This is a genomic window from Sphingobacterium paucimobilis HER1398 (assembly GCF_000416985.1).
In the GTDB taxonomy this organism is placed as follows: domain Bacteria; phylum Bacteroidota; class Bacteroidia; order Sphingobacteriales; family Sphingobacteriaceae; genus Sphingobacterium; species Sphingobacterium paucimobilis.
Map to the genome: position 1 here is coordinate 1 of NZ_ATDL01000016.1, position 230,686 is coordinate 230,686.

A 230,686-nucleotide genomic window follows, 5' to 3' on the forward strand; every position below is an offset into this window, starting at 1 on the left:
GGTTCCAACCAGCTTAAATATCAGGATGAAAAAGGTACTCTCCATGTTCTCGATTTAGGTACAGGTTCTATCGCTTACAATGAGAAAACGAATACATTGACTTATGTTGATGCGAAAGGGATTACGACTGATATTACCTTGAACAAGACAGATCTAACGTACAACGCTGATAATAAAACCTTGAACTATAAGAATTCCAATGGCGTTGTTCAGACTGTTATGCTGGGAGATATAGTGCGAACTAACGAGACTCTGACTGTTTTGGACTATCTTTCAGGTTCCAACCAGCTTAAATATCAGGATGAAAAAGGTACTCTCCATGTTCTCGATTTAGGTACAGGTTCTATCACTTACAATGAGAAAACGAATACGTTGACTTATGTTGATGCGAAAGGGGTGGCGACTGATATTACTTTGAATATGACGAATCTCGAATATGACCCGGGGGAAAATCAACTGAAATATATGAACACTAGTGGCCATCTTCAATCAGTTTCTTTGCCAAATGAAACCGTCACTACATTAAAGCAGGATGTCCTGGGTCTTAAATATAAGAATGAAAAGGATACAGAAGTTACAGCCAAGATTGTCAGTGCAAATGAGAAAAACATCATCAAAGTAGACAAAGACTTCGGGGCATTGTTAACTGCACAGGAAATACAGTTTAATCAAGAGAAAGCAATAGTATCGGCAGGTGCAGGTGCTAAAGTCGATACCAAGGTAAAAGGGAACGAAGTTGAATACACGGTCAGTATTGGTGAGGATATAATCAAGGAGTTAAAAGCGGCCATGCCGAAGTTTTTTTACATGCCTTCCATTGTTATGCCTACTTCTAAAGACCAGATTACCGATCCGTCTATTATAACAGAAAATGGTGGAGTATTTACAGTACGGTTATACGATAGCTATAAAAAACAGTTTAGTCTGTCTGACCCTTCTTCCAGTGTGTCGAGCCCAGATGCCGCGCCAACTTTGCCAGTATTGCCAGCAGATGAGTTGGACTATTACGTAACTTTTTATGATAAAACTGTTTTTACAGAGGTTAAACTTTTACAAGATGGTATATTGACGTATAAAATCGCTCCTAATGCAGACGTGACTTTAGGATCATTTATGAATGTGGTGTTTGCCGTAAAACCATAAGTGTCATGATTAAGACTATAGTGAAAAGTAATACGTTTTTTATGCTGTTTTTTTTCATTCTGTTCGTCCCTCGAGCATTAAAAGCACAGTGTTATAAAGAGAATACCATCAAAGCATCGGTTGCGCAAGGAGGAGAGAGTCTTAATAGGGATAAAGTGCTATGGTTAAACTGGGGGGGGCAGGGAGACGTGGGCTATCCATATGGGAAAGCAGGAGAACCTCTTTCTGTTGGGGCCGTATCAAGAGCCTCTATCCCACTAGGCGAAGGGAAATACTTATGCATAGAAGCCGAAATTACAGAAATACAGAATACGAATGGTAGTGAGGCAAAGGATAGGGCGATAGAATCTTATATTCCGGGAACCTATGTTGGTACCGGGGACGATTCTGGCGATTTTTTGGATATTTTATACAATATTGGAGGGGCGAGGACAGCTGATAACAAACCGCTGAATAAGATGGTCTCTGGAATTAGAAATACAAATCCAGGGGGAGGGGCTATAATAACGATTGCCTGTAAGGCTGCAATAGACGGGACACCCATCCGATTGCCAGGGATGGTAGTTGCTGATGCCGAGTCATTGGCTGGGTCAATGGATAAAAAAGGAGAGCCTCAAAGAGAATATATTTATGCCGAGGCATTGGGAAGCTGGCATGTTGTCGAGGTACAAAAGAATCTTAATGCCGGTCCCTATAATATTCGGAAAGAAAATGGCTTAAATGGTAAACAGACCATCAAGTTTTTAGGAGGAAATGATAAGAAAACAGGGGCGGTGGCGTTTCTGGCTTTTAATGAACAAGCATATGAGAAGGGGAGCCTGTCCGTGTCCTTTAAAGCTACGCTGAAAGGAGGAGGTTTGACGGCCCTAGCTTTAGGTTTGTTAAGACCTTCCATAGATTTAGGTGATGCTCCCGCTTCTTATGGAAGTCCGATACATCTTTTGCAAAACCTTGCTTTCACGAACGACCATATTACCTCTGTATCATCTTCCGCAACAGAGAAGGAGAAGGTCGAAAAGACTGTAGATATCAATACTAAGGGCTATGAAGCAGGTGTGTTGGAGATGACGAAGGGAAGCTATTTGGGTTCAACTCCCCCAGATGGAGATAATGGGGCGATGTTTTCCAAAGATGCCCTAGGAGATGATAAGAGTCCTGTCGAAAACCCATTGCTTAATGAAGAAGATGCCTGGCCGGAAAAATATAGACGGTTTTCTTATAAACAATATTATATGCCCGGCAATACAATCGAAGCCAAAATACCCTATAAAGGCGCTAAAAAAGGGAGTCGGGTTATGGGCTGGATAGATTTTGATCTCAATGGTCGATTTGATGATAGCGAGCGAGCGGTTGCCGTAATAAATGGAAACGGAGATGGTGAAGCTGTGTTACAATGGAAAGTGCCAATTTTACGTAAGCCCTATAGTACTTATGTACGCTTGCGTTATTTTGATGTCTCTGAAGGTGAAATAAGCAGTCCGGTAGATAATGTGAATTTTGGAGAGGTGGAAGACCATCGTATCTATATACTGGGGCCATCTTTGATAAACCCGAATATTCCTAGCAAAACAAAGAGATAGATATGATGAAGTTCTTTTTTATCTATGCTTGTGTGTTGTTGTCCATCCTTCGCGTTCATGGACAGGATGGTGCGGGGAGTATGCTGTACAGTAATGGGCAGACGGTTTTGACCGAAAAGCAGTTTAAGGCTGTATATGCTGAGTCTTTGTTTATCGATGCAAATGCAGTTTGGCAAATAGATGGTCAGCTTGATCTATACGTCAAGAATATCTGGATTGCACCTACAGCAAAGATATCAGGAAAGGGGGTGTTGAATATCCATAGTCCCGCAAAAAATCCATTTTATAGCCAATGGGCAGCACAGCCTACTCATATTGATGCCAATGGTGGAAACTACATTGATGTTAATATCGAGCTGTTGAACGAAGAGGGATTACACCTTACAGATATGGTTGCCAATCGTGATAACGGGATAACGGCAGTAGTTGAAAAAAATGAGGCTTCATTAAAATTGTCAAAAGCAATCAACTTGGCGGTAGATGGGGCTAATATTTTCCTGAATGGTCATGATTTTGAGCTAGGAGAAAATGGAACAATATTAAACCACAGCTACAAAAGATTTGTGGTGACCAACGGCCCAAAATCAGGGCACCTGATCAAAAAAAATGGTCGCAGTAATTCGGAGTTTTTATTTCCCGTCGGTAAAGATAAAGATGATTACACACCAGCGGTGTTGAAGCCATCTTTGCCCAATAGTAAAGTATATGTTGCTGTAACAGACTACCTCACATCGGGATTATATTTTGAAGACAAAGAGATAGGGATGGATAGAGTCTGGAATATATTTGCGGACCGTGCCATGCTTATGGATTATACCCTGATACACCAAGTGTCATCCAATGGTACTGCTTATGTTGACCCTGCGGCGCAGGTGATGCAGTATGTTGCCGGAGGGAATTGGATTGGAGATGTGACCTATTTTAAAGAGAAAGGTAGGCTGGCTATACATACACGTAGAGAGGTCGAAGCGAAAGCTGGAAAAACGTTGTCCGGAACATGGTTCACCAAACTGTCCAATATCCCACTCGTAGCAAAGGATGATTATGCAGTGGTAGTTTATGGAAATACCAAAGCTATTCATGTTTTAGAAAATGACAAACCAGGTTCGTCACCGATACGGACAAATAGCGTCAGGATTGTCATGCCACCCACACATACAAATGTGTATGTAGAAAATGGGGCTATTATCTGCGAAGCTAATGCTGACTTTGTTGGAAACGATGAGTTTGAGTATGAAATTACGGATGGCAATGGGCTTACTGCTAAGGCTAAAGTCTATCTGAAGATCGTACCTCGGGATTTATATATACCTAATGTGTTCACGCCAAATGGTGATGGTAAAAACGATACCTATGTGATTTCGGGAATGGAAGGTTATGAGCGGGTAGAGTTGATTGTCGTAGATCGGTTCGGGATAGAATTATTCAGAGAAGCGAACTATAAAAATGGATGGACAGGGCATGGTCTAAAAGAAGGGACCTATTATTACAATGTTACAGCGATAAATGGGACGTATTCGAGACTGTACAAAGGGACTGTTCTTATTAAGAGAAAGTAGCCTATAACCTCAATCAATGCCATGGGGCTGGTACTTTCTTAGAAAAATTAAGTAGGTTTGCATCATGGAAAAGGGCAAACTTTATTTAATTCCAGTTCCTTTGGCTGAAGGGGCCGAAAGGGCATCATATACCCCATTGCATCACGATGTCATCGCTAAAATATCGGAGTATATCGTTGAGAATGAGAAAACCGCCCGAAAGTTCTTAAAAACAGCAGGCCTTACTGTTCCCCAAAGTGAGCTCATCATTCATGATTTCGGGAAGCATGCGCGCGAAAAAATGGATTATAACCAGGTGTTTGCAAATGTACTCAAAGGAAAGGATGTGGGATTGATGTCAGAAGCCGGTTGTCCTGGGGTTGCGGATCCCGGAGCAGATATCGTTGCAGAAGCCCATCGTCGCAACATACAGGTTGTCCCTTTAGTGGGGCCAAGTTCGATTCTATTGGCGCTTATGGCATCCGGGTTTAATGGACAGAAATTTACATTCCATGGCTATTTGCCAATAGATAAGAGCGATAGGAGCCGAAAGATAAAAGAGTTGGAAGCACAGAGTCGACGAGAAAAGATAACCCAGATCTTTATCGAAACACCATTTCGTAACAATCAATTGTTTGAAGAGCTGTTGAAAGTGGCTAAGCCTGAGACAAAACTTTGTGTGGCTGTAAACCTAACAGCACCTGATGAATTTGTCGAAAGTAGGACCATAGTTGGTTGGCAATCCCGCAAGCTCGAATTGCATAAGATTCCGGCAATATTTTTATTATTTGCCTAACTCTTTGTATTTTTAAAGATAAATTAAAAGTACCGGATAGACCATCGGAGAATATGTTCGCCTATGGCACTAAACGGAAAAAATGATAAAACAGTAAATGGAAGAACTCTTAAAGAATCCTGATGTTCAGAAGCTCGTTCCTTATCTCATAATTGCTTTCATTGTCCAAGTATTGATATGGCTATTATTTGCCAATACTATACGAACCACACTAAATTTAATTAGAGAAGAGAATAGATGTATTCTCCCTAAGCAAGCTTGGCTGGTTGCCTTACCTTTTTTCAATATCTATTGGAATTTTGTCGTTGTTCGAAGATTAACGGATTCGTTGAACAATGAGTTCTATGACCGCCAGCTTGCAGTGGACGAAGAGCCAACCCAAAAGCAGGGATACATGTATGCAGGAGGATATATGGTCAGTAATATACCTTTGCCTGTCTTCGTTGGTTTTATAGCCTCTATAATAGCATTTGTTGGTTTCATATTATACTGGTTTAAAATATATGAGTATAAAAAGCTGCTCCGCGAACCCTTTCAATACCGGAATACAACAAACAGAACTGAGGAAGAAATTGAAGATAGTTATCTATAAAATTGAGCTATATGAAGGTAAAAGAAATAACACAGTATCTTGAACAGATAGCGCCTCTTTCGTATCAGGAATCCTATGACAATTCAGGATTGATTGTCGGGCATCCAGACGATGAGATTCATAAAGCGTTGATATCTCTAGACTGTACAGAGGCCGTTGTAGAGGAAGCGATTGCAAAGGGATGTAATCTGATTATTTCACACCATCCCATAGTTTTCAAAGGCCTGAAAAAGTTCAATGGTCGCAACTATGTAGAACGGACGGTGATGAAAGCCATAAAAAATAATATCGCTTTATATGCCATCCATACCAACCTGGATAATATAATTGGTGGAGTGAGTTCAAAGATTGCTGAGAAGCTAGGTTTGATAAACCAAGCCATACTAAGCCCTAAGTCTGGATTATTAAAAAAACTTGTAGTCTATGTGCCTAGAGCAAACGTAGAAGACGTAAGGCAGGCTCTTTTCGATGCAGGAGCAGGAAGCATAGGGGACTATGATCAATGTAGCTATAATACTGCCGGATACGGTACATTTAGACCTTTGAGCGGAGCAAATCCGGCTATTGGAACGGTGGGGACACAAGAACGGGTGGAAGAAACAAAAATCGAAGTTGTTTTTCCTGGACCTATCGAACGACAGATTGTCGTGGCTATGTTGTCAGCGCACCCTTATGAAGAAGTTGCTTACCATATCGTGAACCTGGAAAACACCCTTCAACAGGTCGGATCAGGTGTGATCGGAAATCTTGCTGAGCCAATGGAAGCAAGTAGCGTGCTACATTACTTAAAAGAACGATTGAAACTGAATGTAATCCGCCATACCGAGTTACCAAACAAACCGATAGAGCGAATAGCAGTTTGTGGTGGAGCAGGAGGCTTTTTATTAAACGAAGCAAAACGTTCTGGCGCAGATATTTTTATTACCGCAGATTATAAATACCATGAGTTTTTTGATGCGGAAGGGGATCTCGTAATAGCCGATATCGGGCATTTCGAATCCGAACAATTTACGCAAGAATTATTGTTGGAGATTATTCAGAAAAAATTTGTTAACTTTGCTGTTCTATTGACAGAAATAGACACAAATCCAATAAAATACTACAGTTAATGGAACAAACCGTAGAACAAAAATTAAAAGCATTGTGGGCATTGCAATCGATCCACACAAAGATAGATAAGATTCGTCAAGTACGTGGCGAGCTACCTATAGAGGTTGCCGACTTAGAGGACGAAATGGCTGGGCTAGAAACTCGCCTTGAAAAGATTCGAGTGGAATTGGATGACTTAGAAGATTCAATCGTGAAACGTAAGAATATGATTAAAGATGCACAGTCTGCAATCAAAAAATACGAAGGGCAATTGAACGAGGTGAAAAACAATCGTGAATACGATGCGATATCCAAAGAGATCGAAATTCAAGGCTTAGAGATTCAAGTATGCGAAAAGCGTATCAAAGAAGCGGAGTTTGAAATTAAAAATAAAACAGAAGCTTATGAGAAAACTAAGGAGAACCTAGATTTCTCTAAAGGTGAGCTGGATGTCAAGAAACAAGAGTTGGAAACAATAACCTCAGAAACTCAAATCGAGGAAGAGGAATTCTTGAAGAAAGCTGATATTGCTGCAGAGAAAAACGAAGAACGTCTATTAAAAGTTTATAACAAGCTTAGAGGTTCATACCGTAATGGTCTAGCTGTTGTATCTATAGAGAGAGATAGTTGTTCAGGATGTCACAATAAAATTCCTGCTCAATTGCAATCAGAGATTCGCCAACGTAAGAAAATCATTATCTGTGAGCACTGTGGACGTGTTCTTGTAGATGAAGAAATTGCATCTGAAGATTAATTCAGGCAATAAAATATAAGTAGAGGCTGTTCAAAACGAACAGCCTTTTTTTTATCCCAATCGCCATTTAATTGCAACAACTTAGATATAATCCTGTTCTTCGGCTAAAATCAAATATATTTGCCATTCAATAACCTTGAAAATATCTTTATGTTTAAAAAAGTCTCTAATTTTCTGAGTATAGCATTGGCTGTTGGAAGTCTCTCTGCTGCTCATGCCCAGCAAGAAACATTATTGCTGCGTAATCCTAGTATTAGTAAGACACATGTCACATTTGTCTATGGAGGTGATATTTGGATCGCTGATAAGAACGGACAGAACCCGCGTCGATTGACCACTAATCCTGGTGTCGAGATGAACCCCATGTTTTCTCCTGATGGTAAGCAAATCGCTTTTACGGGGAATTATGATGGTAATACAGATGTGTACACCATTCCTGTAGAAGGGGGAGAACCAAAACGTATTACTTTTCACCCTGCAGCGGATCTCGTTCGAGGTTGGTTGAATAATGAAGAAGTATACTTCCAGACTACACGTGAGTTTCAATACTCGCTAGGGTCTAGACTCTATAAAACAAAATTAACAGTAGAGAATGCAACTCCTCTGATGATGCCTGAAGCCTATCAGGGTACACCATCTGAAGATGGACGCTTCTGGGCTTATATCAAGAACTCTGATCCTACGGAACGTGATCGTGTAGCTTTCAAGCGTTACCGTGGTGGCGGTATGCCGTCTATCTGGGTATTTGATACCAAAACCAAAAATGTAGAGGTTATTCCTGGTGAAAATTGTAATGACGTAAAGCCTGTATGGTTAGGTTCAAAAATCTATTTTCTATCGGATAGAGATAAGATTGTGAATATCTATAGCTACGATACAAAATCGAAAAAAGTAGAAAAATTAACAAACTACAAAGATTATGATGTCCGTACCTTGCAGGGGGTTGGCAACGAACTTACTTTTGAATATGAAGGTCGTATTCATATTCTTGACTTAGGAACGAAGAATGTAAATACCCTGAAAATTGCGCTTGCTGCAGATCCTATGTTCAAACGTTCAAGATATGTGGACTTGAGAGCTGGTATCCGTAATTTCGATCTTTCACCAACAGGACAACGTGCACTGTTTGAAAGCCGTGGAGAAATAATATCTGTCCCTAAAGAAAAAGGAGATGCAAGGAATATCTCTAATTCAGTAGGCAGCCACGAACGTTTCCCCGCTTGGTCGCCAAATGGTAAGTGGGTGTCTTATCTGTCTGATAAGAACGGTAAATATCAATTGGTTCTTCGTGACCAGAAGGCTGTCGATGAGCCCACCTACATAGATCTAGGAACTGGATTGTTTTTCTTTGAACCAACGTGGTCTCCGGATAGCAAGAAGCTGTTCTATAATGACGCACATTTAAACCTATATTATGTCGATGTCGCTTCCAAAAAGGTTGTATTGGTAGATTCCGATAAACTGGCTTCTATTACAGGACGTACACGCAATCATTTTGAACCTTCATGGTCTTTTGATTCAAACTGGATTACTTATGTAAAAAGCCTAAATAACGGCGTGAATGCGGCGTTTATGTATAATTTGACAACAAAGCAGTCCCATCAGATTACCGATGGCATGAGTGCTGTTGCACAACCTACTTTTAGTAAAGATGGTAAATACTTGTTTTTTATAGCCAGTACAAATACGGGGTTGACAAATTCAGGCCTGCATATGTCTGCTTATGAACGCAATCCGCAATTTAATGTGTATGCTTTTATTTTGTCAAAAAAGACTCCTTCGCTTTTCAAAAATGAAAGTGATGAGGAAACGGTGAAGGAAGACAAAGCCGAAGAGCCGAAGAAAGAAGAAAAAGTAGCGGAGAAAAAAGATAGTAAAAAGAAAACCTCTGTTAAGGAAGAGGCAAAACAACCTGCGAAACCTGTAGAAAAGAAACTGGAAGTAGATTTTGATGATATCAATAGCCGCATAGTAGCGCTTCCTTTGCCTGTAGGTTACTATAGGTTGGATGGAAGTGTAGAGAACATGCTTACCTATCAACGTGGTAGTTCCATAGGAGCCTTTGATCTGACTAAAATGGAAGATAAAGCACTTGTTGATAATGCTCGTGGATTCCGTATCAGTGCAGATGGTAAAAAAATGATGTATACCACCGGTAGAGACTACTTCATTGTCAATGCCGGACAGAAGCCTGCGCCAGCTGCGGGAAAATTGAATATAGATAATTTCAAATTTGAAGTAGATCCTGCTGCAGAGTGGAAACAGGTATTTAGAGAGGTGTGGGCGATGCAGAAAGAGTTTTTCTATGTAGAAAACATGCACGGTGCAAACTGGGAAGCGGTGAAAGCAAAGTATGAAAAATTTCTTCCTTATGTCAATCACCGGTCAGATTTAGGGTATTTATTGAATGAGATGATGGGAGAATTGGTAGTAGGACATGCTTATATTTATCCTGGGGATCAACCTTCGACTCCATCGGTCAGTACTGGAACTCTTGGTGCAGACTTGGAACAGGTTGATGGATTTTATAAAATCAATAAAATATTTACGCGCTTAGATTGGAACCCTTCTTTCAAAGCTCCTTTGGCAGAGCCAGGGTTGAATATAAAAGAAGGTAGTTATATTGTCAGTGTAGATGGTGTCAAATTGACTTCAGACATAAGTATCTATAAACTTTTGGAAAATAGAGTGGGTAAGCAGGTTGTATTGAAGATCAATACGAAGCCTTCTCTTCAAGGAGCAAGAGAAGTGGTTGTAAATCCAATCTCTTTTTCTAGTGAAATGGGACTACGCAGTATGGATTGGGTAGAGTCAAACCGTAAGAAAGTGGATCAGTTGAGTAACGGACAGATTGCTTATGTATATATGCCAAATACCGGACAGGAAGGCTATAGCAACTTTAATAGATACTATTTCTCACAGATGGACAAGAAAGCACTTCTGATAGATGAACGTAACAATGGTGGAGGCTCTGTAGCAGATTATGTTATAGATCTGTTGTCAAGAGAGCTTATCGCGGGATGGGGAATTCGTGATGGTAAATCATTTACAACGCCTGGAAATGGTATATATGGACCAAAGGCGATGATTATCAATGAAAATGCAGGTTCTGGAGGTGATATGATGCCATACATGTTCCGATTTAAAGGATTGGGTAAGTTAGTGGGCCGTACTACAATGGGGATATTGGTCGGTATTTCGGGCTATCCACCTTTGTTGGATGGCGGTAGCATTACTTCACCAAACTTTGGGGTATACGACTTGAATGGTAACTATATTATAGAAAATGAAGGTGTAGCACCAGATATTTTTGTAGAGCAAATGCCTAAAGATTTATTGGAAGGAAGAGATCCTCAATTAGAGCGAACAGTCAAACTTCTTTTGGAGGAGATGAAGACTTATCCTTATCAACAAGTAAGGAAACCGGCAGATCCGATTCGTGTCAATTAAAATTAGTAAAAGGGGGCTTAGCCCCCTTTTGTTATTCTAAATATTAAGTAACTTTAGCGCATGAATCAATATATTGGCAGACCAAATAGCCCATGGAGCTCACTCCTTATTTTATTGGGATTGACGCTGGCTTGTAGTGTGGGAGTCCAGTTCATAATCCTCTTGTTGGGTATTTTTTCCGATGGAGGATTGGCGGAGGTACTACAGAATGAAGGCAGTCTGTCCTCCTTCTCCAATCGCCCCTTCTTTTTGTATGCGTTATTGATTGCCAGTTCTTTTGGTACATTTTTACTGCCTGCCTTTATTCTTCAAAGATTAGAACCCTATTTTAATTATTTTCCAACAGAAAATAGAAAGGATGGAATGGCTTATGTCATTGCTATTGCACTGCTGTTTGCATTCGGTCCAATCATGCAACTGATAGGGGGTGCAAATGCACAGATGACATTTCCAGATAGTTTAAAGGGGGTCGAGACTTGGATGCGATTGCAAGAAGATAATATGGCGAACTTGATGGAAAGTATAGTAATGGTAGACCAATGTGAATTACTTTTCGTAAATATTATCGCTCTAGCTGTTGTACCCGCAATTGCTGAGGAATATTATTTCAGGGGTTCGTTAATGCATATTATACAACGCCTCGTTAAGAATTATCATATTACAGTGTGGCTTTCCGCTATTATCTTTAGTGCAATACATGTGCAGTTCTTCGGATTTTTCCCTAGGATGATCCTAGGTGTGTTCTTTGGTTATATGTTTGTGTGGACGCAGAATATTTGGATACCTATATTAGCCCATTTTGTGAATAATGCGACCATTGCAGTCGTAGCATTCGTATATTTTCACCAAGGGAAAACATACGCCGACTTACAGTCATACGATAGCTATTCAATATTTGTGTATATTGGAGGCTTTATTTTAACGATACTCTTAGGAATCTGGTTTTATAAAATTTCAAAAGAAAAGCAAGCTAATGGAGAAAGATTGGAAAAAAATACAAGTATATAACAGCGCTGTTGAAGCTGAGATCGTAAAACAGATGTTGGAAGAAAATGGCGTACATGCTGTGCTGTTGAACAAACAAGATTCATCTTATCTGTTCGGAAAGATTGAGCTCTATGTTCATGAGGATATGGAACAAGAAGCATTGCGATTAATTAAGGATAATGAAGAGAATAATATAGGGGCGGAGGATGTTAACTAGAGCTATTACAGGATTTTTTTTTATAGCCGTATTGATCGGTGCGCATCTGTTGGGACAAGTTGTTTTTGTTTCCTTCTTCTCATTACTGGGCCTTTGGTGTTTATATGAATTTTATGGGATAGTCCGTAAGGAAGAAGTAAAACCCATGATTTTTCTAGGAATACTTGCATTTGCTGTTTTGAGTGGTCTTATTGCTTTACATTGTTTGGGAGTGATCCCGTTTATCAAGGTATGGTTATTTATTCCATTTTTCTCTTTAATATTTATCTTGGCGTTATTCCAAAAAAGGGCACTTCCCTTTAATGATATTGGTTATACCCTATTGGGAATTACTTATGCCGGAATTCCATTTCTGTTTTTTCTAGCTTTGGGATTTATAAAAGGGAACTTTAATTACTATATACCACTCGGTTTTCTCTTGATTCTCTGGTCAAATGATACAGGAGCCTATCTTGCCGGAAGAAGTTTTGGCAAGCGCAAGTTATTCGAGCGGATATCGCCTAATAAAACATGGGAAGGATTTATCGGTGGCGTCCTATTTGCAGTCGCTATTGCTTTTAATCTAGAGCAGTATTTCGGTTCTTTGACAAAATGGGAATGGGCGAGCATGGCACTTATTATTGGTGTATTTGGTACTTTGGGTGACCTTGTGGAGTCCATGTTAAAACGTAGTTTGGGTGTAAAAGATTCTGGTCATATACTTCCAGGACATGGCGGATTGTTAGATCGGTTTGATGGACTATTAATGGCAGCTCCTTTGGTATTTTTGTTTTTATTAATGATAGCATAACTATGAATATTTCGACTTCTACACTTGAATTTCTAGCAGACCTTGCACGAAATAATACCAGAGAATGGTTTCAGGCGAATAAAGAACGCTATGACGAGGCACTTGCAGATGTAAAGGCTTTTATTGAGAAACTGATTGTGGAGCTGTCGAAATTTGATCCGTTGATTAACACCGATATTAAAGCATCAAAATGTATGTTTAGGATCTATAGAGATGTGCGCTTTTCGAAAGATAAATCTCCTTATAAATCTTGGTTAGCAGCAGGTATCTCTATAGACGGACGGAAGCTTGATGGGCCGGAATATTATATACATATCGAGCCTAATAATTCTTTTATGGCAGCGGGATACTGGAGGCCCAAAAAAGAACACCTAGACGCAATCCGTCAAGAAATTGATTACAATTATGAGGTGCTGAATAAAGCGCTACAAGCAGGGCGGTGGACAGTTTCAGACCTGTCTCAGGAGGATAAATTAAGCAGACCCCCTGCAGGGTATACTGCAGAGGATCCGAATATTGAAGTGCTTAAACTAAAGAGTTTTATCATACACGAGTCTCTGACGAATTCTGAAATTACAAAGGCAGATTCGATAAATGCCGTTGTTGATATATGTAAGCGTATCTATCCACTTAAAAAATTCATTCAGGAGGCCATCGACATAGAATCTTAAAATGGAAAACTGACCTTGCCCATACATACGGCAGGGGAGTCTTTCAATCCAGCCACATTTTCTGGTTTGCCTGCTACGGCTTCATTTGCTAATACAGCAAAGAGACAGGCTTCTTTGGCATCTGGATTCATGTCGATCTCATCAATAGAAGTAACTTTAACCGAGGGAAGCCCTGCCCGGATATTAGCCATTAATAAAGGGTTATGAAGGCCGCCTCCACTTACATAGATGGCTGCGTTATTGAGATCTTGTGTGAGCCTTTGGATACCATTAGCAATAGCTAAGGCTGAAAACATGTTTAATGTTGCCATCACATCAGGTGGAGACAGATGTTGTGTGTCCGAATTTTCCTGTTTAATAGTTAAGTAATCAAGATTGAATAACTCTGGTCCTGTCGTTTTGGGGAATGCCAGCTCGAGAAAATCTTCTTGTAGCAGATGTTTTAAAAGAGTTTCGTTGACAGTTCCTGATGCTGCAATTTCAGCATTTAAGTCCATTTCTCTATTAAAATGTCGCCACATGTATTGATTCATCAATGTATTGCCCGGACCTAAATCTGTTGCGAAGGCTTTTAATGGTGAATTTTTAGCGGGAAGGAAGGTGAAATTAGAAATGCCCCCGATATTAAGGAGTATTCTGTTTTCTATAGCGTCAGTGAACAGCAGAAAATCGCCATAAGCGGCGAGGGGCGCACCCTCACCTCCTGCTGCAATGTGTTTTTGCCGGAAATCCGATAGAGTTATGATTTTGCTGTGTACAGCGATATGGTCACCATCGCCGATCTGTAGTGTACTGTTGGGAAGGTCTGGGTTTTTGGTGAGCGATTGAGGAGCGTGATACACTGTCTGCCCATGGCTAGCGATTAGATCTACAGCGCTCGGGTTTATTTTCCAATTCGCTAAAGCAGAGTTAATCAGATTAGCGTGTACAATAGCCACATATGGATTGATACCACAAAGGTCTTGTTGTTGGATTTCGGGCTTTGCGAATATTTTGCGTATATGGTTTCTGAACTCATCTTGATAAGGTAGAGTGTCAAAATGAAGTATCTCCAACTGCGTGTCAAAACCGCTTCCTTGTATTTTACAAAGAGCAATATCCAAACCATCCAATGATGTTCCAGACATGAGACCGATGATTAAACGACTTTCTTTTTTGCTTATTTTATAAAGCTTTTCAATTTGGCTGTTCATATTCTAAAAATACGGATATTCGCTTTTGGTAATGTCAATTGTTAATGATATTTTTGAAAAAAAAGAAGAAATAATGAATTTTCCAGCAGAATTGAAATACACAAAGGATCATGAATGGATTCGTGTAGAAGGCGATGAAGCCGTTATCGGTATTACTGAATTTGCTCAACGCGAGCTAGGTGATATTGTTTTTGTTGATATTAACACTGTCGGAGAAGAGGTGGCTGCGAACGAAGTGTTCGGTACAATCGAAGCGGTGAAAACTGTGTCCGACTTATTTATGCCTACTAACTCTACAGTATTGGCCGTGAATGACGCAATTGATGCATCTCCAGAATTAGTAAACTCTGACCCATATGGTGAGGGATGGATTATCCGTGTGAAACTTGAGAACCCAGCGGATTTAGATGCATTGTTGACAGCTGATGGTTATAAATCTGAGATCAACGCATAATTCTTGATTTCAATCTCGATAAAAAAAGGCCTCTTAACTAAGAGGCCTTTTTTTATCGAGATTCATTGAGTTCCATACTCGATTTAATTTTGTTGCCCTGTACCTCTAGCTCCGTATCTATGTTAGATGTTTTTGTGAAAAAGGTGTTAGTATCGACGATATAGTAGCCACTTGTGGTGCCCAAAACCTTACCAGAATCATCCATGTATGTCCCTGCAACAGTTATTTTATAACCATCAACGGTTTTTTCCGTAAAAGTATTGGTGTTTTTCCCTTTTATGCCGAGTTGTGGCAATGCTATTTCGTTCTCCCATGAATCTCCAACAGCAATCGGATGAGTCGGATAGGGCACAGACATACCTTGGATACTCGAGCGATCGAAGGCTGCGTCAGGGACGTTGGGGAAATCCATGTCGACAACTTGGGCCCTATGGTTCATGGTAATGGTCAGCGTGTTTTCTAGAAGTGGTTTTAATTGATTTGCCATGGTCTTACCCATTTGATCATTGGGTTCAACAGCAGAATCGTAGGATATTGAAATAAATCCAGCGTTGATGTCTGTCTTTAATTGTGTATACTTGGTTTGATATTGAATAGTAGAATCCGTGACGTTGGTTGCAGACATCTTCATTTTCATCTTCATATCCATAATCATGTTCTGTGTCCCTTCGATATCTGACTTCATATTCATTTCGAAGGTCATCACTTTTCCTTTTTCGGGGTTCAACTTAAAGACAATTTTCTCTTGTGCCTGTACGTCTAATAGTATTGCAAAAGCAATTAGTGCGGTAGTGAAGAATGTTTTCATTCTTATAGTTTTTAATGATATTGTTTTAAAATAAAAAAGGAGCCTATGAGCTCCTTTTAAATATATACTTTTTTAGTGCTATTTTTTGTAGGTCACTTCTTTTACAGCATTGATTACTTTTGCAACACTTGGCAAAGTTGCTTCTACCAATGTAGGCGCATATGCTAATGGTACATCGGCAGATGTAACACGTAATACAGGGGCGTCAAGGTAGTCAAAAGCGTTTTTCTGAACATGGAATGAAATCTCGGAAGAGATTGATGCCAATGGCCAAGCCTCTTCAACGATAACCAGTCTGTTGGTTTTTTTAACCGATTCAACGATTGCTTTATAATCAATAGGACGTACTGAACGTAAGTCGATTAATTCAACACTAAGTCCTTCTTTCTCTAATTCTGCGACAGCTGGAATGACAACTCTAGGAAGCATCTTGCCAAAAGAAACAATAGTAACATCTGTTCCTTCTTGAATGGTATGTGCTTTGCCAATAGGAAGGTAGTACTCTTCCTCAGGAACAGCCCCTTTGTCTCCGTACATGACTTCTGACTCCATGAAGATTACTGGGTCTGGATCGATGATAGCCGATTTTAAAAGCCCTTTTGCATCGTAAGGATTAGAAGGAACAACTACTTTCAAGCCTGGTGTATTCGCATACCAGTTTTCAAAATTCTGAGAGTGCTGTGCTCCTAATTGTCCGGCATTACCGGTGGGACCGCGAAATACGATTGGACAAGAAAGCTGTCCGCCTGACATTTGACGAATTTTAGCCGCGGAGTTGATAACCTGGTCTATGGCGACTAATGAGAAGTTGAATGTCATGAATTCTACAATAGGTTTTAACCCATGTGTAGCAGCTCCAACAGCAATACCGGCAAAACCTAATTCAGCAATAGGAGTATCAATAATACGTTTTGGGCCGAATTCGTCAAGCATACCCTGGCTTACCTTATAAGCACCGTTATACTCAGCAACTTCCTCCCCCATTAAAAATATAGTTTCATCTTTACGCATTTCTTCGTTCATTGCTTCACGAAGCGCTTCTCTGAATTGAATTTCTCTCATTAGTTTTGAAATCGTTTTAATTAACCTTTGATATGCAAAAATACTATTTAATAATGATATTTCATACGTATGAAATGTAATATTGCTGTCGGTTCCTCTACCAGTGCGCCTCCAATAGCACAATAAATAAAGTCTTTATAACTTGCTTTATTTGAGGAATTCTTGTAGCCACAGGTTTAGATTTTCAATAGCTAAGGCAATATCCCAGGTACTTCTATCCCGTTTTTCAACATAGTTAGAGATAGCTCTTACCTGTAAGCACGGTACCTTTTCCTCTTGGCAGACAAAAAATACGGCAGCACCTTCCATGCTTTCAGTCGCAACAAGAGGTAAGCGCTCCCTGATCTGATCTATAGAGATGGGGCTGCCATGAACAGTGTTGACAGTGATGCCTTGGTAACTTGGCAATTGTACAGAGAGCTGAGACGGAGAAGTGGAATGAAACACGCTTCTCCCAAATCCCAGCTCTTCTATAGGGATGAAAATATCGCCATTTTCTGCACCTAATTCAGCTAGGTGGTCAGTCTTTGTTTGAATAACTGTTCCCAATGGGATTGTTTTGGAGAATGCTCCAGCGATACCAATATTAAGGACGTAATCCGGACGGATATCCTGAAGTGCTTTTCCCAATTGATAAGCCGTTGCTACCATACCGACTCCTGTAACTAGATAAGGGATGTCCATTTGGGTGAGAAAATTAATGCTAGGAGCAATCTCCCCATTGGTGGCGGCTACAATCAATGGTTTCATATGTGTATAATTTGTTTTTTATCTATCATATGGAATACTCATTGGTGTTTGTGCTTCGCTAAATATGAGTATTTCATATGTTGTAATTTTCGTAAAGGATTCTTATGTTTTTAACTGCTAAAATAGAGTTTTTTAAGGTATATTTGCCTATATGATATACATTACAAGACGGGAGAGATTCTGTGCTGCCCATAAGTTGCATCGCGAAGATTGGTCAGAGGAGAAAAATGAAGCTGTATTCGGCTATTGTTCCAATCCTAATTGGCATGGACATAACTATGAATTGTATGTTACAGTAAAAGGAACAGTAAATCCAGAAACAGGTTTTTTGATTGATTTGAAACTGATGAAAAGTATCATAAATACAGAGGTCATCGACAAAATGGATCATAAGAATATAAATTTGGATGTAGACTTTATGCAAGGCAAAATGGCATCAACAGAAATAATTGCCATGGAGATTTTTCATGTGTTAAAGCCTCACTTTGAAAAGGAAAATGTACAGCTCCACAGTGTAAAACTGTACGAAACAGAAAATAACTCAGTCGAATATTTCGGCGATTAATCACATAAATAATTAGCTAAGAAATGAGTAATCTTACGGACTTCAATGAAGAATTGGAAGGCTACAAAAAGATAGACCAATATAATGGACAACAGGTGGAACGTATTGCTTCGCACTATAATGATATTTTGTCGGCCATAGGCGAAGATCCAAATCGTGAAGGCTTAATCAAAACACCAGAACGTGTAGCAAAAGCATTACAATATTTAACCCATGGATATGATATTGATGCTGCTGAGGTACTTCGTAGTGCTATGTTTGAAGAAGATTATAGTCAGATGGTTGTGGTAAAAGATATAGAAGTCTACTCTATGTGTGAGCATCATATGTTGCCATTCTTTGGTAAAGCGCATATTGCTTATATTCCTAATGGACACATCGTGGGGTTGAGCAAGATTCCGAGGATCGTGGATGCTTTCGCTAGACGCCTACAGGTACAGGAACGGTTGACGAATGAAATCAGAGATTGTATTCAGGATACATTAAATCCAGCAGGAGTTGCCGTAGTGATCGAGTGCAAGCATATGTGTATGGCAATGCGGGGTGTGCAGAAGCAAAATTCTGTTACAACAACTTCCGCTTTTACAGGAGAATTCCAAAATGATGTTACACGATCAGAATTTTTAAGATTAATAACTGCGTCCTTAGCTTAGGACATAAGTTAATCATAAGTGGTTAAAAAAACCTTGTTTTCAGACTGAAAACAAGGTTTTTTTGATTATGGAATATCCTAGAATCAGTTGATCTAACCTGAAAGCAGGAGTAAAAATAATTTGTTTTCTAAAATTGTTCCGTAAATTCGCAGCCATGTTTCAAAATCAAGAAGAGGTAAGTGGCTATTTAGAAGAGACTTGTGATGCAGAGGACGCGTTGCTGGGCGTTATAAATAGAGAAACATATTTGAAAGAGACGATGCCCCATATGTTATCGGGACATTATCAAGGGCGTGTCTTGTCTATGATTAGCAAGATGCTTGCTCCAAAAAAAATTCTAGAGGTAGGTACTTTTACAGGTTACGCGACGTTATGTCTAGCGGAAGGGTTGACCAAAGATGGTACTCTTCATACTATCGATATTAATGAAGAGCAGGAAGAGCGAGTTTCAGGATATTTTGAACGCTCTGAATATGCTTCACAGATTCAGTATCACATAGGGGATGCCATCAATGTAATCCCAACGATAGAAGGCGAGTTTGATTTAGTGTTTATCGATGCAGATAAAAAGCGGAATTTGGTTTATTATGAAATGTTAATAGATCGGATTCCAACAGGAGGTGTTATTTTATTGGACAATGTATTGTGGAAAGGAAAGGTCTTTGAGAGCAATCCGGACAATCAAACAAGACAAGTCTTAGAATTGAACGCCACCTTGGCAAAAGACAATCGTGTAGAAAAATTGATTTTGCCAATCAGAGACGGGCTTTTTGTGTTACGCAAAAAGTAATGGTTGAACTAAAAAGTAAAAAATGCAAAAATCTTTATGCAGCAGAGCATTGCTGCTACTAGTATTGTGTTTCGCTTCAGTAACGACACTATTGGGACAAAAGAAGTTTAGTCCCTCAAGTTACATCGAGCAGCACAAGAGCGTCGCACAGCAGCTTATGCGCGAGACAGGTGTGCCAGCATCTGTGATTTTAGCAGTCGCTATTCATGAAAGTGCTTATGGCAATAGTCGGATTGCCAATCATTTAAACAATCATTTTGGAATCAAGGGAAAGAACAACAGTTCAGTGATAAGATCCGCCTACAAAGGTTATGAATCTGTATGGGCTTCTTATAATGATTTTGTAGGACTCCTAAAGAGAAGAAAGGCTACACAACCTTTGTTTGAAAAATATTCTCCTCAAGACTATACCGCTTGGGTCAAAGGTATCGCCCGCTCCGGCTATTCGGCGACCAAAGGCTGGAGTAGCAAGGTTCTGAACACGATTGATAGGTACGATTTGGATGAATTGGATATAAATTAGTAGATTTATATACTTTTTAAAAATTGATGAGATTTCTATTGTTATCTGTCGTCCTATTGGGCTTGTTGGGTTCTTGTGCTTCAAAAAAAAGAACGGTATTATCACATCCCTCATCGTCGGGTACTTCTTCATCTAGACCTAGTGCGAGCAAAGGAGGAACCTCTACATCAGGACTTTCTTATATTGAGCAGTATAAAGATGTTGCTATTCGGGAAATGAATCTTTATGGTATACCTGCTAGTATCAAGTTAGCTCAGGCTCTGTTGGAATCTGGAAATGGAAACTCCTATTTAGCAAGGGAAGCGAATAATCACTTTGGAATAAAATGCGGAGGTGTCTGGAACGGGAAAAGTGTAAGGAGAGCCGATGATAACCCAAACGATTGTTTTCGTGTTTATGACAATCCCGAGCAATCCTTTAAAGATCATTCGCAGTTCCTGTTACGCAAACGTTATGAGAAGCTATTTACACTGAATAGAAATGATTACAAAGGTTGGGCGAGAGGGTTAAAGGATGCAGGCTATGCGACCAACCCGAGGTATCCCGAGCTATTGGTTGATTTAATAGAACGGTATGAGCTTTACAAATACGACAGAGGCGAAACCTATGTAGAGAAGGGACGTCGTGAAGAGAAGGTAGAAAGAGTAATCGAAACTAAAATCGAAACGGACCCCATCACAAAGCCTGAGCAGATTAAATCGCCAGTTGCTATGGTCATTCATGAAGTAAAACCTGCTCAGACACTGTATAGTATCAGTCGTCAGTATAATGTTACAGTCGACCAGATTAAGCAGTTAAACAACCTTTCAGATGATATATTGTCAATAGGGCAACTGCTTGTGATTACCAAATAGAAGTAAAACATTGTTAAAATTATAGTGTTTTATTCGGTAATAATGTAGATTTACAGTTGTGAAGACCAATCTAAACATAGTACTGTTGTGGCTGCTGCTTTTCGTTTGTGGACCTATTTATTCCCAGCAAAAGGTAGAAGGGCTGATTTTTGATAAAGATACTAAACAGCGAATCGGTCGGGTATTAATGATGAATAAGACTTCCGGTGCAAATGTCTTTAATAACTCAAGAGGAGAGTTCGCCTTGGAGATGCAGCCTGGTGATCAGATTATAGCGCAAAAAGAACATTATTTTAGCGATACGCTAACCTACCAAGGAGAGAAAGTCCTCATTTTTAATTTAAAAAAGACTTCTATATATATCGATCCCGTAACAGTTGTTGCCAGAAAGACGCCTGAGCAAATTCTAGCGGAGAGATATAGGGATTACGATAAAGCCTATAAATTAGCCGACCCCGGCAGCTACTTCAGTGTAGGTCCTACAGGGGCGGGGTTGAGTATAAATGCGATATACAACTTGTTCAGTAAAGAGGCGAAAAATGCTCGGAGATTAACGAAGTATTTTCAAAAGGAATATGAGGAAAATATAGTCGATATTCGCTTTTCCAAAGAGTTGATTAAAGGAGTAACTGGACTTGAGGGGGAGCCTCTGGATAACTTTATGGTAAGATACAGACCTTCGTATGATTTTGTATCTTTGGCAACACATTATCAAATGGTGAGCTATATAAAGTCCAAATATGAGTATTTCAAGTTTGTACCTTATATTAAACCGTTGCCAGACTTGAATAATATAGATATCAATAAAGAATATTAGTAATCGTATATGATGAGACATTTACCCTTATTTTTAAGCTTTCTAGCAATTTTTTGCAGTGTACAGGCTTTTTCTCAGGTAGATCTAAAAGGACTGCGAGAAGATCCCAATACAAAAAGATTAAATGCGGATACAACCAAAGGTGTACAAATTAAACAAATAAATGTGCCGATTCCTAAATTGGGACTCGAAGTTGATTATTGGAAACATTGGACAAAGTTTGGGCTGAACCTAAACCAAGCGACATTTAGTGACAATTGGAATGCAGGTGGGGTAAGTTCAATAGCGGTGGGTGGAACTTTTTGGCACAAATCTGATTATAATAGGGATCGATTTAACTTTGTGTCAGAGGTGGATCTGAAATATGGTAAGATTCAAAACTTTGGAAAAAAAGGAGAGTTTAAACCACTAGCAAAGAAGAATAACGACCGTATATTTTGGGATAATAAGTTGGCCTATAAATTTACCAATACATGGGCGCTTTATTTTTCCTTTACCTTCGAGTCACAGTTTGATTTGGGATATACATATGACAAGGATACTGATGGAAATGAAATCGTAAAGGAAACGGTTTCAAGTTTTATGGGGCCAGGTTATTTTACAGAATCATTCGGGGTAGAATACAAGCCGGATAAAACATTTTCACTTCGTTTAGGTACAGGTACAGCACGTCAGACACTAGTGTTAGATGATCGTGTTAAACCGTTGACGATAGCTGAATACGCAGAACGTTACCCTAATAATAAGCCTATTGGTAAAGATCAGGAAAAATGGGGGCTGAAGCCGGGACAGAGTTTTAAAAATGACCTCGCTTTTCAGATTACAGCAAACCTAGATCGCAATCTATCTCAGAATCTGAACCTAAAAGCACGTTATAATCTCTTTGCTGACTATAAAGATGTAACAGATCCCGACCATAGATTGGATGCAACATTAAGCGCCAAAGTGACTAGTTTGGTTAATGTATCGTTATCTGGAATTCTAGTATACAACTACGACGAAGCATCCAAAATACAGTACAGCCAAGCTCTGACGTTAGGAGTAATATATGCATTGCCTAGATAAGAAGTAATATATGCTGTCGAAGGGGTTTGTCGTAGGAGTTAGTTTGTTTATGCTGATTGGATGCAGTACATCAAAGAAAGTAACCGTAGCAAAAAAGGTCGATGTGCCGGTTGGGCTATCAGCTAAAGAGGTCTTGACTGAAGTTGAAGAAATAGCAAAAGTTGAAGTTCAAAACGCGGTAGACACAACTGTTTTTCAGGCATTCCGAGAGTTGACCCCAGAGGAAAAGATCGTGGAACAAAAGCGTATGGGGATATATAAGGGTGCAGATTGGGCAGCAGCTTTACATTATGACCTCCGCAAGCCTAATTTCGTCATCATACACCATACTGCTCAAAATAGCGTTGCGCAGACCGTACGTACTTTTCAAGTGCCACATTCTAAAGTGAGTGCCCATTATGTAATAGGTAGGGACGGGCAAGTCATTCAAATGCTCAATGATTATGAACGTGCCTGGCATGCCGGTAAATCAAAATGGGGTAACATTGATGATCTGAATTCCGTATCCTTAGGAATAGAGCTGGATAATAATGGGAAGGAGCCATTTCCAGATGCACAGATAAACTCCTTATTGATTTTGTTGGATACATTGAAAGCGAAGTACCTGATCCCTCAGCTCAATTTTATAGGTCACGCAGATATTGCCCCAATGCGTAAGGACGACCCTAGTGTTTTATTCCCATGGAAACGATTGGCAGAAAGAGGATTTGGAATTTGGTATAACGAAGACTATCTCATGATGCCTCCCGCTAATTTCAACCCAATAGACGCCTTAAAGATAATGGGGTATGATATGCGTAATCAAGAAGGTGCGATTCGTGCTTTTAAGAGAAAGTATATTGTTAAAGAAGTGAATGGTGTCTTGACAGCTCAAGATCAAGCCGTATTGTATGATTTGTATCGTAAGTATTATTAGTATTTAGTATTTTTTGGTAGGGACTTTTGCAGTAAGAGCCCTATGATGATAACGAGTAGGCAGCCAATCAGGTTAAGCCATAAAAAGGCAACGACATCAGCTTTCCAGATTCCAATAACGATAAGCTCTGTAAGGATTGCGGCCCAAAAAACAGCCTTGCCGCCAACATTCTTAAAGTAGAAAGCAACGAGGAATATACCCAGTATTGTGCCATAGAATAGAGATCCTAAAATATTGACTGCTTCTAGGAGATTGCCTAGCTTGTTTGCGTATAGGGCAACTATGACCGTAAAAATTCCCCAACCTAGTGTGCACAACCTAGAGGCTTTCAGATAAGCACGTTCTGAAGCTTCCTTGTTGATGAACCGTTTGTAGATATCGATGACCGTTGTAGAGGCAAGCGAATTTATTGCGCTTGCTGTGGCTCCCATAGAAGCTAGCATAATTATGGCGATAAGTAGCCCAATAAATCCTTTCGGGAAGGTCGAAGTAACAAAAGACAAGAAAATATAGTTGTTGTCATTCGTGTCGGCAGTTGTGTCGTTTTTCTTGATCAAACCAATCACTTCTTGGCGCAGCGCATCCGATTTTGCGTTTAGGGCATTTAGTTCTTCGCCTTTAATGGTTGCATTGAGATTATCCTTCTCTGCCAATGCTTTAGTTAGTGCTGTAATTGTTTGTGATTTGCTTAATCCAATTGCTTCTTGCTGACGTAGTAATTGTGCGTAATCTTCGGCATAAATGCTGTTTTCAAGCTTGTTGGTTTCCTGCGAATTGAAAAATAACGGTGGTGTATGATACTGATAGTAGGCAAAGACCAATACGCCTATTAATAGGATACAGAATTGCATAGGGACTTTTAAAAGACCATTCATCAATAATCCCATTCTACTATCTCGAATAGATGATCCTGTCAAATAACGCCCGACTTGGCTTTGGTCGGTTCCAAAGTAAGAAAGCTGAAGGAAGAAGCCTCCGATCAGACCTGTCCAAACCGTATATTGATTGTTTAGATCAAAAGTAAAATCGATAGCATTGGTCTTTCCTGATTTGCCAGCGATATGTAAGGCTTCGCTAAATCCAATGTCACTCGGGAGTAGCCGTATTACCATAAAACCAGCGGCGAGCAGTCCCGTGAATATAATGCCCATTTGCAAGAGTTGGGTATAAGATACCGCTTTTGTCCCGCCATAAACGGTATAAAGTACGACCACGCTGCCCATCGCTAAGGTGGTGTAGGTGATGTCTATGTGTAATATCGTCGATAAGATAATAGCAGGTGCGAAAATTGTAATTCCTGTAGAAATTCCACGTTGGATTAGAAATAAGAAAGCGGTTAATGCTCTGGTTTTGATATCAAATCTCTTTTCTAGAAACTCATAGGCCGTAAATACACGAAGCCTATGAAAAATAGGCACGAAGGTGATGCATAGCACAATCATGGCCAGAGGGAGTCCAAAGTAAAACTGAACAAAGCTCATTCCAGAAGAATAAGCCAGGCCTGGGGCCGATAAGAAGGTGATGGCACTTGCTTGAGTGGCCATTACAGAGAGACCTACATTGTACCAGGGGAGTTCACGGTCACCGAGTAAATAACCGTTGATGTTACGAATATTCCTGCTTTTGAATACGCCATAGGCGATAATCAAAAGCAGGGTAGTAAAAAGCACTATCCAGTCGATAGAACTCATGAATAATGTATCGTGAATAAGTACATGAATACGATACATAGGAGTAGCCAGATTACCAGAATCCAGTAAAATTGGCGCCAGCTACGTACAAAAGGAGGAAGTCCCTTATCTGTCATGAGGTTTTTGCGGTAAAAGCACTGTATTAAAGAAGACAGCGAAGATAAAACCTCCTACTAATCCTCCAATAATGCTTGTAAATGATCCACTAGTCGCAAAAGCGGTTAGCGCACCGAATACAGAGCCAATTAATAAAATTAAACCTTTTGCATTAATAGGTTGAGCATCGTTTACTTGATTTTCCATATCTAATGTTAAAATTACTTTTCTTTTGATAGCAAATTTACGAATAATCTATAAGCTCCGGGAACTCCTGCAGGTAATTGTCTGAAAAAGGCCAACGAAGTGTATACAAACTTACCCTTTCCATAATTGGTAATCAAGAGTGAGCCTTTATTGGGCTGTTCATCTTTGTCATGTATGGACAGAGGTGTGCGATAATTCCGATCGATACCGTCTGCAAAATACAGCCCACGTTCTTGTACCCAGCCCTCAAAATCGATTGCCGTAATCATATTGGGGTAAGAGAACGCAATATCTTTAGCGTCAAATTGTACAATAGCGTCTTCTTGTGTCACGCGGTCTCTTGATATAGCGAATGGATAGGGACCTAACTGTTCGGCCATGAGCTTAGTGTTGACATTATACTGCATTAATACAACGCCTCCCTGTGCTACATAATCCATCAAGAGTTTTTGAGTCGTGGCAGCCTGTGGATTGATATTAAAGTAACGTACGCCGACTACGATAGCATCATACTGCCTGAGTAATGGCGCAGATAAACTATGTCCATTTAGGTTGGTGGTTGCTATACCAATTTCATTTAATGATTTAGAAACCAGGTCACCAGCACCAGCAATATAACCTATACTTTTGATTGGGTTTACTAGATCAAGACGCTCACAGTTAATAACTGTTGTAGGAAACCAGGTGATACGGGGAATGTGATCATAATCAATGGTCTTGATTGACTTCAAAGCCTGATCATTCCATATCAGGTTGATTGTAGAGCGATCACTATTTGCCGAGGAGGGTTTTATCCTGATTTGTTTGGTAATCGTATTCGACTCTCCAAAATCCAAATTTAATTGCTGAGGAACCACCTGCCATCCATCAGATTGCGGTATGGTGACTATAAAGTTGTTGCTATCTTTATTATGTCGGGTAAAAGTGATATCTACGTTTTTCTCTTCACCGTTAGTACTTAAGACAATCGTTGAGGAGGCTTCCGCGGTAAGGACGGGTGTGATGGCTACAGGGCTGTGGATCTCGCCACGGACAGGATCAACGACTTTATATTGTATAGCTTGGGATCTCTGAAGTAATTTTCCATCGATGTCAAAGGTAAATTCGACTATTGGACGGTTAGCATTTGTTGGAAATCCTATATCCTTCGGCTCTACATCGAATTTTCCTAACGAATGTGCTTTTTCAAGCCAGTAGGATTGTGTATTGTGGTGCCATGTATAAGGGCTTGACGAGTTCCAAGTGTTGTTTGTTGCGAGTGCTTGATTGACTTCTCCCAAGCTTGTCTTGATAAGCTTGACTTTAATTCCCGGACGTCTTGCAATGGCTTCAAGAGATACAGCAAAGCTTTTGTTCATAGGGTATTGGCTAGATACGGTTGTTGCATCCACCCATATGCCCGCACAAGCGGTAATAATATCTTCGATTTCTTGGGTTTTAAGGGTTTTCCAGTAAGGGTCACCAATTGTGCGAACCTGCTCCCGGAGCGCAAACAAGGCAGGAATACTTTTCTCGGGGTTTAGGTAGTCAAACCCTTTGATAATATTGTTGATTTGGACTTGTATGTCGGCAGTATTAGGGATTCGATTCCAACTTGTTTCAATTCCTTCCATTAGGTCCTCTTGTGGCTTGTCACCTGCCACGAAGTCAAAGTATTCGATGCTTGTGCCTCGTGTAGTAGCAGCGCCAAACCCCTGGCTTTTATGCTGTGATCTACTACGTGCCGCAATCTCGCCATAAGATTCTCCCAATAGTGGGCTATAGGCTCCAATATCTATTTTCAGTTGGTCTTCAGACGTATTGTTCATTCCGCCGAAATTAGCTGTGTTCCATAGAAGGCGTTTTGCTTTCCATACGGATACAGTAGCAAGTTGTTCCGGGAATTGATTTGGGTCAGCGGCAGCAAGGTAAGCTTCGTGTGCCAATATAGCGGAAGCCTGATGATGTCCATGTCCTCCGCGTTTGTCTGGAGGAAACCTAGTAATGATGATATCGGGTCTGAATTTACGGATAATCCATACGGCCTCACGTAAGGCCGTTTTTTTATCCCAAAAATCAAATGTCTCTTGATGGGTCTTGGAAAAACCGAAGTCGTAAGCGGAGCTGAAGAACTGTTCACCCTTATCTATCGACCGCGCCGCAAGTAACTCCTGTGTACGTATCAGTCCAAGGTCTATTCCTTGCTCTGTGCCAATAAGATTTTGCCCACCATCACCACGGGTCAGGGAAAGGTAACCCGTTCTATATTTTCGTTCTTGAGCCAGCCATGCAATCAGCCGGGTGTTCTCATCATCCGGATGTGCGGCAAAGTACAGTACCGATCCTAGTGTATTAAGTTTTTGAAGTTTGATCATGATCTCACTGGCAGCCATGTTTCCGTGTTGGGACCGTACCGCGTAATGAAGTGAAATAAGAAATAGAAATAAAAGGGATATTTTTCTAAACATAGTTAAATATACATGTTTAGGCTAAAAAACAAGCAATTTATAGGAAGGGTAAACTGTAATATTGTTATGGTAAATATAGGCAACACCTTGGTCTACGTTACGTCTGTAGTGAGGTTGAGTAGACTTTTATGGTCACAAAAAAGAGCTAAATATGATTTAGCTCTCTTTCCAACAATTAAAAATCTTTAGTCTTAAAATAGTGTGCGATTAATCTAATATTAAAGGCAAAATAGTGTTACGACTCACCAGATTAAGGTGTAACCCTTCAACACTAGTAAAAGTACTATAAAAAGCACAATATTGTAAGCAATCGGTTGAAAAATAATTTTCCACATCGCGCAAGTTATAAACAAAAGCGATGTGGAATTATTCTTTATATAAGAAGATGAGCTTTTATTCGTTCATGTTTACTTCCTACTTGTCTATTGAGCCTAGCACACGTTGCATAAACGTATTCAGAGCTTCTTTCTTGGGAGTTCCTTCCTTGATTAGCTTATCGACTTCGATGGCGCCATACATGTTTGAGATTAATTCGCCGATGACATCTAGCTCTTCGTCTTTTAAAGAAGAAACTTCAGTTAAAGCCTCCAATGTCTCGATCGTTTCTAATACATAGTCCGCATCATTCTGTTCGATGAAATCTGTTAGGTGCTTAATTACTGGTAACTTCATTTAATAAATCAATTAATCCTTCAATTTTGTTTGTCTGTACTTGATTTACCAATTTGCCGTCTTTGAAGGCAGCAAATGTAGGTAAGTTATTGACATTAGCTAGTTTTCTAGATTCTGGGTTTTTCTCCGCATCTACGATAATGAAAGTCACGTTTTCATTCTCTGTCGCCAATTTTTTGAATTTTGGTTTCATAATACGGCAGTTACCGCACCATGAAGCTGCATATTGTACCATTACAGTTTTGTTGCTGTTAACAACTTCCTGTAAGGTGTCGTTTTCTAATTCCTGTAACATAATAGTCTGTGTTTAAATAACAGAGGCGGAAGAAATCCGCCCCTGAAGTAGTTGAAATTTCTTAGTTTGCTGATAGGTACGAAGCTACACCTTCACGAGTAGCGTTCATGGCATCTTTACCTTCTTCCCAATTTGCAGGACAAACTTCACCATGTTTCTGTACATGGGTATACGCATCGATTAGGCGGATATATTCTTTAACGTTACGTCCTAATGGCATATCATTCACGGACTCGTGAAAAACCTTACCAGTCTCATCGATCAGATAAGTCGCGCGATAAGTTACGGCAGAGCCTTCAACTAATGTTCCGTACTCAGGATGCTCCACTTCTTTCATTTCCAAAATGCCCAATACACTTGAAAGATTACGGTTCGTATCAGCGATGATAGGGTATTCTACACCTTCGATTCCGCCACTGTCTTTTGCCGTATTCAACCAAGCAAAGTGAACTTCATTTGAATCGCATGATGCACCGATCACAATAGTATTGCGTTTTTCAAATTCTGCAACAGCTTCTTGAAAAGCGTGTAACTCTGTCGGACATACAAATGTAAAGTCTTTCGGATACCAGAATAATAATACTTTTTTATTCTCTTTCTGGGCTTTTTCAAAAATATTGATTGAAATGTAATCACCTAAATAATCAATTGCATCAACTGTAATGTTCGGAAAATTTTTACCTGTAAAACTCATAATATATCTTTCTTTTTTTGTATTACAAAGGTACGCATAATTACGACAATTATAAATCGAAAATAGCTATACGTTATCGTCAAAATCTATAGTTTTATTGTTTTATTTATAGATATATTTTATGAGTTGCATAAAAATAAAATGAGCACTTGTTTTGACGCTCGGATAATAATACTTTTGTGTACCTCAAGAGGGTTGGCCCCGTAGTTCAACGGATAGAATAGATGTTTCCTAAACATTTGATAGCAGTTCGATTCTGCTCGGGGCTACATCACCAAGACAAAAAACCAAGTCTACATCTAACAAGCCTTGGTTTTTTATATATCATCTGTATAGTATTTATTCACAATTTTTTCAAGGTTAAAGAGGGTTAAATTACATTTCGTGAATCAAACGCGATCTTGTGTGTTGTTTTTTTAATAAAAGGCAGTTGTTGCTGATGTTTTCGTAATTAATATTGAGGTATAACCGCAAATCTTATTTATCTTGTGCCTACTTTTAAGGCCTAGGTATGATCAATCAATCTTTTTGGACCTAATTGACAGATGTCCGAACTTATGTAGAAAAGGGAGGATTGCCAAATGAGACAGAGTGAATCTGGAGGGTTGTACAAGATATAAGCTATTATAATGCGTGAGAATATTTTAGATTTTTTTAATAATGAATGGTAAAGTTTTAAATTTTGGAGAGATTCTGCTCCGTATTTGTCCGGATCTTTCTCAAGATTGGGTGGGAGCGGGTGCACTGCCCTTTTTTGTGGGTGGGGCAGAACTTAATGTAGCATCAGCTTTAGCAAACTGGGGCCTGCCTTCTGCCTATATATCCGCTATGCCCCGAAACGATATAACCTCAGATATTTTGACTCATTTGAAAATGAGGGGTATAGGTGTGGATCAGATGCTGTTGAAAGGAGATCGTTTGGGGTTGTATTATCTGCCGAAGGGAAAAGATGTAAAGCACGCAGGAGTGATATATGATAGAGCCGGTTCAGCATTTGCTAGTCTACATCCTTCCGATATAGACTGGGAAACCATATTTCAAGGGGTGTCTTGGTTTCATTTTTCTGCCATATGTCCTGCAATATCTCAGGAGGTGGCCAATATATGCCTTGATGCGGTAAGAGAAGCTAATCGTCAGAATGTTTTTGTTTCTCTGGACCTTAATTATCGCTCGAAGTTGTGGAAATATGGAAAAGAACCGATAGAGGTAATGCCAGAGCTGGCAGCTTGTTCTGATCTTATTATGGGCAATGTCTGGGCCGCGCAACAAATGTTGGGGACTTCATTAAATCCAGAATTGAGAGCAGCGAAGCCGAATTATCCGCGCACATTGCTCGAAGAGCAAGCTAACACGACAAGTTTAGAGTTGGTCGAACAATTTGAACAATGTAAGTTTGTGGCTAATACATTTAGATTTGATTATCTGGAAAAGGGAATTCAATATTTCACGACTTTTTTCGGAGAAGACAAACTGTTGGTTTCCGCAGAGTACTTAGCTGAAGAGATTGTTGACCGGGTCGGCAGTGGAGATTGTTTTATGGCTGGATTGATATACGGCTTATACCAGGAGATGGATATGCATAGTACACTAGAGTTGGCTACTGCGGCAGCTTTCGATAAATTATTTATAGCCAGTGATGCGACGAATTCTTCGATCACTGATATTCAAAAAAGAATAAAGAAATGAACAAGAAAAAAGAGGTGTTAGAAGCTATATTAAAACAAGGTATATTGCCCTTATTTTATAATGATAAAGTTGATGAATCTGTTGCACTTGTAAGAACGCTTTATAAGGCAGGTGTAAGGGTTTTCGAGTTTACCAATAGAGGCGACAAAGCTGAGGATGTATTTAAAGAACTCCTATCTGTTAGAGACCGAGAGATGTCTGGGCTTTATCTTGGAATTGGTACCATAAAGAATAGTAGAGAGGCTGCTCTTTTTATAGACATGGGGGCTGATTTTATTGTCTCGCCAATAATTAATCCTGAGGTAGCCACATTGGTGAATGAAGCTGGGTTACTTTGGATCCCAGGATGTATGACCCCTACTGAGATTTATCGTGCACAGGAATATGATGCAGCATTGATAAAGCTCTTTCCTGCCAATATACTTGGGCCAGGGTTTATGTCTGCAATAAAAGATTTGTTCAAAGGACAGTTGTTTATACCAACAGGAGGAGTAGATATTGAAATAAATAACTTAAAGTCATGGTTTGAGGCTGGGGTTTGTGCCGTAGGTATGGGCAGTAAATTAATTGATCCGAAGCAAATAGATGGATTGGAGGAAAAGACAGTGCTGGCACTGGATCTGATCAGGCAAGCTAAACAAAAATAGTTGACAGATCGAAATCATGGGTGGAATGTATTTTCTGCTTATATTTATGGCTTAATACGGTCTATAATAATAAATCCATGAAAAAGCGATTTTTCTTTTTGCTTTTATGCTTGGTTCCTGTATCTATATTTGGTCAGCAATATGAAAAAGATCAACGTACTGCTATTGAAAGACAGGATGAGCATAATCGATATAATGCGAATCATATTAGTCAAGTCCAGATTCTAAAAGCTTTGGAATTAGCGGGAGTAAATGTTTTTAATATTTTGCTAAAACCCTTTGATAAGGCGTATCAATTTGATATAATTCTTACCGAATACAAGGACGGTGAAATTGTGAAAAGAAGGAGCGTAGGAGTGATGAATGATAATACTTATCGCTATTATAAAAATAATGACCCCTTTACGAATAAGGTTTCTGTAGATTATATAGATCAGATTACTTTCTTCGCAAAAGATATGGACAGTCTTGTCTATTTGAAAGTAGAGACGTATATCGGGGCACTCCAAGGGATTAAGCTTACAAAGCATCTTACGCGGCATGGACAGGGATATAGCTGGAGAAGTTACAGTAAAACAGATTGGAAATTAAATCAGGAAATTCCTGTACTTGTGTACGCCTCGTCTTGGGTTGATAAGACACATCGTATCGAAAGGTCTTGCGCAGCAGCCGACTTGTCTTCCAATATATTAGAGGCCAAGGCGCTGTTTGATAATTCGCCTCATTATTATGTGATAAGCTACGTCGTTTTTGAAGAGCAGGATAAAAAGTCTCCATAATAAGTGTATGGTTGGGACTGCAGTTTGTAGAATAATTAAAAAAATATTGACATTTTAAAATGCAGAACTTACATTTGTCCTATTGACTTCGTAGCTCAGTTGGTAGAGCAACAGACTCTTAATCTGTGGGTCCTGAGTTCGAGCCTCAGCGGGGTCACTTCATAATTAAACACTTACAGGAATGTAGGTGTTTTTTTGTTTAAATTGAAACGTTTCTTTTTAATAGAATTCTATTTTTTATGTGTGTCTTTTTGAATAATGGGTACTTCATTATTAACGTGAACAATAAATAGAATTATGGACATACAAACTATGAATAAGTTATTAGCGATATTGCTATTGCTAATAGTATCTTTTAGAGCCGAGAGTCAACAGGGTAAAGCGAATATGGATACATATACATTTCATGTTGATCAAATGCGGCTGGATAACAGAAATGTTGATATTATTGAAAGAGAAAGAATAGCTAGCAGGAAAGGTGTTTTCCTCCGAGAAGGAATAAAAAAGACAGATAGAGAGGCAGATGTGTTTATTGATTTGAGTGAGGTTAAGCCGGGTCGGTATGTTGTGACTACGCAGGCATATAGTAATGAAATAGGAGATAAAGTATTGGCAGAAGCCAAGACAAAATTTGAGTCCCTGTTCGTGACCATTCAATTCGAGAACCAAAGCAAAACAAAGCGAGTCATATTTGCTCCTTGGGAATTGGATAAGCAGCCCTCCAAACAAGCGTCAGGTAAGTTCAATGTTGGAGGAGATAGTAGAAATGTTAAACTATGGTTACCTGAAGGTGTGATTTTGGAAAGTATCACTCTAAGAACTTATGTGCCGCCCGTGGTTCCTCAGTCAGCTGAAAATTATCAACCCAAGGTATTGCCTCCCAAGTCCAGGCCTAGGTTGTGGGTAAATTCAGAATCGCTAACTCTTGTGAAGGAAAGGTTAGAACAAGGAGAAAATAAGGCAAAATGGGAAAGAGTAAGAGCTGAGGCGATTAAGACTTACGATTTTAAGATAGTATCATCTGGAGAAATATCTTTTGATGAAAAATTAGAAAAAGCTGCGGAAGCAAAAGCTTTCTACTTCCTTATGACTGGTGATGAGAAGGTTGGTCGAGAGGCGGTGGAATTAATGAAGAACTATATTTCACATGTCGAGTTCGGAAATTTGTTAGATATAACCCGAGAGATTGGTCGAACGATATATATAAGTTCATTGGTGTACGACTGGTGTTATACAATCATCAAAGAAGAGGAACGGGCTATATTCGTACAGAATTTGATGAGATTGTCGGATGACATGGAAATCGGTTGGCCTCCATTTTTACAGAGTGTTATTAATGGGCATGGCAACGAGGCACAGGTCTGTCGGGACCTCCTATCAATGAGTATCGCTATCTATGATGAGAATCCGGATCCTTATAAGTATATTTCTTACGCTATCTTGGAGCAACTCGTACCCATGAGAAAATTTGAGTATCAATCGCCAAGGCACAATCAGGGGGTGAATTATGGCTCCTATAGGTTTACATGGGATTTACATGCAGCATGGCTTTTTTATCGGATGACAGGAAATGCTGTTTTTGATGATAATATAAAAGACGTCAGCAAGTATTGGCTGTATACAAGGTTGCCGGATGGAGAAATGTTAAGAGATGGTGATGGATTTGGAACATCAACAAATGGAGCTCCCTATTATTGGAAAGCACCTTTATTTACGTTACTAGCATATACATATGCAGATGATCCTGTACTCAAAGCAGATTTCGAGAAGCAGGGAGGGATTTTAGATAATCAAGTGTTATTTCTACTGTTGAATGATCCAAAATTGACTGCCTCAAAAAACAGAGATTCGTTGCCATTGACCATGGATTTCGGACCAGTGTTAGGATCTATGATTGCACGGACAGGATGGGAGATAAATGCTAATAGTAATGATGTGATTGCTGAAATTAAGGGAGGTGGATATCATTTTGGTAATCACCAGCATAGTGATGCTGGGGCTGTTCAATTGTATTATCGTGGTCTGCAGTTTGGTGATTTAGGAGTTTATAGGTTCTATGGTACACCTTATGACTTCAATTTCAATAAGCGGTCTATATCGCATAGTATGATGCTTATTGTAGATCCCACCGAAAACTTTACAAGAGCGAAGGCCAATGATGGGGGAACCAAGTTTAATCAAAGGTTTCCAAAATCACCAGAAGAAGTTCAGAGCGATAGTTGGTTTAGCAACGGGAAGGTCCTGTCTGCAGATTATGGTCCCGAAAAGCTAAAGCCTTATTATAGTTTCTTCTCTGCAGATTTAACAACAGCATACGGAAATGATAAATTAGAAAAATATGTAAGAAGCTTTTGTTTTTTGAACTTGGACAGGCAGGATATTCCTGCATTAATAATTCTTAGCGATAGGATGCGTTCTAGTGATTCGTCATTCAAAAAATACTGGCAAGTTAACGCACTAAATCAACCAGTAATAGATCACGGAAATGTGATACTTACGAATAGTAGGGGGGGGAGGATAGGGAAAACTCATATAAATACCCTTATTCCTTCTTTTTCAGAAAGAGATATCCAAGTTTTGAGCGGAGACTCAGTCCATAATTCTTTTAACTATAAAACAACTCCTCCTCTCTCCCATTTAGCAGAGACAAAAGGCCATCGTATCATACTCAGTCGCAAAGTAGAAAATAAGGAAGACGATTTTCTAACAGTTTTTCAAATGACATCAGAAGGAGCACGACCTATGGCCGTAAAGTATTTTAAGACGGAAGTCAGTTATGTCGTGGTGGTGGAGAATCATATTGTTAGTATGAATAGGCTCGAACATCCTATTGGTAAGGAGTTCGAGATAGAAATACCTAAAGGAAAACACAATCATATTGTTTTAACAGGATTGAAGGGGGGAGGCTGGAATGTGTATTATGAGAATAAAAAAAACAAGTTGATAGATACTAAAGTGGAAGAAGATAAGAATACTTTATATTTTGAAGGTAAAAAAGGAAAGTATATTATCACTCCAGGTTTTTAAAGTGTTGTATTGCAGTGTTTAGTGGGGGCAAAAAACGTCGGCCCGATTATCATTGGTGGAGTCTCTGTACTCCATCAATGATAATTAGATATATGCAAATATCCTTCAATGAAATTCTTAAATGTTTGAGAGCATGGGTAATTTGGTTTTCCACTGTTCTTTTTGAAATACCAAGCTTAGTTGCAATTTCATCATTTGACAAAAAATACTTTCTGCTTAATAAGAATATTTCTTTACAACGTTTAGGTAGACTATCCAAATAACCATTCACTTCTTTTTCTAAATCTTCGTAGGTGATATTATTGTAGCCTAGGTTAGATACGCTTTTGAACGAGTTGAGGTCTTCTATATTTTCTTTGTAATCAATAGGGATTGCTTTGTTTAATGATATGTGTTTGTAGACCCTGTATCGTGCTGCTGCAGTAATATAATTGTTAAAGGATTTAATCTCCAATGTCTTTCTATTGTTCCATATTGTGATAAAAATGTCATGCGCTATCTGTTCCGAGGTTGCTGATGTTTTTAAATATGAGTAAGCCTTCGCGTATATTCGGGCAGAGTACCTGTTAAAAAGCTGTGAAAATGCCTTCTTGTCATCCAATTTAATTAATTCCCATAATTCTAAGTCGGTCATAAAAAATGTCTATAAAGGATAGGGCGTCCAAAGTACATAAAATATGTAAAAAATAAAAAAACAAAAATAATGTGTGTGCGTGAGTAAATCAGGTACTTTATGGAAGAAGAGGATTAAATATAATGGTGGTGAATTATATTGATCCCAATGTTTACCCTTATGTTATGACGAGAGAAGAATACATTTTGCTATATGAAAGGTATCTAGACGGGAAGTGTTCTGTTGAGGAATTGGAAACCTTAGAAAATTATAAGGACGATTTTTCCATTGATACAATATCTTATTGGCATGCGGAAAAAATGGGAAATGAAGAGGTTTTCAAAAAAAACAGCTTGGTCAAAATAAGACAACAAATAAATATTAATAAAGCAAAGGTAATACGCTTCAGCTGGAAAAAATATGCAGTTGCCTGTGTCGCTTTGCTTGTGTTGTTTTCTATTTCTGTTCGTCTGTATCAAACTGGTAGGGATACGGAAGTGGAACGAACTATAGTAACAACTAAGAGACTAGAAAGGAAAAATGTATTAGCGCCATTGCTTACATTGAGTGACGGAGAACAGATATCGTTAAGTGATTCTACTATAGGGAGTATATATACCGAGGGAGGCGAGCTGATTACTAGACAGGCACACAAGGAATTGGTGTATACAGAGATGTCAGATGAAGTTGGGGCGATGAGGTATAACACCTTGTCTGTACCACAAGGCATGAGCTATAAGGTCGTATTGTCCGATGGGAGCATTGTATGGTTGAATGCAGGGTCTGTGCTAAAATATCCTGTAGTTTTTGCGTCGTCAGAAAGAAAGGTTGAGCTATCGGGAGAAGCGTATTTTGATGTTGAAAGAAACGAATTGAAGCCATTCCGGGTAATTGTTAATGAGAGTGAGGTGGAGGTATTGGGGACAGCTTTTAATGTCAATGGCTATGACAAAGACATCACTAGGACGACCTTGGTCGAAGGTTCTGTTAAGTTGAAAGGGGTACGGTCAAAAGTGATCCTGAAACCAGGACAAATGGGGATTGACACAAAATCTAGCACTATTGAGCTTAAGAAAGTAAATGTAGAATCCGTTATTGATTGGAAAAATGGCTTGTTTACCTTCGATGATGAGAATTTGGAGTCAATTCTTGAAAAAGTTAGTAGATGGTATGGTGTTGAAGTTGAATATGTAGGGAAGGTATCCTCTGATTATTTGTATTATGGTAGACTTGAGCGGACGGTCGCGATAGAAGAAATATTGAAAAGTATAGAACTAACCGGTAAAACTAAGTTTGAAATCATAACAGACAAAGCGTCTGGAAAAGAAAGGAGGATAATCGTAACAACCAAATAAATAAAGCATAAAGTAAAATTTCATTATGTACCAGATGCAGCTAACATCTGGTACAGTAAAATAATGATCTAAAATTTCCTATTATAATTTAAATCATGTCAAATGTACAAAATTCACAAGACTTTCAGGTTTGGGGTAAATCCCTATGGCCTGAAAACAATAATGTTAAGAATGAAGTTGATATTTATTTTTCTTTTATTTGCTCTTTCCCAGATAAAAGCTGAAACCTTTAGTCAGACCGTAGATTTAAGAGTATCTAATTCTTCCTTAAAGGGAGTGATAGCTGAAATACAAAAACAGACAAGGTATAACTTCATGATTAGTTCGGATGTTCTTAAATTGGCTAAGCCGATAAGTCTAAGTCTTAAAAAAGAGTCTATATCTGAAGCATTGGATAGAATCCTGGAGGGACAAGGTCTCTATTATATTATACAGGGAAGAACGATAGTCATAAAAAGCAATAAAGTAAACCCTGTAATAGAATCTAAACAGTCATTTGCGGTCACTGGTACTGTTCTTGACCAAAGAGGAAGGCCATTGAGAGGTGTGAGTATTATGCAGAAGAATGCTGGGAAGGTAACACTGAGTGATGAAAATGGAAAATTCTCACTAACTGTGGACAATGGTAATTCTATTATCGTGTTTAGCTTTCTTGGTTTTCAGAAAGAAGAGATTTCTGTTTCGGGTCGAAAAACGATTAATATAATACTTAAGGATCAGGTAAATCATCTCGAGGAAATGGTGGTTATAGGGTACGGTACGCAAACCCGAAAGGATTTGACAGGTTCCGTGGGGACCGTAAAGGTCGAAGAATTGACGTTAGCCCCAACGATTAACTTTATGGATGCAATGGCAGGGAGGGTGGCTGGTGTCCAGATAAAGACAGGAGATGGTCAGCCAGGAGAATTGCCTAATGTAATTATTAGAGGGCCGGGCTCCTTAACTCAAGACCCTTCGCCACTTTATGTGATAGATGGGTTTCCGTTAGAGGATTTTCATTCTTCAAGTATTAATAATGATGATATAGAGTCTATATCCGTATTAAAAGATGCTTCTGCAACAGCGATTTACGGAGCGAGGGCTGCTAATGGTGTTATAGTGATTGAAACAAAGAAGGGCAAAGCAGGAAAGACCGTCGTTACGGTGAATACCAATACAGGATTTCAGCAAATCCGAAAAACTGTCGACGTTATGGATGCTTATGACTTTGTGAAGTATCAAGATGAACTTCGCCCTGAAGTCGCGAAATTTAGATATTTCCAGAATGGTAAAACACTAGATTCTTATAAAGGCGCGCCAGCCGCAGATTGGCAAGATAAAGTATTTCGCGAAGGTATTTTTAATTCTGTCAATATTGCTGCAAGAGGTGGTGACGTCAAGACTCAATTTGCGCTATCGGGTTCGTTGAATACACAAGATGGTATTGTGATTAATACTGGAACTGAAAGAAAGCAAGCTCGGCTCACATTGAACCATTCTTTAAGTAGTAAAATCAAATTTGGAGTAACGACTAATTTTAGTAATACTAAAAACTATGGCGTTCAGACGGCTTTACCAACGACTGATTTTCCTTCTTCGCCATCCAATTATTTGTTTTACAGTGCCTGGGGATACAGGCCGGTGTCAGGGAGAGATGACCTGGATTTAACGTTGGATGATGTTTCCAATCCGGATGATCCCAATACTCGGAGGGTAAATCCTGTCGCGCTAGCAAAAAACTCTCATCAACATGCTACTATAAATGCTAATTCTATAAATGCCCACCTGACTTATACATTTAATAGAAGTCTCTTCTTTAAGACGACAGTAAATACTGCGAAAACAACACGGTTGTACGAAAATTTTTATAACTCCAAGACTCCTCGTGGACTTCCTATCCCTCAAAATAACCGGGGAGTGCAAGCTGATTTAACGAATATGGAAACAGACGTGTGGTCTAATGAAAATACATTAAACTACAATAAGTTATTCATTAAGAAGCACAAGGTAGACGCGTTGGTCGGATTTTCTTCCCAAAAAACAAAAAGTAATCTTTATGGAATCCTAGTCCAAGATATTCCCAACGAAGAACTTGGCATGTCAGGAATAGAAGAGGGTACGGAATACGATAGTAAGTCGGCAAGGTCAGATTTTACAATAGCCTCTTTCTTTGGAAGGCTAAATTACAATTATCTATCCAAATATTATTTTACGGCAACATTTAGAGCAGATGGGACATCAAAATTTGCTCCTCAAAATAGATGGGCTTATTTTCCCTCAGCGGCAGTTTCTTGGAACATTAAAGAAGAAAGCTTTTTAAAGAACGTTTCTTTTATTTCTAATTCTAAACTGAGAGCAAGTGTCGGATTGACGGGGAATAATAGGGTAAGTGAGTTTGGTTATTTGCCTAGTTACTCGTTACCTATGTATGCTGCCTATTCATTTGGAAATGGAATACCGTCCAAAGGGATAGTCCCCAACGAATTAGGTAATGATGGTCTTAAGTGGGAAAAATCAGAGCAGATAGACTTGGGGTATGATCTAGGGCTTTTTAACAATAAGATAGAGCTTACTGTTGATTTGTATAAAAAGACGACAAGAGACCTGATCTTGCGAGCCGATCTCCCTTTGATTTTAGGCTATCAGAGCGTTTATCAGAATGTTGGAGAGCTAGAAAACAAGGGGCTTGAAATAAGCCTAACTACTGCAAATTATAAAGTAGGAGAGTTTTCATGGAATTCAAATTTTAACATTAGCTTCAACCGAAATAAGATATTAGCGTTGGCGAGAAATCAAGAAAGAATGACCAACAACATTCTCTTTAATGCCAATTATAACGAACATTTGTTTATTTCTAAAATAGGAGAACCTGCAGGGCAACTCTTTGGATACGAATGGTTAGGGAATTATCAATATACCGATTTTGATGAAGTGACTGCTAATGAGTATGTCCTTAAGGCAGGTGTACCTTACTATGGCAATGATAAATCATTTATTAAACCTGGTGATATTAAGTACGCTGATTTAAATGGATACGGTTACGTTAACGACAAAGACAGAACTGTTATAGGTAACCCACAGCCTAAGCATATCGGAGGGTTTACCAACAATTTTGCCTATAAGAATTTTGATTTAAGTGTTTTTCTTCAATGGGTTTATGGTAATAAGATATACAATGCTAATAGGTTAGTGCTAGAGGGAAATGGGCTAGGTGTGACAGATTTGAACCAATACGCAACGTATGTTGATCGATGGACTCCAGAAAACCAAAATAATAAACTGTTTAGGACTTGGGGACAGGGGCCTATGGGATTCCATTCAACGAGAGTGGTAGAGGATGGTTCATTTTTACGATTGAAAACGGTATCGTTGGGATATAGATTTTTACCAAAAGTGATTAACAAGTTGTATCTAGCAGATTTAAGATTGTTTGTCTCAGGGCAAAATTTACTTACATGGACCAATTATAGCGGTTTTGATCCAGAAGTGGCCGTGCGAAATACGGTATTGACCTCAGGGCTGGACTACTCTGCGTACCCACAGGCGAGAACATTTGTTTTTGGTATAAACGCTAAATTTTAAGATTATGAAGAAGATTTTTTGTACTACAATACTATCTATATTGTTATTAGTCCTAGGCGGCTGTGAAAAGTTTTTAGATACCAAACCTCAGGATTTTTTATCTAATTCAAATTACTTCAAGACTGAGGACCATTTGAACTCCTTTTTGAATGGAGTTTACGATGTGTTAGGTTCGACACGCTTGTATGGTTCCCAACTATTAATATTGCAGAATACCCAGGCAGATGAAGGGTTTTATTTTGGAGCGCTACCTGTTGGGTTGGAAACTTATTCGTTTACAGAGGGGTATAATCTTTTGGAGAATTTCTGGGGGACATTATACAATGGAGTGTTAAGAGCAAACGTGTTATTGGCCAATGTGAATAATAACGAAGCGATTGACCAGAGATTTAGAGATAGAATAAGAGGCGAAGCTCTTTTCTTGAGAGCGTACTATTATTTTATGTTGGTTCAGAATTTTGAAAATGTGCCTTTGATATTAGAACCTACCAAAGATGCTGAAACTATCGATATCCCTGCTAGCTCGGCTAAAGATATTTATGAAAAAATATTGGCAGATATGAAAGAGGCTGAGGCCTTGGTCGATCCTATTCAAACTATTGGAAATGCGGGGAGGGTTAGTAAGTCTGCGGTTCGGGGGATTTTGGCTAGGGTTTGTTTACATATGTCTGGCAAGCCTGTAGGGGCCGATAAATACGAGGAGGCTAGATTTTGGGCAAAGCAGGTTATTGATGATGCTTCGGCGGGGCATGAGCTTAATAACGATTACCGAGATATCTTTATCAGATATGCGAGAGATGAGTATGATCTTAAAGAAAGTATTTGGGAGGTTGAGTTTTGGGGGAACAATTCAGATGGTCGATTGGAAGCTGGGTATGTGGGCTCATTTCTCGGAATTAGAAATCAAAGTACAATAAATGGTATTGGCTATTCTTTTGGTAGAATATCTGTGACAGCAAATTTGTATCGGTCGTATTCGATATATGATTTAAGAAGAGATTGGAATATAGCACCATTTACATATAATACAACAACAGGAGCGAAAGTCCCTGCTGTGATATTTCCTACCCCTGCACAACAATATTTAAGATCTTCGGCTAAATATAGAAGGGAATATGAAGTTGTTAAGCCTCAATCTACCCAACCGACACCTATTAATTTTCCCTTGTTAAGATTTGCTGATGTGTTGCTGATGTATGCTGAAGCTGATGCACATATAAACGGTGGGGTTCCCACGGCGCAATCAATTGACTATGTTAACCAGGTGAGAAGAAGAGGGTATGGCAAGTTTCTAAATGGAAAAGGGAATGTGTCTGAAAGTATCAAGGAAATTAATGTTATCAATGGAGGATCGGGTTATAATACAGGCTCGAAAATCAGTATTGTAAATGGCGGAGGGGTATCTGCAACAGCGACTTTGACAGTTGTGAACGGCGTTATAAAGTCAGTCATTATTACAAATCCAGGAGAAAAATATACAACGTTACCAACGATAACCTTTTCCGGGAGCGGTTCCGGAGCGGTTCTTACACCAGTTTTAACTCAGATTGAAGATGCTGATCTGGAGTTGGAACAAACCTCGAATAAAGACAGTTTCATGAAGGCTCTTCAGGAGGAGCGTTCTAGAGAATTGTGTTTTGAAGCATTGAGAAGACATGACTTGATCAGATGGGGAATACTATTGAAAAACATGAAGATTATACTTGGTCAAATGAATTCTGAGCTTCCCAATATTACGTACCAGAATGCGAGCTTTCTAAATATTACGGACAAACATGTTGTTTATCCTGTCCCATTACGTGAGTTCCAACTGAATAGAGCCCTTGAACAACATCCGTTGTGGAGGTAATGCTTGAATATAGAAAATATTAATTTTTAAAATATAACATTATGAAACATTAAATAATCGTATTGCTAAGCTTTTTTTTATTGGCTTTTATCGTACGTGGTCAAGCGCAGCAAAAACAGTCTTTAAATTACTATTCAGATGTCGTGTTGAACAAAATAGAAGCGACATTGGACCAAAGAAACAGTATTAAAAGTATACGGTCGGAGCTGGATTTAAAACTATCCGATATTAAAAATAATGTTGGTTTAAGTGTAGATGAAATAGCAGCTAAAAACAAACAAGTATACAATGAAGCTTTTTTAAAATATAATGCAGTGCTTTCAGATGAACAAAAGTCTATGGTCAAAAAACTGCTTTTCGAGGTTCAGTTAGAGAATGTCAGAAACGGACACGGCACATTTCATGAAAGTGATCATTTTAAAAAGAGAATGGAATTGTTTAAAACAGATCCTCTGCCCAAGAAAGCAATCATTTTTTTAGGTAATAGTATAACAGAACAGGGAAACTGGAAGAGTTTATTTCCTGATAAGGCGGTTTATAACAGAGGCATTGGTGGAGACAATACATTTGGTGTATTGGCTAGGCTCGATGAGATCATTGAGAGTAAGCCTGAGAAAATATTCTTAATGATAGGAATAAATGATTTAGGAAGTCGTCAATGGGATAACACCTTGATTCTAGAAAATTATAATAAGATTGTGGATAAGATTAGAAAAGGTACACCAAAGACACGTTTATATATTCAATCGATACTTCCATTGAATGACAGTTTATTAAAAGGAGCTAGTTATAGAAATAAAGCGGATACTATAATGAAACTGAATAATGAGCTACAGCTTATAGGGGATAGTAAGTGTGCCGGTTTTATAGATCTATATAGCCTTTTTCATCATGGAGACAATATCCTTGATAGTAAGTATACTAGAGATGGTATTCATCTGTTACCCGATGGATACAGTGTTTGGATGGAGTTTCTAAAAAAGAACAAGTATTTATAGACTGGAGTATTTGATATAAAAAAGGTTTCTCTAATTAAGGAGAGACCTTTTTTATATGGTGTTTAAAAGAAGTTACTTCTTCAGCGTATTCTTGTATATTTTCCCGTCTTTTATAATGACAACAAAGTTTTTAGAAGGATTAGCTATCAATTTTAGATCCTTTAATGGGTCTCCATTCACCAATAAGATGTCAGCCAGTGCGCCTTCCTCAATTATCCCCAGTTTGCCTGGGTAAGGGCTTCTGAGTCCTGAAAGCTGTAATAGTTCGGCGTTATCCTGTGTTACCATTTTTAAGATTTCAGCATTGGTAAACCACTTCTGTAGCCGCAAAATAAAATCGTTTTGTTTTTCGTTAAGCTCAGGTTCAAAAAGGAAATCTGTTCCCCATGCTAGTTTAACATTATGTTTTTTTGCTAGAGGCCATACTTTTTCCTGTCCCTCGATTACGGGCTTGCGTTTTGCTATTCGTTGTGGATCCATGTCCGGTGTGTCGTCTACTAAGTTTTGGAGACTTAACCAAATATCTTTTTCGGCAATGAGTTTTAGTGTTTCTTCGTCCAGCAACTGACCGTGTTCCACACACTTTACACCAGCTTCGATCGCACGTCGGATGGCTCGGGGGGTATAAGCATGTACAGTTACATAGGTTCCCCAATCTTCAGCAGCTTCTACTGCAGCTTTCATTTCATCCAATGTATACTGGGTCACGTCTACAGGGTCGTAAGCGGAAGACGTTCCACCTCCAGCCATCAGTTTTATCTGACTTGCTCCAAACCGTAGATTTTCTCGAACCGCGGTTAGTACCTCATCCCTTCCGTCCGCAATAAAGGTTGCTCCATATCTTTCAGCACGAGATACTACGCCAAAGAAACGGCGTGATTTTTCATCAGGTGTTCTGAAATCTCCATGACCAGCTGTTTGACTGATGGTGGCTCCAGAAGGCCATATTCTAGGGCCAGGTAGTTTGCCTGCGTCAATGGCAGCCTTGAGTGGGAATATAGGGCCTCCAACGTCTCGGATACTGGTAAAACCGCGCATTAACATATTATGGGCAGATTGGCCTATCGTGTTTACGAGGAACTCTTCTGAAAGGTCGTTTGTTACCATTTGGGGCATAGTCAGTGAGCCAAATACCATATGGACATGGGCATCAATCAACCCCGGCATTAGGGTTTTTCCCGCGCCGTTGATTTTTACAACCTCTTTGTCGCTAACCGGAATTGGCGATGTGCTAATCTTTTGGATGATACCGTCATTAATCAATACATGACTGGGTGCGGTAAGAGACTGTGCTTGTTGGTCCAATATTCGGACATTTTCCAATAGAATTTGTTTTTGCTGTGCTCGGACCGAGTAAATAGATACTGCACTTAAAAGTAGAGTGCATAAATAAAATAATCGCATATGCAGATGTTTTTAATGTCTACTAAGATACAAATATAAAGTCCGTTTTGTTTGTTGGGGTGATAAAAAGCTGGTATGCTGGCAAGAGTAGATCGATTAAGAATTAGCGAATTGGATATGTTGGTTGTTAGAGAGGTTTTAATAATTTCCGTAATTTGCCAGTAACAAAAGAGATTTATGGAAAGATGTTTTGCAGATAAGATAATTGAATTTAATAAGGGACTGTGTTATACAGGTAGGCTTCCAGATGGATTTCAGGTTATGAACCCTTATTTAGATAATCCAGAAACCATGGTCGTTATGCAGCAGTTCTATAGAAAATATTATGGTGATACACAGCGAAGGGAATTTATTATAGGGATTAATCCCAGTAGACATGGCGCTGGGGTCACGGGTGTTCCGTTTACCGATACAAAACGATTGTCTAGTGTGTGCGATATTCCCATGGTATCAGCCCATACGCATGAAGTTTCTTCAGTTTTTATGTATGATATGATTAAAGCTTATGGAGGGGCAGACGATTTCTATAACAGATTTTATATTAACTCTCCTTTTCCATTGGCCATCGTACGCGAGGTAAAGCCGGGGACTTGGGTTAACGCGAATTATTATGATGCTCCCCAGTTGTTCAAAGATGTGAAGCGATTTATGTTGTCGTCCTTGAAACAACACGTAAGCATGGGGTTAAAGGTATCCAAGGTCTTTGTCCTAGGCAAGAAAAATGCAAAGTATATCCAAATATTGAACAACGAGGCGAGTTTATTTGGGGAGATCGTCGTTTTAGAACATCCACGATACATTCAGCAGTATAAATCGAAAGAGAAAGATCATTATATAATGAAGTATTTAAATGCTTTTGGAATTGAGGAAGAGGAAAAATAGTGAATCAAAGCTGTATTGATTGTTTTTAGTAGAGCATTTGGATTTATAATAAAATATTTAACTTAGTCCATATGACAGCATTTCAGCAGTTGCATCAACCCACTGGAAGGATAGTAACTAAAGACAAAGAGGAATATTATTTTTTTGGAGGAACAGCCTATTTGGGCTTGTTGGATGATCCCGGCTACATCGAGTTGTACAAACAGGGGATAGATACCTATGGCTTGAACAACGGGACTTCACGTTCCAACAATGTGCAGTTGGGTATATATGATGATGCCGAGATTGTTTTGGCTAAGCGGTTTGGTTTTGCTGCGGTTGGACTGCTTTCTAGTGGCTATTTAGCTGCTCAGGTGGCTGTTCGTACATTGTCGGTACAGAAAGAAGTATTGTATGCTCCTGGTGCGCATCCGGCTTTATGGATAGATGCGATGTTGCCTGATCGACGTTCGTTTGAAGATTGGCGTGACGCCACTATTGCGTATATTAATGCATCAGAGGAGACCAGCTTTTTGATCGTATCTAATACGTTGGATAACTTAGCTCCTTGTTATCATGATTTTGCCCCTTTTGTCGAATTATGTGATTCCAGTAAGCATCTTTTTTTTATTTTGGATGATTCGCACGGCATTGGAGTGGTAAAACGAGATGCTGTATCTGTCGATTTCGGATTGATGGACAGGCACCAAAATGTTGAAGTGGTACTTGTAGCTTCATTGGCAAAAGGGATGGGGACAGATGCAGGGGTTGTAATGGGACGACATGAAGTGATAGAGCAGATAAAAAAACACCCGATATTTAGAGGTGCATCGCCTCCGTCACCAGCTGCAATCTATGCTCTTATCCATGGAGAAAACTTTTATCAAGATGCATTTAATCGACTGCATGATAATCTTGCGTCTTTTACGGGGTTTTTGAAGGAGAATGATAAACTGGCTTTTATTCCCGATTTCCCGGTGTTTACGTCGTTGGATCCTCATTTGTACCGTTATTTTTTACATCAGCATATCCTTATTTCTAGTTTTCCCTATCCCTTGCCTGATAGTCCTTTGTTAAATAGGATTGTAATTTCTGCTTTGCATACAGCAGAAGATTTACATTTTTTAGCAGACAAGTATTTGTTAAAAAGTCAATAAATATTTGAAAATCAGCAAAATAATGGTAGATTTGCGTCCGATTTGAAGCGAGCGCTTTGTGTTGTCTAGGGGTAATCGTTTGAAAATGAAAAAAATATGTTGGAGAAATGATCCAAAATATTTTCAAAGCTCATTTAAAAAAGATAATTTTGCAACCCCAAATGTGGGTTTATGGTGGAATAATATAATTACAGAATAATAGATATGACTAAAGCAGAAATTATTGCAGAAATCTCTAACAAGACGGGCTTAGAGAAGGTTGATGTACAAGAAACGGTTGAAGCGTTTTTCAAAGTTGTTAAAAATGCGATGATTGAAGGAGAAAATGTATACGTTAGAGGATTTGGAAGTTTTGTTGTAAAAAAGAGAGCTGAGAAGACAGCACGTAATATCTCTAAAAATACAGCAATCATTATCCCAGAGCACTACGTGCCAAGCTTCAAGCCAGCAAAAGTTTTTGTGGAGAAAGTGAAAAACGGAAATAAAGTAAAAAATTAATTTAAATTAGTCCCATGCTTAATACCAAACAAATTGTCGTTGTTGCATTAGTCGTTGTACTGATGGGAGGACTATTGGTTCAGCCTATTAAAGGTTTGGTAGACAAGGAAAAGGGAACAAATCAAGCAAATACGGAAGAATCAGCATCTTCAATGTATACATTGAAGAGTGTTTCTGAGATTGCTAAACAGAGTATCAACTCTTCGCTGTCCCAAGATATTTCAGCCATCGAAGCCCACGTAGAGAAAGCTGAAGGTGAACAAAAAATCAAATTACTAGAGCAACTGGTAGTTAAGTGGGACGATGTTGCGAAACCTATTCCTCAAGGATTCATTTATCAGGAGTTAGCACAGTTATCTCCTAAGTTTGAATACTGGTTGAAAGCAGGCGAAGCTTTTCGTGCCGGTTATACCAATCAACAGGATACTGTAATGGCAGCCGAATTGAATCGTTTTGCCATTGAGGCCTATGAGAAGGCAGTAGAGTTGGATGCAAACAGTCTGGCAGCGAAAACAGGACTAGGCGCGGCACTTGTGACAGGGTCTAACAACCCAATGGCAGGTATTGCATTGCTTAGAGAGGTCGTAACTGCAGATCCAAAAAATGTAGAAGCTAATAAAACATTGGGTTTATTCTCCATACGCTCACAACAATTTGATAAAGCTATCGAGCGATTCAAAACGGTTGTGGAAGTAAAACCGGACGCAGAATCCTATTTTTATTTAGCTACAAGCTACGAAAAAATCGGTCTTAAGAACGATGCTATCGCCGCTTATCAGAAAAGCAAAGAGATAGCAGCCGATCCGACCTTATCTCAATATATTGATCGTCAGATAGAAGCATTGAGTAAATAATAATTAACAAAATTCATTAACATTATTTAAAAACATTAAGCTATGCCAAGCGGAAAAAAAAGAAAAAGACACAAAATGGCTACTCACAAACGTAAAAAACGTTTAAGAAAAAATAGACACAAGAAAAAATAGTTCTTGTTGATAGTCTAAGGAGATTTGTCTTCCGAGACGCTATACAATCTATGATAAACTTAGTTGTTTGACCATAGATTGTATTTTTCATTGAAGAACATTCGTTTTTTGTGAATATTAAACAACCATCCTATGATGGCTGTTTTCTTAAACAAATTTATGTTTCATTGGGATGATATAAGATGGTGCGCGAGGTACTGTCGTCCCTAAATTTAGTAGCTGTTGGTAAAGGAATTAATTATCGATTCAACCCCTGAAAATGGGGTGACTATTGCTTTACTACAGGACAAGCAACTTGTAGAACTAAATAAGGAACAGGTAGACAATCATTTTTCGGTAGGCGATATTTATCTAGGCCGAATTAAGAAAATCATGCCTGGATTGAATGCGGCGTTTGTAGATGTAGGCTACGATAAAGACGCATTTTTGCATTACTTAGACTTAGGTCCACAGGTACAATCCTTACTTAAGCTTACGCGAGTAGTAAAGAATGGCAGTTATCAAGAGAATCTGCTTAATAGTCTAAAGCTTGAAAAGGATATCGATAAAGCGGGCAAGATTTCGGAAGTATTAAGCCGAAATGTATTATTGCCTGTACAGATAGCAAAAGAGCCAATATCAACAAAAGGTCCACGGCTGAGCTCGGATTTATCCATCGCAGGACGTTTTGTTGTACTTGTGCCTTTTTCAAGTTCTGTTTCCATTTCCAAGAAAATCAAAGGAAGTGCTGAACGTACACGGCTTAAAAAGATTGTAGAGAGTATCAAACCTGCAAATTTTGGAGTTATCATACGGACAGTTTCTGAAGGGAAAGGAGTTGAAGAACTTCAAAAAGACCTTCTGGATTTGATTTCGAAATGGGAGCTTTTTACCAAGCGCCTTAAAAAAGCTGAACCGCCACAAAAAGTCCTGGGCGAGATGGATAGAGCATCTACCATCTTGAGGGATCTGTTGACTGACGAGTTCACTCATATATATGTGAATGACCCTGTCATATACGAGGAGACAAAGTCCTACGTACAGGAGATTTCGCCAGAGTTGGAAAAAATTGTTAAGCTCTATAAACACAAAGAGCCAATTTTTGATCATTTTGGTGTTGAAAAGCAGATTAAGGCAGCTTTTGGCAAAACGGTCAATTTGCAAGGTGGTGCGTATTTGGTCATTGAACATACCGAAGCATTGCACGTTGTAGACGTTAATAGCGGTAACCGTATTGCAAGTAAAGAAAACCAAGAAGATAATGCGCTTTTGGTAAACAAAGAAGCAGCAAGGGAAATTGCTCGGCAATTGCGATTGCGGGACATGGGAGGTATCGTTGTCATAGACTTTATCGACATGCACAAGCCTCAAAATCGAAAAGAGCTGTATACCTATCTTAAGGAATGTATGGGCGAAGACAGAGCTCGTCATACCATACTTCCACCGAGTAAATTCGGCTTGGTACAAATCACGCGACAACGTGTGCGTCCAGAAATGAGTGTAGTGACTAATGAAAAATGTCCTGCTTGTGATGGTACGGGAGAAATAAGATCGAGTATTGTATTACTCGATGACATTGAGAACAACTTGAGCTTCATACTTGAAGAACAAAATGAAAAGGGGGTTTCCTTGTGTGTACACCCCTATATTGACGCCTACATTAAGTCAGGTTTGATCTCCAAGCGGATCAAGTGGTTTTTCAAATATGGGAAATGGATAAGGGTGAAGCCGGTTCAATCCTATTATTTAACAGAGTTTCACTTCTTCAACTCGAAGGATGAGGAAATCAAGTTATAAAGAGATTAAAAAAAGCTCCTCAATTTTGAGGAGCTTTTTATCTATAGTGGATAATCTGTTGTATTAATATCACTTAGTCTAAGCTCAATTCTTTTTCCTTATTGATCAAGGATGCTATACTCGTATCATTCAGAATCTGAAGCATTGCATTGCGTACATCGATAAATGTATCCCGGATGCCACAGGCATGTTCTTCTGTGCATTCCTCACAAGAGCGGTAGAAGTTAAGGCTGACACAAGGTAAGAGCGCAATGGGACCATCGATAAGACGCATCACTTGCGAAAGATAGATGTCTTCAGGAGCCTTATTCAAGCTGTATCCGCCTCCGGCTCCTTTTTTCGAATAAAGAATACCTGCATTTCGCATCTCTAATAGAATCTGCTCCAAAAACTTTTTTGGGATACGCTCCTCTTCCGCAATTTTGACAATTTGCATCGGCTCGTTGCCATAGTTTCTTCCCAACACCATTAGGGCCTTTATCGCATACTTAGTTTTTTTTGAAATCATAGTCTGTATTCTCTTGCCTCAAAAATACGAAATATTACGATTAATAGCTATTGTCCCAATACCTCTACGATAGCATGACCGATGTTGCCATTCGGCTCCATCACGTGTAGCAAGGAGGCTAGAGTAGGGGCTATATCGACAACCTGCACTGAACGTGTGCTCACGCCGGGTTTTATGCCCCAGCCCATAAATACCAACGGAATATGGGAGTCGTAGGCCGACCATACACCGTGCGTAGTGCCTGTGCCTCTTGGAGTCCCCGCATACCACTGTGGTTCTGCTATGATCTGAATTGCTCCGCTATTTTTACGATTATATCCATTAATGATTTTTTCGCGAATAGGGGCTGGTAAGAACATGTTTTCGCCGCCCTCCATATCGACAACATAAGCTACTCCATCTTGCGCTTTAAGATTTCTGATAATTACCTTCTTGACATTATCTATATCCAAGTCTAGAGATTCAATCAAGTTATAATCTAAATGTACTTGATAATTCATGAGACTTTTTACCAATTTATCTGAGCCAAACTTTTCCTTTAGTTCCATATTGAGCTCGCGTTGTATTTGTCGTGTAAATAGGTAACCGCCGTTTCCTCGTTGATCCGTGTAATACAAAGGATTGTATGAAGCGGCGTGATCTGCAGTTAAGAAAAAAGTATAGTTACCTTCGCCTACCGTTTTGTCAAGGTACGCAAGAAAATCTGCGATATCCCTATCTAGGCGTAGGTACGTGTCTTCAATTTCTACGGCCGACAGAGAGTACCTGTGTCCTACATAATCGGTCGCTGAAAGACTTACGCAAAGAAAGTCCGTATTGTTGGTTGGGTTTTTGCCCATATTTTCATGCTCGATGGCCGCCTTTGCAAAATCCAAGGTTAGTGTGTTGCCTTGGGGAGTAGTCTTGATCAATTCGTAGCCAACATCTTTCATTAATTCTGAAGTTTTTCGAGGGAAGGTTGGTGATTTCTCTCCAGGCCATTTGCCTTCATAGATATTGTCGTCGGCGATACTGTTTGTATATGTCTCTATGGGATACAGTGTGTTCCAATCCTGTTTCAAATATTTTTCAGGTAATTTTTGTTTGTTGAAGCTATTGACCCATTTAGGAAGGTCTTTCATATAGAATGTGCTGGAAATCCAATCGCCTGATTTTGCTTCGAACCAATAAGCAGCATCAGCAAAGTGTCCAGCAGGAAGAATACCTCCTCGGTCTTTAATAGCGATCCCGATTACTTTGGATTGAAAGTTGGTAGCTAGCTTTAGCTGATCCGTAATTGTAGAAGATAATAGATTTCGGGGAGACTGCTTTCCCTCTTTTTCTGTCGTACCGACTCCCTGCACATTATCATCCTGAGTGCAGTACATCGGCTGTCCAGTAGCTTGTATAATCCAGTCATTTCCCGCAATACCGTGAATAGCGGGGACGGATCCGGTATAGACTGAGCTGTGTCCTATGGCTGTATAGGTAGGGATATAGTTGAGCAGTGTGTTTTCACACGAAAAGCCCTCTTTGAGAATTCTCTTGAATCCGTCGTTACCGTAACGGTCTGCGAAGCGATACAAATAGTCCCATCGCATTTGATCGACCATGAGTCCGACTACCAATTTAGGTCTTTCTACTTGTGCGTTTACATCTTTGACAAAAGCTAAAGCCAATGCGAGAAAGAAAATAAAATGTTTTTTCATTGGAATAATTTTTTAAGGACAATAAATCTATCAGGAGGACAGATATTCCTGATAGATTTATCTGTTTAAGGTTTTGTTGACTCACAAATTAAGCTTTTTTAAGATGATTTACGAGGAATTGCCCCGTAAAACTTTCTTTACACATAGCTAGGTTCTCAGGAGTGCCCGTAAAAACAACTTTTCCACCTTTTTCTCCACCTTCTGGACCGATGTCTATTACCCAATCTGCAGATTTGATCATATCCATGTTGTGTTCAATGACTAATATGCTGTTGCCTAGCGCTATTAGGGCATCAAACGACTTAAGCAACTTCTGTATATCATTAAAATGAAGACCAGTCGTAGGTTCATCAAAAATGAACAGTGTTTTTTTGCTATTATTGCCTTTGATTAAAAAGGAAGCAAGTTTTATGCGTTGAGCTTCTCCTCCCGATAGCGTGCTGGAAGATTGTCCTAATTTGATATAGCCGAGTCCCACATCTTGTAATGGCTGGAGTTTTGCTAGGATTTTAGGCTGATCCGTAAAGAATGACAAGGCCTCATCAATACTTAACTCTAATATATCGGAGACCGATTTCTCTTGATACTGAACATCAAGCACATGCTGTTTAAAGCGTTTCCCACCACAAGCCTCGCAGGGAAGTACGATATCGGCCATAAATTGCATTTCGATTTTTACCTCACCATCTCCCTGACAAATATCACAACGGCCTCCTTCCACATTAAAGGAGAAGGCGGCGGGCTTTAATCCAGCAGCTTTTGCAGCAGGCAGATTTGCATAAAGAGCGCGTATCTCGTCCCAAGCCTTCACATAAGTTACCGGATTGGAGCGGGAAGAACGGCCAATCGGATTTTGGTCTACCATTTCGACCTGTTCTATTTGATGTATATCACCTTCGATGCTGTCAAACTGTCCCGTTTGCTCTCCCGAATAATTTCCCAATGACTTTTGGAGTGCGGGGTATAGGATTCGTTTTACCAGAGATGTTTTACCAGAGCCTGATACTCCCGTGACTACGGTGAAAATATGCAATGGAAAGTCGACCGAAATTCCTGCCAGATTGTTCTCCCGGGCCCCTTTTATGGCAATAGAGTCAGACCACTTGCGTCGTTGCTCAGGTATGGAGATTTCTTTTTTGCCGCTGAGATATTGGCCTGTTAAAGACTTGCTATCTTTTAATATCTGCTCATATGTGCCAGCAAATACCAATTCACCCCCATTGATGCCTGCTTCGGGCCCAATGTCAATCAAATAGTCTGCAGCTTCCATCATCTCTTGTTCGTGCTCTACTACGATTACTGTGTTCCCAATATCCCGTAGTGATTTTAAAACACCGATTAGCCTTTGCGTGTCTCTAGGATGTAGACCTATACTTGGTTCATCCAGGACATAGATTGATCCAACTAATGAGCTTCCCAAGGAGGTTGCCAGGTTGATGCGTTGAGACTCTCCTCCCGAGAGTGTGTTGCTGAGTCGGTTAAGAGTAAGGTAACTAAGGCCTACGTCACACAAAAACTGTATACGGTTTACAATCTCCCAAAGCAAGCGTTTTGCAATAGTAGCTTCATTAGCAGTAAGCGTCAGGGTAGTGAAAAATTCGAGAGCTTGGTCTATAGGTAACAAGACTATATCCACAATAGATTTTCCCGCGATTTTTACATAGGTCGCATCTTTACGTAATCGGCTGCCTTTACATTCAGGACAGTCTGTTTTGCCCCGATAGCGCGACAACATAACGCGATATTGAATCTTGTAGGTCTGTTCTTCCAGTTCCTGGAAGAAATCGTTCAAGCCTCTAAAGTATTTATTGCCTGTCCATAAGAGTTCTTGTTGCTCCTTAGTCAGATCAGCGTATGATCGATGAATCGGAAAATCAAATTTTATAGCTGTACGTACTAAGGCCTCAAGCCACGTTCCCATTTTTTCGCCTCGCCAAGGAGCCAGAGCACCATCGTAAACAGACTTGCTTTTGTCTGGTACGACAAGGTCAGGGTCGATACCAATCACTTTACCATATCCTTCGCAACGGCGGCAGGCACCAAAGGGATTGTTAAAGCTGAAAAAATTTGGAGTGGGTTCTTCAAAGGCAATTCCGTCCAATTCGAATTTGTCGGAAAAACTAAGACGTTGGTCTTCGATGTCTATTGAGCATTCTCCTTTACCTTCGAAGTAAGCCGTCTGTATAGAATCCGCTAGACGGGCAGCTGTGTCTTCTTCCCCATCTAGGCGTACGCGATCTATAACAATTTCTATGTCCCCTGCTTTAAATACTTTGTTGGCTATAGACTTGTCTTCAAGTACAGATTCTATCTTTTCGATGGCTTGCTTGAAGAATATACGTACAAAACCTTTCTGAAGCAACAGGGAAAGTTCTTCTTTCAGTTTACGCCCATTGGTGGGATGAAGGGGGCTGAAAATGGTAACAGTGGTATCTGTCGGATATGTTAAAATTCGGTCCACGATAGAAGAAACAGAGTCCCTAGAAACAACATCTCCAGAAATTGGAGAATAGGTTTTTCCTATTCGTGCAAAAAGAAGTTTGAGATAATCGTAGATCTCGGTGGAAGTCCCTACGGTAGATCGTGGGTTGCTGGTGATCACTTTTTGTTCAATAGCAATGGCGGGGGCTATTCCTTTAATATAATCCACCTCAGGTTTGTGCATTCTCCCCATAAACTGTCGGGCATAGGATGACAGGCTCTCAACATAGCGACGCTGTCCTTCAGCATACAGCGTGTCAAAAGCCAAAGATGATTTGCCCGAACCTGACATGCCGGTAATGACCACCAATTTGTTTTTGGGAATATCAACATCAATGTTTTTCAAGTTGTTGACGCGTGCACCCTTGATTTGAATGTGAGATTTTGGATTGTGCTCCTTCTTGTTTTGCATAACTAACAAAGTTAAGCATTTCTGATAAGTTGAGGGCAGACACTTTTTCTATTTTTCTTGGATGCTCAAAAGAACATATCGCTCTAGGTTATGTACAAAAGTCTATTTGTACACTTTCTGTCATAAAAGTGAATGAAAACGCATTATTTCAAGTAGTGTTATTTAGTTTTATTCTAAATAAAGTATATTTGCGTGATTTTCCACGTATTATGAAGAAGTTATTTCTCTCGGCTGCGCTATGGGGCAGCACATTATTAACAGGCTATTTGCTGGCCTCCACAAATACAGCGTATTTCTTTCAGCAGCAATCGATAGACATAAAAGGGCTAGTCCTATCTAATGGTAAGCCACTCGCTGGGTCAACGGTTTCGTTGGTAGAACTGGGGCTAACAGCTTCTAGTGAGAACAACGGACAGTTTGTTTTTTCCAAAGTGCCTCTCGGAAACTATACTTTGATTGTACAACATGCAGGAATGAAAGCGTATCAATTAAAAGTGATTCCAGGGCAAGATGTTAAGATCGAGTTGGAAGAAAACACGATTGCTATCGATGATGTTCAGGTGATCGGCCAACGTTCCAAGGTTAAAGGGGCTACTTCTACCTTTATTTCTAGACAAGCTATCGAACACTTGCAGGCGACGAGTATCGCCGAGGTACTTCAGTTATTGCCTGGGCAGGCTATTTATAATCCCTCTTTTTCTCAAATCAACACACCTTTAATTCGACAAGGAGGGAGTAGCCCTACGGGTACAACACATGATAGCAAATCACGTAGCGTAGCCTCATTAGGAACCTCTATCATCGTCAACGGAGCTCAATTGTCCAACAATGCCGATATGCAGGCCGTCAATACTGCTTCTGGAGGTGTCTTGTCCAGTTTCGGTAATGCCTCCGGAAGGGGGACAGATTTGCGACAATTAACGGCAGACAATGTGGAGTCTATTGAAGTTATCCGCGGTATTCCTTCGGTGGAATATGGCGATTTGACATCGGGTGTGATTGATGTTAAGACAAAGGCAGCAGTACAGCCCTTACAGGCCAAATTCCGATTGAACCCAACATTAAAACAAGGCTGGGTTGGACAAGGTTTTGCTGTAGGTAAGGATCAAGGGGCATTGTTTGTTGATGTAGATTATACCTATGCTGCTAATAATCAGATACAGACCAGCGAATCGTATAAACGTTTTAATACCTCTTTGCAATATACCAATACATTGGGGGCGAATCGAAATCTATATACTAATACAACTTTGGCTTTTGGAGGGTATTACGATGATAGTAAGATAGATCCCGATCTAACAGTCAATCAGGTTATTAATCAATCAGAAAATTATGATCTGCGATTCTCCACTAATGGGCGATGGAATCTGGATAAGCGGTTTGCACGGAATATAAACTATGTGTTATCAGCTCAATTAGGATTTCAGAATGGGTTCCAGCAGATGATGAATAATGGTTCACTGTTCGCTGTTTCGAATGCTTTGGTCGATGGTACTTATGAAGTTGACTTTTTGCCATCCAGTTACCTACAGCAGATTTATATTAAAGGGAAGCCCTTGAACCTACAGGCACGATTATCGGACAATTTTTACTTTTCTACAGGTGCAGCACGGCATGCCATCACCGTAGGGGGGACGTATACTTTGGACAAAAACTTTGGTCAGGGCAAATATTTTGCAGGAGATATGCCTCCTAAGAATAATTCGGGATTAGGGTTCAGACCCCGTCGATTTGAAGATATTCCCGCACTGAATCAACTTGCCTTTTACGCAGAAGATAAATTGGCCGTAGATGTGTTTGGAAGATCATTGGATATTGTTGCGGGTTTACGTTACGATTGGATGCAGCCTTTCAGAGATGATGCTAAGAATGCTTTTTCCCCTCGTATCAATGCGTCCTATGAATTATTTAAAGATTTTTCTATCCATGGTGGGTACGGATGGAGTGCTAAGGCGCCATCTCTGATATATATGTATCCCGACCCGGTGTATCTGGATGTATTCAGTTTGAGTCATTATAAACAAGATCCAGCAGAACGACTTGCTTTGGTAACTACGCGGGTATTTGATGCACAAAACCAAAACCTGGAGATGGCTAAGTCTAAAAAAAGAGAAGTTGGTGTAGATTATAAAAAGTTTTCAATATCGGTTTATGATGAACGTATCGCTAACGGACTGGATATGTATCAATACTATAATTTTACGAATGTGCCCATCTACACTGTGGCGACTCAACAGCCTGGGCAACGCCCTGAATTGAGTGAGGTGGTTAAAGATTCCTTATATGTGACAGATTACAGAGTACCGAGTAATAATGTCAATATTGTGAATAGAGGGATTGAATTTGATTTTGACTTTGGTAAAGTAAAACCTTTGCGTACCTCCTTTACTTTGAATGGCGCATACGCTTATACCAAATCTTTTGACAATAATCCGTTTGTCTATGCACGGCGTATGCCTAATCAGCCATACAATAAGCTGGGAGTTTATGAAGGGAGAGGAAAGGAGTATACACGTTTCCTGACAACATTGCGTGCCATTCATCAGATTCCGGAGCTCCGTCTCTTGATTACGTTGACCGCGCAGACCATCTGGACAGATAAGGATAAATACCTGAACTATACTTCTAGGCCTTATGCGGTGATGGATATTGTCGAGGGAGGAGCTGGTGAGGAACGGATGTTATCAGAGCAAGAAATTGCGGCTATTTCGGAGACTTCTGGTCTGTTTTTGCCAGTTGCAGAATCTTATTATAGAACAGAATCCTGGAAGCCATTATGGCTATTCAACACGAAGGTCACGAAGGAGTTTGGAAAGAATTATGGTTTCTCCTTTTATGTAAATAACATTACCAATAACAGACCTTATCAACGGAGTAAACGTAACCCAGATCAATTAGAAAAGCGAAATATTCCGATATTCTTTGGTAGTGAATTGAGTATCAAATTTTAAGTGTTGGCAATAATGAAAAAGATATATTTATTGATCCTGTCTGCTCTCGTTGTGGTGTTGGGCAGTTGTCGAAAGGATTTTGAACAAGTTAGGGCAGTGCAACTCACATTGCAGTTAGAGTTTCCTGATGCATTTATTAAAGGAAGTGTACCCAAGAATGTAGAGGTTACGCTACGTAACAATATTACAGGTGAGCTGATTAAAGCGAAAACCGATGAAGAAGGAAAGGTGGTTGATACTGTCATTCCTGGTACCTACACTGTAACAGCATCAAAAGCCTATAGCCCCGAAGAGACATCGGAATTATTAGGAAATGAGGAAGAAATATTTGTAAACGGCAACCTTTCGCCCGTTATCGTAAATGAAGAAAAAACAGCCGTTCTTAAGTTGAAAAGCAGTAGAGCAGGAGGATTGGTCATCAGAGAGTTTTATTACAGTGGGGTCACGGGTTATATTTATGATGGTTTTACAGAAATCTACAATAATTCCAACGAACCTATTCGGATTGATAGTCTGTATATTGGATCTACACGTGCCGGAGCGACTAATAATACGTCTGCAGCTGGACCGTATAATTTCTTAACAGCCTATCCTGAGGAGGTCTATTTGAATCAGGTATTTATGGTTCCTTCAACAGGTCAGCCGAGATTTCTTGAGCCCGGAAAATCTTTGGTAATTGCTATTAGTGGATTAAATCATAAGTCCGATCCAAATGGCAATAAAAACTCTCCTGTTGATTTGGGAGATGCAGATTACGAAGTTTTTTGGGATTACCCTACAGGTAAGGATATTGATTATCCAGATGTTCCTAATATGGTACATGCATTTTCAGGAAATACGCAGGCGAATGACTGGACTATCGGTGTTAATGGTGCCGGAATGGTGATTTTCAATACCAAGAACTTAGATAAACTGCCTGTCCGATTTGAACCTGATGCGAAGGTGTCTGGGACAACTCAGTATATAGGTATCCCTGTTAGTGATATTATCGACGGAGTGGACGCAACAGCCAATGCTACAATATTTCTGAGTAATAAGCGCCTGCCGATTTCTGTAGATGCGAGCATGACTACAGCAGAGGTTTCCTTGAAAGGCCGGTCAGTAAGACGTAAAATCAAAACGGTAATCAATGGACGTACTATTTTTGTAGACACCAATAACTCTTCTGCAGACTTTGAAATTAATCTACCCCCCTCACCTCGTAAATGGAATTAACAATGAGCAAGAAATTAATAGTAAGTATTCTGATGGCGAGTAGTGTTGGAGCGGTGCGTGCACAGACTACAGCATTCGAACTGGAAAAGTTTAAGCTACAGGAGGTAGGTCTACAAAGTGCCAATGCTTCTTTGTTGAATGCCAATGATTTTAGAAGTTTAGGAAATACGAGTGTATTCTATAATCAGAAGAAAGGAGACTTTAAACATCCGCTGCTGGCTTCTGAAAGTCATTTTGGAGGTCTTGAAACGGAGCGCTTTCAGGAGTTGAAGAATTGGAGGTTGTATGGCAAATTTGGACTGGATTTTGGAAAGGATAAAAAGGTAAGTAATACCACTCAGTTGGATCCCTTGCGTTTGAATCCATTTATTGTTGTAGACTCTTTGGATGGCGACTGGAATAAGCAGCATTATGCGCTCGAAACAAAGATAGCCTCTCCGATTCTGAACGAACGGCTTGCATTTGGATTAGGAATTGATTATAAAGTGTCCACAGGGGCTCGACAAAGGGACCCCAGACCACTGAGTACCAGTAATACGCTGGTATTGACACCTTCGGTAACTTATTTCCTGAATCTAGAGCATGCGATAGGCATTAATGGTCGATACGAGAATTTTGTGGAAGATCTGAGTGTGTCTAACGTCAATACGACTACCGTACATAATATGTACAAACTTATTGGGGTTGGTGAATATGTGGGAAGCAGTCCAACCTTTATAGGTACCAGTTCTATCTCAAGAAGATATAATGGGAATAAGTTTGGTGGAGCTTTACAATATGTTTTTAAAGGTGAATCCTTTCGCTTCTTTGGCGAAGGGTTCGTGAATCATAATGCCGAGCGTGCTAAAGATGGGAGCACCAATCCGCAGGAAGCAGGCAAGCATGAATATTGGGAATATGGGGCAAATGTGGAAGCGGTTTATAACCATGATCTTTCTATGCACAGGCTTGGATTTGCCTGGAATCAAAGAAATGTGGACAATATCGAATATCATCAATACCAAGATGCGGAAACTAGGCAGTTTGTTACTTTGTTTTCAGCGGTGTTTAACACAAACCTAGTGACCAATAGTAACGTTTCCTATGCATTTACGAAGTGGAAAGGTGAGGCAATAAATTGGGATTTAGGATCGAATATATTCTATTCGGGCTGGGATAATAAGTATGCTGTCAACCAGAGTCAACAAACTGTTGATCGTCTGGGCTATGATCTGAGATTCAAGAAGTATTTCCAATTTCGTGATGCGTCGGCTTTTGCTGTTGAACTTCGTCCAGGGTATAGCCATCATCTTGAATCTAAATTTAAATATGATGAAAAAAGTTACTCTACAAACTTTGTCGCCAACGACATTTTATATCCTACGAATGCCTATTTGGTTATGGATTATTTTAATATTGGGGCAAGTGTGCAGTATACCTTTAAACCCTCAGAAAATAATACACAGCTCTATATAAAGCTGTCAGAAAATTATGTTAAGCCTACAAGTAATACAGCATATTTTTCAAAATCGCAACATCGGGTGGATTGGCAGGTTGCAGTAGGATTGTTGACATTTTAGGTAACGTTGTTTATTTTTTAAATTTGAATTCGATATGTATAATATAAAAAGGGTTGTAGGAGCGCTATTGTTGTCAGGAAGCTTGATGGCTAATGCGCAGGAGATAGAGAAGCCAAGTATTAAATCAAAAACTTCATTCGCAATTGTAGTTGATAAAGAGACGTACGAAGCGGTAGGTTCCGAAATTCGCGCCTATAAGCAGGTTGTGGAAAAAGATGGACTGGGGACTTATGTCATCTATGACGATTGGCAATCGCCAGAAAAGATTCGTCAAATATTGCAAAAATTACGTCAGGATAAAGGTAGCCCATTGGAAGGAGTCGTGTTGGTTGGTAATATTCCAGTACCTATGATTCGTGATGCCCAGTTCTTGACTTCGGCATTCAAAATGAACCAAAAGATCAGATGGGAAAAATCCTCAGTGCCTTCCGATAGATATTATGATGATTTTGACCTTAAGTTTGATTTCTTGAAACAGGATACTGCAAAAGGTAAGGAGCACTATTTCTATTATAGTCTACGGCCAGATTCAAAACAATACATTAATATGGATATCTATTCGGCCCGTATCAAACCTCCAGTAGCAGATGGTGAGCAGATGGTTCCTAAGATTAAAGCCTACTTGAATAAACTGATCACGCTGCGTTCAAAAAATTATCGATTGAATGATATGCTGGTGTCTTATGGGCATGGCTATAATTCAAACTCGGTTAATGCGGTTTCTGGAGAAGCCCTAGCGTTGAAGTCACAATTGCCACATCTTTTTAAGCCTGGCGGATCCATTAAGTTTCTTAATTTTAGGAATGCAGATTTCATGAAGTTTAATTTACTATCCGAGTTGAAAAGGGAAGGGGTAGATTTTGCGTATATGACAGGCCACGGTACACCAACATTGCAATTGATTAATGGTTATCCACTGGTGTCCAACCCACAGCCCTCGATGGAGAATGTTGCCCGATACCTAAGGTCTAAACTGCGTGATGCAAAAGAAGATGGAAGAGATGTGGAGAAAACCAAAGAGGGATTTAAAAGCTCTTTGGGTGTGTCAGACAAATGGTTTGAGAATATTTTTGACCCAAAAGTAATAGAACAGGATTCTGTTTTCAACGCAAATCTTGATGTGCAGATTGAAGATGTGCGTGACGCTGGCATTCAGGCCAAATTGGTATACTTAAACTCTTGCTTGACGGGATCTTTTCAATTAGACAACTATCTCGCAGGATATTATCCATTCTCCGAAAATCAGAATGTAGTAGCCATAGCAAATTCTGTCGGCGTATTACAAGATTTATGGCCGGCAGAAATGATGGGCTTATTACATCAAGGGTATCGCGTAGGGAATTGGCTTAAACATATTGCTTACCTGGAGACGCACGTACTGGGCGATCCGACATTCCACTTTGAATCTAAGGATGCATATGCTCTTAATGAATCCGTATTCTTAAATAAAGATATTGCTTATTGGAAGCGTGTATTGAAGGAGAACAATGCCGATTTGCAAAGTTTGGCCTTAGTAAAATTAGCAGCATTAATGCCAGAGAAGGAGAGCGCTCCGTTATTAAGAGACTTTTATTTTAATTCCTCTTTTGAGACGACACGTATGCAGGCATTTCAGCTGTTACGTCAATTTGAGAATAAGGAATACATTGAAGTGCTGCATGCTGCAAAAAATGATCCTTATGAATACATCCGCCGTAGAGCTATCTATGATCTGACTGATTTTGGATCGGACGAATTTGTTAAAGATCTGATCCAGTTTTACGTGTCGGATCCGCATTCCGAACGTGTAGCTTATCGGGTAAGATGGGCTTTGCAATTTATGGACCCCGAATTAGCCAAGCAAGAGGTTAATACCCTGATTCGACAAAATAAAGCGGTGCACAATGGTCCTGCTTTAGCCGATAAATTGGACAAAGACTTAGATTATTATGGTAAAAAACGTGATGATTTGATAAAATCGTTGCAGAATGATAACATGTCGGAAAAAGAAAAGCTAGGAGAGGTTACCACGTTGCGATTATACAGACATCATGCTGCTGTACCTCAGGTGATCACATTGATCAAGAACAACAAGACGCCGGAAACCGTACGTGTGGCAGCATTGGAAGCACTAGGGTGGTTCACCTTATCGTATCAACGGGACAATATCATCAAAGGTTGTGATGAGGTTTTGAAATCTGATGCACCGAAAGTTGTAAAAGATGAAGCGGAAAAAACAAAAAGACGTCTTCGTGAAGCGACACATAAGATATAATAATAAAATAGCCGCGAACAATTTTTCGCGGCTATTTTTCTATTAATGTTGATGTCTTTCAAGAGGAGGAGTAATCATGATGTGCGCCTTGTAGGTGCCTTCGTCCATTAACCAAGGCATTCCCAGGTTATTGTGTTGATTGGAGAGTCCTAAGTCAGCTGCTCTTGCGAAGGGTACATAAATTACATATCTTCTTTTAGCATCTTTAATTTCTCCTGTTTCTGGATTTACATCCTTGGCTGCTCCCCAATACCCATATAATGTTGACGGCGTTTGTGGCATGGGTAATTTTCCTTCTTTAAATTCCTGTTCACGGATCTTGTCTCTTTCTTTGCGTTTACCCTGTGCAATCAACTCTCGGCCTCTAGCCATTAAGGGTTCTAAGCTTTCCGGGTAGCAATAAGCATAATAGACTGACATTTTGTCGTCTGGAGCCAAGCAAATATAACCATTGCTGCCTTCGCGAAGCGTGACAAACTCGCCGGATTGGTCGTAACCATATACTTTCGCTCCGTCTCTAAACTCAGAGGGAGCAGCCTGGACCGCTATTTTGATTTGGAGTTCCGGGCTTAAAATTTTCTTGTCTTGTGCATAGTTGTTGCCTACACTCATCCAGAGTAATAATGCAACGATTATCAATTTATTCATTCTATCTTTAATCTATATATTGTTTGTTCTATTTCATTTTTTAATGCTTTGGAAGCCTTTGATTTTAACAAATCCTGACAATGGGTTATGATTTTTTCTCTTTCCTGAGAATAGTTGAATGCACCCAAAGCAATGATGCATGCTCTGCGCAGTTCAAGGGGCTCCTGTTTGTCATTCACAACATCCAAAATCCTGTCTATACAAAGGTGACAATGGTGACTTGCTATGGACCGTACTACAGCAATACGTTCTTCTTGAGAATTGCTTTTATCTTGTATTTTTGCCAGTGCGCTTTCCCAAAGAGAAGATTGTGTGTATAGATCTTGTATGTCTTCGATTTCCTTTTCTCTGTGGATACGGTTACTGTTGTTTAATGCCTTCAGCAGTTCTTTTTCAACCATACTACTGTCAAATATACCTAAGGTCGGCCTGATAATTTGCTGGATTCGCACTCTGGATTTATCATTTATCCAGACTTGTGTCAACGAGGGTAATAATGTCGTATCTCCTATCATGCGTGCATAGATAAGCGATTGCCTGGCTATCATCTCGTATTCGTCAGTCAAACCTTTATCTACAGTCTTTGTAAAGGTCGCATTTTTATGTGTTGATAAAGTATTTAATGCCTGTAATCTTACAGTACGGTATGGTGATCTGTCAAAATACGAGCTTAGGGTATCCGAAGTGTTGACGGTGTTGGTCCCTAACTTGAATAGTGCCAATGTTTGATAGACAGGACTGTCTTTCTTTAACAGGGCTGTCCAGTATTCGCGATCGTCTTGTTGGGAGATTCTTTCATTCAGCTTTTCAGTATCTTTAATTGCAAAATGGAAGGTGGGGTCTCCAAATAAATGACGTTCTAGGTTTAAGTCTAAATTGTGTACATGTCCCAAGCGTATCCCATAGGAAAGTAGCCCGCTAAAATTTAAACTCCAGCTGTCCCTGGGCATTGGTCGTGTACAGGCTTGTACAGCGATGGTATTGCCCGCGTTGAAGAGGTAATGAGCGGCGGCGTATTCCAAACTGTCAAAAGCACCAGCAGATGGACACTCTAGGATCATGTATAGCGGGTATGTATCCAGTTGTTTGTCCTGTATGGTGCTGATAGTAGAAGTGCTGTCGGAGCGGATTAGGAATAAATCAACCTCTTTACGTTGCATCTCGTTTAAGATAGCGTGTTCGCTATTATTATGGAAAGGCAATTGCCGTAAACCACTGACCTGCTTTACTAGAAAAGGAAAATATTCTTTGTAAGCTTTTATTTCATCCTTCCAGGCACTTGTGCATCCCTTATAGGAGTCTCTACTTGTTGAACTGACGACATGATCTAATATATTATCTCGACGGGTCCGAGCTACCTTGAGAAGGTAATTGTTGATAGCTTTGTAGGATTCGCTATGTTTTAAACCAGGATAACAGATCCGAGCAGAGTAAAAATCTGGATTGATCCTTCGAGGGCTGCTTCCTTGTAACTTGTAATAATGGAGGTTGGTGTGTACTGGGTCCTGTTTGATATAGTCAAAGGTAAGGTTAAGATCATCGTAAAAGCGATCCGAAGGAATTGGAAGGGTATCGATTGAAAGATCATAGACCATAGGAATCGGAATGTTGCCAATAAAGACAGCCCCCTCAAGGGATTGTTTGGTTTTATATAGTTTTATAAGTTCTTTCTTGATGTCTTCAGGTCGATGGAAGACACCATATATAACATAGGTCGGTATACCATCACTTTCCACGGCTTTTTGATACGCTTTTATAGCATCTTGAGTGTTGTTGTAAGTTTCTTGGTCTACGATTATTGCGAAGGCCTTCTTGGTCGTACTCAAGGTGGGCTTCTCTATTTTCAGCTGCCCCTTAGCGATGGATACCATGTAGAGAAGAGCCAGTAAAGAGAGGAGATACTTTTGCATTAGTTTATATTATTTAAAGTCCGGCGGGCTTCATCGCGTAGCCTCTTTGAATGTCGAGTGTCCACCATTAATTCTTTACAAGCGGCTACAATCTCGGGTTTACGATACGAATCTCTAAAACAGGATAAGGATTCTAGCATGGCGATTCGTAAATCGATGTTCATTTTACTGTTGCGGACAAATTCGAGGTACCGAGTTATCGATGGATGATAGTGGACGGTGTGCAGGTCAGCAATTCCCTGTTTTTGCCTATCAGAGTTGGTGTCGAATATTTTTTTGTCAATTTCCAAATATACTCCTGTAAATTGCGTATCATAAAATTTTTCCTTCTCTGCACTCTTGTCCGTATAATTATTGGTGGTCATAAAGTGCTGCTCGGCAATGTTTTTTATCAGGTCTTTATTAAATGCATAGAGTGCCATATTTATAGCAGATAGTATACTTTCGGCATGTTGGTTCTCTGTATAGGCCTCTACCAGAGCAGGGATAAATATGGGATCTCCAATACGTGCCATCGAATGGATAACTTCTAGGCGGATACATTCGTCAGGGTCTTTGATTCCCTTTGAAAAAAGAGCAGATCGTATTTCCCCTTCTTGCCTTTCAGCGATATGTATACAGGTATATCGTACTGTAGCATACTTGGAGCTATCGTAATATTGCATGAGGAGTTTGGTCAAGCCTTCATAGCGGTTCAGAAATAACTGATTCAGCAAGAAGCTTTGAGCCTCTGGAGAGCTGACTTTTGATAAAGCCTGTACTAAATGTTTGTTGTCCGTTTCGTTTACGAATTGACTTAATGTGTCGGCACTGCTTAATGAAAAAAAGAACGTTGGATCACCTAGCAGATGCGATTCAAGTGTGTTATTTAACTTTGCCCACTGGCCAATGTTTAGTCCCATATTTAAGGATCCTATAAGATATGTAGGATGAGGATGTGGAGTTGGTTGTACGGAGTTGGCCAAAACAGTTAACGCGTTGCCTGGACTGAAGGTAAAATATCCAGCATCGTATTGTGGCTCGCTGAAATTCCCAATAGGGTTGTCCGCAAAAATAGTTAATGTAACATTCGGATGGATCATAGCGACATTGGAAAGCGCATATTGACGAATGAAAGCTATGTCCAGATCTTTCCTTCTAAATTGATTGATAGTTTCACCTTGCAAAGTACGGAACTTGTCGTCCTTATAATTTTGAAATCGTGTGCTTGATTTTAGAACTTGTGGAAACTGTTCCTCTAGAAAATAGGACTGCGAAGACCAGGCAGACAGGGGCTGAAATGCCACATAAGACATAATCTGATCGACACTGTTCTTTTGCTGTCGAGCTTGTACCGCTTTGTTGAGATAGGTGCTGATCTGTTGATACTTGTCGTTACTTTTGCTGGAGCTTGCCAGAGGTTTGAGCCGTGCCGAATAGATGGTTGATCGGATACGGTTCGGGGAAGAGATTCCTAGATTATAAAAAAATAATTGTGTGTTTGTTTTGCTCTGCTCCAGAAAATCAAACGTTAAGCTAAAATCATCATAAAACCGATCGGATGGAATGGCTGTAGATACGTTTGTAAGGTGCTGTGCTTTGAGTATCATAGGGATTGGTATATCTCCTATGAATATAACCCCTTCTGTTTTTGAGGACTCATAAAGCTTTTTTAACTCATTTTTGATCTGTTCGGGATTTTTCCAAGAATGATAAATGATCAATGTTGGTAGAAATTCCGATTCGATCACATCCCGATAAGCGGTAATCTCTTTTTGACATTTTTCAAAAGTAGTCCTGTCGGTGACGATAGCGAAAGAACGATCTTTTATTTCAAGCGTAGAAGGTATGATTTCTTGAGCTCTCGTAATATTTGAAATAAATAGATGCGAGACTAAAAAGAAAATAAATAGTTTGTTTAAAGCCTTCATAATGAAAAAGTAAGATCAAAAGTGAAGCCAGGAATAACTCAAAGCTGCTAAATGTAAGAGCAAATATAGGCTGAAATTCTTAATCGTGATTGAAACCAGTTACCTAGAAAAACAATTCTATTGTAAAATTAGGATATCAGTCGCTGTTCGATGCCCCCTGTTCGGTTTCTTGGAACTTATTTAATAAAGCCGTCACCTCTTCTTCTGAAGAGGTTAATTTCGCTTTACAGATATGTATTAATTGTGAAGCCCTTTTTATTTTATCCGCTAATTCATCTACATTTACATCTCCAGTTTCTATTTCAGAAACGATTTGTTGCAATTCGTTGAAGGCATCATTGTAACTATAATTTGCTGTCATCTGTCACTAAGATTTTGAAATGATTTTACTTGATAGTATGCCATCGGCATAGCTCGTTTCTATAATATCTCCCGCATTGATTTGTTTTGTCGAAGTAATGGTTTTACCATTAATCCGTGTGATGCTGAATCCTTTTTCTAAAAGAAGTTTGGGGTCGGCCATGTTTATCACACGGGTGATGCCATCGAGCGTATGCCATTGTTCTTTTAACGCCTGTCGGCTGTATAGTTTTAGTTGCTGAGACAACATCTGTACCTGATGCCGTTCCAATGTAAGCTTCTGCTTGCTATTCCACGATAATACTTGTGTGGATTCCGCTAGTTTTTTACGATGTTTAAGAAAGATCTCCTTTGCTAGGAAAATTATGCTCTCTTGTGCTTTGTCTACCGGTATGGAAAAGTTATGAAACTTTTGGATTAAGAAATCAGCTAGTTCGCTGGGGGTAATCGCATTTTTGTAAGCGACCATTTCGCTTACAGTCTCGTTGGTCGAATGACCTATACCCGTCAAAACCGGAATAGGGAAAATTGCGATTGCTTTGGCAAGCATGTAGTTGTTGTAACTCGACAGACCTACTTCGCCTCCGCCTCCCCGGATAATGGCGACCGCATCATACTTCTCTAAATGATCGGCAATAACGGCGAGTTGTTGGATAATGGAAGGAATCGATCTGTCTCCTTGTAACAGCGCAGGATAAAGCGTAGTCTCTATTTTATATCCCCAGGGATTTTGCGCGATTATTTTAAAGAAATCAGATAGACCTTTACTAGTTTCAACTGAAATGATAGCCAATCGTTTGGGCAGTAATGGAAAAGCTAATTTTTTATTGGCATCGAACAGGCCATCTTGCTGTAACTTAGCTATGCTTTCTTTTTTCTCTTTTTCAAGTTCGCCCAGTACGAATGTAGGATCTATGTCTACAATGCGTAAACTCAGCCCGTATAAAGGATCGTAAGAGACTCCTGCTTGAAATAATACGGTTATGCCGTCCCGTAAAGGTTCATCTAATAATTGAATGAATTGGGTATTAATTCGTTCAAAATCTGTTTTCCAGAGTATAGATCTGATTTCTGCTACTATTTTCCCTTCTTTCTTTTCGACAAGTTCAGGGTAACAGTGGCCTGAATGCTTATAGTGGTTGAGTTTGTTCATTTCTGCTTTTATCCAATACAAGCTCCTGTAACGATCTGCAATCGTTCGTTGTATGCTTTTCGTTACCTCTAAAAGCGAAAAAATAGTTTTGTCTTCAACCACTTCAGGCATAAATCAAAGGTAAATAAAAAGTTTGATGTATAGCACAGGCATCAGCAGGGAGACAAGCTTGGAGTTGCTTATTATTAACAAGGAAATTAAAGCGAATTTAAAGCGGAAATAAGACGTACATTATTCGAATGTATCCGAACAAAGTCCGTATGAAGTCCGGTTAAAGTCCGAATAAAGTCCCTGTTAAATGGAAATATAATACCTGGTTGGTGCCCATCTGTATCAAGCTTATTGAAAGCATTTATTCAGTGAAAGAAAGGTGGTTTCTTTATTAATGTTGCGGTTTTATGCGGTTTTTGTATATATTTACTTTAGAAACCTTATTGTCATGAATCAATTATCGATAAAATCTTTTGGACTTGTTCTATTTTTTCTCCTGAATGCAGGAGTAATGAGCGCTCAGTATAAGCAAACAGTAGTGAATAAGACTCAGCTGTTGTTTAATAAAAATCACATGATACCAGTAGGACGATTGGATGAGATAAAGATAGCTGTGGTGACTCCTAATCCCGAAAAATACAAGACATTTATACAGCAGATCGGACGTTATAGTGATATTGTATCGTTTGACTTTTCCAAATTTGACGAGGATACCAAGTATTTTAATACCATCATCGTTGGCGGAATGGAGTCTGATTTAAACCAAGAGATGCTTTATATGCTAAAGCAGTCTCTAGTCAATCGCAAGAATATTATTCTTTGCCGATTTCAAGATGTAGGTAAGAATCTGCCTCAATGGTCCCCGTTGTTGGGAGGACGCATTGCTGAGCTGGGCTATCCGTCTTTTTCCGATGTGGCACAACGCAATATGGCCATGAGTATTTTTGGAGGTCTCGCTATTACGGAGGGAAATATTAGCAATAGAACAGAGCAGACCCGATTGCAGTATACTCAGGGCGAGGGATCAGGACTCAATATAGCTAAGATGGCGCAAAAGATAGATTTGATTGCAAATGAGGCTATTCGAGAAAAGGCTGCACCGGGAATGGTGGTTATGGCGGTAAAAAATGGACAGGTTCTTTTTGAGAAGGCCTATGGTACACATACCTATGAAAAGACAATACCAACCGTTATATCAGATATTTTTGATTTGGCTTCAGTAAGTAAGATTGCAGGCACTACGCCTGTTATCATGCATCTGCAGGAGAAAGGTGTTATTAATCTAGATAGTACGATGGGGCATTACCTATGGCAGGCTAAAGGAAGTAATAAAGCTGATATTACGTTGCGTACGGTTTTATTGCACGAGGCAGGTTTTGCCCCTTATATTCCGTTCTACCGTAGTTTAAAACCAGGAGATATCCAGAAAACATATTCCGATACACATCAAACTAAGTTAGCCGATAACGCCTATTTGATTAATCACTATTACAGAGATGTGATGTGGCCCGAAATGTTGAAATCGTCAGTTAAACCAATTGGAGAGTATGTGTATTCGGATATCAGTATGTATGTCATGAAAGAAGTTGCAGAACATGAAACGGCCATTCCTATGGATGAATACGTACAGCAGATATTATACCGTCCGATAGGAATGAAAACCGCAGGATATAATCCGCGAGAGCATTTTGATAAGCGTCAGATTGTACCAACAGAGCATGACACCTCTTTTAGAAAAGTATTGCTGGAAGGATATGTGCATGACCAAGGGGCTGCAATGGCCGGTGGTGTGGCGGGCCATGCAGGTCTATTTTCGACAGCTAATGACTTGGCTATTTACGGTCAACTTTTGCTCAATAGAGGAGAGTACGGTGGTGTCCGTTATTTTAAGCCAGAAACAGTCGATATGTTCACTTCCAAGCAGTCCAAAACCAGTCGTAGAGGTTTAGGTTTCGATCGAGCAGACCCAAATCCAAAGAATGAATATCCTTCCCGACTGGCCAATATATCTGTTTTTGGACATACAGGGTATACAGGGACTTGTATCTGGATTGATCCGAAAAATCAACTAACTTATATATTTTTATCTAATCGTGTACACCCACAGGTGTCAAACAAACTGTCAGATCTAAGCATACGCGGACGTATGTTAGATGCTATTTATGAAACGATAAACGAAGCAAAATGAGAAAAATGTTCAGTTTCTTATGTCTTTTTGGGATAGTTACGTCCGGATGGGCACAAGACTACGAAGAGGTGCATCGTAAGCTGCTCGTGGTAGATGGGCACAATGATGTTATTATATCCAGTATTTTACGTGGTCGGGATATTGGACAACGGTTAGATAAAGGGCATACCGATATTCCGCGGCTGCTAGAAGGAGGTGTAGATGTGCAGGTATTTGCTGTATGGTCTGACGATCAGAAATGGAAAAAGGGAGCTTTTAAGCATGCAAATGACCAGATTGACGCATTAGAAAGGGTAATTGCGCAAAATTCTGATAAGATAGCATTGGCAAAAAGCTCAGCAGATATTGAAAAAATAAGAAAAGAGGGGAAAATAGTAGCTTTGATCGGAATCGAAGGCGGTAATATGATTGAATCCAGTATTCCTAACTTAGAAAGTCTATACGCTCGGGGAGCCCGTTATATGACCTTGACCTGGAACTACAACCTGCCTTGGGCAACAGCTGCGGCAATTGAAGACGGGAAAGCTCCAGCTGATCAACAAGGACTTTCGGAACACGGGAAAGCTATAATTCGCAGAATGAATGAATTGGGAATGATGGTAGATCTGTCTCACGGAAGCAAGAAACTATTCTATGATGTATTAGAAATCAGTACGAAGCCTATCTTAGTAACGCATAGTAACGCGGCGGCGTTGACACCACATTATAGAAATCTAGATGACAAGCAATTGCTGGCGTTGAAGAAAAATGGAGGCGTGATAGGCGTTAACTTTTATGCAGGTTTTTTGGATACTGACTATGAGTCGCGGGTCGATGAAGCATATAGAAAACATATAGGTGCAGCGGACCGAAATATATCTAGTTGGGAAAAATACGAAAAACTGACTAAAGAGCAGCAATATGAGGTAACCGTGCCGTTATCAAAATTGATTGATCATATCGATTATCTGGTAAAAAAAGTAGGGATAGATCATGTTGCGATAGGATCAGACTATGACGGGATAGAAGCACCTCCAAGAGATTTGGAGGATGTGTCCAAGTTGCCAAATTTAACAAAAGCCTTGTTGGAAAGAGGTTATAACCAAGAGCAGATAGCCAAGATCATGGGACTAAACTTTTTGCGAATACTGGAGCAGCACGAACAGAACTGATTGTATCAGTCCCTGTTTTCTTCGAGATGCATTAGTTCTTCATAGTTTTTGTTGAGTTTCTTTAGCAGAAATCCATACAGAACGCTAAAATACAGCTTGAACAACCAGATAAATAGGACACCAAAGATGGTGAAGAGAACAGCTCCCAATAGTAATACGAAGAGCATTTCTCCCGAGCTGCTGCGGTGTACGTATTCTCTGACGAAGAACTGTAAAAATTGTATACCGAAAGCAACATAAGCGGCTATAAGGTTAAAACGGATATATCTATGAGCATTGGTACGTACAGCAAATATGCTCTCCATTAGTTTTCGTGTGCTGCTCGTATTTTTGATATTGACCAGTAAGGTGTAGAATTGATAAATAAAATAAAATATAAAGGCATAAAACACAACATTGTAAATTACATCTGTAATTTGGAACAAGAAGAGGTCTTCTTGTTCTGTAGGAATAAAGATAGAGATACCCATCCATATCATAAATTCAGCACAACAGATCGTGAATATCCATTTCACAATCGATGAGGAGCTTTTATGTAACATTGTCTGAAGCTCTTTTTTTTCTAGTTTTGGAAAACTTTTGTCTTCCTTCCAGTGCTGTTTTAATAAATCTAGTCTATCCATTAATAACCTCCATGCTAGTTTATCATACTTTTCAGTTTTGTTTTAATGCGATTCATTTTTACACGTGCATTGACTTCGCTTATACCTAGCGTTTCCGATATTTCGGCGTAGTCCTTGTCTTCTAGGTACATATATACCAATGCTTTTTCAATGTCATTCAGTTTTCGTACAGCAGTATATAGTATTTTTAATTGTTCTTCCTGCTCAGTGTCATACTCTTCATAGCGGATGTTCTGTAAAGAGTTGTCCCAGTCTACGGTGGTGATCTTTCGTTTTTTGCCTCGATATAGGGAGATGGCGGTGTTCAAAGCTACACGATAGGCCCAAGTGGTGAATTTGGAGTCGCCTTTAAATGATGGATACGATCTCCAAAGCTGAATGACCATCTCTTGGAAAAGATCCTTGTGGGTATCCAGATCGGAAGCATATAGCTTACAGATCTTGTGGAGAATATTCTGGTGCTGTTCCAGAAGACCTACAAATTCTATTTCCTTGTTTTTGTTCATTCGCTTGGGTAATAGGTCGAAATTAAGAAGATATTGTTACATGTAATCTAAGGTTTTTGTTAAATTAGCCCAATGGCTAAGTCAAAATCAGCATATTTCTGTCAATCTTGTGGGTATGAGTCTCCCAAATGGTTAGGACAATGTCCGTCTTGCAAACAGTGGAACTCTTTCGTGGAAGAAGTAGTTACCCCTACTTCATCGAGAGTGCCCGAATGGCGCAGTACTGCACCAAGTACAGCCGCTACCAAACGGACGAATAAAGCAGCGATTATCCATGAGATCGTGTATTCTGAAGAACAGCGGATATTGACTCCGGACAAGGAATTTAACCGGGTGCTTGGAGGGGGAATTGTGCCTGGATCAATGGTACTGATCGGTGGAGAGCCAGGAATTGGTAAATCGACCTTGATGTTGCAGCTGGCACTGTCCTTACCTGCAGTAAAAACGCTTTATATCTCGGGGGAAGAGAGCGAACAACAGATCAAGATGCGTGCAGAGCGCTTATCTCAATCATCGAAAGCAAACTGCTATATCCTTACTGAAAGCAGTACGCAGCATATATTTAAACAGATTGAAGTCGTAAAGCCGAATGTCGTAGTTATTGATTCGATTCAGACTTTGCATTCTTCGCAGATCGAGTCTGCTCCAGGTTCGGTTTCACAGGTGCGTGAATGCACGGCAGAGTTATTGCGGTTTGCCAAAGAAACAAATACTCCGGTATTAATTGTTGGGCATATTACAAAAGATGGTTCTATCGCGGGACCCAAGGTGCTGGAGCATATGGTAGATACCGTGTTGCAGTTTGAAGGAGATAGAAATCATGTATATCGGATATTGCGATCGGTCAAAAATAGATTTGGATCTTCGTCCGAATTGGGTATTTATGAGATGCAGGGGGCTGGACTTCGAGAGGTGTCTAATCCTTCTGAGATTATGTTGTCTCAGCGGGAGAGTCCGGTTAGTGGGGTTGCGGTTGCAGCGATGTTGGAAGGTGTTCGTCCTTTGATGATTGAGGTGCAGGCCTTGGTGAGCAACTCGGCCTTTGGTACGCCACAGCGCACAGCTACGGGCTTTGACACCAAACGATTGAGCATGTTACTGGCGGTGTTGGAAAAACGGTTTGGCTTTCGCCTGAGTGCTCAGGATGTGTTTTTAAATATTGCTGGTGGACTTCGGGTAGAGGATCCGGCGATTGATCTAGCGGTGATAGCAGCACTGATCTCGTCACAGCAGGATATTCCGCTGCCTTCTCAGGTTACTTTTGCAGGGGAGGTTGGTTTATCCGGAGAGATCCGTGCCGTTAATCGTATTGAACAACGTATTGCAGAAGCGGAGAAGCTTGGCTTTGACGGAATATTTATTTCTAAGTATAATGTGAAAGGTTTGGATGCTAAAAAATATAATATCGCGATTAGGCCTATGGCTACCTTAGAAAATCTTTTTAATGCTCTTTTCGGATAAAGAAAAAGGGGGCTGCGATAAAAAATTAAGGGAGGTATTTATAATATCTCCCTTAATTTTTTCTTTAGATCTTCGCCGTGTAAATTGCGGCCAATGATAATTCCATTGGGATCTACCAAGACATTCTGTGGAATTGCCTTGATACCGTAAGGAATAGAAGCACCGTTATTCCAATTTTGCAAATCGGAGATGTGCTTCCAAGTCAGGTTGTCATCAGCGATTGCTTTTTTCCATGCGTCAAATTCTCTGTCAAAAGAAACTCCCAGTATCTCGAAGTTACGGTCCTTAAATTCTGCGTAAGTAGCCACTAAGTTTGGATTTTCTGCACGACAAGGAGGGCACCAGGATGCCCAAAAATCTACTAAGACGTATTTCCCTTTCAGGTTCTGTAATCCATAAGGATTGCCTTCCAGATCAAATTGTGTAATTCCTGGAGCTTTTTTGCCAATGGCCACATTGGAAAGATTTTTTAAATAACGTTGGAATAATTTGCCTTCATTGGTCTTTTTTACACTTTTATCCAGTGTTTTGAACAACTCCGCCATTTCTTTGTAATCAGGGTCATAGCCTCCAACACGTTGGATGAGGCGGATTGTCTCTGTTTGCGAAGGGTTGGCTTTGATCTCTTTTATCAAATCGTCTTTAGATTGAGCCGTTAATAGGAACGGAATTATAGTCAAGAATAAAGCAAGTAGTCTGTTCATGTTATAGCTATTTTATTCAAACTTAGATAAAAAGAGCAAATAAATGGATAGGGTATATGTTAAAATGATTTTAAAATTATTTTTTAATTGCACTTTTATTTACGAAAAGCTCATATTATTGTTAAATTTGCTATTCACGATTTATCATATTTATTACCTCATAAATGGCAAGATTAAATTTATTAGAGGAAACACGCTTTGAAAAAGTACCTGTAACGGTATATCCAAGTCAAAGCGATGCTTCTATTCATGTTGCAAATCGTATCGCTTCATTGATTAAAGAAAAGCAAGCAAACGGCGAGAAAGCTGTACTAGGTCTAGCAACAGGAGCAACACCTGTTCAAGTTTATAAAGAACTTGTTCGTCAGCACAAAGAAGAAGGCTTGAGCTTTAAGAATGTAGTAACCTTCAATTTGGATGAATATTTCCCGATGCAGCCTACTGCAGATCAGAGTTATGTCACCTTCATGAAGAAGAATCTCTTCGATCTGATTGATATTCCAGCAGAAAACATCAATATTCCTGATGGAACGATAGATATTAGTCAGGTACAGGCCTATTGTGAAGCATATGAGCAGAAAATTTCTGAACTCGGAGGTTTGGATATCCAATTGTTGGGTATCGGACGTACAGGTCATATTGGATTTAATGAGCCTGGCTCTGCGCCAAATTCAGGTACACGTTTGGTTACCTTGGATGATTTGACTCGTCGGGATGCATCTCGTGGATTTGGTGGTAAAGAATATGTGCCTACAAAAGCGATTACTATGGGCGTAGGAACAATCTTCAAAGCAAAAGAGATTGTCCTAATGGCGTGGAATGAGAATAAGGCGGAGATCGTTAAGAAAGCTGTTGAAGGAGAAATGTCTCCGGAGATTCCTGCGACTTATTTACAGTTGTCTAATAATGTCGAGTTTATATTGGATGAAGGTGCGGCGTCATTGCTAACCCGATTCGATACGCCATGGTTGGCACACGATGTTGTATGGACCGAGTTTTTGACTAAAAAGGCAGTGGTCTGGTTGTCTTTAAAATTGAACAAAGCAATTTTAAAGCTGACTGATGAAGACTATAACAATAATGGTATGGCAGAGCTTGTCACTGAACAAGGTCCGGCATATAATATTAATATAAAAATCTTTAACGAGTTACAGCGGACAATAACTGGATGGCCAGGGGGAAAGCCTAATGTGGATGATACAAACCGTCCAGAGCGAGCTGAGCCTGCTCATAAGAATGCGATCCTTTTCTCGCCACACCCGGATGATGACGTGATCTCCATGGGAGGAACTTTCATCCGCCTAGCGGACCAAGGGCATAATGTACACGTAGCTTATCAAACATCTGGAAATACTGCCGTTTGGGACGATGATGTGCTGCGTTATTTGGAGTTTGTTCAGGACTTTGCTGTCGCTATCGAAGATGACAAAGGAATTACAAGTAAGATTTATACAGAAGCAAGAGAGTTTTTCAAAACGAAGAAGCCGAATCAGGTCGATCCTGAAATAATCCGTACGGTAAAGGGGCTGATTCGTAAGGGTGAGGCTATTGCTGGGGCTCGTTTTGTGGGATTACCAGACGAGAATATCCACTTCCAAAACCTACCGTTTTATGATAGAACGAAGTTCTCAAAAGATGTCTCTTTTGAGGATGATATTCAACAAACGATGGAATTGCTTCGTCAAGTAAAACCTCAGCAGGTTTTTGCCGCTGGAGATTTTGCCGATCCACATGGAACACATAAGGTTTGTTTCGACATTATTTTAGAGGCTTTATTGCGTCTACGTAAAACAGACGAATGGACAAAAGACTGTTGGTTGTGGTTGTACCGTGGTGCATGGCATGAATATCCAATACATGAAATCGAGATGGCTGTTCCGTTATCACCTCAAGAGGTAAAACGTAAGCGTTTAGCAATCTTTAAACACCAGTCGCAGAAAGACGTGCCTGTGTTCCCAGGAGATGATCCGCGTGAATTCTGGGTACGTGCTGAAGACCGTACGAGCGATACTGCAGCTTTATATCATAAGTTGGGGCTTGCAGACTACGAGGCTATAGAGGCATTCGTACGTTGGAAGTTTGATTAATTAGTAATACATTAAATAGTAAGAGCCGGTGTGTGTAAACATGCCGGCTTTTTTGTTTATATGGTTGAGATTAAACGATGAAAATGACTAAAATTTCGGATTGTTAATCTTTTTGTCGGATTTTTTATTTTATGACCGGGAGGGTAGCTCTATTTTTGCTTCAATTTAGAATTAGTATAAATTAAATCAAATATGAGAGCTAAGCTGTTTTTTGCATTAATGGGGACACTGGGAGCCTGTTCTTTAGCAAATGCACAAACAACCGTCAAAGGACGGGTTATCGATGAAAAGAGCAAACCTGTTGCCGAAATATCGGTTAGTGCTGGTCAACAATCAGTAAAGACGGATGCGAATGGTTTTTTCAGTATTTATATCGGTCGCTCCGGTAAATTTACGTTACATCTATCGGGGATAGGTTTCGGAAAGAAAGAAGTTGTATTGACACAAGAAGGAGCTGAGACGAAATTGGAGGATATTATCCTTAGACATAACGAGTACAATATTGAAGATGTAGAAGTGTTTGGCGAGCGTGGGAGACAACCAAAGGGATTAGAAACGATCACCCGTATGCCATTAAAACCATCAGATCAGATACAGAGTATATCGGTGATATCGCATAAGGTTATTGAAGACCAAGGTGCATTGACATTGACGGATGCGGTACGTAATATTCCCGGTGTGACTTTGTTTGGAAGCTATGGCGGGGTAAAGGAATCCATGTCGACTCGTGGTTTTCGTGGTGTACCTGTTTTAAAAAACGGAGTACGTATGGACTCGCAGTTTCAGACTGCTTCTGGTGTGGTCGATATGCAAGGTGTTGAATCTATACAGATGATAAAAGGTTCGGCAGCGATTACCCAAGGTGTGATTACAGATATTGGTAACGCAGGTGGTGTTATCAATGTGGTGACAAAGACACCTAATTTTATCAATGCCGGAGCGGTAGGTGCACGTGTTGGTAGCTGGGGACAGTTTAGACCGACTTTTGATATGCAAACAGTGTTGGATAAAAAAGAAACATTAGCGGTACGTTTTAACGGCGCATACGAGCGTTCGGATAGCTATAGAGTGGGCGTATCAGCAAATAGTGTTTATTTCAATCCTTCTTTGACATGGCGTGCATCTGATAATACGACAGTTACCCTAGAGGGAGATTATCTGAATTCTAACAAAACACCGGTTACTTCTGCAGTGAACTTAGATAAGTCTCCTGGTGTTAATGCCTTATACGTACTGCCTAACAATCGCATGGCTGGTTTTGCCACAGATAATAATAATACGGTGATGAGCAGCTTTATGGCTTCCATCAACCATCGATTGAATGACAATTGGCGTCTACGTGGTGCTTATGCGTTTTCGTCCTACCAGGTGGACAATCAGTCTACTGGGTTGAGTTTGCTTAAAGATAATAACCCTGACTTTAATCTATTTAGCCGATCCATGTCTAGAAGCTTGCGCGATGATAAAAATAAGACTTTCCAATTTGATTTGATTGGTGAAGAATTGTATACAGGACGTATTAAGCACACTGTGCAGGGAGGCTTTGATTACCGTATAGTTGATGCTAATACAACGACATTGACTGGAACCTTGAAGCCGTTGGGTAAAAATGTTGAATTAGCGAATACGTCTGTAATAGATGTCATCGATATTAAAGGGGATTGGACGAATTCATTGGATGAGGTTCAGTACTTAGATAAAGATGGACAAGCCCAAGTAGGTAAGAGCATCAGTTTTGTAAAAGGGATCCCTAATGATGCCGATTATACTACTTTTGGTATTTTAGCGCAGGATGTTATTGAGTTCAATGAGTACCTTAAAGTGGCTTTGGGTTTGCGTTATTCGGAGATTAATACGATCTCTGCCACAAGTAATACATCACAACGACGTTCCGCATGGAACCCGAGCGTCGGTTTTATCGCTACGCCTATACAGCATCTCAACGTCTTTGGGTCTTATACAAATTCAACAAGTTTGAGGAGTGCGGCTAATAAGATGATCGGTGGAGGCGAAATAGGGCCATCTACAACAGAACAGTTTGAAGCGGGTATTAAATCGGATTGGTTGGATGAAAAATTACGTTTCAATTTGACGTATTTCCATATTTATACGTCTAATCTGTCTAATCAAGAATATGAACCAAACAGCAATAATCCGACAGGAAATTATTTTAAAGCCGGAGATTTGTTACGTGATGGTATAGAGGCCGAGTTGAATGGCCGTATTCTAGACAATTTGACAGTAATGTTGGGTTATGCTTATCTGGATGCGCGATATAAGAATTCTCCATCTTATGTGGAGGGATCAGCGCCGATGAATGCGCCAGATCATACTGCTAATGGTTGGGTACAGTATGTTGTTAATCAAGGAGCGTTGAAAAACCTAAGTTTGAGTGCTGGCGTGTATTATGTAGGTAAGAGACCTGTTAATGAACACAGCATTACTTTTGATGGTCACAGTTCTGTGTTTGGTCCGGATATCAAGCCTTTTGATATGCCTGCTTACACTACAGTGAATGCACAGGTAGGTTATAAATTCCAGAAGTGGGAAGCGCGTGTGTTCTTAAATAACTTAACGGATGAAATAGGTTTGAACTCCTATTTCCGCGGAGGGTTCATTAATCAGATCGACCCGAGAAATGCGGCATTCTCGTTGAACTATAGATTCTAGGAGTAACAACTAGATATTTATAAAAGGGCCTTCATTCTAGAATGAAGGCCCTTTTAGTATTATAAAATATGGATAAGGCTTTCAAACTCGGAGAGCATTTGTGCCCCCTCGTTGGCTACTAAAAAAGTGTATCTAAGAGAATTTGGTATAAACCCAAAATATTTTTTGAAGGCCGAAGTGAAATGCGTGGAATGCTTGTAGCCTGTCATCTGTGCTACATCTGATATCCTGTAGTCTCCAGTAAGAATCAGTTCTTTGGCATGTTCCATTTTCTTTTCCGTGATGTAATTCATCACTGTTTTTCCAAAATACTGTTTGAAGTGTTTTTTGAGATATTGCTCGTTGGTACCTACATACTTTGCCAATTCGGGGATAGTATAGTTTTTTGATAAATCTCGATGGATCAGGTTTTTTGCTAGCACTATCTTGTCATAGTGGTTTTTATTCGGGATGATCTCGTGCTTTTCGTTCTCAGCATAGAGGCCTTCGATTTGATGTACAACAATTTCGATTAATAGGGCCTGTATCCGCAAGCGGTTTAAATAGTTGTCATGGCGTATGTAAGCCATAAGCTGATTGATAAGTAATCGGGTCCTGTTATCACTATTGGTTAACAGTCCATTACTAAAACGGAGGGTATCTTCTGCAAATTTTCTTCTAAAGTCATCCAATAGCTCATTAGAGATAAATAAGGCGATAGCAAGGTGATCCTCGTAGATGTTTTTCCATTCCAGTGTCTCCCCTTTTTGAATGGGGTGGATAATATTTTCTCCTCCTCGAATTATATAGGACTGTTTCTGCAGAAAATAAGGACAGATGCAACTGTTTTCGTACGCAGGGAATAAGATGTTTAGAAACCCATCTAATGGACTGCTCAGCTCTTGGTTATTGGTGCCATGCAACAGCGCGTAATGAATATCTAGAGAAGTAGAGGTCAACGGACATGCTACAGTGGATTCAGACTGAAATTCTGAGATTTCTGAATTTGAAGCTTTTTTTCCTGATTCCGTCATCTTGTTGTTTAGAATACATCTAGATTTGCGACACAAACCTTTATTTAGACTTGTTCTAAGTCAAAGATAGGGAAATTTACAAGTATTAACTAAAAAAGGTCAAGAATGATAAAAAAATACTTTTCTATTTTATTGCTTATTTTCATAGCAAGCTACTCCAGGGGTGTATTTGGACAGGTACATTTAACTGTAGAAGGACATGTTTTGGAGGAATTTGAGCGAACACCGATAAAAGGTGTATCTATTTCTGTTAAGGAAAATGACAGATCAGGTAGCGTCATCACTGGATCTCAAGGTTCTTTTCGGATTCGTGCACACGAAGGACAGACATTAGTGGTATCTCACATAGGCTATTTGACGCAGGAGATACGACTTGGTGGTGGACAGACTAAGATCGAGATTGTGTTGGTCAAAGATTTCAAATTGCTATCTGAGGTAATTGTTACTGGAGCGCTCGGAATAAAACGCCAATCTAGGGAATTGGGAACATCGGCGCAGTCTGTGAGCAATGAAGAGCTCAACCTAGGAAAAGTCGTGAACCCACTTTTGGCATTATCTAGCAAAGTTGCAGGCCTAAGAATTAATGCAACAGACTTAACTACCGGAAAGACTGATCCGGGTATTCAAATCCGATTAAGAGGTACACGTTCATTGAATCGAGATAAGAATGATCCTTTGTATGTTGTGGATGGAGTGCCTCTGCCGGATATTACTCGTATCAATCCCAACGATATACAAGATATCACCGTGCTGAAAGGCGCCAATGCGGCCGCATTATATGGATCTGAAGGGGTAAATGGAGCAATCATGATTACCACGAAATCCGGGAAGGCTCAAACAGGACAGATTAATTTTAGTAATAGTACGACATTTTCAAATGTATTTCTATTGCCACCTGCGCAAACTACTTTTGGACAAGGACAAAATGGCGTTTATAGTCCTGTGACAAGTGAATCGTGGGGAGATAAGTTCAACGGAGAGGTAAGAGATTTCGGGTTGCCTATTAATGGTGTGCAACCAAATAAGGTGTATGCCGCGCCAAGTAAAGATAATCGCCTAGCCTTTTTTGATACTGGAATTACAACGCAGAATGATTTATCTTTCTCGGGAGGTGATGAGAAAGGCACCTATTTTATGTCTCTTCAAGATGTACGTCTTAAAGGAGTGATTCCTGGAGACAAGTCGAGCCGTACTGGTGCCAGATTCAACGGTTCTCGTCGTTTTAATAAATTGAATACGTCGTTTAATCTGAATTATGTATTCTTCAAAAATAATACGACAGGTGATGGTCCATGGTTGTCGGTCTATACACAACCTGCCAATATAGATTATAAAGAAGCTCGTAATTGGGAGGATCCTAAGTCGCTAAATCATCCTTTGAACTGGTATAATCCTGTTGCGAGTACTCGCAATCCTATCTTTATGGCGGACAATAATAGAAATACGTTTGATCAGCACACACTCAATTCAAAGCTGGAATTTAACTATGAATTTACAGATTGGTTTGACGCGACTTACCGTACAGGTTTGTATTTTCAATCAGAGCCTGGTCGGGTGACTAATCGTAAGTTGGTGTCCAATGTCGCAACTAGAAATATAAATGGTTCGGTAAACGATACACATCGCGGATTTACAAGATTTAATAATGATTTGATTTTGAACTTCCACAAGGACTTTGGTGATTTTTCTACCAGGTTGTTGCTGGGACAAAATGTTCGTATGGATAATACGAAACAGATTAACGTCAGTGCGGCAAACTTATTATTTGAAGATATTTTCAATCAAGGATCAAGAACAGGGGAGCTTACAGGAGGATCTACCTTGACAAAATACAGGTCTCTTGCTACCTATGGCGAGTTTACTGCTGGGTATAGAAATTATTTGTTTTTGACATTGACAGGAAGAAACGATCAGGTATCTGTTTTAGATCCCAACAACAATAGTTACTTTTCTCCTGGTATAAGCACGTCATTCGTGTTTACAGATGCTATTGATGCCTTTCGTGATAATCAAATATTGAACTACGGTCGTATCTACAGTTCTTATAATAAAACGGGAAATGTAACCTTAGACCCCTATAGGTTGAACTTGGCTTATAGTCAAACTGCGGGTTTCCCATTTGGAAGTTTAGTGGGGTTCACGCCTTCATTGTCAGAACCGAATCTATTGATCAAACCCGAATTTGTAAAATCCTTTGAAGTTGGTACGCAATTGGGCTTTTTCAATGACAAGTTACGTACTGATATTGCGTATGCATATTCAGATTCAGATGGACAGATCTTTAATGCTGGCATTTCAAGTGCCACCGGATTTAATTCTACGATTGTAAATGCTGGACGGATTATCAACAAAACCATCGAGGTGATGATCAACGGTACAGCTATTCGTAAGGGAGACATTACATTGGATTTTGGGGTTAACTTCAGTTATACAGATACTAAAGCCAAAGATCTGTATGCAGGCGATGAGTTTAATATTTTTAGACAAGCTTATGCTATTAAAGATCATCAGTATCCAACACTTCGTATGACAGATTTTAAAAGAGAGGGAGGGAAAATCGTCCTAGATAAAGACGGTAATGTTATTCCTTCTGAGGATGAAAAAGTATTAGGTACTATGGTTCCCCCTTATCTGTTGGGCTTTAATTCGAGGTTCAGTTATAAATCTTTCACTTTAGGTTTTCAATTAGATTCCCGATTGGGAAGTTGGATGTACTCCGAAGTGATTCCAAGGATGTATAAGGCTGGGACACACCCCGAGACGGTAAAATACGATAGAAAGCCATTCATTATGCCTAATTCAATGGTTCGCCTGGCTGACGGATCTATCGTTGAAAATACAGAAGTATATTCTAAAGGAGATAGAGCATGGTGGGATGCTTATGGTGCTATTCAAACGGTTACAGCCGCAAAAGGAGATTACCTCAAATTGAGGGAGCTTTATATTGGCTATGATGTACCAGGGAAATGGCTTGCAGGGCAAAAAATGATTAAAAAGGCGAGTCTGGGATTCGTTGGAAACAACTTGTTTATTATTAGACATTCTTCCAATACGATCGGAGATCCAGAGGCTTTATACAATCAGACGGATGGATATAACAGTTTTAGACAGATCCCATCTACGCGCTCAATGGGCTTTAACGTGAATTTGACTTTTTAAGAATATAAACATGAGATACAATATAATTAGAATCGGAATTATAGCTTTTGCTTCCATAACATTTGTGGCATGTAGTGATTTTTTGGATGTCAATGATAATCCGAACTCTCCGATAAAAGAGAATTTAAGTTTAAGTGCCAAACTTCCGGCGGCGTTGGTGACGTCAGCAGCATATGAGTCTACTCAGTTAAATCAAGTGGGTGGTTTCTGGGGTGGCTATTGGGGTACATCTAATGAAGGTGTGAGCTCTTTCATGTCTCTGAAAAATTATAATGGACCAGCTATAAGAGATACTCGCGACGGAATAGCAGTTTGGGAATCCAGTTATATCAATCTGTTGTATTATAAGGAGGTGCTGGATCAGGCCACTGCTGAACAGGCATTGTTCTATTCTGGGATTGCTAAAATAATGATGGCACACCATTTCTTTACGCTGGTTGATTTTTATAATAATGTGCCTTATGAAGAAGCGTTAAAGGGATCTTCTATCTTACATCCTACTTATGAATCAGGTAAAGATGTGTATCGAAAATCAATGGACTTAATTACAGAAGGTATTGCAGAGATAAAGGTTGCTTCTTTGAAGCCATCTAATGACGATGTGATGTTCAAGGGAAGCGAAGTCAAGTGGGTTAAGTTTGGAAATACACTGAAGCTACGGGCTTTGTTACGCCAGTCTGAAGTTAAGGATCAGGCAACTTATATCAGGCAGGAGATTACTAAGATTGTTCAAGAGGGATCAGGATTTTTAGAAGAAGATGCAGCTGTCAATCCGGGATTCTTGAATACGGCGGCTAAAATGAGCCCATTTTACGAAACGTACTATCGTAACAATTCGGGAGTAGCTGTAGCTAATTATGCAAATATTCGTCCAAGTCAGTACCTGGTTAACAAGTATAAGGAATATAATGATCCTAGGCTCGCGCAAAATTATGTAAGTGCAAAAGGGGAATATAAGGGAGTTATTTTTGGAAGCAATGCTATAGCAGATGAATTTGCCGCAGGCAACACGTCCGCTTTCAAAGGACCTAACGAGAATGGAAACAAACCAGGGGGAGTAGTGAAATCATTCAGTCAATCTGCAGTATTATTATCATTGGCTGAAGCAAATTTCTTACAGGCTGAAGCAGCAGAGAGAGGGTGGATCGCGGGGGAAGCTGGTCGTCTATACCAAAATGGGATACAGGCATCTTTCAATTACCTATTTAATGCGGTTTACAATATTGAAGATTATATGAATCAGACGAATGTCAGATACGGTGATGCAACCAATAAGATTGAAAGAATCATCACCCAAAAATGGTTAGCTCTAAATAGTGTTAATAACATTCAAGCTTGGGCGGATTTTAGAAGATTAGGTTATCCTAATTTCCCTAACTCCGTTTCTTCTCCAACTCCAGGAGCTTATCCGCTGCGATTTATGTATCCCGAAACTGAAATAAATACCAATAATGTAAATGTTAGTAAGCAGGGTGATAATGGTATATTAACAGCGCGCATTTGGTGGGACGTTAATTAAAATATTAAAGATTGCTATTTAAATACATTAATCTCATTTGATTTGACTAGCCATTAATAATAACCATTGACTTAGTTACAAATAATATTTATGCGCTAGCTCAAGGTAGAAGTTATTACAACTGGAAATAAATTAAAAGTAAGTCGAATAACCAGCTTCTTGTTTTTTACAAACAGCTAATTTTGTGTCAAACATTATTTAGACTAAGAATAAATAATATATATTTGCAAAAAATAAAACAATATGTCTTCATCCAATTGGCCTAAGATTCGCAAATTTTTCAACGATATCCACCTTTGGGGCGGATTGATTTCTGGTATTGTCGTACTGGTTGTCTGTCTGACAGGAACTGTCTATACTTATAATACAGAACTTCGAGAAGCAGCTATACCTCAATATTATAAAGTCACTCCAGAGGGAGATAAAAAAAATGTGGACACCCTTATTGAGCAGGCTAAGACGTCTATAAAGGGGAAGGTTGTTGGGGTGAAAGTTCCTTTTGATACCGATAAGACGATATTTGCATTGTATAGTAAGCCTAAAAAGGAAGAGGGCGATTCGGAAAAGAAGGAAGAGAAGAAAAAGACTGAGGTTAATACGGGAATTACGGAAGCCAAACTTGCCGCTAAGGGAGATGAGTCTGCGTCCAAGGAAAAAGAAACTAATAAGGTTGGTGAAGCGGGGAATGCAGGTGCTGGGAAAGAGAAAAAAGCTGCCCCAGCTGCTGGTGGACGTGGTCCTCGCGCCAATCAGATGGCCTTAAATCCGTATACAGGACAGGTTATCGGTGACCCCTCGGATGAGAGGACGAAGACAGCTGCTTTGATGCAGACCATGTTCGGCTTGCATCGCTGGCTACTTCTGAATGAGGTGGAAAAGCCTATTATAGAAGGGGTGGAGAATCGTAAGTTGGGATCTTGGATTACAGGTACAGCTACGTTATTGTTTTTGTTGGGAGTTGTCTCTGGTATGATTATCTGGTTTCCAGCTAAGATGAGAGGATGGAAGAATGGTCTTAAGATAAAATGGTCAGCAAGATGGAAGCGTATCAATCACGATTTACATAATACCCTCGGTTTCTATAGCTGTATAATTCTATTCCTGATGTCAGTGACAGGACCTTTCTGGTCATTTGAATGGTATAGGGCAGGATGGCAAAAGACTTGGGGAACCTATAAATCTCCGGATGCACCAAAGGAAGATAAACCGGCATTAGTTTCTGTACTACCAACGGATGGGAAAGAACCTCTTACTATCGAAGAGACTATTTTAATTGTGAATAAACTGCTGCCTTATGATGGAGATATTACGGTGAATTTTGCAAAAGATAGTGTCGGTACTGTTTCTGTCTCAAAGAATCGTATAGGTTTTTTCGCTCCTTCTGCAGGGGATAAATTAACGTTGGATCAATACAGTGGAACGGTGCTAGAGAAGGATATTTTTAGAGATAAACCATTTAACGAGCGGGCATCTGCATCGATTAAGGCATTGCATATTGGGGATATATATGGACCATTTAGTAAACTTTTATATTTCATGGCTTGTCTTATTGCGACCTCTTTACCAGTTACAGGTACGATGATTTGGATCAATAAGATGAAGAAAAAGAAGAAATAGCATAATAAGGCCCTTGTTTATAACTAACAAGGGCTTTTTTTATCTCTTGATTCCTATTTCTTTCGGCTCAACATACTATCGAGAATCATCTCGATTATTGCAACGACAATTGCAAATAATGCTGCGTTCCAAAAACCGTCAACATCAAATTTGGACCCCATTATAGAATCGCTCAGCATGATCATAAGGATAGTGATGATGAATGAAACCAGTCCAAAAGTAAGCCAATTTAAAGGAAATGTAAACAGTCTCAATATACCACCAACTATGGCATTTACAAAACCGATTACCAAGCCAGTGACTATAGCCCATCCAAAACCGGCCACATGTGCTCCAGGGATAACATAAGCTGCAATTGCAACAACTAATCCTGTCAATAAAAGGGAAATAATGAATCTCATAATAGTACCTGTTTTTAATTAATGCATATTCAAAATTGGTGCCAAATGCTTGACATACGATGCGTCTGAGCCTATACTTGAACAGCATAATGTCAATATGTTAAATAGTTTATTATGCTTGCATATGAAAAATGTGTTATCTTTAGTATACATTTTAAACTTAATTATACTATGAGACAGTTATTATTTTCTTTTGCAGCGCTCGTGTTTTCTATGGCCTCTTATGCGCAAAGTAAGGATCCTATTCTAGGGACGTGGTTAAATCCAAGTGGGGAGGGGAAGGTGGAAATCTATGAATCAAATGGGAAGTTTTTTGGTAAGTTGTACTTAGTCAAAGATAAGTCAAAGAAAGACGCAAAAAATCCAGATGAAAAATTGAGATCCCGTGATCTAAACGGAATCGTATTATTGAAAGATTTTTCAAAGAAAGGGGACTCGTATGAGGACGGAGAAATCTACGATCCCAAAAGTGGCAAGACATATAGTTGTAAGATGAAGCTTAAAGATGATGGTAGACTTGATATCCGTGGATTCGTAGGTATCGGTATGTTTGGGAGGACTGAAACCTGGAAACGGGTTAAGTAGTGTGTGCTGATAATATTCAGGCAAATGATTTCGTAATGGGGTGTGATAAAATTCTGCTATCTTTGGGGGTAAAATAGAATCTTCCAAGAGCTTAAGGCTTTGGATATTTTAAACCTTTAATTTTTTAATTTTTTCACATGTACAAAACGTTAAAGCCAGCATTAGAAATTGAGTTAGCCGCTATTAAAGAAGCAGGACTTTATAAAGAAGAACGGATCATCGTAACCCCTCAGGGAGCAGATATCAAAGTGAGTACGGGACAAGAAGTTGTTAACTTTTGTGCAAACAATTACCTTGGACTTTCATCACATCCAAAAGTTATTGATGCGGCAAAGAAAGCTATAGATGACCATGGTTATGGTATGTCTTCGGTTCGGTTCATCTGTGGAACACAAGATGTACACAAAGAATTGGAAGCTAAGCTGTCCAAGTTTTTAGGAACAGAGGATACTATTCTCTATGCTGCAGCCTTTGATGCAAACGGAGGTGTTTTTGAGCCTTTATTTGGTGCTGATGATGCTATTATCTCCGATGAGCTGAATCATGCTTCCATTATTGACGGAGTACGTCTATGTAAAGCGCAACGTTTCCGCTATAAGAACTGTGATATGGATGACTTAGAAGCGCAATTAAAGGCAGCTTCTGGAGCCCGTCATAAAATCATCGTGACTGATGGTGCGTTCTCGATGGATGGTTCTGTTGCTCCATTAGATAAAATCTGTGATTTGGCAGATAAATATGAAGCTTTAGTGATGATCGATGAGTCCCACTGCTCGGGTTTCATCGGTAAGACAGGCAGAGGTACGCATGAGCTATTTGATGTCATAGATCGTATTGATATTATAACAGGTACTTTAGGTAAAGCTTTAGGGGGCGCTTCCGGAGGGTTTACTTCAGGTAAAAAAGAGATTATCGATATGCTGCGTCAGCGTTCTAGACCGTACCTTTTTTCAAACACCTTAGCTCCTGCGATTACAGGTGCGTCTGTGGCTGTATTAGATATGCTGAGTGAAACGACAGAATTGAGAGATAAATTAGAATCGAATACATTGTATTTCCGGGAGCAGATGACTGCTGCAGGTTTTGATATTAAACCTGGATTTCATCCAATCGTGCCTGTGATGCTTTATGATGCTAAGTTGGCGCAGGAGTTTGCTGCTAAAATGTTAGACGAAGGAATCTATGTAATTGGTTTTTACTATCCTGTGGTGCCTCAGGGCAAAGCTCGGATTCGTGTGCAGATATCTGCTGCCCATGATAAAGCCCATCTGGATAAGGCTATTGCGGCATTTACGAAAGTAGGGAAAGCCCTCGGCGTAATCTCGTAAATACGCAAATTACTTGTTAACTAAGAAAGGAAAAAGACATTGCTGATATCATAATAGATCCTTCGCGGCGGTTTTTGATGTAAAAATGTCTTAAGTATTTGAATGTGAAATCGGAAGGTTAACAAAATAATAATATAAAATACTAAAATTTGAGGTGTAAAATAATTATCTTTGCACCCTGAATTTAAAACAAATTTACTTGCTAGATGCAAAATATTAGAAATATAGCGATTATCGCTCACGTCGATCACGGAAAAACTACGTTAGTTGACAAAATCTTACATTTCACGAACCAATTTAGAGATAATGACGGTACAGGTGATTTAATTTTAGATAACAACGATTTAGAACGTGAACGCGGTATTACGATCGTTTCGAAAAATGTTGCCGTCAAATACAAAGACGTTAAGATTAATGTAATCGATACGCCTGGTCACGCCGATTTTGGTGGAGAGGTGGAGCGCGTACTAAAAATGGCGGATGGTGTAGTGTTGTTGTGTGATGCCTTTGAAGGACCGATGCCTCAGACGCGTTTTGTTACGCAAAAGGCTTTGGCTTTAGGATTAAAACCTATTGTCGTTGTTAATAAAGTAGATAAGGAAAACTGTCGTCCAGACGAAGTATATGAAAATGTTTTTGATTTATTCTTTAGCTTAGATGCTACCGAAGAGCAACTCGAATTCCCAGTATTATACGGATCATCTAAACAAGGATGGATGTCGACAGATTGGAAACAACCGACAGAAGATTTCAGTCCTTTGTTAGATGCAATTATAGAGCATATTCCTGCTGCACCGCAAGCTGAAGGTACATTACAGATGCAAATTACGTCTTTAGATTACTCTACATTTGTCGGTCGTATAGCGATTGGTCGTGTTGAACGAGGCACTATTAAAGAAAATCAGCCTATATCATTAGTAAAACGCGATGGCAAGATTGTAAAAAGCCGTGTTAAGGAACTTCAGATATTTGAAGGATTGGGACGTCTTAAGGTTTCTGAGGTAAAGGCTGGTGATATTTGTGCAGTGGTAGGTATTGAAGGTTTTGATATTGGTGATACTATCGCCGATTTCGAGAACCCTGAACAATTGGAGGTTATCCAAATCGACGAACCTACCATGAACATGTTGTTTACGATTAATAACTCGCCTTTCTTTGGTAAAGAAGGTAAATTAGTTACTTCTCGTCATATTCATGACCGTTTACAGAAAGAATTAGAGAAAAACTTAGCATTACGTGTCGTTCCTACGGAATCTCCGGATGCATGGTTGGTATACGGTCGTGGTATCTTACACTTGTCCGTACTTATTGAAACTATGCGTCGTGAAGGCTATGAATTACAAGTTGGACAACCGCAGGTTATCGTTAAAGAAATCGATGGTAAAAAGTGTGAACCAGTAGAGGTATTGGTTGTAGATGTCCCTGGTGATGTGTCTGGTAAAGTAATCGAATTGGTAACACAGCGTAAAGGTGAGTTGTTGATTATGGAAGCAAAAGGTGAAATGCAGCACTTGGAATTCGAAATTCCGTCACGCGGTATCATCGGATTGCGCAACAATATCCTGACTGCTACAGCTGGTGAGGCTGTAATGGCGCACCGTCTTAAAGGCTATGAGCCTTGGAAAGGAACAATCCCTGGCCGTCTGCACGGTGTCTTGATTTCTTTAGATAAAGGTACTACAACAGCTTACTCTATTGATAAGTTACAAGATCGTGGTAAGTTCTTTGTTGAACCAGGAGTAGAGATCTACGAAGGACAGATTTTAGGAGAGCATATCAGAGACAACGATTTGACAATTAATATTGTTAAGGCTAAGCAATTGACAAATATGCGTGCGTCCGGTACGGATGATAACACACGTATTGCTCCTGCTATTAAGTTCTCGTTAGAGGAATCAATGGAATATATCCAAGGCGACGAATATATTGAGGTAACACCTCAGTCTATACGCTTACGTAAAATTTACCTAACGGAAAATGAGCGTAAGGTAAACAAGAAAGTTTAACACACAAAAAGGCCAGTCAAATTTGACTGGCCTTTTTTATTTCCAAAGCTTTATATAGTCTATTTTTTCTTGACGCGTTCTTCTGCTGCAACATAGACATCTTCTTCCGCTTTATAGATCTTGAATTGCACCTCATATTCATCAGGTACATAGATTACGATCGGTAGTCTTCCATTGTAGCGCACCATCTCTGGTTGTGCTGAAACAAATAGATGCCTATTGGGAGCATCTGGACAGCCCATTTGTGTCGAAACGACATTGCCATTGGTTTTGAATACATAGTAATCATATCCCCATCCCTGTAAATCCTTCTTTTCTAACGTTCCCTGTAGGGAAAAGTGATTGCAACCATCAACCTCCATCCATTTACCAACATTGAATTCGATCTTCTTGTTGTCGTCATTTTTAGAATGAGGTACCTCGATGATCATTTTCTTATATCCTTTTTCGGGAACCGGGAATATATCCGTGTTTTGTTTTAGGACAGATTGTGCCATAGTCATTGTTGTCAAGCTTAAGAGACCCAATAAAACGGTAAAGGTCTTGAGAAGTTGTTTCTTCATATTTGTTTGTGTTTAAAAGAATACTGTTCTGTTTATACCAAATATGATTCCAAAAACGCAAAAAGGTTTAATAAACAGCTGTTATGAATGTCTTATCCTGATTTTTTTGACATTTCGTAGCTTTCCGTGAGCTTATCCAGGCGTTTTTGAATAGCGATATCAATACGCTGAGGTATCAATTGGTTCAACGCATTTTTCTCGATATCTATATTGGATGTTGACTCAAATAAATGCACCGTCCGCTGGTTATGAAGGGCGACATCGTATGGGTCCTTGGCACTCATCAATTTGACAAAGACGGGGAGACACTCGAAGAATATGAAAAGCAAGGCTATAAAGATCACCGCATATTTGGTCGAATCATTTTCTGTGCCATCAGCATTTTTATGGAGGTTGGCCAAGGCGGTATTTCTGTCGGCAAAGCCAGCTATATTCACGGCGCTGTCCAGACTGGTTTCTGATAGAATTCGTTGATCTAGCAATCCTTCTTTTTCTTTTCTGACCAAGAGTTGATTCTCTTTGTTTTGAATTCTATTTCTTAACGTATCTAAAAATATTTCCTCTTTTTTGAGATTCTCTTCCTTACGTTTGGCGTGGGTGCCATATCCTAATACGCCTGAGGTTACCATGGTTTTTGTACCAAATATCTCGTGATTGAGCTGCTGTCTAGATGTCTTGATTGTAGATTCCAAAGAGTCCGCTTGACGTTTTAACGTCTGCAGTTGCGTATACTCGACTTGATATTTGCTCTCAAAGGTATGATTTAGCGTGTCTATACGTGCATGTTGCTGTTTTAGGTATTCAACTCGAAGATGTTCCTTTATTTCTTTGTCGAAAATTTTAAGTTCTAGAGGGCGAGAGATGACGATACCAATTAAAATAGCTAACAATATGCGGGGCAAAGCTTGGAGCAGTTGTTTGCCGTAGCTTCCCGACTTGTTCATACTAAGAACAATGTAGCGGTCAAGATTGAAGATGGCCAGCCCCCATATCATTCCAAAGAAGCTGGCGTATAAGGGAGCTAGCGAACTGCCGCTAAAGACAAAGAATAGTGCGTAACCTCCTGCTAGACTCGCGAAAAGTCCGGTAAAGAAAATGGTAGCCCCTATACTGACATATTTGCTGTGTTCTTCTGGAAATTGAGAAAGCGTTTCTTTGTGCACTCCGGCACACCACCAGAAAAAAGATTTTAATGTACTCATTATATTGAACTTGAGCTAGAATAGTTTTTTTCAAAAGTATAAATGATATGGGAATCTTTAACATGATTTTCGGTGAACGTCAGCAAATAAGCGGTGAAACAAGAATTTGTCGCTAAATTTATATAAGTTTGTAGGGTCAAATTAAAACCGAAATTTGAATCATAAGTGTAGAGAGTAAATTCCGGTCAAGGGATGATACTTGAGCTAGATAGAACGAAAAATAGAAGAATATAAATAGATTGAAATGAGTAAAAAAAACTTCATTCCATTTTTGGTTGTTGCCTCCATGTTCGTAGGGTGTAATAACGAAGAAAAAAGTACGGGTTCTGATAATCCGTTTTTGGCGAGTTATGACACGCCATTTAATGTTCCACCTTTTGACAAAATCAAAGATGAACATTTTAGACCTGCTTTTGAAGAGGCACTTAAACAACATAATTTGGAAATTGACAGTATTGTCAATAATACAGAAGAGCCTAATTTTCTGAATACTATAGTTGCCTTGGAGAATGCAGGAACATTATTGGGTAATGTATCTACAGTCTTCTATAATTTGAATTCGGCAAATACCAACGATACTATTCAAGCTATAGCTAAAGATTTGGCACCTCAGATATCTGCGCATAGTGACGAGATTAAATTAAATGCAAAGCTTTTTGATAGGGTTAAAGCTGTATATGCGAAGAAAGATGCTCTTGGATTAGATGCGGAGGATCAGAAATTACTGGAAGAAACATATAAAGGTTTTGTAAGAGCCGGAGCCAACCTGTCTGAAGCAGATAAGGCTAAGTTGAAACAAATTAATGCCGATCTTTCCGTATTGACAACCCAGTTTGGACAAAATTTATTAGCAGAAACGAATGCTTACGAATTGGTTGTTGATAAGAAAGAGGATTTAGCGGGCTTGCCTGAAGGTTTGATCGCGGCGGCGGCAGAAACTGCAAAAGCCAAAGGTAAAGAAGGAAAATGGGTGTTTACACTTTCTAACCCTTCGGTAATGCCATTCTTACAATATGCGGACAGTAGAGAGTTACGCAAGGAAATATGGAACGCATACCAGTCACGTGCTAATAACGATAATGATAGCGATAATAAGGCAGACTTGGTCAAGATCGCCAACCTACGTTTAGAAAAGGCTAAGCTGTTAGGCTATACGTCGCATGCTGCTTATGTTTTAGAGGAATCAATGGCGGGCAACCCTAGAAATGTGTATAGCTTGTTGAATAAACTATGGGGACCTGCACTTGCAAAAGCGAAGGTCGAAGCTGCAGATATTCAGAAAGAGATTGAGGCAGCGAAAGATACCTTTAAGGTAGCACCATATGACTGGAGATATTACGCTGAGAAGATACGAGTTAAACGTTTTGCCTTGAATGAGGAAGAAATTAAACCATATTTTAGTTTATCCGCCGTCCGTGAAGGTGCTTTTGCTACTGCTACAAAATTATGGGGAATTACCTTTGTCGCATTAAACAACGTACCTACATATCATGAAGAAGTGGAAGTGTATGAAGTGAAAGATAAAGACGGTTCTCATCTGGGAATATTATATGCAGATTTCTTCCCTCGTGATTCAAAACGCGGTGGCGCATGGATGACTTCGTACCGTAGCCAACAAACGAAAGATGGCAAGCGTGTAGCACCAGTAATCTCCATTGTATGCAATTTTACGAAGCCTGTTGGTGATCAGCCCGCATTATTGACATTTGATGAAGCTACGACATTATTTCATGAGTTTGGACATGCTTTACATGGATTGTTTTCCAACGTAAAATATAAGTCGTTGGCTGGTACTTCAGTTTCGCGCGACTTTGTAGAGCTGCCGTCTCAGGTAATGGAAAATTGGGCTGCAGATCCTGAAGTGTTGAAAACGTATGCTAAACATTACAAAACAGGAGAAGCTATTCCTGATTCATTGATCGCTAAAATGGAAAAAGCTGGGACTTTTGACCAAGGATTTGCGACAACAGAATATGTCGCTGCATCATTATTGGATATGAATTACCATGCTGCGACTTCTGCAATCAGTACAGATGTCAATGCTTTTGAAAAAGCAGCGATGACCAAGGTAGGCTTGATTGATGCGATTATTCCACGTTACAGAAGCACTTATTTTCAGCACATCTTCTCTGGTGGATACTCTGCGGGATACTATGCTTACATATGGGCAGAAGTCTTAGATGCTGATGCATTTGCCGCTTTTAAAGAAAAGGGGTTATTTGACCAGGCTACAGCAGATTCTTTCCGTAAGAACATTTTAGAAAAAGGAGGAACGGGAGACCCTGCAGAATTGTATAAAGCGTTTAGAGGTAAAGATCCAGATCCTATTCATTTGATGAAGAAGAGAGGACTGAATTAATTAAATCCTTAAATAGATAAAGGGACTGATTTCTGAAAACGGAGTCAGTCCCTTTTTTTATTCAATTTTTCACTCATTTGTTTTTTGACCAAGGTACTATCTTGTTTCTAATAAGTTAGATCTTAAGATACTTTTTAACTAGGGATTATGTAGCTTTAACATAGCTATGGGCTAGACTAGGGTTATGTTAAGGCTATGTTAAAGCTGTCTAAAAGATAGCTTATTACCTAATCTAGCAATAAAGAGATCCGACCTGTTATGAACAAAGGTCTGCGTACATTTGTGCGGTAGTATAGCAGAGATAAAATAAAATTTAATAAAAGTTTTTCTATTGCCACTCTTTTATTTACATTTGGTCTAAATAAAAATTATAGTTTATGTGTCAATCTATCACATTGGGTTCGAAAGGCAATACAACCATTAGTTACTGTAGCAAATGCAAAAATCATTATATATGGCAAGGGGCTTTTATATTAACCTTTAATCCCTTTCAATATGATTGTTTTCTAGAAGAAATAAATAAAAGAATAGGTGCAGAAGAATTCTTGGGATTCCCTGATGGAATATCCCGAATATTGCTGCCGACACCAGTACAAGAAATTCTATTTACATTTTCAGAGGATGAATGGCGTGATTTTACGAGTACACTACAAGAGGCCTATTATATGCGTGAAATTTATCAGATAATAAATTAAAAATATTAAGTCCTGGATGCTTGTCTTTTAATGACTGGCGTCTAGGCACAAACAACAGTTTTATAAATAATTTTCTCTCTCTTCTTTTTATAGACTGTAAATCCCCTTAGTCAGACTTTGGGGATTTCTCTTATTATATACCCGTTGAATTAAATTGTAGCTCGTAAAGCTTTTTATAATAACCATCTAAATTCAATAACTCGTGGTGAGAACCGATTTCTTTTATTTCCCCTTTATCGAGCACAATAATTTTATCTGCCTTTTGGATGGTCGACAAGCGGTGAGCAATAACAATAGCCGTGCGTCCCTCCATCAGATTGTCAATAGCAGACTGTATCATTTCTTCTGTTTCGGTATCAATGGAAGAAGTAGCTTCGTCTAGCACCAGAATTTTTGGGTTATGTACCAAAGCCCGAATGAATGAAACCAGCTGAGCTTGTCCCGCAGATAAGGTCGCTCCTCGTTCCTGTACTTCATAATCGAATTGATTGGGTAGCTTAGTTATGAAATCATATGCTCCGACTCTTTTTGATGCATCGATGATGCTTTCTATTGAAATCTGGGGATTGTTTAGCGATATATTGTTTCTTATGCTGTCAGAAAATAGAAACACGTCTTGTAGTACAATGGAAATATTGGTCCGCAAAAAGCTAAGCTCATACTCACGAATGTCTATTCCGTCAAGTAATATTTGACCTTTTTGTATTTCATAAAATCTACTTAATATGCTGATGATAGAAGATTTACCTGCACCAGTCGCTCCGACCAATGCCAGTGTATCTCCAGGGGCAACGCTAAAACTGACATCTTTTAATACCCACTTCTCATCGTCATAAGCAAACCAAACATTCTTGAATTCAATAGCTCCTTTAATTTCTTTATTTTCGAGGGTTCCCGTATTTGGCGTAAACTCGTTTGTATCCAAGACATCAAAAATACGCTCTGCCGAAACCATTCCCATCTGCAGCGTATTGAACTTGTCAATCAGTTCCCGTATAGGGCGGAATATCATATTGATGTACATGATAAAAGCAACGACCACCCCTGGGGATATGACATCAGCAATGATTTGCTTCGAGCCGTACCAAACCAGTAATCCCGTGGCTATGGCGACGATAATTTCCAATACCGGAAAAAATATAGAAAAGTACCAATTGGCACGTATGTGCGCATTCCGGTGCTCCTTATTGATTGCTTCAAACTTCCGCATTTCCTGATCTTCACGGGCAAAATATTGGATAATTGCCATGCCGGATATATGTTCCTGTAAAAAGGTGTTGAGGTTGGCGATCCATAGTCTTACACTTTGAAAGGCTGACTTCATAGCTTCCTTGAAGACATAGGTTGCTGCAATCATCAATGGCATAGGGACTAAGACAATCAGGGTCAGTTTCCAATCCGTATAGAACATCACTGCGAGGATAACCACCAACTGGAGAAGATCACCAATAATCTGGATCAATCCTTCTGAGAAAATATTGGCGATAGTTTCCAAATCAGAGATTGTTCGTGTAATTAATCTTCCGATTGGCGTATTGTCAAAGTATTTGAGTCGAAGATTAGTAATATGATTGAATACTTGGATTCGGATATCTCGAATGACCGATTGGCCCAAGGTGTTCGTCATTAAGGTATGAAAATAGCGTATTATAGTTTGCAATACCAAAAGCAACATCATCAATACCAACATCGTATTCAGACCATCGTATTTCCCCTTGAGAATATAGTTGTCTAGTGTATGTTCTATTAGCAGGGGAAGGGCTGGAGCTACTGCGGCTAAAAGAATAGTGAGTATAACCGATATCCAAAAGATGCCGCTATAGGGCCGCATATATTTTGCTAGTCTTTTGAGTAGCCTGTTGTCATAGGTAGTGCCTGTTATCTTCTCCTTTTTCATCCGAATCAATTAGTAGTGTATGACTGCTGCGATATCAATCATACGTAGGGGTAAAGAACCCGAGTTAAATATAAACCGTGAGCTGGGACGGAAGCTCCTGCCATGGACCTGTCTTTACTAGAGAGTATCTCTGTAATATAAGATACGGGGAGGTCCTGTAGACCAATCTTCATCAAAGTGCCAACAATGGCCCGTACCATATTTCTTAAAAATCTATCCGCAGTTATGTTGAATACAATAGTATGTCCTATCTGTGTCCATTTCGCTTCGGTGATTGTACATATATTGGTGTGAACTTGCGTATTGGATTTGCTGAAACATGAAAAATCCATTGTGCCTAAAAGCAGTTGAGCCGCTTCGTTCATTCTGTCCATGTTAGGAAGTTCTCTGATATGCCAAGATCTATTGATGAGAAACGGATTCTTATGAAGATGCATATGATATTCATAACTACGCGAGGTGGCATCAAAGCGTGCGTGGGCATCAATTGAGACTTCAAAAACATTGTTGATCGCGATGTCATAAGGGAGCAACGCATTCAGAGAATGCTTGAATTTTTCTCTGTTGTTTATTAAAAGAGCGTTTGCACTATCAAAATGAACGTAGAGCTGCTTTGCATGTACTCCAGTGTCCGTTCTTCCCGCGCCAATGGTTTCTATGTTTTCTCTCGTCAGCGTATGTAAAGCATGGTTAAGTTTCTCCTGTACCGATATCGCATTAGGTTGAATCTGCCAACCGTGATAGGCACTGCCATCGTAGGCAATCTCTATAAAAAACCTTTTTTTCTCCACAAAGCAAAGATAATATAAAAGTTTTAGGGTTTACATAGTGCTTTTTCATTCCGTGTTCGTGAATGCAAAGCATTTTATATAAGTTTGTGCTATTAATAATAATGTAAAGTTATGATACAACGTATTCAGTCCATTTGGCTTCTATTGGCGGCTATTATTATTCTCGGACTATTTCTTTTTCCCTATCTGAATTATACGGATCTGGTTGGCCTAGGTAAGAAGCTTTTGGTAACCGGTTCTTATGCTGCTGTAAATAATGAAAGTGTCAAACAGGAAAGCTATATATTACAAAGTATTGCAACGGCTGTATTGGGATTTATTCCTATTTTAACGATATTTTTATATAAAAATAGGAAAAGACAATTGACGTTGATTTTTATAGAAATAGTATTGATCTGTTTGTTCGGAATATGGTTATTCGTGTCTTCAAAAGATACGTTAAGTTTAATTTCTCAACCCTTTGGAGCACAAAATATTGGTGTTGGCTTTTTTCTGTTGCCAATAGCTGTTGTCTTTTTAGCTATGGCTATAGGGGGGATCCGCCAAGATGAGAAACTGATTAAATCTGCCGACCGTCTACGATAATGAGGACCTTATTTTTACTGATTAGCCTGGCTTTTTGTTCTGTCGTGACACCATCTTTTGCTCAGGTAGCAACAGAGGAGCCTACTGTAGTTAATGATATACAAATAGATGTGAAAGGTGTTGCTTTGACTACAAAGGGAGATACAGCTACTGTTGAGCTTTATCTGATCTCTTATACAAGAGGAGGTAGAGAATTAAATCTGAATAGCTTTGCGTCCGGTATTGTGGATTCTAAAGGACAGCCTTATTTATACGATTCAATGCGTATTGGTAAGGTATTGGTACAGGCATCAGATAGACAGAACTATACACATTACTTATTGGAAGAAGATGTTCCTGTCAAGCTCGTAATGAAGACGGGGGGATGGAAAAAACAATGGGGAATGCCTCAGCAATTTAAATTGGTATTTGAAGATAGCGGAGAGCAGGGGAAGTTCTTGGAGGTAATTATTGATTTATAATAAAGAAGGCAATCTATTTAGATTGCCTTCTTTATTATCTTGAATAACGAAACTGTTGTTTGTCCATCATTGTCATCTGATCTTTCATCATCTTGATCTGGTCCGCTAATAATTTGTTCTTATCTGCTTTCTTCGCTTCTTGCAAAAGTTTCTCAGCTTCTCGCTTGTTTCTCTTAGCCATCATGACGCCTGCTAGGCTCAATTTTGCCAAAGCTACGTTGTGATCCATATGTAAGCCTAGTGAAAGTGCCTTTTTGAAGAATTTTTCTGATTGCATAGGCGCACGTTGCGACTCAATCAGACCCAGCAACAGATGATAATACCCATGTTGTGCATTGATTAACTGCGTTTCATAGTTTTTAATCTTATTGAGCCATTTCTCCGCATTTGGAATATCCTGTTTCCTGAAATACCATTGCGCAATAAGCATATTTTCGTTAAAAAATACGGTAACCCAGGCAAGAATAGTGATTAATATTCCTAAAATCCCCCAGCCCCAGTGACCAAACCAAAAAAGAGCCACAGTACCTATTAATAGGAGGCTACTTAGAATTATACGTACTAAATTTGACATTTTAATCTATAACTATATTATACTTGCAAATATCTGTTAATTTAAGGTGTTATCCAACAGCTTTGATGTATAAAAGTGTTCAATTTGATGTTTTGATGTGATCCGAGCTCTATTTATAAGAATATGAAAGGGAAGGAAATAGGATTTGTAATTTTTATCTTATCTTGTAGAAAGGAAACTCGATGGAAATATATTTGAATGTTATTGTCCGTTGTGTAGCGGTTTACCTTTTCATGCTGATTGCAATCCGTGTTTTTGGAAAGAAGGAGCTCTCACAACTTAATACCGTGGATGTCATTTTGATATTACTGATAAGTAATGCTGTGCAGAATGCAATGGTAGGAGATGATACAAGCTTGGGAGGAGGCTTGTTGGCTGCGCTTGTTCTTTTTCTCGTTAATTTCTTTATCAAAAGGATGGTGTTGAAAAATAAGTTTTTCCAAAAAATTGTGGAGCAGAAGCCTCAGGTATTGGTACATAAGGGTAAGCCTGACTTTGATATGCTGAGTAAGATTGGGATATCGGCAGATGAATTGTATGAAGCCATGCGGGAGCATGGCGTAGAGCATATTAAAGATGTAAAGTTAGCGATGTTTGAAGAAGATGGAAATATTTCTATTATCTCTGGTGAATCCGTATTAAAACATTCTGTTTATAAAAGGAAGCATAATCACAAGAACCTTCAGGGGGCAAACTAATATTGGTTTAACCATTCTTTATATAAGTCATTTTATTTAAGTTTGAACCTATGGAAAAGCTATTTGATGAAAGTTGGGATGAGTTGTTAAAACCATTGCTTAAGCAAGAGCGTATGCGTCACCTATCTGCTTTTGTGCAGCAGGAGCGCCGTAATCACATTGTCTACCCTCCGCAGGAATTGGTCTTTAATGCTTTTCGGCTGACCGCTCTCCCTGATGTGAAAGTTGTGATTCTGGGTCAAGATCCTTATCATAATGTAGGACAGGCTCATGGATTATCCTTTTCGGTACCTGATGGTATCATGCATCCTCCATCTCTTAAGAATATTTTTGCAGAACTTACTACAGATATTCCTGGTTTTTCCTATCCCAAATCCGGTGATCTCACCAAATGGGCAGAGCAGGGAGTTTTGTTACTTAATGCGACACTTACGGTTCGGGCACATCAAGCCGCCTCTCATCAAAAGCAGGGGTGGGAAGAATTTACCGATCAGGTTATAGCTCAGATTTCTAAAGAGTTGAATCACGTTGTGTTTGTGTTGTGGGGGGCATATGCACAAAAAAAATCGGTGCTGATTGATCACAGTAAACATTTAGTGTTAAAAGCTGTGCACCCTTCTCCGCTTTCAGTTTATCGCGGTTTCTTTGGGTCCAAGCACTTCTCGAAAAGTAATGAGTACCTGACACAAAAAGGCCGAAAGATTATTGATTGGCACTTAGATTAAGCATATCGTTCTTGGATATGTTTGTAAGTGTATTCTTTTAGTTCCAACTGCTGCAGGTGTTTTATTCGCAACTTATTTCCTTGTTGTAGAATATGCGTAAATAGAAGATTGCTGTCATAAGTGATTTCAAACTCTTGGGTAGCGTCAAAGGAATCTTCGGCTTCACCCAAAACGACATATTCCAATCTTCCCGAAGTTGTAAAACGCTTAATTGTGAATTGTTTATTTTCTCTGGGGTCAACTGTATACCATGCGCCATCTCCGACACCACCTAGATACATGGCGTCTTTGGGGACGGTGATCGGTTTAGATCGGTAGTTTACCGCACCAATAATCTGGTCGGTGGGAAGTAGATCCGCTTTCGCCTGAAACACGTTATCTCCAAGCTGTTTGACCAAGAACCAGAAAGACTGAAATCTGTTCATGCGAAAATGAACAAGACCTTCTTCAGGTGTATAGGAGTAAATCATCCTATCACTTACTGTATTGACCAGATTGCTCACTGGGCTGCATTTAATAGTCTCCGGTAGGTTGATCATATGCCAGAAATGAAATCGTTGCGAAGATTTGATCAGCATTCGGGTAATGAATCGAGAACAATTGTTGTTATTTCGAGCGACAGCTCCGTAAGGATATGTACCTTGCATAACGCATTGATCACCATATGCGCGAGCCATTGAGAAATTTATGCCGTCAACGATAGATAAAAAGAGCTTCCCCTCACCATACATTGCTGATTTTAGATGTTCAAAATATTCTACAATTTCTGGAAGATTGGTGACCCTACCAGACGAAAACTTGGCTTTGAGTTTGATTTCAAGCAAAGGGTCAGAAAACTGAGATCTTGCACGTCCATAGCCTCGGGGAGCGATGTATCTTCCAAAATCATAAAAAAGCATGTTCCCATTACGATGGTCTACGATAACGACACCTGTATGTCCAACTTTGAAATTCAGATTTTTCACTATACCTATTTTCTTGAAAAACATCATCCATTTTTCATCGCCTCTAATAGTTGCGTCGGGCCATGTCAATATTATTGCAAAGTCGTTATAAGGTATCGTTTGCTCCTGCATTCTATTTAGTATTCTAGTGGTACGATAGGCTCTTTTTTTGAGGTTGACATAATCATCATCGTCTGGAAAGTTTTGACAAATGGAATTTTAGCGATCTTTTCCATAATCACACCTTCGTAGGCTTTAATGTCTTTAACGTAGACTTTTAGTATAAAATCACAGTTTCCTGTCACGTGGTGGCATTCTGTGACTTCTGGTATGGCTTTTACTGCCTCTACAAATTCAGGAATTGCATTATGCGTGTGAAAATCTAAGGAGATTTGAATGAATGATTTTATACCCAGGCCTAGTTTTTCCTCGTCAACAAAAGCATGATAGCTTTTTATAAAACCAGAATTCTCCAGTTTCCGAACCCGTTCTAAAGTAGGAGCTGGAGACAAGCCAATATTAGTTGCAAGTTGGAGATTTGTAATTCTTCCGTTTTCTTGCAGCAGCCGTAGTATTTTTAAATCTAATTTATCCGGTTGATAAGACATAAGGCTATTTTACTTCAATTTGTAAACTTAAATAAAATGGTTTGCATTCACGAATGCACTAGGCAAAAAATAACATGTACAACTTTGCTGTGATAGTGTTGTGATATAGTCAAAGATCTGATAGTCTTTGCCAAAAACTGTTTATCTACAGAAATTGTGTTGCATAAAAATAGAAATTATTTTTGAATGAAACATGCTGTTTTTGCTAGAGGAGATTGTGTTTGTTTGATTTTTATGTGCTGTAGTAGATGAGTTTAGGGATCATTTTTCTGTCAAAAAAAAGAAGGAAAGATGCGTAACGCACAAAAAAAGGTGATGTTTGTCACAATTTTGGAATTTATGGGGTTTGTGAGGCTAAAATATACCTCTAAATTGCTATTTAAGTCGTAGCTTTGTAGTCCTATAATTGAATAGGGGTCACCTAATCCATAAAAGGAAAGATTACTATGAGTACCAAAGAAGACGAATTACTGAAAGAGCTGGAGCAGGAGGAGTACAAATACGGTTTTACCACCGATATTGAAATGGACATTGCTCCAAAGGGGTTGAATGAAGACACTATTCGCCTAATATCTTCAAAAAAAAATGAGCCTGAGTGGTTGTTGGAATGGAGGTTAAAAGCATTTCAACATTTCTTAAATATGAAAATGCCAACGTGGCAGAATTTTGAAAATCCTGAGGTTGATTTTCAAGATCTTTCTTATTGGGCCGCACCGAAGCCTAAGAAGTTGTTGGAGAGCATGGACGAAGTGGATCCTGAATTGTTAGAAACATTTGCAAAACTGGGCATTCCTCTCGATGAACAGAAAGTTCTGGCTGGAGTTGTAGCTGTAGATGCTGTTTTTGACTCCGTATCTGTAAAGACAACTTTCCGCGAAAAGTTGAAGGAAAAAGGTGTCATATTTTGTTCGTTCGGAGAGGCAGTTCAAGAGTATCCTGAGCTTGTGAAGCAGTACTTGGGTACAGTGGTTCCGCAAACTGATAATATCTACGCGGCATTGAACTCCGCTGTGTTTTCCGACGGTTCCTTTGTGTATATTCCTAAGGGGGTACATTGTCCTATGGAGCTTTCTACTTATTTCCGTATAAATGCACAGAATACAGGGCAATTTGAACGTACGTTGATAGTTGCAGATGAAGGCTCTTATGTGTCTTATTTAGAGGGGTGTACGGCTCCTATGCGGGATGAAAACCAACTCCATGCGGCAGTAGTTGAATTAATTGCAATGAAAGATGCCGAGATTAAATATTCAACAGTACAGAACTGGTACCCTGGAGATAAAGAAGGAAAAGGTGGGATTTTTAACTTTGTAACCAAACGAGGAATCTGTAAAGGGGATAATTCAAAAATTTCTTGGACACAAGTAGAGACTGGTTCTGCGATCACTTGGAAATATCCAGGAGTTATACTTAAAGGAGATAACTCGGTAGGTGAGTTTTACTCTGTCGCTATGACCAAGAATTTTCAAGTCGCTGATACGGGGACCAAGATGGTTCATTTGGGAAAGAATACGAGATCAAAAATTATTTCTAAGGGAATTTCGGCAGGCAGGAGTCATAACAGCTACCGGGGCTTGGTTAAGATAGGTCCGAATGCTGACAACTCACGTAACTTTACGCAGTGTGACTCGCTGTTGATTGGCGACCGTTGTGGGGCACATACCTTCCCTTATATCGAGAACAAAAGTAAAACTGCGAAATTAGAGCATGAGGCAACTACCTCTAAGATTGGTGAAGACCAAGTGTTTTACCTAAATCAACGCGGAATTGATTCCGAAAAAGCAGTAGGATTGATTGTTAATGGTTACGCTAAGGAAGTGTTGAATCAGCTACCAATGGAATTTGCAGTGGAAGCACAAAAATTGATAGCTATTTCTCTAGAAGGTTCCGTAGGGTAGTCAAGCTGTTATATTAGATAAGTTTAAAAATAAAAATTGAGGTAGAGATCTAATTACTCCATACTCAATACTCAATAGAAAGATAATGTTAAGCATTAAAAATTTACATGCGTCTATAGAAGACAAACAAATATTAAAAGGATTAAACTTAGAAGTTAAACCAGGAGAAGTACACGCTATTATGGGGCCTAACGGCGCCGGTAAAAGTACTTTGGGAAATGTGCTTGCGGGTAGAGACTCTTACGAAGTAACAGAAGGAACAGCCATGTTGGATGGAGTTGATCTATTGGATCTGTCACCAGAAGACAGAGCGAGAGAAGGATTGTTCTTGGCGTTTCAATATCCTGTAGAAATTCCTGGGGTTTCAAATATCAACTTCCTGAAAACAGCGGTTAATGATATTCGTGAGTACAAAGGATTGCCTCCAATGGAAGCCAAAGAATTTTTAAAAACGGTAAAAGAAAAGCAACAGTTAGTAGAATTCTCCGCTAATTTAGCGAACCGTTCTTTGAATGAAGGTTTCTCTGGTGGAGAGAAGAAGCGTAATGAGATTTTTCAACTAGCCATGTTAAATCCGAAATTGTCAATTTTAGATGAGACGGATTCAGGATTGGATATTGATGCATTGCGTATTGTGGCCAATGGAGTGAATCAGCTTCGTTCAAAAGACAACGCATTCGTCGTAATTACACACTACCAGCGTTTATTGGATTATATCGTTCCGGACTTTGTGCACGTACTCTATGATGGACGTATCGTGAAAACAGGAACAAAAGAGCTGGCATTAGAGCTTGAGGAAAAAGGCTACGATTGGCTTAAAGAGTTGGAAGCTCAATAAGGCTAATCGGAAGATATAAAGAGCGCTTTGAATATTATTCGGAGCCATTTACAAAAAATAGATTCGCTTTGAAGGATTTGGTGTCGGGCGGGTTGAAAAATAATAACATGAGTACTATAGTAGCAAATTCTTTATTCGAACAGTTGGCTTCTACTTTTCAAGAGTTGGAATCGACTAATGAACCTTCATCGTTAAAAGAGATACGAAAGGGTGCCTTTGCTCAATTCGAGCAGCAGGGATTCCCTACGGTGAAAAATGAGGATTGGAAATATACAAACATCCATAGTCTGGTTAATAAAACTTATTTATTGAACGAAGATGTGGATGTGTCAGATTTGGATCTTAGCCAAGCGGATATCCCTGGTTTAGATGCACATCGTATCGTGTTGATCAATGGGCAATATGTACTTGCTTTTTCTTCATTGGAAGATGAGGTCGGTGTTACAGTAAAGCCAATTGAGGAAGCGGTGTCAGAACAAGCTTTTCAAAAGCACTTTGCTCAACATGCCGATAAAACAGGAAGTGCTGTAGTAGCATTAAATACAGCTTTACATACTTCCGGACTCTATCTAGCTGTGGGTAAGAGTAAGATTGTTTCCAAGCCTATTCAGATAGTTCACGTAGCTACGGGCAATAGCGATTTCTTTGCACAGACTAGAAATTTGTATGTCATCGAAGCAAATGCCGAAGTAGAGATTATTGAGTCTTTTATTACCTTGGAAAATTCTGCAAAGAACTTACAGAATAAGGTAACGGAGATTGTGTTAGATGAGAATGCAAAAGTTCAGCACTATTATTTGCAGTTAGCATCTGAGGTTGGACATTATATCAACCATACTGAAGTTTATCAGGCAAAGTATAGTCTGTACAATAACTACAACTGTAACTTTCCTGGGGTATCTTTTGTGCGCAATGATATTAATGTGCGTCTAGATGCAGAAAATGTAGAATCCCATTTGTATGGTATTAATCTATTAGCTGACAAGCAGCTTGTGGACAACCATACGATTGTAGATCATATGAAGCCTCATTGCGAGTCTTACGAGTGGTATAAGAATATTCCACAGGACGAGTCTACAGCCGTTTTTAATGGAAAGATATTCGTTCGTGAGGATGCGCAGAAAACAAATGCCTTCCAACAGAATAACAATATGTTGATCGGTGATAAGTCAACAGTAAACACAAAACCTCAATTGGAAATATTTGCGGACGATGTCAAATGTTCACATGGTTGTACTATGGGGCAGTTTGATGAGGAAGCGCTTTTTTATCTACGAGCGAGAGGAATTGGCGAAGAGTCGGCGAGGACCTTGCTAGTCCATGCATTTGCATTTGACGTGACTTCTAGATTCTCTAATGAGGTCGTAAGAGAATATGTTGAAAATTTAGTCTCTAAAGGACTTGAGAAAAAGTAATTAATAGTAGTGTAGTTTATATTAAAGCGTCTAGGATTTTTCTTGGACGCTTTTTTGTTTGTTATTATTCGGAGGTGTTTAGTCTTATTGAAAGATAGAATGGTGCGCAAAAGATTGATACAGAGCTTGTTTTTTAGGCTAAGAGTAAGCTCTTCGAAAGTTTTGACGAGTTCTTGATCTAGAGGCATCTCTTTTTATATTTGTGCAGGCTGTATATTGTCACGAATTAACTTTCTATTTGTAGGAGCTTTCTTTGTCCTGTGCATAACAAGTTCTGGTTCGGAAAAAGTAAGCTGTATTTTTAGGAGAGTTTGTTGTTGAGGTGGTTGATAGAGCTCATAATAAAAAAAGCTCCGAAATTTAGGAGCTTTTTTTATTATTATGAGCGAAAGACGAGATTCGAACTCGCGACCCCAACCTTGGCAAGGTTGTGCTCTACCAACTGAGCTACTTTCGCTTGTTTTGTGATACAAAAGTAAGGTATTTTACGATGCTTGTCAAGAGGAATAGTAAAATACTTAAAGAGATTTGTATAGGGCATCTACACAGTTTATTCCGTCGATGGCTGCGGAGACAATTCCTCCTGCGTAGCCGGCGCCTTCAGCACAAGGGTAGAGTCCTTTTATTTGGGGATGTTGTAGCGTTTCTTTATCCCGAGGTATCCTTATCGGAGATGAAGTCCTTGATTCTACTCCGACCAAGATTGCTTCGTTGGTATAATAGCCTCTCATCTTTTTGCCGAATATAGGCAGCGCACCACGAAGAGCTTCATGGACAAAGCTAGGGAGGACCTCGTTAAGATCTGCTGATTTGGTGCCAGGTTTGTAGGAGTTGACAGGCAGGTCTTGGGATAATCTGTTTTCGACAAAGTCAACCATACGCTGCGCAGGAGCTACAAGCTGGCCTCCTCCTAATTGGTGGGCTTTTTGTTCGACTTTTCGTTGGAAGTCAAGAAGAGCGAATGGGTTATTGAGGGCATTGGGAATATCTTCTAGGTTGATCTGGATGACTGTTCCTGAATTGGCTGTAATGTTATTTCTTTTAGAGGGCGACCAACCGTTAACCACGATTTCATCGGGTTCGGTTGAACAGGGGGCTATAATTCCTCCAGGACACATACAAAAAGAGAAAACACCTCTGTCATTCACCTGTTCGACAAGACTATAATAGGCAGGAGGAAGATTTTCGTGACGCGTACTGCAATGATATTGAGCTTGGTCAATAATGGATTGAGGGTGTTCTATCCGTACGCCCAGAGCAAAAGGTTTGGCTTCAAGTTGCCAGTTTTTTTTCCGAAACAATTCATAGATATCCCTTGCTGAATGCCCCGTTGCCAATAGGATATGGTTGGCTTCAAATCGTTTGCCATCTGCTGTTGTTACCGCAGTGACCTCATCAAATTGAACGATGATGTCGTCGACCCTGCTGTCAAAATGGATTTCTCCTCCCATTTCTAAAATGCGGGTACGCATATCTTCAATAATATGGGGAAGCTTGTTGGTTCCGATATGAGGGCGGGCATCTACTAAGATATCCGCATCTGCACCATGTTCTACGAATATGGAAAGTACCTTTTCTACGTTTCCTCTTTTGTCCGATCGGGTATACAATTTACCATCGGAGTACGTGCCGGCACCTCCTTCTCCAAAGCAGTAGTTGGATTCTGGGTTTACTACTCCGTCCCGATTGATTCTGGCTAAATCTCTGCGACGGTCTCTTACGGATTTACCTCTTTCCAAGACAATTGGCTTTAGGCCAATTTCCAAACAACGATAGGCAGCGAACAAGCCAGCAGGCCCGGCACCGATAATAATTACAGGCTTGGCATCCTTTACCTGTTGGAGATTTGATGTGAATTGGTGCAGAATGGGAGATTCGTCTATGAAAAATACAACCCGTATTCTGTATACAACGGCTCTAGACCGAGCATCAATAGAGCGTTTACGAATATGGATGCCCTTGATACGATTGGGACTGATCTTTAATTTAATGGATCCTTGCTGGATAATATAATTTTCGTCCTTGATAAAGTCGGGGCTTATTGCCAATTCAATCTCTTTCTGCATACTGTGTTAAGTTGGGTTTTTATCCCACAATCGAGTACAAAAGTAACAATTTGGCCGACATATATCGATATCAAAAAGTTGGCATTAGCTTTGTTTTTGAAAACTAATTTGTACTTTTAAGGAACTAGATTTAAAATAATTCATATGAATAGATTATTAATTGCAATTATCGGGTTGTTTACTGCGCTTTCTTTTAGTTCATGCGGTTATAATACCATGGTTTCTAAAGATGAAAATGTTAAAGCGAAATGGGCACAGGTTGAGAATGCTTACCAACGACGGGCTGATTTGATTCCAAATCTGGTTTCGACGGTCAAAGGTGCTGCACAACATGAACAGGGTACTTTGACTGCTGTGGTTGAAGCAAGGGCCAAGGCAACCTCTGTCAGCGTTAACCCTGAAAATCTGACAGAAGAATCTATTGCAGAGTTTCAAAAAACACAAGACGCATTGTCGCAATCTATCGGACGCTTATTGGTCAGTGTGGAGGCTTATCCTGATTTGAAAGCCAATCAGAGTTTCCAAGAATTGCAAGCCCAATTAGAAGGAACGGAAAACCGTATTTCTGTCGAGCGGAGGGCATATAATGAAGCTGTTCAGGATTATAATACGACGGTGAGAAGTTTTCCGAATAATATTGTAGCTGGAATGTTTGGTTTTAAATCAAAAGGAACATTTCAAGCTACAGAAGGTTCTGATAAAGCACCTACAGTATCTTTCTAATGTTTTATAAAAAACAATTATTGTTAAGATAAGGGAGGATGGGTATTGGTGTCCAGTACTCATCTTTTTTTTATAGATTTTAAACTGGCATCGCATGTCTATTTTAAATACAGAGGAACAAGAGCGGATAGCGCATGCTGTCAGTCTAGCTGAAAATAAAACTTCGGGGGAGATACGTATTGTGGTCGAGAATGTGGTAGGTGATGTTACTGTGCTTGAGAAGGCCTCACAGTATTTTCAAGAATTGGATATGCATAAGACAGTACTACGCAATGGCGTACTGATCTATGTAGCTGTTGTTGATCACCAATTTGCTATTATCGGTGATATTGGGATTAACACACGTGTGGACAAGGATTTCTGGGAAGCCACAAAAGAAAAGATGCTGATTCATTTTAGAACAGGAAATTTCTTTGCGGGCTTAGTTGAAGGGATAGATCAGGCTGGCGAGCAACTTCATCTTTTCTTTCCCAGACAGAAGGATGATATCAATGAACTGCCGAACGAAGTGTATTTTGGAAGGAATTAACCCTCCTTATTCTATTGGGGGTTCCTATCTAAATAGTCTCGAAAATAACGTGGGGACTGCTGTGGAGCTAGGCTCAAAGTATCTCTTTCTAGAGAAGATTATATATTCAAATAAGCGATTTCAATGAAAAATACCAGAAAAATCTTCTATTCGTTGATTTTAAATATGGTGGTTTTGTTTCTACTGTCTTTTGTTTATGCATCAGTAGCTATAGGCCAGGAATTTCCTTCGGTATCAAAAACATTGGTCACCGATTATACCAATACGCTGACTTCTTCCGAAATACAGGCTTTGGAACGTAAGCTTGTAGCATTTGATGACAGTACTTCTACGCAGATAGCGGTTGTATTGGTTAATTCGACCGGTGGATACGATATTGCTGACTATGCTGTTCGTTTAGCGCAAAAGTGGGGGGTAGGGAGCAAAAAATATAATAATGGCGTTATGTTGCTTGCAGCTATAGGCGATCGCGCTGTTACCATTCAGACAGGTTACGGTATAGAAGGGGCGATACCAGATGCTATTGCTTATCGAATCATTGAAAATGATATTAAGCCAGCCTTTCGTTCGGGTGATTACTACCAAGGATTGAATGAAGCAACCAGTTCTATTATTTCTTATACGAAAGGAGAATATAAAGCTGAGCCTAAGGCTTCGTCCGAATCGGGAGGGAGTCGTATTGGGGGGCTGTTTGTGATCATCGTTATTTTTATTATCATCTCCTTGATCTCTAAGGGAGGAGGGGGGCGTAATAAAGGACGACGGGTTATTGATGGCAAAGGGTCTTCTGATCTTTTCTGGTGGATGTTGTTAAATGGATTAGGTGGTTCCCGAGGTGGTTCAGACCGAGACGGAGGCTTTGGTGGCGGCTTCGGCGGCGGTAGTGGTGGTGGTTTTGGAGGTTTTGGCGGCGGAGGTTTTGGTGGAGGTGGCGCTAGTGGCCGTTGGTAATAGAATATAGAGTAAGTAAAGTTAATTAAATATAGATATGATGAAGAAAATGTTAATGTGTAGTATCGCTATGCTACCCGCAATGATTTTTGCGCAAGAACAATATACCATCAAAGGTAAAATCGGAAAATTTAATGCGCCTGCTAAGGTGTATATGCAATACAGAGACAATGGACAGGAAAAACTTGATTCAGCCTCTTTTACAAATGGAGAATTTAAGTTTAATAGTGTCGTCAATGAGCCTACACAGGCTTATTTGATCTTGTCTCCAGAAGGTAAGGCGCTACGGCAGTTACAGGCTCCAGATTTTGGCTCGTTATACCTTTCAAAAGGAGTGATATCTGTTGTTGGCAATTCGTTGAAGGAGGCCAAGGTCTCTGGGAATGCGATCAATGATGAATTTGCAAAATATCAGGCTGCCGGAAAAGATTTGGCTGAAGCTATGGATGCATTGAACAGTGAATTCTATGGAGCTAGTGATGAACAGAAAAGTGATGAGACATTCATTGCTTCTTTACAGCAGCGGGCACAAGATATTTATAAGAAACAAGAGCTCGTAGATAACGAGTACATCAAAGTAAACCCCAATAGTTATGTAACGCTTACGCTGTTGGATGAGAAAATAAGCCCTGAAAATGTACTTGACCTAGAGGCAAACTTCAACACTTTGTCGCCAGCACTGAAGGCAACAACAAAGGGCAAGGCCGTGAGTGCTAAAATCGAGTCCATGCGTAAATTAGCGGTAGGTATGCCTGCTCCAGACTTTACATTGCCTGATACTGCAGGGAATGATATTGCACTTTCTTCTTTGAAAGGCAAGTACGTACTTGTTGATTTTTGGGCTTCATGGTGTGGGCCTTGTCGCCATGAAAATCCATTTGTGGTAGCTGCTTATAATAAGTTTAAAGATAAAGGCTTTACCGTGTTTGGAGTGTCCTTGGATAATCCTGGAAAGAAAGATGCTTGGACGGCTGCGATCGAAGAAGATAAGCTGGGACAATGGCAGCATGTGTCGGACTTGAAGGGATGGAAATCAGCTGTTGTGGAGCTTTACGCTATTAACGGTATTCCTCAAAACTATCTGTTGGACAGAGATGGAAAGATTGTTGCATCCAATTTACGTGGAGAGGCTTTAGAAGCGAAACTGGCAGAACTGCTTAAATAAGATTCCTTAAATTGAAGAAAGGGCTGTCTCCTAATAATGGAGACAGCCTTTTTTTTGTTTAAACAGCAGCCTTTTGATTAAAAAGATTTTTACACTGCTTTTTTTGTGCATTCGGAGAATGGATCTTTGAATTAGAAATTGAGTTTGATAGATAAATAGTTGAAATGATGATACGTGATCAAAAAAATAGGTTGAACAGTCTGACAATAGTAGGTGAAGTTGTATGGTTTAAAAAATAATATTTCACTGCTTTTTTTGTGCATTGTGAGGAGATAATTTTGATGAAGAATAGTGATCAACAGAATAAATGATAATTATAAAAAAATAAATAGGATGGAAAGCTTAACAGAAAAGGAACTTTTAGAAATACAGGGAGGCTATAGTCTGGGTGTAAATTATATCTCGTGTGAGGTGATGATGGAAAGTGTCCATAGAGGAGGATACTCCGTTAAGGTAAATCAGAAAATTTAAACAACTAATATAAAAAAATGATGAATTTAAAATTAAATGATCTTGATGTCCAAGAGTTGGATTCGCAAGAAATGAAAATGGTTGATGGCGGTATTTGGCCAACAGTATTAGGTGGATTGTTGCTTTATGGCATAGTAAGTGCTATAGAGAATCCAAAAGAATTTCGTGACGGTTTTTTAGGAAGATAATTTAAATGAGACTTGAAATGGAAAATTTAAACGAACAAGAGATGATCAACTGCAACGGTGGTGATGCAGGATCAAAAGCAGGAGCTAAACTATTCGGTCGCGCAGTAGGCCTCGCTATCGGAGGACCGATTGCAGCAGCTTATTATGCTGGATGTGATTTAGGTTGGTGGTAGTATACTATAAAAGGACTGGATCTCTATGAGGTCCAGTCCTTTTTATTTTTTCAATATTAATAGAGGCGTGTTTACGAATGAAGTTTGATATTTATTTTTATAAAAGGCCACATACGTATATCATTGTATTACTTACGGTTTTCTATGCTTTAAATAGACATTTCATACGTCCTTATATTAGAGCTGAGTATCCTGATTGGGAAGTTTTACAGCTGATAATCAATTCGTTGCCTAATTTTTTAGGGTCTCTTATATTGTATATTTTTATTACACGTATTTTGATCGGATATAATGGACTAAGAGCCTCTTTGTTTATTGTAGGCTACTCCGTTTTCCATGAAGTCATAAATGTCTGGTTGGACAATATTCGATTCGACTGGAATGATATCATGGCAAGTATATTAGCTGTTATTGTTTCAGGGTTAATTGATTACACCATTTCCCTTAAAAGACTGAGCGCATAGTCTATCGTGTTAATATTGCTCAGTGCTATTCTTAACTGTCCCTTTACTTCTTTTAAGTTGCTGATGCTTGGGTGCTTTTGTACAAAAGCCAATACTTTACCAAACTGATTGGATTCAAAGTAAGCGGATTTAGGATTGTTGACAAAATACCCCTTGAGCGTCTGCTTTTTAAATGAAATCTTTTCGAAACCTATTTCTTTGCCAAGCCATTGTAATCGTAGCGTATTAAATAGCTCGAATACTGGAGGAGGAATAGGACCGAATCTATCTTCTAGCGCTTTTATAAATGTACCCAGCTGTGTTTCATTTTCTAGTTTGGCTATATCGTTATATAGATTGTAACGTTCGCTTATATTAGTCACATATTCGTCCGGTATCATTACTTCCAGGTCGGTGTCGATCTGCGTAAATGTCACATATTTCCGATTTTGTTCATCCTCGAAAAGCTCACTAAATTCATCTTCTTTAAGTTCTTGTACAGCTTCGTCCAAAATCTTATTGTACATTTCGAATCCTATTTCTGCAATAAAGCCAGATTGTTCACCGCCCAACAGATTACCTGATCCTCGTATATCGAGATCGCGCATTGCTACGTTGAACCCTGATCCTAACTCTGAGAACTCTTCAATGGCGGATAGACGTTTATAAGCCTCTGGTGTCAGGGTGGAAAGAGGAGGGCTGAGCAAGTAACAAAATGCTTTTTTATTGGATCGTCCCACACGGCCTCTCATCTGGTGCAGATCACTCAAGCCAAACATATGGGCGTGGTTGATGATAATTGTATTGGCATTGGGGATGTCCAAGCCTGCTTCGATGATGGTCGTTGCTACCAATACGTCAAAATCATGATTGATAAATTTTAGCATTACATCCTCTAGATCGTCGCCTTCGAGTTGTCCGTGTGCAACGCCAACTCGGGCTCCAGGGACTAGTTTTTGAATCATAGCCCCTAATTGTTTGAGATCCGCCACCCGGTTGTGTATAAAGAATACCTGTCCACCACGCTCTAACTCATAGGCTACGGCTTCTTTTATCAGGGTTTCGTTGAATACGTGCAACTCCGTCTGTACAGGCTGACGGTTCGGAGGGGGAGTCGAGATGATGCTTAAATCTCGAGCGCCCATAAGTGAAAAATGTAATGTGCGCGGTATTGGGGTAGCTGTCAATGTTAATGAATCGACATTCGCTCGCATAACTTTTAACTTTTCTTTTACGGATACCCCAAATTTCTGCTCTTCGTCAATAATCATAAGTCCCAAATCCTTAAATTTTACATCTTTACTAACAAGTCGATGTGTACCTATGATAATGTCAACTTTACCTTCTTCCAGTTTTTTTAACGTTTCTTTTATTTGTTTCGTTGTTTTAAATCGGTTGATGTAATCTATGTTGGCAGGAAGTCCTTTCAGACGTTCAGAGAATGTACGATAATGTTGTAGAGCGAGGATGGTTGTAGGAACCAACACGGCGACCTGTTTGCTGTCTGCAACAGCTTTAAAGGCTGCTCGAATAGCTACTTCTGTTTTACCGAACCCTACATCCCCACACACCAACCGATCCATCGGGTGAGGAGATTCCATGTCCCGTTTGACATCTGCAGTTGACTTCTCTTGGTCGGGGGTGTCTTCATAGATAAAGGAAGCTTCAAGCTCTTTCTGCAGGTAGGTGTCTGGACTGAATGCATTTCCAGTCTGCGCCTTACGAATCGCATAGAGTTTGATGAGATCTCTAGCGATGTCCTTAACTTTTTTCTTCGTTGTTTTTTTAAGCTTATCCCAAGTGTCTGTTCCTAGTTTATTCATCTTTGGGATAGCACCTTCTTTGCCTGAGTATTTAGAAATCCGATTTAAGGAGTTAATGTTGACATATAGCAAATCATTGTCTGCGTAGACTAGGCGTATCATTTCTTGAGATTTGCCATTTACATCTACTTTCTCAAGGCCTGCATATTTCCCTACGCCGTGGTCGATGTGAGTTATGTAATCTCCGGGTTTTAAGTCTCTCAGTTCTTTTAGGGTAATAGCCTGAGAACGCTCGTATCCCTTTTTTCGTTTGTACTTGTAGTATCTATCGAAGATCTGGTGATCTGTATAGCAGGCCAAGTGAGTCTGGTCATCCCGGAATCCCTCCCGAAGGCCCTTATAAATCGGGGTGAAAGAGATACTTTTGTCTATATCTTCTAAGATGGCATAGATCCGCTCGATCTGTTTGGTAGAGTCAGAGAAGATTAGATTCGTTATTTTTTTACGCTCATTTTCTTTGAAATTATGTATCAGGAGGTTGAAATCCTTATTGAAAGAAGGTTGAGGATGGGTGTCAAATTGGATAATATGATCCGCTTTAAAAAAATATTGTTTTCCAAATTCTACATTGGGGAATTCAAACAGTAAGGCACTGAAATTCTTGTCATCGGTAAAGGTAAATCGAGGATCCACCCATTCTGGGTTGTTTTTAACTTCTGTTTCAGAAAGTGCTTTCCAAAATTGAGAAGCTTTTTTATAGCCATTGGATATAATGTCTAGTGTGAATTGAACGTCTTTAATCCATACCACAGCTTCTTGCTCTATATATTCCAGTAAGGATATGTGGTTGTTCGCCAGGAATTTTGCTTGAACGTTGGGAACAATTGTCACCGTATGTATCTTGTTGACGGATAACTGAGTTTCGATGTCAAAAGTTCGGATGCTTTCTATTTCATCTCCAAAAAACTCAATCCGATAAGGTAGATCATTGGAAAAGGAAAAGATATCTACGATACCTCCTCGGATAGCAAATTGTCCCGGTTCATAGACAAAGTCTACACGTTCGAAATCATATTCATATAGGAATTCATTAATGAAATCTATGCCCAATTTGGTGTTTTGGGTGATAGGGAGTGTGTTTTTTTCGAGATCTGCACGGTTTATCACTTTTTCAGCAATAGCCTCAGGATAGGTCACTACCATCTTGGGGAGTCCTGTGTTGCGATTTAATGAACTCAACGTTTCGGCACGTTGTAGGACGTGGGCGCTATCGAGCTGTGTGAATTCAAATGCTTTTCGGTAAGAAGCCGGGAAGAATAGAATCTGCTGATCGAATAAACTTTCTAGATCACTCAAAAAGTAAGAGGCATCTTCATGAGTGGGTAAAATAAATACATAGGGTCTTTCATCCTCTCCATATGCAGCAGCTGCTATTATTGCATCGGCTGAACCAATCAATCCTTTTAAATGGATTTTTGGGTTTTTCTGCCTAAGCGATTGTACAAATGTAGTTAGCTGTTCTGTTTTTGCGTATTGTGATAAGATTTCTTGGATACCCACGGAATAATATTTTTTGTAAAAATAAGAATTTTTGACAGGTTTAAAATGTGGTACTGTCTAATCTTTCCTTTATTTCCTCTAAAAGAGAGGTCTGTTCCTGCAGATCAAACTGTAAGTCTTCATGCAATGAACCAATATTGTTAAATGTTGTTTTGATGCGAGCTGTTATATATTTATGCAGTTTACCCGCAGCCTGAATAGGGCTTTTCTCATACAGTAGTGGGTAGTTTTGGTAGGGATAAATGAGCATAAAAAGACGACATTCAACGGTGCTAAATTTGTCTTTGGTTACTTTCTCATGTTCGTTGATCAACCCACTTGCCTGTCTTAATATATTATTTAAAGCCTTGTAATTGGCAAATGTCGGGCTATTGGACACTTTTCGGATCGTATCCTGAAATAGACTCTCGAGGTTTTTCTTTAAGTTCTCAATTCTATCTTCGAGATCATCCTCATTCTCCAAGAGCTGATAATGCAGCTGTTTCAGTAGCATTTTGTCTTTATTAATGAGGCGTACCAAAAGTTTGTCTTTCTCTTTTTGCGAAAGGTTAAGTACAGCGGATTTGAGTTCAGGGTCTTGATGTAAGGACATGACGTAAATTTAAGGAATGTAAATGAAATTAACTTGTTCAAAGTAGTAAGCTCGTAAGAGTAGAGGCTGGCATGTTGACTTTTTTTAGGCTCCATTCGTGAATTACAGGCTTTTTATCTATGTTTGAATGAAATAAAATTCCAACCTATTTGTAGCATAATGTTGAAAATAAAGACGGATGCAGCGTAACATATTTCTATTTAATCTTTTTGTACTTTTTTTAATCGCAGCACTGTTTTCTTCGTGTAACGGATTCTCGAGCAAACGGGAAAAAGTTGAGTATAGCGAATCATTGGTAAGGTTTATTCAATCGAAAACGCAGGGTCTAGCGATCGATAGTTTGGAGGCTCTAGATTTTAAGCGGTCTGTGACCGAATCTGATAATAAGGACTCATCTAGCTTGGTTGCCTACTATTGCGTGTTGGGCGATATCTCTGCAAAATATTATGATCGCTTAAACCCTCATAGCGAGGCTTACTACGATAGAGCTCTAGAGCTTGCGAGTAAGGAAAATTTACAGATCATGAAAGTATGGAGCCTAGTTAGCTATGCTTACTATTTTTATACGTTCAGGCAGGCGGAGAGAGCTTTGCCTCTGTTTATGGAAGCAACTTTTCTGATTGATACGTTGGGGGAAGAGTCTGTCATTTTACCCGAGGATACCTTTAAAAAATTAGGATTCTTTTTTGGCACTATAGGAAACTATGAAGATGCGATTTCTTATTTAGAGAAAGGGGAACGATATGCGACAATATTGGAACCTCAGGAGCGCGGCATGTTGCTGGACAATCTGGGACAATACCATTTGTATAATCGGGATACCAGTACTGCGCTTGAGAGTTTTTTGCAGGCAGAATCCTTAGCTCTGCAGGCTAAGGATTATGTTAGATATGGTAAAATTTTAGGGAATATAGCTTTGGTACACCTGGGGCGGGGGAACTATAAGGAGGCTCTATCTCTTGTGGATAGGGACTTACTTTACTCGGAGGCGGCCAATAGCGCTCAGAATACGATGTATGCTCAGATTCTGAAGGCTAAAATTCTTTTAAAGATGGATAGTGTTGCGCAGGCTTCGGAGATGTTGAGCAAGGCAGAACGATATGCTGATTCGAAGATTTACCTGAAGAAGGATGTCCTCAGAATAAGCCGCTTGAAATTGGAGATTGCACTTCGGGAAAAGGATGAACAGCAAGAATTGTTAGTACGACGTAAGTTGGAACTCTTAGAGGGACTGGTAGCGGATTTGGATGGTGAGATGACGCTGCTGCAAAGTAAATGGCAGGTAGATAAAGAAAAAAAGCAAAGGGAATTGTTGGGGTTAGCGTCTGATTATCAGGTGGAGCGCTATAGAAGGGTGGTTCTGAGTGGTGTGGTCGTCTTGGTAATATTGGCGGTTTTTATTGTTTTTTCTTATTTCAAACGTTTGTCAAGGAATCGGGAATTAAGGTATGAAAAAATGGTGGTCGAGCTGCAGTTAAAGAAAATTGCAGTCGATAAGAAGTTGTCAACAGCTAATGATACATTAGGGGCCTATAAAGAGTATCTCACAGAAAAAAACAAGCAAATAGATAATCTGCAACGAACGATTCACCGAATTAATGATTCTAAATCTTATTATTTAGAAAAGGAAAAGGGATTGTTGCAGGAGATTTTAGACTCCCATCTTCTAACAGAGGAAAACTGGGCGAGCTTTAGGAGATCGTTTGATGCCCAGTATCCTAATTTTTATTTAAACTTGAAGCATGATTTTCCAGAATTGACGGACTCTAATATGCGTTATATCATTTTAACCAAGCTGGGGCTCTCTGTAACAGAAATCTCTAATCTATTAGGGATTTCGACAGAATCTGTCAAAAAGAGTAGACAACGGCTAAAGAAAAAAATGGGAGATCGTTTTAGAGAATTTGAACAGGCTATACATCAATAGTTTTCTGGTGGATATGCTATATAACTGAAAAGTACCATTTAATAGCTTGATTGCACCATTGATAATGGTGTTATTAGTGTATTTTTGTATATGGTTGGGCGAGTACCTATAATTGAGCAATGCACGGTGTCAAGTGGGGTGAATAATGATGTCACAGTCGAAAAATTAAGCGACTATTTGGTGCGTAATGAAAATCTGGTTTTTCCGCACCGACACAATTTTTACCATTTTCTGTTGTTTACTGCGGGTAGTGGACAACATACTATCGATTTTGAAGCTTTTGATATTGAATCCTGGCAGATTTATTTTATGTCTCCTGGTCAAATTCACACCTGGAGTTTTGAAGGAGATATGGAGGGGTATGTCGTTAATTTCAATAAGGATCTTTTTAAGACGTTACTGATAAATCCAGACTACTTATCCCATTTCTCTTTTTTTTCGGGAGTCGTAAAAGACGAGGTTTTTGTTGTCGATATAGATAAGCAGAAAATAGTGGAGGATGTATTGGAAAAAATGCGTCATCATCAGAATGATAAAGGGTTTATCTCCACTTCGCTGCTGTATTTGTTTCATCTGTTGGAGGCAGGAAGAGAACGTAATACGACTTTTGAAGCGAATCGATATAATCATACGCTGTTGAGAAATTTTTTACAGCTTATAGAATTGAATTATAGAAAACTCAGGTTGCCTAAGGATTATGCTTCTTTGTTGTATATTACACCTAATCATCTAAATGCATTGTGTAAAGAGTTGCTGGGGATGTCGGCGGGGGAGGTTATACGGGATCGGGTGATTTTGGAGGCAAAACGTCTGCTTGTTATACGAGATTTTTCAATAGCTGAGATTGCTTATGAATTGAACTTCAATGATAATTCTTATTTTACGAAGTTCTTTAAAAAAATTGAAGGAATGACTCCTGAAGAGTTTAGAAAGAAAAATTATAATTATGGAAAATAATAAAGAAATAACAAAAGAATATACTTTTCCTGGTGAATTTAAAAGTGCAATAGATGGGAAGTGCCCACGTTGTCGGAAGGGAAATATGTTTAATGCACCTTTGTTTAGTTTCAAGTCGCGTAAGATGAAGAGTCACTGTCCACACTGTGGATTGAAGTTTGAAAAAGAGCCCGGGTATTTTTACGTAGCGATGTATGTGAGTTATGCTTTTGTTGTTGCTGAACTAGTGACAGCTTGCGTTGCTACCTATATTTTTACACATAATCTAGAGTCTCCATGGCTGTACCTTACGGTAGCTATACTGGCAGCCTTTATTATGGCTCCGTTTAATTATCGTTATTCAAGAGTGGTGCTGATGTACTGGTTGACACCCCAATTTAAATTTAGAGAAGAATTTTTTTTACGGGAGAAACCGGAATAGATTATATGGATAAAATACGGTCCTCCTTCTATACTTATAAAGGAGGACCGTATTTTTATAGAATAGGGTTGTCTTTTAGATATTTTTCCCAAGCCCATGCAGAAGCCATCATTTCGTCTATACCTAATTCGGCGGTCCAGTTGAGTTCTTTAGAGGATTTGGACACATCGCCCCAAACTTTTATGATATCACCTTCTCTTCGTGGACCAAATGCATAGTTTAACTTTTGTCCAGCAGCTTTTTCAAACGCCGAAATAGCTTCTAATACAGAATAACCATTTCCTGTACCAATATTGAAAACATCGTATCTTCCGTTGGGGTTTCCTTTTTCCAATAGGTTGATTGCTGCTACGTGTGCTTTGGCAAGATCTACAACATGGATATAGTCACGTATACAAGATCCATCAGGGGTATCGTAGTCGTTGCCAAATACGGTTAATTTTTCACGTTTTCCAATGGCTGTCTGGGTGATAAATGGAAGTAAATTCTGTGGTACTCCGTTGGGCAGCTCACCGATCAGTGCGGAGTCATGTGCACCGACTGGATTGAAATAACGCAGGGCGATAATATTGTAGTTGTCATAAGCGAGTGCTGTCTCTGACAGTATTTCTTCTGCTATCTGTTTGGTATTGCCATAGGGTGAAGTTGCTTTCTTTACAGGTGCACTTTCTGTGACTGGCAGTGTGTCGGGCTCACCGTACACCGTACAACTCGAAGAGAAAACAAAATTCACGGGTGTATCTCTATAGGAATTTAGCAGATTGAGTAAGGAGAAAAAATTGTTGTGATAGTATTTCAGTGGATCTGCAACAGACTCTCCTACGGCCTTGGATGCAGCAAAGTGTATAACGCCAGTTATTCCGGATTGGCTGCGCACGAATTCCCGTGTTTTACTTTCATTACAAAGATCAAGCTGGTGAAACTCTGGACGTACACCGACGATACGTTCAATCTGATCTAGAATTTTGATGTTCGAATTGGAGAGGTTGTCTACAATGACAGGAGTATATCCGGAGTTGAAAAGCTCGACCACGGTGTGAGAACCTATATATCCCGTACCTCCTGTTACTAATATTTTGTTCATATGTTTTGATTTGTGTTTTCTATAGCGTAAAGGTCTTTAAAATATTTTATCGATTTGATAAGGCCCGCTTCGAGGCTTATTTTTGGTTTCCAATCCAAGATTGTGGTTGCTAGATCAATGTCTGGACGGCGGCGTTTTGGATCGTCTTCTGGAAGGGGTTCAAGTTTTATTTTAGAGCTACTTCCCGTCAGGCTTATGATTTTCTGAGCCAGATTCAATATAGTGAGCTCCTCTGGATTGCCTATGTTCATAGGATAGGTGTAGGGGGAGAATAAAAGCCTATAAATTCCTTCCACCTGATCCGATATGTAACAAAACGAACGGGTCTGTTCTCCAGTTCCGAATACGGTAATATCTTCTCCTCGGAGTGCCTGGCCAATAAAAGAGGGCAATGCCCGGCCATCATTGGGGCGCATGCGGGGACCGTATGTGTTAAATATGCGTACAATACGGGTGTCTAGTCCGTGGAAGTTGTGATAAGCCATCGTAATGGCTTCTTGGAATCTCTTCGCTTCATCATAGACACCGCGAGGGCCTACAGGGTTGACATTGCCCCAATACTGTTCGGATTGAGGAGATACCAAGGGGTCTCCATATACTTCCGAGGTGGAAGCGACAAGAATACGCGCTTTCTTGTCTTTTGCCAAGCCCAGGAGATTGTGTGTGCCCAGGGATCCGACCTTGAGGGTCTGTATCGGTATACGTAAATAATCGATAGGGCTCGCAGGTGAAGCAAAGTGCAGTATATAGTCCAGTGGTCCAGGGACATGGACGAACTTAGATACATCATGGTGTAGGAAATCAAAGTTTTCTAGACCAAATAGATGTTCTATGTTATGAAGGCTGCCTGTTATCAGATTGTCCATGGCAATGACATGGAATCCTTCTTGTATAAAGCGGTCACAAAGATGGGACCCCAAAAAACCAGCTGCCCCTGTTATCAGTATTCTTTTTCGCACGTTCACCTGCACGTTGTTTCGAATTAGAAAAGGTTTAATATCTTTGACGAAGATAAGTATTATTTCACAATATGCGATTGTTGTACGACTTGGGGATTGGACTTTATACCTTGCTTTTGCGGGTTGTTTCGTTATTTCACCCCAAAGCCAAGCTATGGATAGATGGTCGAAAAGGCGGGGTAGCTGAGATAGAACAAACGATTGAAAAGGGTCATCGTTATATATGGTTCCATTTTGCTTCTCTGGGCGAGTTTGAGCAAGGACGGTCTGTCTTGGAGCAGATAAAAAAAAGTTTTCCACAGGAAAAAATTATAATAACATTCTTCTCCCCATCGGGATTTGAAATAAGGAAAAATACGAATCTGGCGGAGTATGTGTTTTATCTCCCGGTAGATACCAAGCATAATGCTCGCCGTTTTATTGAGGCTATTCAGCCAAAGTTTGCGGTTTTTACGAAATACGAATATTGGTATCACTATTTCAACGAACTGAAGAAGCAAGATATTCGATTATTGATGATTTCTGCAATTTTCAGAGAACAGCAACTTTTTTTTAAACCTTATGGAGGTTTCTATAGGGATATTTTGAAGAAAGTTGCATTTTTCTTTACACAGAATATGGATTCTGTCCATATGCTGAAATGGATTGGTATTACCAATGCAGGGCTAGCTGGGGATACGCGTTTTGATAGAGTGGTAGAGCTCCCAAAAGTGCATCAGGAAAATCCTATTGTGTCCGCTTTCCTGAACGGACAGTATGCAGTTGTTGCTGGAAGTACTTGGCAAAGGGATGAAGAGCTCTTACAGCAATTGATTATAAAAGCAGAAAAGTGGCGCTTGATCTTGGCTCCGCACGAAATACATGATGCGCATATTGCTGAGATTAAGAAGTTGTTTCCAAAAAGTATCCTTTATTCCCAATTTTCCGCTTATCGTTTGGAGGAGGTGCGTGAGGCCAGGGTGTTGGTCATTGATAACATAGGTATGTTGTCTTCGTTGTACCATTATGCAGATGTCGCTTATATTGGAGGTGGTTTTGGAGCGGGTATCCACAATACATTAGAAGCTGTAGCTTATGGTAAGCCGGTTATCTTCGGCCCGAAATACGAGAAGTTTCAGGAAGCTGTGGATCTGGTTACTTTAATGATAGGTTTTTCTATTTCTAATGATGCTGAGTTGCAGGAGGTGTTTGTGGCGCTCCAAGATGTAGAGAAAAGATGTGAAATAGGGACTGCAGCATTGGATTATGTGAAACAACGTGCTGGCGCTACCCAGATTATTATGAAGTATCTGGAGACAGAAGGGCTTTTGACGAAGTCTCTCTAAAAAGAAGAGGCTGCCCCAAAGGACAGCCTCGATTTATTAAAAAATTGAAAATTGGACGTAATTGACTTAGTAGTAAGTATATCTTCTTACTCCTGCGATATGTCGTGCAAGACGCATGACTTGATGTGTGTAGCCATATTCATTATCATACCATACATACAGATTGACATGCTTACCATCTGCTGAAACTATGGTTGCTGGGGCATCCACAACAGAAGCGGCGGAAGTACCTATAATATCGGAGGAGACCAGTTCGACATTGTCTGAAAATTTGATCTGCTCTACAAGACTGCCATATAGGGCGCTTTCCTTTAGAATATTGTTGAGTTCCTCTACACTTGTTTTTTTGTTAAGTTCAAGATTTAAAATTGCCAGTGATCCATTAGGAACGGGTACACGTATGGCATTGGAAGTCAGTTTCCCGGCCAGTTCGGGCAATACTTTTGCAACGGCAGAGCCTGCTCCAGTTTCTGTGATAACCATATTCAGTGCTGCTGCACGACCTCTTCTGGTCTTTTTATGCATGTTGTCCACTAAGTTTTGATCATTGGTATACGAGTGTATGGTCTCTATATGGCCGTGTTTGATGCCTAGTGTACGTTGGATGACTTCCAAAATTGGAGAGATGGCATTGGTGGTACATGAAGCGGCAGAAAAGATCGTTGTATTTTCCAAATCGATCATGTCATTGTTGACGCCGTATACAATATTGGGTACGCCTTTGCCTGGAGCTGTCAGTAGAACCTGGGACGCTCCTTTGGCGGTAAGATGTCTTGCTAACTCTTCGTTATCCCTAAATGCTCCTGTGTTGTCGATGACCAATGCATGCTCGATACCATACTTGGTATAATCGATTTCTTCTGGATTTTTTGCGGATATGATATAGACGGTTGCTCCGTTTATGATTAATGCTTCTTTTGTTTCGTCGACTTCGACTACACCTTCAAAATCTCCATGGATAGAGTCATTTTGAAGTAGTGTTGCTCTTTTTTGCAACGTTTTGAGGTCAACATTATCACGCGTCACAATAGCACGGAGGCGTAATTGATGCCCAGCACCAGCTTTGCTGATTAGTTCACGTGCGAGTAGGCGTCCTATCCTGCCGAAACCATATAGCACAACATCTTTTGGTGCAAAGGATTTGTGCTCTTGTGCGGAAAGTAGTTCCTTCTTGATAAAGTATAGAATGTTTTCTTCTTCTATATTTTGATTCCGGACTTCTAAAGCTAGCTTGCCGATATCTAAACGGGAAGGTGCCAGCTTTAAATGCTGCATAGATTCCGCTATCTGCAATGTTTCAAAAATACTGATTGGACTATCGGAGAGAGCCTTAGATTCTTGATGCAAGGTGAGAATACGACTTACTCTACGATCGAAAAGTTGATTTCTGAAGAAGACTAATTCAATAGAGTGATTGTACCATAGATTGCTGACAATCTGTACCAGTTTAACAGCCGCGTTCTGTTTGCTTTTGTAACTTTTGATTTCAGACTCAAAAGTCGATTTTTGTACCATAATTTTTGCTATAACTTTATGGGACAAAAATAGGGGAATAAAAAGGGAAAGAGCGAAAGATTTTGAAGAATTGATAAAAATGAAATGCTTTTAGGGTTTTCCTTTTTTATTTTCTTATTATTAATCCTGTTTTGTTGCGGATTATTTAAAATAAGTGCGCTTATTTAAGACCTTGAAAAGCTGTCGGTGCATTATTTTGGTACGAAAAAAAGCTCTGAGGCTATAAAATCTGCGAATAGTTTGCCTTCGCGCGTCAGTTTATAGGAGCCATTAGGTTCTGATTGGACTTTTTGTTGTTCGACGAATAATGCAATTTCACGTACAAAATGTGACTGTAAATCTGTTCCAAAGCGTTCTTCTATCTCTCGAAGTTCTACTCCCCACATGGTTCGCAGTGAAGTCATGATATATTCATTGTAGGAATCTAATAAGGTGAGCTGTTCAACCTCTTGGTAGGAGGTGTTGTCCTGTAGGGCGGCCATGTATTTTGCGTTGTTGGCGATATTCCAACTGCGTGATACACCGTTGTACGAATGTGCTGAGGGCCCGATGCCTAAATAGTGTTTACCTTTCCAATAGTTGGTGTTATGTATCGCATAGCGTCCGTTTTTTGCAAAATTAGAAATCTCATAGTGCTCATATCCGTGTGATGTCAGTGTTTCCATAAGCATCTGCATCTGCACTTCAGCCTGCTCGTCTAAAATAGCAGGTGTCTTTCCGGATTTGATTTGATGGGCCAGTGCTGTTCGCTGTTCGACGGTCATCGCATAAGAGGAGATATGGGGTACTTCCAGTTGTATGAGCTTGTTCATATTGCTCGACCACTTCTCATCGGACAGTAGAGGGTACCCATAGATAAGATCGCAGGTTATATTTTCGAAACCTGCATCTTGGACTCTTTTGATTGCGGTGTCGGCTTCTTGCGCATTGTGTGCTCTATTCATCCACAAGAGATCTTCTTCGAAAAAGGATTGAATACCGATACTAAACCTATTGATTGAAGTTTGTCTTAGTGCATTTGTTTTTTCTGAAGTAAGATCGTCCGGATTTGCTTCCATTGTGATTTCTGCCTGCGAATCTATATCGAAATGACGGGCGACTTGATCAATGATCTGTTGTATCTCTGAAGCTTCTAGGATCGACGGTGTCCCCCCTCCGAAATAGATGGAATGTATTCGTCTGTCTTCTATATAATGGGAACGAACTGCTAGCTCTTTATGCAGAGCTAGCAGTAAATCTTCTTTGTACTTTAATGAGGTTGTGAAATGGAAATCACAATAGTGACATGCCTGTTTGCAGAATGGAATGTGGAAATATATCATTTGCGCTCATAGTAATTGTCGCTCGACTCGATGTCTGCAAGACGTTGTGTCGGATCTATCCATATTTTGGAAGGTACTTTGGATACAGGAAACGTGTATGTTGGTACGGTCCAATTCCAATCTTCCAGAATAGTTCTCTTTACATTTTGATAAATAGTATAGTCTTCAGCCGGTTTTTCGCCACGCATCTCTCGCAGAGGGATATAAAATAGTTCTTTAGTGCCATCCTCATATTCAATCAGTACATCTATCGGCATAGCGAGATTCGATTTGTTCTGCAGGGTAACATGATCGGCTGTTGCCTGTTGGATGCCGTAATCGATATGTCGTGTGGTGTTGACGAACAGGTTGAAGTACCATTTAAGATTGATCCCTGAGATGTCCTCTGCAACTCGTTTGAAATCATTGGGTGTGGGGTGTTTGAATTTCCATATATCATAGAATTTCAAAAATGTCTTATCTAAATTCGATTTTCCTATGATATAGCCAAGTTGCTCCGCCAGTACGGCTCCTTTGTTATACGCTTGGTTGCTATAGCCGTAATTGGTGTTGTAGTAATCGGCAAGGAGACTCATTGGCTCTTCTTTTCCTGATAAGGCCAATTTATAGTAAGCACGATAGGCGTCTATCATTGGGTTCGTTTCCAGGGCTCCCTTTTTATAGAAAAGTTGCTGCATGCCAAGCTCTTCTACATAGCTGGTAAAACCTTCGTCAAACCATTCGTCTACGGTTTCATTGATTCCTAAAAGATGTTGATACCAAGAGTGGGCCGCCTCGTGGAAGATCACACCGACGAGGCTTTTTATATTTCTGCCTCCGGTTACTAAGGTTGCAGTTCCATATTCCATTCCGCCATCACCTCCTTGGATGATGGTGTATGTAGGCCATGGGTACGGGCCGAACTTTTGACCACACATGTCAAAAAAATCAGCAGCAAGGCCCAGTGCTTGTTTCCAGTTCGCTACGATAGAGTCATTGGTAGGAATGTAGACGGTGTAAAGTGTTGTTCCATTTTTGTTTTTAGTCGAATCGACAACAAATTTTGGATCAGCAGCCCATACGAAATCGTGTATGTTTTCAGCCTTATAATGCCAGGTCGTTTTATTGTTTTCCGTCTTGATTTTTGCTTTGTGCTGATAGCCTTTTACTTCGCTTGGGTTCTGTAGTACACCAGATGCACCGACTATATAGTTTTTGTTTAAGTGTATGGATACATCAAAATTTCCAAAAGGGGCAACAAACTCTCGAGCTACATACTCATCTAGGTGCCATCCGAATTCATCAAAGTGTGCCATCTTGGGGTACCATTGAGCCATAGAAAGAGCGACCCCTTCTTTAGAGTTTCGTCCTGTTCGTCTGATTTGCTCAGGGACCTGGGCAGTCCATATCAGTTCAAAGGAAGCTGTTGTTCCGTCTGCTATCGCTTCTGGAAGTGTGACTTCTAACAATGTCCCATCTGTCTTGAAATCGGTGCTTTTTCCATTCATAGACACGGTCTTGATCTTTTGGTAACCGATTTGTTCTGGGGTAAGTTTAGCGATACGACTTTCCCATTTCGGGTTCTCCTTGGTGCCTATGTTTGTCGTCATCCTGCTGTCTGGATCGGCAATGTTAGATAGTCTGTAATCCATCATGCTCCCTGGTTGAAAAGCGTTGAAGTAGAGATGGAAGTATACTTTCGATAAGGGCTGCCCCGAATTGTTGGTGTACTTGAGGGTCATAGTCCCATCGTATTGATAGTTTTTTTCGTCGACATCGACATCTATTTTGTAGTCGACGTGTTGCTGCCAATAGCCTTTGCGTTGTGCAAGGGTGGAGTGTGTACTGGTTAAGGTGATTAATGCTACTAAAAAGAAAATTGACTTCATCTGTCAAACATACAAAAACCCCCGTGAATTTTGGCCAATACGGTGTTGAAAAAAGAAGTGTTGTGGGGGGATTAAAATTTAAAATATTCGATATTGCTCTGTAAAAGAGCTTCGTGCATTAGGAGATGGTCATCGTCCGCTTGAAAGAGCTTGTTTCGCCAATATCTGGTTGGTTTTTCCTTTCGCATATAGATGACATATAGATTGCCACCGGAGCGAGTAAGGCTTCGTAGGTGATCGATTTCTATAATGGGATAGACAGATACCTGTTCAGAGAAAGCAACAGTTAGACTTTCGGGGGTTAACGTCCAGGTGGAGGGCCGTTGACTTACTTTTACGGCGATATATAAGATGGCGGGAATAGTTGAAAGTACAATGATGATTTTGTAAATCTCAGCAAGGGGGATGTACGAACTGATCCCACCGGCGGTAAACAAGAGTACAAAAAAGCAAAGCATGTATTTTCCTCTGTGGAGTGTATTGATGTGGAATGTTTGCGTCATCAAACAAAGATAGCGAACTTTTGTGCCTATAGCTTGAAATACTTTTCAGGATTTATCTTTTTATCGTCTTTTAAGATCTCGTAATGTAGATGGGGGCCTGTGCTTCTGCCCGTGCTTCCTAGTAAACCTACCGTTTTGCCTGCATCTACCGTTTCACCTTTCTTTACTTTCGTTTTCGAGAGATGGGCATATCGGGTTTCGTATCCATTTTTGTGTTCTATTTTAACAACATTTCCATATTCGCCTTCATATCCAGAGAAAGTAACCTTTCCGGAAGCCGTGGCTTTTATTGGATCTCCTGTGTTGCCTTTTAGGTCGACGCCGGAGTGCATTTCCCGTCCTCTATTTGTAAAGGGGTTGGCTCGGTATCCAAATTTGGATGTTACTCTGCCATGATGTGGTATGCCGATGGGCAAGCTGGATAACTTGTTGTCCAGATCTTTTAGGGCTTCTTCATAATACTCGCTAAGTAGGTCGATGTTCTCCTCATCAGGCTCGGTCGGTCCTCCTGCATTTTGCAATGCGATTGTTTTTAGTCCACGCTTTTTCATTTTTTGATTAATGATAGCAAGAGTAGAATCTATTTTGTTAAAGGATTTTTTTGCCTCTAATATCCCCCGCTCATTCTCGACCCTCTTCAAGGATAGCTGACGGTTTTTCTGATTTATTTGATTCAATGTAGCCTCATATCGAGAGTTTAACTCTTTCTCTTGTCTATAGGACATATAGAGGAGAGAGCCTGCAAGTGTAACAATAACGGCTAGCAGTAACAGCGTAATGTTTTTTAAGTTCTTTACAATGAATGTGGGGACAAGTAGGTTCTTGTCTTTATGTCCCTCTATGCAAATCAATACAGATGATTTCTTCTTTAACATATCCTCAACTTTTATTGGGTATTACATACGGTGCCTGCAAAAGTACATATTATGTGCTTAAGTATCAATTTGTTGTTGTTGATTTTCAATATGTTATTGTTAAAGTATGTTAAAAATGTTCATTTTTGTGCTATGTCGTTCGCAAGAAAACTTATCGTATGGTATCAGTCAGAGGGGCGCGATTTACCTTGGAGGAAGACCCGGGACCCCTACATTATTTGGTTGTCGGAGATTATTCTTCAACAGACTAGAGTGGAGCAGGGATTGCCCTATTTTTATACTTTCAGAGAGCATTTTCCGACCGTTATGGATTTTGCCGAAGCTAGTGAAGATGAGCTGCTAAGATTGTGGCAGGGGTTGGGGTACTATTCGCGTGCAAGAAATATGCACAAAGCAGCCAAGACGGTTGCACATGAACTAAAAGGGATTTTTCCGACTGATTATGATAGTCTTTTGCGCTTGCCGGGAATTGGAGAGTACACGGCTGCAGCTATCTCTTCTTTTTCCGCAGGAGAGTGTAAGGCGGTGCTAGATGGCAACGTGTTTCGAGTGCTTTCGCGGGTTTTTGGAATCTCGACAGCTATCAACAGTACCGAAGGTAAAAAGCTGTTTCAGTCCCTCGCTCAAGATCTGATCAGTACCCTAGATCCTGGCACCTATAATCATGCTATTATGGATTTTGGTGCTACGGTATGTAAGCCGAAAGCTCCGCTCTGCCAAGATTGTATATTCCGTGGGGAGTGTGCCGCCTTTGAGGACAATAGTATTTCCTTGCTTCCTGTAAAGAATAAAGCGAAGAAATCCCGAAATCGTTATTTCAATTATTTTTTGATTGAAGAAGGGGAAAGTATTCTGATGTCCAAGCGTGGAGCTGACGATGTGTGGGCGAATATGTACGAGTTCCCGCTCTTAGAAACAACGAAAGATCTTGAATTAGAGGATTTGATTCATACCGATGAATACCGGTTTTTTTTCGGAAATACGATGGTACAACCGATTGGAGGAGTGACTAAGCATGTGTTGAGTCATCAAAATATCTATGCGCGTTTTTTTAGGTTGCCAAACGCTAAATGTCTTTTGGAAAAAAAAGAAACATGGCATTACTTTTTATTAGAAAATTTGGATAAATTAGCTAAGCATAAGCTTATTTTTTCTTTTATTGAAAAGTATTTTAAAGACTAAATCAAATACCTAAATTATTATGTCAAGTGTTAACAGAGTTATTTTAGTGGGTCATCTGGGGAAAGATCCTGAGGTACGTCATCTAGACGGCAATGTTCGTGTCGCTAGTTTTCCTCTAGCAACGTCCGAAACGTTCAATAGAGATGGTAAGAAGGTAGAGCAGACGGAATGGCACAATATTGTTATGTGGAGAGGTCTAGCGGATGTCGCAGCCAAATACCTTACGAAAGGGCGTCTGGTCTATATCGAGGGAAGGTTGCGTACGCGGAGCTACGAGGATCGAGAGGGGATCCGCCGATTTGCGACAGAGATAGTGGCCGAAAGTTTTAATCTGCTTGGACGTCGTTCTGATTTTGAGAGTAATGCTAGCCCCCAGACGGCAGGCGGTGCAGCGGCCGATTCGCAAGCAGAAGAACAACAGGTTGATTTTACTGAAAATAATGAGGAGAACGATGGCCTTCCTTTTTAAACTATAAATAATAGAAAGGGGTTCTTGAAATTTTATTTTTTGCTGTATCTTTGGCTTTATGTTGCAAGATAAGATAAAGCAGTATACACAAGAGATTGAGCAATTTGCTCCAAGTTCGGCCGCCGATGTAGAAGCATTCCGGTTGAAGTTTTTGGTTTCTAAAGGTATCGTAAAAAGTTTGTTTGAAGAGTTTAAGACTGTCTCTACCGAAGAGAAGCGCGTATTGGGTAAAGTCTTGAATGAATTTAAACAGTTGGCAGAAGATAAATTTCAAGGTGCGCAAGCCGAATTTCAACAAGCAAGCAATGGCTTGGAGAGAAAAGAGGGCGATTTAACACTTCCTGGTGAAGGGATGGAGTTAGGTTCTCGTCACCCATTGTCATTAGTGCGTAAAGAGATTGTTGATATTTTCAAAAAACTTGGGTTTGTGGTGTCTGAAGGTCCTGAAATAGAGGATGATTGGCATAACTTTTCTGCCTTGAACTTTCCCCCAGAACACCCTGCTCGCGATATGCAAGACACTTTCTTTATAAAAAAGCAAGATGGCAACGATATCGCTTTACGTACACATACATCGTCTGTGCAGGTTCGTATGATGGAGATGGGCAAACCGCCATTTCGCGCAATTATGCCAGGCCGAGTATATAGAAATGAAGCTATCTCTGCTCGTGCGCATTGCTTTTTTCATCAGGTCGAAGGTTTGTATGTCGATGAGAATGTCTCATTTGCAGATTTGAAGCAGACCCTGTTTCATTTTGTGCAAGAGCTGTATGGAGAAGGTACGAAAGTACGTTTCCGCCCCTCTTATTTCCCGTTTACAGAACCGTCTGCGGAGATGGATATCTCGTGTACCATCTGTAAAGGCGCGGGATGTAATCTGTGTAAAGGATCCGGCTGGGTCGAAATCCTTGGATGTGGAATGGTGGATCCCAATGTGCTTGAAAACTGTAATATTGACAGTAAAAAATATAGCGGTTTTGCATTCGGGATGGGAATAGAGCGTGTTACCAATCTTAAATACGAAATAAAAGACCTGCGTCTTTTCTCTGAAAACGATACGCGGTTCTTATCGCAGTTCGAAACGGAGATCATATAATGAAACACATTAACACTTATATTGCATTCGTCTTTTTGAGCCTCTTTTGCGGGAGTTGTGGGAGTGGCGGATGCAATGTAGTGCCTAATGTGACGTTTCAGGTGACGCTTAGTCAGGGATCCAGTCCCGATTTATATAGACCTGGAGGTTGGGCATATGCAGACGGTGGTGTCTGTGGGCTTATTGTCTACAATGATGGAGGTAATGTAATAGCTTATGATCGTTGTAGTACGGTCAATATCCAGCAGCGGAATCGCGTTGAAGTCAATGGTTTTGAAGTCGTGGATAGTGCCTCTGGCGCTAAATGGTTGCTTTTGGATGGCTCTCCTGCACATATCGCGGAATGTCATCTGAAACCGTACCGCGTCAGTAAGAGCGGTGACTTCTATAAAATTTACAATTAATACATGAGTCAAGAAGATCTGGTTTTAGTAATAAAGAAGGCTGCCCGAGACTTGTTTCGAAAATATGGTTATAACAAGACCAGTGTCAATGAGTTGGCTAAACAGGCTAATATTTCTAAGGTAACCTTCTATAAATACTTTTCTTCTAAAGAGACGATTCTTCATGAAGTCCTTTTGGATTATATACGGGAGAATGTGCAGGATATTCTCAGTTCGGGTGTCCGGGAAAAAGATCTTCCTACTTTTTTGGCCAATACAATTTTACGTGTAAGCCGAGTAACCTATACCGTATGTAATGAGTTTGTGGGGTGGGAGTTTATCCGTGAGTCCACGAATGCGCAGGAGTACCTGAAAACTTTATCGGATGATCTGGAGTTTCTTTTGTTGAGTTCATTTATTCAAAATGAAGCCATTGGAAATACGATTGTTGAAGAGAAGTTGACCTTTCTGATAAAGACCAGTAAAAACATTGTCTTTTCGTTTGCCTTTACTGCGGTAACCGATGCCGATGTTAAAAAGAACTTTATCTCTTTCCAAAAGGAGATCCTACCTTATTTGGTTCAAGCGACTATAGCTTAATACAGTCTGATTGTATTTTCCTATTCTTGTCAGTGCGTTCCCTCTTTTATGATGGTGTTAATATGCTGCTAAAAATGTATTTTTGCAGACATATGGGAAGAAGAATACCGCAAGAAAAAAGAAGCCTGAGCAATGTTGAGATTTTTGATATTGCTGAGGAAGGAAAAGGTGTAGGAAGACATGACGATTTAGTGCTGTTTATAGAAAAAGCTATTCCGGGAGATGTGGTCAATGTAGAGTTGCAGCGCAAGAAAAAGAGTTTTGCAGAGGGGCGTGTTACGGAGATCGTCTCAGCATCTCCTTATCGTATTGATCCATTCTGTCCTCATTTTGGAGTGTGTGGTGGATGTAAATGGCAACATATGTCATACGATGCTCAGCTGAGGTTTAAACAGCAGAGTGTTGATAATGCACTGTCTCGTATAGGTAAAGTAGATACTGCTGGCATGGAGCCTATTTTAGGTTCGGAGCAGACGCAATACTATCGGAATAAATTAGAGTATACGTTTTCGAATAAACGTTGGTTGACGAATGTGGATGAAGCCGCAGATACCAATGATATGGATGCATTGGGATTTCACGTGCCTGGACGGTTCGATAAAATTCTCGATATTGAGCATTGCTTCTTACAGGAAGAACCATCTAATAAGTTGCGTAACGCTATTCGTAAGTTTGCTGTTGAAAATAAGATTTCCTTTTATGATCTGCGTATGCATGAAGGGGCACTGCGTAATTTGATTATCCGTACTTCCTCTACCGGAGAGGTGATGGTTATTGTTGTCTTTGCGTACCCTGAAGAGGGACAGGTAGCGATGCTGATGGAATACGTTGCAACTCAATTTCCAGAAATAGTTTCTTTATTATACATCGTCAATCAAAAGAAAAACGATACGATTTTTGATCAAGATATTCAGGTATTCCGTGGTCGGGATTTTATTTATGAAGAGATGGAAGGCTTGCAGTTTAAGGTTGGACCAAAATCTTTCTATCAGACAAATTCACGTCAGGCTTACGAACTGTACAAAATCACTCGAGATTTTGCAGGACTACGGGGGGATGAGTTGGTCTATGATTTGTACACAGGAGCGGGTACGATTGCTAATTTTGTCGCCCGAAATGCCAAACAGGTTATTGGAGTAGAGTATGTTCCTTCTGCGATTGAGGATGCGAAAGTTAACTCTTCGATTAATAATATCGAGAATACGAAGTTTTTTGCTGGAGATATGAAAGACGTGTTGACGATGGACTTTATTGCGGAACATGGTAAACCTGATGTATTGATTACTGATCCTCCACGGGCAGGTATGCATCCTGATGTGGTTAAGCGCATATTGGAGATGGAGGCTGCAAAAATCGTATATGTCAGTTGCAATGCTGCTACACAAGCACGCGATTTGGAGATGCTCTGTACTAAGTATGATGTTGTGCGTATTAAGCCTGTCGATATGTTCCCTCAGACACAGCATGTTGAGAATGTGGTTTTACTACAGTTAAAATAAAGCAATATGGATTTAAGTGATCTTTTAAATAATAAATCTACTAATGGGGGGGAGGAAGGACCTTCGAAAGGCAGTAGTCCTTTAACAAGCTTGAAAGTTGATTTGGATTTTTATAGCGAGTCGATAAAAGAGATTTCGGGTGAGATGATTGCGGAGGGGTATACACTTTATCCTATTTTTATCGCTCATCAGCATGAGGTGAGTCTGGGGGAAGTTATACTGGATAAAGCCGAGCTGAATACAAATTGGTCGATAAATGCGAGCTCATTGGAAGAATTTGTGGAAAAAGGGGTAATTGAAAGCGATAGGAAAGCTTATTTTGAAAAGCACTTTAAAAAGGCAGATGATTTTATGTGCTTATTTGTTGTTGTTCCGGAGGGGGCTAACTTTGTTTTTTATCCTTTTAAGTGAAAACTTGTTTAATACTTTTTAACATTCAGCAGTCCAATATTTGTTTACATTAGTACCAATGATTAGATTTTTTATTAAGATAGCAATCTTGTTCCCCATTTTGTTTTTTGTTATGCAAAATGGAATGGCACAGATGACAGAATTGCCAAAGGTATCTGGTTTAATCTTGGAGAAGAGTACCGGAAACCGTCTAGCGGATGTTAATGTGATCAATCTGAAAACAAATAGGAAGGTGACGTCGAATAATTTTGGTGTTTTCTATATAGACGCGATGATTGGTGATACGCTCGCCGTTACCAAGGTAGGATATGGTGCTATAAAAACTGTATTGTATACGCTGGATGATGTTGTTTTGGAGATGCAGCCTGGAATGCAGATTGAAACCGTGGTCGTGGCGCGAAAGACAAGACAGCAAGAAATGGAAGATATCCTACGCGACTATGAGAAGAAAGGTATTTATAATGGAGGAAAGAATAGAGTGGGGACTTACTTAAATAGTCCTGCCACTGCATTGTACAATCTTTTTGGAAGAGAGGCTAAGAATATGAAGCGGTTCGAAAAATATATGGATCGTGAGGTTAATGAAATTGCTGTGGATCGTATTTTTACCAAGAGTATAGTTTCCGAGCACACGGATTTGGAGGGAGAAGCTCTCTCGAATTTTATGGAAATATATCGTCCTTCTTATGAAGTATCGAAAAACTGGGGACAGTATGATTTACTGAATTATATAGCTAAGTCTTTTAAGACTTGGGATGAGCAGGGACGACCAGCTCCTGTTAAATTACCAAAGTTAGAGATTCCTCCACAAAATTAAATAAAACATAAGGTAAAGGTGGCGGAGTGTGTATTGTGTTCAGTTTTGGCATTTACTTTGTTCAGTAAATAGGGATATATAGAAAACATTATTTGTAAAGATATGAAAATGAATCAGAAATTAGCAGTGTATGGTCTTTCTTTGGCTACCTCTGCATTGTTATTAGGGAGCTGTTCAACCATTCAAAATGCTAATAATGCAACTAAAGGTGGAGCCATTGGTACGACAGCAGGAGCCGGTCTTGGTGCATTGATTGGAGGAAAGGCTGGTAATACGGCTATAGGTGCTATCGCTGGTGCAGTTATCGGTGGTGCAGCAGGTACTTTGATCGGTAATAAAATGGATAAGCAGGCTAGAGAGATTGAGAATACGATTGCTGGTGCTGAAGTAGAAAAGGTAGATGAGGCTATCTTGGTGAAATTTGATTCTGGTATTTTGTTTGACTTTAACAAATCTACGTTAAAAGGGGAGGCCAAGACAAATATCGCCAAATTGGTCGAAACTTTGAATAAAGAGCCTAATACGGATATTTTGGTTATTGGACATACGGATAATGTGGGTACACTGGCTGCAAACGATAAGGTGTCCAGTGATCGTGCTAGATCGGTAAGAGACTATGCTGTATCGCAAGGATTAGCTGCAGGTCGTATATCTACAGAAGGAAAAAATTATTCAGAGCCTATAGCTTCTAATGATACAGAGGCTGGTCGTGCACAAAATCGCCGTGTGGAGATTGTGATCACAGCGAGTAAGAAAATGCAAGACGAGGCAAGAAGAGAAGTGGGGCAATAAGATTGCCGTAGCATAATGGTATTAATGAAGGGCTCTCCAAATCGGAGAGCTTTTTTCGTTAGCGGATACTTTGTAGCGATGATCGCTGTATAAACCCTTTTGAAAAGTATACCTGATCGGAGCTTATGATTATTTGTTAAAATTTGGTAAGCTCTGCCAAACTGTCATAAAAAATGATATTTTATTTCTAACTTTGTAGTCTTTTATAATAAGCTATGTTAGAATTAACGCATACAACAAAGACACACGACGAAAATCGTCAGGGAGAGGCCCTAGAGTTGGCTCCAACCGGTAAATCGGATGGGAGAAAACTTTATATTGAGAGTTATGGTTGCCAAATGAATTTTTCGGACAGTGAAATTGTTGCATCTATATTGATCGATAAGGGGTTTGAGACTACCAAAGATTATAAGGAAGCGGACGTTGTATTTATTAATACGTGTTCTATTCGAGAAAATGCAGAGCAGCGTGTTCGAAATCGTTTGAAAGAATTTGAGTCGGCTAAAGCAAAGAATCCAGGTATGGTCGTTGGTGTGCTGGGTTGTATGGCCGAACGATTGAAAGCTAAGTTTCTAGAAGAAGAGAAATTGGTGGATGTCGTTGTGGGACCAGATGCGTATCGTGATCTGCCTAATTTGATTGAAAAAGTTGATGATGGAAATAAAGCGGTCAATGTATTATTGTCCCGTGAGGAGACGTACGCTGATATTAGTCCTGTTCGATTGAATTCTAATGGAGTTTCCGCTTTCATATCTATTATGCGAGGCTGCGACAATATGTGTTCTTTTTGTGTAGTACCGTTTACGCGGGGAAGAGAAAGAAGCAGGGATACGCAATCTATCATCAAAGAAGCCCAGGAGCTGTTTGATGCAGGATATCGTGAAGTGACTTTGTTGGGTCAAAATGTCGATTCTTACAAATATACGCCTGCGGTAGAAGAGGGTGAGGAGCCTCAGGCAGCAGTTAATTTTGCAAACTTATTGGAGCTTGTTGCTCAGGTAAGTCCGGAGTTGCGTATACGCTTCTCTACTTCGCATCCAAAAGATATTACGGATGAGGTATTGTACACTATTGGGCGCTATGAAAACATCTGTAAGTATATTCATCTGCCTGTACAGTCGGGCAACTCACGCGTATTGGAGTTGATGAATAGAACATACGATAGGGAATGGTATATGGAACGTGTGGAGGCTATTCGTCGTATTATACCCGAGTGTGCGATTTCAACAGACGTTATTACGGGTTTTTGTACAGAGACTGAAGAAGAACATCAGGAGACGCTCTCGATGATGGACTTCGTGAAGTATGATTTCGCTTATATGTTCGCTTATTCAGAACGACCTGGTACGCTGGCTGCAAAACGTTATGCCGATGACATACCTGAAGATATCAAAAAGAGAAGGTTGACAGAGGTTGTAAATAAACAGCAAGAGCATAGTTTGGAACGTATACAGCAGTATGTGGGGAAAGTTCATAAAGTGTTGATCGAGGGTTTTTCTAAGCGTTCAGATCAGGACTACTGTGGGCGTAACGATCAGAACACTATGGTTGTTTTTCCTGTAGATGCACGATTCAAGATTGGTGATTATGTTCATGTGCTCGGCGAGAGTTGTACTTCTGCCACATTGATAGGACGTATTGTTGATTAATATTAACCAAGGAATTCAATAAGAATATCTCATTACTCAAGACTAAGATAGATGGATATCCAAGATATAAAAAATAGATTTGGGATTATAGGAAACTCTCCTCTGCTGAATCGTGCGATCGATGTGGCAAAGCAGGTGGCGCCAACTGATATATCTGTTTTAATACAAGGGGAGAGTGGTGTTGGTAAGGAAGTTTTCTCTCATATTATCCATCAATTGAGTTCGCGTAAGCATGGGCCTTTTATTGCCGTCAATTGCGGTGCTATCCCCGAGGGAACAATTGACTCGGAATTGTTTGGACATGAAAAAGGTTCCTTTACTGGAGCTCATGAAGCACGCAAGGGCTACTTTGAAGTCGTTGATGGTGGGACGATCTTTTTGGATGAAGTAGGAGAACTGCCTTTGAATACACAGGCTCGGCTTCTGCGGGTTTTGGAATCAGGAGAATATATCCGTGTTGGTTCTTCGAAAGTTCAAAAAGCTAATGTTCGCGTGGTCGCAGCTACGAATGTGGATGTCTACGAAGCCGTAAAGAAAGGTAAGTTTAGAGAAGATCTGTATTACAGACTCAATACTGTTCCTCTGCGGATACCATCTTTGCGGGAGCGGAAGGAAGATATATTTCTATTGTTTAGAAAGTTTGTTGTTGACTTTGCTGATAAGTATCGGTCACCGGGCGTGCAACTGACACCTGATGCTCAGGAGTTGTTGACAAATTATAGCTGGCCAGGTAATGTACGCCAATTAAAGAATATTGCAGAACAGATAGCAGTCTTAGAAAAAGAGAGAATCGTTGATGCTCGAATTCTGAGCAATTACTTGCCAGTAGAGAAAAGCTCGAGTAGCCTGCCTGTTTTTGTGAAAGAACAAAGTAAAGAAGATTTTTCAGAACGTGATATTTTATATAAAGTCCTTTTTGATATGAAGAAGGATATGGTGGATTTGAAAAAACTGGTCGTAGAGCTGTTGCAAAATGGTGCTAGCCCTGCTTCTTATGATCAAAATTCGCAGTATATAAGTCAGTTATATCAAGAGGTGAAGCCAGGTACACCTCAGCTATATAATGAGGAATCGGGGCAAACTGCTACTTTGACTATACATAATCCTAATACCAATACTTCAGGCAACAGCTATGTATCGATCGATGATACGCAAGATGTGGAGGAGGTTGAAGAGTCTCTTTCTTTGGTAGATAAGGAATCGGATATGATCAAGAAGGCCTTAAAGAAACACAAAGGTAAACGGAAGTCTGCTGCTCAAGAGTTGGGTATTTCTGAGCGTACCTTGTATAGAAAAATTAAAGACTTAAATTTAGACTAGATACTTATGTGGGGATTAACAGGTCAGATTAGAACTATTGGAGCCATATTACTTGTGCTTTTGGTTGTCCAAAGTTGCCGTGTTAAATATGGTTTTACAGGGGGCTCTATTCCAAAAGATATGAAAACGTATTCTGTTTTATATTTCGAGAATATTGCGCCTATGGTATATACGACGCTTAGCCAGAATTTTACCGAAGGGTTGAAAGAACGTATTCGGACACAATCTAGTTTAAGTCAGGTTAATGCGGATGGGGATGCGGTTTTCGAAGGAATGATAACGAATTATACGATTACGCCTGCGTCTGTTGCGGCGGGAGGGCTTGAACGAGCAGAAAACAGTAGATTGACGATTACGGTAAAAGTAAAGTATACTAATCGTCTCGATCAGACCGGTGAAAGTAATTTCGAGGAGAGTTTTTCTCAGTTTAAGGAATTTCCGGGTTCAGATGTCACGAGTTATGAAGCTCAGTTGAATCAAGAAATCATCAAAGCACTGACTGAGGATATATATAATAAAGCTTTTGCTAACTGGTAGTATACCGACTTAGACATGACAGATTTAAACAATTCGGCACATATATTATATAGACAGGCTCTTGTTGATCCTTCTCGGTTGACGGAGGATGATTTATTGGGTTTGATAGTACGATTTCCTTATTCTCAGCCTTTGATATTTGCTTATGAGCGGAGGAAAAAGCTTGTGGAGGAAGAATCTCCAAGCCGTGAACTTGCGCTCCTATATGCTGCTAATGCAAACTGGCTGTGGAGTTTTGTGAACGCTCCTATGGTAAAAGTGGAGGAGATTGTTCCTGAGGAAGAAGAATATATACCTTTTGAAATATACGATGGTGCTGGGGAGATAAGAGTAGAAGATGAGGCTGGAACTACAGAAGAAGTGTTGGAGGAAGAAGTTGATGTGGAAGCGGCTGCAATTACGGAAACAGAAGTGGAGGCGGATGCTGTTTCGGAACAAGAAGGTGTCGAATTGGATAAACTGGTACATGGTGGAGCGGTGCTGGGCGATTATTTTGTTTTTGAGCAGAAAGAGAAAGGAGAGTCGCCTGAGAATTCGGATGTCATGCCAATATTGTCTGATGATGAACCTGAAGATGTCAGTCTGTATAATGATGATCTGATGCCGTATAGCTTTAGATGGTGGTTGCATAAGACGAGATTGGAGTATGCGGATACGTATCAGCCTTTTATCGTGCCACATCTGCCTAAGCCTGAGAAAGGACATTTCGATTTATCCAAATTGGATGAGACCATTCTTGATCAGCAAATCAAGGAAAATATTATTCATTTTCAGGCACCGGAAAGCAAGTTGAGTGATGCAGTAAAGAATAGTCCTTTAAAGGTGGTGGAGCCCAAAAAGAGCGATGAGGTGATCGAGCGTTTTATTAAGGAAGAACCTATTATACAAGCGCCTTCTGCCCAGAAGCTTCATAATGAAAATATGGCCAGACAGAGTGCTGAAGACAATTATTCGCTGGTTACGGAGACTTTGGCCAACATTTATGTCGATCAGGCGCTGTATCTTAAAGCGATTGAGGTATTCAAAAAATTAATTTTGAAATATCCAGAAAAAAAATCGTATTTTGCGACCCAAATTCAAGAATTAGAGAAAAACTTATAAATAATATTAACTAAGAAATGACAACATTATTCATTATCCTGATTATTTTGGTAAGTGTGGTTTTAGCATTCTTTGTGCTTATCCAAAATCCAAAAGGTGGAGGTTTATCATCAGGATTTGCTGGTGGGAGTAACTTGATGGGAGTTCAACGTACAGGCGACTTTTTAGAGAAAGGAACATGGACTTTAGTAATAGCACTTATGGTATTTAGTTTAGCTATTAATATTTTGGGTCCTGGATCAGGTTCTAATGCTGGGGGGCTTTCTAATCAGATTGAAGCTCCGGCTCAGGCGCCCGCATTAAACTTGAATGCTCCGGCTCAAGGTCAGCAAGCTGCTCCGGACAAGGCCGATTCTTCAAAATAGTGGTTTAAAAAAAATAGAAAGCCTTACAATTCATTGTAAGGCTTTTTTTTTGCCCAACTGTCATACTGACATTGCTGTGTAAAAGAAGACTGTCATTCGTGTTGGCTGAAGTGAAAAAATGGCAATATTTTGTCGTCTATCCCCTTTGGCACAGTTGGTGATAATGTAGTGTATAAGGTTAAATTAAACAATAAACGTATAATAGTATAATTATGGCATTAAGTATTAAACCTATTGGAGACAGAGTAGTAGTCGAAGCTGCTCCAGCAGAAGAGAAAACAGCATCAGGTATCTACATCCCGGATACGGCTAAAGAAAAACCATCACAGGGTACTATCGTTGCGGTTGGCGCTGGAAAACCAGAGGAACCACTTACTGTTAAAGTTGGTGACAAGGTGTTGTATGGTAAATATGCAGGTACTGAAATTACCTATGAAGGTAAAGAGTATTTGATTATGCGTGAAGCAGATATCTACGCGGTACTTTAATTAAAAGGTCAAAATTAAAAATTGAAAATAAGAGTTATCAGAGACGTATGCTACAATATTTATTGTCTAAATACTCAAAACTAACTACTTAATACTAACAAAATGGCAAAACAAGTTAAATATAACGTTGAGGCACGTGAAGCCCTTAAAAAGGGAGTTGATACCCTTGCAAATGCAGTAAAAGTAACATTGGGACCTAAAGGTCGTAACGTAATTATCGAAAAGAAATTTGGTTCACCTTCGATAACGAAGGATGGTGTTTCTGTGGCGAAAGAGATTGAGCTTAAAGATGCATTGGAAAATATGGGTGCTCAAATGGTGAAAGAAGTAGCCTCGAAAACTGCTGATCAAGCAGGTGACGGTACTACTACGGCGACTGTTTTAGCTCAAGCTATTGTTGCTCCTGGTATTAAATCTGTAGCAGCTGGAGCTAACCCCATGGATTTGAAAAGAGGAATTGATAAAGCTGTAACAACTGTAGTTGCTAATTTGAAATCTCAGTCTCAGGCTGTAGGTGCAGATAACAACAAGATTAAACAGGTAGCCTCTATCTCGGCCAATAACGATGAAGTTATCGGATCTTTGATTGCAGAAGCAATGGAAAAGGTTGGTAATGATGGTGTTATTACTGTTGAAGAAGCTAAAGGAACGGAAACAGAAGTTAAAACGGTTGAAGGGATGCAATTTGATCGTGGTTACTTATCTCCATATTTCGTGACTAACTCCGATAAGATGGAGGCTGAATTGGAAAATCCTTATATTCTGATCTACGATAAGAAAATTAGTAATATGAAGGAGTTGTTGCCTGTTTTGGAGAAACAAGTTCAGACTGGTAAACCGTTGTTGATTATTGCGGAAGACTTAGATGGAGAGGCGTTAGCTACTTTGGTTGTCAACAAAATCCGTGGTTCACTGAAAGTTGCAGCTGTTAAAGCTCCTGGATTTGGAGATCGCCGCAAAGCAATGCTAGAAGATATAGCGATCTTGACAGGTGGTACAGTTATCTCTGAAGAGAGAGGTTACAAATTGGAAAATGCTGAATTGTCTTATCTAGGTCAAGCTGAGAAAGTAGTAATCGATAAGGATAACACTACAGTAATCAATGGTTCTGGTAATGCTGATGACATTAAAGCTCGCGTTGCACAGATTCGTTCTCAGATTGAAACTACAACATCTGATTACGATCGTGAGAAATTACAAGAGCGTTTGGCTAAATTATCTGGCGGTGTTGCTGTTCTTTACGTAGGTGCTACTACTGAGGTGGAGATGAAAGAGAAGAAAGACCGTGTGGATGATGCATTGCATGCTACTCGTGCTGCTGTTGAAGAAGGAATCGTTGCTGGTGGAGGTGTAGCCTTCATTCGCGCAGTCGAGGCTTTAGCTGGTCTTAAAGGCAGTAACGAAGATGAGCAAATTGGTATTGATATCATCAAGAGAGCTATCGAAGAGCCTTTGCGTCAGATCTGTTTTAATGCAGGTATCGAAGGCGCAGTGATCGTGCAAAAAGTAAAAGAAGGTACTGCTGATTTCGGATATAATGCCCGCACAGATAAATTTGAGAATTTAATTGGCGCTGGAGTTATTGATCCGACTAAAGTATCTCGCGTAGCTTTAGAAAATGCGGCTTCAATCGCGTCAATGTTATTGACTACGGAGTGCGTATTGGCTGATGAGCCAGAAGAGGCAGGCGCTAGTGCTGGTGTTCCACCAATGGCTGGTGGCATGGGCGGAATGATGTAATAATTGTTCTTATCATATATAAAAAAATCCCTGGCTGTTTTAGTCAGGGATTTTTTTTTGTTCCTTCGAAATGAAGCACTCTGTTTTATGATATTATGTTTCGTAGAATGGTGAAAATAAAAAGAATGATTCCAAGTATTAAAATAGCGCTTTGGCCGTACAATACCTTCTTTAATTTCAGTTCTCCATTTGTCGGTTGCGGTATGATTTGTAGGTAAAATCCCAGAATTAAATAAGGTATGAGAAGGGGTAACAACGGATTTTCCATAAATGCTTGTCTAACATCTCCATTGAGTAGAGAGTGCGCTGCACGTTGTCCTCCGCATCCCGGACAGTCTAGTCCGGTTATAGCCTTAACAGGGCATTTTGGAAAAAATAAGCTTTCCAAAGGATTAAAATATTTATATAAAAGAGCAACCGTTACCAGGGTCAGAGGGTAAAGCAAAAGAACCCTCTGTCGCTTGTTTAGTCTCATTGAAATGCTCCGCTAATCAGACCTAAGCCAAATATACCTATTCCCAGTAACCATACGGCAGCACAGGCTACTAGGTTAATTATAATCCATTTTTTAGCATTCTTGGAATCACTTTCAGCACCTGCTATATCGCCAGCATAAAACTTTTTTTCTACTCTAGAAGCATACACTATGGAGGGAATACCAAATATCCAGCAACATATTATCGTCGTGATTATACTTTCTATTAAGTATGTTTTCGGTGGTCTTAAATAGGGCGCGGAAGGATTGTTTGTATTGGGAAATGACGAGTCTGTTATTTGTTTTGGGGGTATAGGCGGATGATTTGCACTATTAGCACTGGTAAATAGATCTGCAAGCTCAGCCACATCTTGAGCTTTTGTCCAAGTTACTAAGTCTTCGGACCATATCAGTGTATTGGGGCCAATCTGCTTCATTCGAAGTTCTTCAAGTGGAATTGGACCAAAGGAGTTCTGGCCGTCCGAATAATGGTAACTTTTAGTTGGCATAGCTTACTTTATCTTAGTATCTTACTAAGATAAACATAAATGTGAAATATGTATAATCCCTATCTTGTTACCAGTGTAATTTTTTGTGTAGGTTTTCTTTTGGTTTTTTATGTCTTTAAGAGTTTTAAACGTAAGAATGATCATGTGTATGTTAATCTTCCTTCTTCTTTTGTTGAAAAAGTACTGTCGGATAGGGTTAGATTCTATAGGAAATTGTCTGACTCTGAAAAGGATATATTTCGAGAGCGAGTTCAGTACTTTCTGAAGCGTGTTAAGATTTCCGCCGAAAAGGGAGCGAATCTGAAGGATGATGACCGTGTATTGTTAGCTGCTAGTGCTACAATACCACTACTTCATTTTGAAACATGGGCTTATGAAAATCTAGATGAGGTAATCGTTTATCCAGATTATTTCGACGAACGGTTTGATACGGAGGCTGCTCATAAAAATGTTGCAGGCATGGTCGGTTCGGGCGCAATGAATCGGAAAATGGTTTTATCATTGCCTGCTTTGCGGGACGGTTTTGAACAATATAGTGTGGGAAATACTGCTGTGCATGAATTTGTACATCTTATTGATAAGGCAGATGGAGAGGTGGATGGGATACCTGAGTATCTGATACCAAAGGATTTGATAAAACCTTGGTTGGAGGAAATGGATAGGACGATACGCTCGATCAGAGATGGTGATTCTACAATCAGGGCATATGCTGCAACAAATGATGCTGAATTTCTAGCCGTGTTGTCCGAGTATTTTTTTAGTAAGCCCAGTCGGCTTAAGGAGGATTATCCTGAACTATTCGAGTTGCTGGATAAAATTTATAACAGAACGCAGAATTAGTCGTTTCGATAACGTAAAAAAGCGTTGAAATTTATAAATTTCAACGCTTTTTGTAGCCCGTAGGGGAATCGAACCCCTGTTTCAAGAATGAAAATCTTGCGTCCTAACCCCTAGACGAACGGGCCTTTGTGTGTTTCGGTGTGCAAATATAGAATTAATATTGTACAATCCAAAAACAAATTGTTTTTTTTAATGCAATTGTATTTGTATTTTTAAATATCAATCAGAACTTGAATATGGGTAAACTATTTCTAACGACGTTTTTAGCGTTTATTTCTATGGGGCATGCGGTGCTTGCTCAACAAACTACAGTGGCTGAACAGGCTCAATTAAGCTGGAGAACAAGCCAAAGCTATAATGGCAGTGATAATTTAGATTTGGTATTAGTTATCAGAAATATATCGACTGCTGATCTGGATTTGAGTAAATGGGATTTGTGGTTTAACACAATGTATCCAGTGATTGACAAGAAGACAGAAAAATATGCGTTTTCCAATCAACGAGGCAATCTGTTTAAACTGGAGTTTGCCAATCAGATTTTAGCACCTAATGATTCGTTGGTGACGGTGTATACCACTCAATATGCAATCTCCAATATCTCAACAGTGCCCAATGGTTTTTATTTTCAAGACAAAAATGATCCAAAGGTTTATCACGCTGTAGAGAATGTTTCTTATGATCCTATCACACTCCCAGCCTTACAACAGAATAGTTTTAATGCCTCTCTATATGCACGTAATGAAAAGCTAAACAAGAATGCCACAGTACCATTGATTTTCCCCACTCCTAAGTCAATACGTTCGAGAAAGGGAAGTTATGAGCTGCCTGCAACAGTAGGTTGCTTTGTGTCGCCGGGTTTAAGTATGGGATTAGGGGCTATTAATGGAGTGCCTGCTATTGAAGGTCTGAAGGTTGTTCCTTCTAAAGAGAAAGACGCTCAACTTGTCATTAAGCAAGTTGATGGGTTGAATAGGGAAGGGTACAGGTTGTCGGTTTCTAATGATGGAATACACGTTGAAGCCAGTTCAGGGGCTGGTGCCCAGTATGCATTGCAGTCGTTGGTCTCTCTTTTGAGTCCTGCCATGTATTTTTCGCACGAAGCTCGTCATATTCCTTATGTTCAGATTGAGGATGAGCCAAGGTACGCATACCGGGGTTTCATGATGGATATCGCACGGAATTTTAAGGATAAAGCTGTTATCTTAAAGTACTTGGACTTGATGGCGAGGTATAAGCTTAACGTATTCCATTTTCATTTTATAGACGATGAGGGGTGGCGTATAGAGATCCCATCTCTTCCTGAGCTTACTGCTATCGGTGCCGTAAGGTCTCCTTTGTTTAAAGATGGGAGTTCTTTGCAACCAGGCTATGGGTCAGGAGGGAACCATGGTTATAATCAGTTTTTAAGTAGGGCAGATTTTATTGAAATCCTAAGGTATGCTCATGACCGTAATATTGTTGTCGTCCCAGAGATAGAAACTCCAGGCCATGCAAGAGCAGCAATAAAGGCGATGGAAGCGCGTTATGAGCATTTTATGGCCTTAGGAAAGCAGGCGGAGGCGGAGAGATATCTGCTGTACGATCCAGAGGATCGTTCAGAATACAATTCTGTACAGCATTTTGGTGATAATGTCATCAACCCAGCACTGCCCTCTACGTACGCATTTTTAGAAAAAGTGATAGACGAGTTTATCGCTATGTACAAAGAGGCAGGTATCCCATTCAAGAAGATTTCTATTGGTGGTGATGAGGTACCTAGTGGCGTATGGACCAAGTCACCTCGGATTGATGCGCTGATGAAGAAAGAGGGCATGAAGTCTACACATGAGGTCTGGCCTTATTACATACAGCGAGTGAATGAAATTTGTACCGCAAAGGGATTAGATATGGCGGGTTGGGAAGAGATTGGCATGGTTAATAAGGGAGATGGGATGGTGGTGAACCCAATGTTACCTAATAAGTCGAATATCCAGGTGGATGTCTGGAATAATGTAATAGGTGGAGGGCAAGAAGATCTTGCATATAGGTTGGCAAATGCGGGTTATCAGACTGTTCTTATCAGTGCCTCTAATATGTATTTCGATATGATGTGGAATACTAATTTTATGGAGCCTGGCTTAAAATGGGCGACGTACGCTGATTTATTCCATTCCTACTCGTTATTGCCAGAAGTTTTTTTTGCCAATATAGACACTTATTACAGTGGAGAGAAGTTGGGGAAAAAAGGATTTGCTAATCGTGTTAGGTTGACGGAGAAAGGAAAAGCTAATTTTTTGGGTATAAAAGGTGGATTGTGGGCCGAGACTGTTCTGACAGAAGAACAGATGGATTACTTGGTATTTCCTCGTTTTTTTGCGCTGGCAGAACGAGCTTGGTCTGCTAAACGCAACTATGAAGATGAAGCTGGGTTTAGCTTGAAGGGTATAGAAAATGACTATGCTGGTTTTATTCATAAAGTAGGGCTTCATGAATTGCCCAAGTTGGCGCCAAATGTCAAGTTTAGACTTCCGGGAGTCGGTTTAAAGGAGATCAACGATGCTGTGTATGCCAATGCTGAATACCCAGGCTTTTCTATTTATTATACTTTGGATGGCACTTTACCTTCTTTAGAGAGTAATCGTTATGAGAAAGGGCAACCTGTCGTTTATAAACAAGGGCAAACTTTGGCTTTTGCTGTGATTGATCAGGAGGGACGTCTAGGGCAGGTTTCTTATTTTAAGAAATAAAAGGTACAATATCTCGCATTTCGATTTCGGAATGCGAGGCATTGTAAATACATTTTTGTCCTCGAACAACAAGCAATTGAGGGGATTCATGCTTTACTTCCCAAAGCTGTTCTATTGCGTTAGAAATTTCCCGATAAGCAATTAAATCTAGATAATATATAACCGTGCCTTCTGGGATGAGGTTCTTGTCTTGTTCTAGATTTCGTTTAGCCATCGCACTTACTGGGCAACGCGTACTATGTTTAAATAGAATATAGGTGGTATCGCAGGCATACATATCCTGCAGTAAGTTCATTGAGGTAATATCTTTCCAAATCATGCTGTACTTAAAAATCGGTGAATTTTCCTGCTTCCATTTCCGTAAAGGCTGCTACTGTTTGGAATCGATAAGTTTCTCGATTCTCGAAGACTGTAGGCAGTAAGATCCCTTCTCCTATATCTTTGGTTACCGAGGTTTTGAATGCTGTATGGTCTATACTGATGGATTTAATCTCGCCTTTATTAGTCACTGATATCTTGCCGTCTATCGCAGTATCACCAAATGTGGGGAGATGGGAAAACGAAATGATATTAACTTTATCCGCATCGAATATCTTTTGAGATACATCAGTGATGCTAGAAGGATTGTTGCTCAAAAAAGCAGGAAGAAAAAGCATTTGGGTGTCGTTGAAAAACTGGGTGAATATGTTCTCTGCCAAGTCAGCTATATTTTCTTTACTTTCTTGTGTGTTGATAAAATATTTTTTTGTTCTCTTTGTCTTATAGTTGAATAGCAGAACGATATTTTCGCTGTTTTTGTTGGTTCCTTCAAAGCGACAGTCTCCTGTTCTTTTGTCAATGAGAAAAGTACGGTCATTACCAAATCCAGCGATATTTGATGGACCAACAGCCGTGTAGAGTAAATAACGGGTATTGGCCCATTTATTGGCTTCTCCTGTAGATAATTCAACGAGATTTTTGCCGTTCTGTTGCTCCTGTGCATTCAGCGTCCAGGGAGCGAATAAAAGTACGGATCCAATGAAGAAAAGTGTAAATCGAAAGTGTCTCATATCACTATTTTTTTTACATCTGTAAACAATTATCTTGTCCTATGTTTTTTCTTTGGATATGTGTTGTAGGCAGCGCATGTCGATTGTGTGCCGCAAGATGATAAAATCGCGGTAACAATAATTAGACAGCTCAAAAAGACTAACTTCCTGTTCATGTTCTAAAGATTATCAAAAACAATACCAACTAGAATGATTTGGCTATATGACACATTTGAATTGCTGTGATCGCTGCTTCTTCCCCTTTGTTGCCATGTTTTCCGCCTGCGCGATCCAAAGCCTGTTGCATATTGTCTGTAGTTAATACGCCAAAGATAACAGGTTTATTGTGTTTGATGCTGACATTTGCAATTCCATTAGCGACGGCATCACAGATAAAGTCAAAATGACGGGTCTCTCCCTGTATAACGCACCCCAGGCAGATGACTGCATCGAACTGTTTGTTTCTAAGGGCTATATCTGCTCCTGAGATGAGCTCATAGCTGCCAGGGACCTCGATGACCTGAATGTCTTCTTCAGTAGATCCATGTTTTAATAAGCCGTCTACTGCACCTGCGAGCAATGCTCCTGTAATATCGGCATTCCATTGCGCCACTACAATCGCAAATTTTATTCCTTTTGCACTTTTAACTTGTAGATGTGAAAAATCAGATAAATTTTTTAAGCTACTTGACATGATGAAACTCTGTTTTTTAATTAAAAAGGCCGCTTATGAAGCAGCCTTTTTAATATGTTTTATAATAATATTATTGTTTTGCTTGTACACGAGCTAGTGGCCCATCTATTGTAGAAGCTTCTGCGCTTTCCGGGTATTCTGTTTTGATTTTAGAATAAGCCTCTTCCGCCTGTTTGTTTTCATTCAGTTGTTCATAGACTAGACCTAGTTTTTTTAGAAACAACGGTGTTGTATAGGAATTTTTCGACTTATCGGCAGCTTTCTTGTAGTAGTCAGCCGCGTTCTTATAGTCGTGGCTTTCTGAATACGCATCACCAATGAGTCCGATTATTAATGGATCCAGTATCTCACTACCTGTTTCGGTGTATTTTTTAAGATATTTGATGGCCTCTTGGAAATTCTGTTGACGCAAGTATAGGCCGCCCAAATAAGCGTTAGCGATATTTGCTGAAGGCGTATTTGAATATTCATCTGCGATTTCTTTGAAACCCAAAAATGCTCCGTCACCTTCTATCGCCTTTTTCTGTAAGGAGTCAATTAAAGCATATTCTTCTGCTTTATACATAGCATCAGTAGCTTTTTCAGCCCGAGGGGCAAGATAGAACTTTTGATATCCAATATAAAGTAAAATCAATACAATGATTCCTCCTAGGATAAAAACCACACTCTTTTGATTGTCTTGAAAAAATGAACCCTTTTTCTCGGTTGAATTGATATTCGTTGACATTAGTTTATTTTAAATAATTATACGGAACGCAAAAATACACTTTTATTAAATATTTGCAACACTTTGTTGTTATAAAATGCTAATTTATTGCCTCTTAAGAGGTACGAACTTCTCGGTGTTTGTCCAATAGTTCGTATTCTGAGTTTTGACTCTTAAATTCGGGAACAATAACTTTCATTTGTCTGACGATGTTCGTATTGTGTTGTGAGGCTGTAATCTCCAATAGCTTTTCTAGTTGATTAGATATTGTTTCGAAATCGTTGTCCCTGACTTTTGCAATCATGATCTTTTGATGATGCGTAGGCAGGGTGTTCTCTAAGTCATTGAGTAACTCCTCATATAGTTTCTCGCCAGGTCGTAAACCGGTGAATTTTATTTCTATATCTTGGTTGGGGATATAGCCGGATAGCTTGATCATTTTCTGGGCCAAGTCCACAATTTTGACTGATTTTCCCATATCAAATACGAATATCTCTCCGCCTTCTCCCATGCTTCCTGCCTCGATAACAAGTTGACACGCTTCTGGAATAGTCATAAAGTAGCGGGTTATTTCGGGATGAGTTACGGTTACGGGACCACCCTTTTCGATCTGTTCTCTGAATCTAGGTATTACCGAACCATTCGATCCCAGTACATTGCCAAAGCGAGTGGTGATAAATTTTGTCCCTGTTTTGTTCTCCTTATTTATTTTGGTATTGAGTGACTGTACGTATATCTCTGCTATACGCTTAGTCGCTCCCATCACATTTGTTGGGTTGACCGCTTTGTCCGTGGATACGAAGACAAACTTTTGCACATTGAAATCTACGGCGAGATTTGCTAGGTTCATCGTACCAAAAATATTTGTCTTTACCCCCTCTATAGGGTGGTTTTCCATCATAGGGACATGTTTGTAAGCAGCGGCGTGGTATACAACATGCGGTCTGAAAGTCTCAAACAATATTTTCATCCGCTCTCTACTCTTGACATCTGCAATAAAAGTATGAAAGAGCTGATCCTTAAAATTTTCTTGAAGGTCTAATTGCAGATTATGTAATGGGGATTCAGCTTGATCACACAAAATAATCATTTGTGGACTATACTGTCCGAGTTGTTTGGCTATTTCGCTTCCAATTGACCCGGCAGCACCTGTTACTAATATCCGTTTGCCCCGTAGTTGTTCCAGAACAGCCTCATTTTCTAACTTGATAGTAGATCTGTCCAGTAAATCTTCTATCCTGACATTTTTTATTTGGTTGACCGTCAGGTCTCCATTCATTATTTTTTTGATCGGAGGAAGCGTTAGTACAGACACGTTGTGTTCAAGGCATACTTCTATAATCTCTGATTTTTTATCAGGAGGGATAGATGGGGTTGCGATGATGAGTTCGTCTACAGCACATTTGTAGATGACTTTGGTTAGCTCTTCAGAGCCAAATATCTTAACGCCATCAATGGATTTTCCAATTTTGGAAGAGTTGTCATCCAAATAGCCTACAATGATTTTGTTAGACGTTAGGTCATGGTCAAATGTTCTTTTTACCGCTATACCTAACTCTCCAGCTCCAAATACTAACGTGTTTTTCTTGATTTTTCGTGCTGTCTTGGAGTATTGAAAAAATATTTTGATCGAAGTCCTATAAGTGATCAATCCTGCAAAAAGAAATAGCGAGTAGATAATGATAAGTCTGCTGTCTATGAATTTGGGTGCGCGAAATGCCAGTCCAAAAAGCTTAAGTGCAAAAAGTATAATGATAGTAAATAAGATCGTTGATAATATTCTTATGGAATCGGCAGCACTGGTGTACCTAACAATCCCCGAATACAGCCGAAATATAGAAAAGGATATCGCTGTGGCGCCAATGCACAATAGAAATTGTGTGGCAAATTCATTTGGCGAAATCGTGTAAAATTGAAAGTTATGAAAGAGCGCAAATGCAGTTAAAAATGTTACTGCAGCAACAAATAGATCCAACGAAAAAATAATCCATCTAGGGACAATCTTGACATGATTGATGACTCTGAATAATTTCATTTATAATCTTACGTGGTGATCATTACAAATGTAGCAGAAAATTGTAAGAGTTTTATCTTTATTGTTTTTGTGGCGTTAATTGGTTGAAACTTACTATAATATATTTATATTTACCTCACTAATTAGTTCGAGATGGGTAATATGACTAGGATTGCATCAGAGGTGTTTGGACAGACTCAAGAAGCTTATAAATCGATAAGAAGTTCGAAATGTAAACTTATCATCGGTATACCAAAAGAGATTGTTTTTCAGGAGAATAGGATAGCGTTGACCCCTTTGTCTGTGGCGCTTTTGGTAGAACACGGGCACGAGGTTCTTATAGAGAGTGGTGCGGGACAGGCCTCTAATTTCCTGGATCACCATTATAGTGAACAAGGGGCGCAGATCGTTTATGAGAAAGAAAGAGTCTTTAAAGCGGATATCATTATTAAGATTGCAAGTCCGACTATTGAAGAAATCGCCTTGATGAAAAATAAGCAAATTCTGTTATCATCACAACAGCCTTCGTTAATGGATTTGGAGGTCTTGAAGGCTATGATGAAGAAACAGATCACTGCATTGTCCTATGAGTATCTTCAAGACGAGGGTGGGCATCTCACGGTTGTACGTGCTATGAGCGAGATTGTGGGTGCAACTTCTATTTTGATAGCAGCCGAGTATTTGTCTAATGTTTTTGAAGGGAAGGGATTGATGCTGGGGGGAGTCACCGGTGTGCCTCCTACAGAAATCGTGATTATCGGCGCGGGTACAGTCGGGGAATTTGCGGCAAGAACTGCTATCGCACTGGGTGCTCAGGTTAAGGTTTTTGACAGCTCGGTATTCAGATTGCGTAGGTTGCAAAATAATGTTGGTACACGGGTGTTTACTTCGGTAATCCAACCGATTATTCTAAATAAAGCTATTTTATCTTGTGATGTTGTGATTGGAGCGTTGAGAGCAAAGAACGGACGTTCGCCGTGTATAATCTCGGAGGAGACGGTTTCTAAGATGAAACCAAATTCTGTTCTCATTGATGTTTCCATCGATCAAGGTGGTTGTTTTGAGACTTCGGAGATTACCTCTCACGATCGTCCTGTCTTCAAGAAATATGAGGTTATTCATTATTGTGTTCCTAATATCGCATCGAGGGTAGCCCGTACAGCGACTTATGCTATGACCAATATATTTACCCCTATTTTGTTACAGATAGCAGATTATGGCGGGATAAGCAATTTGATATGGGGGCATACAGGGGTGCGCAATGCTGTTTATTTGTATCAGGGAAGCTTGACGAATAAGGATATGGCTGAAAAGTTTGATATTCCTTATAAGGACTTGAGTTTGATGATTGTTGTAAATCAATAGGGGAGCAAAAATGCAGCCGATTGAATATGCGTGTGTGTTCATTTTTTTTATGATGATGATTGAGCTTGGAATTGGACAAGAAAAGGTTGAGTTTTATCCAGAAGGGATTCTAAATGTACAAGAAGGTGTAGATCTAGGGGACAATATTCCTGCATTATATTGTTATAGACCAGAAAAACAGATACAAACTAAGGTTTTTTTGATTATTCCCGGTGGGGGATACTCGCGTGTAGCTATGGGGCATGAGGGGCACGATGTGGCAAAGCGTTTACAGGGGCTCGGCTATGCTTCTTATGTACTTCGTTATAGGTTGCCCGTAGATAGTCAGATGCTGGACAAAAGAATTGCACCGCTACAAGATGCACAGACTGCCATTGCCTATATCCGAAAAAATGGGAAGGCAGATGGCATTGATGTTGGACAGCTCGGCGTTTTAGGGTTTTCGGCAGGAGGACATCTAGCATCGACCTTGTCCACTCATTTTGACACCTCTTATATTGGGGAGACAGAAGCAGGAAGTCTAAGGCCTGATTTTTCAGTGTTGGTTTATCCTGTTATTACGATGCTAGACGGTATTACACATCAAGGATCAAAGAAAAACTTGATAGGACCGGTTTTTAAAGATAGTGATGTGATGCGGTTTTCTAATGAAAAGCAGGTCAGTCCTTATACCCCTTTGACTTATCTTGTGCATGCAGAGGACGATGGTGGTGTTCCAATAGCAAATAGTCTTCTGTATCAAGAAGCTTTGAATAGATATGGGATTCCCAATGAATTATATCGTTATCAATTGGGAGATCATGGATTTGGTCTGTTTAATAAGAAAGAGGATGGAGATTGGTTTGCTGCTATGTTGGCTTGGCTTGACAGACAGTTTCTGCTTCTCTGATTTTAGTTGTTAAATGTGATGTGCTGTTTTATATGTAATTTCACAGGGCTGTTTTTAGGAAGAGGGGTAGGCGTATTTACAATAGCATGTAGAGATAGTGTTCCATTTCCTATAACATATTCTTTGTAGAAGCCTCTAAAGCGGATGTTTTTAATCCAAAAATCTCCATTTTCATCCGGGACGACATCAATCCATTCTTGATGGATGGCAATGGGTTCGGATGTGTGTATGGGAATGCTTAATGCCTGATTTTTTGTCAATACATTGCTTTTCGCTAATAATATGGCTGTATACGGGTTTCGAGGAGTATAGTACAATGATTCAGGAGATCCTAAGTCTACAATTTTTCCTTGCTTCATGACGATCAGCGCATCCGCCATGGCCAATACTTCGGCTGGGTCGTGTGAGACAAGGATTACGGTAAGACCGAGCTCGTCCACAATCTGGCGAATGTCCTGTTGTAAATCATCTCTAAATGCGGCATCTACTTGGTTAAAAGGTTCGTCCATCAATAGTACCTCCGGTTCATTGATAAGAGCCCTTGCGATCGCCACACGTTGGCGTTCTCCACCACTCAGATCCGCAACACGTTGCTGGGCGAGATGATCTATTTTTAAACGCTGTAACATCTCTTCTGTTCTTGACTTCTTATGGTCTAGGTTGGTGTTGGGCAGTTGAGAAGCTATGTTGTCCCAGACTTTGGCATATAAATTTAAGTCGTCGAAACCTTGCGAGACCAGTTTCATTGCATCGTGACCGGGGATCAGTTTGTCTTTTCGAGTAGGGACTAGCCATCCTTTGTACCGAATCTCACCAGATTGAGGTTCTAAAAGACCGTATATCAGTTTTAATAATGTACTTTTTCCACTCCCTGATTCGCCTATGATCGCTGTTATTTGACCTTGTTGAATATCGAAATCCACATTATCTACCGCGACGACACGTATTTTGCCGTCAAATATGCTGCTGACCTGACGGCCATGTATTAATGACACATCTGTTTTTTGTATATCAGAAGGAACATATTGACAAGAGGATTTAGATTGAGCCATAAAAAATGCCGAAATGTGATTTCGGCATAAAAGTAATGATTTTTTCTATTAAGGCCTAAAAACCTAGGGTGAGTCCAAAAGTGAAATTATTTAAACCTTTTTGGTCAGGGCTGTTTTCAAACATATCATTGACATAGTATTTGGCAAACACACCAAAATAATCATAACCTACACGTACAAAGGGACCGTATTGAAAGCTTGCAAGGTTGTAGTTGTCTCTGAACTTTTGTTTACCTTGTTCTTTGCTCTTTAGTCTTTGGGTACCTTTTAGTAGGATTCCAGTCATAGCCCCAAAGGCAACTTTTACACGATCTCCTTTTGTATTTTGAGCGCTGCGCCACTCCAAAGCGAGGGGTAGTCTAAGGTAGGTTGAAGTCAGTATATTTTTGGAGTAGTTTACCTCATTGGGGTCGATATCCTTATAAGATAGCGATTGTGCATCTTGCTCTAAAACGATGTTTTTTTTCAGACGTAGGTAGTTCCACTCAAAGCCGGTCGAAAGATAGGTCTTGAAGTTGTCGTTAAATCTTACGCCGAATTGGAGGATGTCAAATCCAAAATTAGATGCTTTTTTGTATGTTAAGAAATCATTGTCTTCCGAGAGCGTGAATTTTCCATCATCCATTATTCTGGAGAATCCCCAGTCGATACGTGTGAAGGTGAGCCCGCCAAAAACCCTAGGGTACTTGGTGTTATTTGATTTGTCTTTAATACCTATGCTAATTTCTAGGTCTTTATCCTGTTGGTCGGTAGCCTCTTGTGCTTGAGCAGAAGATAGGGATAAGGAGATGAATAGTAGTCCTAAGACGCCATGTTTAAGATTGAATGCTTTCATCGTTCTATTTTTTTTTGTTACGGTTTTTAACTAGTGAGTTTATTATATCTATACGAAAAGAGCCTTCTTCATCTGCTCGAAATCGAATATCCTTTGTGGTACTTACTTCCAGTTTGTCTGATATCGTATTTAATATAGATGTTACTATATTCTGATTTGATGACTCATGCGACGTGTTGGCGTACATGCTTTCTGTCTCTTCTTCAAAACTTATTAACGGTTTTATTCCTTCTATTTCTGTGACTTGACGCACAGGTAGATCTGTTGTGTTGCGTTGTGACAGACTTTGTGCACTGGCGAGCATAGGTTTTGCCGGTTCTACATCATCGGTCGATAGGATTATTTGTTTTCTCTTCTGCTCTAAGTGATCATTTGTTGTACCTCGTGCGAGTCGTGCTGCTGGTATGGGCAGAGGTGTTGTTCTTTCTTGCTCTGTTCTTTCTTTGGACGTTACCTCAGAGGTGGCGGTCTGTTCTTTTTTTATAGCACTTGGTAAAGGGAAGCTGTCTTTATCAGATATTATGCTTACGTTTTTTTCTGGTGTAAAGTGATGGCTGTCATTGTCTATCTTTAACCATGTAAGGACAGAGCCAAGTATCAGGATGGCAGCGGCAGCATATTTCAACCAGGTATTTCTCCCCGTTGGAATCTGGATCACTTGTTTCTGTTCATCCAGCTGTTTTTCAATTTTCTCCCATACGTTTTGATCTGGTGTTTCTTCTGCTTCATGAAAAGCATTTCGAAACAATGTATCGATTTCTTCCTCTTTCATGATGACTTAATGCATTAACTTTGTCAATTTACTTTGTAACCAATGTCTAGCTCTAGAAAGCTGTGATTTGGAACTGCCCTCCGAGATATCCAACATTTCAGCAATTTCTTTGTGGGTGTATCCCTCTATGGCGTACAGGTTAAAAACCGTGCGATAGCCTAATGGCAATTGTTGTACTAGAGCTAAGAGATCCTTATACGCCGTCTGATCTGTACCGATTTGACTTGTCAGCTGACAGGCATCATTTGCTTCTATGGATTCGGTGTTTTTTTCTTTATTTTTCCGATAGGTTTCTATGGCGACATTGATCATGATTCTTTTGATCCAGCCTTCTAGAGACCCCACTCCATCATATAGATGGTGCTTGGTAAAAATCTTGACAAACCCATTCTGCAAGATGTCTTCTGCCTCAAGTGTCGTGTTTGCATATCGCATGCATACAGCCAACATTCTCTTTGAAAAATAGTCATATAATGCAGCCTGTGCTTTTCTGTCTTCTTTTTTGCACGCTTGCCAGATTATATATAGATTATTATTTTCCAATTAATTGATGTTGGTTAATAGGAAGACGATGGAATGCAGCAAAAGGTTGCGCAGCTTATCGAAAAAAATTATTTTTTCTCAATGGATATTGTTCTGGCTTGAAAATCAACTACCGTAATGTTGATTTTAATGGCATCCACCGGTAGTAGATTTGGAATCTTTTCTGGCCATTCTACAAAGCAATAATTGCCAGAATAGAAGTATTCTTCGTATCCAAAATCAAAAGCTTCGGATTCACTCTTTAGTCTATAAAAATCAAAATGGAAGATAGGACCATTGTCGGAGGCGTATTCATTGACTATGGAGAATGTGGGGCTAGACGTATGGTCCTGTACACCGAGCTGTTGACAAAGCTCATTGATCAAGGTTGTTTTTCCTGCTCCCATTGTCCCGTAGAAAAGAAATACCCGGCTGTCCGGATATATTTCTATAATCTGTGCTGCCGCTCCTTTTAATTCCGTTAAAGCTTTTACATTGATTTCCATAGGGGACAAAAATACCTATTTTGGTATATATGTAGCATACGGGATGATCATTTCCTCTAACGATATACCCCCATGTTGAAATGTACCGCTATAATAATTTACAAATTGATTGTAGTTGTTCGGGTAGACAAAGTATATTTCTTCTTTAGCGAAAACAAAAGTGGAGCTGACATGCAGTTTGGGGAGCTGTGCTTCGTGTGGATTACGTATAATAAAAACATCTTTGTCTATATAATTGAGGTTTTTACCTTGTTTGTATCTCAAGTTGGTGTTTGTATTTCTGTAACCTATAACTTTACTCGGCTTTTTTACCTGAATCGTTCCATGGTCTGTTGTGATAATCACACGTACTTTTTTTTGAGATAGCCATTTTAAAACATCAAACAATGGGGAATGCTCAAACCAAGATACTGTCAATGAGCGGTAGGCTGCCTCGTCATTCGCTAGCTCTCGGATCATGGCCATGTCGGTTCTTGCATGGGAGAGCATATCTACAAAATTGTAAACAAGTACATTCAGGTCATTTTGCATGTAGTTGCTGATATTGTCTAGAACTTCTTTTCCTTGCTCAAGAGTAAGTATCTTGGTGTAACTGTGCTTGATCTCTCTTCTGTATAATCGCTTGATCTGATCTGCAAGGAACTTGTCTTCATGCATGTTTTTCCCGCCTTCGTCTTCATCGTTTTGCCAAAGATCAGGAAAACGCTTTTCCATTTCTAAAGGTGTGAGTCCACTGAAGATAGCATTCCGCGCATATTGTGTAGCAGTAGGTAGTATGCTGTAGTAATTGTCTTCTTCTTCAAGTCTAAAGTAATCGGTGATCACATCGTTTACTACTTTCCATTGATCGTATCGTAGATTGTCGATTAAGAAGAAAAATGTGGGTTTTTCGGGCTGAAGATTTGGAAATACTTTTTTTCTGAACAATTGATGGGATAATACGGGGCTGGTGTCGGGATTGTTAATCCACTTGAGATAGTTCCTTTCTATAAATTTAGAAAAGGTGGTGTTGGCGTCTGCCTTCTGCATTGTGAGAATCTCATGCATACTTTCATCTTCTAACTTTTCTAGAGACAGTTCCCAATAGATAAGTTTTTTATAGACGTCGGCCCATTCGTCAAAATTTAAATCATTATTGATGATCATACCCAAGTTCCTGAATTCTTGTTGGTAGGCCATCGATGTTTTTTCGTTGACGATCCTTTTGTTTTCTGTAAATTTCTTTATCGTTAGTAGAATTTGCCTGGGATTTACTGGTTTGATCAGATAATCATCAATTTTTGCTCCTATGGCATCCTCCATGAGATGCTCCTCTTCGTTTTTTGTTACCAGTATAGTCGGAGTGGTTGGATTTATCGTTTTGAGTATACTAAGTGTTTCTAATCCTGTAAGGCCGGGCATGTTCTCGTCTAAAAAAACCAGGTCGAAAGGCTCTTGTTTGAAAGCATCTACAGCATCGTTGCCATTGTTGACGGTTCGTACCTTGAACCCCTTTTCTTCAAGTAGAAGAATATGAGGTTTGAGAAATTCAATTTCGTCGTCTGCCCAAAGTATATGTGTTTTTGCCATGTTGTTCTGTGATATTTTACAATTGCTGCTACAGTGTTGTTAAAACAAGCCCGATTAGGTTAGCAGAATTTGATAAGTCGAAAAGCCAATTTTTCAATATAAACTTATATTTGAAACTAACCTAGTTAGAATCCCGATAAAACGCTATTTTTTAACATTAATTAACTGCATTGTGTGTATCTTTGCGCTTATCTTAGATGATATGCTTGTAGATTTTAATCGACAAGTTTAAAATTACGAAAACTCTTAAAGATTAGTGGGATTGAATAAGAAAAAAATCATTAATGATCCTGTCTACGGTTTTGTCACGATTCCGTCGGGCTTGATCTTTGATTTAATCGAGCACCCCTATCTACAACGGCTCCGTTATATTAAGCAGGTGAGTATGACGCATATGGTTTATCCTGGAGCGCTACATACCCGCTTTCAGCATGTTGTCGGTGCCATGCATCTTATGCAATTAGCGATAGATACGTTGAGAAGTAAAGATGTCGATATCAGTTTGGAAGAAGAGGAAGCGGCACTCATCGCTATCTTATTGCATGATATTGGACATGGTCCATTTAGCCATTCACTAGAACATTCGCTTATTGAGGGAGTTTCACATGAAATGATCTCTGCCCTCTTAATGGATAGGTTGAATAAAGAGTTTAATGGACGCTTGTCTTTGGCGATTATTGTTTTCAATGGCCAATATCCGCGTCGATTTTTACATCAATTGGTTTCTGGACAATTGGATACAGATCGAATGGACTATTTGAATAGGGATAGTTTTTTTACGGGGGTGTCGGAGGGTGTGATATCTTTTGATCGTATCATTAAGATGCTTACCGTAAAAGATGGTGAGCTCGTTGTCGAAGCTAAAGGGATCTATTCTGTAGAGAAGTTTTTGATTGCTCGCCGTCTCATGTATTGGCAGGTTTATCTGCATAAAACAGTGATCGCTGCGGAGCAAATGCTTATTAAAATATTGAAAAGAGCAAGAATGCTCTGCCAACGAGGTGAAGTGTTGTCTGCATCACCCGCTTTTTCCCATTTTCTATATGGACAGTTGGATGCAGTTTCATTCGTAAAAGATCCCGTTCATTTGGATTGGTTTACCAAACTGGATGATACAGATATTCTGTCCGCTATAAAGGCCTGGGAATCCCATAGTGATCCTGTGCTCCATATGTTGTGTCAACGTCTGTTGCAACGGAATCTTTTTGTGACGGAGATGAGGAGTCATGATTTTGATCAGAACGAGATCGATGAGGTAAAAAGAAAAGCAAAACAGTACTTTGGATTGAAAGATAGTGATATTGACTATCTTGTCTATCACCAAGAAGTACAAAACTCTGCATACAATGCAGAAAAGGAGCCCATAAAGATTTTAAATAATCGGGGTGAAATATTAGAGATTGCAGAAGCCTCCGATCTGTCAAATTTAGAGGCCTTGTCACGGCGGGTGGTGAAGTATGCCTTGACCTACCCAAAAGAGTTAAGGTCTGTGGAGTAGGTCATAGGAATAAAAAAGTTGAAAACAAATTGGGAAAAAAAGATACATTTGTAGTTAAATGCAATTTACAGCTGAACAAATAGCAACGTTACTGAACGGAACAATAGAGGGAGATCCTAATGTTTCGGTATCTCAATTGGCAAAAATTGAGGAAGGATCTGCCGAAACGTTATCGTTTCTATCTAATCCTAAATATGAACACTATATATATACCACGAAATCTGCGGTTGTCATCGTCAACCAAAATTTAGTGTTGCAAAAGGCAGTCTCTTGTACACTGATTCGCGTAGGCGATGCCTATTCTGCGTTTTCAGAATTGTTGAAGATTTATCACTCGTTACGCAATGAACGTTCGGGTAGAGACGAGCAGATATATGTTCACGAGACAGCGACAATTGGAGAAGGGGGATATATTGGTGCTTTTGCATATGTGGGACGTGATGTGACAATCGGGGACAATGTGAAAATATATCCACGAGTATATATTGGGGACAATGTTCGTATAGGAGATGATTGTGTGCTGTTTCCTGGAGTTACCGTTTATTACGACTGTGTCATTGGATCCAATGTGATTTTGCATGCAGGGGTTGTGATAGGGAGTGATGGTTTTGGTTTTGCGCCTCAACCGGACGGTAGCTATGAAAAGGTTCCTCAGATTGGCAACGTCGTAATCGAAGATTGTGTTGAAATAGGATCGAACACGGTGGTAGATCGAGCGACTATGGGATCAACAATAGTCCGAAAGGGCGTCAAGTTAGATAATTTGATTCAAATAGCACACAATGTCGAAATTGGCAACAATACAGTAATCGCTGCACAAACAGGGGTGTCCGGTAGTACTAAGGTCGGCAGTGGAGTGATCTTGGGAGGGCAGGTAGGAATAGTGGGACATATTACGATCGCTGACGGTACACAGGTGCAAGCGCAATCTGGCATTAACAAAAGTATAAAAGAAGAAAATATGAAATGGGCGGGAACGCCTTTCGCCCCATTGACTGCCCATTTACGTTCTCAGGTTCTATACGCTAAGTTGCCAAGTTTGGAAAAACGTATAGCGGAGCTAGAACAGAAACTAAAAGATAAATAATAAAACCAATAGCCATAAATATGGAGGAAATGAACACGAAGCAACGGACTATAAAATCTGAATTAACTATTTCTGGTGTGGGCTTACACACAGGTAAATCAGTTACCCTGACTATAAAACCTGCTCCTGAGAATCATTGGTTTAAGTTCAGACGTGTTGATCTGGAAGGACAGCCTGTTGTCTCTGTTGATGCAGATAATGTGACAGATACATCTAGAGGTACAACCATATCTGAAAATGGTGCCTCCGTGAGTACAATCGAACATTTGATGGCGGCATTGATTGGTCTTCAAATTGATAACGTTTTGATTGATTTGGATGGCCCTGAAGTTCCTATTTTGGATGGTAGTTCAACTATTTTTTTGCAAAAGTTGAAGGAAATAGGTTTTGTAGATCAAGATGCCGATCGTGATTTTTACGAAATTAAAGAGAATATACATTACGTAGATGGAGATCGCAAGGTCGAAATCGTAGGTATGCCTTTGGATGGTTACCGATTGACTTGTATGATTGATTTCAACTCTCCTGTTTTGGGGAGTCAGCATGCTTCAATCAGTCAGATCGATGAGTTTGAAAAGGAGATTTCCTCTTCGCGTACATTCTGCTTTTTACATGAGTTAGAGGCTTTAGTAAATAATAATCTAATCAAAGGTGGCGATTTGTCAAATGCCATCGTTATAGTAGACAAAGAGGTCAGCACGGAGGAGCTGGATAAGTTACAGGATCTTTTCAATAAAAAAGTTACCGTAGCAGATGAAGGAATATTGGATAATATACAGTTGCGTTATCAAAACGAGCCTGCGAGACATAAATTGTTAGATATGATTGGCGATCTGGCGTTGGTTGGGCGCCCTTTGAAAGGGCACATCATGGCGGCAAGGCCTGGGCATGCGGCTAATGTTTCTTTTGCTAAACGTATTAAAAATCAAATTAAGCGAGATAAGGCTAAAAAGAAAATTAATACGTATGATATTCACGCTGCACCCGTTTACGACACGGTTCAAATTATGAATATTTTGCCTCATCGTCAGCCATTTTTGATGATTGATAAAATATTGGAACTTTCGGAAACACACGTGGTTGGGTTGAAGAATGTAACGGTGAATGAAGATCTATTTATGGGGCATTTCCCTGGTACTCCTATTTTTCCGGGAGTATTGCGTATAGAAGGAATGGCGCAGACAGGGGGGATATTGGTACTCAATACAGTGCCTGACCCGGAGAATTGGTTGACGCTTTTTTTGAAGATAGAAAGTGCACGATTTAAAAATCAGGTTGTTCCTGGTGATACAATTATCTATAGCTGTGAGTTGATGGAGCCTATCCGTAGAGGGATTGCACGTATGAAAGGAGTTGGGATGGTTGGAGAGAAGATCGTCTGTGAGGCAGAATTAATGGCGCAGATTATAAAAGTTAAGTAAGACAATAATTTAATTAAATGATACAACCGTTGTCATATATACATCCTGAAGCTAAAATAGCTCCAAATGTAGTCATAGAACCTTTTAGTACCATCCACAAAGATGTGGTAATCGGAGAAGGTACTTGGATAGGTTCGAATGTTACTATTATGGATGGTGCTCGAATCGGTAAGAATTGTAAGATATTTCCGGGAGCGGTTATCTCAGGAGAACCTCAAGATTTGAAGTTTGAAGGAGAGATCACTACTGCAGAAATTGGAGATAATACAACGATTCGCGAGTGTGTAACTATAAATAGAGGTACTCGTGATAGGTACAAGACCGTAATAGGAAAGAACTGTTTGATTCAAGCTTACAGCCATATTGCCCATGATTGCTTTGTCGGAGATAATTGTATCTTCTCTAACTCGAGCACTTTGGCCGGACATATTACCGTAGGTGATTATGTAGTCTTAGCAGGGTTGGTGGCTGTGCATCAGTTCTGTCAGATAGGTTCGCATGCTTTTGTAACCGGCGGTACTTTGGTGCGTAAAGATGTCCCCCCTTTTATTAAGGCGGCTCGTGAGCCTATTTCGTATGCAGGTGTCAATTCTGTAGGTCTGAGAAGGCGCGGTTATACTTCGGAGCAAATTGCCGAAATACAAAATATCTATCGGGTTCTTTTTGTTCAGAATAGAAATCTGTCGAAAGCATTAGATTTGGTTGAAGCCGAATTTGAAGCTACGGAACTTCGAGATGAGATTCTTGCTTTTGTACGTAACTCTAATCGCGGAGTTGTCAGAGGTTTTAATCAAGGCAAAATAGGTGTTTAATTTAAAAAGGTTCGATTATTGAATATAACTTTACACAATTTAGGAAGACGATTTAATCAAGAATGGATTTTTAGAAAAATTGATTATACATTTTCCGCCAATCACAAATATGCAATTTTAGGTCCCAATGGCTCAGGTAAGTCTACTTTGATCAAGACGTTGACTGGCCAACTTGCACCAAGCGAGGGGATAATCGAGTTTTCTTTGGCAGGTAATAGTATTCCTGTCGAAGAAATCTACAATTACATTTCTATAGCTGCACCCTATATTGAACTTATCGAAGAGTTTACATTGAGTGAACTGCTTGAGTTTCATTTTAAGTTTAAAACATACCTCCAGGGCTTTGACAAAGAAGCGATCATCTCGATCCTGGGGATGGATAAATCCCGCAATAAAGAAATCAAATATTTTTCGTCTGGGATGAAGCAACGTGTGAAATTAGCTCTAGCTTGTTGTAGCAATGCGCCTCTCCTGTTCTTGGACGAGCCTAACAGCAATATGGATACCGAGGGTGAGGGTTGGTATTTGGAACTTTTGGATAAAACATGTTGTAATAATAGAATTCTTATCATAGGCTCTAATCAAGAAAGGGAATATGAGTTCTGCGATGCTTTCGTTTCGATATTGGACTATAAGTAACCTAGATTAATCAAGTAACACTCTTGTACATGCAAGGCATTTTGTCTAAGTTTGTAGCAGAAAATAAAAAGTACAATTCCAATGGCTAAAGCTTCAGAAGTAAAATCAGGAAATATTTTGCGTTTTAACGGTGAACTAGTTGCGGTAGAAGAATATATACATCGTACACCTGGTAACTTGCGTGCATTCTATCAAGCTAGGATGCGAAATGTAAAGACGGGGAAGTTGGTTGAATATCGTTTTAGAGTGGACGAGACTGTCGAAATCGCACGTGTTGAGACCAGTGACTACCAATACCTTTATGAGGATGGGGATTTTTTCGTAGTGATGGATAACGACAGCTATGAACAATTCAATATCCCGAAATTTCTTTTTGGTGAGTCGGCACGGTTTTTGAAAGAAGGTATGAACGTAATTGTAGCGTTTGAAAGTGAAGAACCGATTATGGCGCAGACACCGAAGAGTGTAGAGTTGGAAATTACGTATACAGAACCTGCTGTAAAAGGAGATACTTCTACCAATGCTTTGAAAAAGGCAACTGTCGAGACAGGAGTAGAGATTAACGTGCCTCTTTTTATTAATCAGGGAGATAGAGTAAAAGTTGATACGCAAAGCGGCGATTACGTTGAGCGTGTGAAATAATAAAGATTTTAGGTTTAGGTTGATTATTCGGTCTTGTAAGCGCTCAGCTGCAAGGCCGTTTTTTATGTTCAAATAAGGCATCAAAAATGACGAAACAGGAATTACGGCTGCAGTATAAGGAAAGACGCACTCAGATTGATCCTTGTTTACGGGAAGCTTATGATGAAGCCCTTTTACTGACATTGAAGAGTTTGGATTGGTCGGGTGTAAACTTTGTGCATATTTATCTTCCAATGCAAGGAGCGACGGAGCCTGATACCTTACGTTTTAAGGAATGGTTGCAGCTTATGCATCCTGATATACGCTTTGTGATTTCTAGATCAGATTTTCAAAAGCGTGAGATGATGCATTATGTATGGGACGAGTCTACGGTTCTAGAAGTTAATAAATGGGGAATATTAGAACCTGTAGATGGATGCCTAGTAAAAGAGACGGCACTGGATGTGGTATTGGTTCCCTTGCTTGTTGTTGATCAGCTGGGCAATAGGGTCGGATATGGAAAAGGTTTCTACGATCGTTTTTTAGCAAAGTGCCGCCCTGAAGTCAAGACGGTAGGTTTGAGTTACTTTGAACCCGTAGACCATATATCAGACGTCGGTGAGTGGGATATTAGGCTGCAGTACTGTATTAGTCCTGCTGGAATACATCGATTTATATAATAAGAAAGGTGTTAGATATTATCTAACACCTTTCTTATTATATAAACGTCTATTGATTAATGCGTAACATTCTTTTTTCCTGCTTTGTGACCAGCAATAGCATAATATAAAATAAATAGATAACAAGGCAAAGCAATCCAATAGGCTTGATGTGAGCCGACAACATGTGCGATTTGTCCGTAGAGTAAAGGGATAATAGCTCCACCAGCTATACCCATTACTAACAATCCCGATGCAGCACTGGTGAATTTACCTACGCCTTTAAGCGCTAGAGGCCATATGGCTGGCCATATTAGGGAGTTCGCAAGACCTAATAAAGCTACAAAAAGTAAAGACGTCATACCTGATGTAACTACAATAGTAACCGTGAAAGCTATACCGAGGATTGCACATAGTTTTAATGCATTTTCTTGGCTGAGGTATTTGGGTATACATATAATACCGATGATATATCCTACTACCATTGCTCCCATAGTCAGTCCTGTAAAGAATTTAGCATCTTCTAGGCTCACCCCTTGTGATACACCATAAGCAATGATCGTGTCTCCGGCTAATACCTCGACACCTACATATAGGAATAGCGTTATGAAACCTAAGATGACGTGAGGGAAGCTCCATATGCTTTTTTTATCCTCTGCGACCGTGTGATGATCTGCTGTTTCTTCTTCATCTCCTTTTACTTCAGGCAGATTGGCTTTAGAAATCCAGATCGATAATAGGATCAAGACGATAACAATGCCTATATAGGGATTGACAACCTGTAGAGCGACCTGGTCTAGAGCAGCAGCATATTCTGTAGGGCTCATGCTATCCACTTGTTTGGTTATTTTGTCAGCCTCGCCAAGGTTTAAGAATAGTCCTAAGATAATAGGAGCTGCCGCACCAGCGAACTTGTTACAGATTCCCATGATGCTGATGCGTTTTGCTGCAGTCTCAACGGGTCCGATAATGGTAATGTAGGGGTTTGAAGCCGTCTGGAGTATCGCTAAGCCACCTCCCATGATAAATAAACCAATTAAGAAAATTATGTAGGTTCTGGAGAACGCTGCAGGTATAAAAAGTAAAGCACCTATAGCCATAATTCCTAAAGAGATGGACATTCCTTTTTTAAAGCCGTATTTGTCAAGTATCCATGTCGATACTGGTGCCATGACCAAATAGGCAATGTAAAAAGCAAAAGTAACGAAATACGATTGAACTTCTGTCAGCTCGCAAGCAATACGGAGATAGGGAATCAGGAGTGAGTTTAGCCATGTGACAAAACCGAAGATAAAGAAAAGTGCTCCGATGATTATCATCGGGCCAACCGTAGACTGGCCATTTTGAGCGTTTAGGTTTTTCGAATCCATTGATTGATTATATTTTGTAAAGTTTAAGTTTTTGTAACTACAAGACTAATAAAATTTATTCATTTAAAGAAGAAAAATGTATGTGGATGGTTGATCAGAGCTTGTTTTTTTGTGCCTTAAGGAGTATTAAAACCAATATTGCGGGTAAAGTGCTTAAAAAATAGAGAGACTTCGATGGGCGACGTCTCTCTATAACCTAAACCGTATCATATAACCAATAAATGAATGTTATATAATGTTACTACAATTAAAGGTTGAAAATGTTTTTATATTACTCTTGATTTTTCAATAATAGCGACAGTCAGTCTAGAAATGCAGATTAGATTTTCTTTTTCATCATACATTTTTATATCCCATACATGTGTCGTCTTTCCAATGTGTAGAGGTGAACATACGGCTTTGAGTATTCCTTGGGATGCCGAGCGGACGTGATTTGCATTGATGTCCAGACCTACTCCAGCATATTTGTCCGTATCAATTATTAGATTGGATGCGACACTGCCGATAGATTCAGCCAATACGACCGAGGCTCCACCATGTAAGATGCCGAAAGGCTGCCGTACGTGGTCTGTAATAGGCATGGTGGCGATTATATGATTATCTTGAATTTCGACAGCTTTAATGTCTAATAGTTTGGTCATGTACTTATCAAAGATACTATTGACCTCTTCTAATGTATATTTTTTATGCCAAATCATAATTTTATTCCTGAGGTTTTAAATATCGTTCCTGTAAAATGATACGATGGTGATTCAAGTGTCCTGCAACTACGTAAATAAAAGCCCGTACAGTTATCAATCGGTCAGATGCCATCCCTTTCCGCGCCAGCTCATGTTCATTAAAGGTGTCAAATAATATTAAGTTAGATTTGCGAACGGCGATAAATTCTTCGATAATACTGGTAAAAGTTCTTTCGTTATGTCTTCCATTGGCAACAAATTCGTCTTGTTCGAAAGAGGCAAGAGCTGTCATATCATTCCTGGCAAAGCGTAAAGCTCTATAGGACATAACGCGTTCGGTGTCGATAATATGGCAGAGTATTTCTTTTATGGTCCATTTTCCCTCCGCATAGGTATAAGTTCCTAGTTCTTCAGGGATGGCTTTTATGAAATCAGGAAAAGACTCCAGCTGATTTATGAGTTCTTCTTTCACGTCGCCGACGATGGTTTCAATATAATCATCGTATATGGCTGGATATTCGTCAGACTTGAGTGGGTTCATATTTTAAGTTGCTTTTTAGTATTATTCTGAAAGTCGTTCCTTTTCCTATTTCTGATTCCTTAACAAAAATTTGTCCTTTATGATAACTGACCATCCGCATCGTTAAACTCAATCCTAGCCCCCAGCCCCGTTTTCTTGTCGTGAATCCAGGTTGGAATATAGTCTCAAAATTTGATCGAGGTATACCTTTTCCTGTATCACTAATGTCTATAAAAATTTCCTCTTTTGCAATATTCTCTGTAATGAGGACCTTGATGGTACCCTCTGTACCTATTGCATTTACCGCGTTTTTTAACAGATTTTCTATTATCCAGTCAAATAATGGTACGTTGAGCATGGCTTCGACATGTTTATCTCCCTCTAGAAAAAATGCTATTTTGTCACTTGTTCGTATCTTGAAATAGTTGATAAAATCGTTGACAACCCTATAGACATTGTGATTGGAAAGAGAGGGGGTGGAGCCAATTTTTGAGAAGCGGTCAGCTACAATTTCCAGTCTTTCTACATCGCGTTCCATTTCATTGACCACGTCATCATTCTCCGCATCATATTTCAGACGGATCAGTTCTATCCAGCCCATGAGCGAGGATATAGGTGTTCCCAATTGATGAGCCGCTTCCTTAGCCATACCCACCCAAACTAGATTCTGCTCTGATTTTTTTATGGAGTTGAATACGGTGTAGGCTATGGTAAGGAAAATAGCGATAAGGGAAAGCTGTATATAAGGGAATATACGGAGCTGCTGCAGCGCACTGGAATCTTTGTAGTAGACAAACCAAGACTCTCCAGTATCTAAATCCAACATGATAGGTGGATGCATGCCCTTCATGATATGTAGCTGTTTTTGAAAATAATCAGGGTCATATACCACTCCCTCGTTATGTTCTTCTTCTTTTATATTCGTTTTTGTACTGTCCAAACCCCGCCAGAAAATGATATTCCCTTTTGAGTCAGTAATGATTGCGGGCAATGATAGACTATCCCGTACTGCATAGATAAAGCTTATAAAGTCGTCATCAACGTCAGGCATGGTCATGATGCTTCTTGTGCTCATGGCCCACACTTCGGCTTTGGTACGTTCGGATGTTGACAGGTTTTTAACCAAGTAATTGGTATATAGCAGAGAGGCTATACCAATCATTGCTGCAAAAAACAACAATACGATTTTCCAGACCTGTTTATTATACTTATAAGGATTCATTTGCGCGTGTATCAGTATGCAAAATACTGATTTTATTGAAAATTTCTTTTAAAATGTAACTGCCGATAGCAATGCAAACATCGATTGCCTTTTAATTTTGCAAATTCTATGCTATAGGAATCATTCAGAAATCAGTAATTTTGCATTATGAGTTTGCAGAAAAAAGTTAGGGTGCGTTTTGCACCAAGTCCTACAGGAGGATTGCATTTGGGCGGGGTAAGAACAGCTTTGTTCAATTATTTGTTCGCTAAACAGCATAAAGGTGATTTTATCTTGCGCGTTGAGGATACCGATCAAACTCGGTTTGTGCCTGGAGCAGAAGAGTATATTAACGAATGTTTGGCTTGGTGCGGAATCTTACCTGACGAAAGTCCTGCTAAACCAGGGGCTTTTGGACCCTACAGGCAGAGCGAGCGTAAGCCTTCCTATAGGCAATATGCAGAGCAATTAATTGCATCGGGACAGGCTTATTACGCATTCGATACTCCTGAGGAGTTGGATGCATTAAGACAGACACAGCCTAATTTTCGCTATTCGCACGAGAATAGAATGGAGTTACGTAACTCACTTAGCTTATCTGTTGAAGAAACACAACAGCTATTGGCAGACAATGCACCGCACACCGTAAGAATTAAGATGCCTGAAGATCATATCGTATCTTTTGATGATATGATTCGTGGACGTGTCTCGTTTGAGACCAGATTGGTCGATGATAAGGTATTATTGAAGGCTGACGGTATGCCTACATATCACCTGGCGGTAGTGGTCGATGATAAGGCGATGGAAATATCACACATCTTCAGAGGAGAAGAATGGTTGCCATCTGCACCTGTTCATTTATTGTTGTGGGAATATCTTGGTTGGTCTGCGGATATGCCGCAATGGGCACATTTACCTTTAATCTTAAAGCCAGACGGTAATGGCAAATTAAGTAAGCGTGATGGTGATCGTCTTGGTTTTCCTGTTTATGCAATGAATTGGACAGATCCGAAGACTGGGGATTTGACAAAAGGGTTTAGAGAGTTGGGATTCTTACCCGAAGCATTTGTCAATATGTTGGCGGTATTGGGGTGGAATGATGGGACGGAACAGGAAATTTTCACACTGTCTGAATTGATTTCGAAATTTTCTGTGGAAAGAATCAACAAATCAGGAGCAAAATTTGACTTTGAGAAGGCGAAGTGGTTCAACCATGAATGGATTAAAAACATGGATAATGCAGACCTCTTGCCATTGGTGAAGGCGAGTTTTGATCAATATGAGGTCAGTGGAGTTGAAGATGCTTCTGTTAGCGCTGTTTTATCGGCTGTAAAGGATAGAATGACTTATATTTCTGATTTCTGGGGGCAGGCATCTTTCTTTTTTCAGGTACCCGAAAATTATGATGTGGATGCAGTCAAGCCTAAATGGAATGCCGATAAAACTAAATTTTTCGAAGATATCTTATTGGAGTTTGAAAATATAGAATGGAAATCGACGGTACTAGAGCCTTTCTTTAAGGAGCGTGTACAGGCTTCGGGAATGAAAATCGGGGAATTGATGATGCCTTTCCGTATTATGTTAGTGGGTGGTAAATTTGGGCCAGATGTGTTTCTTATTGCGGAGCTTCTTGGTAAAAATGAGGTGATAAATCGAGTGAAAGTTGCTCTCAACATATTTAATGGTTAATTTAGATTCTTTAGAATCTAAACCAAATTTTATGAGAAAGATCAGTTTATTTGCCTTTACCGTCGTGCTAGGGGTATTTTTGTTGTCCTTTGGTAGTAGCAAAGCGACCAAAGATAGGCCTGAAGAGCGCCTTGGATGGAAATTAGGAGCGCAAGCTTATACTTTTCGCTTGTTTTCGTTTGCGGAAGCGTTAGACAAGCTGGATAGCTGTAATCTAGGTTATGTCGAAGCTTTTCCCGGACAAACTATCGGTGCTGGAAGTACAGAAAAGATGGGGTATCAACTGTCTCCCGAGGGTAGGCGGCTTGTTAAAAAACTTTTAAAGGAAAAGGGCGTGACGCTGCACGCTTTTGGTGTAGTAGGAGCAAAAGATGCCGAGGAATGGGAGAAGGTTTTTGCTTTTGCTAAAGATATGGGGATTAAAGTGTTGACTGTAGAGCCTTCAGATGCTCACTTAGACATCGTCTCTGGTCTTTGCGATAAATATCAGATCAAAGCGGCACTGCACAATCATCCTGAACCGTCAAAATATTGGAATCCGGGGGTGGTTTTGAAGTCACTCGAAGGCAGAAGTAAACGGATGGGAGCTGCTGCAGATGTGGGACATTGGATGCGTTCTGGCTTGGATCCCGTGGCTTGTTTGAAACAATTGGAAGGACATATTGTCCATCTCCATTTCAAGGATTTAAATGAGTTTGGGAATAAGAATGCTCACGATGTGCACTGGGGCACAGGCAAGTTACCTCTGCAGGCTGTTATAGATGAATTGAAGCGGCAGAAGTTTAAAGGTATGCTTTCTGCGGAATATGAATATAACTGGAAAAACAGTAAAGAAGATGTTCGGTTGAGTGCAATAAATTTCAGAAAGCTGATAAAGTAAATGAAAAAGGGAGGTTTAAAACCTCCCTTTTTTATTGGTATGTTTTCTCAATATTATCGGATAGCTCTTTGTTGTTTTCCAACATATAGGCTATACTCCTGATAACACGATTGTGCTTTTTGACAAATGGATTTTCTTCATTCCAGACGTAACCAGCGAGTACCGCACATACTTTCTCCTTAACATCTAGGTTTTCAGGTCTATGAAAGAATAGTGTCTGTAGATTGCCCGTATACCACTCTTTTACATACGTGGTGAACACATCAATACCGCGTTGCATGTAATGTGTAAAATCTTTTTCCCAATCTATTTGCTCTCCATTAATCTCTCTCCATGCCAGTTTTGCTGCAAGTATGCCGGATTCGGTTGCAAAGCATACTCCAGATGAAAATACCGGATCTAGAAACTCAGAACTATTCCCAGTGAGAGCAAAACCATCACCATACATTTTAGTGACTGCTGCAGAATAGTTTTTTAGATGGATGGGGTCAAAGAGGAACTCGGTTCCGGCAAATCTTTTGACATAGAAATCGGAGAGCTGTATTGCCTTTTTTAGCGCTAAAGCGGTATCGCCATTTGCTGCGAGCTGTTCGATAAAAGCGGTGTCTGCTACTATTCCCAGACTTGTGTTGCCATTGGAAAATGGGATAACCCAAAGCCATACTTCTGTATCCAGCACATCAAAAGAAATTTGTGTTCCTTCTACTCCTGCTGGTCTGTTGATGTCTTTGACATGAGAAAAGATGGCAGAATGTGGATTTAGTTTTGAAGGCTTGTCCAAGTGGAGCAATCTTGGTAATACCCGGCCGTATCCACTGGAATCGATTACAAATTTAGCTTTGATCTGTGATTCATTCCCTTCTTTATCCACAATGGTCGTTATAGAATCTGAGCCCTCAAAGGAGATCGCTGTCACCGTCGTTTCAAAGCTGATATCAACGCCCTTCTCGATCAGTGTGTCGGTCATGATCTTATCAAAATCTGCTCTAGGGATTTGCCAGGTCCAATCCCAACCTTCGCCAAATTTTTTGCTGAAATCAAAAATACTGATCACCTGTCCTCGGATGAAACGGGCGCCAGGCTTCTTTTGGAAATTTTGTTTGTTGAGACTGTCTAGAAGACCTGCTTCTTCAAAGTGATCCATGACACGAGGAATGAGACTTTCGCCTACTACCAGTCTAGGAAATTTACTTTTTTCTACGACTTTGATATTCGCCCCTTGTTTCTGTAAATATCCAGCGGCAACACAGCCCGAAGGTCCAGCGCCAATAATCAAAATGTCAACTTCGCTTGTACTCATTCTATTAAAGAAATCAATTTTAACCTAAATAAAACTGTTTATTTAGTATTCCTCTTTGATCAAGGACTTTATTATAGCAGAAATGTGTTATTTTTGCACTCAGCTATTGACAAAGGTACTTAATTATCTTGTTGACAGAAGAAGATAATCTAAAATTGGAAGTAAAAAGAGGGTATATAAATTAATGATTTCTATTCATAAAGATCTTTCATTAGATCAGTTTGCAAATGTATTATTGCATCACGAACAGGTCGGCTTAGCCGCTGAAACTGTTGAGGTGGCTAAAGAGAGTTTTTCGTTTCTAAAGTCATTTATCGAGAATAAGATAATCTATGGTATAAATACGGGTTTTGGGCCTATGGCTCAGTATCGCATACAAGAGGCCGATCGCATTCAGTTACAGTACAACCTTATTCGTAGCCATGCTTCGGGGACTGGAGATTTGTTGCCGCCCGCTATTGTCAAAGCCGCTATGCTTACCCGCTTATGCAATCTTTCGAAAGGGAAATCTGGTGTGCACATCTCCGTATTGGAGCTGCTGCAGGAGTTTATTAACCGCGATATTACCCCTGTTATCTTTGCACATGGAGGTGTTGGCGCGAGTGGTGATTTAGTGCAGCTAGCGCATTTAGCCCTGACATTAATAGGAGAAGGGGAGGTAATATACCAAGAACAAAGGAGACCGACATCGGAGGTGTTCACAGAATTGGGGTTACGCCCTATTGCAGTAGAAATACGAGAAGGGATTTCCCTGATTAATGGGACCTCGGTGATGACGGGGGCGGGAATGGTAAACTATTTTCACGCCAAGCAGCTCCTGTCTTGGTCCGTGAAGCTGTCTTCCATTATGAACGAATTAGTCAAGGCGCACGATGACCATTATTCGAATACCCTAAATGAGGTAAAAAAACATCAAGGACAGCAGGATATCGCTGCGATGATGCGTGCACACTTGGCCGATTCTAAATTGATTCGCAAGCGAGAAGAAGATTTGTATTCGGGCAATAACCTGGAGGAAATTTTTAAAGATAAGGTGCAGGAGTACTATTCGTTACGCTGTGTGCCTCAGATTCTGGGACCTATTTTAGAAACGATTGAACAGGTCGGTGTTATCCTGGAAAATGAGGTGAACTCGGTCAGTGACAATCCGATCATATCGGTGGAAGATCAGAATGTATACCACGGTGGTAATTTTCACGGGGACTATATCTCCTTAGAAATGGATAAATTGAAACTGGCTATTACTCGATTGACAATGTTGTCGGAGCGACAGTTGAATTATCTGATGAACGCCAAGATCAACGAGATTCTACCTCCATTTGTCAATATGGGGAAACTGGGCTTTAATTTTGGAATGCAGGGTGCTCAGTTTACGGCTACGTCGACTACAGCGGAGAACCAGACCCTTTCCAATTCGATGTACGTACATAGTATACCAAACAATAATGATAACCAGGATATTGTGAGTATGGGTACCAATGCAGCTGTTATTACACATAAGGTGATAGTCAATGCGTACGAGGTTTTGGCGATACAGCTCATATCTATTGCTCAGGCTATTGATATTCTATCCTATCAAGAGCTGGTTTCTTCTCCAACGAAAGAGCTTTATGAAGCGATAAGAAATATAATACCTGCTTTTTCAGAGGATAAACCGTTGTATACTGCGATCCAATCTGTGAAAGATTATTTAATGAAACAAGACGCGTCATGATGAAATATCCATATAGTACAGACTGCACAAATACGAATGACCGCGAAGCAGCATGCACAACAATCCGTGCATAATATAGTTTGGATATTCCGTCCCGACTGGTCGGGGCAAGTTAATGGCTATTAAAGAATAAATTATACACATATGAAATATCCATGTAGCACAGACTGCACAAACACGAATGAATATACTTTGGATATTCCATATGACAGATAAAAGACAAATTATATACATATGAAATGTGCATTAGTAACCGGAGGTTCCCGAGGTATAGGTCGAGCGATTTGTCAGAAATTAGCTGCTGATTTAAACTATTATGTCTTAATCAATTATCAGGGTAATGAAGCCGCTGCACGAGAAACGCTGCGGTTAATTGAAGAGGCAGGGGGCAAGGGGGCCGTGTTGAAATTTGATGTTGCGGATGAAACTGCTGTGAATACCGCGTTGACAACCTGGATGGAAAATCACTCTGATGCGGTGGTTGAGGTGGTGGTTAATAATGCGGGTATTGCTAAAGACGGTTTGTTTATGTGGATGAAAAAAGAAGATTGGCAAAGCGTATTGGATATATCTTTGAATGGATTTTTTCATGTGACCAACTTTTTCATTCAGAAGATGTTACGTAGCCGTTATGGGCGTGTCATCAATGTGGTCTCGGTTTCAGGAGTTAAGGGTACCGCTGGACAGACCAATTATTCAGCCGCTAAGGCGGGTGTAATTGGTGCGACAAAGGCGTTAGCCCAAGAGGTTGCTAAGCGTAATGTGACGGTGAATGCGGTTGCGCCAGGATTTATCCAGACTGATATGACGGCCGAAATGGATGAGCAGGAATTGGTTAAGCTTATTCCGGCCAATCGGTTTGGGAAAGCAGAGGAAGTTGCAGATTTAATTTCATTTTTAGCATCCAAAAAATCTGGTTATATTACAGGTGAAATTATAAATATTAATGGTGGTATTTATTCTTAGACAGGTATGAGTAAAAGGGTGGTGATTACAGGGATGGGTATCTATTCTTGTATAGGGACAAACTTGGAAGAGGTGAGACAATCACTATTCGAGGGGAAATCGGGTATTGTAGTGGACGAGTCTAGAATAGGGTTTGGATTTAAATCACCGCTTACAGGAATGGTTCCTACTCCCAATCTTAAGAATGAACTGACTCGTAGGCAGCGAATCAGTATGGGTGAAGAGTCAGAGTATGCCTATATAGCTACCCGTGAGGCTTTACAACAAGCCAATATTGATCTTACTTACCTGGAGACTAACGAAGTCGGAATTTTGTATGGCAATGATAGCGTGTCTAAAGCCGTTATTGAGGCTACGGATATCGTGCGTGACAAAAAAGATACGCAACTCATAGGTTCAGGAGCTATTTTTAAGTCCATGAACTCCACCGTAACTATGAATCTAGCTACTATTTTAGGGCTCAGAGGAATTAATATGACCATCAGTGCGGCTTGCGCGAGTGGTTCGCATGCTATTGGCTTAGGTTATATGTTTATCAAGCAAGGCCTCCAGGATATGATTATTTGTGGAGGTGCACAGGAAATCAATCCTTACGCTATGGCTAGCTTTGATGGCCTGGGCGTATTTGCTGAGGATGTTGAGCATCCGGAACTGGCGTCGCGGCCTTTTGATACTGGCCGTACAGGATTGGTTCCGAGTGGAGGAGCAGCTACGGTTATTTTAGAGAGTTATGAGTCCGCTGTAAAACGTGGAGCTCCTATTATTGCAGAAGTCCTGGGATATGGTTTTTCTTCTAATGGTGGACATATTTCCACTCCAAATATCGATGGACCGGCATTGGCTATGCGTCGTGCTTTGGAGCAGTCTGGAATCGGAGCCGAGGATGTTGATTATATCAATGCCCATGCTACCTCTACACCTATTGGGGATGCCAATGAAGCGAAAGCAATATTAGAAGTATTCGGTGGGAAGCCTTTTGTGAGTTCTACAAAATCAATGACTGGACACGAATGTTGGATGGCTGGAGCAAGCGAGATTGTATATTCGACACTCATGATGCAGCATGGCTTTATTGCGCCTAATATCAATTTGAAACAAGTAGATAAGGAATTAGAGGAATTAAATTTAGTTTCCTCAACGATAAAACGAGAATTTGACATATATTTGTCAAATTCTTTTGGATTTGGTGGAACAAATTCAGCGGTGGTAGTTAAGAGATTTAATAATGAGTAACGCGGATATTAAGCAGAAGATAAATGAAATTTTAGTGGAGGAATTTGAGGTGGAAGCGGAGGTGATACAGCCCGAAGCTCCTCTTCGAGAATCTCTTGATTTGGATAGTTTGGACTATGTGGACCTGGTCGTGTTGATCGAGTCTAATTTTGGTGTCAAATTGGGGGAGTCAGATTTTGCAGGGATGACTACTTTTCAGGATTTTTATAACGTGATTGCACATAAAATATCGGTAAAATAAAATTAGATAACGATGAGCCAATGGGACGGAAGGTCGAAAGGAACACTCCTTGGCTATAAAATTTTTGTTTTCTTTATTAAGAAATTTGGCGTCCGTACTGCTTACGGACTTCTTGTTTTTGTAGCGCTCTATTATTTTCTGTTCTACCCCCGGAGTTTTAAGAATATCTTCTATTACCTCCATCAACGTCAGGGATTTTCAAGATGGACTTCCTTTTGGAAAGTATATCGTGTTTATTTTGTGTTTGGACAGACTATTATTGACAAAGTGGCTATTTCTGCGGGTATGCGCAACCAGTTTACGTATGATTTTGACGGAATAGACTCTCTTAAGGAAATTTTGCAAGAGCGTAGGGGAGGGATCTTGATTTCGGCCCATGTTGGTAATTTTGAAATTTCGGAGCAGTTTTTTTCGGATCTTGATCTCAGCTTTCAGATCAACCAGGTGACTGTAGATCAAGAAGTATCCGTGATTAAAGAATATTTGCAAACGATCGCCGGAAAATCTACTATAAAACATATCTACATCAAGGATGATATGTCGCATGTATTTGATATTAATGATGCGCTTTCTAACAACGAGTTGATTTGTTTTACGGGAGATCGTTATTTTGAAGGGTCTAAAGTATTGGAAGCGGAGCTATTGGGGAGGAAGGCCTTTTTTCCAGCAGGTCCTTTTCATTTGGCATCAAGATTGGGTGTGCCTATAATCTTTGTGTACGTCATGAAAGAGACGAGTAGCCATTACCATCTTTATGCGCGCCGTGCAGGAGCAGTTAAGCGTAGGGATGCACAAGCTGCATTGGAAGCGTATGTAAAAAGTGTGGAGGGAATCTTATCCCGCTATCCGTTACAATGGTTTAACTACTTTGATTTTTGGAATAGAGAGGAGAGGACTTCTCCATAAATTATGAAAAATGTTTTAGTAATTTACTACAGTCAGTCTGGACAGCTCGAAGAAATAGCTCAATCCATAGCGCGTCCTTTTTTGGATGATGCGGATGTGAGGCTTGATTTTTACGAGATTCGTACGGTTCATTCTTTTCCTTTTCCTTGGCGAGGGGATGTGTTTTTTGATGTTTTTCCGGAAACTTTTCAGCAAATTCCGGAAGAGATTCATCCTCCGGCGCCGCATATTTTAGAGCGTAAGTATGACCTGATTTTATTTCATTATCAAGTTTGGTATTTGACACCCTCTATTCCGACTAATTCTTTTCTCAAAAGTGATTATGCCAAGACCCTCTTGGGAGAGACGCCGGTTGTAACCATTAGTGGATCCCGTAATATGTGGGCCAAGGCACAGGATAAGGTAAAAGCTTTATTGCTCCAGAATGGTGCTCAATTAGTAGGAAATATTGCATTGACAGATAGACATCATAATATGATCTCGGTGGTGACTATCGTAGATTGGTTGTTTTCTGGAGTAAAACGGAAAGCCTACGGTATATTCCCTCTGCCTGGGGTAGCTGATCAGGAGATTAGAGGTGCATCCAAATATGGAGAGACCATTCTTTCGCGATTGAAGGAAGGAGATTTCAGGGGCATGCAGGAATCATTGTTGGCCCAGGGGGCAGTTGATTTTCGGTTTTTCTTAGTTTCGATGGACAAGAAGGCTAATCGGATGTTTCATATCTGGTCCACGTTGATTCTCAAAAACCCGAGAAAACGCAGCGTGTTGGTCAACTGTTTTAAATATTATGTGATTTTTGCTGTATATTTTCTGTCCCCTATTGTATTTTTAATCGAATTATTGCTGTTTCCGATTTTATATTTTGCTAGAATTAAAAAGGAAAAGGCCCATTATCAAGGTATTTAACAGATGAATCAAGTTTTTATAAATCGTGTAAGTAAATTTTTGCCCAATGAACCCATTGTTAATGAGGATATGGAGATATATCTTGGTAAAATTAACGATAGGGAATCTAAAGCTAAGCGTATTGTTTTACGGAATAACGGTATACAGACCCGGTATTATGCGCTTACAAAAGATGGTGTGCCTACACATACGAACGTACTGCTTACTGCAAATGCTATCCGCAATCTGTTGGATGCGGATTTTAAAGCTTCGGATATTCAATTGATTTCTTGTGGTACCTCCTCTCCCGATTATTTGATGCCTTCGCACGCTGTGATGGTTCATGGAGAGTTGAAGAATGGACAGTCGGAAGTTAATTCTGCTTCGGGCAACTGTTGTGCGGGTATGAATGCCCTAAAATTTGGTTATCTGTCGGTAAAGGCTGGAAATACTGCGAATGCGGTATGTACCGGCTCTGAGCGCATGTCTTCCTGGATGTTGGCCGATCATTATAATAAGGAGGTTGAAAATCTTAAAGATCTGGAAGAACAGCCAATTATTGCTTTTAATAAGGATTTTTTACGCTGGATGCTTTCTGATGGAGCGGGGGCAATGCTTTTGGAAAATGAGCCAAGAGGACCTCTCCCGATGCGTATCGAATGGATAGAGGGGTACTCTTACGCACATGAGCTCGAAGTGTGTATGTACGCTGGGGCTGACAAGCTTGCTAATGGTGATCTAAAGCCCTTCAGTGATTATCATTCTGTAGAATGGCTTAATCAATCTGTTTTTGCTGTTAAGCAGGATACAAAGCTCTTGGATAAATATATTTTGGATAAAGGGGTCGAAAGTATGAAGGACGCCATGGAGAAGCACGGTATTACCCCTGAGGATGTGGACTACTTACTGCCCCATGTTTCGTCACATTATTTTGTAGACGGTCTTTATGATCGCTTTGCGAAAGCAGGAATAGAGATTACAAGGGACAAATGGTTTATGAACTTACGTTCTGTCGGTAATGTGGGAGCGGGTTCGGTGTACCTGATGTTAGAAGAATTAGTCCATTCCGGACGTTTGCAAAAAGGACAACGTATTTTGTTGTGTGTACCTGAAAGTGCACGTTTTACCTATTCTTACGCCTATTTAACTGTTTGCTAATGGTTCCGGTACAAGGAGAAGATATCTTGAAGTTAATTCCACAGCGGTTTCCTATGGTGATGATCGATAGGTTACTTGCATACACCTTAGAGACCGTTGTTGTTGATTTTGAAGTAAAGGTGGATAATCTTTTTGTCCTCGGTATCCACATGCAGGAGAGCGGATTATTAGAACATATGGCACAGTCGGTGGCGGCGCACACGGGCTATAGTTACTATATCCGTGGCGAACAAGCGCCTACTGGATATATCGGTTCTATTCAGAAAGCTGAAGTGCACAGATTACCTTCATTAGGGGAGGTGTTAACCAGTCGGGTGGAGATTGTTCAAGAATTTATGGGCGTTACCTTGGTGCATATAGAAACATATATAGCAGAGGAATGTATAGGCTCTGCGCAGATGAAAACAGTTATTGCTTCAACGTCTTGATATGACAACAGAATCTATCAAAATACCAATTCATGAGTTTTTACCACATAGGGAGCCTATGTTGATGGTAGATTATATTGTTGAGATCAGTCAAGGGCATGTGATATGTGAATATACGATCGAATCTGACTGTGTGTTTCTGGCGGACAACGCGCTACAGGAGGTCGGGTTGATAGAACATATGGCGCAGACCTGTTCGTCCATCGTGGGACAAAACTATTATACCGCTGATTATGATCCGGAGATCGATGAGCGTGTTATTGGATTCATCTCTGCGATTAAAAGTATAAGTATTGCGTGTCTGCCCGACAAAGGAGAGTGTATCCGTACGACTGCCAGTTTGGTTTCTCAGTTTGAAGGTGTGGGGTATACCATATGTACCATGTCGGTTATCGCAGAAGTACAAGGCAACAAAATAGCAGAGGCTGAGATCAATTTATTCTTACAGGAGCGTGAATTTTGATAGCCATTAAATAAACAAATTATATACATATGAAAAAGTCGGAAGTACCTCAGGATAGTGGCCGGATTGTGCAAAAAGGCTCTCGAGAAATGTATTATGCTGTAGATGAAGATGGCAAATATACTACGGCCTTGAGTACAGGCTGGGAAGCGAAAAACATTGTACAGGATCACACGATGGAAGTTCTTCAGGCAGAAATCGATCAGGCTAAGGCGGATGTAAAGGTGGGCAAGCGGAGCCCTGTCTATTATTATATGTTATTGACGAGAATGGATTTAGGCGTTCTGTCGGGGTATACAGGTTTTTGGCAATGGCGTATTAAGCGTCATTTCCGACCAACGGTATTTAATAAATTGAGTGATGATCGGTTACAGAAGTATGCTGATGCATTTGATATTACAGTAGCAGAGTTAAAGAATTTTAAAGCAGATTAATGCAGTTAGATTTTACACATCACCAATCTGCACATTGTGAAAGTGGGGTGGCTTCAAACTTATTAAAAGATAAGGGACTCAATCTCTCTGAGCCTATGGTGTTTGGCTTGGGGGCAGGTATTTTTTATGTCTATCTGCCTTTTTTGAAGGTCAGTAATGCTCCGGGACTGAGTTATCGTCCTATGCCGGGGTGGATCTTTAGCCGTATGGCCAAGCGTTTGGGGATTAAGATTGAGCGGAAGAAGTTTTCGAGCCCGGCTAAGGCTCAACAGCAGCTGGATGAGAATCTAAAACAGCATATCCCTTCGGGATTACAGGTAGGGGTCTATCACCTACCGTATTTTCCGGATGATTATAGGTTCCATTTCAATGCCCATAATCTAGTCATCTATGGTAAGGAAGGCAGTGAGTATCTCGTGAGCGATCCTACTATGGAAGGTGTCCACCGGCTGACGGAAAAGGAGTTGGAACGGGTGCGCTTTGCAAAAGGTGTACTGGCTCCGAAAGGGCATTTATATTATCCAACCTATGTACCTGCTGAGCATGATATTGATTGGGTAAAAGCTATTCGCAAGTCGATACGGAAAGCCTGCAATGATATGTTGGCTCCTGTTCCTATAGTCGGTGTAAGGGGAATGCGTACGGTAGCCAAGGCTATTGCCAAGTGGCCCCAAAAGGTGGGGGTACCGAAGGCCAATTATTACTTGGCTCAGATGGTACGTATGCAGGAGGAGATAGGTACAGGTGGTGGTGGTTTCCGTTATATTTACTCCGCTTTCTTGCAGGAAGCGGGACATAAGACCAGTAATGCTGCTTTACTCGATTTATCCAAAGAAATGACAGCGATTGGCGATCTGTGGCGTGATTTTGCTGTAAATGCTTCTCGGGTATATAAAAAGAGGAGTAATCAAGATGATGTATATAATACATTGTCTGCGGAGTTGCTTCACTTGGCGGATCTTGAAGAAGCTTTTTTTAAGAAGCTGAAAAATGCTGTTTAGATAATATGGAGATCATTCGAATAGATAGTCTTTCTAAGAAATATAAAGACAGCGATTATTACTCGGTGGAGAATCTCAGTCTTCAGATTTCCGAGGGGGAGGTGTTTGGATTATTGGGACCGAATGGTGCTGGTAAGACGACATTAATCTCGATGCTCTGTGGTCTGGTCAAGCCTACGTCAGGTAGCTTTACGATTGCTGGTCTTTCTTATCGGGAGTCGGCCATGGCTATCCGCCGATTGATTGGTGTTGTTCCACAGGAATATGCATTGTATCCCACGCTGACCGCTACGGAGAATCTGGTTTATTTTGGGGCGATGTATGGTTTGAAAGGAAAGAATCTAAACCAATTGGTGGAGGCGGGTTTAGCAGAAATGGGGCTATCCAAGTTTGCACATAAAAAAATAGGTGCTTTTTCGGGAGGTATGAAACGTAGGGTCAACCTATTGGCGGGAATTCTACATGATCCAAAATTGCTTTTTTTGGATGAACCTACCGTTGGGGTGGACGTGCAGTCTAAAAACGCAATTCTTGATTTTCTGAAAGAGCGAAACCAATCGGGTATGACCTTGGTATATACTTCGCACCATCTTATTGAAGCGCAAGAATTGTGTGATCGTATTGCCATTATTGAAGGAGGAAAGGTGATCGCTCAGGGGACACCTCAGGAATTGATTCACACGACTCAGGACGCACGCAATTTGGAAGATGTGTTTATTGCATTGACAGGAAGGGGGCTTAGAGATGTTATATAAGTTGGCGATGGCTATTCGGAAAGAGCTCATCCTTCAATCTAGAGATATTGGTGGGCTTATTATTCTTTTCGTGATGCCTATGGTTCTGTTGGTTACCATTACTATGGTGCAGAAGGGATCCTTTGATTCTATCACGGGGACCCGGATTCCTGTGCTGTTGGTAGATAATGATCGAGGAGAGATTGCGGAGACGGTTAGAAAAGAATTGGGGAGTACAGGGAATTTTGCTATTGTCGAGGAGATCGGTGATCAGACGCTGTCCGAGGCATCCGCAAAGGATGCTGTCTTTAGAGGAGATTATCAATTGGCTATTGTACTTCCACCAAAATTGAGTGACGATCTGAACCTACATATTAAACAGAACGTGGATAAAGTAATGGCGGAGTTTTCGTATTCCGATTCGGATACGGTCCATGCTGCTGCTGTGACAATCCAAAAGAAGGATGTTAATCTGTATTTTGATCCTGCTACACAGGAATCTTTTAAAACTGCGATAAAAAGTTCTATCGATAAGCTGATTGCTACGATAGAGAAAGATAAGGTTTACAACGTATTTCAGGAAGAACTGGGAGTCAGCGAAGAAGCTGTTTTTGATCAGGATCAGATTCTCCAATACCGTGAGATTGGCCCTGCGGAAGGAGGAGCTGCGATAAAACCTAGTGCTGTACAGCACAATGTACCAGCTTGGTCTTTATTCGCTATTTTCTTTATCGTTGTCCCTCTTTCTATCAATATCGTGAAAGAAAAGTCACAGGGTACTATGGTCCGTCTTATCACGAATCCTGTGCCTTATACGTTGTTTCTTTTGGGGAAGACTTTTACCTATCTGCTGGTTAGCCTGATTCAATTTTATTTGATGCTTGTGGTTGGGGTATATGTATTTCCACTGCTGGATTTGCCTTCCTTTGAGGTCGGTGCTAATTTTATGCAGTTGTCTACCATGGCGCTCTTTGCAGGGCTTGCCGCTATAGGTTTCGGTATCTTATTAGGAACGATAGCCACGACACAGGAACAGTCTGCTCCATTTGGGGCTACATTTGTTGTTATTTTGGCGGCGATAGGCGGGGTGTGGGTGCCTGTTTTTGTGATGCCTGCTGTGATGCAGACTATTTCAAGGCTTTCTCCCATGAACTGGGCACTGAACGGTTTTTATGATATTCTGCTCCGGCAGGGGAGTTGGATGGCTATTCTGCCTCAACTAATTTTATTACTTTTGTTTTTTATGCTTACGTTGCTGATAGCGGTCCTCTATGATAAGAAGAAAAGAACTATATAGTGAAGCGAGCCATTTGAGCGTGTCCAAATGGGGGGATGTGCGGTTCAATGAGGTGGATTCCTTGGGGATTGTATGGCATGGCCATTATATCACTTTTTTTGAAGATGGACGTGAGGCTTTTGGCAGAGAACATGGTATAGATTATTTGACTGTGCAGGCTGCAGGTTATACGATACCCATCGTTAAGTCCGTTTGTGAACATAAGTTGCCGTTGCGTTATGGCGAGAAGTTTAGAGTAGATACTTCTTTTGTGGACACTCCTGCTGCCAAGGTGGTTTTTAGGTATCGAATATTTAACGAACAGGATGAGCTGGTCTGTATAGGAGAGACCACACAGGTCTTCTTGGATAGTGAGGGATTATTGACATTGAATACGCCGGATTTTATGCTTCGTTGGAAGAAGAAGGTGGGGTTGTTATAGTGTTTAAGCCAGTGTACATATCGTCAGTAAATTGTGTTACTCCACTAGGTATGGATCTGGATAGTAATTGGTCTGCCTTAATGCGGAGCGAAAGTGCCATCCGTACGGTAGATATAGGGATGCTTAAAAGTGTACCAGTGGCTCGCTTTGCTGATCCACTGGCATTAATGAAAGATCTGTCTTTATCTTTTCTGGAAAATCTGTCTTTACAGGTGGTGGTACCGTTGCTAAAGGATAAAACTATTACAGAGCGAACGGGATTTGTCCTTTCGACAACGAAAGGGAATATAGATAAACTGCGGTCTACTTCTGCTCAGGAAGCTCAATTGGGGAGAATGGGGGAAGTACTGGCTGATAGATTTGGTTTTACTGCTAAACCCATCGTTGTTTCTCATGCCTGTGTTTCGGGATTGTTGGCGGTATCCATTGCCAAACGATTGATACAGATGGGACAATATGATGAGGTATTGGTATTGGCGGCTGATCAGGTCAGTGAATTTGTGCTGTCTGGGTTTCAGTCGTTTCAAGCAATGAGTAGTGGGCCGTGTCGTCCGTTTGATGTGGAACGTGATGGCGTGACTTTGGGAGAAGCTGTTGCTGCGGCTTGGGTCACTGGGCAGTGGACAGGTAGTTTGGTACAGATTCTGGGCGAAGGGGCGATCAATGACGCGAATCATATATCCGGGCCTTCGCGCACAGGGGAGGGACTGGTACGGAGTGTAGCGGCCGCTTTTAAGGAGGCTGATATTACAGGTGACCGTATTGATTTTATCTCGGCGCATGGTACAGCAACATTGTATAACGATGAGATGGAAGCTATCGCATTTGATCGTATAGGCTTATCAGGGGTGCCTACGCATAGTTTAAAAGGTTATTATGGTCATACTTTGGGAGCTTCTGGTTTGTTGGAGTTGGTGATATCTATCAAGTCCATGTATGAAAATAGGTTAGTTGCGACCAAGGGCTTTGCTAACCTGGGAACGTCCAAATACCTCCATGTTATTCAGGATACGGCCTCGGCGGTTTTAAATTGTTGCCTGAAGACTGCTTCTGGTTTTGGGGGGAGCAATACGGCTATGATTATAAAAAAGGTGTAGTGGCAGAGACATTTTACATATCAGCATATACCACAGTGTTTGATCGACAGGTGGCGATCAACGGAGAGGTTGTGTATTTGAGTGAAGCAAGTTCCTTTGCTACGTTTGTGAAAGAAGCTGTGAAAAATATTCAGGTCGATTATCCTAAGTTTTATAAGATGGATAATCTGAGTAAGTTGACCTTCACAGCGGGTGAATACCTTTTACGGAATAGGACTACTGTAGAGGATACTGCCGTTATCTTGGCAAATCGGTCAGGGAGTCTGGACACGGATAGCCGGCATTGGGAGACGATTCAGGACGAAACGAATTATTATCCTAGCCCTGCTATATTTGTATATACATTGGCAAATATCTGTGTAGGAGAGCTGTGTATACGGCATCATTTGCTTGCGGAGAATGTTTTTTTTGTGTCTGACGGCTATGATGCGAAGAGTTTGCATGCTTACGCAGCGTATCTGTTGCTGTCTGGGAAGGCATCACGTGTGTTGTGTGGTTGGGTGGAATTATTTGGTGAAGAATATAAGGCGGTCATGTATACAGTAGAACGTACTGGGATATTACCGCATACGATAGAACAAATTGATCAATTATTTTTAATATAAAAATGGAAGAATTAAAAGAAGAGCTAAAAGGTAAGATCATTGAGGTTTTAAATTTGGAAGATATTGAAGTATCCGATATCAATGATGATGACTCCTTGTTTGGAGATGGTCTGGGATTGGATTCTATCGATGCTTTAGAGCTTATTGTTCTGCTGGATAAAGGCTATGGTATCAAATTGAGTGATCCTAAGCAAGGTAAGGCTATATTTGAATCGATCAATACAATGGCTGATTTTATCTCGAAAAATAGAACCAAATAGCTGATGTCAAGCGGTGTAGGTATTACCGGAATGGGAATTGTTTCGGCCATAGGTCTTTCTGTGGAGGAGAATCTATTGGCTCTGTCTCAATCACGGTGTGGAATTAGCCGCATTGATAATTTTGATACGAGGCATCGAGATAATGTCTTGGTTGGTGAGATCAAGCTTTCCAATCGTGATTTAGAAGATCGTGTAGGCCTTACAAAAGGACATAGTGTAACCCGAACGGGGATGCTGGGCATTCTGGCTGCCCGGCAGGCATTGCAGCAGGCGGAACTTGATCTGAAAGATACGTCTATCCGTACGGGATTGATTTCTTCTACGAGTGTAGGAGGAATGGATGTTACCGAAAAATATTTCTATGCCTATATGCAGGACGTAGAATTACAGCATTATATACGTAGTCACGATGCTGGTGTATCTACGCAACATATTGCTGATGATCTGGGTCTTAGAGGTACTGTTACGACCATCAGCACGGCTTGTTCTTCGGCTGCCAACGCGATTATGCTAGGGGCCAGGCTCATTAAGAGTGGCCGGTTGGACCGCGTTATCGTGGGAGGGACGGACGCTTTGAGCAAGTTCACCTTGAATGGCTTTAATACGCTCATGATTTTGTCGGACACCTATTGTAGACCTTTTGATCAGCATCGTAAAGGGCTGAACCTGGGAGAAGCAGCAGCTTATCTGGTTTTGGAATCGGAGGAGTTGATTGCTAGAGAAGGGAAGACGGTATTGGCGCGTGTTGTTGGTTATGGTAACGCGAATGATGCCTTCCATCAAACGGCATCGTCCGAGAATGGTGAGGGGGCATTTTTAGCTATGCAGAAGGCTTTTGCTGTCGGTGGAATAGAACCTCGTCAAATTGATTATATCAACGTGCATGGAACGGCTACACCCAATAACGATCTGTCTGAAGGTAGGGCTCTTTTACGGGCTTTTGGTGAAAAAGTGCCGATATTCAGTTCAACCAAATCCTTCACAGGACATACCTTGGCGGCGGCAGCTGCAATAGAGGCTGTGTATAGTGTTTTGGCTATTCAAGAAGGAATGGTATTTCCTAACCTTCATTTTGAGACGGCCATGGAGGAGTTTGATCTCATTCCACAAATGGATGTATTGCATAAGGAGATTGACTATGTATTGTCCAATTCTTTTGGCTTTGGAGGGAATTGTTCGACGTTAATTTTGGGGAGGTAGTTGTCAAGTGAACAAGTTATCAAGAGTTTAGTTTTCTGGATAACACGATTACAAGATAACTTGATAACTGTTTTAAAAGAAGAAATGAAAGAAAAGTGTTTTATTCGAGGTATTGGTGTGGTCTCTGCACAGGGGATCTGGCGGTCTGATTTTTTTGATGAGGCTGTAGAGATTACCGTGAGTAAAGCTTATGCTGAACAGCCTTCTTACAAAGAGCTTATTGCCCCTAATATGATCAGGCGTATGTCCAAAGGGATCAAAATGGGCATATATGCTGCGCAGCAGGCCTTAGATGAGGCAGGTGTGAGCGAATTAGATGCTGTAATTACGGGTACAGGCCTAGGCTGTTTGGAGGATTCGGAGAAATTTCTAAAAAATGTGTTGGATAACGATGAGGAGTTTTTAACACCTACTTCATTCATTCAGTCTACGCATAATACTGTGGGTGCACAGATAGCGCTGCGATTGGGCTGTAAAGCTTATAATTTTACTTACGTGAATGGAGCGGTATCCTTTGAATCGGCCTTGTTGGACAGTTTGGAACAGCTGCAGGGAGGTGATGCACATTCGATACTTGTTGGTGGCATCGATGAAATATCGGGACATACTTTTACGCTAAAGCAACTGATCGGAGAAGTGAAGGCTGACGATGTACAAGAAACAATACGAACATCCAATAGTGCAGGGGTCAATTACGGTGAAGGTGCTACGTTCTTTACGCTTAGCCATGTTTCTTCTGTAGACAGCTATGCGGAAGTGGTGGATGTATGCGTGCAAAATCGACTGGACAAAGAGGAGTTGGCTGATTTTGTAGATCGTTTTCTCGAAGTTAATAAACTGGATCGATCCGTTATTTCGGCGTTGGTTCTTGGTAATAGCGGTGATATAACATATGATCATTATTTTGAGGAGTTAGGGAAATTGTTCGAAGATCGGGCACAGTTGTACTATAAGCATCTTTACGGACATTCTGATATCGCCTCGGCCTTTGGTATGGCTACCGCCGCTTATGTGTTGAAAGAACAGTCTATCCCGGAGAATATTGTTTGGAAGGCGGGAAAACAAATACCGCTTACATACGTTTTATTATATAACCAGTATAAAGGTAGAGATCATAGCTTGGTGTTGTTGAAAAGTAGTTAGGGAGTTATCGGGTGAACAAGTTGTGAAGTTATCAACAGTTTAGTTTTCTGGATAACAGGATCACTTGATAACAGGATAACACGAAAATTATAAAAATATGTTCAGACATAAAAATATCGTTCCGGTTTTATTGTCCTTAGGGATATTGGCAGCGATATTGGCTTTGTTCTCCGTTATTTCTTGGTCTTGGTGCTTTCTTTTGATTATGCTTTGGATTGGACTGACGACTTGGGGCTCGTTTGATATTCGCCAAAGTTATTTTACCGATGTTTTTTATAAAAAGGCAAGGCATGACGGAAGAAGCTTAGCGCTTACTTTTGATGATGGACCGACACCGATTACGGAGGATTTCTTGGATTTGTTGAAAAGCTACGATGCAAAAGCTACATTTTTCTGCATCGGTAAACAGATCAATAAGCACCCTCGTATATTTAAACGTATTTTAGAGGAGGGGCATACGATCGGCAATCACACGATGATGCATTCCAAAGCATTTGGTTTTCTTACCGCGGAGCAGGTTATTTTGGAGATTAATAGTTGTGATGCGGTTGTTAATGACCTGGTACCGCTGAAGCCTCGTCTTTTCCGACCACCTTTTGGGGTGACTAATCCGCCAATGGCCAAAGCAGTCCAACAGACCAAACATCAAGTTATTGGGTGGAGTATTCGCTCATTGGATACGGTTCTTAGCAATGAGGACAAAATCTATGAACGAGTGGTCCGAAGGTTACAGCCTGGTGATATCGTTTTGTTTCATGATACCTCCGTAAAAACTCTTAGGGTATTAGAACGGGTACTTGTTTATATGAAAGAGCGTGATTGGCATTCGGTAACTGCGGATGAATTGCTAAATTTGCACGCATATGAAGATTAATTTTTTGTTATCCTTTTTTTTAGCGTTTTATGTTTCTTTTGGTGTTGCTCAGGAACAAAAAATGTCTGCTTCCGAGATTTCCTCTTTTCAGAATTTAATGCGTAAAACGGCTCAGATCAAAACATTGACAGCTGATTTTGTACAGTACAAAAAAGTCGGTTATGTTAAGAATGAGTTGATTTCTTCGGGCAAGTTTTATGTGAAGAATCCAGATAAGCTGGCGTGGTTTTATAGCAGCCCTACGGCTTATACCATGGTTTTCAATGATAAAAAGATGATGATCGAAGAGAAGGGAAAGAAAAAGATCATGGATATGGGGCGTAGTAAACAGTTTGAGAAGATCAGTCAAGCGATACAGGCCAATATGAATGGTGGCACCTATCAAGGGACAGAGTTCTCCCCCTCTTATTTTCAAAGTAATAAACTGTATATTCTAAAATTAGATCCTATTGCTAAAGAGGTTAAAAAGGCTATGAAGCAATTGGTTGTCAGTTTTGATAAATCCACCTATCAGGTCGCGGAGGTCATGTTATTGGATAATTCAAACGGTTCTACACGTTTCGTGTTTACCAATCATAAGATAAACACGACATTGGCAGAATCGATTTTTGATCTTTAACTCGTTTTGTAAGATTGCCGTCTCGTTTTTTCAGACTGTTTTTTCGTACATCTATATTACGCTATTAGGGGCTGTATCAAAGTAGAACTCATCGTCATTTCGACTGCACTATATTTCGCTCGATGACTAATCCCGATTTGGGGATGACGAGGGAGCTTCAATGATGATACAGCCTCCCATGTGCTTCTATTTTTGAAATTTATTCTTCCATTCTGGAGAGTTGTATTTTTCTTCAATTTTACGTGCATTTTCCTCGATCTTGGCAATATGAGCTTTCCATTCTGGAGAGTTATATTTTTCTTCAATTTTGCGTGCATTTTCTTCAATCTTGGCAATGTGAGCTAACCATTCCGGAGAGTTATATTTTTCTTCAATTTTTCGTGCATTTTCTTCAATCTTGGCAATGTGAGCTTTCCATTCTGGGGAGTTGAATTTCTCTTCTACTTTTTTACGGGTATCTTCCTCGATTTTGGCAATATGAGCTTTCCATTCTGGAGAGTTATATTTTTCTTCAATTTTGCGTGCATTTTCTTCGATTTTGGCGATATGAGCCAACCATTCCGGAGAGTTGAATTTTTCTTCAATTTTACGGACATTTTCCTCCATCTCGACCAGGTATGCTTCCTGCTCCGGTGCTTTTAACTTTTCTTGGATCTGCTGCCCCATTTTATTGGTGTCGGGTAGGATGAGCGGATGTATGGTGTTTTTGACCGAATCATCTAATAAGTTGATGTCCGTCAGTGAGGTGATGGCAGGGGCTGGGAGTATAGTGGTCCCGCTGGATAGACTATCTGCTTTTGTTGTTAGGGCTTTTTTATCATTTGCTGGGCTCTCGGCATTTGGCTTGGTCCAGGCTACTGATATCAAGGTAAAGGCCACTAGTAATGAGGCGGCTACCTGATGCTTTAGATTGGTATATGATGTTTCCATTCTTGCTTGAGTTATTCTTTTTATTCTATGTAATAGTTTATGCTCCGTTCCGGTGGCAGCAAGACTCATTCTAAGAGAATTAGCATTCTGCTTTAGTAATTCGACATTAAGAAGTGCTTTTGCATAAAGCGTAGGTTCAGGAAAAAACTGTACAACGCGGTCATCGCAGGCTTGTTCACGCTCTGTCCGGATGTGTCTAGACATAAGCCATATAAATGGATTGAAAAATAGGATTGTTTCGAGTATGATGTTTATCATATTTAACAAATAGTCGTTGCGTTTAATATGTGCCAGTTCATGTAGTAGAAGTGCTTCTACTTCAGAAAGAGACATCTTGTTGACATAGGCAACTGGAAAGATAATGACGGGTTTGAAAAAGCCCATTGCCAGAGGTTCATAAATAGCTTCCGATAATAGTAATTTTACATCTTTAGTGATACCGAGACTAATGATACTATCGTAAAAACGCTGTTGCCAAGTGTGGGGAACAGGAAAGTTTGAAATCCGTTTTAGATTTTTAATGCGGAGATAACTATTGGCACATAATATAGATTGTACAAGAATACCGAGCAGATATAGAGGAACAATATAAATAAAGTATTGCTGTATGGTGGGCTGGGCTTCTTGGAAATACTCCATATAGAATAACATTTTGCTTTTTTCAGACAGAGCGATGTGGTTCCCTGATAAAAACGAATAGTCCAATAGATTGAAAAATGTGTAAATGAAGCTCATAAAAACGATAAGCTGAGCTGTTAAGGCAAGGTTGTGCTTTGTGTTGGCTTTTAATCCAGGAATAGCGAGATATAGCCCAAATAGAATAAGGTATATAGCGGCTCCTTGCCATAAGGAATGTAGGAGACTCCAACCTAATGCTGTGCTGATAGATGACATCAATGCTTCCATGTTACTTGTTTTCTAGTTGATTTAAATAATCTTTGATCAAGTCTATTTCTTCTTTGCTGGCCTTATGGTTACCTAGTGCCTGCATGACCAATCTTGACGTCGAACCGTTGTATACGGTATCAATCATTTTGTTCAAGAATTGATTTTGCGTTTTTTCTTTATTGATATTGGCGGTATAGATATGTGTTTTTGAAGAAGTGTCGCGGATCACCATTTTCTTCTCATGCATAATCTGCATAAGTTTAAGGATCGTGGTATATCCGACATCTTTTTTATCTAGGGTTTCGAAGACTTCGCGTACGCTACATTGTCCTTTGTTCCAAAGAACTTGCAGGATTTCCATTTCACTCTCAGTGGGTTTCATCTTTTCTTAAGTTTATCTACGAATCTTTTCGTAATCAAATCTACGAAAGAATTCGTAAATACAAAATAAAAAATGAATTGAAATTTTTTCTAGCTGGGTCATTAGGAAATTAGCAGTGGGATACAGTGGAGATATACTAAAGATATAGCGGAGAACCTACTAAGATGGTAGATGCTTCCGAAATGCCTTATAGGTTATAGCGTATCAAGTCTAAGTAAGACACGCTGTCAACACGGAGGGAACACGGACTCAAGTCGGATAGAGTGGCTTTTGAAGCTGAATCGTTGGTGCACTGTCCGTGTCTTAATAGCGAATTGGTTTCGCTTGTTCAGTATACGGTTGCTTCGTCATGATGGGAGGGCTCGAGTCATCGTGTATTCTCTTTTTTATAGATTTCTGCTCAAAGGTGCTGCCGAATATGGATCATTTTATATAAGTTTGAAGACTAAAGAGGACATATGCTTTTACAGGATTTTTATAGGGTACAGACATTAAAGCAGCTCGATGAGCAAAAGTATAGCGCAGATATTACTTTGAATAAGGATCATGCTATTTTTAAGGGACATTTTCCGGATAAGCCTGTGACTCCTGGGGTGTGTATGATGCAGATTGTCAAGGAGCTGAGTGAACAGGTTTTACAGAGGAAGCTTTTTATGTATAAATCTTCCAATGTGAAGTTTATGGCTTTGATCAATCCAGAAGTGAATGCGGATCTAAGATTGGAACTTGACTTTTCGGGTTCAGACGAGTCTGATTATAAGGTGAAAAATACGACCTATTTTGAAGATACGGTCGCGTTAAAATTGGTATGTACATTTAAGGTGAAATAGATGGTTAATATTTTGATATCTTTTTTGTTGGCAATCTCCTTCTGGTTTCAAATCGATTTATCTTCGGTTCGCTCGAATTTTGAAAAATCGGATACCTCTAAAGAGGCTGCTGCGACATTGTATAATCAGCTCAAGAATTATAATAAAACGGATCCGGTGCTGCTGGCTTATAAAGGGGCGGCCTATGCTATGCAAGCTCGCTATGCCTCCGATCGAAAAGACAAAAAAGAGCTTTTTGTTGCAGGGGCTAAGGATATCGAAAGTGCTGTCGCTGCTGCGCCCAATAATGTGGAGATCCGTTTGGTACGACTGATTATTCAGGAGAATACGCCCAAAATCCTAAAGTATAAAGGAAATATTAATACGGATAAGCAAATGATTTTGTCTAATTTTGGTTCGCAGACCAAGGTGGTGAAAGATATGGTCAAGCGCTATGCCGATAGCCGTTCGGCTGTCTTTACTGCGGCTGAATTGCGTACATTAACCCCGTAGAACTCGTATGGAAGATTCTTTAAAACAGCGGCTTACTCATTTGGGAATTGTTGTTGTTATACCTACGTATAATAACGAGAAGACGCTGTGTCGCGTGTTGGATGGTGTTTTGAACTATACGGAGCAGGTTATCGTGGTGAATGACGGTTCGACCGATGGGACTTCCCGGATATTAGATGATTATAAGGGTATAGAACGTATCGACTTTGCGCATAATAAAGGTAAAGGTTGTGCGTTGCGGGCCGGTTTGGCAAGAGCACGGGAGCAAGGGTATGAATATGCTATAACAATTGATTCGGATGGTCAGCACTATCCTAGTGATTTGGTTGCTTTTGTCGAGGAGATTGAAAGATCGGAAACACCTGTTTTGCTGATCGGTGCTCGTAATATGACACAGGATTCTGTCCCCAAAAAGTCTTCTTTTGGAAATAAATTTTCCAATTTCTGGTTTTGGTTTGAGACGGGCATCCGATTGGAAGATACACAATCGGGATACAGGGCCTATCCCTTAAATGTTATTCCGAGGAAATATTACACCCGTAAGTTTGAATTTGAAATTGAGATTATTGTACGTGCTGCATGGAATGGTGTAGCTGTTAGAAATACACCGGTACAGGTGCTGTATGATCCTTCGGAGCGTGTTTCTCATTTTCGACCTTTTAAGGATTTTACGCGGATCAGTATCTTGAATACGGTATTGGTGTTTCTTACTTTTTTTTATATTATCCCCCGAAATTTTTTCCGCTCGTTCAAAAAAAAAAGTTTGAATGATTTTATAAAGGAAAATATCTTTGGTTCAGAAGACTCTCCGGAGAAGATGGCGGCCTCTATTGGTTTTGGTGTTTTTATGGGGATTGCTCCTGTTTGGGGATTTCAGACAGCACTAGTTATTACCTTGTCGGTTTTTTTTCGATTGAATAAGGTACTGTCCTTTGCTTTTTCAAATGTTAGTTTACCTCCTTTTATACCATTGATTATTTATGCGTCGCTTCTTGTTGGCGGATTGGTGCTACCTTCAGCTGGTGCTAATGGGGTGTTGAAATTGGATAGTATTAGCTTTGATACGATACAGCAACATTTGGTGCAATATCTGGTCGGGTCTTTATTGTTAGCGACGATAATGGGACTATTGGTCGGATTTGGCAGTTATATTTTAATCCGTATGAAGCAGAATAAATCGGTATCAGCTGAATAATGCATTTGTTTTTTTACCATATTTATTGTTGGGTACAACGACACAAGCTGATTGCGCTAACATTGTCGGTATTGTTTTTATTGTTTTTTGGTTTTCTGGCTTCTAAGATCCGTTTTGAAGAAGATATAACACAGATTATCCCAAAGAGTGAGCGGTCAGATCTAACTACAAAAGCGATTCGGCAGGTTAATTTTTCGGATAAAATCACTGTTCTTATAGAGCGGTCCCCAACTGCGGCTGTGGAGGATCTTGTAGAGGCGGCTCAAGGTCTTGCGGATACCTTATCTCAAGATAGTCTTTATATCCGCGAGATTACAGGGCAGTTGGATGAAGGAGTGATAGGGCAGGCTTACGATTTTGTATATGAGCATATTCTTTTTTTTCTTGATGAGTCGGATTATGATAGTTTGGCGGTACGTATATCTAAAGAGGGATTGTCTCAGCGCATGGCAGCAAATTATGAAACGCTGTCCTCGCCATCAGGCTTTGTCTTAGGAGAATTTATTCAGAAGGATCCCTTGGGGCTGGCTGTAATGGGACTCCAAAAGCTCCAACGGATCAGTGTGGGGGATCACTTTTTACTTTATGATGGTTTTATAACAAGTAAGGATACGACGCAAATACTTCTCTTTTTAAGCCCCCAATATGAAGGTGCCGAGACGGAGAAGAATAAAGCTTTTGCGGAGGAGCTGTATGGTTTGCAAAAAATCTGGAACAGCACCTATGAGGGACGTGTCCGTATTTCTTATTTTGGTTCTGCACTGGTTGCTGTCGCGAATGCGGATCAGATTAAAGGGGATATTCTAAAGACGATACTGCTATCGATGTCGGTGCTGATGGTGCTCTTGATTCTGTTTTATCGGAAGTTGTATATTCCGTTGTTGGTGTTTATACCGACCATTTTTGCAACGGTGTTTGCATTGGGCTGCCTTTACTTGTATAAGCCTGTGATCTCGGCCATATCACTGAGCATTGGGGCTGTTCTGATTGGTATTACTATAGATTTCGCTTTGCATATTTTGACCCACTTCAAGAAGAATACGGATGTAAAAGTATTGTTTAAAGAGTTGACTAAGCCGCTATTGATGTCGGGGACGACGAATGCGGTGGCTTTTCTCTGTCTTCTTTTTGTTCATTCTACAGCATTAATTGATCTGGGAATTTTTGCATCGATTACGCTGGTCGCTTCTTCGGTATTCACGTTGCTTATTATTCCACATCTTTATAAGCCTAAAGAGGAGCTTCGGCATAATAGCTTGTTGGATAAGGTGGCTGCATTTCCTTTTGAGAGAAGTAAGGTATTACTTGTTTCTTGTATTATCCTGATCGGAGTCAGTTTATTTACGAGTGGTAAAGTGCGTTTTAATAATGATCTGGCTGGCTTGAACTATATGCCTGCTGACTTAGCGGATACAGAATCCCGTCTGGATAAGCTCATGAATACTTCGGCCAAATCGTTGTATGTGGTGGCGACAGGTAATACCTTGGATACGGCGTTGCAGCGGAATGTAGAGATTGCTGCTTACCTTAATCTAGCTAAGGCGGAGGAGCTTATATTGGACTTTTCTAACGTAAGTGATCTGTTGAATCCTATTCAGGTTCAACAAGCTAAAATAGCAGCATGGAACTCCTTTTGGCATTATCATAATAAAGAGTTGGTTATACGTAATCTCCGCAATATAGGGGAGGAATATGGATTTACAGCAGATGCCTATGAGCAGTTTTTTGGACTGTTGCGGGAGCCTTTTTCTCCGATGGCACTCTCGGATTTGGAACTGTTACCGAATGTAGGTGTCCGTGATTTTGTTGTTAGCAAGAATGGGTTCTTTACCGTATCATCGATGGTTAAACTGGAGGAGAAGCATAGAAATCAGCTTGTCAAGAAACTGGAGGAAATGCCTGGCGTGGTGGTGGTCGATCGGAAGCAATTGAATGAAACCTTTTTAGGGAAGTTGAGAGACGATTTTAATGCGTTGGTAGGGTATTCTTCGGTGGCTATATTGTTAATCCTGTGGGTGTTTTTTAGGCGATTGGAACTGGTGTTGCTCGCTGCTATTCCGATCGGTCTTACAGGGTTGGTAACGGCTGGGATAATGGGGCTTTTTGGGCTTGAGTTTAATATTTTTTCTGCGATCGTATGTACTTTGGTATTTGGACATGGCGTGGACTTCAGTATTTTTATGACAGCGGCCTTGCAAAAGCAGTATAGTACGGGGGAGGATGAGCTTCAGGTGTTCCGTACTTCTATTTTATTGGCTGTGTTGACGACTGTATTGGCTATTGGGGCGCTGATATTTGCCAAACACCCTGCATTGATTTCTATTTCTTCGGTGTCGTTGATCGGGGTTTTTGCTGCAGTGGTGATTACGTTTGTGTTTTATCCTATTATCTTTCGTTTCTTTATTACGGATCGGGCTAAACATGGAAAGTCACCGTTCACTGTCTTTATTCTGTTCTGGTCTTTATTGCTTTTCCTATATTATGGTTTAGGTTGTATTTTTCTTTCTTTCTTCGCGCGATTGGTGCTTCCTATTATTCCTGTCAAACGTGAGCGTAAAGATGGTCTTTTAAGATACTTGATCTCTAAGTTTATGAAGTCGGTGTTGTATGGCTATCCGTTGGTGAGCAACAAAACGGCTAATCCTTACGGCGAACGCTTTGAGAAGCCTGCGGTAGTGATCGGTAATCATAGTTCTTTTCTAGATACCCTTACCATGGGGATGTTGGTTCCGAAGATGATCTTTCTGGTGAATGACTGGGTTTGGAAATCTCCGATTTTTGGAAGGGCTGTTCGGGTTCTTGGATTTTATCCGACAAGTAATGGGGTGGAGGGGAGTCTAGACTTTTTGAGAGCAAAGGTGGAACAGGGATATTCTATTGTCGTCTTTCCGGAGGGGACACGATCCTATGATAATCAGATAAAACGCTTTCATAAAGGCGCATTTTATCTTGCAGAACAGTTGCAATTGGATATCCTACCTATTTATATTCATGGTAATGGTGATGTGTTGCCTAAGGGTGATGTGTTGATCTTTCCCGGACAGCTTCGTCCGATAGTTGGGAAGCGTATCTCGGTAGTGGATGAAACTTATGGTACGACTTATTCGGAAAGGACGAAAGCGATTTCTGCTTCCTTTAAAGCGAATTTTGAAGACCAACGGTTTGCTCTTGAAAATGCGGATTATTTTGTGGCTAAGATCCATTTGGCGTACCTCTATAAAGATGATGAAATCGTTGAATCTGTAAAAGGTTCCCTAAAACGTTGGAAGCAATTGTTTTGGGAGCTTAATCGGCAGTTGCCAGAGGGAGGGGATTGGTTGCACTGGAGCTCTTCGTTCGGAGAATTGGATTACCTCTTGTCATTGCACCAGGGGAAACGGAAGGTATATGGTTTGATCGAAGAGGTGGAACATAGAAAAGTGGCTGAAAGTATTTACTGGTCTTCTTCTCGAGCGGTACGTTTTGTCGCTGTGCAGCAACGCAGTGATGTGCTGGTGATATCGAAGTTGTTACTTGCGGCGGATTACCTATGGGATGGATGGTTAGATTATCCCTGCATCGTAAATCTTAATAGTGGTAATAACCTTGATCTGTTGCTGGAAAGGAACTTTGTTCTGGAATCCGTTGAAAATGGTATTCAGTTTTATAGGAGGGGGCATGCTTAAGTCGGACTATGATGTGGTGATTGTGGGGAGTGGACTGGGGGGCTTGGCTGCTGCGGTTATCTTAGCTAAAGAAGGTAAGCGTGTGTGTGTACTGGAGAAGAACAATCAGTTTGGAGGCAATCTACAGACTTTCTCACGAAGTAAGAAGATTTTTGATACGGGAGTACATTATATCGGTGGCTTGTCGAAAGGACAGAATTTATACCGTTATTTTTCCTATCTGGGTATTATGGATAAGCTCCATCTGGAACAAATGCCGGAGGTATTTGACTATGTAGGTTTTGGAGATGATGATGTGGAGTATCCTTTGGCTCAAGGTTATGATTCTTTTATCGAACAACTGTGTGTTTTTTTTCCAAATGAGAGTGCTGCATTGGAGCAATACGTGAGCGATCTACAGCGCGTATGTGAGGCTTTTCCTTTGTATAATTTAACGGAACCTGAAGATGTCTCTTATCAGCACCCTTTTTCGGGACTGAGTGTATATGCCTATTTTGAAAAGTTGACTTCTGATGTCACTTTGCGTGCTGTATTGGCTGGTGCCAACTTTTTGTATGCGGGGGATTCGAGACGAACACCTTTTTATCTTCACGCTCTTACCGTAAATTCATATATACAGAGTTCATACCGTTGCATAAATGGAGGTAGTCAAATCAGCAAACAATTGGTTAGACAGCTTCGAAATTTGGGAGGGGTTGCGCTACGGCATCAGGAGGTTGTACAGTATCATAGTCGGGATGGTCGTATATATAAGGTAGAAACGAAAGCAGGGGAGCAGTATCGTGCGGACTTGTTTATTTCTAATGTGGAGCCACAAACAACTTTGAAACAGGTGGATAATGCTTTGTTCCGTTCGGTCTATGTTGACCGGATACAGCATTTACCGCTCACGGTATCTTCTTTCAGTGCGCATTTTGTTTTGAAAGAGGGAGTTGTTCCCTACGTTGGGTCGAATCTATATTATCATCGGGATAAACAGGGGATGTGGAATCTTCCGGCGTATGAACAGGAGCAATGGCCTGAGATGTATATGTTGTCAATGACGGAGGATAAGAATGCTCCTGGATATGCGGATACATTGACTTGTCTCAGTGTGATGCAATTTGAAGAGGTGCGGCCGTGGAGCCTGTCAAAAAATACGGTGGTGGAGGTGTGTGATAGGGGGAAAGATTATGATGCTTTTAAGGATAGTAGAATAAATCGGATATTGGATAAATTAGAGGTACGCTGGCCGGCGCTACGGGAATCGGTATTGGCTGTGCACGCTTCTACTCCACTGTCTTATCGGGATTATATCGGTACGAGCGAAGGGAATCTATATGGACCTGAAAAGGATGTAAATTATGAGATGCAGACCAAAATTTCTCCTAGGACAAAGATTCCTAATTTGTTTTTTGTAGGTCAGAGTGTCGGGATGCATGGTGTGCTGGGGGTGACCATTGGTGCTGTGGCTACGTGTATGGAGGTGTTGGGGGGAGGATTCTATTTATTGGCTAAAATTAAAGCAGTGACGGATGAGTAGAATCGTGCAATTTATTTTTCTGTTGCTCGTGTGTTCTTCCTGTGCATCGAATAGAATTTCGAAGCGGTATGCCCGTTCGTTTGTGGAGCAGGTCGATACAGTTCGGCTGGTGCGGGAGGAGGATACGGTGCGTGTTCTGAGCAATCGGGATTATGTGGTAAAGAATCGGTATGGTACTTGGGAACTTTATGTGTCGGGCGATTCTTATGGTCTGGGGAATCGGATGGGATTGCTGACAGCGGATTTGTTTAGGCATCAACAGGCGGTCTTTATGGGGAAACTGGAAGGCATGGTGTCTTCTGGATTGAAGCGTCGTTTGGTATCTAAGTTTATTCATTGGTATGGCCGGCACTTGGATGATTATATTCCGAGGGGATATCTTGATGAGATTTATGCTTTGTCTACGCATTTGGATAACAGATATGTGTATGCAGGTGATAATTTTAGTCTGACATTATTTATGCACGCCGCGCATGATTTAGGGCACGCTTTGCGGGATTTGGCAATTGTAGGATGCTCGTCGGTAGCTTCTTGGGGGGATAATACGGATGATGGACAACTTTTGATTGGTCGGAATTTTGATTTCTACGTGGATGATGAGTTTGCTGAAAACAAAGTTATTAATTTTGTGCGACCTCATGGAGGGATACCTTTTATGTCGATTTCTTGGGCAGGGATGATTGGTGTTGTTTCTGGAATGAATATGGAAGGCCTTACGGTAACGATGAATGCGGGTAAATCATCTATCCCTCTTTCTGCAAGGAGGCCGATTTCTATTGTCGCTCGTGAGATTTTGGAAAAAGCTGGTACTATTGAAGAGGCAATTGCGGTGGCAAAGGAGGCTCGGTCTTTTGTCTCGGAATCTTTGATGATCGGGAGTGCCCATGATAAAAAGGCGGTTCTTTTGGAAATATCTCCTAAAAAATTTGATGTGTTTGAGGTCGAAAACAGCCAACAATTATTATGTACTAACCATTTTCAGTCCGATACGTATGCTTCTGATAAGCGTAATATAGCCCATATTCAGAATAGCCATTCGAAGTATAGGTATGACCGGCTTTCAGAACTGTTGGGGCAGGAGGATAAACTGAACCCGACCAAAATGGTGGATATATTAAGGGATAAAGAGGGGTTGGCAGGTGAGGATATCGGTTATGGAAATGATAAATCGATAAATCATTTATTGGCCCATCATGCGGTGGTCTTTAAACCCGAGGATAAATTGGTATGGGTATCTAATTCGCCTTATCAGCTGGGAGCGTTTACCGCTTATGATCTGAAGGCTATCTTCTCGGATGAGTCTGTCGTGGGAAGGTCTCGGCTCATGGATTCGCTTACCATAGTGGAGGATCCTTTTGTGCAGTCTGCCGCATATAAAGATTACGAACGTTATAAAAGCGAATCAGATCGTATTATGCAGGCGATACGTTTGAAAAGGGAAATTTCGGAAGAGGATCTCAGAAATTTTAAGGCGCTTAACCCAAATCTTTGGTTAGTTTATTATATTGCTGGACGGTATTGGTATAAAAGAGGAGATTACGATAAGGCGATGGTCGAGTTTTCGAAGGCGTTGACGCTGGAAATTCCTACGGTACAGACTGAAAAAGAAATACAGAAATTATGGGACAAGTCAAACAGAAAGCATCGGAAATAGTTTATTCTTCGCTGCGTGCGATTGAAGCTTTTCAGGAGGTACTATTGCAGCAGCAATTGGCCTATTTGGCAGAGCGATCGCCGTTTTATCAGCGTTTATTTGCGAAGCATAATATCGATGTCTCTAACGTGAAGACCTTGTCTGATCTCCAATCATTACCTACAACCTGTAAAGATGATCTGCAGCTGTATAATGATGATTTTCTGTGTGTGCCTCCTGAGCATATTATTGATTATTGTACAACTTCTGGAACATTGGGCACACCCGTTACTTTTGGACTTACGGACAAGGATCTGGATCGTTTGGCTGCCAATGAGATGCAATCTTTTGAAACTGTAGGAATAAAACAAGGGGATCGCGTGCAGTTGATGACGACTATCGACCGTCGGTTTATGGCGGGACTGGCGTATTTTTTGGGTTTGAGAAAATTGGGCGCTGGTGTAATCCGTGTGGGGTCAGGAATCCCTCAGATGCAATGGGATTCTATACTGAAGTATAAGCCGACTTATCTGATTGCGGTTCCTTCTTTTTTATTGAAGCTGATTGAATTTGCAGAACAACATGATATTGACTATAATAAAAGTAGTGTTAAAGCGGTAATCTGTATCGGAGAGGCCTTACGTGACAAGGATTTGAATAATACGATTCTTACGGACCGTATTATTAGTAAATGGAATATCAAGCTGCACTCTACGTACGCTTCTACGGAGATGGGGGCTGCATTTACGGAGTGTGGTCGTTTTGCGGGGGGACATGTGCAACCTGATCTGATTATTACGGAGATTGTGGATGATGAGGGTGAAGTGGTTGCGGATGGGGAGAGTGGTGAGCTTGTCGTCACGACACTGGGGGTGGAGGGTTTGCCGCTGTTACGTTTTAAAACAGGGGATATCGTGCGTAAGCATGTAGAACCTTGTGCCTGTGGGCGTCATACGTATCGTATAGGCCCCGTGGAAGGGAGAAAGCAGCATATGGTCAAATATAAGGGCACGACTTTGTATCCGCCTGCTATGCATGATCTATTGGCGGGTTTTCCTGAAGTATTGTTGCATCAGATTGAGCTGTTTCATAACGAGATCGGTACGGATGAAATCGTGATACGTTTGGTGTCTGCGAATTCGTCGGAAGAGTTTATCGGAGGAATTAAGGATCATTTTAGGGCAAAACTGCGTGTTGCCCCAAAGATTGAACTGTGTGTGCTTGAAGAGTTGCAACAGTCGGTTTTTAATCCGCTAAGTCGGAAGCCGATTACTTTTATCGATAATAGGGTATAGCTTTGATGTGCTTATTATCTCAATAACTCTTTTAGGTCATCCTGAGATAGTGATTTTACGAAGCTTTCCTCGGTGGTAACGAGTGATGTCGCTATCGATTTCTTGCGATTCTGCATGGCTACTATTTTTTCTTCGACAGTATCCTTACTGATAAATTTGTAGATGAATACATTACGGGTCTGGCCGATGCGGTGGCTTCTGTCTATGGCCTGCTGTTCGACCGCTGGGTTCCACCACGGATCGAGTATAAATACATAATCGGCTTCGGTAAGGTTGAGACCTACACCTCCTGCTTTTATTGAAATGAGGAATAGTTTGATATTGTCATCTGTTTTGAATTCCTGTACGGCCTGAGCTCTATTTTTTGTGGTACCATCGAGGTAGGCAAAAGGAATATTTAGTTTTTGGAAGTGATTCTTGAAGATTTCGAGGTGCTTAACAAATTGAGAGAAAATCAAAACCTTGTTTCCTTCTGATGATATGGCATCGAGCATTTCAAGAACAGCTTCGAACTTACCCGATCCTGCTTGGTAATTTTCTTCCACCATCTGGGGATGATTGGCCAATTGTCTTAGCTTGGTTAGGCCTTGTAGTAATGCAATCTGCGACCCTTTGCCTTGCTGTTGTACCGTACTGTCGAGTATAGCGTTGCGGTACTCCGATTTGGTGGTCTCGTAGCGTTCGGATTGGTCTTCTGTCATCTCGCAGTAGATAATCTGTTCTGTCTTGGGCGGTAACTCTGTGGCGACTTGATTTTTTGTCCGTCGGAGTACAAAAGGCTTTATGATGGCTTGTAGTCTTTTGGCGGAGGCCTCGTCTTTTTTCTTTTCAATGGGGGTGACAAACTCTTTTTGAAAGAACGAATAGCTGCCCAATAGACCTGGATTTGTAAAGTGCATCTGTGACCATATATCTGAAACCGAATTTTCAACAGGCGTACCGCTGAGGGCTAGTTTGTGACGGCTTTTTAAAACTTTAATTGCCTTAAATGATTTAGATGTCGGATTTTTTATGTTTTGACTTTCATCTAAGATGATGTAGTTAAAAAAGCATTTGCTTAACATGGCTTCATCGCTACGGACAATACCGTAGGTGGTGATAACTAAGTCAAAATGGGTAAAGGCATAAGGATCTTTGAAACGGTTTGTGCCGGTGTGTAAAAGAACTCTTAGCTTGGGGGCAAAGTTATCTGCCTCTTTTTGCCAATTGTATACTAGGGAGGTCGGCAATATCAGTAGAGACGTCTTTGCATGATCCGTATCTTTTAACTCTTCTTTCTGTTTTTGCAGTAGCGCTAATGTCTGTACAGTTTTTCCCAACCCCATATCGTCAGCGAGTACTCCTCCGAATTTATACTCTTGGAGGAAGTGGAACCAATTATAGCCTGCTTGTTGATAAGGACGTAGTTGACCAACGAATCCTTGTGGCTGTCCTATTTCTTGTATCTCTTCGAAATTGCTGAGTTGTTGTAGCTTGCGGCTCATACTTAGTGCTGTATGCTCCGATATTTCATGAAGAATTCCGATATGAGCTTTGTTAAGCTGTAGACTGTCTTTTTTGAGTGCAAATTGAAACAAGTGTTCATACTGGGCGAACCACTCTTCGGGGATAATAGCCACTTCGCCATTGGGTAATACGAATTCCTGTATATGATTAAGGATATGATCCCGTAATTGTATAAAGGGTATTTTGTATGGGCCGAAGTTGGCGAAGGCGCGTACATCAAACCAATCGTTATCTTCGACAACTTCAATATCCAATGAGGTTTTTCCGATAAAGATTTGTTTACCTCCTGTGTCTTGTTTTATTTGGAAGCCTTGAGTTAATAGTTCTTCTTGGTGGTGATTGAGCCAGTCGAATATGCTAAACGTATTTTCGGGATCTGGAACATAGCTGCCGAATAGGGAGTCTTCTTGTTTAAGTCCTAAGTCTAAAAGGTGCTGATGCTGTTTTTCTTCCCAGGCAGCGGATCGCTTGATTCTTGAGAAAGTATACCAATCTTTTTCTTTTTCATATTGTAGACGTACCGATATTTTGTGATCTCCGCCATAGGAGAAGGAGTAATCACCGTAGTTGAACGAAAGCTGTACGTGGGACTGTCCTTCGATAACATAGTTTAAGGTCAGTACGGGGGTGGCATCTTCCTTGATCGTCTTAATGTCAAATCCCTCGGCGTAAACGTTGTTTTTTTCTATCAGATTGGCGACGAATGTTTCAAAGTATTTTTTCTCTGTAGCGCGCGTTACGGTGATATAGCGTTTGTTTAAGAAGGGGCTGAGTTTTTTTCCTTCCAATGGTTGGTTAAAATGGTACAGTGTATTGTCCATTAATAACCATGCTTGGGCGTTGATAATGACTTCGGCATTTTTGAACATGAACTCCATCCGATGCCCATCGTATTTCAGTGTTGGGAAATAACGTGTCTCTACTTCGTTTCGTCTGAAATGAAATAGAATCGATGTCGGTAATGGGGCTATTTGTAGCTTTTGATCCGCAGAATAGCCGTCTTTCTTATTCATTAGGAATAACGGCTTTTGGCCAATTAATTCTAATGCTTTTAATAATTTCTGCTCTAATTTGGGGCGTATATAATCGTATATTTTTTGATCGAATATATTGAGAAAGTAGTCCGCTGGGCGAATGGCTTTTTTATGGTACTTTTTGATGACCTGTGTTTGTTCGACTTCGTCCAACAGTTTGATTATTTTATAGTCCTGCTCATCCAAAGCTGCGGCATATTCTTCAACGGTATTGGAGAACACTCTTTTGGAAGACAAAGAAAGACTGCCATTGGCATTGAGTTGTACAATGTGTGGTTCTATGAGATAGCCTAAATAGGGATGTTCACCGAGTGAATAGACCAATTGGTAACGAATAGATTTTTCTGTTTGCCGCATCTTTACTAATACTTCCTTAAGAAGGCATCTAATATAACCCGAATAACGATAAAGTAAAAATAAAAAGGTAAATAGTTCGTTGTTAGTTATTAGCTATTGGCAGATGGCTTATAGCAGATAGCGGATGGCAGATAGCGGATGGCAGATAGCGGATGGCAGATAGCAGATGGCAGATGGCAGATAGCCATCGGCTATAAGCTTATGGCTATAAATCCTTCATAGACAAAATTAGCTGGACCTTTAAGTATGACATTGGTAAATCTTTGGCCGTTTTTCTCAAAGGACACGTATAATTGTCCGCCTAATGCACGGATAGGGATTTCAAGAGGTCCATTCAAATCTTCTTCGATTGCCATGGCCATAGCAACAGCGGTGGCACCGGTACCACAGGCGTAGGTTTCATTTTCTACACCCCGTTCGAAGGTGCGGAGGAAATAACCAGCTCCTTCTTTTTCTACAAAATTGACATTAATACCATCCTGTCTGTAGGTACTGTTGTTGCGGATCGCATATCCTTGTTGGTATACATCGAGCTGTGTGAGGTTGTTTGCTTTGGTCACATAGTGTGGCGAACCGGTGTGCAAGACGTAAGCTTCTCCATCTTTTTGAATTTCATTGACATCAGTCATTCCGAGTTTTACCTGTTCTCTTTGGATAGTTGCATAGTGCTCTCCATCTACTGCCAAAAAGACAGTTTTGTCTTTTATGATACCAAGATCGCGGGCAAATGCGACAATGCAGCGCCCTCCATTGCCACACATGCTGCCTTCACGGCCGTCTGAATTAAAATAGACCATTTCGAAATCAAGCTCGTTGGTGTTTTGTAGCAGCATTAGCCCGTCGGCACCGATTCCAAACCTGCGATCACATAAATGCTTTACTAGCGCGTTGCTGATGTTATTCAAAACCTTATCTCTATTGTCGATTAGGATGAAATCATTGCCTGCGCCCTGATATTTATGAAATTTAATTTTTTGGTCCATAAAACTTGAAAATATGCATCAAATTTAATATTCTTGTTACAATTGTGCGTCAACGTGTTAAAACATGTTAAAAACCTAAAAAAGTCCCTGTTTATTAACAAATTTTAACTGACAAAAGTTGTGACAGGCCGTGTGATGGTACTACATTTGACTAACACAATTTGTACTTAATTTAGAATAACAAAGTTAGAAATTAAAACAGCAAAGTAATATGAAAAAAATAGGAGTAAGTTTATTAGCAGCTGTCCTAGGAGGGGCAATTGCTGTAGGCGGATACAAGTTTTTTGAAAACAAGCAATTGGATAATATGACTTTTGAAGAGAAACAAAAGGTCTATTATGCAAGTAATCCGACGAGTACAGCATTGTCATCTACGGGTAATCCCGATTTTACGCAGGCAGCAGCGGCAGTTTCGCCAGGTGTAGTGCATATAAAAGTTTCTGTTACGACACGTGGTGGTCAACGTGGTGGCGGTGGCTCAGGTTCGCCTTTTGATCTGTTTGAAGAGTTTTTCGGTATGCCTCAACAACGTAGAGGCCAGCCAGCACAACCTAGACAGGCACAGGCATCTGGTTCTGGTGTAATTATATCGCCTGATGGTTATATTGTCACCAATAATCACGTCGTTGAAGATGCGGACAAAATAGAAGTCCAACTAACGGACAATCGTAGTTTTGAAGCTAAGGTGATCGGCCGTGATCCTAATTTTGATCTGGCCTTGATTAAAGTAAATGCTACGAACCTTCCGATGGTGAAATTAGGTAATTCTGATGATGTACAGGTTGGAGAGTGGGTGTTGGCAGTCGGATATCCGTTGGGTTTGCAGTCTACCGTAACAGCAGGTATCGTCAGCGCTAAAGGACGTCGTATTGGTATCTTGGATGAGCCTTCTCAACAACGTGGCTTTGGACAAGGTGGACAACCTGAGCAGATTGTCAGCACGGCTATTGAATCTTTTATCCAAACGGATGCGGTAATTAATAAAGGTAATAGTGGTGGTGCATTGGTCAATGCCCGTGGTGAACTGATTGGTATCAACTCTGCTATTGCGTCGCCTACTGGTACATATGCGGGATATGGTTTTGCAATTCCAATCAGTCTTGCTAAGAAGGTCTTGGATGATTTTAAAGAATTTGGTAGTGTTAAGCGTGGTTATGTAGGGGTTAGTTTTAAAGAGGTTGGTGTCGTGCGCAAGGAATACGGATTGGATGATGTCAATGGACTGTATGTGGAAGAAGTGGTGAAAGGTGGTGGTGCAGAAGGTGCTGGAATTAAGAAGGGGGATATCATTACTAAGGTAGATGGAAAAATTATCTACGGATCGCCTGATTTGCAAGAACGTGTAGCCAGACTTCGTCCAGGTGATAAAGTGAAGCTTACCTATAAGAGGGATGGAAAAGAGAAGGACGTTATGGTAACACTAAAGGGAGAAGAGGTTAATAAGTCTTCCGCAAATGAGGAAGGATCAAGTGCTAGTGCAACGCAGATCTTTAATAAATTGGGAGCGAGTTTTATCCCTGCAACTGACGCGCGTAAGAAAGAGTTAGGTATTACTTCTGGGGTAGTGGTGACTCAAGTGCACCGCGGAGGAGTGTTCGAATACTTTGGTGTAGAAAGAGGCTTGGTGATTACGGAGGTTAATGGTAAAACAGTGAATAGTGTGGATGATGTCGAATCTGCTCTAGCATCTACAAAACGTAATATTGTACGTATAAAAGGAGTTCCTCAACGTGGTAGTACGGTGGAGTTGAATGTTCCTATTGAGTATTAAACAGTAGAATAGTTTAAATAAGAACAAAGTATGGTTTCGAAAAAAGCCATACTTTGTTTTTTTATATATAATCTGGATTTTTGAGGGATGAATATTTTAATGGTATGTTTGGGCAATATCTGCCGGTCACCGCTGGCCCATGGTGTATTGCAACAGATGGCTGTGGCTAAGAATTTAAATTGGCATGTGGATTCGGCAGGGACGGGAGACTGGCATGTGGGGCAGGCTCCTGATCATCGGTCGATAGCTGTTGCGAAAAAATATGGTGTGGATATCTCTGGGCAACGGGCGCAACATTTTACCGTAGCACTTTTCGATTTGTATGATCTTATTCTGGTCATGGACAGACAGAATTATCAGGATGTATTAGGTTTAGCAAATACAGCAGAGCAAAAAGACAAGGTCAGATTATTTTTAGATGATGATGTTGTTCCTGATCCTTATTTTGACGATGCGCTATTTGAACCGGTATACGATATGGTCGAAAAGCGATGTCAGCAGTTGATATCGGAGTTATCTTAAAGAATGGCATGACAATTCTTTCTGTTGAAATCATTATTTTTGACTTTTTATAAATATGAAATACTCATGTTTATCAAGGTGCAAACATCCATAGTCCGTCAGCTGGCGGATGACAGATAAAAAACAGGTTATACATATATGAAAGCAGCAGAAGTAAATAAAAAATGGAATATCCTGAGAGAGGCTCTCGCTCAAAATTTTGATATGGAATTGCCCGATATAAAGGTGGTTTTGTTTTTAATCGGGGTTCAGGAATTGGGCCAAGGGCCAAAGAAATTTTCTAAACGGGAGAAGGAAGAGTTGATGCATATTGCGACTTGTAGGCTCTTTAGTTCGATGGGCTTTTATGAGCTTGAAGGGCTCGACGAACAGGGATGGCCACATTGGAAATTGGTGAAAGCTATTCCAAATTATACCTTATTGGAACAGGAATTAATTATGAAATCGTTGATTATTGATTACTTTCAGGAACTGGAAGTGATATAACTTATTTTTATGAAAAGATTTTTACTGACTTTTTTTTTAGGACTATTTCTTGTGGCAGCGCAGGCGCAGAAGCCACAGCATTATTATGTGGAGCTTAAGACCGGTAAAGGGAATATTTTGATTCAGCTTTATAATGAAACTCCTAAACATAGGGATAACTTTAAGAAATTAGTCAACGATGGCTATTACGACTCTTTGCTTTTTCATCGGGTAATCCAGAATTTTATGATCCAAGGTGGAGATCCTGATTCGAAAAACGCGGCGGATAATGCCATACTGGGCAACGGCGGTCCTGACTACAAAGTGAATTCTGAGATACAGGATGGTCTTATCCATAAAAAAGGAGCGTTAGGAGCTGCTCGAGATAATAATCCCGCAAAGCAATCTTCTGCATCACAGTTTTATATTGTTCAGGGACGTAGGTTTACAAACCAAGGATTGGATTCTCTGGAACAATTTCGAATGAATGGAAAGAAGCTTTCGGCTTTACAGCGTGAGCAATATATGACTGTAGGTGGAGCGCCTCATCTGGATGGCAATTATACGGTATTTGGTCAGGTAGTCCATGGATTGGAGGCGGTAGACGGTATTGCTGGTGTCAAAACAAATGCCCAGGACAGACCTGTTGTCAATGAACGTATGTTTGTGCGGTTATTGACGAGAAGAGAGGCTGTAAATCAGGACCGGGAATTACAAGGTCTTAAGCCCAAATCAGGATTTCTTACAGAATTTTTTGATGCTTTTAAGTCAAAGAAATATAAGCTGTAGAAGGTTTTGGTTGAGTGATTAATTAATAATTGACTAGTAATGAAGATTGTAACATATAATGTGAATGGGATACGGGCAGCCTTGAAGAAGGATTGGATAGGTTGGTTGAAGACTGTGGACCCGGATGTGGTCTGTCTGCAGGAAATTAAAGCTACGCCGGATCAGGTTCCTGAAATAGCTTTTTTTGAACAGATGGGGTACGAACATTACTGGTATCCGGCACAAAAAAAGGGGTACAGCGGTACGGCTATTTTAACTAAAAAGACTCCTAAAAATGTGGAGTATGGGTGCGGACATGAGGATTATGACTTTGAAGGAAGGATTATCCGTGCAGACTTTGATGACGTTTCGGTGATGAGTACGTATTTCCCTTCTGGTACAACGGGGGATACTAGGCAAGCCTTTAAGTATCGTTTTTTAGACGATTTTCAAGCCTATGCGACTAAATTAGTGGAAGAAAAGACTAATCTTATCGTGTGTGGTGATTTTAATATTTGCCATCGAGCGATTGATATCCATAATCCGAAGTCAAATGCCAATACTTCGGGATTTCTGCCTGAAGAGCGTGAATGGATGGAGAATTTTATTAATTCGGGCTTTATTGATACATTCAGGCATTTGCATGCGGAACCACATAACTATACCTGGTGGAGCTACAGAGCTGGATCACGGGGTAAGAACCTGGGCTGGCGTATCGACTATAATATGGCATCAGTAGCCTTGAGAGATCGGATTAAATCTGCTCATATTCTGAGCGATGCTGTGCATTCGGACCATTGTCCGGTGTTACTCGAATTGGGAGACTAAATCAATGTATACGAGGCGGCGCATTTTTGCGTTTCCTCGACTTTGCATTTGATTAGTCGACAGCCGTATTGGGCGAGTTGTTGTGGTCCAATTTGCTCTACTAGATACTTTGCTATATTTTCTGCAGTGGGATTGAATGGAACGAGAACGAGGCTGTCTGCTGCTATGTCCGTGAGCCCTGACAGTAGGGGATCTTCATTCCAAATAAGAAATTTGTGATCAAAATTTTCTTCTAGCCACATACATAGCTTTTCTTTGATGACAGAGAAATCTACTACACGGCCGACTGTGTCTAATTCTTCTGCTTGAACAATAAAGTGTATACGGTAATTGTGACCATGTAGGTACCTGCATTTTCCTTCGTGTCCTACGACCCTGTGCCCACACGAAATATCGTGATATCTCTCTGCTGTAATCATATTGCAAACTTAGATAAAAAGCACTGTATTCGGTAGAAAAGACTTGGTAAACTTGAATTTATCCGTTTGGGACTAGTTTGGTCTGGACTTGCTTGCCTTGTTGATTAAGTCCTATGAATAGGATATAATCGACTTTTGTAGTTAATCCGGACGTGCCCTCTCGCTGTACAATGAATAGGTTCGTTACCTTCATCTTTATGCCATTTAAAGTTGTTTCTATGTAGTATGTCTGGTTATCTATACTGCGTAGATATAGCTTTTGCTCAGGATAGGAAACCAAGGAGAACTCCATGTTGCTTTTGTCATGTGAACTCCAATCTATACCGTAGGCAAACTTGCGCTGTATGGCTGTTAATGGTTTAACCTCTGCGTTGTTATCAAAAAGCTGTCTACTGATTTTGATTGGTTCGTCCATGTCGGTATTTCCCTGAGGATTCTTATTGACTTGGTAGAGGTACGTGTTTTTTCCTCTATTGTGTTGTATGTAAAACAGGAGATCTTTTGCTTTTGGAATGGGATGTCCATCTTGTGCCTGCGCTGAACATAAAAATAAGACGGCGCAGAGGATAGGGATGAATATTTGTTTGTACATAGATTTTAATTCCGTCTTCCTCCAAACATCTTGGCCAGTAGCCATACCAGAAGTACAACAACGACGACTACCATAAGAATACCTGACCAAACTCCGGCTTTGAAAATACCTCCAATAATCTCACAACTGGTCAATGACATTATAGTCAGGATCATTAGTGTTATAGTGCTTAATTTTTTCATATGTATATAATTTACAGTTGCTATATGGAATATCCCAATTGCATTGTGCACGACTTTATTACTATTGGTGTGCATGCTGCTCTGCGGGTATTGGTGTTTGGGCAGTCTATACTACATGAATATTTCATATTTGACTTTTAATTATTAACAAGTAAGCTGCAAAAAGGTTTATTCCTTTCGTTTTAAATAATTGTAAAGAATCAGTGTTGGATCGGTTCTATACGAATAAATGTATAGCGGACACGCTGGTTTGTATATCAATAATCACCATGGGAGAGGTATGTGAAAAATCCCAGGCTTTTTGGTTCCTGGGATTTAAAGTTTATTTAATACTACTAATTTTTGTTGTTATTCTGCTCTTAATATTTTTGCAGCTTTGACCATAGATTCTAATGCAGCTTTTGTTTCTGGCCAAGCACGTGTTTTTAGACCACAGTCTGGGTTGACCCAAAGTTGTTCAGAAGGAACAACTGCTTTTGCCTTGCGCAATAGATCGACCATTTCTTCTGTGCTAGGTACACGAGGAGAGTGGATGTCATATACGCCTGGGCCGATGTCGTTTGGATATTTAAAGTCGCCAGCGAAGGCATTTAATAATTTCATCTGTGAACGTGATGTCTCAATGGTAATCACATCGGCATCCATCGCTGCGATATCTTTGATTACATTGTTGAATTCGGAATAACACATGTGGGTATGGATCTGTGTATCGTCTGCAACATTGGAGGAGGAGACACGGAACGCACGCACGGCCCAATTCAAATATTCTTGCTGATCGGCTTTCCGTAAAGGAAGTCCTTCACGTATTGCAGGCTCATCAATCTGAATGATTTTGATGCCTGATTTTTCTAATGCCTGCACTTCATCCAATATCGCTAATGCAATTTGATAGGTCGTGGTAGAACGTGGCTGGTCGTTGCGGACAAATGACCATTGAAGGATGGTAACAGGACCTGTCAACATTCCTTTTACAGGACGGTTGGTCAATGATTGCGCATAAGCTGACCAACGCACTGTCATATCTGCCGGGCGATACACATCCCCGTAAATCACTGGCGGCTTGACACAGCGTGAACCGTATGATTGCACCCATCCATATTGTGTAAATGCATAACCAGCTAATTGCTCGCCGAAGTATTCGACCATGTCATTGCGTTCGAACTCTCCGTGTACTAATACATCGATCTCTAATTGTTCTTGAAGACGAATGGTGTTTTCTGTTTCTTCAGCAATAGCTTTATCGTATTCTTCTTGTGTAATGGTTCCTTTTTTCAGATCTGCACGCCATTTACGAACATCTTTGGTCTGTGGGAATGATCCAATCGTGGTTGTAGCGAATGATGGTAAGTTGAATTTTGCTTGTTGTGCTGCTTTACGTGATGCAAACGGGGATGTGCGTTGTGCATCTTCATCTGTAATATTACTGACACGTTCCTTTACTTCAGGTCGGTGTATTAATGGGGATGTACGACGGCTTTCTGCGGCGGCTTTGTTGGCTTCAAAGTGTTGGGCTGTTGTTGCGTCAACGTCTCCATTGGCTAATATAGCGAGGTCTTTTACTTCTGCTAGCTTTTGTTTGGCAAATGCTAACCAGTTTTTTACTTCAGCAGGAAGTGTCTCTTCATTCTTTTCGCTGTCCAAATCAAATGGTACGTGGAGTAGAGAAGAAGAAGTGCCTATCCATACACGATCCGCACCTAATGCATTAACGGCCTGCTGGATTTTTGTAAGTGATTTTTGATAATCATTCTTCCATATATTACGTCCCTCTACAACGCCTAAAGAAAGAGTCAGTGATGATGGAACCTTATCTAAAAGTGTGTCTAATTGATTCTCACCACGTACCAGGTCAATATGTAGGGCATGTACAGGTAAATTGACTGCTAGGTCTTCATTGTCCTGTAATGCCTCGAAATAAGTGGTTGCAATAAGTTTTGCATTTCCAGCAGCACTATTTAATCTTTCAAAAACTTGGTTATATAAAGCTTTTGTTTTAGCATCGATATCCAGGGCCAAGTAGGGTTCATCAATTTGGATGTATTTAGCGCCCGCGTCAGCTAGCTTGGACAGGATCTGTTCGTAAACTGGTAATAGGTTTTCAATTAAGTCAATACGGTTAAACCCTGTTTCTTTTTCTTTTCCTATCAATAAGTATGTGATGGGGCCGATAATAACTGGCTTGGTGTCGATACCAAGAGCTTTAGCTTCATTGTATTCATTTAAGAACTTTTCTGAACTAAGTTTGAATGTCTGTCCTTTTGTAAATTCAGGAACCATGTAGTGGTAGTTTGTGTCAAACCACTTGGTCATTTCGGACGCTGTAACGTCTATTCCGTCTTGTTGGAAACCGCGAGCCATAGCGAAGTACAGATCTAAACTGTAGCCGTTGTCTGCTTTATCCAATAAAGAGCTGTAACGAGCCGGTATCGCACCTAACGTTAAGGAAAGATCCAATACTTGATCATAAAAAGAGAAATCATTGGAAGGAATTAAATCAATTCCGGCATTCTTTTGTGTGTTCCAATTTGCTTGACGGATTTCTTTGGCTGTTTGAAGTAATTCTTCCGCAGAAATCTTTTTAGCCCAATACGCCTCATTAGCTTTTTTTAGTTCGCGGAAAGGTCCCACTCTTGGGTAACCTAAGTTGTTGGTAATTAACATACTATTCCCTTTTTAAAATGTTTTTTAATAAAAAAATAATGCTGTAGAGAGAGTTCTTGGATCAGAAACTTCGGCTTATCTTTTCCGCCAGCTGGCGGATAGAATTTAGCACCTTGTCAAGGGACAGGTTGCTAAGGCTTCATCGGGTCTAGTCCCTCTGCCTTTCTCTATAAGCGCTGCTAAATTAAAGAGAAGAATTGATATTACAAAAAAAAAGACAAAAACAGATTCGTTTTCGTCTTTCTTTGTTCTTGAGGTTATACGATTTTAGCTCACGAGCAGTTTGTATCCTTTACCATGGACATTGACAATCTCTACATTAGGGTCTTCTTTAAGATACTTTCTAAGCTTACTTAAAAAAACATCCATACTGCGACCAGTAAAGTAGTTGTCATCATGCCAGATCTTGATGAGAGCTTCCTCGCGTGTGAGAACATCGTTCTTTTTTAAGCAGAGTAGACGTAGCAATTCTGCTTCTTTGGTCGATAGTTTTTGCTGTTGCCCTTTGTAGGATATAATCTGACTGGTATAATCAAAAAAATACCCGCCAATTTCAAATTTGTCTGCAAGTTCTTCTTCTTTGTCTTTAGATACTCGTTTGAGCAAAGCGTTAATACGTAGTAAAAGTTCTTCGACACGAAATGGCTTTGTTATATAGTCGTCTCCTCCCAATTCAAAGGCTTGGGTTTTGTCTTCCATCATTCCTTTGGCCGTGGCAAAAATAATGGGGATGGTCTGATTTATTTTCCTGATTTCTTTTCCTAATGTGAACCCATCTTTTCTAGGCATCATGACATCGAAAATACAAAGATCGAAATTGTCTTTTCGAAACTGCTCTAATGCTTGCTCTCCATCTTGGCAAAGAACTACTTCGTATTTTCCTTTTAATTCTAGGTAGTCTTTTAAGAGTTCACCTAGATTAGGGTCATCTTCTGCTAATAATATCTTTTGCATAGTGGTTTGTTGTCTTTGTTTATGAGTTATCGATGTCTTTTGATTTTAATGGTAATGTTATCTCAAAAGTTGTGCCTCTATCTTTTTCGCTTTTTACCTGAATTTTTCCATCTAACCTCTTAATGATATCATGGACATAACTTAATCCCAGTCCAAAACCTTTTACGTTATGTAAATTGCCTGTAGGAATTCGGTAGAATTGGTCAAATATTTTTTCTTGTTGTTCTTTTGTCATGCCCATTCCCTTGTCAGAAATTGATATTATGATGTTTTCTTTCGAGTTGTGGCTTTTTACTTGTATCTCTGGAGAATTCGGGCTGTATTTTATCGCATTGTCAACTAAGTTAAAGAATACATTAGAAAGATGCAATTCGTCTCCAATGACTAAGTCTTTAGTGGCCGATAGGTCAGCTTTGATTTTTCCCTGAGCTTTTTGCAGTTGCAATTGCATGCTGTCCAATACGCCTTCCAGTAAGGAGTTGACCTGGACTTCAGTGCGCTCTATTCTTAGGTTCTCTTTTTCTAGTTTAGCTATATTGAGCACGCGTTCGATGTGACTGCCTAGTCGTACATTTTCGTCGTATATAATATTTGCTAGTTTATTTACGCGTTGTTCGTTTGATGCTATTTCGGGATCTCTCAGAGATTCACTTGCAATCATAATAGTCGCCACTGGAGTTTTGAACTCGTGAGTCATATTGTTGATAAAGTCTGTTTTCATTTCTGAAATTTTCTTCTGCTTGAAGATGATCGATAGCGTGTAGGCAAAACAACCAATAAGTAAGGCAAATAGGGTAAGTGTGGGGATTATGAGGTAGCTCATATTGTCTACGATAACCCTTTTTTTATTTGGAAAATATATGCTCAGGCGTCCGGTAGGTTGCTCGCCGTAATCCCCTTTAAACAAGGCTGTGGTATAACGTGGGGACTTGTTTGTTGCGGCAAGGGTCTCTGCGTCAGGACTATGATATATGATTCTGGAGCGATCTCTGATCTCGATATTGAATGGCGAATTGATACCCCGAGATTGGAGTTCTTCCTGAAGTAGCTTTTGAACCTGACCCTGGTTTACGCGCTGCTCAAGCGGTCTATTGGAAAGCTGTATACTTAGGGCGAAGTCTTCGACAACGCCAACTTTCTTTCCTCCTAAAATGGCGAGGGTGTCGAATGCATTTTCTGCTCCTGCCAATGCGTTTTTCTTGTCCGCTAGAAACTCTCTGTTGAGTGTTTCTAATTGTGATCGGAGTTCCATAAGTTCAAAAGCAATCTTTGCATCTGCTTTGGGTGGTAAGGTCGCAATCCTATAGTCACGCACGATGCCTAGACCATCGATAGTGGAGACCACATATCGAACGGAGTCATCTTTTGCACTGACGCGTGGCAGTTCCTGAGTAGCAGATACGACAACAAAACTCTGTGCTAGAGAAGTTCCTGGAATGCGCTCTTGAACAAGGCTGATGTCTATATATCGCTGGTTTTGACGTTTACGGAAATAGGTTTCGTAGAACCAGTTTTCAATATAGGTGATATTGGCAAAAATTGCTTTTAGCTTTTCGTCTTCTTCTCTAAATATGTTTTCAACGTCAACCTGTTTTAACCGTAGTTTTTCTATTTGTCGCTGTATACGCAGCTGTTCTGCAAGCATTCTTTGCTTTTTCTGCTCGGCCTCGTGCTTTTCTTGGTTGGCTCGAGTTATGAATTCAATGTTATTGGACATCTCACTCTTTTCAATCTCTGCAGCGACTTTGGCTAATGAAGTGTTGATTGCTTCGTCAAAAAGAATGGATTTCTGTTTGTAGGTCTCCCGGATGAAATAGTATTGCATGGCCACTACGCCAAGTAGGGCAATAGACATTAAACCTATAATCAGTGAGATGCTTTTTTTCTTCATTGTTACAAAAATAGTAATGTATTATACCTTGAAGTTCTCTTTAACACTATTTAACAGCGGTTTAAGGAATTAGAGGAGGTGGTATTGTTGATAATATTTGTATTTTTATTAAAATATGGGTGTATGTATGGTTCATACATTTTCTTTTTTATTGATTATGAAAAATATGAATTCTAATATAGTGAAAAGAATAGGTTTTAGTTTTTCTTTTTTTATGTTAATGTCCGGCTTGGTGTGGGCACAAGAGGTAGTTCCTGAGAAGAAAGCTAAAAAAGGTTATAGATGTTGTGTGCCTGATTTTGAATTCAATATTCCGAAAATTGATACATTCAAAGTGAACGGAACTGACTCTTTGTTGAGAAATTACGGTCTAAGACCAGTTGAGATTCCTAACGCGTATAAAAGTCCGGAAGAGGGTGTGTCGACTTCGAGAATGCCTGTAGTGCGGCTTTCTGGAAAAAACTGTGCCGCAATGCCTGGGACTGAGCAGTTGGATAAAATGGAAGATGATCAAAAATCTATTCCCCGTCTGAAAACAACGCATTTGCGTATAAAGTGATTAATTTAAATTGACAATAAGAAAAGGGGCGGTAATAATATTACCGCCCCTTTTCTTATTAATGTATGGTCTAAGGTCGATTAATTTACCTCTGAAACTCTAATCGTATTTGTTTTGCCTTTTTCGTGTAAAGGTGTCGAGGCAGTGTTGATTACTATTTGTCCCTTTTCTACTAGTTGACGAGACTTTAAAAGTTCGTTGACATCTTGGATGGTACCATCTGTACTTTCGTATTTTTCGTACATGAAGGTTTTTACTCCCCACAATAGGCTGAGTTGTCTCAATAGATTTTTATTGCCCGTAAATACGTAGATGTCTGCATTGGGTCTGTAGCTGGAGATTTCAAAAGCGGTGTAGCCGGATGCAGTCATTACTGCAATTGCCGAAGCTTTGGTTTTTTCTGCTAAAAATATGGATGATCCACAGATGGCATCTGGAATTTTGTTTACTTCTATAAATGCGTCTACTTTTTCGCTATAGTACGGGTAAGAGGTTGACTCGACATGTGTAATTACCTTTGCCATTGTCTCGATAACAATTTCAGGGAACTCACCCACAGATGTCTCACCGCTCAACATTACGGCGTCTGCTCCATCCAATACGGAATTGGCTACGTCATTAACTTCGGCACGAGTAGGACGTGGTGTGGTGATCATGCTTTCTAGCATCTGAGTAGCAATAATTACTGGCTTTGAGAGGTTGCGACACTTCTGTACAATTATCTTTTGTAGGCCAGGTACTTCTTCCATTGGCATCTCCACACCAAGGTCTCCACGGGCTACCATTACAGCATCTGTGGCATTGATGATAGCATCAATATTTTCGATGGCCTCAGGCTTTTCAATTTTTGCAATTATTTTTGCATGACTTCCTTTAGCCGCTATGATCTCTTTACATTGTTCGATGTCTTCTGCCGAACGTACAAATGACATTGCAATCCAATCGGCACCATGATCTAAAGCAAAGTTTAGATTGTCTAAATCTTCTTCTGTTAATGAAGGGATAGATACCTTTGTGTTGGGTAAGTTTACGCCTTTGCGAGAAGTCAAAATACCACCATGTACAACTTCGCAGACGACAGTGTCTTTGTGGTTGGTCGAGAGGACACGTAGTTGCAATTTCCCGTCATCAAGGAGTATGATTTCGTTTTCCTTAACATCGTTAGGGAAATTTTCATAAGTGATATAGATTTGTTTTTCATCACCAATTAGCTCGTTTGTCGTCATTTCAACTGTCGAACCATTGATTAGGATGGCTCCACCTTCTTTCATCTTACCGATGCGTATTTTAGGACCTTGTAAATCGGCTAATATACTCACGTTGAAAGAGTGCTTTGCGTTTATTTCATTGATGGTGTTGATGACTTGAAGATGGTCGGCCTGGCTGCCGTGAGAGAAGTTCAATCTGCATACATCTACACCTTTGGCAATCATACTGGTCAATATTTCTATATTGGACGATGCAGGACCTAGTGTCGCTACTATTTTGGTTCTCTTTTGAATCTTTTTCATATTGTTGTTATTCTATTTTTTTTCTGTTTCTGATTTAATTTCAGTGTAAACAGATGATTATGGCTAATCTATCCATCTGAAGGGTGTAAATCTTACACACTCTAAAGAATTCGCTAAAATATCAGATTTTCTTTAGATTTCAATATTGTTGGATCAATTTCTTTCACTAACATGATTTCATTGATGGATTTCAAATTGTCTATCAAGTTGTCTAAGTCTTCCTCGTCTATATAGTGTTTGATGATCATAAAATAATCAAAATTGGGTGCTTCTGGTATCAGAAGACCATTCTCGAGGCTTTTATTGTTGATAAGATAATACTCGAAGTCAAACGAATCACAACAATACCTGTACATCTGATAGTGATGTGTTGTTTCTTTTTTTCCTTTTGATTTGTCTTGGATTATATGAAAGTCCAATTCTTCTTGTGGCTTAGTTTTTAGGTTGCCGTTGTGGTCTATTGGAGATTCTTTACCATAGATAAACGCCAGACCTGTGTGTTTATTTATAAAATGGCATAGTCTATAGTCCCGGAAAGAGGAGCTAATGCCTACTAAAATAAAGTCAAGCTCAAGGTCAAAGTCAATATCTAATTTGAAGGTGATTTTATTCAACTTTAAAGTTTCTATGATATATTTACGAAAGTACAACTTATGCGTGTGTTTTTATAGGCATCTGATGTAAAATTTGTATTAAATGAAAGTTTTTTTGTGATTCAATATTACTTTTAGTATTATTGAGTTGTGTTTCTTTATGGGGCTATAATGCACTAAATGAGCTTGGTTGCTCATTATTTGTCACCTAAAAATTAAAAAGGTTTGATTTTTGGTGAAATTTATTTTTCTTTGCACAGATTTATTAAACAATTAAACTATAAAATCATGTCAGATATCGCATCAAGAGTAAAAGCAATTATCGTTGAAAAGTTAGGTGTAGATGAAAATGAAGTGACACTAGAAGCTTCTTTCACGAATGATTTAGGTGCAGACTCACTTGATACAGTTGAGTTGATCATGGAATTCGAAAAAGAATTTAACGTTGCAATTCCTGATGACCAAGCTGAAAACATCAGTACTGTAGGTCAAGCAATCGCTTATTTAGAAAAAAACGTTAACTAACTAATTGTATTAGGCTAAAGATATAAATGGAGCTTAAGAGAGTAGTTGTAACAGGATTAGGCGCACTTACACCGCTAGGTAATACCGTCCAAGCTTATTGGGAGGGATTGATTAATGGTGTAAGTGGTGCTGCTCCTATTACGCATTTTGATGCGTCAAAATTTAAAACGCAATTTGCCTGCGAGGTGAAGGGGTTTGATCCACATGATTTTATGGATCGTAAAGAGGCTCGTAAGGTAGATCCTTTCGTTCAGTTTGCCATTGCTTCTACTGATGAGGCGGTGAAGGATGCTGGATTGGAATTTGATAAATTGGATAGAAACCGTATCGGAGTGATATGGGGATCAGGAATAGGCGGTCTGACCACTTTTACAGAGGAGGTCGCTAACTATTCTAAGGGAGATGGAACGCCACGTTTCAATCCTTTTTTTATCCCAAAAATGTTGGTCGATATCGCTCCTGGACATATTTCTATGCGACATGGGTTGCGCGGTCCTAACTTTTCGGCTGTTTCTGCATGTGCATCTGCAACGAATGCAATGATTGATGCTTTTACTTATATTCGTATGGGGAGAGCTGATATTATCATTACAGGTGGTTCGGAGGCTACGATCAATGAAGCAGGGATAGGCGGATTTAATGCGATGCATGCTTTGTCAACTCGTAATGATGATCCCAAGACGGCTTCTAGACCTTTCGATAAGGATAGAGACGGTTTTGTGTCAGGAGAAGGATCAGGAGCAATTATTTTAGAGAGTTTGGAGCATGCGTTAGCGCGTGGTGCTAAAATTTATGCTGAGATTGTTGGCGGAGGTATGAGTGCTGATGCCCATCATATTACTGCATCACATCCTGAGGGGCTTGGTGCAAAGTTGGCAATGACTATGGCGATTAAAGATGCTGGGCTTCAGTTTTCGGATGTCGACTATATCAATGTGCATGGTACGTCAACACCAGTAGGAGATATAAGTGAAACAAAAGCAATTGTAGATCTTTTTGGTGAGAGTGCTTACCGTTTGAACATTAGTTCTACAAAATCTATGACAGGGCATCTGTTGGGAGCTGCTGGAGCTGTCGAAGGAATAGCATCTATATTGGCTGTCAAAAATGATATTGTGCCTCCTACTATCAATCATTTTACGGATGATCCGGAGATTGACAATCGTTTGAATTTTACGTTTAATATAGCTCAAAAGCGTGTTGTTAACGCTGCTTTGAGCAATACATTTGGTTTTGGTGGGCATAACGCTTCGGTGATATTTAAAAAGTACCAAGCTTAATCAATGTCTAAATGGTAAAGTAAGAGATGGATAGGTAGTTTGTAAAAGCTACCTATTTTTCTATAGATGTAGATGGATTTTTGTTAAGGGAACTTTGAGAATATCTTGTTATTTTTGATGATGCTAAGTGGTGCCTTCCGCATGTTAGTTCGTGAAAGTTACGCTTTTCGTGAATACTTATGTCGCTAAGAATTTATAAATTATACTTTTCTCCTCATCGAGCTGATTTTAAAAAGCTGAAGAATATCCTTGGATTTGTACCAGGTAATCTCAAACTCTATCAGATGGCTTTTCGACACAAATCCGTGGCGAAACAGATCAAAGAGGGGGTGAAAAATAGTAATGAACGGATGGAATTTCTGGGAGATGCTGTTCTTGGATCTGTTGTTGCGGAATTGCTGTTTAAACTGTATCCGTATAAAGATGAAGGATTCCTTACAGAGATGAGATCAAAAATCGTATCCCGAGCTAATCTCAACCAATTATCTAGAAAGCTGGGTTTTGATAAGTTAATCCAGTATGACTCGCGAATGATATCTTATCCGAATAAGCAAGGTTCGCTATTGGGGGATGCTTTTGAGGCTCTTGTAGGTGCTGTCTATTTGGATAAAGGGTATCAGTTCACGCGTGAGTTTTTATTGATGCGTATTATTAAACCCCATGTTGATATTCATACGCTGGAAAATACGGAGACAAATTTCAAAAGTCGCCTTATCGAATGGTGTCAACACGAGGGTAAGGAAGTGACATTTGTACCTGTCGATAATCCCGAAGGTGAGTCGTCCAAGATGTTTAGCATAGAAGTGCTTGTCAATGGTGAGGCTTGTGGCTTAGGTCGTGACTTTAATAAAAAAAGTGCGGAGAAACTCGCTGCCGAGCGGGCTTGTGAATATCTGAAAATTATTGAAATTGCCTAGAAACCGTCTGGCATTCTTTCCTTATTCATTCTGTTGTATTACCTTTGCTCTATGGCAATAGTTAAACCATCTTTAGCAAAAGGTACTAGAGACTTTTCTCCTCTTGAAATGGAAAGGAGAAACTTTATATTCAATACTCTCAAGCGTATTTTCAGAAAATACGGTTATAGCGAGATTCAGACGCCTTCGTTTGAAAACTTAGCAACGCTGACTGGAAAATACGGTGACGAGGGGGACAAGCTTATTTTTAAGATTTTAAATTCTGGTGACTACCTTTCGAAGGTATCGAACGAAGCGTGGAACGAAAGAAATTCAAATAAGTTGATTCCTCATATTTCAGAAAAGGCACTTCGTTATGATCTGACGGTTCCTTTTGCTAGGTATGTGGTGATGCATCAAAATGATATCGCACTTCCGTTCAAGCGTTTTCAGATTCAGCCAGTGTGGCGAGCCGATAGGCCTCAGAGAGGACGCTATCGTGAGTTCTATCAGTGTGACGTGGATGTCGTGGGGTCGGATAGTCTGCTGAATGAAGCGGAATTTGTTTTGATTTATTGGGAGGCATTGAAGGAACTGGGATTGAAGGATTTTACAATTAAGATCAATAATCGTAAAATCCTGACAGGTATTGCTGAAATTCTTGGGAAACCAGAGCTGATTGTTGATATGACGGTGGCTATCGATAAGTTGGATAAAATCGGTCTGGAGGGGGTTAACAAAGAATTGTTGGAAAGGGGATTTACCGAGGAGGATTTAGAGTTGTTGAAGCCGATTGTCTTATTGGGAGGTACTAATCTAGAGAAGTTGGAGAGTCTCAAGAAAGTCTTGGCTTCGTCAGAAAAAGGAATGCAGGGGATTGCAGAAATAGAGACGGTATTTGCTTATATAGATGCTTTTAAAGTTGACGAGACGTTGTTGGAGCGTGAGGTCGAGGTGGATATTACATTGGCTCGTGGATTAAACTATTATACTGGTTGTATTTTTGAGGTAAAGACCAACGAAGTAGCTATGGGAAGTATTGGTGGCGGTGGTCGATATGACGATCTTACAGGGATGTTTGGTTTGAAGGGGTTGACAGGTGTAGGAGTGTCTTTTGGTGCAGATCGAATCTATGATGTGTTGGAAGAGCTTAGTCTTTTTCCAGAGGCCACAGTTGTGAGCTCGAAGATTCTTATCTCTAATTTTGATAAGACGCTTGAATCTTATACAATCTCTTTATTGACTAGTCTACGTAAGGAGGGAATCGCTGTGGAATTATATCCTGTCGCAGCCAAGTTGAAAAAGCAGATGAGCTATGCTGACGCTAAAGGAATTCCGTTTGTTCTACTGGTGGGGGAAGAGGAAGTAGAGTCCGGTTTGCTGACTTTGAAGAATATGGAATCCGGAGAACAGATTAAAGTAAAATTGTCGACACTTATCGAAATGATGAGGGGCTAAGCGGTAAAAAATATACTTTTTGTCGATATAAATTATTAGATT

208 protein-coding genes, 4 tRNA genes and 1 riboswitch are annotated in these 230,686 nt (G+C 40.1%); of the genes, 138 read left to right on the plus strand and 74 right to left on the minus strand.

Translation table 11 applies throughout. The annotated features are described in order from the left end of the window. The 12 genes from M472_RS45490 to M472_RS36930 all read left to right on the plus strand — a co-directional run. Positions 1-1,143: hypothetical protein (locus tag M472_RS45490; RefSeq protein ID WP_021070997.1), on the plus strand; the 1,143-nt coding region annotated here is incomplete at its 5' end. Positions 1,144-1,148: 5 nt separating this feature from the next. Next, on the plus strand, positions 1,149-2,723 hold the full coding sequence (locus M472_RS36880) for a CshA/CshB family fibrillar adhesin-related protein (protein WP_021070998.1): 1,575 nt from the start codon (positions 1,149-1,151) through the stop codon (positions 2,721-2,723). Positions 2,724-2,725: 2 nt separating this feature from the next. Beyond that, on the plus strand, positions 2,726-4,282 hold the full coding sequence (locus tag M472_RS36885; RefSeq protein ID WP_022829389.1) for a T9SS C-terminal target domain-containing protein: 1,557 nt from the start codon (positions 2,726-2,728) through the stop codon (positions 4,280-4,282). A 64-nt stretch (positions 4,283-4,346) separates the two neighbouring features. Beyond that, positions 4,347-5,057, plus strand: coding sequence for an SAM-dependent methyltransferase (locus tag M472_RS36890; protein ID WP_021071000.1), 711 nt, complete (start codon positions 4,347-4,349; stop codon positions 5,055-5,057). A 97-nt stretch (positions 5,058-5,154) separates the two neighbouring features. Then, entirely contained in the window at positions 5,155-5,649 is a 495-nt protein-coding gene (locus M472_RS36895) for a hypothetical protein (RefSeq protein WP_021071001.1), read from the plus strand. 11 nt (positions 5,650-5,660) lie between these two features. Then, the gene (locus tag M472_RS36900) at positions 5,661-6,758 is read left to right on the plus strand and encodes a Nif3-like dinuclear metal center hexameric protein (protein ID WP_021071002.1); all 1,098 of its coding nucleotides are present in this window, start codon (positions 5,661-5,663) and stop codon (positions 6,756-6,758) included. Continuing rightward, positions 6,758-7,492, plus strand: coding sequence for a zinc ribbon domain-containing protein (locus M472_RS36905; protein ID WP_021071003.1), 735 nt, complete (start codon positions 6,758-6,760; stop codon positions 7,490-7,492). The genes M472_RS36900 and M472_RS36905 overlap by 1 nt, the downstream gene beginning before the upstream one ends. Before the next feature lie 150 nt (positions 7,493-7,642). Then, positions 7,643-10,942: a S41 family peptidase gene (locus M472_RS36910; protein ID WP_021071004.1), complete on the plus strand. Its 3,300-nt coding sequence runs from the start codon at positions 7,643-7,645 to the stop codon at positions 10,940-10,942. Positions 10,943-11,002: 60 nt separating this feature from the next. After that, complete coding sequence (locus M472_RS36915) at positions 11,003-11,950, plus strand: CPBP family intramembrane glutamic endopeptidase (RefSeq protein ID WP_021071005.1); 948 nt, start codon at positions 11,003-11,005, stop codon at positions 11,948-11,950. Then, entirely contained in the window at positions 11,916-12,146 is a 231-nt protein-coding gene (locus M472_RS36920; RefSeq protein ID WP_021071006.1) for a putative signal transducing protein, read from the plus strand. The genes M472_RS36915 and M472_RS36920 overlap by 35 nt, the downstream gene beginning before the upstream one ends. Next, entirely contained in the window at positions 12,136-12,936 is an 801-nt protein-coding gene (locus M472_RS36925) for a phosphatidate cytidylyltransferase (protein ID WP_021071007.1), read from the plus strand. Before M472_RS36920 ends, M472_RS36925 begins: the two co-directional genes overlap by 11 nt. Positions 12,937-12,938: 2 nt before the next feature. Continuing rightward, complete coding sequence (locus M472_RS36930; RefSeq protein WP_021071008.1) at positions 12,939-13,607, plus strand: DUF2461 domain-containing protein; 669 nt, start codon at positions 12,939-12,941, stop codon at positions 13,605-13,607. Here M472_RS36930 and M472_RS36935 read toward each other — a convergent pair. Continuing rightward, positions 13,604-14,800 (minus strand): anhydro-N-acetylmuramic acid kinase, encoded by a 1,197-nt coding sequence (locus M472_RS36935; RefSeq protein ID WP_021071009.1) that lies wholly within the window; start codon positions 14,798-14,800, stop codon positions 13,604-13,606. The genes M472_RS36930 and M472_RS36935 overlap by 4 nt on opposite strands. 73 nt (positions 14,801-14,873) lie before the next feature. Between M472_RS36935 and gcvH the strand changes: the two genes are divergently transcribed. Then, a complete protein-coding gene (gene gcvH / locus M472_RS36940; RefSeq protein WP_031301847.1) occupies positions 14,874-15,254 on the plus strand; it encodes a glycine cleavage system protein GcvH in 381 nt (126 codons plus the stop codon). Between the two features lie 52 nt (positions 15,255-15,306). On the opposite strand, the gene M472_RS36945 is transcribed toward gcvH, so the two are convergent. The 3 genes from M472_RS36945 to mqnB form a co-directional block, all read right to left on the minus strand. Further along, entirely contained in the window at positions 15,307-16,062 is a 756-nt protein-coding gene (locus M472_RS36945; RefSeq protein ID WP_021071011.1) for a DUF6263 family protein, read from the minus strand. A gap of 78 nt (positions 16,063-16,140) precedes the next feature. After that, positions 16,141-17,124 carry a pyruvate dehydrogenase complex E1 component subunit beta gene (locus M472_RS36950; RefSeq protein ID WP_021071012.1) on the minus strand — a complete coding sequence of 328 codons (984 nt, stop codon included), beginning with the start codon at positions 17,122-17,124 and terminating at the stop codon, positions 16,141-16,143. Between the two features lie 147 nt (positions 17,125-17,271). Next, positions 17,272-17,874 (minus strand): futalosine hydrolase, encoded by a 603-nt coding sequence (gene mqnB, locus M472_RS36955; RefSeq protein WP_021071013.1) that lies wholly within the window; start codon positions 17,872-17,874, stop codon positions 17,272-17,274. A gap of 151 nt (positions 17,875-18,025) precedes the next feature. On the opposite strand from mqnB, the gene M472_RS36960 reads away from it, so the two are divergent. The 8 genes from M472_RS36960 (at position 18,026) to M472_RS36995 (ending at position 24,057) form a co-directional block, all read left to right on the plus strand. Further along, entirely contained in the window at positions 18,026-18,439 is a 414-nt protein-coding gene (locus M472_RS36960; protein ID WP_021071014.1) for a 6-pyruvoyl trahydropterin synthase family protein, read from the plus strand. A gap of 23 nt (positions 18,440-18,462) precedes the next feature. After that, positions 18,463-19,092, plus strand: a complete 630-nt coding sequence (folE, locus tag M472_RS36965) for a GTP cyclohydrolase I FolE (RefSeq protein WP_021071015.1) — start codon at positions 18,463-18,465, stop codon at positions 19,090-19,092. A gap of 154 nt (positions 19,093-19,246) precedes the next feature. Continuing rightward, the gene (locus tag M472_RS36970) at positions 19,247-19,882 is read left to right on the plus strand and encodes an O-methyltransferase (RefSeq protein WP_021071016.1); all 636 of its coding nucleotides are present in this window, start codon (positions 19,247-19,249) and stop codon (positions 19,880-19,882) included. Between the two features lie 22 nt (positions 19,883-19,904). Beyond that, on the plus strand, positions 19,905-20,405 hold the full coding sequence (locus tag M472_RS36975) for a glucosaminidase domain-containing protein (RefSeq protein ID WP_022829391.1): 501 nt from the start codon (positions 19,905-19,907) through the stop codon (positions 20,403-20,405). Positions 20,406-20,431: 26 nt separating this feature from the next. Beyond that, positions 20,432-21,259 (plus strand): glucosaminidase domain-containing protein, encoded by an 828-nt coding sequence (locus M472_RS36980; RefSeq protein ID WP_021071018.1) that lies wholly within the window; start codon positions 20,432-20,434, stop codon positions 21,257-21,259. A 58-nt stretch (positions 21,260-21,317) separates the two neighbouring features. Continuing rightward, positions 21,318-22,076 (plus strand): hypothetical protein, encoded by a 759-nt coding sequence (locus tag M472_RS36985; RefSeq protein WP_021071019.1) that lies wholly within the window; start codon positions 21,318-21,320, stop codon positions 22,074-22,076. Positions 22,077-22,085: 9 nt separating this feature from the next. Beyond that, positions 22,086-23,141 carry a DUF3078 domain-containing protein gene (locus tag M472_RS36990; protein WP_051146142.1) on the plus strand — a complete coding sequence of 352 codons (1,056 nt, stop codon included), beginning with the start codon at positions 22,086-22,088 and terminating at the stop codon, positions 23,139-23,141. Between the two features lie 10 nt (positions 23,142-23,151). Beyond that, positions 23,152-24,057, plus strand: a complete 906-nt coding sequence (locus M472_RS36995) for an N-acetylmuramoyl-L-alanine amidase (RefSeq protein WP_031301849.1) — start codon at positions 23,152-23,154, stop codon at positions 24,055-24,057. Here M472_RS36995 and M472_RS37000 read toward each other — a convergent pair. From M472_RS37000 to M472_RS37025, 6 genes are all read right to left on the minus strand, one after another. Then, the gene (locus M472_RS37000) at positions 24,054-25,748 is read right to left on the minus strand and encodes a sodium:solute symporter (RefSeq protein WP_031301850.1); all 1,695 of its coding nucleotides are present in this window, start codon (positions 25,746-25,748) and stop codon (positions 24,054-24,056) included. The genes M472_RS36995 and M472_RS37000 overlap by 4 nt on opposite strands. Before the next feature lie 105 nt (positions 25,749-25,853). After that, positions 25,854-26,051: a hypothetical protein gene (locus M472_RS37005; protein ID WP_021071023.1), complete on the minus strand. Its 198-nt coding sequence runs from the start codon at positions 26,049-26,051 to the stop codon at positions 25,854-25,856. A gap of 14 nt (positions 26,052-26,065) precedes the next feature. Next, positions 26,066-28,498 carry a PIG-L family deacetylase gene (locus tag M472_RS37010; protein WP_031301851.1) on the minus strand — a complete coding sequence of 811 codons (2,433 nt, stop codon included), beginning with the start codon at positions 28,496-28,498 and terminating at the stop codon, positions 26,066-26,068. Positions 28,499-28,912: 414 nt separating this feature from the next. After that, positions 28,913-29,170 carry a DUF6952 family protein gene (locus M472_RS37015; RefSeq protein WP_021071025.1) on the minus strand — a complete coding sequence of 86 codons (258 nt, stop codon included), beginning with the start codon at positions 29,168-29,170 and terminating at the stop codon, positions 28,913-28,915. Then, the gene (locus M472_RS37020) at positions 29,151-29,465 is read right to left on the minus strand and encodes a thioredoxin family protein (protein WP_021071026.1); all 315 of its coding nucleotides are present in this window, start codon (positions 29,463-29,465) and stop codon (positions 29,151-29,153) included. Before M472_RS37020 ends, M472_RS37015 begins: the two co-directional genes overlap by 20 nt. Before the next feature lie 61 nt (positions 29,466-29,526). Beyond that, positions 29,527-30,159, minus strand: a complete 633-nt coding sequence (locus tag M472_RS37025; RefSeq protein ID WP_021071027.1) for a peroxiredoxin — start codon at positions 30,157-30,159, stop codon at positions 29,527-29,529. Between the two features lie 197 nt (positions 30,160-30,356). Here M472_RS37025 and M472_RS37030 point away from each other — a divergent pair. The 6 genes from M472_RS37030 to M472_RS37055 all read left to right on the plus strand — a co-directional run bounded on the left by M472_RS37030 (position 30,357) and on the right by M472_RS37055 (position 36,298). Continuing rightward, a tRNA-Arg gene (locus M472_RS37030) sits at positions 30,357-30,428 on the plus strand. 391 nt (positions 30,429-30,819) lie between these two features. Further along, positions 30,820-31,845 carry a sugar kinase gene (locus tag M472_RS37035; protein ID WP_021071028.1) on the plus strand — a complete coding sequence of 342 codons (1,026 nt, stop codon included), beginning with the start codon at positions 30,820-30,822 and terminating at the stop codon, positions 31,843-31,845. After that, the gene (locus tag M472_RS37040) at positions 31,842-32,492 is read left to right on the plus strand and encodes a beta/alpha barrel domain-containing protein (protein WP_021071029.1); all 651 of its coding nucleotides are present in this window, start codon (positions 31,842-31,844) and stop codon (positions 32,490-32,492) included. The genes M472_RS37035 and M472_RS37040 overlap by 4 nt, the downstream gene beginning before the upstream one ends. A 77-nt stretch (positions 32,493-32,569) precedes the next feature. Next, complete coding sequence (locus tag M472_RS37045; RefSeq protein WP_021071030.1) at positions 32,570-33,271, plus strand: DUF5041 domain-containing protein; 702 nt, start codon at positions 32,570-32,572, stop codon at positions 33,269-33,271. Positions 33,272-33,355: 84 nt separating this feature from the next. Beyond that, positions 33,356-33,428 (plus strand) — tRNA-Lys (locus tag M472_RS37050). 155 nt (positions 33,429-33,583) lie between these two features. Then, entirely contained in the window at positions 33,584-36,298 is a 2,715-nt protein-coding gene (locus tag M472_RS37055) for a hypothetical protein (RefSeq protein WP_031301852.1), read from the plus strand. 49 nt (positions 36,299-36,347) lie between these two features. Here the strand turns inward: M472_RS37055 and M472_RS37060 are convergent, their stop codons facing one another. Further along, a complete protein-coding gene (locus tag M472_RS37060; RefSeq protein WP_021071032.1) occupies positions 36,348-36,932 on the minus strand; it encodes an RNA polymerase sigma-70 factor in 585 nt (194 codons plus the stop codon). A 164-nt stretch (positions 36,933-37,096) separates the two neighbouring features. On the opposite strand from M472_RS37060, the gene M472_RS0122915 reads away from it, so the two are divergent. The 4 genes from M472_RS0122915 to M472_RS0122920 all read left to right on the plus strand — a co-directional run bounded on the left by M472_RS0122915 (position 37,097) and on the right by M472_RS0122920 (position 44,674). Continuing rightward, positions 37,097-38,266, plus strand: a complete 1,170-nt coding sequence (locus M472_RS0122915; RefSeq protein WP_158499922.1) for a FecR family protein — start codon at positions 37,097-37,099, stop codon at positions 38,264-38,266. 171 nt (positions 38,267-38,437) lie between these two features. Beyond that, positions 38,438-41,827, plus strand: a complete 3,390-nt coding sequence (locus M472_RS37065) for a TonB-dependent receptor (RefSeq protein WP_037458774.1) — start codon at positions 38,438-38,440, stop codon at positions 41,825-41,827. 4 nt (positions 41,828-41,831) lie between these two features. Then, positions 41,832-43,676 (plus strand): RagB/SusD family nutrient uptake outer membrane protein, encoded by a 1,845-nt coding sequence (locus M472_RS37070; RefSeq protein WP_021071035.1) that lies wholly within the window; start codon positions 41,832-41,834, stop codon positions 43,674-43,676. Positions 43,677-43,738: 62 nt separating this feature from the next. Next, positions 43,739-44,674 (plus strand): GDSL-type esterase/lipase family protein, encoded by a 936-nt coding sequence (locus M472_RS0122920; protein WP_021071036.1) that lies wholly within the window; start codon positions 43,739-43,741, stop codon positions 44,672-44,674. Positions 44,675-44,746: 72 nt separating this feature from the next. Here M472_RS0122920 and M472_RS37075 read toward each other — a convergent pair whose 3' ends face one another. Continuing rightward, positions 44,747-46,078, minus strand: coding sequence for a metal-dependent hydrolase family protein (locus M472_RS37075; RefSeq protein WP_021071037.1), 1,332 nt, complete (start codon positions 46,076-46,078; stop codon positions 44,747-44,749). A 177-nt stretch (positions 46,079-46,255) separates the two neighbouring features. Here M472_RS37075 and M472_RS37080 point away from each other — a divergent pair, with 177 nt between their 5' ends. From M472_RS37080 to M472_RS37100, 5 genes are all read left to right on the plus strand, one after another. After that, the gene (locus M472_RS37080) at positions 46,256-46,960 is read left to right on the plus strand and encodes an SMUG2 DNA glycosylase family protein (protein ID WP_021071038.1); all 705 of its coding nucleotides are present in this window, start codon (positions 46,256-46,258) and stop codon (positions 46,958-46,960) included. Between the two features lie 71 nt (positions 46,961-47,031). Then, the gene (locus M472_RS37085) at positions 47,032-48,096 is read left to right on the plus strand and encodes a PLP-dependent aminotransferase family protein (protein ID WP_021071039.1); all 1,065 of its coding nucleotides are present in this window, start codon (positions 47,032-47,034) and stop codon (positions 48,094-48,096) included. Positions 48,097-48,300: 204 nt separating this feature from the next. Continuing rightward, positions 48,301-48,594: an HU family DNA-binding protein gene (locus M472_RS37090; protein ID WP_021071040.1), complete on the plus strand. Its 294-nt coding sequence runs from the start codon at positions 48,301-48,303 to the stop codon at positions 48,592-48,594. A 14-nt stretch (positions 48,595-48,608) separates the two neighbouring features. Then, entirely contained in the window at positions 48,609-49,448 is an 840-nt protein-coding gene (locus M472_RS37095; protein WP_021071041.1) for a tetratricopeptide repeat protein, read from the plus strand. Between the two features lie 354 nt (positions 49,449-49,802). After that, positions 49,803-51,356 (plus strand): Rne/Rng family ribonuclease, encoded by a 1,554-nt coding sequence (locus tag M472_RS37100; protein WP_021071042.1) that lies wholly within the window; start codon positions 49,803-49,805, stop codon positions 51,354-51,356. Positions 51,357-51,429: 73 nt separating this feature from the next. On the opposite strand, the gene M472_RS37105 is transcribed toward M472_RS37100, so the two are convergent. The 3 genes from M472_RS37105 to uvrA all read right to left on the minus strand — a co-directional run bounded on the left by M472_RS37105 (position 51,430) and on the right by uvrA (position 56,445). Continuing rightward, positions 51,430-51,864, minus strand: coding sequence for an RrF2 family transcriptional regulator (locus M472_RS37105; RefSeq protein ID WP_021071043.1), 435 nt, complete (start codon positions 51,862-51,864; stop codon positions 51,430-51,432). A gap of 47 nt (positions 51,865-51,911) precedes the next feature. Continuing rightward, positions 51,912-53,552 (minus strand): alkaline phosphatase PafA, encoded by a 1,641-nt coding sequence (gene pafA, locus M472_RS37110; protein WP_021071044.1) that lies wholly within the window; start codon positions 53,550-53,552, stop codon positions 51,912-51,914. 88 nt (positions 53,553-53,640) lie between these two features. Further along, on the minus strand, positions 53,641-56,445 hold the full coding sequence (gene uvrA / locus M472_RS37115; protein ID WP_021071045.1) for an excinuclease ABC subunit UvrA: 2,805 nt from the start codon (positions 56,443-56,445) through the stop codon (positions 53,641-53,643). Between the two features lie 209 nt (positions 56,446-56,654). Here uvrA and M472_RS37120 point away from each other — a divergent pair, with 209 nt between their 5' ends. From M472_RS37120 to M472_RS37135, 4 genes are read left to right on the plus strand one after another with little or no spacing between them, the layout of a single operon-like run. Further along, positions 56,655-59,396, plus strand: a complete 2,742-nt coding sequence (locus M472_RS37120; protein WP_031301856.1) for a TonB-dependent receptor — start codon at positions 56,655-56,657, stop codon at positions 59,394-59,396. Positions 59,397-59,408: 12 nt separating this feature from the next. After that, entirely contained in the window at positions 59,409-60,611 is a 1,203-nt protein-coding gene (locus M472_RS37125; RefSeq protein ID WP_021071047.1) for a DUF4876 domain-containing protein, read from the plus strand. A 2-nt stretch (positions 60,612-60,613) separates the two neighbouring features. Then, on the plus strand, positions 60,614-62,170 hold the full coding sequence (locus M472_RS37130; protein ID WP_144062747.1) for a DUF6850 family outer membrane beta-barrel protein: 1,557 nt from the start codon (positions 60,614-60,616) through the stop codon (positions 62,168-62,170). 34 nt (positions 62,171-62,204) lie between these two features. Beyond that, positions 62,205-64,424, plus strand: coding sequence for a HEAT repeat domain-containing protein (locus M472_RS37135; protein WP_021071049.1), 2,220 nt, complete (start codon positions 62,205-62,207; stop codon positions 64,422-64,424). A 42-nt stretch (positions 64,425-64,466) separates the two neighbouring features. Here M472_RS37135 and M472_RS37140 read toward each other — a convergent pair whose 3' ends face one another. From M472_RS37140 to xseA, 5 genes are all read right to left on the minus strand, one after another. Next, the gene (locus M472_RS37140; RefSeq protein ID WP_144062748.1) at positions 64,467-65,036 is read right to left on the minus strand and encodes a hypothetical protein; all 570 of its coding nucleotides are present in this window, start codon (positions 65,034-65,036) and stop codon (positions 64,467-64,469) included. 32 nt (positions 65,037-65,068) lie between these two features. Next, entirely contained in the window at positions 65,069-66,982 is a 1,914-nt protein-coding gene (locus M472_RS37145; protein ID WP_021071051.1) for a HEAT repeat domain-containing protein, read from the minus strand. Next, a complete protein-coding gene (locus M472_RS37150; protein ID WP_021071052.1) occupies positions 66,982-68,892 on the minus strand; it encodes a HEAT repeat domain-containing protein in 1,911 nt (636 codons plus the stop codon). The genes M472_RS37145 and M472_RS37150 overlap by 1 nt, the downstream gene beginning before the upstream one ends. A 136-nt stretch (positions 68,893-69,028) precedes the next feature. Continuing rightward, a complete protein-coding gene (xseB, locus tag M472_RS37155; RefSeq protein ID WP_021071053.1) occupies positions 69,029-69,253 on the minus strand; it encodes an exodeoxyribonuclease VII small subunit in 225 nt (74 codons plus the stop codon). Positions 69,254-69,259: 6 nt separating this feature from the next. Continuing rightward, positions 69,260-70,516, minus strand: coding sequence for an exodeoxyribonuclease VII large subunit (gene xseA / locus M472_RS37160; RefSeq protein ID WP_021071054.1), 1,257 nt, complete (start codon positions 70,514-70,516; stop codon positions 69,260-69,262). Positions 70,517-70,844: 328 nt separating this feature from the next. Between xseA and M472_RS37165 the strand changes: the two genes are divergently transcribed. Then, entirely contained in the window at positions 70,845-72,584 is a 1,740-nt protein-coding gene (locus tag M472_RS37165) for a serine hydrolase domain-containing protein (protein WP_031301857.1), read from the plus strand. Beyond that, the gene (locus M472_RS37170) at positions 72,581-73,735 is read left to right on the plus strand and encodes a dipeptidase (RefSeq protein ID WP_021071056.1); all 1,155 of its coding nucleotides are present in this window, start codon (positions 72,581-72,583) and stop codon (positions 73,733-73,735) included. The genes M472_RS37165 and M472_RS37170 overlap by 4 nt, the downstream gene beginning before the upstream one ends. Positions 73,736-73,740: 5 nt before the next feature. Here M472_RS37170 and M472_RS37175 read toward each other — a convergent pair whose 3' ends face one another. Beyond that, a complete protein-coding gene (locus M472_RS37175) occupies positions 73,741-74,358 on the minus strand; it encodes a hypothetical protein (RefSeq protein ID WP_021071057.1) in 618 nt (205 codons plus the stop codon). 14 nt (positions 74,359-74,372) lie between these two features. Beyond that, entirely contained in the window at positions 74,373-74,864 is a 492-nt protein-coding gene (locus tag M472_RS37180; RefSeq protein WP_021071058.1) for an RNA polymerase sigma factor, read from the minus strand. A gap of 72 nt (positions 74,865-74,936) precedes the next feature. On the opposite strand from M472_RS37180, the gene radA reads away from it, so the two are divergent. Then, complete coding sequence (radA, locus tag M472_RS37185; protein ID WP_022829392.1) at positions 74,937-76,325, plus strand: DNA repair protein RadA; 1,389 nt, start codon at positions 74,937-74,939, stop codon at positions 76,323-76,325. Between the two features lie 38 nt (positions 76,326-76,363). Here radA and M472_RS37190 read toward each other — a convergent pair whose 3' ends face one another. After that, positions 76,364-77,029 (minus strand): TlpA family protein disulfide reductase, encoded by a 666-nt coding sequence (locus M472_RS37190; RefSeq protein ID WP_021071060.1) that lies wholly within the window; start codon positions 77,027-77,029, stop codon positions 76,364-76,366. A 164-nt stretch (positions 77,030-77,193) separates the two neighbouring features. On the opposite strand from M472_RS37190, the gene nagB reads away from it, so the two are divergent. Both nagB and M472_RS37200 read left to right on the plus strand, forming a co-directional pair. Beyond that, positions 77,194-79,116 carry a glucosamine-6-phosphate deaminase gene (gene nagB, locus M472_RS37195; RefSeq protein WP_021071061.1) on the plus strand — a complete coding sequence of 641 codons (1,923 nt, stop codon included), beginning with the start codon at positions 77,194-77,196 and terminating at the stop codon, positions 79,114-79,116. A gap of 192 nt (positions 79,117-79,308) precedes the next feature. Further along, complete coding sequence (locus tag M472_RS37200) at positions 79,309-81,786, plus strand: TonB-dependent siderophore receptor (RefSeq protein ID WP_021071062.1); 2,478 nt, start codon at positions 79,309-79,311, stop codon at positions 81,784-81,786. A 59-nt stretch (positions 81,787-81,845) separates the two neighbouring features. Here M472_RS37200 and M472_RS44610 read toward each other — a convergent pair whose 3' ends face one another. After that, complete coding sequence (locus M472_RS44610) at positions 81,846-82,799, minus strand: AraC family transcriptional regulator (protein WP_021071063.1); 954 nt, start codon at positions 82,797-82,799, stop codon at positions 81,846-81,848. A gap of 105 nt (positions 82,800-82,904) precedes the next feature. On the opposite strand from M472_RS44610, the gene M472_RS37210 reads away from it, so the two are divergent. From M472_RS37210 to M472_RS37220, 3 genes are all read left to right on the plus strand, one after another. Next, complete coding sequence (locus M472_RS37210; RefSeq protein WP_021071064.1) at positions 82,905-85,958, plus strand: SusC/RagA family TonB-linked outer membrane protein; 3,054 nt, start codon at positions 82,905-82,907, stop codon at positions 85,956-85,958. A gap of 10 nt (positions 85,959-85,968) precedes the next feature. Next, on the plus strand, positions 85,969-87,477 hold the full coding sequence (locus M472_RS37215; RefSeq protein ID WP_021071065.1) for a SusD/RagB family nutrient-binding outer membrane lipoprotein: 1,509 nt from the start codon (positions 85,969-85,971) through the stop codon (positions 87,475-87,477). A gap of 243 nt (positions 87,478-87,720) precedes the next feature. Continuing rightward, the gene (locus M472_RS37220; RefSeq protein ID WP_021071066.1) at positions 87,721-89,094 is read left to right on the plus strand and encodes a PepSY-associated TM helix domain-containing protein; all 1,374 of its coding nucleotides are present in this window, start codon (positions 87,721-87,723) and stop codon (positions 89,092-89,094) included. A gap of 53 nt (positions 89,095-89,147) precedes the next feature. Here M472_RS37220 and M472_RS37225 read toward each other — a convergent pair whose 3' ends face one another. Next, on the minus strand, positions 89,148-89,495 hold the full coding sequence (locus tag M472_RS37225) for a phage holin family protein (protein WP_021071067.1): 348 nt from the start codon (positions 89,493-89,495) through the stop codon (positions 89,148-89,150). Positions 89,496-89,666: 171 nt separating this feature from the next. Here M472_RS37225 and M472_RS37230 point away from each other — a divergent pair, with 171 nt between their 5' ends. From M472_RS37230 to typA, 3 genes are all read left to right on the plus strand, one after another. Next, on the plus strand, positions 89,667-90,080 hold the full coding sequence (locus M472_RS37230) for a DUF2147 domain-containing protein (protein WP_031301860.1): 414 nt from the start codon (positions 89,667-89,669) through the stop codon (positions 90,078-90,080). 137 nt (positions 90,081-90,217) lie between these two features. Next, the gene (kbl, locus tag M472_RS37235) at positions 90,218-91,408 is read left to right on the plus strand and encodes a glycine C-acetyltransferase (protein ID WP_021071069.1); all 1,191 of its coding nucleotides are present in this window, start codon (positions 90,218-90,220) and stop codon (positions 91,406-91,408) included. 206 nt (positions 91,409-91,614) lie between these two features. Beyond that, on the plus strand, positions 91,615-93,414 hold the full coding sequence (gene typA / locus M472_RS37240; RefSeq protein ID WP_021071070.1) for a translational GTPase TypA: 1,800 nt from the start codon (positions 91,615-91,617) through the stop codon (positions 93,412-93,414). 59 nt (positions 93,415-93,473) lie between these two features. On the opposite strand, the gene M472_RS37245 is transcribed toward typA, so the two are convergent. Both M472_RS37245 and M472_RS37250 read right to left on the minus strand, forming a co-directional pair. Next, entirely contained in the window at positions 93,474-93,977 is a 504-nt protein-coding gene (locus M472_RS37245) for an ecotin (protein ID WP_022829393.1), read from the minus strand. A 92-nt stretch (positions 93,978-94,069) separates the two neighbouring features. Next, on the minus strand, positions 94,070-95,179 hold the full coding sequence (locus M472_RS37250; protein WP_021071072.1) for a DUF4407 domain-containing protein: 1,110 nt from the start codon (positions 95,177-95,179) through the stop codon (positions 94,070-94,072). Between the two features lie 244 nt (positions 95,180-95,423). Here M472_RS37250 and M472_RS37255 point away from each other — a divergent pair, with 244 nt between their 5' ends. Both M472_RS37255 and M472_RS37260 read left to right on the plus strand, forming a co-directional pair. After that, positions 95,424-97,538, plus strand: a complete 2,115-nt coding sequence (locus M472_RS37255; protein WP_021071073.1) for a M3 family metallopeptidase — start codon at positions 95,424-95,426, stop codon at positions 97,536-97,538. A gap of 377 nt (positions 97,539-97,915) precedes the next feature. Beyond that, positions 97,916-98,233 carry a hypothetical protein gene (locus M472_RS37260; RefSeq protein ID WP_021071074.1) on the plus strand — a complete coding sequence of 106 codons (318 nt, stop codon included), beginning with the start codon at positions 97,916-97,918 and terminating at the stop codon, positions 98,231-98,233. A 133-nt stretch (positions 98,234-98,366) separates the two neighbouring features. On the opposite strand, the gene M472_RS37265 is transcribed toward M472_RS37260, so the two are convergent. Both M472_RS37265 and truA read right to left on the minus strand, forming a co-directional pair. Then, positions 98,367-100,130, minus strand: coding sequence for an ABC transporter ATP-binding protein (locus M472_RS37265; protein ID WP_021071075.1), 1,764 nt, complete (start codon positions 100,128-100,130; stop codon positions 98,367-98,369). Positions 100,131-100,168: 38 nt separating this feature from the next. After that, entirely contained in the window at positions 100,169-100,921 is a 753-nt protein-coding gene (gene truA, locus M472_RS37270) for a tRNA pseudouridine(38-40) synthase TruA (protein WP_021071076.1), read from the minus strand. 111 nt (positions 100,922-101,032) lie between these two features. On the opposite strand from truA, the gene M472_RS37275 reads away from it, so the two are divergent. Both M472_RS37275 and M472_RS37280 read left to right on the plus strand, forming a co-directional pair. Then, on the plus strand, positions 101,033-101,506 hold the full coding sequence (locus M472_RS37275; RefSeq protein ID WP_021071077.1) for a DUF4293 domain-containing protein: 474 nt from the start codon (positions 101,033-101,035) through the stop codon (positions 101,504-101,506). Continuing rightward, entirely contained in the window at positions 101,506-101,967 is a 462-nt protein-coding gene (locus tag M472_RS37280; protein ID WP_021071078.1) for a hypothetical protein, read from the plus strand. Before M472_RS37275 ends, M472_RS37280 begins: the two co-directional genes overlap by 1 nt. A gap of 34 nt (positions 101,968-102,001) precedes the next feature. Here the strand turns inward: M472_RS37280 and M472_RS37285 are convergent, their stop codons facing one another. Further along, positions 102,002-102,541, minus strand: a complete 540-nt coding sequence (locus M472_RS37285) for a tetratricopeptide repeat protein (RefSeq protein WP_021071079.1) — start codon at positions 102,539-102,541, stop codon at positions 102,002-102,004. Between the two features lie 182 nt (positions 102,542-102,723). On the opposite strand from M472_RS37285, the gene M472_RS37290 reads away from it, so the two are divergent. Then, positions 102,724-103,239, plus strand: a complete 516-nt coding sequence (locus tag M472_RS37290; protein WP_021071080.1) for a DUF421 domain-containing protein — start codon at positions 102,724-102,726, stop codon at positions 103,237-103,239. A gap of 50 nt (positions 103,240-103,289) precedes the next feature. Continuing rightward, positions 103,290-103,964 carry a uracil-DNA glycosylase gene (gene ung, locus M472_RS37295; RefSeq protein ID WP_021071081.1) on the plus strand — a complete coding sequence of 225 codons (675 nt, stop codon included), beginning with the start codon at positions 103,290-103,292 and terminating at the stop codon, positions 103,962-103,964. Here the strand turns inward: ung and M472_RS37300 are convergent. Both M472_RS37300 and M472_RS37305 read right to left on the minus strand, forming a co-directional pair. Beyond that, positions 103,961-105,040 (minus strand): DUF6695 family protein, encoded by a 1,080-nt coding sequence (locus M472_RS37300; RefSeq protein ID WP_021071082.1) that lies wholly within the window; start codon positions 105,038-105,040, stop codon positions 103,961-103,963. The genes ung and M472_RS37300 overlap by 4 nt on opposite strands. Positions 105,041-105,045: 5 nt before the next feature. Further along, the gene (locus M472_RS37305; protein WP_021071083.1) at positions 105,046-105,516 is read right to left on the minus strand and encodes an Lrp/AsnC family transcriptional regulator; all 471 of its coding nucleotides are present in this window, start codon (positions 105,514-105,516) and stop codon (positions 105,046-105,048) included. Between the two features lie 446 nt (positions 105,517-105,962). On the opposite strand from M472_RS37305, the gene sufB reads away from it, so the two are divergent. From sufB to sufD, 3 genes are all read left to right on the plus strand, one after another. Next, on the plus strand, positions 105,963-107,414 hold the full coding sequence (sufB, locus tag M472_RS37310; protein ID WP_021071084.1) for a Fe-S cluster assembly protein SufB: 1,452 nt from the start codon (positions 105,963-105,965) through the stop codon (positions 107,412-107,414). 85 nt (positions 107,415-107,499) lie between these two features. After that, complete coding sequence (gene sufC / locus M472_RS37315; RefSeq protein WP_021071085.1) at positions 107,500-108,252, plus strand: Fe-S cluster assembly ATPase SufC; 753 nt, start codon at positions 107,500-107,502, stop codon at positions 108,250-108,252. Between the two features lie 107 nt (positions 108,253-108,359). Next, entirely contained in the window at positions 108,360-109,667 is a 1,308-nt protein-coding gene (gene sufD / locus M472_RS37320; RefSeq protein ID WP_021071086.1) for a Fe-S cluster assembly protein SufD, read from the plus strand. Between the two features lie 384 nt (positions 109,668-110,051). Here the strand turns inward: sufD and M472_RS37330 are convergent. Beyond that, positions 110,052-110,124 (minus strand) — tRNA-Gly (locus tag M472_RS37330). A gap of 61 nt (positions 110,125-110,185) precedes the next feature. Beyond that, positions 110,186-111,733: an NAD(P)/FAD-dependent oxidoreductase gene (locus tag M472_RS37335; protein ID WP_021071087.1), complete on the minus strand. Its 1,548-nt coding sequence runs from the start codon at positions 111,731-111,733 to the stop codon at positions 110,186-110,188. Between the two features lie 144 nt (positions 111,734-111,877). Here M472_RS37335 and M472_RS37340 point away from each other — a divergent pair, with 144 nt between their 5' ends. From M472_RS37340 to M472_RS45500, 7 genes are all read left to right on the plus strand, one after another. Then, positions 111,878-112,456 carry a LemA family protein gene (locus M472_RS37340; protein WP_021071088.1) on the plus strand — a complete coding sequence of 193 codons (579 nt, stop codon included), beginning with the start codon at positions 111,878-111,880 and terminating at the stop codon, positions 112,454-112,456. 94 nt (positions 112,457-112,550) lie between these two features. Then, complete coding sequence (locus M472_RS37345; protein WP_021071089.1) at positions 112,551-112,985, plus strand: TPM domain-containing protein; 435 nt, start codon at positions 112,551-112,553, stop codon at positions 112,983-112,985. A gap of 123 nt (positions 112,986-113,108) precedes the next feature. Further along, complete coding sequence (locus tag M472_RS37350) at positions 113,109-113,936, plus strand: TPM domain-containing protein (RefSeq protein WP_021071090.1); 828 nt, start codon at positions 113,109-113,111, stop codon at positions 113,934-113,936. A 37-nt stretch (positions 113,937-113,973) separates the two neighbouring features. Beyond that, a complete protein-coding gene (locus tag M472_RS37355; RefSeq protein ID WP_235049513.1) occupies positions 113,974-115,101 on the plus strand; it encodes a TlpA disulfide reductase family protein in 1,128 nt (375 codons plus the stop codon). 333 nt (positions 115,102-115,434) lie between these two features. Continuing rightward, a complete protein-coding gene (locus tag M472_RS45495; RefSeq protein WP_158499923.1) occupies positions 115,435-115,572 on the plus strand; it encodes a hypothetical protein in 138 nt (45 codons plus the stop codon). 17 nt (positions 115,573-115,589) lie between these two features. Continuing rightward, positions 115,590-115,760, plus strand: coding sequence for a class IIb bacteriocin, lactobin A/cerein 7B family (locus M472_RS45000; RefSeq protein WP_081643192.1), 171 nt, complete (start codon positions 115,590-115,592; stop codon positions 115,758-115,760). Between the two features lie 17 nt (positions 115,761-115,777). Continuing rightward, positions 115,778-115,933, plus strand: coding sequence for a hypothetical protein (locus M472_RS45500; protein WP_021071094.1), 156 nt, complete (start codon positions 115,778-115,780; stop codon positions 115,931-115,933). Between the two features lie 430 nt (positions 115,934-116,363). On the opposite strand, the gene mfd is transcribed toward M472_RS45500, so the two are convergent. Further along, positions 116,364-119,699 (minus strand): transcription-repair coupling factor, encoded by a 3,336-nt coding sequence (mfd, locus tag M472_RS37370; RefSeq protein WP_021071096.1) that lies wholly within the window; start codon positions 119,697-119,699, stop codon positions 116,364-116,366. 40 nt (positions 119,700-119,739) lie between these two features. Continuing rightward, positions 119,740-120,291: a hypothetical protein gene (locus tag M472_RS37375; protein ID WP_021071097.1), complete on the minus strand. Its 552-nt coding sequence runs from the start codon at positions 120,289-120,291 to the stop codon at positions 119,740-119,742. 178 nt (positions 120,292-120,469) lie between these two features. Here M472_RS37375 and M472_RS37380 point away from each other — a divergent pair, with 178 nt between their 5' ends. From M472_RS37380 to M472_RS37390, 3 genes are all read left to right on the plus strand, one after another. Next, the gene (locus M472_RS37380) at positions 120,470-122,218 is read left to right on the plus strand and encodes a hypothetical protein (protein WP_021071098.1); all 1,749 of its coding nucleotides are present in this window, start codon (positions 120,470-120,472) and stop codon (positions 122,216-122,218) included. 90 nt (positions 122,219-122,308) lie between these two features. After that, positions 122,309-123,175 carry a helix-turn-helix domain-containing protein gene (locus tag M472_RS37385; protein WP_021071099.1) on the plus strand — a complete coding sequence of 289 codons (867 nt, stop codon included), beginning with the start codon at positions 122,309-122,311 and terminating at the stop codon, positions 123,173-123,175. Continuing rightward, positions 123,165-123,596: a DUF983 domain-containing protein gene (locus M472_RS37390; protein WP_021071100.1), complete on the plus strand. Its 432-nt coding sequence runs from the start codon at positions 123,165-123,167 to the stop codon at positions 123,594-123,596. Before M472_RS37385 ends, M472_RS37390 begins: the two co-directional genes overlap by 11 nt. Positions 123,597-123,651: 55 nt before the next feature. On the opposite strand, the gene galE is transcribed toward M472_RS37390, so the two are convergent. Then, positions 123,652-124,680 (minus strand): UDP-glucose 4-epimerase GalE, encoded by a 1,029-nt coding sequence (gene galE / locus M472_RS37395; protein ID WP_021071101.1) that lies wholly within the window; start codon positions 124,678-124,680, stop codon positions 123,652-123,654. Next, positions 124,677-125,639, minus strand: coding sequence for a UDP-glucuronic acid decarboxylase family protein (locus M472_RS37400; RefSeq protein ID WP_031301865.1), 963 nt, complete (start codon positions 125,637-125,639; stop codon positions 124,677-124,679). Before M472_RS37400 ends, galE begins: the two co-directional genes overlap by 4 nt. A gap of 71 nt (positions 125,640-125,710) precedes the next feature. On the opposite strand from M472_RS37400, the gene M472_RS37405 reads away from it, so the two are divergent. Beyond that, positions 125,711-126,964 (plus strand): 3-deoxy-D-manno-octulosonic acid transferase, encoded by a 1,254-nt coding sequence (locus M472_RS37405; protein WP_021071103.1) that lies wholly within the window; start codon positions 125,711-125,713, stop codon positions 126,962-126,964. Between the two features lie 66 nt (positions 126,965-127,030). Here the strand turns inward: M472_RS37405 and M472_RS37410 are convergent, their stop codons facing one another. The 5 genes from M472_RS37410 to M472_RS45900 form a co-directional block, all read right to left on the minus strand. After that, positions 127,031-128,479, minus strand: a complete 1,449-nt coding sequence (locus M472_RS37410) for a glyceraldehyde-3-phosphate dehydrogenase (RefSeq protein WP_021071104.1) — start codon at positions 128,477-128,479, stop codon at positions 127,031-127,033. A gap of 191 nt (positions 128,480-128,670) precedes the next feature. After that, the gene (hemW, locus tag M472_RS37415; protein WP_021071105.1) at positions 128,671-129,801 is read right to left on the minus strand and encodes a radical SAM family heme chaperone HemW; all 1,131 of its coding nucleotides are present in this window, start codon (positions 129,799-129,801) and stop codon (positions 128,671-128,673) included. Beyond that, the gene (locus M472_RS37420; RefSeq protein WP_021071106.1) at positions 129,798-131,669 is read right to left on the minus strand and encodes a M1 family metallopeptidase; all 1,872 of its coding nucleotides are present in this window, start codon (positions 131,667-131,669) and stop codon (positions 129,798-129,800) included. The genes hemW and M472_RS37420 overlap by 4 nt, the downstream gene beginning before the upstream one ends. A gap of 71 nt (positions 131,670-131,740) precedes the next feature. After that, positions 131,741-132,172 (minus strand): hypothetical protein, encoded by a 432-nt coding sequence (locus M472_RS37425; protein ID WP_021071107.1) that lies wholly within the window; start codon positions 132,170-132,172, stop codon positions 131,741-131,743. A 26-nt stretch (positions 132,173-132,198) separates the two neighbouring features. Further along, positions 132,199-133,047, minus strand: a complete 849-nt coding sequence (locus tag M472_RS45900; protein WP_031301867.1) for a M23 family metallopeptidase — start codon at positions 133,045-133,047, stop codon at positions 132,199-132,201. A gap of 132 nt (positions 133,048-133,179) precedes the next feature. On the opposite strand from M472_RS45900, the gene mutY reads away from it, so the two are divergent. The 16 genes from mutY (at position 133,180) to groL (ending at position 147,496) form a co-directional block, all read left to right on the plus strand. Further along, a complete protein-coding gene (mutY, locus tag M472_RS37435) occupies positions 133,180-134,229 on the plus strand; it encodes an A/G-specific adenine glycosylase (RefSeq protein ID WP_031301868.1) in 1,050 nt (349 codons plus the stop codon). A 19-nt stretch (positions 134,230-134,248) separates the two neighbouring features. Then, positions 134,249-134,698 (plus strand): single-stranded DNA-binding protein, encoded by a 450-nt coding sequence (locus M472_RS37440; protein ID WP_021071110.1) that lies wholly within the window; start codon positions 134,249-134,251, stop codon positions 134,696-134,698. A 58-nt stretch (positions 134,699-134,756) separates the two neighbouring features. After that, positions 134,757-135,794, plus strand: a complete 1,038-nt coding sequence (gene pheS, locus M472_RS37445; protein WP_021071111.1) for a phenylalanine--tRNA ligase subunit alpha — start codon at positions 134,757-134,759, stop codon at positions 135,792-135,794. Then, positions 135,794-136,198, plus strand: coding sequence for a hypothetical protein (locus M472_RS37450; protein WP_022829396.1), 405 nt, complete (start codon positions 135,794-135,796; stop codon positions 136,196-136,198). Before pheS ends, M472_RS37450 begins: the two co-directional genes overlap by 1 nt. A 3-nt stretch (positions 136,199-136,201) precedes the next feature. Continuing rightward, complete coding sequence (locus M472_RS37455) at positions 136,202-136,777, plus strand: TetR/AcrR family transcriptional regulator (RefSeq protein WP_021071113.1); 576 nt, start codon at positions 136,202-136,204, stop codon at positions 136,775-136,777. Positions 136,778-136,869: 92 nt separating this feature from the next. Then, on the plus strand, positions 136,870-138,276 hold the full coding sequence (gene rlmD / locus M472_RS37460; RefSeq protein WP_021071114.1) for a 23S rRNA (uracil(1939)-C(5))-methyltransferase RlmD: 1,407 nt from the start codon (positions 136,870-136,872) through the stop codon (positions 138,274-138,276). 6 nt (positions 138,277-138,282) lie between these two features. Further along, entirely contained in the window at positions 138,283-138,687 is a 405-nt protein-coding gene (locus M472_RS37465) for a hypothetical protein (RefSeq protein ID WP_021071115.1), read from the plus strand. A 58-nt stretch (positions 138,688-138,745) separates the two neighbouring features. Further along, the gene (locus M472_RS37470) at positions 138,746-139,504 is read left to right on the plus strand and encodes a hypothetical protein (RefSeq protein WP_021071116.1); all 759 of its coding nucleotides are present in this window, start codon (positions 138,746-138,748) and stop codon (positions 139,502-139,504) included. A 108-nt stretch (positions 139,505-139,612) separates the two neighbouring features. Further along, the gene (locus M472_RS37475) at positions 139,613-140,296 is read left to right on the plus strand and encodes an OmpA family protein (RefSeq protein WP_021071117.1); all 684 of its coding nucleotides are present in this window, start codon (positions 139,613-139,615) and stop codon (positions 140,294-140,296) included. Between the two features lie 215 nt (positions 140,297-140,511). Beyond that, the gene (gene miaB, locus M472_RS37480; RefSeq protein ID WP_021071118.1) at positions 140,512-141,945 is read left to right on the plus strand and encodes a tRNA (N6-isopentenyl adenosine(37)-C2)-methylthiotransferase MiaB; all 1,434 of its coding nucleotides are present in this window, start codon (positions 140,512-140,514) and stop codon (positions 141,943-141,945) included. Between the two features lie 51 nt (positions 141,946-141,996). Further along, positions 141,997-143,265: a sigma-54-dependent Fis family transcriptional regulator gene (locus M472_RS37485; RefSeq protein ID WP_021071119.1), complete on the plus strand. Its 1,269-nt coding sequence runs from the start codon at positions 141,997-141,999 to the stop codon at positions 143,263-143,265. A 6-nt stretch (positions 143,266-143,271) separates the two neighbouring features. Then, a complete protein-coding gene (locus tag M472_RS37490) occupies positions 143,272-143,802 on the plus strand; it encodes an LptE family protein (protein ID WP_021071120.1) in 531 nt (176 codons plus the stop codon). A gap of 15 nt (positions 143,803-143,817) precedes the next feature. After that, positions 143,818-144,903 carry a hypothetical protein gene (locus M472_RS37495; RefSeq protein ID WP_021071121.1) on the plus strand — a complete coding sequence of 362 codons (1,086 nt, stop codon included), beginning with the start codon at positions 143,818-143,820 and terminating at the stop codon, positions 144,901-144,903. A gap of 17 nt (positions 144,904-144,920) precedes the next feature. Beyond that, positions 144,921-145,268 (plus strand): preprotein translocase subunit SecG, encoded by a 348-nt coding sequence (gene secG / locus M472_RS37500; protein WP_021071122.1) that lies wholly within the window; start codon positions 144,921-144,923, stop codon positions 145,266-145,268. A 212-nt stretch (positions 145,269-145,480) separates the two neighbouring features. Then, positions 145,481-145,756, plus strand: a complete 276-nt coding sequence (locus M472_RS37505; RefSeq protein WP_021071123.1) for a co-chaperone GroES — start codon at positions 145,481-145,483, stop codon at positions 145,754-145,756. A gap of 102 nt (positions 145,757-145,858) precedes the next feature. Continuing rightward, positions 145,859-147,496: a chaperonin GroEL gene (gene groL, locus M472_RS37510; protein WP_021071124.1), complete on the plus strand. Its 1,638-nt coding sequence runs from the start codon at positions 145,859-145,861 to the stop codon at positions 147,494-147,496. 85 nt (positions 147,497-147,581) lie between these two features. On the opposite strand, the gene M472_RS46000 is transcribed toward groL, so the two are convergent. Together M472_RS46000 and M472_RS37520 are read right to left on the minus strand one after the other, a co-directional pair. Next, positions 147,582-147,971, minus strand: a complete 390-nt coding sequence (locus tag M472_RS46000) for a DUF2752 domain-containing protein (protein WP_021071125.1) — start codon at positions 147,969-147,971, stop codon at positions 147,582-147,584. After that, positions 147,968-148,480 carry a CD225/dispanin family protein gene (locus M472_RS37520; RefSeq protein ID WP_022829398.1) on the minus strand — a complete coding sequence of 171 codons (513 nt, stop codon included), beginning with the start codon at positions 148,478-148,480 and terminating at the stop codon, positions 147,968-147,970. The genes M472_RS46000 and M472_RS37520 overlap by 4 nt, the downstream gene beginning before the upstream one ends. Before the next feature lie 48 nt (positions 148,481-148,528). Between M472_RS37520 and M472_RS37525 the strand changes: the two genes are divergently transcribed. Further along, on the plus strand, positions 148,529-149,320 hold the full coding sequence (locus M472_RS37525; RefSeq protein WP_021071127.1) for a M90 family metallopeptidase: 792 nt from the start codon (positions 148,529-148,531) through the stop codon (positions 149,318-149,320). A 53-nt stretch (positions 149,321-149,373) separates the two neighbouring features. Here the strand turns inward: M472_RS37525 and M472_RS37530 are convergent. Beyond that, a tRNA-Glu gene (locus M472_RS37530) sits at positions 149,374-149,445 on the minus strand. Positions 149,446-149,556: 111 nt separating this feature from the next. Between M472_RS37530 and M472_RS37535 the strand changes: the two genes are divergently transcribed. Further along, complete coding sequence (locus tag M472_RS37535; protein ID WP_021071128.1) at positions 149,557-152,046, plus strand: beta-N-acetylhexosaminidase; 2,490 nt, start codon at positions 149,557-149,559, stop codon at positions 152,044-152,046. Here the strand turns inward: M472_RS37535 and ytxJ are convergent. The 5 genes from ytxJ to M472_RS37560 form a co-directional block, all read right to left on the minus strand. Next, complete coding sequence (gene ytxJ, locus M472_RS37540; protein ID WP_235049514.1) at positions 152,036-152,341, minus strand: bacillithiol system redox-active protein YtxJ; 306 nt, start codon at positions 152,339-152,341, stop codon at positions 152,036-152,038. The genes M472_RS37535 and ytxJ overlap by 11 nt on opposite strands. Before the next feature lie 31 nt (positions 152,342-152,372). Next, on the minus strand, positions 152,373-153,095 hold the full coding sequence (locus tag M472_RS37545) for a hypothetical protein (RefSeq protein ID WP_021071130.1): 723 nt from the start codon (positions 153,093-153,095) through the stop codon (positions 152,373-152,375). Between the two features lie 184 nt (positions 153,096-153,279). Continuing rightward, on the minus strand, positions 153,280-153,768 hold the full coding sequence (gene ribH, locus M472_RS37550) for a 6,7-dimethyl-8-ribityllumazine synthase (RefSeq protein ID WP_021071131.1): 489 nt from the start codon (positions 153,766-153,768) through the stop codon (positions 153,280-153,282). A 70-nt stretch (positions 153,769-153,838) separates the two neighbouring features. Further along, entirely contained in the window at positions 153,839-154,495 is a 657-nt protein-coding gene (locus M472_RS37555; protein ID WP_021071132.1) for a tetratricopeptide repeat protein, read from the minus strand. Positions 154,496-154,589: 94 nt separating this feature from the next. Next, positions 154,590-156,509 carry a polysaccharide biosynthesis protein gene (locus tag M472_RS37560; protein ID WP_021071133.1) on the minus strand — a complete coding sequence of 640 codons (1,920 nt, stop codon included), beginning with the start codon at positions 156,507-156,509 and terminating at the stop codon, positions 154,590-154,592. A 132-nt stretch (positions 156,510-156,641) separates the two neighbouring features. On the opposite strand from M472_RS37560, the gene M472_RS37565 reads away from it, so the two are divergent. Together M472_RS37565 and M472_RS37570 are read left to right on the plus strand one after the other, a co-directional pair. Next, complete coding sequence (locus tag M472_RS37565) at positions 156,642-157,853, plus strand: alanine dehydrogenase (protein WP_021071134.1); 1,212 nt, start codon at positions 156,642-156,644, stop codon at positions 157,851-157,853. A 34-nt stretch (positions 157,854-157,887) separates the two neighbouring features. Beyond that, a complete protein-coding gene (locus tag M472_RS37570) occupies positions 157,888-158,742 on the plus strand; it encodes an alpha/beta hydrolase (protein ID WP_235049515.1) in 855 nt (284 codons plus the stop codon). Between the two features lie 2 nt (positions 158,743-158,744). On the opposite strand, the gene M472_RS37575 is transcribed toward M472_RS37570, so the two are convergent. The 6 genes from M472_RS37575 to porX form a co-directional block, all read right to left on the minus strand. Then, entirely contained in the window at positions 158,745-159,794 is a 1,050-nt protein-coding gene (locus tag M472_RS37575) for an ABC transporter ATP-binding protein (RefSeq protein ID WP_021071136.1), read from the minus strand. 55 nt (positions 159,795-159,849) lie between these two features. After that, a complete protein-coding gene (locus tag M472_RS37580) occupies positions 159,850-160,629 on the minus strand; it encodes an outer membrane beta-barrel protein (RefSeq protein WP_021071137.1) in 780 nt (259 codons plus the stop codon). Between the two features lie 4 nt (positions 160,630-160,633). Then, entirely contained in the window at positions 160,634-161,401 is a 768-nt protein-coding gene (locus tag M472_RS37585) for a hypothetical protein (RefSeq protein ID WP_021071138.1), read from the minus strand. A gap of 6 nt (positions 161,402-161,407) precedes the next feature. Then, the gene (locus M472_RS0122925; protein ID WP_022829399.1) at positions 161,408-161,944 is read right to left on the minus strand and encodes an RNA polymerase sigma factor; all 537 of its coding nucleotides are present in this window, start codon (positions 161,942-161,944) and stop codon (positions 161,408-161,410) included. A gap of 68 nt (positions 161,945-162,012) precedes the next feature. Then, positions 162,013-162,429, minus strand: coding sequence for a tRNA (adenosine(37)-N6)-threonylcarbamoyltransferase complex ATPase subunit type 1 TsaE (gene tsaE, locus M472_RS37590; RefSeq protein WP_021071140.1), 417 nt, complete (start codon positions 162,427-162,429; stop codon positions 162,013-162,015). A 15-nt stretch (positions 162,430-162,444) separates the two neighbouring features. Further along, positions 162,445-163,998 (minus strand): T9SS response regulator signal transducer PorX, encoded by a 1,554-nt coding sequence (gene porX, locus M472_RS37595; RefSeq protein WP_021071141.1) that lies wholly within the window; start codon positions 163,996-163,998, stop codon positions 162,445-162,447. Between the two features lie 262 nt (positions 163,999-164,260). Between porX and M472_RS37600 the strand changes: the two genes are divergently transcribed. The 7 genes from M472_RS37600 (at position 164,261) to M472_RS37630 (ending at position 170,756) form a co-directional block, all read left to right on the plus strand. Continuing rightward, complete coding sequence (locus M472_RS37600; RefSeq protein ID WP_031301873.1) at positions 164,261-165,496, plus strand: HD domain-containing protein; 1,236 nt, start codon at positions 164,261-164,263, stop codon at positions 165,494-165,496. Between the two features lie 58 nt (positions 165,497-165,554). After that, positions 165,555-166,583: a UDP-3-O-(3-hydroxymyristoyl)glucosamine N-acyltransferase gene (lpxD, locus tag M472_RS37605; protein ID WP_021071143.1), complete on the plus strand. Its 1,029-nt coding sequence runs from the start codon at positions 165,555-165,557 to the stop codon at positions 166,581-166,583. Positions 166,584-166,612: 29 nt separating this feature from the next. After that, positions 166,613-168,004, plus strand: coding sequence for a bifunctional UDP-3-O-[3-hydroxymyristoyl] N-acetylglucosamine deacetylase/3-hydroxyacyl-ACP dehydratase (locus M472_RS37610; protein WP_031301874.1), 1,392 nt, complete (start codon positions 166,613-166,615; stop codon positions 168,002-168,004). 17 nt (positions 168,005-168,021) lie between these two features. Continuing rightward, entirely contained in the window at positions 168,022-168,816 is a 795-nt protein-coding gene (gene lpxA / locus M472_RS37615; RefSeq protein WP_021071145.1) for an acyl-ACP--UDP-N-acetylglucosamine O-acyltransferase, read from the plus strand. An 18-nt stretch (positions 168,817-168,834) separates the two neighbouring features. Further along, entirely contained in the window at positions 168,835-169,455 is a 621-nt protein-coding gene (locus M472_RS37620) for an ABC transporter ATP-binding protein (protein ID WP_021071146.1), read from the plus strand. A gap of 81 nt (positions 169,456-169,536) precedes the next feature. Further along, positions 169,537-170,097, plus strand: coding sequence for an elongation factor P (gene efp, locus M472_RS37625; RefSeq protein WP_021071147.1), 561 nt, complete (start codon positions 169,537-169,539; stop codon positions 170,095-170,097). An 86-nt stretch (positions 170,098-170,183) separates the two neighbouring features. Further along, positions 170,184-170,756 carry a 5-formyltetrahydrofolate cyclo-ligase gene (locus tag M472_RS37630; protein ID WP_021071148.1) on the plus strand — a complete coding sequence of 191 codons (573 nt, stop codon included), beginning with the start codon at positions 170,184-170,186 and terminating at the stop codon, positions 170,754-170,756. A 56-nt stretch (positions 170,757-170,812) separates the two neighbouring features. On the opposite strand, the gene M472_RS37635 is transcribed toward M472_RS37630, so the two are convergent. The 4 genes from M472_RS37635 to M472_RS37650 all read right to left on the minus strand — a co-directional run bounded on the left by M472_RS37635 (position 170,813) and on the right by M472_RS37650 (position 174,527). Then, positions 170,813-172,105, minus strand: coding sequence for a sugar MFS transporter (locus M472_RS37635; protein ID WP_021071149.1), 1,293 nt, complete (start codon positions 172,103-172,105; stop codon positions 170,813-170,815). A 266-nt stretch (positions 172,106-172,371) separates the two neighbouring features. Then, on the minus strand, positions 172,372-172,803 hold the full coding sequence (locus M472_RS37640; protein ID WP_021071150.1) for a hotdog fold thioesterase: 432 nt from the start codon (positions 172,801-172,803) through the stop codon (positions 172,372-172,374). Positions 172,804-172,807: 4 nt separating this feature from the next. Then, entirely contained in the window at positions 172,808-173,326 is a 519-nt protein-coding gene (locus M472_RS37645; RefSeq protein ID WP_021071151.1) for a DinB family protein, read from the minus strand. Next, positions 173,307-174,527, minus strand: a complete 1,221-nt coding sequence (locus M472_RS37650) for a sensor histidine kinase (RefSeq protein WP_021071152.1) — start codon at positions 174,525-174,527, stop codon at positions 173,307-173,309. The genes M472_RS37645 and M472_RS37650 overlap by 20 nt, the downstream gene beginning before the upstream one ends. Positions 174,528-174,674: 147 nt before the next feature. Here M472_RS37650 and gltX point away from each other — a divergent pair, with 147 nt between their 5' ends. After that, complete coding sequence (gene gltX, locus M472_RS37655) at positions 174,675-176,195, plus strand: glutamate--tRNA ligase (protein ID WP_021071153.1); 1,521 nt, start codon at positions 174,675-174,677, stop codon at positions 176,193-176,195. A gap of 31 nt (positions 176,196-176,226) precedes the next feature. Then, positions 176,227-177,075, plus strand: a complete 849-nt coding sequence (locus M472_RS37660; protein WP_031301875.1) for a sugar phosphate isomerase/epimerase family protein — start codon at positions 176,227-176,229, stop codon at positions 177,073-177,075. Between the two features lie 31 nt (positions 177,076-177,106). Here the strand turns inward: M472_RS37660 and M472_RS37665 are convergent, their stop codons facing one another. Then, entirely contained in the window at positions 177,107-178,375 is a 1,269-nt protein-coding gene (locus M472_RS37665) for an NAD(P)/FAD-dependent oxidoreductase (protein ID WP_021071155.1), read from the minus strand. Positions 178,376-178,559: 184 nt separating this feature from the next. On the opposite strand from M472_RS37665, the gene M472_RS37670 reads away from it, so the two are divergent. The 21 genes from M472_RS37670 (at position 178,560) to M472_RS37770 (ending at position 196,057) form a co-directional block, all read left to right on the plus strand. Further along, positions 178,560-180,089, plus strand: coding sequence for an HAL/PAL/TAL family ammonia-lyase (locus M472_RS37670; RefSeq protein ID WP_021071156.1), 1,530 nt, complete (start codon positions 178,560-178,562; stop codon positions 180,087-180,089). Between the two features lie 234 nt (positions 180,090-180,323). Then, entirely contained in the window at positions 180,324-181,055 is a 732-nt protein-coding gene (gene fabG, locus M472_RS37675) for a 3-oxoacyl-ACP reductase FabG (protein WP_021071157.1), read from the plus strand. A 6-nt stretch (positions 181,056-181,061) separates the two neighbouring features. Then, positions 181,062-182,288, plus strand: a complete 1,227-nt coding sequence (locus M472_RS37680) for a beta-ketoacyl-[acyl-carrier-protein] synthase family protein (RefSeq protein WP_021071158.1) — start codon at positions 181,062-181,064, stop codon at positions 182,286-182,288. Then, positions 182,281-182,529 carry an acyl carrier protein gene (locus M472_RS37685; protein ID WP_021071159.1) on the plus strand — a complete coding sequence of 83 codons (249 nt, stop codon included), beginning with the start codon at positions 182,281-182,283 and terminating at the stop codon, positions 182,527-182,529. The genes M472_RS37680 and M472_RS37685 overlap by 8 nt, the downstream gene beginning before the upstream one ends. Positions 182,530-182,541: 12 nt before the next feature. Continuing rightward, positions 182,542-183,435, plus strand: coding sequence for an LpxL/LpxP family acyltransferase (locus tag M472_RS37690; RefSeq protein WP_021071160.1), 894 nt, complete (start codon positions 182,542-182,544; stop codon positions 183,433-183,435). A gap of 3 nt (positions 183,436-183,438) precedes the next feature. Further along, positions 183,439-184,344, plus strand: coding sequence for a hypothetical protein (locus M472_RS37695; RefSeq protein ID WP_021071161.1), 906 nt, complete (start codon positions 183,439-183,441; stop codon positions 184,342-184,344). 3 nt (positions 184,345-184,347) lie between these two features. Beyond that, positions 184,348-185,481: a beta-ketoacyl-ACP synthase III gene (locus M472_RS37700; protein WP_021071162.1), complete on the plus strand. Its 1,134-nt coding sequence runs from the start codon at positions 184,348-184,350 to the stop codon at positions 185,479-185,481. Further along, positions 185,481-185,909: a hypothetical protein gene (locus M472_RS37705; RefSeq protein WP_021071163.1), complete on the plus strand. Its 429-nt coding sequence runs from the start codon at positions 185,481-185,483 to the stop codon at positions 185,907-185,909. Before M472_RS37700 ends, M472_RS37705 begins: the two co-directional genes overlap by 1 nt. Position 185,910: 1 nt before the next feature. Further along, a complete protein-coding gene (locus M472_RS37710) occupies positions 185,911-186,372 on the plus strand; it encodes a flexirubin-type pigment biosynthesis acyl carrier protein DarC1 (protein ID WP_022829400.1) in 462 nt (153 codons plus the stop codon). Between the two features lie 29 nt (positions 186,373-186,401). Then, a complete protein-coding gene (locus tag M472_RS37715) occupies positions 186,402-186,806 on the plus strand; it encodes a hypothetical protein (RefSeq protein WP_021071165.1) in 405 nt (134 codons plus the stop codon). Continuing rightward, entirely contained in the window at positions 186,806-187,807 is a 1,002-nt protein-coding gene (locus M472_RS37720) for a BtrH N-terminal domain-containing protein (protein ID WP_021071166.1), read from the plus strand. The genes M472_RS37715 and M472_RS37720 overlap by 1 nt, the downstream gene beginning before the upstream one ends. Before the next feature lie 5 nt (positions 187,808-187,812). After that, a complete protein-coding gene (locus tag M472_RS37725) occupies positions 187,813-188,562 on the plus strand; it encodes an ABC transporter ATP-binding protein (protein WP_021071167.1) in 750 nt (249 codons plus the stop codon). A 7-nt stretch (positions 188,563-188,569) separates the two neighbouring features. After that, a complete protein-coding gene (locus M472_RS37730) occupies positions 188,570-189,838 on the plus strand; it encodes an ABC transporter permease (protein ID WP_144062755.1) in 1,269 nt (422 codons plus the stop codon). Continuing rightward, positions 189,813-190,259 carry an acyl-CoA thioesterase gene (locus M472_RS37735; protein ID WP_021071169.1) on the plus strand — a complete coding sequence of 149 codons (447 nt, stop codon included), beginning with the start codon at positions 189,813-189,815 and terminating at the stop codon, positions 190,257-190,259. Before M472_RS37730 ends, M472_RS37735 begins: the two co-directional genes overlap by 26 nt. An 11-nt stretch (positions 190,260-190,270) precedes the next feature. After that, entirely contained in the window at positions 190,271-191,356 is a 1,086-nt protein-coding gene (locus M472_RS37740; RefSeq protein ID WP_200859634.1) for a beta-ketoacyl synthase N-terminal-like domain-containing protein, read from the plus strand. After that, on the plus strand, positions 191,356-191,961 hold the full coding sequence (locus M472_RS37745) for a beta-ketoacyl-[acyl-carrier-protein] synthase family protein (RefSeq protein WP_021071171.1): 606 nt from the start codon (positions 191,356-191,358) through the stop codon (positions 191,959-191,961). Before M472_RS37740 ends, M472_RS37745 begins: the two co-directional genes overlap by 1 nt. A 2-nt stretch (positions 191,962-191,963) precedes the next feature. Beyond that, positions 191,964-192,221 carry a phosphopantetheine-binding protein gene (locus tag M472_RS37750; protein ID WP_021071172.1) on the plus strand — a complete coding sequence of 86 codons (258 nt, stop codon included), beginning with the start codon at positions 191,964-191,966 and terminating at the stop codon, positions 192,219-192,221. A gap of 3 nt (positions 192,222-192,224) precedes the next feature. After that, entirely contained in the window at positions 192,225-193,421 is a 1,197-nt protein-coding gene (locus tag M472_RS37755; protein WP_021071173.1) for a beta-ketoacyl-[acyl-carrier-protein] synthase family protein, read from the plus strand. 84 nt (positions 193,422-193,505) lie between these two features. Continuing rightward, complete coding sequence (locus tag M472_RS37760; RefSeq protein WP_031301878.1) at positions 193,506-194,564, plus strand: beta-ketoacyl synthase N-terminal-like domain-containing protein; 1,059 nt, start codon at positions 193,506-193,508, stop codon at positions 194,562-194,564. Positions 194,565-194,661: 97 nt separating this feature from the next. After that, entirely contained in the window at positions 194,662-195,438 is a 777-nt protein-coding gene (locus M472_RS37765) for a polysaccharide deacetylase family protein (RefSeq protein ID WP_021071175.1), read from the plus strand. Further along, positions 195,428-196,057, plus strand: coding sequence for an outer membrane lipoprotein carrier protein LolA (locus tag M472_RS37770; protein WP_021071176.1), 630 nt, complete (start codon positions 195,428-195,430; stop codon positions 196,055-196,057). The genes M472_RS37765 and M472_RS37770 overlap by 11 nt, the downstream gene beginning before the upstream one ends. A 186-nt stretch (positions 196,058-196,243) precedes the next feature. On the opposite strand, the gene M472_RS37775 is transcribed toward M472_RS37770, so the two are convergent. Together M472_RS37775 and M472_RS37780 are read right to left on the minus strand one after the other, a co-directional pair. Further along, positions 196,244-197,893 carry a M56 family metallopeptidase gene (locus tag M472_RS37775; RefSeq protein WP_021071177.1) on the minus strand — a complete coding sequence of 550 codons (1,650 nt, stop codon included), beginning with the start codon at positions 197,891-197,893 and terminating at the stop codon, positions 196,244-196,246. A gap of 1 nt (position 197,894) precedes the next feature. Continuing rightward, positions 197,895-198,257, minus strand: a complete 363-nt coding sequence (locus M472_RS37780) for a BlaI/MecI/CopY family transcriptional regulator (RefSeq protein WP_021071178.1) — start codon at positions 198,255-198,257, stop codon at positions 197,895-197,897. A 458-nt stretch (positions 198,258-198,715) separates the two neighbouring features. On the opposite strand from M472_RS37780, the gene M472_RS37785 reads away from it, so the two are divergent. The 7 genes from M472_RS37785 (at position 198,716) to M472_RS37815 (ending at position 208,889) form a co-directional block, all read left to right on the plus strand. Continuing rightward, positions 198,716-199,087 carry a hotdog family protein gene (locus M472_RS37785; RefSeq protein ID WP_021071179.1) on the plus strand — a complete coding sequence of 124 codons (372 nt, stop codon included), beginning with the start codon at positions 198,716-198,718 and terminating at the stop codon, positions 199,085-199,087. Further along, the gene (locus tag M472_RS37790) at positions 199,088-199,579 is read left to right on the plus strand and encodes a hypothetical protein (RefSeq protein ID WP_021071180.1); all 492 of its coding nucleotides are present in this window, start codon (positions 199,088-199,090) and stop codon (positions 199,577-199,579) included. Between the two features lie 7 nt (positions 199,580-199,586). Further along, positions 199,587-200,774, plus strand: coding sequence for a DUF2062 domain-containing protein (locus M472_RS37795; protein ID WP_021071181.1), 1,188 nt, complete (start codon positions 199,587-199,589; stop codon positions 200,772-200,774). A 71-nt stretch (positions 200,775-200,845) separates the two neighbouring features. Beyond that, positions 200,846-204,439 carry a 1-acyl-sn-glycerol-3-phosphate acyltransferase gene (locus tag M472_RS37800; protein WP_158499924.1) on the plus strand — a complete coding sequence of 1,198 codons (3,594 nt, stop codon included), beginning with the start codon at positions 200,846-200,848 and terminating at the stop codon, positions 204,437-204,439. Then, positions 204,405-205,961 carry a phytoene desaturase family protein gene (locus tag M472_RS37805; RefSeq protein ID WP_021071183.1) on the plus strand — a complete coding sequence of 519 codons (1,557 nt, stop codon included), beginning with the start codon at positions 204,405-204,407 and terminating at the stop codon, positions 205,959-205,961. Before M472_RS37800 ends, M472_RS37805 begins: the two co-directional genes overlap by 35 nt. Further along, positions 205,954-207,615, plus strand: a complete 1,662-nt coding sequence (locus tag M472_RS37810) for a C45 family peptidase (RefSeq protein WP_021071184.1) — start codon at positions 205,954-205,956, stop codon at positions 207,613-207,615. The genes M472_RS37805 and M472_RS37810 overlap by 8 nt, the downstream gene beginning before the upstream one ends. After that, positions 207,582-208,889: a phenylacetate--CoA ligase family protein gene (locus M472_RS37815; protein WP_021071185.1), complete on the plus strand. Its 1,308-nt coding sequence runs from the start codon at positions 207,582-207,584 to the stop codon at positions 208,887-208,889. The genes M472_RS37810 and M472_RS37815 overlap by 34 nt, the downstream gene beginning before the upstream one ends. Before the next feature lie 14 nt (positions 208,890-208,903). Here M472_RS37815 and M472_RS37820 read toward each other — a convergent pair whose 3' ends face one another. Together M472_RS37820 and dapF are read right to left on the minus strand one after the other, a co-directional pair. Then, on the minus strand, positions 208,904-211,786 hold the full coding sequence (locus M472_RS37820) for a DEAD/DEAH box helicase (RefSeq protein ID WP_021071186.1): 2,883 nt from the start codon (positions 211,784-211,786) through the stop codon (positions 208,904-208,906). A 191-nt stretch (positions 211,787-211,977) separates the two neighbouring features. Further along, positions 211,978-212,769, minus strand: coding sequence for a diaminopimelate epimerase (dapF, locus tag M472_RS37825; protein ID WP_021071187.1), 792 nt, complete (start codon positions 212,767-212,769; stop codon positions 211,978-211,980). A gap of 211 nt (positions 212,770-212,980) precedes the next feature. Between dapF and M472_RS37830 the strand changes: the two genes are divergently transcribed. The 5 genes from M472_RS37830 (at position 212,981) to M472_RS37850 (ending at position 217,123) form a co-directional block, all read left to right on the plus strand. After that, on the plus strand, positions 212,981-214,540 hold the full coding sequence (locus tag M472_RS37830; protein WP_021071188.1) for a Do family serine endopeptidase: 1,560 nt from the start codon (positions 212,981-212,983) through the stop codon (positions 214,538-214,540). Positions 214,541-214,627: 87 nt separating this feature from the next. Continuing rightward, positions 214,628-215,062 (plus strand): low molecular weight protein-tyrosine-phosphatase, encoded by a 435-nt coding sequence (locus tag M472_RS37835; protein ID WP_021071189.1) that lies wholly within the window; start codon positions 214,628-214,630, stop codon positions 215,060-215,062. 138 nt (positions 215,063-215,200) lie between these two features. After that, a complete protein-coding gene (locus M472_RS37840; protein ID WP_021071190.1) occupies positions 215,201-215,548 on the plus strand; it encodes a hypothetical protein in 348 nt (115 codons plus the stop codon). A gap of 9 nt (positions 215,549-215,557) precedes the next feature. Continuing rightward, positions 215,558-216,316, plus strand: coding sequence for a peptidylprolyl isomerase (locus M472_RS37845; protein ID WP_021071191.1), 759 nt, complete (start codon positions 215,558-215,560; stop codon positions 216,314-216,316). A gap of 39 nt (positions 216,317-216,355) precedes the next feature. Continuing rightward, positions 216,356-217,123, plus strand: a complete 768-nt coding sequence (locus M472_RS37850) for an exodeoxyribonuclease III (RefSeq protein ID WP_021071192.1) — start codon at positions 216,356-216,358, stop codon at positions 217,121-217,123. Here M472_RS37850 and M472_RS37855 read toward each other — a convergent pair. The 6 genes from M472_RS37855 to M472_RS37875 all read right to left on the minus strand — a co-directional run bounded on the left by M472_RS37855 (position 217,120) and on the right by M472_RS37875 (position 223,822). Further along, on the minus strand, positions 217,120-217,542 hold the full coding sequence (locus M472_RS37855) for a 6-pyruvoyl trahydropterin synthase family protein (protein ID WP_021071193.1): 423 nt from the start codon (positions 217,540-217,542) through the stop codon (positions 217,120-217,122). The two genes, M472_RS37850 and M472_RS37855, sit on opposite strands and share 4 nt — an antisense overlap. 58 nt (positions 217,543-217,600) lie before the next feature. Then, entirely contained in the window at positions 217,601-218,134 is a 534-nt protein-coding gene (locus tag M472_RS44615) for a DUF4833 domain-containing protein (protein ID WP_022829402.1), read from the minus strand. Between the two features lie 5 nt (positions 218,135-218,139). Then, the gene (locus M472_RS45645; RefSeq protein ID WP_022829403.1) at positions 218,140-218,316 is read right to left on the minus strand and encodes a hypothetical protein; all 177 of its coding nucleotides are present in this window, start codon (positions 218,314-218,316) and stop codon (positions 218,140-218,142) included. Between the two features lie 348 nt (positions 218,317-218,664). After that, entirely contained in the window at positions 218,665-220,977 is a 2,313-nt protein-coding gene (gene metE, locus M472_RS37865) for a 5-methyltetrahydropteroyltriglutamate--homocysteine S-methyltransferase (RefSeq protein ID WP_021071195.1), read from the minus strand. A gap of 72 nt (positions 220,978-221,049) precedes the next feature. Then, a riboswitch (SAM riboswitch) is annotated at positions 221,050-221,153 on the minus strand. A 91-nt stretch (positions 221,154-221,244) separates the two neighbouring features. Continuing rightward, positions 221,245-221,931: a response regulator transcription factor gene (locus M472_RS37870; RefSeq protein ID WP_021071196.1), complete on the minus strand. Its 687-nt coding sequence runs from the start codon at positions 221,929-221,931 to the stop codon at positions 221,245-221,247. Between the two features lie 19 nt (positions 221,932-221,950). Then, positions 221,951-223,822 (minus strand): sensor histidine kinase, encoded by a 1,872-nt coding sequence (locus M472_RS37875; RefSeq protein WP_021071197.1) that lies wholly within the window; start codon positions 223,820-223,822, stop codon positions 221,951-221,953. A gap of 166 nt (positions 223,823-223,988) precedes the next feature. On the opposite strand from M472_RS37875, the gene M472_RS37880 reads away from it, so the two are divergent. Beyond that, positions 223,989-224,381 (plus strand): hypothetical protein, encoded by a 393-nt coding sequence (locus tag M472_RS37880; protein ID WP_144062749.1) that lies wholly within the window; start codon positions 223,989-223,991, stop codon positions 224,379-224,381. 80 nt (positions 224,382-224,461) lie between these two features. Here the strand turns inward: M472_RS37880 and pyk are convergent, their stop codons facing one another. Beyond that, the gene (gene pyk, locus M472_RS37885) at positions 224,462-225,892 is read right to left on the minus strand and encodes a pyruvate kinase (RefSeq protein ID WP_021071199.1); all 1,431 of its coding nucleotides are present in this window, start codon (positions 225,890-225,892) and stop codon (positions 224,462-224,464) included. Positions 225,893-226,005: 113 nt separating this feature from the next. Next, positions 226,006-226,506, minus strand: a complete 501-nt coding sequence (locus tag M472_RS37890; protein WP_031301882.1) for an IPExxxVDY family protein — start codon at positions 226,504-226,506, stop codon at positions 226,006-226,008. A 267-nt stretch (positions 226,507-226,773) separates the two neighbouring features. Here M472_RS37890 and M472_RS37895 point away from each other — a divergent pair, with 267 nt between their 5' ends. The 4 genes from M472_RS37895 (at position 226,774) to hisS (ending at position 230,644) form a co-directional block, all read left to right on the plus strand. Then, positions 226,774-227,010, plus strand: a complete 237-nt coding sequence (locus tag M472_RS37895; protein WP_021071201.1) for an acyl carrier protein — start codon at positions 226,774-226,776, stop codon at positions 227,008-227,010. Positions 227,011-227,036: 26 nt separating this feature from the next. Beyond that, the gene (gene fabF / locus M472_RS37900; protein ID WP_021071202.1) at positions 227,037-228,290 is read left to right on the plus strand and encodes a beta-ketoacyl-ACP synthase II; all 1,254 of its coding nucleotides are present in this window, start codon (positions 227,037-227,039) and stop codon (positions 228,288-228,290) included. Positions 228,291-228,469: 179 nt separating this feature from the next. Continuing rightward, complete coding sequence (gene rnc / locus M472_RS37905) at positions 228,470-229,207, plus strand: ribonuclease III (RefSeq protein WP_021071203.1); 738 nt, start codon at positions 228,470-228,472, stop codon at positions 229,205-229,207. Positions 229,208-229,258: 51 nt separating this feature from the next. Beyond that, entirely contained in the window at positions 229,259-230,644 is a 1,386-nt protein-coding gene (hisS, locus tag M472_RS37910) for a histidine--tRNA ligase (RefSeq protein ID WP_021071204.1), read from the plus strand. Positions 230,645-230,686 lie beyond the last annotated feature (42 nt).

Coding starts and splice junctions, on each gene's coding strand:
- M472_RS36880 (WP_021070998.1), top strand. CDS start 1,149: ATGATTAAGACTATAGTGAAAAGTAATACGTTTTTTATGCTGTTTTTT.
- M472_RS36885 (WP_022829389.1), top strand. CDS start 2,726: ATGATGAAGTTCTTTTTTATCTATGCTTGTGTGTTGTTGTCCATCCTT.
- M472_RS36890 (WP_021071000.1), top strand. CDS start 4,347: ATGGAAAAGGGCAAACTTTATTTAATTCCAGTTCCTTTGGCTGAAGGG.
- M472_RS36895 (WP_021071001.1), top strand. CDS start 5,155: ATGGAAGAACTCTTAAAGAATCCTGATGTTCAGAAGCTCGTTCCTTAT.
- M472_RS36900 (WP_021071002.1), top strand. CDS start 5,661: ATGAAGGTAAAAGAAATAACACAGTATCTTGAACAGATAGCGCCTCTT.
- M472_RS36905 (WP_021071003.1), top strand. CDS start 6,758: ATGGAACAAACCGTAGAACAAAAATTAAAAGCATTGTGGGCATTGCAA.
- M472_RS36910 (WP_021071004.1), top strand. CDS start 7,643: ATGTTTAAAAAAGTCTCTAATTTTCTGAGTATAGCATTGGCTGTTGGA.
- M472_RS36915 (WP_021071005.1), top strand. CDS start 11,003: ATGAATCAATATATTGGCAGACCAAATAGCCCATGGAGCTCACTCCTT.
- M472_RS36920 (WP_021071006.1), top strand. CDS start 11,916: ATGGAGAAAGATTGGAAAAAAATACAAGTATATAACAGCGCTGTTGAA.
- M472_RS36925 (WP_021071007.1), top strand. CDS start 12,136: ATGTTAACTAGAGCTATTACAGGATTTTTTTTTATAGCCGTATTGATC.
- M472_RS36930 (WP_021071008.1), top strand. CDS start 12,939: ATGAATATTTCGACTTCTACACTTGAATTTCTAGCAGACCTTGCACGA.
- M472_RS36935 (WP_021071009.1), bottom strand. CDS start 14,800: ATGAACAGCCAAATTGAAAAGCTTTATAAAATAAGCAAAAAAGAAAGT.
- gcvH (WP_031301847.1), top strand. CDS start 14,874: ATGAATTTTCCAGCAGAATTGAAATACACAAAGGATCATGAATGGATT.
- M472_RS36945 (WP_021071011.1), bottom strand. CDS start 16,062: ATGAAAACATTCTTCACTACCGCACTAATTGCTTTTGCAATACTATTA.
- M472_RS36950 (WP_021071012.1), bottom strand. CDS start 17,124: ATGAGAGAAATTCAATTCAGAGAAGCGCTTCGTGAAGCAATGAACGAA.
- mqnB (WP_021071013.1), bottom strand. CDS start 17,874: ATGAAACCATTGATTGTAGCCGCCACCAATGGGGAGATTGCTCCTAGC.
- M472_RS36960 (WP_021071014.1), top strand. CDS start 18,026: ATGATATACATTACAAGACGGGAGAGATTCTGTGCTGCCCATAAGTTG.
- folE (WP_021071015.1), top strand. CDS start 18,463: ATGAGTAATCTTACGGACTTCAATGAAGAATTGGAAGGCTACAAAAAG.
- M472_RS36970 (WP_021071016.1), top strand. CDS start 19,247: ATGTTTCAAAATCAAGAAGAGGTAAGTGGCTATTTAGAAGAGACTTGT.
- M472_RS36975 (WP_022829391.1), top strand. CDS start 19,905: ATGCAAAAATCTTTATGCAGCAGAGCATTGCTGCTACTAGTATTGTGT.
- M472_RS36980 (WP_021071018.1), top strand. CDS start 20,432: ATGAGATTTCTATTGTTATCTGTCGTCCTATTGGGCTTGTTGGGTTCT.
- M472_RS36990 (WP_051146142.1), top strand. CDS start 22,086: ATGATGAGACATTTACCCTTATTTTTAAGCTTTCTAGCAATTTTTTGC.
- M472_RS36995 (WP_031301849.1), top strand. CDS start 23,152: ATGCTGTCGAAGGGGTTTGTCGTAGGAGTTAGTTTGTTTATGCTGATT.
- M472_RS37000 (WP_031301850.1), bottom strand. CDS start 25,748: ATGAGTTCTATCGACTGGATAGTGCTTTTTACTACCCTGCTTTTGATT.
- M472_RS37005 (WP_021071023.1), bottom strand. CDS start 26,051: ATGGAAAATCAAGTAAACGATGCTCAACCTATTAATGCAAAAGGTTTA.
- M472_RS37010 (WP_031301851.1), bottom strand. CDS start 28,498: ATGTTTAGAAAAATATCCCTTTTATTTCTATTTCTTATTTCACTTCAT.
- M472_RS37015 (WP_021071025.1), bottom strand. CDS start 29,170: ATGAAGTTACCAGTAATTAAGCACCTAACAGATTTCATCGAACAGAAT.
- M472_RS37020 (WP_021071026.1), bottom strand. CDS start 29,465: ATGTTACAGGAATTAGAAAACGACACCTTACAGGAAGTTGTTAACAGC.
- M472_RS37025 (WP_021071027.1), bottom strand. CDS start 30,159: ATGAGTTTTACAGGTAAAAATTTTCCGAACATTACAGTTGATGCAATT.
- M472_RS37035 (WP_021071028.1), top strand. CDS start 30,820: ATGAATGGTAAAGTTTTAAATTTTGGAGAGATTCTGCTCCGTATTTGT.
- M472_RS37040 (WP_021071029.1), top strand. CDS start 31,842: ATGAACAAGAAAAAAGAGGTGTTAGAAGCTATATTAAAACAAGGTATA.
- M472_RS37045 (WP_021071030.1), top strand. CDS start 32,570: ATGAAAAAGCGATTTTTCTTTTTGCTTTTATGCTTGGTTCCTGTATCT.
- M472_RS37055 (WP_031301852.1), top strand. CDS start 33,584: ATGAATAAGTTATTAGCGATATTGCTATTGCTAATAGTATCTTTTAGA.
- M472_RS37060 (WP_021071032.1), bottom strand. CDS start 36,932: ATGACCGACTTAGAATTATGGGAATTAATTAAATTGGATGACAAGAAG.
- M472_RS0122915 (WP_158499922.1), top strand. CDS start 37,097: ATGACGAGAGAAGAATACATTTTGCTATATGAAAGGTATCTAGACGGG.
- M472_RS37065 (WP_037458774.1), top strand. CDS start 38,438: ATGAAGTTGATATTTATTTTTCTTTTATTTGCTCTTTCCCAGATAAAA.
- M472_RS37070 (WP_021071035.1), top strand. CDS start 41,832: ATGAAGAAGATTTTTTGTACTACAATACTATCTATATTGTTATTAGTC.
- M472_RS37075 (WP_021071037.1), bottom strand. CDS start 46,078: ATGCGATTATTTTATTTATGCACTCTACTTTTAAGTGCAGTATCTATT.
- M472_RS37080 (WP_021071038.1), top strand. CDS start 46,256: ATGGAAAGATGTTTTGCAGATAAGATAATTGAATTTAATAAGGGACTG.
- M472_RS37085 (WP_021071039.1), top strand. CDS start 47,032: ATGACAGCATTTCAGCAGTTGCATCAACCCACTGGAAGGATAGTAACT.
- M472_RS37090 (WP_021071040.1), top strand. CDS start 48,301: ATGACTAAAGCAGAAATTATTGCAGAAATCTCTAACAAGACGGGCTTA.
- M472_RS37095 (WP_021071041.1), top strand. CDS start 48,609: ATGCTTAATACCAAACAAATTGTCGTTGTTGCATTAGTCGTTGTACTG.
- M472_RS37105 (WP_021071043.1), bottom strand. CDS start 51,864: ATGATTTCAAAAAAAACTAAGTATGCGATAAAGGCCCTAATGGTGTTG.
- pafA (WP_021071044.1), bottom strand. CDS start 53,552: ATGAAAAAACATTTTATTTTCTTTCTCGCATTGGCTTTAGCTTTTGTC.
- uvrA (WP_021071045.1), bottom strand. CDS start 56,445: ATGCAAAACAAGAAGGAGCACAATCCAAAATCTCACATTCAAATCAAG.
- M472_RS37120 (WP_031301856.1), top strand. CDS start 56,655: ATGAAGAAGTTATTTCTCTCGGCTGCGCTATGGGGCAGCACATTATTA.
- M472_RS37125 (WP_021071047.1), top strand. CDS start 59,409: ATGAAAAAGATATATTTATTGATCCTGTCTGCTCTCGTTGTGGTGTTG.
- M472_RS37130 (WP_144062747.1), top strand. CDS start 60,614: ATGAGCAAGAAATTAATAGTAAGTATTCTGATGGCGAGTAGTGTTGGA.
- M472_RS37135 (WP_021071049.1), top strand. CDS start 62,205: ATGTATAATATAAAAAGGGTTGTAGGAGCGCTATTGTTGTCAGGAAGC.
- M472_RS37140 (WP_144062748.1), bottom strand. CDS start 65,036: ATGAGTGTAGGCAACAACTATGCACAAGACAAGAAAATTTTAAGCCCG.
- M472_RS37145 (WP_021071051.1), bottom strand. CDS start 66,982: ATGCAAAAGTATCTCCTCTCTTTACTGGCTCTTCTCTACATGGTATCC.
- M472_RS37150 (WP_021071052.1), bottom strand. CDS start 68,892: ATGAAGGCTTTAAACAAACTATTTATTTTCTTTTTAGTCTCGCATCTA.
- xseB (WP_021071053.1), bottom strand. CDS start 69,253: ATGACAGCAAATTATAGTTACAATGATGCCTTCAACGAATTGCAACAA.
- xseA (WP_021071054.1), bottom strand. CDS start 70,516: ATGCCTGAAGTGGTTGAAGACAAAACTATTTTTTCGCTTTTAGAGGTA.
- M472_RS37165 (WP_031301857.1), top strand. CDS start 70,845: ATGAATCAATTATCGATAAAATCTTTTGGACTTGTTCTATTTTTTCTC.
- M472_RS37170 (WP_021071056.1), top strand. CDS start 72,581: ATGAGAAAAATGTTCAGTTTCTTATGTCTTTTTGGGATAGTTACGTCC.
- M472_RS37175 (WP_021071057.1), bottom strand. CDS start 74,358: ATGGATAGACTAGATTTATTAAAACAGCACTGGAAGGAAGACAAAAGT.
- M472_RS37180 (WP_021071058.1), bottom strand. CDS start 74,864: ATGAACAAAAACAAGGAAATAGAATTTGTAGGTCTTCTGGAACAGCAC.
- radA (WP_022829392.1), top strand. CDS start 74,937: ATGGCTAAGTCAAAATCAGCATATTTCTGTCAATCTTGTGGGTATGAG.
- M472_RS37190 (WP_021071060.1), bottom strand. CDS start 77,029: ATGAACAGACTACTTGCTTTATTCTTGACTATAATTCCGTTCCTATTA.
- nagB (WP_021071061.1), top strand. CDS start 77,194: ATGGCAAGATTAAATTTATTAGAGGAAACACGCTTTGAAAAAGTACCT.
- M472_RS37200 (WP_021071062.1), top strand. CDS start 79,309: ATGAGAGCTAAGCTGTTTTTTGCATTAATGGGGACACTGGGAGCCTGT.
- M472_RS44610 (WP_021071063.1), bottom strand. CDS start 82,799: ATGACGGAATCAGGAAAAAAAGCTTCAAATTCAGAAATCTCAGAATTT.
- M472_RS37210 (WP_021071064.1), top strand. CDS start 82,905: ATGATAAAAAAATACTTTTCTATTTTATTGCTTATTTTCATAGCAAGC.
- M472_RS37215 (WP_021071065.1), top strand. CDS start 85,969: ATGAGATACAATATAATTAGAATCGGAATTATAGCTTTTGCTTCCATA.
- M472_RS37220 (WP_021071066.1), top strand. CDS start 87,721: ATGTCTTCATCCAATTGGCCTAAGATTCGCAAATTTTTCAACGATATC.
- M472_RS37225 (WP_021071067.1), bottom strand. CDS start 89,495: ATGAGATTCATTATTTCCCTTTTATTGACAGGATTAGTTGTTGCAATT.
- M472_RS37230 (WP_031301860.1), top strand. CDS start 89,667: ATGAGACAGTTATTATTTTCTTTTGCAGCGCTCGTGTTTTCTATGGCC.
- kbl (WP_021071069.1), top strand. CDS start 90,218: ATGTACAAAACGTTAAAGCCAGCATTAGAAATTGAGTTAGCCGCTATT.
- typA (WP_021071070.1), top strand. CDS start 91,615: ATGCAAAATATTAGAAATATAGCGATTATCGCTCACGTCGATCACGGA.
- M472_RS37245 (WP_022829393.1), bottom strand. CDS start 93,977: ATGAAGAAACAACTTCTCAAGACCTTTACCGTTTTATTGGGTCTCTTA.
- M472_RS37250 (WP_021071072.1), bottom strand. CDS start 95,179: ATGAGTACATTAAAATCTTTTTTCTGGTGGTGTGCCGGAGTGCACAAA.
- M472_RS37255 (WP_021071073.1), top strand. CDS start 95,424: ATGAGTAAAAAAAACTTCATTCCATTTTTGGTTGTTGCCTCCATGTTC.
- M472_RS37260 (WP_021071074.1), top strand. CDS start 97,916: ATGTGTCAATCTATCACATTGGGTTCGAAAGGCAATACAACCATTAGT.
- M472_RS37265 (WP_021071075.1), bottom strand. CDS start 100,130: ATGAAAAAGGAGAAGATAACAGGCACTACCTATGACAACAGGCTACTC.
- M472_RS37275 (WP_021071077.1), top strand. CDS start 101,033: ATGATACAACGTATTCAGTCCATTTGGCTTCTATTGGCGGCTATTATT.
- M472_RS37280 (WP_021071078.1), top strand. CDS start 101,506: ATGAGGACCTTATTTTTACTGATTAGCCTGGCTTTTTGTTCTGTCGTG.
- M472_RS37285 (WP_021071079.1), bottom strand. CDS start 102,541: ATGTCAAATTTAGTACGTATAATTCTAAGTAGCCTCCTATTAATAGGT.
- M472_RS37290 (WP_021071080.1), top strand. CDS start 102,724: ATGGAAATATATTTGAATGTTATTGTCCGTTGTGTAGCGGTTTACCTT.
- ung (WP_021071081.1), top strand. CDS start 103,290: ATGGAAAAGCTATTTGATGAAAGTTGGGATGAGTTGTTAAAACCATTG.
- M472_RS37300 (WP_021071082.1), bottom strand. CDS start 105,040: ATGCAGGAGCAAACGATACCTTATAACGACTTTGCAATAATATTGACA.
- M472_RS37305 (WP_021071083.1), bottom strand. CDS start 105,516: ATGTCTTATCAACCGGATAAATTAGATTTAAAAATACTACGGCTGCTG.
- sufB (WP_021071084.1), top strand. CDS start 105,963: ATGAGTACCAAAGAAGACGAATTACTGAAAGAGCTGGAGCAGGAGGAG.
- sufC (WP_021071085.1), top strand. CDS start 107,500: ATGTTAAGCATTAAAAATTTACATGCGTCTATAGAAGACAAACAAATA.
- sufD (WP_021071086.1), top strand. CDS start 108,360: ATGAGTACTATAGTAGCAAATTCTTTATTCGAACAGTTGGCTTCTACT.
- M472_RS37335 (WP_021071087.1), bottom strand. CDS start 111,733: ATGCAGAAAGAGATTGAATTGGCAATAAGCCCCGACTTTATCAAGGAC.
- M472_RS37340 (WP_021071088.1), top strand. CDS start 111,878: ATGAATAGATTATTAATTGCAATTATCGGGTTGTTTACTGCGCTTTCT.
- M472_RS37345 (WP_021071089.1), top strand. CDS start 112,551: ATGTCTATTTTAAATACAGAGGAACAAGAGCGGATAGCGCATGCTGTC.
- M472_RS37350 (WP_021071090.1), top strand. CDS start 113,109: ATGAAAAATACCAGAAAAATCTTCTATTCGTTGATTTTAAATATGGTG.
- M472_RS37355 (WP_235049513.1), top strand. CDS start 113,974: ATGATGAAGAAAATGTTAATGTGTAGTATCGCTATGCTACCCGCAATG.
- M472_RS45495 (WP_158499923.1), top strand. CDS start 115,435: ATGGAAAGCTTAACAGAAAAGGAACTTTTAGAAATACAGGGAGGCTAT.
- M472_RS45000 (WP_081643192.1), top strand. CDS start 115,590: ATGATGAATTTAAAATTAAATGATCTTGATGTCCAAGAGTTGGATTCG.
- M472_RS45500 (WP_021071094.1), top strand. CDS start 115,778: ATGGAAAATTTAAACGAACAAGAGATGATCAACTGCAACGGTGGTGAT.
- M472_RS37375 (WP_021071097.1), bottom strand. CDS start 120,291: ATGTCCTTACATCAAGACCCTGAACTCAAATCCGCTGTACTTAACCTT.
- M472_RS37380 (WP_021071098.1), top strand. CDS start 120,470: ATGCAGCGTAACATATTTCTATTTAATCTTTTTGTACTTTTTTTAATC.
- M472_RS37385 (WP_021071099.1), top strand. CDS start 122,309: ATGGTTGGGCGAGTACCTATAATTGAGCAATGCACGGTGTCAAGTGGG.
- M472_RS37390 (WP_021071100.1), top strand. CDS start 123,165: ATGGAAAATAATAAAGAAATAACAAAAGAATATACTTTTCCTGGTGAA.
- galE (WP_021071101.1), bottom strand. CDS start 124,680: ATGAACAAAATATTAGTAACAGGAGGTACGGGATATATAGGTTCTCAC.
- M472_RS37405 (WP_021071103.1), top strand. CDS start 125,711: ATGCGATTGTTGTACGACTTGGGGATTGGACTTTATACCTTGCTTTTG.
- M472_RS37410 (WP_021071104.1), bottom strand. CDS start 128,479: ATGGTACAAAAATCGACTTTTGAGTCTGAAATCAAAAGTTACAAAAGC.
- hemW (WP_021071105.1), bottom strand. CDS start 129,801: ATGATATATTTCCACATTCCATTCTGCAAACAGGCATGTCACTATTGT.
- M472_RS37420 (WP_021071106.1), bottom strand. CDS start 131,669: ATGAAGTCAATTTTCTTTTTAGTAGCATTAATCACCTTAACCAGTACA.
- M472_RS37425 (WP_021071107.1), bottom strand. CDS start 132,172: ATGACGCAAACATTCCACATCAATACACTCCACAGAGGAAAATACATG.
- M472_RS45900 (WP_031301867.1), bottom strand. CDS start 133,047: ATGTTAAAGAAGAAATCATCTGTATTGATTTGCATAGAGGGACATAAA.
- mutY (WP_031301868.1), top strand. CDS start 133,180: ATGTCGTTCGCAAGAAAACTTATCGTATGGTATCAGTCAGAGGGGCGC.
- M472_RS37440 (WP_021071110.1), top strand. CDS start 134,249: ATGTCAAGTGTTAACAGAGTTATTTTAGTGGGTCATCTGGGGAAAGAT.
- pheS (WP_021071111.1), top strand. CDS start 134,757: ATGTTGCAAGATAAGATAAAGCAGTATACACAAGAGATTGAGCAATTT.
- M472_RS37450 (WP_022829396.1), top strand. CDS start 135,794: ATGAAACACATTAACACTTATATTGCATTCGTCTTTTTGAGCCTCTTT.
- M472_RS37455 (WP_021071113.1), top strand. CDS start 136,202: ATGAGTCAAGAAGATCTGGTTTTAGTAATAAAGAAGGCTGCCCGAGAC.
- rlmD (WP_021071114.1), top strand. CDS start 136,870: ATGGGAAGAAGAATACCGCAAGAAAAAAGAAGCCTGAGCAATGTTGAG.
- M472_RS37465 (WP_021071115.1), top strand. CDS start 138,283: ATGGATTTAAGTGATCTTTTAAATAATAAATCTACTAATGGGGGGGAG.
- M472_RS37470 (WP_021071116.1), top strand. CDS start 138,746: ATGATTAGATTTTTTATTAAGATAGCAATCTTGTTCCCCATTTTGTTT.
- M472_RS37475 (WP_021071117.1), top strand. CDS start 139,613: ATGAATCAGAAATTAGCAGTGTATGGTCTTTCTTTGGCTACCTCTGCA.
- miaB (WP_021071118.1), top strand. CDS start 140,512: ATGTTAGAATTAACGCATACAACAAAGACACACGACGAAAATCGTCAG.
- M472_RS37485 (WP_021071119.1), top strand. CDS start 141,997: ATGGATATCCAAGATATAAAAAATAGATTTGGGATTATAGGAAACTCT.
- M472_RS37490 (WP_021071120.1), top strand. CDS start 143,272: ATGTGGGGATTAACAGGTCAGATTAGAACTATTGGAGCCATATTACTT.
- M472_RS37495 (WP_021071121.1), top strand. CDS start 143,818: ATGACAGATTTAAACAATTCGGCACATATATTATATAGACAGGCTCTT.
- secG (WP_021071122.1), top strand. CDS start 144,921: ATGACAACATTATTCATTATCCTGATTATTTTGGTAAGTGTGGTTTTA.
- M472_RS37505 (WP_021071123.1), top strand. CDS start 145,481: ATGGCATTAAGTATTAAACCTATTGGAGACAGAGTAGTAGTCGAAGCT.
- groL (WP_021071124.1), top strand. CDS start 145,859: ATGGCAAAACAAGTTAAATATAACGTTGAGGCACGTGAAGCCCTTAAA.
- M472_RS46000 (WP_021071125.1), bottom strand. CDS start 147,971: ATGAGACTAAACAAGCGACAGAGGGTTCTTTTGCTTTACCCTCTGACC.
- M472_RS37520 (WP_022829398.1), bottom strand. CDS start 148,480: ATGCCAACTAAAAGTTACCATTATTCGGACGGCCAGAACTCCTTTGGT.
- M472_RS37525 (WP_021071127.1), top strand. CDS start 148,529: ATGTATAATCCCTATCTTGTTACCAGTGTAATTTTTTGTGTAGGTTTT.
- M472_RS37535 (WP_021071128.1), top strand. CDS start 149,557: ATGGGTAAACTATTTCTAACGACGTTTTTAGCGTTTATTTCTATGGGG.
- ytxJ (WP_235049514.1), bottom strand. CDS start 152,341: ATGAACTTACTGCAGGATATGTATGCCTGCGATACCACCTATATTCTA.
- M472_RS37545 (WP_021071130.1), bottom strand. CDS start 153,095: ATGAGACACTTTCGATTTACACTTTTCTTCATTGGATCCGTACTTTTA.
- ribH (WP_021071131.1), bottom strand. CDS start 153,768: ATGTCAAGTAGCTTAAAAAATTTATCTGATTTTTCACATCTACAAGTT.
- M472_RS37555 (WP_021071132.1), bottom strand. CDS start 154,495: ATGTCAACGAATATCAATTCAACCGAGAAAAAGGGTTCATTTTTTCAA.
- M472_RS37560 (WP_021071133.1), bottom strand. CDS start 156,509: ATGAAATTATTCAGAGTCATCAATCATGTCAAGATTGTCCCTAGATGG.
- M472_RS37565 (WP_021071134.1), top strand. CDS start 156,642: ATGGGTAATATGACTAGGATTGCATCAGAGGTGTTTGGACAGACTCAA.
- M472_RS37575 (WP_021071136.1), bottom strand. CDS start 159,794: ATGGCTCAATCTAAATCCTCTTGTCAATATGTTCCTTCTGATATACAA.
- M472_RS37580 (WP_021071137.1), bottom strand. CDS start 160,629: ATGAAAGCATTCAATCTTAAACATGGCGTCTTAGGACTACTATTCATC.
- M472_RS37585 (WP_021071138.1), bottom strand. CDS start 161,401: ATGAAAGAGGAAGAAATCGATACATTGTTTCGAAATGCTTTTCATGAA.
- tsaE (WP_021071140.1), bottom strand. CDS start 162,429: ATGGAAATCAATGTAAAAGCTTTAACGGAATTAAAAGGAGCGGCAGCA.
- porX (WP_021071141.1), bottom strand. CDS start 163,998: ATGGCAAAAACACATATACTTTGGGCAGACGACGAAATTGAATTTCTC.
- lpxD (WP_021071143.1), top strand. CDS start 165,555: ATGCAATTTACAGCTGAACAAATAGCAACGTTACTGAACGGAACAATA.
- M472_RS37610 (WP_031301874.1), top strand. CDS start 166,613: ATGAACACGAAGCAACGGACTATAAAATCTGAATTAACTATTTCTGGT.
- lpxA (WP_021071145.1), top strand. CDS start 168,022: ATGATACAACCGTTGTCATATATACATCCTGAAGCTAAAATAGCTCCA.
- efp (WP_021071147.1), top strand. CDS start 169,537: ATGGCTAAAGCTTCAGAAGTAAAATCAGGAAATATTTTGCGTTTTAAC.
- M472_RS37630 (WP_021071148.1), top strand. CDS start 170,184: ATGACGAAACAGGAATTACGGCTGCAGTATAAGGAAAGACGCACTCAG.
- M472_RS37635 (WP_021071149.1), bottom strand. CDS start 172,105: ATGGATTCGAAAAACCTAAACGCTCAAAATGGCCAGTCTACGGTTGGC.
- M472_RS37640 (WP_021071150.1), bottom strand. CDS start 172,803: ATGATTTGGCATAAAAAATATACATTAGAAGAGGTCAATAGTATCTTT.
- M472_RS37645 (WP_021071151.1), bottom strand. CDS start 173,326: ATGAACCCACTCAAGTCTGACGAATATCCAGCCATATACGATGATTAT.
- M472_RS37650 (WP_021071152.1), bottom strand. CDS start 174,527: ATGAATCCTTATAAGTATAATAAACAGGTCTGGAAAATCGTATTGTTG.
- gltX (WP_021071153.1), top strand. CDS start 174,675: ATGAGTTTGCAGAAAAAAGTTAGGGTGCGTTTTGCACCAAGTCCTACA.
- M472_RS37660 (WP_031301875.1), top strand. CDS start 176,227: ATGAGAAAGATCAGTTTATTTGCCTTTACCGTCGTGCTAGGGGTATTT.
- M472_RS37665 (WP_021071155.1), bottom strand. CDS start 178,375: ATGAGTACAAGCGAAGTTGACATTTTGATTATTGGCGCTGGACCTTCG.
- M472_RS37670 (WP_021071156.1), top strand. CDS start 178,560: ATGATTTCTATTCATAAAGATCTTTCATTAGATCAGTTTGCAAATGTA.
- fabG (WP_021071157.1), top strand. CDS start 180,324: ATGAAATGTGCATTAGTAACCGGAGGTTCCCGAGGTATAGGTCGAGCG.
- M472_RS37680 (WP_021071158.1), top strand. CDS start 181,062: ATGAGTAAAAGGGTGGTGATTACAGGGATGGGTATCTATTCTTGTATA.
- M472_RS37685 (WP_021071159.1), top strand. CDS start 182,281: ATGAGTAACGCGGATATTAAGCAGAAGATAAATGAAATTTTAGTGGAG.
- M472_RS37690 (WP_021071160.1), top strand. CDS start 182,542: ATGAGCCAATGGGACGGAAGGTCGAAAGGAACACTCCTTGGCTATAAA.
- M472_RS37695 (WP_021071161.1), top strand. CDS start 183,439: ATGAAAAATGTTTTAGTAATTTACTACAGTCAGTCTGGACAGCTCGAA.
- M472_RS37700 (WP_021071162.1), top strand. CDS start 184,348: ATGAATCAAGTTTTTATAAATCGTGTAAGTAAATTTTTGCCCAATGAA.
- M472_RS37705 (WP_021071163.1), top strand. CDS start 185,481: ATGGTTCCGGTACAAGGAGAAGATATCTTGAAGTTAATTCCACAGCGG.
- M472_RS37710 (WP_022829400.1), top strand. CDS start 185,911: ATGACAACAGAATCTATCAAAATACCAATTCATGAGTTTTTACCACAT.
- M472_RS37715 (WP_021071165.1), top strand. CDS start 186,402: ATGAAAAAGTCGGAAGTACCTCAGGATAGTGGCCGGATTGTGCAAAAA.
- M472_RS37720 (WP_021071166.1), top strand. CDS start 186,806: ATGCAGTTAGATTTTACACATCACCAATCTGCACATTGTGAAAGTGGG.
- M472_RS37725 (WP_021071167.1), top strand. CDS start 187,813: ATGGAGATCATTCGAATAGATAGTCTTTCTAAGAAATATAAAGACAGC.
- M472_RS37730 (WP_144062755.1), top strand. CDS start 188,570: ATGGCTATTCGGAAAGAGCTCATCCTTCAATCTAGAGATATTGGTGGG.
- M472_RS37735 (WP_021071169.1), top strand. CDS start 189,813: ATGATAAGAAGAAAAGAACTATATAGTGAAGCGAGCCATTTGAGCGTG.
- M472_RS37750 (WP_021071172.1), top strand. CDS start 191,964: ATGGAAGAATTAAAAGAAGAGCTAAAAGGTAAGATCATTGAGGTTTTA.
- M472_RS37755 (WP_021071173.1), top strand. CDS start 192,225: ATGTCAAGCGGTGTAGGTATTACCGGAATGGGAATTGTTTCGGCCATA.
- M472_RS37760 (WP_031301878.1), top strand. CDS start 193,506: ATGAAAGAAAAGTGTTTTATTCGAGGTATTGGTGTGGTCTCTGCACAG.
- M472_RS37765 (WP_021071175.1), top strand. CDS start 194,662: ATGTTCAGACATAAAAATATCGTTCCGGTTTTATTGTCCTTAGGGATA.
- M472_RS37770 (WP_021071176.1), top strand. CDS start 195,428: ATGAAGATTAATTTTTTGTTATCCTTTTTTTTAGCGTTTTATGTTTCT.
- M472_RS37775 (WP_021071177.1), bottom strand. CDS start 197,893: ATGGAAGCATTGATGTCATCTATCAGCACAGCATTAGGTTGGAGTCTC.
- M472_RS37780 (WP_021071178.1), bottom strand. CDS start 198,257: ATGAAACCCACTGAGAGTGAAATGGAAATCCTGCAAGTTCTTTGGAAC.
- M472_RS37785 (WP_021071179.1), top strand. CDS start 198,716: ATGCTTTTACAGGATTTTTATAGGGTACAGACATTAAAGCAGCTCGAT.
- M472_RS37790 (WP_021071180.1), top strand. CDS start 199,088: ATGGTTAATATTTTGATATCTTTTTTGTTGGCAATCTCCTTCTGGTTT.
- M472_RS37795 (WP_021071181.1), top strand. CDS start 199,587: ATGGAAGATTCTTTAAAACAGCGGCTTACTCATTTGGGAATTGTTGTT.
- M472_RS37805 (WP_021071183.1), top strand. CDS start 204,405: ATGGTATTCAGTTTTATAGGAGGGGGCATGCTTAAGTCGGACTATGAT.
- M472_RS37810 (WP_021071184.1), top strand. CDS start 205,954: ATGAGTAGAATCGTGCAATTTATTTTTCTGTTGCTCGTGTGTTCTTCC.
- M472_RS37815 (WP_021071185.1), top strand. CDS start 207,582: ATGGGACAAGTCAAACAGAAAGCATCGGAAATAGTTTATTCTTCGCTG.
- M472_RS37820 (WP_021071186.1), bottom strand. CDS start 211,786: ATGCGGCAAACAGAAAAATCTATTCGTTACCAATTGGTCTATTCACTC.
- dapF (WP_021071187.1), bottom strand. CDS start 212,769: ATGGACCAAAAAATTAAATTTCATAAATATCAGGGCGCAGGCAATGAT.
- M472_RS37830 (WP_021071188.1), top strand. CDS start 212,981: ATGAAAAAAATAGGAGTAAGTTTATTAGCAGCTGTCCTAGGAGGGGCA.
- M472_RS37835 (WP_021071189.1), top strand. CDS start 214,628: ATGAATATTTTAATGGTATGTTTGGGCAATATCTGCCGGTCACCGCTG.
- M472_RS37840 (WP_021071190.1), top strand. CDS start 215,201: ATGAAAGCAGCAGAAGTAAATAAAAAATGGAATATCCTGAGAGAGGCT.
- M472_RS37845 (WP_021071191.1), top strand. CDS start 215,558: ATGAAAAGATTTTTACTGACTTTTTTTTTAGGACTATTTCTTGTGGCA.
- M472_RS37850 (WP_021071192.1), top strand. CDS start 216,356: ATGAAGATTGTAACATATAATGTGAATGGGATACGGGCAGCCTTGAAG.
- M472_RS37855 (WP_021071193.1), bottom strand. CDS start 217,542: ATGATTACAGCAGAGAGATATCACGATATTTCGTGTGGGCACAGGGTC.
- M472_RS44615 (WP_022829402.1), bottom strand. CDS start 218,134: ATGTACAAACAAATATTCATCCCTATCCTCTGCGCCGTCTTATTTTTA.
- M472_RS45645 (WP_022829403.1), bottom strand. CDS start 218,316: ATGAAAAAATTAAGCACTATAACACTAATGATCCTGACTATAATGTCA.
- metE (WP_021071195.1), bottom strand. CDS start 220,977: ATGTTAATTACCAACAACTTAGGTTACCCAAGAGTGGGACCTTTCCGC.
- M472_RS37870 (WP_021071196.1), bottom strand. CDS start 221,931: ATGCAAAAGATATTATTAGCAGAAGATGACCCTAATCTAGGTGAACTC.
- M472_RS37875 (WP_021071197.1), bottom strand. CDS start 223,822: ATGAAGAAAAAAAGCATCTCACTGATTATAGGTTTAATGTCTATTGCC.
- M472_RS37880 (WP_144062749.1), top strand. CDS start 223,989: ATGAATTCTAATATAGTGAAAAGAATAGGTTTTAGTTTTTCTTTTTTT.
- pyk (WP_021071199.1), bottom strand. CDS start 225,892: ATGAAAAAGATTCAAAAGAGAACCAAAATAGTAGCGACACTAGGTCCT.
- M472_RS37895 (WP_021071201.1), top strand. CDS start 226,774: ATGTCAGATATCGCATCAAGAGTAAAAGCAATTATCGTTGAAAAGTTA.
- fabF (WP_021071202.1), top strand. CDS start 227,037: ATGGAGCTTAAGAGAGTAGTTGTAACAGGATTAGGCGCACTTACACCG.
- rnc (WP_021071203.1), top strand. CDS start 228,470: ATGTCGCTAAGAATTTATAAATTATACTTTTCTCCTCATCGAGCTGAT.
- hisS (WP_021071204.1), top strand. CDS start 229,259: ATGGCAATAGTTAAACCATCTTTAGCAAAAGGTACTAGAGACTTTTCT.